This is a genomic window from Kribbella deserti (assembly GCF_042434725.1).
In the GTDB taxonomy this organism is placed as follows: domain Bacteria; phylum Actinomycetota; class Actinomycetes; order Propionibacteriales; family Kribbellaceae; genus Kribbella; species Kribbella deserti.
In genome coordinates this window covers 1-227589 of the sequence record NZ_JBHLTC010000014.1, presented here as the reverse complement: position 1 = coordinate 227589, position 227589 = coordinate 1, and the positions used below count along the sequence as shown (strand labels likewise).

The 227589-nt window shown below is 68.0% G+C and carries 220 protein-coding genes, 1 tRNA gene and 1 riboswitch (1 of these 222 only partly in view); of the genes, 129 read left to right on the top strand and 92 right to left on the bottom strand.

What is annotated here, in order from left to right:
• On the bottom strand, positions 1-606 hold the 5' portion of the coding sequence (locus tag ACFFGN_RS12590; RefSeq protein WP_380046759.1) for an AraC family transcriptional regulator. It extends 339 nt beyond the left edge of the window; the window shows 606 of its 945 coding nt (coding positions 1-606); it begins with the start codon at positions 604-606; its stop codon lies beyond the left edge, outside the window.
• Between the two features lie 132 nt (positions 607-738).
• Here ACFFGN_RS12590 and ACFFGN_RS12585 point away from each other — a divergent pair, with 132 nt between their 5' ends.
• Positions 739-1656 carry an NAD-dependent epimerase/dehydratase family protein gene (locus ACFFGN_RS12585; RefSeq protein ID WP_380046757.1) on the top strand — a complete coding sequence of 306 codons (918 nt, stop codon included), beginning with the start codon at positions 739-741 and terminating at the stop codon, positions 1654-1656.
• Positions 1657-2552: 896 nt separating this feature from the next.
• Here the strand turns inward: ACFFGN_RS12585 and ACFFGN_RS12580 are convergent.
• Positions 2553-3188, bottom strand: a complete 636-nt coding sequence (locus ACFFGN_RS12580; RefSeq protein WP_380046755.1) for a MerR family transcriptional regulator — start codon at positions 3186-3188, stop codon at positions 2553-2555.
• A gap of 76 nt (positions 3189-3264) precedes the next feature.
• On the opposite strand from ACFFGN_RS12580, the gene ACFFGN_RS12575 reads away from it, so the two are divergent.
• Both ACFFGN_RS12575 and ACFFGN_RS12570 read left to right on the top strand, forming a co-directional pair.
• On the top strand, positions 3265-3777 hold the full coding sequence (locus ACFFGN_RS12575) for a DoxX family protein (protein ID WP_380046753.1): 513 nt from the start codon (positions 3265-3267) through the stop codon (positions 3775-3777).
• A gap of 7 nt (positions 3778-3784) precedes the next feature.
• Positions 3785-4192, top strand: coding sequence for a hypothetical protein (locus ACFFGN_RS12570; protein WP_380046751.1), 408 nt, complete (start codon positions 3785-3787; stop codon positions 4190-4192).
• 188 nt (positions 4193-4380) lie between these two features.
• Here ACFFGN_RS12570 and ACFFGN_RS12565 read toward each other — a convergent pair whose 3' ends face one another.
• Complete coding sequence (locus ACFFGN_RS12565) at positions 4381-7779, bottom strand: M28 family peptidase (RefSeq protein WP_380046749.1); 3399 nt, start codon at positions 7777-7779, stop codon at positions 4381-4383.
• 279 nt (positions 7780-8058) lie between these two features.
• Between ACFFGN_RS12565 and ACFFGN_RS12560 the strand changes: the two genes are divergently transcribed.
• The gene (locus ACFFGN_RS12560) at positions 8059-10329 is read left to right on the top strand and encodes a hypothetical protein (RefSeq protein ID WP_380046747.1); all 2271 of its coding nucleotides are present in this window, start codon (positions 8059-8061) and stop codon (positions 10327-10329) included.
• Positions 10330-10332: 3 nt separating this feature from the next.
• On the opposite strand, the gene ACFFGN_RS12555 is transcribed toward ACFFGN_RS12560, so the two are convergent.
• Positions 10333-11283, bottom strand: coding sequence for an AraC family transcriptional regulator (locus ACFFGN_RS12555; protein ID WP_380046745.1), 951 nt, complete (start codon positions 11281-11283; stop codon positions 10333-10335).
• An 80-nt stretch (positions 11284-11363) separates the two neighbouring features.
• Here ACFFGN_RS12555 and ACFFGN_RS12550 point away from each other — a divergent pair, with 80 nt between their 5' ends.
• Complete coding sequence (locus tag ACFFGN_RS12550) at positions 11364-12209, top strand: NmrA family NAD(P)-binding protein (protein ID WP_380046743.1); 846 nt, start codon at positions 11364-11366, stop codon at positions 12207-12209.
• Positions 12206-12685 carry an anthrone oxygenase family protein gene (locus tag ACFFGN_RS12545; RefSeq protein WP_380046741.1) on the top strand — a complete coding sequence of 160 codons (480 nt, stop codon included), beginning with the start codon at positions 12206-12208 and terminating at the stop codon, positions 12683-12685. The genes ACFFGN_RS12550 and ACFFGN_RS12545 overlap by 4 nt, the downstream gene beginning before the upstream one ends.
• Positions 12686-12858: 173 nt before the next feature.
• Here the strand turns inward: ACFFGN_RS12545 and ACFFGN_RS12540 are convergent, their stop codons facing one another.
• The gene (locus ACFFGN_RS12540) at positions 12859-13746 is read right to left on the bottom strand and encodes a carbon-nitrogen hydrolase family protein (RefSeq protein ID WP_380046739.1); all 888 of its coding nucleotides are present in this window, start codon (positions 13744-13746) and stop codon (positions 12859-12861) included.
• Positions 13747-14211: 465 nt separating this feature from the next.
• On the opposite strand from ACFFGN_RS12540, the gene ACFFGN_RS12535 reads away from it, so the two are divergent.
• A complete protein-coding gene (locus ACFFGN_RS12535; RefSeq protein ID WP_380046737.1) occupies positions 14212-15051 on the top strand; it encodes an alpha/beta fold hydrolase in 840 nt (279 codons plus the stop codon).
• Between the two features lie 239 nt (positions 15052-15290).
• Positions 15291-15764 carry a rhodanese-like domain-containing protein gene (locus ACFFGN_RS12530; RefSeq protein WP_380046735.1) on the top strand — a complete coding sequence of 158 codons (474 nt, stop codon included), beginning with the start codon at positions 15291-15293 and terminating at the stop codon, positions 15762-15764.
• Positions 15765-15836: 72 nt separating this feature from the next.
• On the opposite strand, the gene ACFFGN_RS12525 is transcribed toward ACFFGN_RS12530, so the two are convergent.
• Together ACFFGN_RS12525 and ACFFGN_RS12520 are read right to left on the bottom strand one after the other, a co-directional pair.
• Entirely contained in the window at positions 15837-16679 is an 843-nt protein-coding gene (locus ACFFGN_RS12525) for an ABC transporter permease (RefSeq protein ID WP_380046733.1), read from the bottom strand.
• Complete coding sequence (locus ACFFGN_RS12520) at positions 16676-17650, bottom strand: ATP-binding cassette domain-containing protein (protein WP_380046731.1); 975 nt, start codon at positions 17648-17650, stop codon at positions 16676-16678. Before ACFFGN_RS12520 ends, ACFFGN_RS12525 begins: the two co-directional genes overlap by 4 nt.
• Before the next feature lie 87 nt (positions 17651-17737).
• Between ACFFGN_RS12520 and ACFFGN_RS12515 the strand changes: the two genes are divergently transcribed.
• Positions 17738-18706, top strand: coding sequence for a helix-turn-helix transcriptional regulator (locus ACFFGN_RS12515; protein WP_380046729.1), 969 nt, complete (start codon positions 17738-17740; stop codon positions 18704-18706).
• Between the two features lie 51 nt (positions 18707-18757).
• Here the strand turns inward: ACFFGN_RS12515 and ACFFGN_RS12510 are convergent, their stop codons facing one another.
• The 3 genes from ACFFGN_RS12510 to ACFFGN_RS12500 form a co-directional block, all read right to left on the bottom strand.
• A complete protein-coding gene (locus ACFFGN_RS12510) occupies positions 18758-19771 on the bottom strand; it encodes a phosphatidylinositol-specific phospholipase C domain-containing protein (protein WP_380046727.1) in 1014 nt (337 codons plus the stop codon).
• A 151-nt stretch (positions 19772-19922) separates the two neighbouring features.
• The gene (locus ACFFGN_RS12505; protein WP_380046725.1) at positions 19923-20780 is read right to left on the bottom strand and encodes a Vgb family protein; all 858 of its coding nucleotides are present in this window, start codon (positions 20778-20780) and stop codon (positions 19923-19925) included.
• 48 nt (positions 20781-20828) lie between these two features.
• Positions 20829-21065: a hypothetical protein gene (locus ACFFGN_RS12500; RefSeq protein WP_380046723.1), complete on the bottom strand. Its 237-nt coding sequence runs from the start codon at positions 21063-21065 to the stop codon at positions 20829-20831.
• 90 nt (positions 21066-21155) lie between these two features.
• Between ACFFGN_RS12500 and ACFFGN_RS12495 the strand changes: the two genes are divergently transcribed.
• On the top strand, positions 21156-21740 hold the full coding sequence (locus ACFFGN_RS12495) for a TetR/AcrR family transcriptional regulator (RefSeq protein WP_380046721.1): 585 nt from the start codon (positions 21156-21158) through the stop codon (positions 21738-21740).
• 104 nt (positions 21741-21844) lie between these two features.
• Here the strand turns inward: ACFFGN_RS12495 and ACFFGN_RS12490 are convergent, their stop codons facing one another.
• On the bottom strand, positions 21845-23641 hold the full coding sequence (locus ACFFGN_RS12490; RefSeq protein WP_380046719.1) for a protein-arginine deiminase family protein: 1797 nt from the start codon (positions 23639-23641) through the stop codon (positions 21845-21847).
• A 133-nt stretch (positions 23642-23774) separates the two neighbouring features.
• Between ACFFGN_RS12490 and ACFFGN_RS12485 the strand changes: the two genes are divergently transcribed.
• Positions 23775-24725, top strand: coding sequence for a threonine ammonia-lyase (locus ACFFGN_RS12485; RefSeq protein ID WP_380046717.1), 951 nt, complete (start codon positions 23775-23777; stop codon positions 24723-24725).
• Positions 24726-24870: 145 nt separating this feature from the next.
• Positions 24871-25680, top strand: a complete 810-nt coding sequence (locus tag ACFFGN_RS12480; RefSeq protein ID WP_380046715.1) for a DUF3152 domain-containing protein — start codon at positions 24871-24873, stop codon at positions 25678-25680.
• A gap of 9 nt (positions 25681-25689) precedes the next feature.
• Here ACFFGN_RS12480 and ACFFGN_RS12475 read toward each other — a convergent pair whose 3' ends face one another.
• Entirely contained in the window at positions 25690-26220 is a 531-nt protein-coding gene (locus ACFFGN_RS12475) for a winged helix DNA-binding protein (RefSeq protein WP_380046713.1), read from the bottom strand.
• Positions 26221-26595: 375 nt separating this feature from the next.
• Between ACFFGN_RS12475 and ACFFGN_RS12470 the strand changes: the two genes are divergently transcribed.
• The 11 genes from ACFFGN_RS12470 (at position 26596) to ACFFGN_RS12420 (ending at position 37783) form a co-directional block, all read left to right on the top strand.
• Positions 26596-26826, top strand: a complete 231-nt coding sequence (locus tag ACFFGN_RS12470; protein ID WP_380046711.1) for a hypothetical protein — start codon at positions 26596-26598, stop codon at positions 26824-26826.
• A 306-nt stretch (positions 26827-27132) separates the two neighbouring features.
• Positions 27133-28161 carry a methyltransferase domain-containing protein gene (locus ACFFGN_RS12465; RefSeq protein WP_380046709.1) on the top strand — a complete coding sequence of 343 codons (1029 nt, stop codon included), beginning with the start codon at positions 27133-27135 and terminating at the stop codon, positions 28159-28161.
• Positions 28162-28301: 140 nt separating this feature from the next.
• Positions 28302-30107: a PHP domain-containing protein gene (locus ACFFGN_RS12460; RefSeq protein ID WP_380046707.1), complete on the top strand. Its 1806-nt coding sequence runs from the start codon at positions 28302-28304 to the stop codon at positions 30105-30107.
• Positions 30104-30709 (top strand): hypothetical protein, encoded by a 606-nt coding sequence (locus ACFFGN_RS12455; RefSeq protein WP_380046705.1) that lies wholly within the window; start codon positions 30104-30106, stop codon positions 30707-30709. Before ACFFGN_RS12460 ends, ACFFGN_RS12455 begins: the two co-directional genes overlap by 4 nt.
• A 193-nt stretch (positions 30710-30902) precedes the next feature.
• Positions 30903-32066, top strand: a complete 1164-nt coding sequence (locus ACFFGN_RS12450; protein ID WP_380046703.1) for a Cmx/CmrA family chloramphenicol efflux MFS transporter — start codon at positions 30903-30905, stop codon at positions 32064-32066.
• A 7-nt stretch (positions 32067-32073) separates the two neighbouring features.
• Complete coding sequence (locus ACFFGN_RS12445) at positions 32074-33099, top strand: M4 family metallopeptidase (RefSeq protein WP_380046701.1); 1026 nt, start codon at positions 32074-32076, stop codon at positions 33097-33099.
• Positions 33100-33200: 101 nt separating this feature from the next.
• Positions 33201-33992, top strand: coding sequence for an IclR family transcriptional regulator (locus ACFFGN_RS12440; RefSeq protein ID WP_380046699.1), 792 nt, complete (start codon positions 33201-33203; stop codon positions 33990-33992).
• Between the two features lie 81 nt (positions 33993-34073).
• Positions 34074-34946 carry an amidohydrolase family protein gene (locus ACFFGN_RS12435; protein ID WP_380046697.1) on the top strand — a complete coding sequence of 291 codons (873 nt, stop codon included), beginning with the start codon at positions 34074-34076 and terminating at the stop codon, positions 34944-34946.
• A complete protein-coding gene (locus tag ACFFGN_RS12430; protein ID WP_380046695.1) occupies positions 34943-35896 on the top strand; it encodes a dihydrodipicolinate synthase family protein in 954 nt (317 codons plus the stop codon). The genes ACFFGN_RS12435 and ACFFGN_RS12430 overlap by 4 nt, the downstream gene beginning before the upstream one ends.
• A 191-nt stretch (positions 35897-36087) precedes the next feature.
• A complete protein-coding gene (locus tag ACFFGN_RS12425; protein WP_380046693.1) occupies positions 36088-36612 on the top strand; it encodes an NADPH-dependent FMN reductase in 525 nt (174 codons plus the stop codon).
• 154 nt (positions 36613-36766) lie between these two features.
• Positions 36767-37783, top strand: coding sequence for an LLM class flavin-dependent oxidoreductase (locus tag ACFFGN_RS12420; RefSeq protein WP_380046691.1), 1017 nt, complete (start codon positions 36767-36769; stop codon positions 37781-37783).
• 113 nt (positions 37784-37896) lie between these two features.
• Here ACFFGN_RS12420 and ACFFGN_RS12415 read toward each other — a convergent pair whose 3' ends face one another.
• Positions 37897-38394, bottom strand: a complete 498-nt coding sequence (locus ACFFGN_RS12415) for an Lrp/AsnC family transcriptional regulator (RefSeq protein ID WP_380046689.1) — start codon at positions 38392-38394, stop codon at positions 37897-37899.
• A 127-nt stretch (positions 38395-38521) separates the two neighbouring features.
• Here ACFFGN_RS12415 and ACFFGN_RS12410 point away from each other — a divergent pair, with 127 nt between their 5' ends.
• Positions 38522-39676: a trans-sulfuration enzyme family protein gene (locus ACFFGN_RS12410; protein ID WP_380046687.1), complete on the top strand. Its 1155-nt coding sequence runs from the start codon at positions 38522-38524 to the stop codon at positions 39674-39676.
• A gap of 42 nt (positions 39677-39718) precedes the next feature.
• Here the strand turns inward: ACFFGN_RS12410 and ACFFGN_RS12405 are convergent, their stop codons facing one another.
• Positions 39719-40297 (bottom strand): ClpP family protease, encoded by a 579-nt coding sequence (locus ACFFGN_RS12405; protein ID WP_380046685.1) that lies wholly within the window; start codon positions 40295-40297, stop codon positions 39719-39721.
• Here ACFFGN_RS12405 and ACFFGN_RS12400 point away from each other — a divergent pair.
• Positions 40280-40753, top strand: a complete 474-nt coding sequence (locus tag ACFFGN_RS12400) for a helix-turn-helix domain-containing protein (protein ID WP_380046683.1) — start codon at positions 40280-40282, stop codon at positions 40751-40753. The genes ACFFGN_RS12405 and ACFFGN_RS12400 overlap by 18 nt on opposite strands.
• A 117-nt stretch (positions 40754-40870) precedes the next feature.
• Here ACFFGN_RS12400 and ACFFGN_RS12395 read toward each other — a convergent pair whose 3' ends face one another.
• The 4 genes from ACFFGN_RS12395 to ACFFGN_RS12380 form a co-directional block, all read right to left on the bottom strand.
• Entirely contained in the window at positions 40871-41644 is a 774-nt protein-coding gene (locus ACFFGN_RS12395) for an alpha/beta fold hydrolase (protein ID WP_380046681.1), read from the bottom strand.
• Complete coding sequence (locus tag ACFFGN_RS12390) at positions 41644-42168, bottom strand: PadR family transcriptional regulator (RefSeq protein ID WP_380046679.1); 525 nt, start codon at positions 42166-42168, stop codon at positions 41644-41646. The genes ACFFGN_RS12395 and ACFFGN_RS12390 overlap by 1 nt, the downstream gene beginning before the upstream one ends.
• 21 nt (positions 42169-42189) lie before the next feature.
• Positions 42190-43035 (bottom strand): hypothetical protein, encoded by an 846-nt coding sequence (locus tag ACFFGN_RS12385; protein WP_380046677.1) that lies wholly within the window; start codon positions 43033-43035, stop codon positions 42190-42192.
• A 226-nt stretch (positions 43036-43261) separates the two neighbouring features.
• Entirely contained in the window at positions 43262-43876 is a 615-nt protein-coding gene (locus tag ACFFGN_RS12380; protein ID WP_380046675.1) for an alpha/beta hydrolase, read from the bottom strand.
• Between the two features lie 157 nt (positions 43877-44033).
• Between ACFFGN_RS12380 and ACFFGN_RS12375 the strand changes: the two genes are divergently transcribed.
• Positions 44034-44588 carry a DUF4865 family protein gene (locus ACFFGN_RS12375; RefSeq protein ID WP_380046673.1) on the top strand — a complete coding sequence of 185 codons (555 nt, stop codon included), beginning with the start codon at positions 44034-44036 and terminating at the stop codon, positions 44586-44588.
• A gap of 123 nt (positions 44589-44711) precedes the next feature.
• Positions 44712-45872, top strand: a complete 1161-nt coding sequence (locus ACFFGN_RS12370; RefSeq protein WP_380046671.1) for an MFS transporter — start codon at positions 44712-44714, stop codon at positions 45870-45872.
• On the opposite strand, the gene ACFFGN_RS12365 is transcribed toward ACFFGN_RS12370, so the two are convergent.
• Positions 45853-46653: an ATP-grasp domain-containing protein gene (locus tag ACFFGN_RS12365; RefSeq protein WP_380046669.1), complete on the bottom strand. Its 801-nt coding sequence runs from the start codon at positions 46651-46653 to the stop codon at positions 45853-45855. The genes ACFFGN_RS12370 and ACFFGN_RS12365 overlap by 20 nt on opposite strands.
• A gap of 50 nt (positions 46654-46703) precedes the next feature.
• Here ACFFGN_RS12365 and ACFFGN_RS12360 point away from each other — a divergent pair, with 50 nt between their 5' ends.
• Positions 46704-47738, top strand: coding sequence for a DMT family transporter (locus tag ACFFGN_RS12360; RefSeq protein ID WP_380046667.1), 1035 nt, complete (start codon positions 46704-46706; stop codon positions 47736-47738).
• Between the two features lie 329 nt (positions 47739-48067).
• On the opposite strand, the gene ACFFGN_RS12355 is transcribed toward ACFFGN_RS12360, so the two are convergent.
• Complete coding sequence (locus tag ACFFGN_RS12355; protein WP_380046665.1) at positions 48068-48664, bottom strand: LysE/ArgO family amino acid transporter; 597 nt, start codon at positions 48662-48664, stop codon at positions 48068-48070.
• Between the two features lie 72 nt (positions 48665-48736).
• On the opposite strand from ACFFGN_RS12355, the gene ACFFGN_RS12350 reads away from it, so the two are divergent.
• From ACFFGN_RS12350 to ACFFGN_RS12340, 3 genes are read left to right on the top strand one after another with little or no spacing between them, the layout of a single operon-like run.
• The gene (locus ACFFGN_RS12350; protein WP_380046663.1) at positions 48737-49606 is read left to right on the top strand and encodes a LysR family transcriptional regulator ArgP; all 870 of its coding nucleotides are present in this window, start codon (positions 48737-48739) and stop codon (positions 49604-49606) included.
• A 52-nt stretch (positions 49607-49658) separates the two neighbouring features.
• Positions 49659-50273: a TetR/AcrR family transcriptional regulator gene (locus ACFFGN_RS12345; RefSeq protein ID WP_380046661.1), complete on the top strand. Its 615-nt coding sequence runs from the start codon at positions 49659-49661 to the stop codon at positions 50271-50273.
• Entirely contained in the window at positions 50270-50464 is a 195-nt protein-coding gene (locus ACFFGN_RS12340; protein WP_380046659.1) for a hypothetical protein, read from the top strand. The genes ACFFGN_RS12345 and ACFFGN_RS12340 overlap by 4 nt, the downstream gene beginning before the upstream one ends.
• On the opposite strand, the gene ACFFGN_RS12335 is transcribed toward ACFFGN_RS12340, so the two are convergent.
• Both ACFFGN_RS12335 and ACFFGN_RS12330 read right to left on the bottom strand, forming a co-directional pair.
• Entirely contained in the window at positions 50461-51363 is a 903-nt protein-coding gene (locus ACFFGN_RS12335; RefSeq protein ID WP_380046657.1) for an SCO6745 family protein, read from the bottom strand. The genes ACFFGN_RS12340 and ACFFGN_RS12335 overlap by 4 nt on opposite strands.
• Before the next feature lie 81 nt (positions 51364-51444).
• Positions 51445-51933, bottom strand: a complete 489-nt coding sequence (locus ACFFGN_RS12330) for a GNAT family N-acetyltransferase (RefSeq protein ID WP_380046655.1) — start codon at positions 51931-51933, stop codon at positions 51445-51447.
• Between the two features lie 115 nt (positions 51934-52048).
• Between ACFFGN_RS12330 and ACFFGN_RS12325 the strand changes: the two genes are divergently transcribed.
• On the top strand, positions 52049-53257 hold the full coding sequence (locus ACFFGN_RS12325; protein ID WP_380046653.1) for a calcium:cation antiporter: 1209 nt from the start codon (positions 52049-52051) through the stop codon (positions 53255-53257).
• Between the two features lie 163 nt (positions 53258-53420).
• On the opposite strand, the gene ACFFGN_RS12320 is transcribed toward ACFFGN_RS12325, so the two are convergent.
• Both ACFFGN_RS12320 and ACFFGN_RS12315 read right to left on the bottom strand, forming a co-directional pair.
• Positions 53421-54860, bottom strand: coding sequence for an ankyrin repeat domain-containing protein (locus ACFFGN_RS12320; RefSeq protein ID WP_380046651.1), 1440 nt, complete (start codon positions 54858-54860; stop codon positions 53421-53423).
• Between the two features lie 168 nt (positions 54861-55028).
• Positions 55029-55421, bottom strand: coding sequence for a hypothetical protein (locus ACFFGN_RS12315; protein ID WP_380046649.1), 393 nt, complete (start codon positions 55419-55421; stop codon positions 55029-55031).
• A 141-nt stretch (positions 55422-55562) separates the two neighbouring features.
• On the opposite strand from ACFFGN_RS12315, the gene ACFFGN_RS12310 reads away from it, so the two are divergent.
• Positions 55563-55706 carry a hypothetical protein gene (locus tag ACFFGN_RS12310; protein WP_380046647.1) on the top strand — a complete coding sequence of 48 codons (144 nt, stop codon included), beginning with the start codon at positions 55563-55565 and terminating at the stop codon, positions 55704-55706.
• 52 nt (positions 55707-55758) lie between these two features.
• Here the strand turns inward: ACFFGN_RS12310 and ACFFGN_RS12305 are convergent, their stop codons facing one another.
• Positions 55759-56286, bottom strand: coding sequence for a DinB family protein (locus ACFFGN_RS12305; protein WP_380046645.1), 528 nt, complete (start codon positions 56284-56286; stop codon positions 55759-55761).
• A 146-nt stretch (positions 56287-56432) separates the two neighbouring features.
• Between ACFFGN_RS12305 and ACFFGN_RS12300 the strand changes: the two genes are divergently transcribed.
• A complete protein-coding gene (locus tag ACFFGN_RS12300) occupies positions 56433-58187 on the top strand; it encodes a DEAD/DEAH box helicase (protein ID WP_380046643.1) in 1755 nt (584 codons plus the stop codon).
• A gap of 57 nt (positions 58188-58244) precedes the next feature.
• Here the strand turns inward: ACFFGN_RS12300 and ACFFGN_RS12295 are convergent, their stop codons facing one another.
• Positions 58245-59048, bottom strand: a complete 804-nt coding sequence (locus ACFFGN_RS12295) for a thioesterase family protein (RefSeq protein WP_380046641.1) — start codon at positions 59046-59048, stop codon at positions 58245-58247.
• Positions 59049-59132: 84 nt separating this feature from the next.
• On the opposite strand from ACFFGN_RS12295, the gene ACFFGN_RS12290 reads away from it, so the two are divergent.
• The 8 genes from ACFFGN_RS12290 (at position 59133) to ACFFGN_RS12255 (ending at position 66052) form a co-directional block, all read left to right on the top strand.
• Positions 59133-59501 carry a DUF1304 domain-containing protein gene (locus tag ACFFGN_RS12290; RefSeq protein WP_380046639.1) on the top strand — a complete coding sequence of 123 codons (369 nt, stop codon included), beginning with the start codon at positions 59133-59135 and terminating at the stop codon, positions 59499-59501.
• Between the two features lie 775 nt (positions 59502-60276).
• Entirely contained in the window at positions 60277-61659 is a 1383-nt protein-coding gene (locus tag ACFFGN_RS12285; protein ID WP_380046637.1) for an MFS transporter, read from the top strand.
• Positions 61660-61797: 138 nt separating this feature from the next.
• A complete protein-coding gene (locus ACFFGN_RS12280; protein ID WP_380046635.1) occupies positions 61798-62436 on the top strand; it encodes a hypothetical protein in 639 nt (212 codons plus the stop codon).
• A gap of 90 nt (positions 62437-62526) precedes the next feature.
• Positions 62527-62592: riboswitch (cobalamin riboswitch) on the top strand.
• 54 nt (positions 62593-62646) lie between these two features.
• Positions 62647-62850 carry a CbtB domain-containing protein gene (locus ACFFGN_RS12275; RefSeq protein ID WP_380046633.1) on the top strand — a complete coding sequence of 68 codons (204 nt, stop codon included), beginning with the start codon at positions 62647-62649 and terminating at the stop codon, positions 62848-62850.
• Positions 62851-62860: 10 nt separating this feature from the next.
• Positions 62861-63628, top strand: a complete 768-nt coding sequence (locus ACFFGN_RS12270; protein WP_380046631.1) for a CbtA family protein — start codon at positions 62861-62863, stop codon at positions 63626-63628.
• Positions 63629-63675: 47 nt separating this feature from the next.
• Positions 63676-64194 carry a histidine phosphatase family protein gene (locus ACFFGN_RS12265; protein ID WP_380046629.1) on the top strand — a complete coding sequence of 173 codons (519 nt, stop codon included), beginning with the start codon at positions 63676-63678 and terminating at the stop codon, positions 64192-64194.
• A gap of 215 nt (positions 64195-64409) precedes the next feature.
• Positions 64410-65678 (top strand): alpha/beta hydrolase, encoded by a 1269-nt coding sequence (locus ACFFGN_RS12260; protein ID WP_380046626.1) that lies wholly within the window; start codon positions 64410-64412, stop codon positions 65676-65678.
• Positions 65675-66052: a hypothetical protein gene (locus ACFFGN_RS12255; protein ID WP_380046624.1), complete on the top strand. Its 378-nt coding sequence runs from the start codon at positions 65675-65677 to the stop codon at positions 66050-66052. Before ACFFGN_RS12260 ends, ACFFGN_RS12255 begins: the two co-directional genes overlap by 4 nt.
• A 43-nt stretch (positions 66053-66095) precedes the next feature.
• Here the strand turns inward: ACFFGN_RS12255 and ACFFGN_RS12250 are convergent, their stop codons facing one another.
• The gene (locus ACFFGN_RS12250; protein WP_380046622.1) at positions 66096-66476 is read right to left on the bottom strand and encodes a VOC family protein; all 381 of its coding nucleotides are present in this window, start codon (positions 66474-66476) and stop codon (positions 66096-66098) included.
• Positions 66477-66756: 280 nt separating this feature from the next.
• On the opposite strand from ACFFGN_RS12250, the gene ACFFGN_RS12245 reads away from it, so the two are divergent.
• Positions 66757-67317: a hypothetical protein gene (locus ACFFGN_RS12245; RefSeq protein ID WP_380046620.1), complete on the top strand. Its 561-nt coding sequence runs from the start codon at positions 66757-66759 to the stop codon at positions 67315-67317.
• Here ACFFGN_RS12245 and ACFFGN_RS12240 read toward each other — a convergent pair.
• Entirely contained in the window at positions 67296-68147 is an 852-nt protein-coding gene (locus ACFFGN_RS12240) for a fumarylacetoacetate hydrolase family protein (protein ID WP_380046618.1), read from the bottom strand. The two genes, ACFFGN_RS12245 and ACFFGN_RS12240, sit on opposite strands and share 22 nt — an antisense overlap.
• A gap of 35 nt (positions 68148-68182) precedes the next feature.
• Positions 68183-68878, bottom strand: a complete 696-nt coding sequence (locus ACFFGN_RS12235) for a GntR family transcriptional regulator (protein ID WP_380046616.1) — start codon at positions 68876-68878, stop codon at positions 68183-68185.
• A 221-nt stretch (positions 68879-69099) separates the two neighbouring features.
• Here ACFFGN_RS12235 and ACFFGN_RS12230 point away from each other — a divergent pair, with 221 nt between their 5' ends.
• From ACFFGN_RS12230 to ACFFGN_RS12205, 6 genes are read left to right on the top strand one after another with little or no spacing between them, the layout of a single operon-like run.
• Complete coding sequence (locus ACFFGN_RS12230; protein WP_380046614.1) at positions 69100-70218, top strand: sugar ABC transporter substrate-binding protein; 1119 nt, start codon at positions 69100-69102, stop codon at positions 70216-70218.
• A complete protein-coding gene (locus ACFFGN_RS12225; protein ID WP_380046612.1) occupies positions 70215-71303 on the top strand; it encodes a mandelate racemase/muconate lactonizing enzyme family protein in 1089 nt (362 codons plus the stop codon). Before ACFFGN_RS12230 ends, ACFFGN_RS12225 begins: the two co-directional genes overlap by 4 nt.
• Positions 71300-72406, top strand: coding sequence for an ABC transporter permease (locus ACFFGN_RS12220; protein WP_380046610.1), 1107 nt, complete (start codon positions 71300-71302; stop codon positions 72404-72406). The genes ACFFGN_RS12225 and ACFFGN_RS12220 overlap by 4 nt, the downstream gene beginning before the upstream one ends.
• Positions 72403-73413: an ABC transporter permease gene (locus ACFFGN_RS12215; protein WP_380046608.1), complete on the top strand. Its 1011-nt coding sequence runs from the start codon at positions 72403-72405 to the stop codon at positions 73411-73413. Before ACFFGN_RS12220 ends, ACFFGN_RS12215 begins: the two co-directional genes overlap by 4 nt.
• On the top strand, positions 73410-74933 hold the full coding sequence (locus ACFFGN_RS12210; RefSeq protein WP_380046606.1) for a sugar ABC transporter ATP-binding protein: 1524 nt from the start codon (positions 73410-73412) through the stop codon (positions 74931-74933). The genes ACFFGN_RS12215 and ACFFGN_RS12210 overlap by 4 nt, the downstream gene beginning before the upstream one ends.
• A gap of 56 nt (positions 74934-74989) precedes the next feature.
• On the top strand, positions 74990-75838 hold the full coding sequence (locus tag ACFFGN_RS12205) for an amidohydrolase family protein (RefSeq protein ID WP_380046604.1): 849 nt from the start codon (positions 74990-74992) through the stop codon (positions 75836-75838).
• 148 nt (positions 75839-75986) lie between these two features.
• Here ACFFGN_RS12205 and ACFFGN_RS12200 read toward each other — a convergent pair whose 3' ends face one another.
• The 4 genes from ACFFGN_RS12200 to ACFFGN_RS12185 form a co-directional block, all read right to left on the bottom strand.
• Positions 75987-76643: a hypothetical protein gene (locus ACFFGN_RS12200; protein ID WP_380046602.1), complete on the bottom strand. Its 657-nt coding sequence runs from the start codon at positions 76641-76643 to the stop codon at positions 75987-75989.
• Positions 76644-76955: 312 nt separating this feature from the next.
• The gene (locus tag ACFFGN_RS12195; protein WP_380046600.1) at positions 76956-77636 is read right to left on the bottom strand and encodes a hypothetical protein; all 681 of its coding nucleotides are present in this window, start codon (positions 77634-77636) and stop codon (positions 76956-76958) included.
• 145 nt (positions 77637-77781) lie between these two features.
• Positions 77782-78816 (bottom strand): DNA polymerase IV, encoded by a 1035-nt coding sequence (locus ACFFGN_RS12190; RefSeq protein WP_380046598.1) that lies wholly within the window; start codon positions 78814-78816, stop codon positions 77782-77784.
• Positions 78817-79266: 450 nt separating this feature from the next.
• Positions 79267-79746: a GNAT family N-acetyltransferase gene (locus tag ACFFGN_RS12185; protein ID WP_380046596.1), complete on the bottom strand. Its 480-nt coding sequence runs from the start codon at positions 79744-79746 to the stop codon at positions 79267-79269.
• A 283-nt stretch (positions 79747-80029) separates the two neighbouring features.
• On the opposite strand from ACFFGN_RS12185, the gene ACFFGN_RS12180 reads away from it, so the two are divergent.
• The 3 genes from ACFFGN_RS12180 to ACFFGN_RS12170 all read left to right on the top strand — a co-directional run bounded on the left by ACFFGN_RS12180 (position 80030) and on the right by ACFFGN_RS12170 (position 83286).
• A complete protein-coding gene (locus tag ACFFGN_RS12180) occupies positions 80030-82432 on the top strand; it encodes an immune inhibitor A domain-containing protein (RefSeq protein ID WP_380046594.1) in 2403 nt (800 codons plus the stop codon).
• A gap of 101 nt (positions 82433-82533) precedes the next feature.
• Complete coding sequence (locus ACFFGN_RS12175; RefSeq protein ID WP_380046591.1) at positions 82534-82845, top strand: WhiB family transcriptional regulator; 312 nt, start codon at positions 82534-82536, stop codon at positions 82843-82845.
• A gap of 27 nt (positions 82846-82872) precedes the next feature.
• On the top strand, positions 82873-83286 hold the full coding sequence (locus ACFFGN_RS12170; RefSeq protein WP_380046589.1) for a PaaI family thioesterase: 414 nt from the start codon (positions 82873-82875) through the stop codon (positions 83284-83286).
• 41 nt (positions 83287-83327) lie between these two features.
• Here the strand turns inward: ACFFGN_RS12170 and ACFFGN_RS12165 are convergent, their stop codons facing one another.
• The 3 genes from ACFFGN_RS12165 to ACFFGN_RS12155 all read right to left on the bottom strand — a co-directional run bounded on the left by ACFFGN_RS12165 (position 83328) and on the right by ACFFGN_RS12155 (position 85455).
• On the bottom strand, positions 83328-83696 hold the full coding sequence (locus ACFFGN_RS12165; protein WP_380046587.1) for a TFIIB-type zinc ribbon-containing protein: 369 nt from the start codon (positions 83694-83696) through the stop codon (positions 83328-83330).
• 93 nt (positions 83697-83789) lie between these two features.
• The gene (locus ACFFGN_RS12160) at positions 83790-84437 is read right to left on the bottom strand and encodes a class F sortase (protein WP_380046585.1); all 648 of its coding nucleotides are present in this window, start codon (positions 84435-84437) and stop codon (positions 83790-83792) included.
• A gap of 55 nt (positions 84438-84492) precedes the next feature.
• A complete protein-coding gene (locus tag ACFFGN_RS12155) occupies positions 84493-85455 on the bottom strand; it encodes a hypothetical protein (protein WP_380046583.1) in 963 nt (320 codons plus the stop codon).
• A gap of 338 nt (positions 85456-85793) precedes the next feature.
• Between ACFFGN_RS12155 and ACFFGN_RS12150 the strand changes: the two genes are divergently transcribed.
• A complete protein-coding gene (locus ACFFGN_RS12150) occupies positions 85794-87509 on the top strand; it encodes an AAA family ATPase (RefSeq protein WP_380046581.1) in 1716 nt (571 codons plus the stop codon).
• 102 nt (positions 87510-87611) lie between these two features.
• Here the strand turns inward: ACFFGN_RS12150 and ACFFGN_RS12145 are convergent, their stop codons facing one another.
• From ACFFGN_RS12145 to ACFFGN_RS12120, 6 genes are all read right to left on the bottom strand, one after another.
• Entirely contained in the window at positions 87612-89516 is a 1905-nt protein-coding gene (locus tag ACFFGN_RS12145; protein WP_380046579.1) for a penicillin-binding transpeptidase domain-containing protein, read from the bottom strand.
• A gap of 216 nt (positions 89517-89732) precedes the next feature.
• Complete coding sequence (locus ACFFGN_RS12140) at positions 89733-91028, bottom strand: hypothetical protein (protein WP_380046577.1); 1296 nt, start codon at positions 91026-91028, stop codon at positions 89733-89735.
• A gap of 34 nt (positions 91029-91062) precedes the next feature.
• Positions 91063-92352, bottom strand: a complete 1290-nt coding sequence (locus ACFFGN_RS12135; RefSeq protein ID WP_380046575.1) for a TrbL/VirB6 family protein — start codon at positions 92350-92352, stop codon at positions 91063-91065.
• A gap of 126 nt (positions 92353-92478) precedes the next feature.
• A complete protein-coding gene (locus ACFFGN_RS12130) occupies positions 92479-93582 on the bottom strand; it encodes a hypothetical protein (protein ID WP_380046573.1) in 1104 nt (367 codons plus the stop codon).
• Positions 93583-93672: 90 nt separating this feature from the next.
• The gene (locus tag ACFFGN_RS12125; RefSeq protein WP_380046571.1) at positions 93673-94767 is read right to left on the bottom strand and encodes a hypothetical protein; all 1095 of its coding nucleotides are present in this window, start codon (positions 94765-94767) and stop codon (positions 93673-93675) included.
• 122 nt (positions 94768-94889) lie between these two features.
• On the bottom strand, positions 94890-96008 hold the full coding sequence (locus tag ACFFGN_RS12120) for a hypothetical protein (protein WP_380046569.1): 1119 nt from the start codon (positions 96006-96008) through the stop codon (positions 94890-94892).
• Positions 96009-96208: 200 nt separating this feature from the next.
• On the opposite strand from ACFFGN_RS12120, the gene ACFFGN_RS12115 reads away from it, so the two are divergent.
• The gene (locus tag ACFFGN_RS12115; protein WP_380046567.1) at positions 96209-96541 is read left to right on the top strand and encodes an L-rhamnose mutarotase; all 333 of its coding nucleotides are present in this window, start codon (positions 96209-96211) and stop codon (positions 96539-96541) included.
• Between the two features lie 6 nt (positions 96542-96547).
• On the opposite strand, the gene ACFFGN_RS12110 is transcribed toward ACFFGN_RS12115, so the two are convergent.
• From ACFFGN_RS12110 to ACFFGN_RS12085, 6 genes are all read right to left on the bottom strand, one after another.
• Positions 96548-97300 (bottom strand): pirin family protein, encoded by a 753-nt coding sequence (locus ACFFGN_RS12110; protein ID WP_380046565.1) that lies wholly within the window; start codon positions 97298-97300, stop codon positions 96548-96550.
• Positions 97301-97309: 9 nt separating this feature from the next.
• Positions 97310-97918: a LysE family transporter gene (locus ACFFGN_RS12105; protein WP_380046563.1), complete on the bottom strand. Its 609-nt coding sequence runs from the start codon at positions 97916-97918 to the stop codon at positions 97310-97312.
• Between the two features lie 224 nt (positions 97919-98142).
• Positions 98143-99681: a trypsin-like peptidase domain-containing protein gene (locus tag ACFFGN_RS12100; protein WP_380046561.1), complete on the bottom strand. Its 1539-nt coding sequence runs from the start codon at positions 99679-99681 to the stop codon at positions 98143-98145.
• A 75-nt stretch (positions 99682-99756) separates the two neighbouring features.
• On the bottom strand, positions 99757-100800 hold the full coding sequence (locus ACFFGN_RS12095) for a DUF8094 domain-containing protein (RefSeq protein ID WP_380046559.1): 1044 nt from the start codon (positions 100798-100800) through the stop codon (positions 99757-99759).
• A 43-nt stretch (positions 100801-100843) separates the two neighbouring features.
• Complete coding sequence (locus ACFFGN_RS12090) at positions 100844-102376, bottom strand: sensor histidine kinase (RefSeq protein WP_380046557.1); 1533 nt, start codon at positions 102374-102376, stop codon at positions 100844-100846.
• Positions 102377-102408: 32 nt separating this feature from the next.
• Positions 102409-103101: a response regulator transcription factor gene (locus ACFFGN_RS12085; protein ID WP_380046555.1), complete on the bottom strand. Its 693-nt coding sequence runs from the start codon at positions 103099-103101 to the stop codon at positions 102409-102411.
• A 324-nt stretch (positions 103102-103425) separates the two neighbouring features.
• On the opposite strand from ACFFGN_RS12085, the gene ACFFGN_RS12080 reads away from it, so the two are divergent.
• A complete protein-coding gene (locus ACFFGN_RS12080) occupies positions 103426-104652 on the top strand; it encodes a pyrophosphate--fructose-6-phosphate 1-phosphotransferase (protein WP_380046553.1) in 1227 nt (408 codons plus the stop codon).
• Between the two features lie 482 nt (positions 104653-105134).
• Here ACFFGN_RS12080 and ACFFGN_RS12075 read toward each other — a convergent pair whose 3' ends face one another.
• From ACFFGN_RS12075 to ACFFGN_RS12065, 3 genes are all read right to left on the bottom strand, one after another.
• Positions 105135-105569, bottom strand: coding sequence for a low molecular weight protein-tyrosine-phosphatase (locus ACFFGN_RS12075; RefSeq protein ID WP_380046551.1), 435 nt, complete (start codon positions 105567-105569; stop codon positions 105135-105137).
• Between the two features lie 7 nt (positions 105570-105576).
• Entirely contained in the window at positions 105577-105960 is a 384-nt protein-coding gene (locus tag ACFFGN_RS12070; RefSeq protein ID WP_380046549.1) for a phage holin family protein, read from the bottom strand.
• A gap of 76 nt (positions 105961-106036) precedes the next feature.
• The gene (locus ACFFGN_RS12065; RefSeq protein ID WP_380046547.1) at positions 106037-106705 is read right to left on the bottom strand and encodes a GntR family transcriptional regulator; all 669 of its coding nucleotides are present in this window, start codon (positions 106703-106705) and stop codon (positions 106037-106039) included.
• A gap of 195 nt (positions 106706-106900) precedes the next feature.
• Between ACFFGN_RS12065 and ACFFGN_RS12060 the strand changes: the two genes are divergently transcribed.
• The 6 genes from ACFFGN_RS12060 (at position 106901) to ACFFGN_RS12035 (ending at position 113858) form a co-directional block, all read left to right on the top strand.
• Complete coding sequence (locus ACFFGN_RS12060) at positions 106901-108487, top strand: phage tail tip lysozyme (protein WP_380046545.1); 1587 nt, start codon at positions 106901-106903, stop codon at positions 108485-108487.
• 12 nt (positions 108488-108499) lie between these two features.
• Positions 108500-109114 (top strand): S-layer protein, encoded by a 615-nt coding sequence (locus tag ACFFGN_RS12055; protein WP_380046543.1) that lies wholly within the window; start codon positions 108500-108502, stop codon positions 109112-109114.
• 131 nt (positions 109115-109245) lie between these two features.
• Positions 109246-110118: a dimethylarginine dimethylaminohydrolase family protein gene (locus ACFFGN_RS12050; protein ID WP_380046541.1), complete on the top strand. Its 873-nt coding sequence runs from the start codon at positions 109246-109248 to the stop codon at positions 110116-110118.
• A gap of 77 nt (positions 110119-110195) precedes the next feature.
• Positions 110196-111278 carry a histidinol-phosphate transaminase gene (hisC, locus tag ACFFGN_RS12045; protein ID WP_380046539.1) on the top strand — a complete coding sequence of 361 codons (1083 nt, stop codon included), beginning with the start codon at positions 110196-110198 and terminating at the stop codon, positions 111276-111278.
• A complete protein-coding gene (locus ACFFGN_RS12040) occupies positions 111275-111988 on the top strand; it encodes an SDR family NAD(P)-dependent oxidoreductase (protein WP_380046537.1) in 714 nt (237 codons plus the stop codon). The genes hisC and ACFFGN_RS12040 overlap by 4 nt, the downstream gene beginning before the upstream one ends.
• 334 nt (positions 111989-112322) lie before the next feature.
• Positions 112323-113858 carry a hypothetical protein gene (locus ACFFGN_RS12035; RefSeq protein ID WP_380046535.1) on the top strand — a complete coding sequence of 512 codons (1536 nt, stop codon included), beginning with the start codon at positions 112323-112325 and terminating at the stop codon, positions 113856-113858.
• Between the two features lie 102 nt (positions 113859-113960).
• Here the strand turns inward: ACFFGN_RS12035 and ACFFGN_RS12030 are convergent, their stop codons facing one another.
• Positions 113961-114908: an EamA family transporter gene (locus ACFFGN_RS12030; RefSeq protein ID WP_380046533.1), complete on the bottom strand. Its 948-nt coding sequence runs from the start codon at positions 114906-114908 to the stop codon at positions 113961-113963.
• A gap of 517 nt (positions 114909-115425) precedes the next feature.
• Here ACFFGN_RS12030 and pdhA point away from each other — a divergent pair.
• The 4 genes from pdhA (at position 115426) to ACFFGN_RS12010 (ending at position 121624) form a co-directional block, all read left to right on the top strand.
• Positions 115426-116592, top strand: a complete 1167-nt coding sequence (gene pdhA / locus ACFFGN_RS12025; protein WP_380046531.1) for a pyruvate dehydrogenase (acetyl-transferring) E1 component subunit alpha — start codon at positions 115426-115428, stop codon at positions 116590-116592.
• Positions 116592-117569, top strand: a complete 978-nt coding sequence (locus tag ACFFGN_RS12020) for an alpha-ketoacid dehydrogenase subunit beta (RefSeq protein ID WP_380046529.1) — start codon at positions 116592-116594, stop codon at positions 117567-117569. The genes pdhA and ACFFGN_RS12020 overlap by 1 nt, the downstream gene beginning before the upstream one ends.
• On the top strand, positions 117569-119026 hold the full coding sequence (locus tag ACFFGN_RS12015) for a dihydrolipoamide acetyltransferase family protein (RefSeq protein ID WP_380046527.1): 1458 nt from the start codon (positions 117569-117571) through the stop codon (positions 119024-119026). The genes ACFFGN_RS12020 and ACFFGN_RS12015 overlap by 1 nt, the downstream gene beginning before the upstream one ends.
• A 171-nt stretch (positions 119027-119197) precedes the next feature.
• Entirely contained in the window at positions 119198-121624 is a 2427-nt protein-coding gene (locus tag ACFFGN_RS12010) for an NPCBM/NEW2 domain-containing protein (RefSeq protein WP_380046525.1), read from the top strand.
• A gap of 91 nt (positions 121625-121715) precedes the next feature.
• On the opposite strand, the gene ACFFGN_RS12005 is transcribed toward ACFFGN_RS12010, so the two are convergent.
• Positions 121716-123128, bottom strand: a complete 1413-nt coding sequence (locus ACFFGN_RS12005; protein ID WP_380046523.1) for a S8 family serine peptidase — start codon at positions 123126-123128, stop codon at positions 121716-121718.
• 219 nt (positions 123129-123347) lie between these two features.
• Between ACFFGN_RS12005 and ACFFGN_RS12000 the strand changes: the two genes are divergently transcribed.
• Complete coding sequence (locus ACFFGN_RS12000; RefSeq protein WP_380046521.1) at positions 123348-124085, top strand: GntR family transcriptional regulator; 738 nt, start codon at positions 123348-123350, stop codon at positions 124083-124085.
• A gap of 47 nt (positions 124086-124132) precedes the next feature.
• Complete coding sequence (locus ACFFGN_RS11995) at positions 124133-125395, top strand: MFS transporter (protein WP_380046519.1); 1263 nt, start codon at positions 124133-124135, stop codon at positions 125393-125395.
• 226 nt (positions 125396-125621) lie between these two features.
• Here ACFFGN_RS11995 and ACFFGN_RS11990 read toward each other — a convergent pair whose 3' ends face one another.
• Positions 125622-127229: an AMP-binding protein gene (locus ACFFGN_RS11990; RefSeq protein WP_380046517.1), complete on the bottom strand. Its 1608-nt coding sequence runs from the start codon at positions 127227-127229 to the stop codon at positions 125622-125624.
• 124 nt (positions 127230-127353) lie between these two features.
• On the opposite strand from ACFFGN_RS11990, the gene ACFFGN_RS11985 reads away from it, so the two are divergent.
• On the top strand, positions 127354-127980 hold the full coding sequence (locus ACFFGN_RS11985) for a TetR/AcrR family transcriptional regulator (RefSeq protein WP_380046515.1): 627 nt from the start codon (positions 127354-127356) through the stop codon (positions 127978-127980).
• Between the two features lie 45 nt (positions 127981-128025).
• Positions 128026-129375, top strand: a complete 1350-nt coding sequence (locus tag ACFFGN_RS11980; RefSeq protein WP_380046513.1) for a serine hydrolase domain-containing protein — start codon at positions 128026-128028, stop codon at positions 129373-129375.
• On the opposite strand, the gene ACFFGN_RS11975 is transcribed toward ACFFGN_RS11980, so the two are convergent.
• From ACFFGN_RS11975 to ACFFGN_RS11960, 4 genes are all read right to left on the bottom strand, one after another.
• Positions 129368-129904 (bottom strand): DinB family protein, encoded by a 537-nt coding sequence (locus ACFFGN_RS11975; protein WP_380046511.1) that lies wholly within the window; start codon positions 129902-129904, stop codon positions 129368-129370. The two genes, ACFFGN_RS11980 and ACFFGN_RS11975, sit on opposite strands and share 8 nt — an antisense overlap.
• A 486-nt stretch (positions 129905-130390) precedes the next feature.
• The gene (locus ACFFGN_RS11970; RefSeq protein ID WP_380046508.1) at positions 130391-131926 is read right to left on the bottom strand and encodes an acyl-CoA synthetase; all 1536 of its coding nucleotides are present in this window, start codon (positions 131924-131926) and stop codon (positions 130391-130393) included.
• A 42-nt stretch (positions 131927-131968) separates the two neighbouring features.
• Positions 131969-133084, bottom strand: coding sequence for a DUF5938 domain-containing protein (locus ACFFGN_RS11965; protein ID WP_380046506.1), 1116 nt, complete (start codon positions 133082-133084; stop codon positions 131969-131971).
• 2 nt (positions 133085-133086) lie between these two features.
• Complete coding sequence (locus tag ACFFGN_RS11960) at positions 133087-133890, bottom strand: SDR family NAD(P)-dependent oxidoreductase (protein WP_380046504.1); 804 nt, start codon at positions 133888-133890, stop codon at positions 133087-133089.
• Between the two features lie 139 nt (positions 133891-134029).
• Between ACFFGN_RS11960 and ACFFGN_RS11955 the strand changes: the two genes are divergently transcribed.
• Positions 134030-134647, top strand: coding sequence for a TetR/AcrR family transcriptional regulator (locus ACFFGN_RS11955; protein ID WP_380046502.1), 618 nt, complete (start codon positions 134030-134032; stop codon positions 134645-134647).
• A gap of 436 nt (positions 134648-135083) precedes the next feature.
• Here ACFFGN_RS11955 and paaK read toward each other — a convergent pair whose 3' ends face one another.
• Genes paaK through paaI form a run of 3 tightly spaced genes read right to left on the bottom strand, consistent with a single transcriptional unit; the run spans position 135084 to position 138045 of the window.
• A complete protein-coding gene (gene paaK / locus ACFFGN_RS11950) occupies positions 135084-136385 on the bottom strand; it encodes a phenylacetate--CoA ligase PaaK (RefSeq protein ID WP_380046500.1) in 1302 nt (433 codons plus the stop codon).
• Entirely contained in the window at positions 136382-137581 is a 1200-nt protein-coding gene (gene pcaF, locus ACFFGN_RS11945; RefSeq protein ID WP_446685184.1) for a 3-oxoadipyl-CoA thiolase, read from the bottom strand. The genes paaK and pcaF overlap by 4 nt, the downstream gene beginning before the upstream one ends.
• Positions 137578-138045, bottom strand: a complete 468-nt coding sequence (paaI, locus tag ACFFGN_RS11940) for a hydroxyphenylacetyl-CoA thioesterase PaaI (protein WP_380046498.1) — start codon at positions 138043-138045, stop codon at positions 137578-137580. The genes pcaF and paaI overlap by 4 nt, the downstream gene beginning before the upstream one ends.
• A 224-nt stretch (positions 138046-138269) precedes the next feature.
• On the opposite strand from paaI, the gene paaN reads away from it, so the two are divergent.
• The 9 genes from paaN (at position 138270) to ACFFGN_RS11895 (ending at position 149679) form a co-directional block, all read left to right on the top strand.
• A complete protein-coding gene (gene paaN / locus ACFFGN_RS11935; RefSeq protein ID WP_380046496.1) occupies positions 138270-139967 on the top strand; it encodes a phenylacetic acid degradation protein PaaN in 1698 nt (565 codons plus the stop codon).
• Between the two features lie 309 nt (positions 139968-140276).
• The gene (locus tag ACFFGN_RS11930) at positions 140277-141647 is read left to right on the top strand and encodes a serine hydrolase domain-containing protein (RefSeq protein ID WP_380046494.1); all 1371 of its coding nucleotides are present in this window, start codon (positions 140277-140279) and stop codon (positions 141645-141647) included.
• A gap of 10 nt (positions 141648-141657) precedes the next feature.
• Positions 141658-142176, top strand: coding sequence for a flavin reductase family protein (locus ACFFGN_RS11925; RefSeq protein WP_380046492.1), 519 nt, complete (start codon positions 141658-141660; stop codon positions 142174-142176).
• A gap of 31 nt (positions 142177-142207) precedes the next feature.
• Positions 142208-143239: a zinc-dependent alcohol dehydrogenase family protein gene (locus ACFFGN_RS11920; protein ID WP_380046490.1), complete on the top strand. Its 1032-nt coding sequence runs from the start codon at positions 142208-142210 to the stop codon at positions 143237-143239.
• 20 nt (positions 143240-143259) lie between these two features.
• Positions 143260-143937 (top strand): hypothetical protein, encoded by a 678-nt coding sequence (locus tag ACFFGN_RS11915; protein WP_380046488.1) that lies wholly within the window; start codon positions 143260-143262, stop codon positions 143935-143937.
• Between the two features lie 853 nt (positions 143938-144790).
• On the top strand, positions 144791-146068 hold the full coding sequence (locus ACFFGN_RS11910) for an ABC transporter substrate-binding protein (RefSeq protein WP_380046486.1): 1278 nt from the start codon (positions 144791-144793) through the stop codon (positions 146066-146068).
• The gene (locus tag ACFFGN_RS11905; protein ID WP_380046484.1) at positions 146068-146967 is read left to right on the top strand and encodes a carbohydrate ABC transporter permease; all 900 of its coding nucleotides are present in this window, start codon (positions 146068-146070) and stop codon (positions 146965-146967) included. The genes ACFFGN_RS11910 and ACFFGN_RS11905 overlap by 1 nt, the downstream gene beginning before the upstream one ends.
• Positions 146964-147863, top strand: a complete 900-nt coding sequence (locus tag ACFFGN_RS11900; RefSeq protein ID WP_380046482.1) for a carbohydrate ABC transporter permease — start codon at positions 146964-146966, stop codon at positions 147861-147863. Before ACFFGN_RS11905 ends, ACFFGN_RS11900 begins: the two co-directional genes overlap by 4 nt.
• Before the next feature lie 208 nt (positions 147864-148071).
• Positions 148072-149679: a hypothetical protein gene (locus tag ACFFGN_RS11895; protein ID WP_380046480.1), complete on the top strand. Its 1608-nt coding sequence runs from the start codon at positions 148072-148074 to the stop codon at positions 149677-149679.
• An 18-nt stretch (positions 149680-149697) separates the two neighbouring features.
• On the opposite strand, the gene ACFFGN_RS11890 is transcribed toward ACFFGN_RS11895, so the two are convergent.
• Complete coding sequence (locus ACFFGN_RS11890; protein ID WP_380046478.1) at positions 149698-151167, bottom strand: AAA family ATPase; 1470 nt, start codon at positions 151165-151167, stop codon at positions 149698-149700.
• 93 nt (positions 151168-151260) lie between these two features.
• Between ACFFGN_RS11890 and ACFFGN_RS11885 the strand changes: the two genes are divergently transcribed.
• Positions 151261-153183, top strand: coding sequence for an NHL domain-containing thioredoxin family protein (locus tag ACFFGN_RS11885; protein ID WP_380046476.1), 1923 nt, complete (start codon positions 151261-151263; stop codon positions 153181-153183).
• On the opposite strand, the gene ACFFGN_RS11880 is transcribed toward ACFFGN_RS11885, so the two are convergent.
• From ACFFGN_RS11880 to ACFFGN_RS11855, 6 genes are all read right to left on the bottom strand, one after another.
• On the bottom strand, positions 153173-153418 hold the full coding sequence (locus tag ACFFGN_RS11880; protein ID WP_380046474.1) for a DUF6458 family protein: 246 nt from the start codon (positions 153416-153418) through the stop codon (positions 153173-153175). The genes ACFFGN_RS11885 and ACFFGN_RS11880 overlap by 11 nt on opposite strands.
• A 98-nt stretch (positions 153419-153516) precedes the next feature.
• Positions 153517-154287 (bottom strand): DUF4097 family beta strand repeat-containing protein, encoded by a 771-nt coding sequence (locus tag ACFFGN_RS11875; RefSeq protein ID WP_380046472.1) that lies wholly within the window; start codon positions 154285-154287, stop codon positions 153517-153519.
• A gap of 122 nt (positions 154288-154409) precedes the next feature.
• Positions 154410-155645 (bottom strand): hypothetical protein, encoded by a 1236-nt coding sequence (locus ACFFGN_RS11870; RefSeq protein WP_380046470.1) that lies wholly within the window; start codon positions 155643-155645, stop codon positions 154410-154412.
• The gene (locus ACFFGN_RS11865) at positions 155642-156292 is read right to left on the bottom strand and encodes a hypothetical protein (protein ID WP_380046468.1); all 651 of its coding nucleotides are present in this window, start codon (positions 156290-156292) and stop codon (positions 155642-155644) included. The genes ACFFGN_RS11870 and ACFFGN_RS11865 overlap by 4 nt, the downstream gene beginning before the upstream one ends.
• A complete protein-coding gene (locus ACFFGN_RS11860) occupies positions 156289-157515 on the bottom strand; it encodes a hypothetical protein (RefSeq protein WP_380046466.1) in 1227 nt (408 codons plus the stop codon). The genes ACFFGN_RS11865 and ACFFGN_RS11860 overlap by 4 nt, the downstream gene beginning before the upstream one ends.
• A gap of 337 nt (positions 157516-157852) precedes the next feature.
• Positions 157853-159712 (bottom strand): acyl-CoA dehydrogenase, encoded by a 1860-nt coding sequence (locus tag ACFFGN_RS11855; RefSeq protein ID WP_380046464.1) that lies wholly within the window; start codon positions 159710-159712, stop codon positions 157853-157855.
• A gap of 112 nt (positions 159713-159824) precedes the next feature.
• Between ACFFGN_RS11855 and ACFFGN_RS11850 the strand changes: the two genes are divergently transcribed.
• Positions 159825-160370, top strand: coding sequence for a histidine phosphatase family protein (locus ACFFGN_RS11850; protein WP_380046462.1), 546 nt, complete (start codon positions 159825-159827; stop codon positions 160368-160370).
• An 11-nt stretch (positions 160371-160381) separates the two neighbouring features.
• On the opposite strand, the gene ACFFGN_RS11845 is transcribed toward ACFFGN_RS11850, so the two are convergent.
• The 3 genes from ACFFGN_RS11845 to ACFFGN_RS11835 form a co-directional block, all read right to left on the bottom strand.
• Complete coding sequence (locus ACFFGN_RS11845; RefSeq protein WP_380046460.1) at positions 160382-161758, bottom strand: hypothetical protein; 1377 nt, start codon at positions 161756-161758, stop codon at positions 160382-160384.
• Positions 161755-162255, bottom strand: coding sequence for a SigE family RNA polymerase sigma factor (locus ACFFGN_RS11840; RefSeq protein WP_380046457.1), 501 nt, complete (start codon positions 162253-162255; stop codon positions 161755-161757). Before ACFFGN_RS11840 ends, ACFFGN_RS11845 begins: the two co-directional genes overlap by 4 nt.
• 113 nt (positions 162256-162368) lie before the next feature.
• Positions 162369-163283, bottom strand: a complete 915-nt coding sequence (locus tag ACFFGN_RS11835; protein WP_380046455.1) for an endo-beta-N-acetylglucosaminidase H — start codon at positions 163281-163283, stop codon at positions 162369-162371.
• Between the two features lie 259 nt (positions 163284-163542).
• Between ACFFGN_RS11835 and ACFFGN_RS11830 the strand changes: the two genes are divergently transcribed.
• Both ACFFGN_RS11830 and ACFFGN_RS11825 read left to right on the top strand, forming a co-directional pair.
• Positions 163543-164829, top strand: coding sequence for an MFS transporter (locus ACFFGN_RS11830; RefSeq protein WP_380046453.1), 1287 nt, complete (start codon positions 163543-163545; stop codon positions 164827-164829).
• Positions 164830-164832: 3 nt separating this feature from the next.
• Positions 164833-166020 (top strand): anhydro-N-acetylmuramic acid kinase, encoded by a 1188-nt coding sequence (locus ACFFGN_RS11825; protein ID WP_380046451.1) that lies wholly within the window; start codon positions 164833-164835, stop codon positions 166018-166020.
• On the opposite strand, the gene ACFFGN_RS11820 is transcribed toward ACFFGN_RS11825, so the two are convergent.
• The gene (locus tag ACFFGN_RS11820; protein WP_380046449.1) at positions 166017-166826 is read right to left on the bottom strand and encodes a DUF427 domain-containing protein; all 810 of its coding nucleotides are present in this window, start codon (positions 166824-166826) and stop codon (positions 166017-166019) included. The genes ACFFGN_RS11825 and ACFFGN_RS11820 overlap by 4 nt on opposite strands.
• A 149-nt stretch (positions 166827-166975) precedes the next feature.
• Here ACFFGN_RS11820 and ACFFGN_RS11815 point away from each other — a divergent pair, with 149 nt between their 5' ends.
• The 3 genes from ACFFGN_RS11815 to ACFFGN_RS11805 are packed head-to-tail and all read left to right on the top strand — an operon-like array spanning position 166976 to position 171019.
• Positions 166976-168007, top strand: a complete 1032-nt coding sequence (locus ACFFGN_RS11815; protein ID WP_380046447.1) for a DNA polymerase III subunit beta family protein — start codon at positions 166976-166978, stop codon at positions 168005-168007.
• Positions 168004-169290 carry an MFS transporter gene (locus ACFFGN_RS11810; RefSeq protein ID WP_380046445.1) on the top strand — a complete coding sequence of 429 codons (1287 nt, stop codon included), beginning with the start codon at positions 168004-168006 and terminating at the stop codon, positions 169288-169290. The genes ACFFGN_RS11815 and ACFFGN_RS11810 overlap by 4 nt, the downstream gene beginning before the upstream one ends.
• A 16-nt stretch (positions 169291-169306) precedes the next feature.
• Positions 169307-171019, top strand: a complete 1713-nt coding sequence (locus ACFFGN_RS11805; RefSeq protein ID WP_380046443.1) for a DUF8094 domain-containing protein — start codon at positions 169307-169309, stop codon at positions 171017-171019.
• 229 nt (positions 171020-171248) lie between these two features.
• Here the strand turns inward: ACFFGN_RS11805 and ACFFGN_RS11800 are convergent, their stop codons facing one another.
• Positions 171249-171851, bottom strand: a complete 603-nt coding sequence (locus ACFFGN_RS11800) for a GNAT family N-acetyltransferase (RefSeq protein ID WP_380046441.1) — start codon at positions 171849-171851, stop codon at positions 171249-171251.
• Positions 171848-172642: a GntR family transcriptional regulator gene (locus ACFFGN_RS11795; protein ID WP_380046439.1), complete on the bottom strand. Its 795-nt coding sequence runs from the start codon at positions 172640-172642 to the stop codon at positions 171848-171850. The genes ACFFGN_RS11800 and ACFFGN_RS11795 overlap by 4 nt, the downstream gene beginning before the upstream one ends.
• Positions 172643-172849: 207 nt before the next feature.
• Here ACFFGN_RS11795 and ACFFGN_RS11790 point away from each other — a divergent pair, with 207 nt between their 5' ends.
• The 13 genes from ACFFGN_RS11790 (at position 172850) to ACFFGN_RS11730 (ending at position 182182) form a co-directional block, all read left to right on the top strand.
• Positions 172850-173095, top strand: coding sequence for a DUF6284 family protein (locus tag ACFFGN_RS11790; RefSeq protein WP_380046437.1), 246 nt, complete (start codon positions 172850-172852; stop codon positions 173093-173095).
• Positions 173095-173616 carry a Pycsar system effector family protein gene (locus ACFFGN_RS11785; protein ID WP_380046435.1) on the top strand — a complete coding sequence of 174 codons (522 nt, stop codon included), beginning with the start codon at positions 173095-173097 and terminating at the stop codon, positions 173614-173616. Before ACFFGN_RS11790 ends, ACFFGN_RS11785 begins: the two co-directional genes overlap by 1 nt.
• 14 nt (positions 173617-173630) lie before the next feature.
• Positions 173631-173852 (top strand): hypothetical protein, encoded by a 222-nt coding sequence (locus ACFFGN_RS11780; RefSeq protein ID WP_380046433.1) that lies wholly within the window; start codon positions 173631-173633, stop codon positions 173850-173852.
• Positions 173849-174742, top strand: coding sequence for an ABC transporter permease (locus tag ACFFGN_RS11775; RefSeq protein WP_380046431.1), 894 nt, complete (start codon positions 173849-173851; stop codon positions 174740-174742). The genes ACFFGN_RS11780 and ACFFGN_RS11775 overlap by 4 nt, the downstream gene beginning before the upstream one ends.
• Before the next feature lies 1 nt (position 174743).
• Positions 174744-175034, top strand: coding sequence for a DUF4031 domain-containing protein (locus tag ACFFGN_RS11770; RefSeq protein ID WP_380046429.1), 291 nt, complete (start codon positions 174744-174746; stop codon positions 175032-175034).
• 3 nt (positions 175035-175037) lie between these two features.
• The gene (locus tag ACFFGN_RS11765) at positions 175038-175286 is read left to right on the top strand and encodes a hypothetical protein (RefSeq protein WP_380046427.1); all 249 of its coding nucleotides are present in this window, start codon (positions 175038-175040) and stop codon (positions 175284-175286) included.
• A 1-nt stretch (position 175287) separates the two neighbouring features.
• A complete protein-coding gene (locus ACFFGN_RS11760; RefSeq protein ID WP_380046425.1) occupies positions 175288-177501 on the top strand; it encodes a cell division protein FtsK in 2214 nt (737 codons plus the stop codon).
• Between the two features lie 174 nt (positions 177502-177675).
• Complete coding sequence (locus tag ACFFGN_RS11755; RefSeq protein ID WP_380046423.1) at positions 177676-178047, top strand: hypothetical protein; 372 nt, start codon at positions 177676-177678, stop codon at positions 178045-178047.
• Complete coding sequence (locus tag ACFFGN_RS11750) at positions 178044-178469, top strand: RRQRL motif-containing zinc-binding protein (protein WP_380046421.1); 426 nt, start codon at positions 178044-178046, stop codon at positions 178467-178469. The genes ACFFGN_RS11755 and ACFFGN_RS11750 overlap by 4 nt, the downstream gene beginning before the upstream one ends.
• A 17-nt stretch (positions 178470-178486) precedes the next feature.
• Positions 178487-179371: a bifunctional DNA primase/polymerase gene (locus ACFFGN_RS11745; protein ID WP_380046419.1), complete on the top strand. Its 885-nt coding sequence runs from the start codon at positions 178487-178489 to the stop codon at positions 179369-179371.
• Positions 179368-180690, top strand: a complete 1323-nt coding sequence (locus tag ACFFGN_RS11740; RefSeq protein ID WP_380046417.1) for a DUF3631 domain-containing protein — start codon at positions 179368-179370, stop codon at positions 180688-180690. The genes ACFFGN_RS11745 and ACFFGN_RS11740 overlap by 4 nt, the downstream gene beginning before the upstream one ends.
• Positions 180691-180749: 59 nt before the next feature.
• Positions 180750-180980: an excisionase family DNA-binding protein gene (locus ACFFGN_RS11735; protein ID WP_380046415.1), complete on the top strand. Its 231-nt coding sequence runs from the start codon at positions 180750-180752 to the stop codon at positions 180978-180980.
• Complete coding sequence (locus tag ACFFGN_RS11730; protein WP_380046413.1) at positions 180980-182182, top strand: tyrosine-type recombinase/integrase; 1203 nt, start codon at positions 180980-180982, stop codon at positions 182180-182182. Before ACFFGN_RS11735 ends, ACFFGN_RS11730 begins: the two co-directional genes overlap by 1 nt.
• Positions 182183-182301: 119 nt before the next feature.
• Here the strand turns inward: ACFFGN_RS11730 and ACFFGN_RS11725 are convergent.
• Positions 182302-182372 (bottom strand) — tRNA-Gly (locus tag ACFFGN_RS11725).
• Between the two features lie 225 nt (positions 182373-182597).
• Between ACFFGN_RS11725 and ACFFGN_RS11720 the strand changes: the two genes are divergently transcribed.
• Together ACFFGN_RS11720 and dcd are read left to right on the top strand one after the other, a co-directional pair.
• The gene (locus ACFFGN_RS11720) at positions 182598-183038 is read left to right on the top strand and encodes a MarR family winged helix-turn-helix transcriptional regulator (RefSeq protein WP_380046411.1); all 441 of its coding nucleotides are present in this window, start codon (positions 182598-182600) and stop codon (positions 183036-183038) included.
• Positions 183039-183093: 55 nt separating this feature from the next.
• Positions 183094-183669 (top strand): dCTP deaminase, encoded by a 576-nt coding sequence (gene dcd / locus ACFFGN_RS11715; protein WP_380046409.1) that lies wholly within the window; start codon positions 183094-183096, stop codon positions 183667-183669.
• 54 nt (positions 183670-183723) lie between these two features.
• On the opposite strand, the gene ACFFGN_RS11710 is transcribed toward dcd, so the two are convergent.
• From ACFFGN_RS11710 to ACFFGN_RS11700, 3 genes are read right to left on the bottom strand one after another with little or no spacing between them, the layout of a single operon-like run.
• On the bottom strand, positions 183724-183909 hold the full coding sequence (locus ACFFGN_RS11710) for a hypothetical protein (protein WP_380046407.1): 186 nt from the start codon (positions 183907-183909) through the stop codon (positions 183724-183726).
• Positions 183910-183951: 42 nt separating this feature from the next.
• Entirely contained in the window at positions 183952-184791 is an 840-nt protein-coding gene (locus ACFFGN_RS11705; RefSeq protein WP_380046405.1) for a DUF4097 family beta strand repeat-containing protein, read from the bottom strand.
• Complete coding sequence (locus ACFFGN_RS11700) at positions 184788-185522, bottom strand: hypothetical protein (RefSeq protein WP_380046403.1); 735 nt, start codon at positions 185520-185522, stop codon at positions 184788-184790. The genes ACFFGN_RS11705 and ACFFGN_RS11700 overlap by 4 nt, the downstream gene beginning before the upstream one ends.
• Before the next feature lie 99 nt (positions 185523-185621).
• Between ACFFGN_RS11700 and ACFFGN_RS11695 the strand changes: the two genes are divergently transcribed.
• Positions 185622-186404, top strand: a complete 783-nt coding sequence (locus ACFFGN_RS11695; protein WP_380046401.1) for an SDR family NAD(P)-dependent oxidoreductase — start codon at positions 185622-185624, stop codon at positions 186402-186404.
• A 140-nt stretch (positions 186405-186544) separates the two neighbouring features.
• Here the strand turns inward: ACFFGN_RS11695 and ACFFGN_RS11690 are convergent, their stop codons facing one another.
• A complete protein-coding gene (locus ACFFGN_RS11690; RefSeq protein WP_380046399.1) occupies positions 186545-188698 on the bottom strand; it encodes a (Fe-S)-binding protein in 2154 nt (717 codons plus the stop codon).
• A 154-nt stretch (positions 188699-188852) separates the two neighbouring features.
• Here ACFFGN_RS11690 and ACFFGN_RS11685 point away from each other — a divergent pair, with 154 nt between their 5' ends.
• From ACFFGN_RS11685 to ACFFGN_RS11675, 3 genes are all read left to right on the top strand, one after another.
• Entirely contained in the window at positions 188853-189722 is an 870-nt protein-coding gene (locus ACFFGN_RS11685; RefSeq protein WP_380046397.1) for a hypothetical protein, read from the top strand.
• Between the two features lie 163 nt (positions 189723-189885).
• Complete coding sequence (locus ACFFGN_RS11680; RefSeq protein WP_380046395.1) at positions 189886-190041, top strand: hypothetical protein; 156 nt, start codon at positions 189886-189888, stop codon at positions 190039-190041.
• A gap of 31 nt (positions 190042-190072) precedes the next feature.
• Positions 190073-190810 carry a hypothetical protein gene (locus ACFFGN_RS11675; RefSeq protein WP_380046393.1) on the top strand — a complete coding sequence of 246 codons (738 nt, stop codon included), beginning with the start codon at positions 190073-190075 and terminating at the stop codon, positions 190808-190810.
• A gap of 194 nt (positions 190811-191004) precedes the next feature.
• On the opposite strand, the gene ACFFGN_RS11670 is transcribed toward ACFFGN_RS11675, so the two are convergent.
• From ACFFGN_RS11670 to adh, 3 genes are all read right to left on the bottom strand, one after another.
• Positions 191005-191970 (bottom strand): hypothetical protein, encoded by a 966-nt coding sequence (locus ACFFGN_RS11670; protein ID WP_380046391.1) that lies wholly within the window; start codon positions 191968-191970, stop codon positions 191005-191007.
• A gap of 217 nt (positions 191971-192187) precedes the next feature.
• Positions 192188-192328, bottom strand: a complete 141-nt coding sequence (locus ACFFGN_RS11665; protein WP_380046389.1) for a DUF779 domain-containing protein — start codon at positions 192326-192328, stop codon at positions 192188-192190.
• Between the two features lie 50 nt (positions 192329-192378).
• Positions 192379-193902 (bottom strand): aldehyde dehydrogenase, encoded by a 1524-nt coding sequence (gene adh / locus ACFFGN_RS11660; RefSeq protein ID WP_380046387.1) that lies wholly within the window; start codon positions 193900-193902, stop codon positions 192379-192381.
• Positions 193903-194017: 115 nt separating this feature from the next.
• Between adh and ACFFGN_RS11655 the strand changes: the two genes are divergently transcribed.
• Positions 194018-195463, top strand: a complete 1446-nt coding sequence (locus ACFFGN_RS11655; protein ID WP_380046384.1) for a GAF domain-containing protein — start codon at positions 194018-194020, stop codon at positions 195461-195463.
• Positions 195464-195565: 102 nt separating this feature from the next.
• Here ACFFGN_RS11655 and ACFFGN_RS11650 read toward each other — a convergent pair whose 3' ends face one another.
• Together ACFFGN_RS11650 and ACFFGN_RS11645 are read right to left on the bottom strand one after the other, a co-directional pair.
• Positions 195566-195973: a hypothetical protein gene (locus ACFFGN_RS11650; protein ID WP_380046382.1), complete on the bottom strand. Its 408-nt coding sequence runs from the start codon at positions 195971-195973 to the stop codon at positions 195566-195568.
• Positions 195974-196073: 100 nt separating this feature from the next.
• The gene (locus tag ACFFGN_RS11645) at positions 196074-197084 is read right to left on the bottom strand and encodes a LacI family DNA-binding transcriptional regulator (RefSeq protein WP_380046380.1); all 1011 of its coding nucleotides are present in this window, start codon (positions 197082-197084) and stop codon (positions 196074-196076) included.
• 143 nt (positions 197085-197227) lie between these two features.
• On the opposite strand from ACFFGN_RS11645, the gene ACFFGN_RS11640 reads away from it, so the two are divergent.
• The 3 genes from ACFFGN_RS11640 (at position 197228) to ACFFGN_RS11630 (ending at position 199653) form a co-directional block, all read left to right on the top strand.
• Entirely contained in the window at positions 197228-198142 is a 915-nt protein-coding gene (locus tag ACFFGN_RS11640; RefSeq protein ID WP_380046378.1) for an amidohydrolase family protein, read from the top strand.
• Positions 198139-198702, top strand: coding sequence for a cysteine dioxygenase (locus ACFFGN_RS11635; protein WP_380046376.1), 564 nt, complete (start codon positions 198139-198141; stop codon positions 198700-198702). The genes ACFFGN_RS11640 and ACFFGN_RS11635 overlap by 4 nt, the downstream gene beginning before the upstream one ends.
• A 117-nt stretch (positions 198703-198819) precedes the next feature.
• The gene (locus ACFFGN_RS11630) at positions 198820-199653 is read left to right on the top strand and encodes a PhzF family protein (protein ID WP_380046374.1); all 834 of its coding nucleotides are present in this window, start codon (positions 198820-198822) and stop codon (positions 199651-199653) included.
• 3 nt (positions 199654-199656) lie between these two features.
• On the opposite strand, the gene ACFFGN_RS11625 is transcribed toward ACFFGN_RS11630, so the two are convergent.
• Complete coding sequence (locus tag ACFFGN_RS11625) at positions 199657-200280, bottom strand: hypothetical protein (protein ID WP_380046371.1); 624 nt, start codon at positions 200278-200280, stop codon at positions 199657-199659.
• A gap of 561 nt (positions 200281-200841) precedes the next feature.
• Here ACFFGN_RS11625 and kdpF point away from each other — a divergent pair.
• The 7 genes from kdpF (at position 200842) to ACFFGN_RS11590 (ending at position 209780) form a co-directional block, all read left to right on the top strand.
• Positions 200842-200931 (top strand): K(+)-transporting ATPase subunit F, encoded by a 90-nt coding sequence (kdpF, locus tag ACFFGN_RS11620; protein ID WP_380046369.1) that lies wholly within the window; start codon positions 200842-200844, stop codon positions 200929-200931.
• Positions 200931-202571 carry a potassium-transporting ATPase subunit KdpA gene (kdpA, locus tag ACFFGN_RS11615; protein WP_380046366.1) on the top strand — a complete coding sequence of 547 codons (1641 nt, stop codon included), beginning with the start codon at positions 200931-200933 and terminating at the stop codon, positions 202569-202571. Before kdpF ends, kdpA begins: the two co-directional genes overlap by 1 nt.
• Positions 202568-204562 (top strand): potassium-transporting ATPase subunit KdpB, encoded by a 1995-nt coding sequence (kdpB, locus tag ACFFGN_RS11610; protein ID WP_446685183.1) that lies wholly within the window; start codon positions 202568-202570, stop codon positions 204560-204562. Before kdpA ends, kdpB begins: the two co-directional genes overlap by 4 nt.
• A gap of 13 nt (positions 204563-204575) precedes the next feature.
• The gene (gene kdpC, locus ACFFGN_RS11605) at positions 204576-205145 is read left to right on the top strand and encodes a potassium-transporting ATPase subunit KdpC (protein WP_380046364.1); all 570 of its coding nucleotides are present in this window, start codon (positions 204576-204578) and stop codon (positions 205143-205145) included.
• Positions 205146-205157: 12 nt separating this feature from the next.
• Positions 205158-207722 carry a sensor histidine kinase gene (locus tag ACFFGN_RS11600; protein ID WP_380046362.1) on the top strand — a complete coding sequence of 855 codons (2565 nt, stop codon included), beginning with the start codon at positions 205158-205160 and terminating at the stop codon, positions 207720-207722.
• Positions 207719-208393: a response regulator gene (locus ACFFGN_RS11595; protein ID WP_380046360.1), complete on the top strand. Its 675-nt coding sequence runs from the start codon at positions 207719-207721 to the stop codon at positions 208391-208393. Before ACFFGN_RS11600 ends, ACFFGN_RS11595 begins: the two co-directional genes overlap by 4 nt.
• A 133-nt stretch (positions 208394-208526) precedes the next feature.
• Positions 208527-209780 carry an SGNH/GDSL hydrolase family protein gene (locus tag ACFFGN_RS11590; protein WP_380046358.1) on the top strand — a complete coding sequence of 418 codons (1254 nt, stop codon included), beginning with the start codon at positions 208527-208529 and terminating at the stop codon, positions 209778-209780.
• 27 nt (positions 209781-209807) lie between these two features.
• On the opposite strand, the gene ACFFGN_RS11585 is transcribed toward ACFFGN_RS11590, so the two are convergent.
• From ACFFGN_RS11585 to ACFFGN_RS11570, 4 genes are all read right to left on the bottom strand, one after another.
• Positions 209808-209960 carry a helix-turn-helix domain-containing protein gene (locus tag ACFFGN_RS11585; RefSeq protein WP_380046356.1) on the bottom strand — a complete coding sequence of 51 codons (153 nt, stop codon included), beginning with the start codon at positions 209958-209960 and terminating at the stop codon, positions 209808-209810.
• Positions 209961-209972: 12 nt separating this feature from the next.
• A complete protein-coding gene (locus ACFFGN_RS11580; protein ID WP_380046354.1) occupies positions 209973-211406 on the bottom strand; it encodes an aromatic amino acid lyase in 1434 nt (477 codons plus the stop codon).
• A gap of 87 nt (positions 211407-211493) precedes the next feature.
• On the bottom strand, positions 211494-211736 hold the full coding sequence (locus ACFFGN_RS11575) for a type B 50S ribosomal protein L31 (RefSeq protein ID WP_380046352.1): 243 nt from the start codon (positions 211734-211736) through the stop codon (positions 211494-211496).
• The gene (locus tag ACFFGN_RS11570; RefSeq protein ID WP_380046350.1) at positions 211733-212851 is read right to left on the bottom strand and encodes a CobW family GTP-binding protein; all 1119 of its coding nucleotides are present in this window, start codon (positions 212849-212851) and stop codon (positions 211733-211735) included. The genes ACFFGN_RS11575 and ACFFGN_RS11570 overlap by 4 nt, the downstream gene beginning before the upstream one ends.
• A 73-nt stretch (positions 212852-212924) precedes the next feature.
• Between ACFFGN_RS11570 and rpmB the strand changes: the two genes are divergently transcribed.
• From rpmB to rpsN, 3 genes are read left to right on the top strand one after another with little or no spacing between them, the layout of a single operon-like run.
• Positions 212925-213161: a 50S ribosomal protein L28 gene (gene rpmB / locus ACFFGN_RS11565; RefSeq protein WP_328990090.1), complete on the top strand. Its 237-nt coding sequence runs from the start codon at positions 212925-212927 to the stop codon at positions 213159-213161.
• Positions 213161-213328, top strand: coding sequence for a 50S ribosomal protein L33 (rpmG, locus tag ACFFGN_RS11560; RefSeq protein ID WP_328990091.1), 168 nt, complete (start codon positions 213161-213163; stop codon positions 213326-213328). Before rpmB ends, rpmG begins: the two co-directional genes overlap by 1 nt.
• Positions 213328-213633 carry a 30S ribosomal protein S14 gene (rpsN, locus tag ACFFGN_RS11555; protein WP_380046347.1) on the top strand — a complete coding sequence of 102 codons (306 nt, stop codon included), beginning with the start codon at positions 213328-213330 and terminating at the stop codon, positions 213631-213633. The genes rpmG and rpsN overlap by 1 nt, the downstream gene beginning before the upstream one ends.
• Positions 213634-213642: 9 nt before the next feature.
• On the opposite strand, the gene ACFFGN_RS11550 is transcribed toward rpsN, so the two are convergent.
• The gene (locus tag ACFFGN_RS11550) at positions 213643-214401 is read right to left on the bottom strand and encodes an IclR family transcriptional regulator (protein WP_380046345.1); all 759 of its coding nucleotides are present in this window, start codon (positions 214399-214401) and stop codon (positions 213643-213645) included.
• A 132-nt stretch (positions 214402-214533) separates the two neighbouring features.
• Positions 214534-215436 (bottom strand): NAD(P)-dependent oxidoreductase, encoded by a 903-nt coding sequence (locus ACFFGN_RS11545; protein WP_380046343.1) that lies wholly within the window; start codon positions 215434-215436, stop codon positions 214534-214536.
• Between the two features lie 52 nt (positions 215437-215488).
• Between ACFFGN_RS11545 and ACFFGN_RS11540 the strand changes: the two genes are divergently transcribed.
• Positions 215489-215848 carry a MerR family transcriptional regulator gene (locus tag ACFFGN_RS11540; protein ID WP_380046341.1) on the top strand — a complete coding sequence of 120 codons (360 nt, stop codon included), beginning with the start codon at positions 215489-215491 and terminating at the stop codon, positions 215846-215848.
• A 9-nt stretch (positions 215849-215857) separates the two neighbouring features.
• Here ACFFGN_RS11540 and ACFFGN_RS11535 read toward each other — a convergent pair whose 3' ends face one another.
• On the bottom strand, positions 215858-216745 hold the full coding sequence (locus ACFFGN_RS11535; RefSeq protein WP_380046339.1) for a GNAT family N-acetyltransferase: 888 nt from the start codon (positions 216743-216745) through the stop codon (positions 215858-215860).
• Between the two features lie 117 nt (positions 216746-216862).
• Between ACFFGN_RS11535 and hutH the strand changes: the two genes are divergently transcribed.
• The 9 genes from hutH (at position 216863) to hutI (ending at position 227373) form a co-directional block, all read left to right on the top strand.
• Complete coding sequence (gene hutH, locus ACFFGN_RS11530) at positions 216863-218401, top strand: histidine ammonia-lyase (RefSeq protein ID WP_380046337.1); 1539 nt, start codon at positions 216863-216865, stop codon at positions 218399-218401.
• A 14-nt stretch (positions 218402-218415) separates the two neighbouring features.
• Positions 218416-220077, top strand: coding sequence for a urocanate hydratase (gene hutU, locus ACFFGN_RS11525; protein WP_380046335.1), 1662 nt, complete (start codon positions 218416-218418; stop codon positions 220075-220077).
• 92 nt (positions 220078-220169) lie between these two features.
• The gene (locus ACFFGN_RS11520; RefSeq protein ID WP_380046333.1) at positions 220170-221168 is read left to right on the top strand and encodes an ABC transporter ATP-binding protein; all 999 of its coding nucleotides are present in this window, start codon (positions 220170-220172) and stop codon (positions 221166-221168) included.
• On the top strand, positions 221165-221818 hold the full coding sequence (locus tag ACFFGN_RS11515) for an ABC transporter permease (protein ID WP_380046331.1): 654 nt from the start codon (positions 221165-221167) through the stop codon (positions 221816-221818). Before ACFFGN_RS11520 ends, ACFFGN_RS11515 begins: the two co-directional genes overlap by 4 nt.
• A gap of 1 nt (position 221819) precedes the next feature.
• Positions 221820-222527: an ABC transporter permease gene (locus ACFFGN_RS11510; protein ID WP_380046329.1), complete on the top strand. Its 708-nt coding sequence runs from the start codon at positions 221820-221822 to the stop codon at positions 222525-222527.
• A gap of 19 nt (positions 222528-222546) precedes the next feature.
• Positions 222547-223476, top strand: a complete 930-nt coding sequence (locus tag ACFFGN_RS11505) for an ABC transporter substrate-binding protein (protein WP_380046327.1) — start codon at positions 222547-222549, stop codon at positions 223474-223476.
• Positions 223469-224677 carry an allantoate amidohydrolase gene (locus ACFFGN_RS11500; protein ID WP_380046325.1) on the top strand — a complete coding sequence of 403 codons (1209 nt, stop codon included), beginning with the start codon at positions 223469-223471 and terminating at the stop codon, positions 224675-224677. Before ACFFGN_RS11505 ends, ACFFGN_RS11500 begins: the two co-directional genes overlap by 8 nt.
• Entirely contained in the window at positions 224674-225990 is a 1317-nt protein-coding gene (locus ACFFGN_RS11495) for a formimidoylglutamate deiminase (protein WP_380046323.1), read from the top strand. Before ACFFGN_RS11500 ends, ACFFGN_RS11495 begins: the two co-directional genes overlap by 4 nt.
• A 207-nt stretch (positions 225991-226197) precedes the next feature.
• On the top strand, positions 226198-227373 hold the full coding sequence (gene hutI / locus ACFFGN_RS11490) for an imidazolonepropionase (protein WP_380046321.1): 1176 nt from the start codon (positions 226198-226200) through the stop codon (positions 227371-227373).
• Positions 227374-227589 lie beyond the last annotated feature (216 nt).

Sequence of the window (227589 nt, the reverse complement as noted above, 5' to 3'; positions counted from 1 at the left end):
GTCCGTCCGGCCGTTCGAAGTGTTCTTGGCCGTCGCGGTCGAGGAGTCGAAGTGGGTGCGGAGGGTGAAGAGCAGGAGCATGTCGACGAGGGACGTGAGGATGGCGCTGGTGCCGGCGCGGGGTTCGGCCAGTTCGGCGCCGAGGATCTCGACGGCGCCACCTAGCGACGTACGACGGCCGACGCGGGCGGGGATGTGGATGACCTCGGGCAGATCGTCGAGCAGGGGATGGCCGCGGCTGCGATCGAAGTAGTACGCGGCGCACAACATCGTGGTGGTCGCGCCCGGGCCCTCGATCCGTACCTGTTCCAGCTCGGGCCCTTCCGGTTCGCCGTCCGGCACTGGTTCGAAGTCGACCAGCGGGCTGTCCGGGTGGTCGGCCAGGGCGTAACCGTTTGCCCGCGGCACGAGCACCACGTCACCGACGTTCAGCGCCTGCGGCGGGCCGTGCGCCGGGATCAACCAGGCCGATCCCTGCAGCACGACGTGGCACCCCGCCGCCGAACTCGCCGGGAAGCGAACGCCCCACGGCGCCTCGGTCAACGTGCGCGCCGCATGCGGACGGCCGGTCCGCAAGGCGGCGAGTACGTCGCTCAGCACATCCACGACCTAACCCTAGCCAACGCCAACAAGAAGACGCGTGGACATAAATCAGCGACGTGCGGCCATGGGGAGTCTCCGAACTCGCTCCTACCGTCGACTCCAGGAGTCAACGGAACAATCTGGAGGAGAAGGAAGATGTCGTACCTCGTAGTGGGCGCGGGTCCGATCGGTAGCGCCGTGGCGGAACAACTCGCCGAGCAAGGCGAACGCGTCCGGGTGGTCTCGCGACGGGGGATCGGCCCGGACCACGCGCTGATCGAGCGAGTCGCGGCCGACGCCACCGACGCCGAGCGGGTGGCCGCAGTGGCCGAAGGCGCGTCCACGTTGATCAACTGCGCGATGCCGTCGTACGACCGCTGGCCAACCGATTGGCCACCGTTGGCCGCGGGCATGCTCGCGGCGGCGGAACGCTCGGGCGCGGATTACGTGATGCTCGGCAACACCTACGGCTATGGGCCGGTCGAGGGGCCGATAGCCGAGGATCTGCCGATGGCGCCGACAACCGTCAAGGGCCGGGTCCGCGCGCAGATGTGGAACGACGCTCTCGAGGCGCATCAGGCGGGCCGGGTTCGGGTGGCCGAGGTGCGAGCGGTCGAGTTCCTGGGGACGGGCGTGATTTCGCCGTTCATGTTGATGGCCTTGCCGCAGGTGCTGGCGGGCCAGCCGATCTCGTACCCGGCGGATCTCGACGCGGCCCGGAGCTGGAACTACGCCGGCGATGTCGCACGGACCTTGGTCGCGGCCAGCCGGTACGACGGCGAGTGGGGCCGCGCCTGGCACGTGCCGTCGACCTCCACCGAGTCCACCCGGCAGTTGACGGCACGAGCGGCCGCGGCGGCAGGAGTGCCGATGCCGGAGCTGACCGAGATGCCGATCGAGGAGCTGGTCCGGCTGGGGGAGACCGACTCGATCGTGGCGGAGTTTCCCGAGATGCAGTACATGACGCGACGGCCGCACGTACTCGACTCCCGGCGCACCGAGGAAGCGCTCGACCTCAAACCCACCGACCTCGCCAAAGTCCTGACCGAGATCACCACCCACCAAACCCCATGACAGTGATGAGCTGAGGTCAGCCGGGGATATCCCCCGTGCCGGATCCCTTGCTGCCCGTCTATCGCCCCGTTTTGCTCCGGCCTGTTGCCGTAGGTCGCTGGTTCGGCCCGGTTCGCGTCTTCGCGCTAGCTGGAGTCGTCGAACAGGCCCTGGTACGGCGCGTGCCCGGGCCGGCTACCGGGTTGTGGGCCGACTACCGGCTTTTGGTAGGCCCGCTACCGACTTTTTGCGCGACTACCCGGTTCCAACCAGGTAGTCACGCAAATACTCGGTAGCCGACCTCGGGGCCACCACGTCCACCTTGACCCACCGTCAACCCCGACCCGCGAAGGCCCCGCCACGGACCCGCTACGGGCCCTTCGCGGAGCGTGCGGAACCACCCGAGCCGACCGGCCATACCCCACCCGTCCCCCTGATAGCCCGCTGTCCTTGGGTCGGGTCGGCCCGGGTCAAGGGCGCGCACGCGTCGCCGCAGGCGATTTCCAACCCTTGACGCGGGCCGACCCGGCCCGACAATCCGCGACTCCTCAGGGGGACGGGTGACCACCAACCACCCTCACTCCACAACCGAACGCGCACTCGCGACCACTCGCGACCACTCGCGACGACTCACGCGCACTCGCGACGACTCACGCGCACTCGCGACGACTCACGCGCACTCGCGACGACTCACGCGCACTCGCGACGACTCACGCGCACTCGCGACGACTCACGCGCACTCGCGACCACTCGCGACCACTCGCGACCACTCGCGACGACTCGGGGGTGAAGACGCATGCCCCGTCGCACCGGCTCTGCCGATCGTGCCCGACCACAATCCCGGTCGGCCTCCATAGGAGCATCCGCGCTCAAGCCCGTCGAGCCGACCCATGCACCGCTGAGCCGACCTGCGCCGGCTAGGAGCGTTGGGCGGAGGTGGACTCCTGGGCCAGGAGACGGAGGGAGGAGATCAGCGTTTCGCCGAGAATGGTGCCGATCACGACGCTTTCCGCGATCTGGTCGGCGCCTTCGCGGGACTGGACCGCCTCGATCTCCAGTTCGGTGAAGCGCTCGACCGCCTCGGCATACGAGTCGAGGAACGCGACCAGGTGGTCCTGCCCGAGCGAGTGGAACGCCGCCACCGTGTCCACCAGTGTCGCCAGCGCGGGCGCGCCGGCGTGCACGGTCCACCCGCGCCGGGCCAGCAAGTCGTTGACCTCGGCAACGGCCCGCTCGCGCGAGTCGCCGGCGGTGGCCCCGGTGGCGGTGAGTTCCCGGCGTGGCGTAACCGCGCGATGGGCCACGCCGATCTGGTCGTGCAGCGGCATCGTGGGCGAATCGATTGCCTCGAGCACCTTCCGTACTTCCGCCACAGGCACCTTCGCCAGTTCCACCAGCGCGCGAATCAGCCGAAGCCGGCGGAGGTGGCGTTCGCCGTACGACGCCTGGTTCGGGGCGGACAACTCGCCGGGCGGCAGCAGGCCCTCGCGTAGGTAGTACTTGATGGTCGGGACCGCCACTCCGGACTGCCGGCTCAACTCCGCGATACGCACCTTGATTTCCTCTCGGTCGTAATGGATAGTATCAGTATCCATTAACGGATACCTGCGCTATCCATAAGGAGAAGACATGACCGTGCCGGTTCTTGCCCTGGCCACCCTGGTGTTCCGGGTGCTGGGCCTGCTGGGCGTACGGCGCTTTGCCACCTGGCGGGTCAGCGCTGCCCATGGCCTGGCCGTGATGCTGGTGATGACCGCGAGCGCGCACTTCGTGCCAGCGAGCGTGACGGTGATGCCGACGCACGAGGACCTCGTGGCGATCGTGCCGCCGTTCGTGCCGTTCGCGGCGGCGATGGTGTACCTGACCGGCGTGCTCGAACTGGCCGGCGCGGTCGGTCTCGTGCTCGGCAGGACCCGTCGGCCGGCGGCGTACTGCCTGATCGCGTTGTTCGTTTTGTTGCTCCCGGCAAACATCTACGCGGCCGTGGCCGATGTTCCGTTCAACGGCGAGGCCGCGACGCCGTTGTGGCAGCGCATTCCCGAGCAGCTCCTCTTCATCGCCGTCGCGTGCTGGGCCGCCTCCAGCCGTCCAGCGAAGTCGGCCGAAGCCGCCTCGTGCCAGCACACTCTCGTGAAGGTTTGAGCAACTGATGGAACTGACCGAAGCCTCCCGGATGATCGCCGGGGCCATTCTGATCACCGTCGTGACGATCGAGTTCGGCGGCTGGTTTCTGACCAAGATCGCCAGCGGTGACGTGCCGATGACCGACTTCCAGAAGTCGTTCGCGCGGGCCGGGCACGGTCATGCCGGCGTGCTGGTGATCCTCTCGCTGGTCGGTCTGCTGTACGTCGACCAGACGAGCCTGACCGGACCGCTGTTGTGGCTCGGCCGGCTCGGTATCCCCGTGGCCGCCGTACTGATGTCGGGCGGGTTCTTCGCCGCCTCGGCCGGGCGGAACCGCACCAAGCCGAACAAGTTCATCGCGATGCTCTTCGCCGGCGCAGCCAGTCTCGCCGCGGGAGTGCTCACGCTGGGGATCGGCCTGCTGACGACCTGACTTTTCTTTGCGACGAGTGGACGCGTTTTGCCGCTGCGAGGCCGCCTGCATCTGACAGGCAGCGGACGAGCGGCAAAACGCGTCCACCCGTCGCAAAGAAAAGGTGCGGCGCAAAAAGAAAAAGCGGCGGGCCCACCGGAGCGCCTGTTCCGGTGGGCCCGCCTATCGGGGGGAATGCGGCTAATGGATCACCAGGATCGAACGACCCAGGCGAACGTGGTGCTGCCCGTGGCGCCGGCGGAGTCCTTCGCCGTCACGGTCACCTGGTAGGTGCCGATCCGGGTCGGGGTGCCGCTGATGACGCCCGAGCTGCTGATCGTCAGACCGGTCGGCAGGCCGGTCGCGGTGAAGGTGAGCGGTAGGCCCGCGCTCGACGAGGCCCGGATCTGCAGTGGGAAGGCCTGCCAGTTGACGAAGCCCCATTGGTTGCCGGGGTTGGTCACCGTCACGGTGCCGGTGGGCGGCGCGCCGTTGACCTTGAGGCTGTACGTCGTGGTGTGGCTGGTGGTTCCCGTGCCCTTGATGGTGAGGGTGTAGTCGCCCGCGACGGCGCTGGTACCAACCGCCACGGTCATCGTCGAACTGCCGCCCGAGGTCACCGACGTCGGACTGAACGACACGGTCACGCCGCTCGGTGCGCCGGTGGCGCTGAGCGAGACCGACTGGGCCTCGCCGGAGGTGGTCGCGGTCTTCACCGTGGCGGTGACCGACGAGCCCTTGTCCGCGCTGCCCGAGGCCGGGTCGACCGCGACCGAGAAGTCGTTGGTCGGGTTCGGGTTGCTGCCGACCGCGGTCTTCCACAACGTGTAGGCGATACCGTCCGCGCTGCGGTTGAGGTGCGTTGCGCTGATGTTGGAGGTGGTGTCACAGGACTGGTGGTAGCAGGGGTCGTACGCCGATCCGGCCGTACCGCCCCACTTGGTCGCCTGCGCGGAGGTCTTCCGCGCGCTGGCGCCGGCCGCGTAACCACTCGTCGGGATACCGACGTTCTTGAACGAGGCGTCGTCGGAACGGCCCGCGCCTTCGGTGTTCTCCTCCGGCGAGAGGTTCAGGGTGTCCCAGTAGGCCTTGAGCGGCGCGGCGGTGGTGGAGGTGATGTTGTTGATGAAGTAGCCACCGTTGGTCGAGCCGACCATGTCGAAGTTGTAGTAGCCCTTGATCGCCGAACGTTGCGCCGAGCTCAGCTGGTTGACGTAGAACTCAGAACCGTTCAGGCCCTGCTCTTCGTCGGTCCACCAGCCGAAGCGCACGTGCTTGGTCAGGGTCGGGTTCGCCGCCGCCAGGGCGAGGGCGTTCTCCAGCAGTGCGGCGGAGCCCGACGCGTTGTCGTTGATACCCGGACCGGCGCTGACGCTGTCCAGGTGGGCGCCGAACATGACCACCTGGTCGGCCGGGCCGCCCGGCCAGTCGGCGATCAGGTTGTCCGACGCGTAGGTGCAGCCGGTGGTGCAGCGCTGCAGTGTGACGGTGAAGCCGGCGGCCTCGAGCTTCTGCTTGAGGTACGAGACCGACGCGGTGTACCCGGCCGAGCCGGCCCGGCGGTGACCACCGTTGTTCGCGGCGATGGTGCTGAACTGGCTCAGGTGGGCCCGCACCTTCTCCACGTCGATGTCCGGGGCGTCCGTCGGCGGCGTGGTGGTGTCGCCGATGGTGAGGTTGTAGCTGACCTCGTGGGTCTTGCTGCCGGTGCCGGTCACCTTGATGGCGTACGGACCACCGGCCGCCGTACCGGCCGCGACCGAGACGGTCATCGTCGACGAGTTGCCTGAGGTGACGGTGGCCGGGTCGAAGGTGACGGTCACGCCGGCCGGTGCGCCGGAGGCGGTCAGCTGCACGCTCTGCGCGGTGCCCACGGTGGTGGTGCTGACCTGGGCGGTACCGGAGGCGCCCGCCTTGATCGTGCCGGACGTCGGCGACAGCGACATCGAGAAGTCGTTGTCCCCGGACGGGGTGCAGGTGGTCTCACCGGGCTGGGCGCCGAGGTTGACGGCGTTCCAGGCGGCCTTGACCTTGTTGTACTGCGCGCAGGTGGCGTCCAGGTTCTTCGCCGCGCTCAGGGTGGCGATTCGCCACTTCGGGTAGCTCATGCCGGAGGTCTTGAGCAGCATCGCGTTGTAGAAGATGCGGCCGGCCTCCTTGATGCCGATACCGGTCAACGTGCCGCCGTTGTTGCAGGTGGTACTGGTCGGCTGGCCGTTGGTCGGGTTGGTGCCTTCGGCAAGCAGGTAGAACCAGTGGTTCATCGGACCGGCGGCCGCGTGTACCGACGAGGGCAGGCTGGTCGAGTAGCAGTTCGGGTGGCCCGAAACCTTCGACGGGTTGTACATGTACCGGATCGGCCCGTTGCCCTGGAGATTGACCTCCTCGCCGATCTCGTAGTCCGGGGCGTCGTTCGGGTTGTTCAGGTAGTGCTCGGTGAGGGCACCCCAGATGTCCGCGACGGACTCCTGCGACGGGTGTCCGGAGATGCCGCCCGGGGTCTTGGCGTCGAGACCGTGGCCGTACTCGTGCGCGACCACGTCCGTGCCGGTGATCCACTGGTTGTTGTTGTTGTAACCGAAGACCACGCCGTCGGAGTTGCTGGAGTGACCCCAGTAGGCGTTGACGTCGTTCAGCCCGACCTCGGCGTCGGCCCAGTTGCCGTTGCCGTCGAGGCCGTTGCGGCCGTACCAGTTCTTGAGCAGATCCCACTCGCCGGCGGCGACGTACATGACGTCGACGCAGCCGGCCACCTTGTCGGTCTTGCTGGTGCTGCCCCAGACGTCGTCGGAGTCGGTGAAGGTGGTGTTGGTGCTGTAGTCCTGGCAGCGCAAGGCCGGCCGGTTCGGGTCGGACATCAAGTAGCTGCTGCCCGACTGGGTCGTGCCGAAGCTCAGGTTGCCGCCGTTCCAGACGCCGGTGCCCGTACCGGAGGCCGTCAGCTCGGCCGAGTGCACGACCTTGCCGGTGATCCCGTCGACGTACACGAGTTCGCGCGCGAGGCCGTCGCCGTGGTCGTGGTTGCTGTGCTTGGCCTTACCGGTGACGGGCACCTCCCACGCCAGTACCGGTCGCGGCTGCCCCGTGGCCAGTACGACGAGCTTGGGCGTGGCGGTACCGGCAACGGTGGTGAAGGCCTTCTTCGCCGCGGTGGTCGCCTGGGTCGCGTTGAGCCGCGGGGACGTGCCGACCGTGATCGCGGCCTTCGAGGCGGACACCGTGGTGAGGACGTTGCCGTTGGCATCGGTCGCGACGACGGCGTCACCGCCCACCACCTGCAGGCCCCGGTACGTCTTGTGGTACGAGACGTAGAACAAGTCCTTCTCACCCGCTTTACCGCCCTCGAAAACGCCGCGGCGGTCGAACTGCTCGTGCGGGCCCTTGCGCAGGGCGTCGAGCCCGCTGGCGGCGGCCCGGTCGGCCGCGGCGAGCGCTCGGCTGGTCGGGTCCGGCGGCGCGGCCGGGGCGGCGGTCGATCCGGTCGCGAACGTACCGCTCACCACGCTGCCGGCGACCAGGGCGGCGGCGAGACCGGTGGCGGCCGTCAGGCGAACGGCCCGGCGTTTGCGATGACCACTCTTCCGCTGTGCTGCTCTCAGAACTCTCACAATGCTGCTCCTCATTGGGGCGGGAGACCGGGGCGTTTGGACGGCGGCCTCGGCCCGGCCGGCCTTTTGGGCGGAACTGCGGTGATTCAGATCACCTCCGGCGCGGGGTGACGGAAATGTAGGCCCGCCGGTGCCGATCTGACTCCGCCGTAATGCGCCAATGTCGTGAAGTGGACGCAGCACAAGGGATTACCGCCGCGTCCGCGCGGGGGCGCAACTTTCCGGCGATTCGGCGCATCGTGAGCAGTGATGTCCCACCACGCCAAGGAGCGACCCGTCATGTCATGGCGAATCAGCGCGGCCAGTCTCGCCGCGTTCTCCCTGTTGTCATTCGGCGCCGCCGCGCCGGGCGCCCAAGCCGTCACGCAAGCCGGCACCCCGACCGCCCAGGACCTCGCGCCGGCCGCTGATCCGGCCGGCACCGTGCCGCTGGGCACCACGACCGTGCCGAGCCGGCTGAAGGTGATCGCCGGTACCGACGCAGGCATTCTCTACTCCACCGATTCGGCGATCGGCGGTGACGCGAAGTACTGGCTGAAGGCGACCGACGGCGTGCCGGTGCCATTGGCGTTCACCGAGCTGTCCGAGTACGCCAAGATGGCGGGCCGGACGGTCTTCGTGGATAACGTCTTGACGGCAGCCACCATCAGCTACGCCAATTGGAACGGGCCCAAGCGGACCTGCCCTTACCCGGCGAACCGGTACGACTTGCGCTACGTGCCCGGCGGTGTGCTGTTCATCGCAAACAACACCGTGAAAAAGCTCGTGATGGCTGATACCGGCTGCACCACCGTGAGCGTGTTCACCCCGGCCGCCGGGACTACTGCGCACCAGATCGCCGGCGGCGACGAGCAGGGCTTCGTGCTGGACACGCTCACCGCGGGCAAGTACACGCTCTCGTACTACCGGTACGACGACCTGGCCCATCCGGTCACCTTGCGCCGTCCGGCCGGCTTCATCCCTCGGTATACCCAGGGCTCGACGCCGAACGTCCAGGCTGGTGCTCTGCTGGCCTCGAACGGCCTTGACGAGGTGCGGATCCCCCTGGACGGTGGCCCCGTCACCACGCTTCCCGACGGTCAATGGTCCGCAATGACCAAAACCGTGGTCGCCAGCACCTACCCCGGGCTGGGCCTGCGTACTGTGCCGGTCGCCGGTGGTGCGGTGCAGACCAAGGCCGGTGTCGCCGACGGCGTAGCGTCCGACGGAACCTACATCTACAGCCTGAACGGACCTGGTGAGGCTCCAGGCATCTACCGCCGGACCAGCGCGACCAGCGCGGCCACCCTCGTCGTACCGCTGCCGACCCAGAAGTACCCGACGGCCCAGTGGGGGATCGACGTTCAGGCCGGGCGGATCTCCTACACCAACGGACGGCGTACGCCGGAAGCCTCGTACGACCCGTGGGACGTGAAGACGCGGACCACGTCGATTGCCGGTGGCAAGCTGGCCGTAGGCGCCGAACAGAACGTGCAGACCGGCGTTGGCTTCGCGGCGCTGTCGGGTTCGGCGGGCTGGTTGGCGTTCGGCGGCAACCGCGTACGCGATCACGCGGGCAAGGTCGGCCAGCTCGGCATCGGCAGTCCCGAGTACGGCGAGCTGGAACCGCCGTACCTCTTCTCCGGGAACAGGTCCTTGATCAGCGACCGGATCTACCTCTCGCCGTCATCGTCGGCCGCGCGGCGCATCGTCGACCTGCGGACGCGCAAGGACATAGCCGCTCCCAGCGGTGGACCGACCGACCTGTTCGGCAACTACGTGGCCTACAGCAAGGCGGACGGCACTGTCCGGGTCAGGGATCTGGTCCGCAATGTCGAGGGTCTGCACCGGCCGGCCGGATCGATGATCGGCGCGGTCGCCTTGCACGGCAAGTGGATCGCGTGGGTGACGAGATGCCCGAGCGAGACGCCTTGCGCGCAGACCCTGACGATTCGCGACACCGCGGCGAAGACCCAGCTGAACTACGCCACCCGCGGCACCAAGATGCTCAAGCTGTCCGGCGGGTACCTCGCCTTCGACGCGGTGCCGGCCTCGGCCCGCGAACTGCGGACCATCAAGCTCGGCACCACCGCCCAGACCGTGATCGGCAGCCTGCCCGCCGATCCCACCGAGGGCTACTCGTGGATGGTCGACGGTGAGCTGGCGAACCACTTCGACCTGGACGACGAGACGCTCGCGTGGACCGACAAGGACCACCTCGGCAAGGCCGTGCAGCTTGGCGCCTTCATCGACGCGCCGGTTTATCTCGGCAATGTGATCGCGCCGGCGTCGATGAGCACGAGTTGGCCGATGAAGTTGCCGGTGTCGAAGGCGTTGCCGACGTGCCAGGTGACGATCTACTACGGGTCCACAAAGGTCCGGATTCTCAACTGTGCCAACACCGACGGTATGGCGAAGGTGACCTGGGACGGTAAGTCCGGCTCGGGCGGGAAGCTTGTCAAGGGCAAGTACACCTATCGCGTGACGGGCCAGGACGCCGACAAGTACAACCTGCGCAACTACAACGGAACCCTCACGGTCGTTGGTGGTTCCATCACCAAGACCGCCTGACCACTAGGCAGAGCTGGCGAGCGCCTCGCCCTTGCGATGTGCCGACGGGCTGATCCCACGGATCCGCTTGAAGGCCACGCTGAGGGCGAAGGCGTTCGCATAACCGACCTTGCGCGCGATGGATTCCACCGTGTCATCGGTATCGCGCAACAGGTCGGCCGCCAAGGTGATGCGCCAACCGGTGAGATAGGCCATCGGCGCCGCACCGACCAGCGCGCTGAACCGGCGGGCCAGGTTCGCCCGGGAGGCGCCGCAACGATCGGCCAGTTCCGCGACGGTCCAGCCGCGGGCCGGGTCCTCGTGAATCAGGCGCAAGGCCTGCCCGACCACGGGATCACCCTGCGCCTGGTACCAGCCCGGGGCCTTCGACTCCGGCCGGGCGAACCACGCGCGCAGGGTGATGATCAAGGCCAGGTCCAGCCAGCGATCGAGCACCACCTGCTGGCCCGGATCGTCCCGGCTGATCTCGGCCGTGAGCAGATCCATCACCGGCCCGGCGACCTGATCGGCCGGTACCACCAGCACCGGAGGCAGCGCCGCCAGCAGGCGACGGCTGACGTCGCTCTTCATCTGGTAGACGCCGCTGACCAGTAGATCCTGCCCATCCGGCCGACGCCCGTGCGTTCGCGGGCCAAGGCTCGGGCCATCGTGTTCGGTTGCCCCAGGCAACGGTTCGCAGACGCCGTTCGGCTTGATCAGCAGCCGCGGCGCCGTACCGGGATCGTCGGCCACCACGTACCGAACGGGGCCGCGGATCACCGCGATATCGCGCTCGCGCAGCCGGATCGGCTCGGCGCCCTCGAACAGCAGCCAGGCGTCACCGCGGATCATCGTCGCGAGCGCCAGCGTGGCCTCGTCCGCGATCAGCAGCGACCAGGGCGGATCGAGCACCGTCTGGTTGAAGACCCCACCCCGCGCCCGAGTCCCGGCCAGCAGATCATCGAGAACGTCCATGGCCCAACAGTAGACGCTCAGACATGGGTGTGCGCCGTACAACCATGGATGGACGCGCGGAATGACGGTGGAATTGAGCCATGACAAACACAACGGTGGTTCTTGGTGGTACTGGTAAGACCGGTCGTCGCGTCGCTCGTCTGCTCGCTGAGCGGGACCTGCCGGTGCGGGTGGCCTCGCGGTCGAGTGAGCATCGCTTCGACTGGTATGACGAATCGACCTGGGCGCCCGTGCTCGAAGGCGCCGACCGGATGTACGTCGCGCCGCCGATGGACCCGGACGGGGCCGCCCGGGCTGAGCTGGCGGTGAAGGCCGCGGCGGCGAGCGGCGTACGGCACGCGGTGTTGCTGTCCGGCCGCGGTACCGGCAGCCCGGGTCGCGAGTTCGACGTCTACCAGGCGGGTGCCTCGCTGGAGGCGGTACTGCGGGACAGCGGAATGTCCTGGTCGATCGTCCGGCCCGCGTGGTTCATGCAGAACTTCAGCGAGGACTTCCTGCTTGACGGGGTACTCGCAGGCGAACTGCGCGCCCCGGTCGGTGACGGCGCCGAGGCGTTCATCGACGCGGACGACATCGCCGAGGTGGTGGTTGAGACGCTCGTCCAGACCGACAAGCACGCGGGTCAGGCGTATGCGCTGTCCGGCCCGCGCACGCTGACCCTGGCGCAGGCGGCCGCCGAGATCTCCGCCGCGAGTGGACGGCCGGTGCGGTTCGAACACGTCGAGTCCGAGCAGTACCAGGCCGAGCTCGTGCAGTACGGGCTACCCGCCGAGGCGGCCAAGGGCCTCGCGGACCTATTTACAGTGGTGCGTCGCGGCCTGTCCGACTATGTTTCCGACGGCGTGCAGCAGGTGCTCGGCCGGGCGCCGCGCGATTTCAGCGACTACGTCCGCGCGACCGCGGCGACAGGAGTGTGGACTTCATGATCGGCAAGATCTCCCAGCTGGCCACGATCATCTCGATCGCCGGCGTGGCCCTGAACGCGGGCCTGTTCTTCGCCTTCGACACCGCGGTGATGAAGGCGCTACGGGAGCAGCCCGCACCGCAGGGCATCACCACGATGAACTCGATCAACGTGCAGATCCTGAACCCGGTTTTCCTGCTGGTCTTCACCGGCTCGGCGCTGACCTGCGTGGCCGTGCTGGTGACCGCGCCCTTCGACGACCTGGGCGGTACGGCGTTGCGAGTGGCGGGCGCGGTCGTGTTCCTGGCCGGCACGATTCTGGTGACGGCGGCGGTGAACGTGCCGATGAACAACGCGCTGGCCGCGGTCGACGCCGCCAGCGCCGAAGGTGCGGCGTACTGGCAGACCTATCTGAGCCGGTGGGTCGGCTGGAACCACGTCCGCACGGTCAGCTCCCTGGCCGGAGTCGTCCTGCTGGCCCTGGGACTCCGCCGCTAGTCCTAGCCCTTTCAACCTCAACACCGCCGCTAGCCAGTTCGCCCAGCAGCGCCGCTCGTCCTTCGTCTCAGCGCCGAGCAAGCACCTCCAAGTGCCGTCGCAGCCCAACCGGGCCGCGACGGCACTGGTCTGTCAGACCTCAGCGCAGATCAGACTTCAGAGCCGGTCCGACTTCAGAAGGCGCTGCGATCGTTGCTGCGGGCATCGTGATCGACCGGTACTCGTTCGGGGAACTCGGCGCTGGCCCGGCGGCGCCACTCGCGCGCGAGCTGGCTGATCTTGCCCCGGTCGAGTTCGGTGACGGCGATGGCCGGCTCGACCGCGTCCGGGCAGCGCGCGACCCAGTCACCTTGCGGCGAGATGACGCCGGATGGTGTGGTTTTGCCGTGCTGGGCCGGAACGGCGTAGCTGACCCAGTAGCTGTTGGTGGCGGCGTGGCCCTGCGCCTCCGCGCCGCTGACCTTGTCGTAGGGATTGCCGCCCGCGAACGAAACGAGCACGCAGTCGACGCCGAGCCGTTCGTACTCGCGGAAGAGTTCCGGGAAGTGCACGTCCATGCCAAGCGCGCACCCGAACCGCAGGCCGTCCACCTCGAAGGTGACCGGCTCCGAGCCCGGCGTGTACATCCACGTCACCTTGGTATGCGACAAGGTCCGCTCGTCGTACCGCGTGTGCACCCGGCCCTGATCCGAGATCACGTACAGGCTGTTGTGCGGCCGGCGCGGCGCGGTGAGCTGGTGCACCGAGCCGAGCACCGTCCAGAGCCGAAGTTGCTTCGCGAGCGCCGCGATCGCGTTCAGTTCCGCCTCGACCACGTCCCACTCGAAGCGGCTCCAGTCCGCGGGCCCGACCTCATCCGGGCCGTTGACCGACATCACGAACTTGCTGGGGAAACACGTCGCGCCTTCGGGGAAATGCACCAACCGGGCGCCGGCCACGGCGGCCTCGCGCATCAGCCGGCGGATCTCGTCGCCGCGCTCGCGTAGATCGCTACGGTCACGCGGGTCTTCGTGCACAGTGCTCTGGGCCACGGCGAACCGCAGTCGCTGGAATTCCGGCATCTCGTCTCCTGGAAATTTCGGACGGAAGTGCCGGAGGGCAGTCGTGTAGGACTCACCGGTTTTGGCAGCGCGCGCACGGACCCGGCGCTTGAGATTCCTGTGGGCTGTCATCTGGCCTTCCACGCCACGGACGGCAGTTCCCCGGCAACCACGTCCGAGACGATCGGACCACGGACAGCGACCTGAGAACGGAATTCCCTTTGCCTCTCGAGAGATCGCGCCGGGGGCGATCAGCAGAGGTGATGCGTAGGTCTCGCGGCGCCAATCCTGCCGCCGTTCTCACCTCGCCGTCAACCGCCGCGTGCCTCGCCGTGAACCGTCACGTGCCTCGCCGTGAATCGCCGCGTGCCTCGCCGTGAATCGCCGCGTGCCTCGCCGTGAACCGTCGCGTGGCGGACGTCGAGGTTCGCCGGCCGGTTCCGATGTAGGAAGGTCGGAGCGTTCCGGAGTGCGAGGGAGTACGTCGTGAAGAAGCTGGTCAAGGTCGGTTCGGTCGAGCTGTGTGTCGAGACGTTCGGTGCCGCTGCGGCGCCGCCGGTATTACTGATCCACGGTGCCGCGGCGTCGATGGACTTCTGGGAGGACGCGTTCTGCGAACGCCTCGCGGCGGGCCCGCGGTTCGTGATCCGGTACGACCATCGCGATACCGGTCAATCCACCCAATACCCGGCCGGCGAGCCGTCGTACACGGGCACGGATCTGTCCGAAGACGCCCTCGGCATTTTGGACGCTCTCGGCATCGCGAAGGCCCATATCGTGGGGGTCTCGATGGGAGGCGGTTTCGCCCAGCGCCTGGTTGTCGAACACCCTGAGCGGGTAGCCTCGGTCACCTTCATCTCCACCAGCCCGGGCGATCCCGAACTGCCGCCGATGTCCGACAAGCTTCAAGCGGCCTTCTCGGCTGAGGCCGAGCCCACCGACTGGTCGAACTCCGAGACCGCGCTGGACTCACTGATCGAGCTCGACCGCCTCTTCGCCGGCACTTACCCGTACGACGAACCGGGCCGGCGGGCGATCTACGCGCAGATGATGGCCCGTACGCCGGATATGGCCGCGGCGATGACGAACCACTGGATGATCGACGGTGGCGAGTCGATCCGGCACCGCCTCGCCGAGATCGCGGTACCGGCCCTGGTCCTGCACGGCACGGACGACCCGCTGCTCCCGCTCGGCCACGGCGAAGCCCTGGCCCAGGCGATCCCCACCGCCCGCCTGGTCCCGCTGCCCGGCGCGGGCCACGATCTCCCCGAGCAAGTCTGGGACCTAGCGATCACCGAAATCCTCCAGCTCACCACCGCCTCATAACCACGGCGAACCGAAAGCCGGGTGTCCACCTTGAAGGTGGCCCTTGGCCTGCCGCCTGTGTGTGCAGGTCCGTTGTGCCGGGAGAGCGGACTCCGACGGATGAATACCTGGAGAAGGGTGGGGCGGCGGGATTTTGTTGGCGAAGGGCGTTTCTGCCACTAGGCGTGGGGGATGCCAGTTGGCAGGGTTGGGGCGTTCGCTTCAGGTCGAGGTACACGATCCGCCGAGGGAGTCGCCAGGTGTCGCAGGTTACGCAGGTCTCGCAGGTACTGAAGGTTCGGCCCGCTCCGCGCGACGAGGCGATCGCGCACTTCGCGGGCAAGCTGGCGTTCGAGACCGATCCGTCCGACGTGGCGGCCGACATCGGCGCCGAGGTCTCCGGCTGGGTGCTGGTGGACAGCCGCAGCCAGGAGAGCTGGGACCGCGGCCACGTGCCCGGCGCGATCCACCTGCCGACCGCCGAGATCGAGACCCGGGCCGCGTCCGTCGTACCGGCCGGCTCCAGCGTGGTGACGTACTGCTGGGGTCCCGCCTGCAACGGTGGTACCAAGGCCGCGCTGGCCTTCGCGAAGCTCGGGTATCCGGTCAAGGAGATGATCGGCGGCTTCGAGTACTGGGCGCGTGAAGGCCTGCCGATCGAGACCGCCGAGGGAGTACGGCGGCTGCCCGTGGACGAACTGGTCGCACCGAAGGGCATCGCCTGCGCCTGCTGACCCCGGAGTTCGAGTGCAAGGGTGTCGCCCGGCTCGCGGAACCGCTGTTCCGCAAGCCGGGCGACGAGGCTTTCAGTCGCTCGAGCGGACCATCGTGCGGATGCCGACGGCCAGACCCGCGGCGGCGGTGACGATCGCGGCGATCGCGCCGTACAGCACCGTGCTGGAGGTGAGGTCGCCGGCGAACAGCACGCGCTCGGCGTCGACCAGGTAGGCCAGCGGGTTCAGCTTCGAGGCGAACTGCATCCAGCCGGGACCGGACTCGAGCGGCAGCAGCATGCCCGACAGGATCATCAGCGGGAACAAGAAGGTCTGCTGCACCACCCAGAACATCCAGTCCTGCTTGCGTACGGCGATCGCCAGCGCGTAGCTGAACGAGCCGAGCCCGACGCCGAACACCGCCAGCAGGGCGATTCCGATCAGCGCCCCGGTGAGATGCAGCTCGAACCCGAACGGCATCATCACCGCGATCACCACAACGGTCTGCGCCGCCAGCGGCACCATCTCCTTCAGCGCCCGCCCGATCAGCAACGACGACCTGGTCAGCGGCGTGACCAGCATCCGCTCGTGCGCGCCGGTCTGGAACTCGAACAACAGGTTCGCCCCAGTGGTCGACGTACCGAACAGCGTGGTCATCACCAGCAGACCCGGTACGAACCACTGCCAGATCGAGCCCTCGGCCGGTGCGTTCATGCCGAGTGATCCGGCCAGCAGCGGCCCGAACAGCGCCAGGAAGAACAGCGGCTGGATCAGCCCGAACAACACCGAGAACGGGTCGTGCAGTACCGGCTGCAACTCCCGCCGCATCACGATGCCGATATCGCGGATCGGATTGCGCCGGGCCTCGCCGGTGCGCAGCGGTACGTCGGTACCGGTCGAGCTGGTCGGAGCGGAGGTGTCGATCAGGGTGCTCATGCGGCGGCCTTTCCGGTGGTGCCGGTCTCGCGCAGGCTGCGACCGGTGAGGTTGAGGAACACGTCATCGAGGGTGGGGCGGTGGACCTGCGCGGTCGCGACGGCGATACCGGCGTCCTTGGCGGTGCCGAGCAGGACCGGCAGCGTCGCCGGGCCATCGGTCACCCGCAGCGTCAACTGGTTGCCATCGGCTACAACCTCGCGGGCCCCGGGCAAGGACTCCGCGAACCGCCGCAGCTGCGCGAGGTCGCCGGGAGCAACCGTCAGGGCGAGTTGATCCCCGGCCAGGTTCGTCTTCAGGTTCTCGGCAGTGTCGTCGGCGATCACCTCGCCGTGATCCACCACGACCACCCGCTCGGCCATCGAGTCGGCCTCGTCCAGGTAGTGCGTGGTCAGCATGATGGTCATGCCGTACTGCTCGCGCATCCGCAGGATGTGGTCCCACAGGTTCGCCCGGTTCTGCGGGTCGAGCCCGGTGGACGGCTCGTCGAGGAACAGCAGCCGCGGTCCGTGCACGAGACCCATCGCCACGTCGAGGCGGCGGCGCTGACCACCGGAGAGGTCTGACACCTTGCGCTTGGTCAGCTCGGACAGGTCCAGGGCCTCGACCAGTTCGGCGGCCCGGGCCTTCGCGGCACGGCGGTCCAGCCCGTAGATGACGCCCTGCCCGGTCAGTTCGTCGAGCACTCGCTGGGAATGGCCCGCGCCGTTGCCCTGGCCGACGTACCCGATCCGGCGGCGGACCTGCGCGGAGTCCGACGCCACGTCGTATCCGGCGACGGTCGCGCTGCCCGAGGTCGGCGCGATCAAGGTGGTGAGCATCCGCATCGTGGTGGTCTTGCCGGCGCCGTTCGGGCCGAGCACGGCGACAAGTTCGCCGGGCTCGACCTGCAGGCTGATACCGCGGACGGCATGCACGGTCTGGGTGCGGCTCACCACAAAATCCTTGGTGAGCGATCGGGTGCTGATCACGGGTTTCTCCTTGCTCGGGGGTGACAGCAGCTACATTTCCAGCAGAAGCGGACAGGTTCTGGCCGCTACCTCTGGCAATCTGAAGTCATGTCCGAAACCTCGGCACGACTGCTTTCGCTGCTGTCCCTCCTGCAGGCCAGGCGGGACTGGCCGGGCGCGCTGCTGGCCGAACGGCTCGAGTGCAGCCCGCGAACGGTTCGTCGCGACGTCGATCGCCTGCGTGATCTGGGCTATCCCGTCCGCGCGACCAAAGGCCCTGACGGCGGCTACCGCCTCGACGCGGGGTCCGAACTACCGCCGCTGCTGTTCGACGACGATCAGGCCATCGCAGTGGCCGTCGCCCTGCAGACCGCGACCACGACCGTGACCGGGATCGAGGAGGGCGCGCTGCGGGCCTTGGCCACGGTTCGCCAGGTGATGCCCGCGCGACTGCGCCAGCGGGTTGACGCGTTGCAGGTCACCACGGTCGACAAGTACGCCGAGAGCCGGTCGAAGGTGGACAGCGAATCCCTGATCGCGGTTGGTACGGCGGTTCGCGCCCGGGAGGTGCTGCGCTTCGACTACGTGACGCGTGATCAGGACGACCCCGGCGAGTGGAAGCCGCCGCGCAAGGTCGAGCCGCATCACGTGGTGACCTGGGGCGGCCGGTGGTACCTGGTCGCGTTCGACCTGGACCGGAACGACTGGCGAACGTTCCGGGTGGACCGGATGACACCGAAAACGCCGACCGGACCGCGGTTCACCCCACGCGAACTGCCCGCGCCGGACGTCGCGACGTACATCGCCGAGCGGTTCCAGCGGTCTGTGTGGCCGTGCCGGGGCGAGGTGATCCTGACGGCGAAGGCAGCCGATATCGCGCGCTGGGCCGGCCGGGACGCGCTGGTCGAGGAACTCGGGCCGGACCGGTGCCGGCTGATCCTCGGCGGCTGGTCGTGGACCGGCCTGGCGGCGATGTTCGGCATGTTCGAGGCGGACATGGACATCGTCGGGCCGCCCGAGCTGAAGGCGGCCGCCAGCCAACTCGCCGGCCGCTATCAAGCCGCGACCGGCGAGTGACTCACCCAAATCAGCCCCAGCAGCTTCAGGGTCGTGACCGGCGAGTGCGGCTCAGCTGCGGGGCGTTGTGTACGACACGATCGCCGGGGCGGTCCAGTCGCTCGACGCGATGGTGGCTCCGCGCCCGGCGAGCAGGTTGACCCGGTCCTTGGCCTGCTGCTCGGTCGGGTTGCGCCCGTCGATCGCGGGGGAGACGGAGTGCGCGTCGACCATCACCAGCAGGTAGTTGTTGCTGGTGTAGAAGCTGGTATCGCCGCCGAGCCACGAACCGGCGTTGCCGTCGAACGTGACGTACCACTGCGCTCGCGAGCCACCTCGATCGCCTTTACGTGGATCCGTGGCCGAAGCCCCATTGATGGTGGTGAACATCGTCGCCGAGCCAAGCCGGCCCGCGCTGTTCAACGACGTCAGGTGGTCGGCGTACTCGAGGTCGGTGTCGTAGCTGTCGAACGGGTTCTGCGCTTCGAACGCGCCCGTTTCGAGCAGGAACAGGAACTTCCCGTTCAGGCTGGAACGGGCCGGCCAGCCGCCGGCGCGAACCGCTGCGTCAAGGGTGGCCGCGGATCCCTTCACGTCGGCGGGTTTGAGGATGTTGCCGGCGCCGAGGACCGAGCTGACCAGCGCATCCAGCTGCGCGGGCCCGTAACCGGCGCGGCCGTCGAAACCGTTCTTGGCCTCCAGCTTGATGATCAGCGGACGGTGATCCGGATTCTGATCGTGCCAAAGCCTGAGATTGCGCAAGCAGGCCTGGAGGTTCTGGTTCCGCGATCCGCTGCGCAGGGCGGCGAACGCGGTCGCGGACGAGCAGTTGTTGCGATTCCCCGGATCGTGGCTGACCTGGTAGGCCCGGGAGCCGAGGAAGTTCTGCCAGACGTCGATCTCCAGCATCGATGCCCCCGACTCGAGGGCGTCGATCAGCCAGGGAAACGTGCCTTGTTCATAGGCGTTGTGCACCCCGACACCGGTGATACCGGCAATCGAGCCGTCCACCGCCTGGGCGGGGGTGGCGGGGAGAACGGTCGCGGCCAACAGCAGGCTCGCGAAACCAACGGTCCATCGCTTCACAGCGACTCCTCACGGTCGGGCGGGATCGCGGACAGGAGAGCTGGACCGGGCCGGCGCGCACCCGGTCTGGATCACATCGTGAACTAACCCGTGCGCGCATGACCGCGACCTGGCGTGTCTCGCGACCGCCCGGCGAACAAGAGGTGAACCGTCAGCCGACGCGGGCGAGAACTCCAGTTTCGAGGGCCACCCAGAGTGAGGACCCGGCCAACGTGAGCCCGTGCGGTTCGGTGCCCGGGCCGAACACGGCCTCGTCCACCACCACACCGTTGGTGTCCAGCCGTACGGCGGTACCGCTGGCCCACAACGTCGCCCAGCACCCACCACCCGGTACGGCGACCACCGCGTGCGGGCGGCAGGCCGGATCCGGCAGGGCGTACTCCTCTATCGATCCGTCCGGGTGGACCCGCCCGATCCGCCCCGCGCCGATCTCGGCGAACCACACGCCGTCGGCCCCGACCGCGATTCCGACCGGCGCCGCGCCTTCCGTCGGCAGCGGTAGTACCTCGATCGCGCCGTCCGGCGTGGTCCGGCCGATCGCGTTGCCCTGGTTCAGCGTGAACCACAGGTGCTCCGGGCCGGCCGCGATCATCGAGACGAAACCACCCGGCACCGGTACGTCGTACTCCGTCACCTTGCCGTCGGCCGCGATCCGCCCGATCCGGTCCGCCATCAGCAAGGTGAACCAGATCGCGCCGTCCGGACCGGCGCACAACCCGTAGGCCGCGGAACTCACCTCGAACGAGGTCACCTCGCCCTCGGGCCCGATCCGCCCGATCTGGTTGTCGGACCGGCTGAACCAGATCCCGCCCTCCGGGCCTGGTGCGATCACCATCGGCCGGCTCTCCGGCGCCTTCAGGTCGAACCGGGTGACCTCACCCGACGCAGGGTCCAGCCGCGCGACCTGACCCGCGTGCACCAGCGTCGTCCACACGGCGCCGCCGTCATCAACCGCCACTCCGTACGGCCCGTCGCCCGGACCAGCCACGACGTACTCGTTAACCCGCAACGTTCCTCCACTTCTCGGCTTTCGGCCAAGAAGTACCTCATCAAGCGGTCACTGGCTGACGCTCCTGCGGGTCGAGAGGATTGCCGCGCCGCTCAGCGCGACCATCAGGCCGACCACGCCGATGGCGAATCCCGCCCACGCGGGCACGGTGGTCCAGCGTTCGGCCACGGCCAGCAAGCCCCAGTTCCGTTGCCAGCCGGCCTCGGCGATGCCTGATCCGAATCCCTGCACGGCCAGCACCAGGCCGAGCACGCCGAGCTCACTACCGGTTGTCTTCGCGTTCATGTGCGCTCCTTCGCTACGAGTAAATCAATGCAAGCGTATTGGAATACTTCGCAGCAAAGCAATACACTGACACCGGAAAAGAGGTGGTGCATGCCGAAGGGCCGGGGCGTCGGGGCAAAACACGACGAACGACGCGTGCAGATCGCGGACGCCCTGTTGCGGATCGCGGCCCAGCGCGGCCTGGCGGGGGTCAACCTGCGCGACGTCGCCCAGGAGGCCGGGGTCTCGGTCGGGCGGGTCCAGCACTACTTCGGCAACAAGGACGAGCTGTTGCACGCCGCCTTCGAAGAGGTTCAGGGCCGGGGCAGCGCGCGGATCCAGCGACTGCTCGGACCGGATCCGGCGCCGCGCGAGGTCTTGCGTGCGATCGCTGTCGACCTGATTCCCGCGGACGAGCAGGCGCGGGACCACCTGCGGGTGGCGTTGGCCTTCACCGCGCAGGCCGCCGTACAGCCCGAGTACGCCGAGCGACTGCGCGACGGTTATCGCGAACTGCACGAGCTGCTCGCGTTGTTGCTGCGGAACCTCGGCCGGCCTGAGCACGCGGCCGGCCCGGAGGCGGTGGCCTTCCTGGCGCTGGCGGAAGGGCTCGGACTGTATGTCCTGCTTGACCGCCAGACCGCCGAGGAGGCCGTCGCCATCATCGACGCCGAGCTGGATCGCCTGCTCGGCTGAGCTTTCGGCTGGGAGCATCCCCTGTTTGCGCCCAGCCACCGATTGAGACGCACCCCCGGCCGGGAAAGTTGGCCCGAGCTTTCCCGGCCGGCCCGGGGCTTCGCCTAGCGGGCTGCGGTCCACCAGCGGTTCGTACTGCGGGTGTCGCGCCAGGCGTTGGTCGCGCAGTGCACCTCCCCGCCACCGAGATGGGCCCAGAAGAAGGCTTCGACCCAGTGCACGCGAATGCCCTGGCGGCCGAGGGCCTTCTCCGTGGCACGCCGGAAGATGTCGATCCCCTTCACCTTCGGCCCATGCGGTACGGGCGCCGCGAACTCGCGCGCGGAGATCGACAGGCCGTTCACCAGTCCGGGAGTGTAGGCCCGCAGCAGGCCGGTGTCCTGATGCCGTTCGAACAGCACGGGCAACGGGACCAGCTCGTCCCGGCGCAGCCCCGTGGCGGCCAGCAAGATGGCCAGTTGCTCGTCGATCCGGGCGGCGGCTTCCTCGTTCACGGCTCGGTCCCGCGCCAGGACTTCGTTGATGGCCGGCTTGTCCTTCACCCGGGTCTCGGTGAAGAGGCGCTGACCGCCCGCGCCTTCGCGCTGGGCCTTGGTCAGCATTCGCACGGCGAGACGCGGATCGGCCACGGCGAGGGTCCAGCCGCGCGCGTTGTTCGCCCGGACCACGTGGGTCGTTTCGTCCGCGTGGCCGACCACCAGCCAGGAGGTATCGATCACCACGGGCGGCTGCAGCCCTTGGCCAGTGAGCATCCGGACGAACCTCGCGTCGGGTTTACGCGCGCCCGCGCCGTAGACGAGCCGGCCGTGCGGATAGCCGTCGTACGGCGGTAGCGACTCGATGTTGCCGCCCATGTTCAGCAGATCGTCCATACCGGGCCGGCTCTGCGGGGTGTACTCCTGCACCACGCCGACATCCGGTCCACGGAGGTCCCGGAACAATAGGCGTCCGAGTGGTCGCAGCGTGGGCACTAGCTGGCCGTTGACCGGGAAGTCCCACAGGTTTGCCGACCGGATCATGATCCGCATGGTCTGGATGCCACCTGGCGCCGGCATGCTCGCGGTGGCCGGCTCGAACGAGTCCTGCCACCACATGTCCTTCCACCACATCGGGTGCCCCGGGACGAAGGTGGTCGGCACCGCCCGGTTCAGGCTCTTCGCGAACGGCTCCCATTCACCCGGCACGTCCTCGCCGTACGGCGGTGTGCCGGGCCATCCCGGACCGTCGGAAGGTTTGCCCGCGAAGACCTTTGTCGCATCCTGCAGGTCGTTCTGCAGCATGAGCGGTGCAACCTTGAGCACGACCTCGTCCACGCTGCTCCCGCCGGGCAGAGCCGGGTCGGTCACGGTCAGGCGGACCGTGATCCGGCCGTCCCACTTGGCCGGGTCACGAATGATGTCGCGCCCTTCCAGGCCGAGCCGTAGGCCGCCGCGCAACTGGCCGGCAGTGAGCTCGCCGCCCGGGTGGACCCGGGCCTTGTCCGCCGGAGTGATCGTCAGCCGTCCGGTGGCGGCTGGGCCGATCCCGCGCAGCGGCCGGATTTCGACCGGCGCCAGATCCGCCACATCGCGCGGACCGTTGACTCGTTCGTCGGCCGCGTCATGGCAGGCCACCAGCCGCTCATCGACGGCGGTTCCCGGCGCGGTCAGATCGCCCGGCTGGAGCTTGCAGCGCCGCTCGTCGTCGTCGAGATTGGGCAGGAAGATCGCGCCCCGGCCTTGGCTCCAGCCGTTCTCACCGGGTTCATCCCGCGCGGTGAGCCGGCCGTCCCGATCCACATCGACCCGTAGATCGGCGCTCGTGGTGCTGTCCTGCCCACCCGGTGCGATCACCCCGGCTTGGGCCGGTACTGCCAGCGTCAGGCTCAAGCCCAACGCGATCGGTGCTGTCCAGCGTCTCATCGCGACCCCTTTTTAGTACGACTGTATTGCCTCCATTCACCGATGTTGCTCGCGGCGCCGCCAGGTGGAGATCGAAGATCAGCCCGGAGGTGGACCGGCTCCACCTGAAGCCGGCCGAACTACGCTGCGAGGGGTGACTGGTGATGTGATCGCGCTCGAGTCCGTGTACGCCGCCGCCGAACGAGTCGCGGGCCGGCTGCACCGGACGCCCATGGTCGAAGCGGAGACGCTGAACGAGCGGTTCGGCGGGCGGTTCACGCTGAAGGCCGAGCTGTTCCAGAAGACCGGCAGTTACAAGGTCCGGGGCATCCTCAACAAGGTCCTCACCCTCACCGCGGACGAGCGCGCCCGCGGCGTGATCACCCTCTCGGCGGGTAACGCCGCCGGCTCGCTGGCCTGGGCCGCCCGTGCCGCCGGGATTCCCGCGACGGTGGTGATGCCCGCGGGTGCGGTACCGGCGAAGGTTGAGGCCGCCCGGGCGTACGGCGCGGAGGTGGTGCTGGCCGAAGGTGATCTGCTCGCGGCCTACGAAGGCCTTCGCGACGAGCGCGACCTCACCGCCGTACACCCGTTCGACGATCCGGAGGTGATCGCCGGCGCGGGCACGGTCGGGCTCGAACTGGTCGCCGACCGGCCAGACCTCGACACGGTGCTGGTCCCGATAGGTGGCGGTGGCCTGATCTCGGGCGTATCCCTGGTGATCAAGAGGTTGTTGCCGTCGGCAAGGGTTATCGGGATCGAGCCCATTGGTGCCGACGTCGTTTCGCGCAGCCTGGCCAGCGGAATCCCGGAGAAGTTGCCGACGGCCCGTAGCGTCGCGGACGGACTGGCCGCGCCGATGTGCGGGGTGCACACACTCGCGCACATTCAGCAGTACGTCGACGAGGTGGTCCGGGTCAGCGAGGAAAGCCTGGTCGAGGCCACCCGGCTGGTGATGTCGCGAACCAAGCTCGCCCTCGAACCAGCCGCGGCCGCACCGTTCGCCGCGCTGCTGGAGGGTGCGATCACCCTGCGCCCGGGGGCCCTCACCGCCTGCGTCATCAGCGGCGGCAACCTCGACGTCACCACCGTGCTCACTTCCTGACCGCGAGTGCTCGCGTGCAGACGCGACCACAGGCGGGAGCCGGCGCTCAGGATCCGACGCCCGAGAAGGGTTTCGGGGTGATCAGGCAAGAAGGAGGTGTGAGGGCGCGGCGGCCGGCAGGGCCTGCTGCCAGTGAGGAGCGGGCATGCGTAAGGCGAGGATCATCGGTCTCGGGGTTGCCGCGGCGGTTGTTGCCGCGGCCGTGTACCAACTACCAGGCGCGCTGTCCCAGCGAGACGATTCCCGGATAGCTATCGCCTCCGCCCCCTCAACACCACCGGGCGTCGAGGCGGGAACACCGAAGCCCGCCGAGACCCGGTCGAAAAGCGGCTCTACCGTTCGACGGCCGGCCCAGCCGCGCATCACCTATCCCGACCGCGGCAGCGCCTCGTACGACGTACTGCCGGGAGATTCGAGAACGATCGGCACCGACGGGCCGTTGCTTCGGTACCGCGTGGTGGTCGAACGTGGCATCCAGGGTGTCGACCGGGCCGCGCTGGCCCGCTTCATCCGTGCCACGTACGCCGATCCGCGCGGCTGGACCGGCGGAGGCAAGCGCCGCCTACGCCAGGTCGGCCCGAACGAGTCCTTCGACTACGTCCTGATGCTGGTCACCCCGGCGACCCGGGACAACATCTGCGGCGGAGGATACGACCGGTACACGAGCTGCCGGATCAAGGACCGCGTCGTGCTCAACGTGGCCCGCTGGGTGCACGGCGTACCGAACTACGGCGCCTCGCTGGAGACCTACCGGCAGTACATGATCAACCACGAGTCCGGGCATCGCTTCGGCAACGGACATGAGCTGTGCCCCGCGGCCGGTGCGCCCGCGCCGGTGATGGAGCAGCAGACCCTCGGGTTGCACGGTTGTACGCCGAACCCGTGGCCGTACCTGAACGGCGAGCGTTATCGCGGCCGCCCGGGGCAGTACAACGACTCCATCCCAGGGGCCTGACGCAGGTCCTCAGAGCTGCCGATCCGTTCCCGAGGTGACCACGGCCGTCTCCAGACCGTCCGCCACGGTGTGCAGCAACCGGGCCAGCGTGGCGGCGTCCTCGGGACCGAGAATGCCGGTCACCACGTCGAGCACCCGCACGGTCAGGCCATCCAGCTGGGCGAGGCGGGCCAGCCCTGCGTCGGTGACGGTGACGGTGAGGTCGGGCTGCAACCGGACCAGGCCCATCGCGGCCAGATCGCTGAGGGCCAGTTCAGCCTCCGCGGCGGAGGTGCCGAGCTGCTGGGCGACGGCCTCGGCCGTGTTCCGGCCGGCGGCGACGGCGCTGAGCAGGAGAGCGGCCGGCATCTTCATGCCGACGGCGTCCTGCAGGTCGAGAATCAGCGGATGTGCGTGGCCCCGGACCCGTTCGACGGCGTCGAGTAGCCGCAGAGCGGAGCTGACATCACCCATCAGGTGTTCGGTCTGGACGGAGGCGATGCCTGCCGGTGCCGGCACCAATTGGGCCGGAAGCGCCAGGCCGGTCTCTTCAACGGTCACGCGTCCAGCGTACGGATGGGCCCAACCGTCCAATTCCGGAACCCGCCCGTCTCGCCTGTCGGACGCCTCGGCAGATGTCGGCGGCCGTTGTTTTGGTGGTCCGGGTCACACCGTGATATCGGAATCGGCCCGAACTTCCGCGTGAAATCTCAACCGCCGATAAAGAAGGGAACAGGTGTTCGAAAGCGGCCGAAACGGCGTCGATCAGGAAATCTTGATTTCTTGACGAAGAGTCGCCAGCAGGGCGTGACCTAGGCGGAGATTCGCCCGTTGGATCTGCGTGGTCGGGAAATACTTCGGTCCCTGTGAAGTATTCCTCGGTCACCGCGCTCGCCCCGCGAATTCCTGACCCGACGAACTGCCCCAGGAGGACCAGTGACAACCGCCACCGCCATCCAGACGACCGAACGCCGTCGCGTACGAGTCTGGTTCGGTGAGCATGTCATCGCCGACTACAGCGCTGAACCGGCGCTGGCCGAGCGATACGCCCACGCCATGAGCCGTCGTTTTGCTGGACTCCGGGTCACCAATGACCCGCTGCCCACGGTCGACCGTCTCCCCGATCCCCTTCCCGGCGAGCGCATGTGGGACGTCGCACCCCGCTGACTACATTGGTGGCGGCAAGCGCGACCTGCTTGTCCCAGCACCGGGACACTTGGCCGCTCTGGCCCGCGCTTGCCGCCGCTTCTTTCCCGGCATAAACAATTTCGTGGCATTCCTTTCCGGCCAATCCGGCGCCTGCTGCGGCCCGGAGGAATTGTTTCGGAAATAGCCTCGCTCGACCCGCATGCGCGCAGGCCGAGCCGCTGAATGCCGCCGCGAACAAACCCCGCCGCGGACGATCCGCCGAGCTTCCACGGGTTTCGTGAAGCTTTGCCCGGAGGCGCCCCCGGCGGCCGTTAGAGTCGCGGGATGGCCGCGGAACAGCAACGGTTGGCGTCGATCCAGTCCAGTGTCGACACCTTCAGCCAGTCGGTCTTGTCCGGCCTCGGCCTGACCGCCGAAGCCCGCTGCCTGGAGGTCGGCCCCGGCGCCGGCTCCATCGCCGGCTGGCTGGCCACCCGCCATGCCGACGTGGTTGCCGTGGACAAGGACCTCACCACCTTCGCCGCCCCACGCCCCACCACCCTGCGCCTCCTGCAAGCCGACCTGACCACCCTCACCTGGCCCCCCACGCGCCACCCGCCACCAAACGCCAGTCCCCCGGCGCGCCACCGTTCATCGGACGCTAGTGACCAGGCGTGTCGCGGTTCATCGGACGCTAGTGACCAGGCGTGTCGCGGTTCATCGGACCCTTCTGACCAACCGGCGTCGAATGACCAACCGGCGTCGACGGACCAGCTGACGTCGACTGACCAGCTGACGTCGACTGACCACGCGGCGTCAGTAGACCAGCCTGCGTCGACTGCCCAGCCGACTTCCGCAGACCAGGCGGGACTGGTAGATCAACCGGCCTCGGGTGAGTGGCCGGAGGCGTTCGACCTGATTCATGCGCGGTTCGTGCTGTGCCATCTGCCGGAGCGGGACGACCTGATCTCCCGGCTCGCGGGTTGGCTCGTGCCGGGTGGCTGGCTGGTGATCACCGACCCGTACCAATTGCCCGCGGCAACTTCGCCGTACCCGCTGTTGCAGCGGCTGCTGGCGGCGTACGAGACGAGGTACGGCAAGCACGGCACCGACCTGACCTGGTCGCGTGGCCTGCCGGCCCGGCTGGCGGCCGCAGGGCTGACCAACCTCGGCCACGCGGGCCAGCTCGGCTGCCTCGGCAACGGGCCGCGCGATCGGTGGCGGCCGTTGATCGAGCCGGTGCTGCCTGAGCTGCTGGACCTCGGGCTGATCACGCCGGACGACGTCGAGCAATGGCGAACCGCGCTCGCGGATCCGGCGTTCGTGGACATCCCGCAGTTCACCCTCGCCGCGTGGGGCCGACGACCGAGGTAGCTGCGACATCGTCGCAGAACAAGGGATTTTGCCCGGCAGCACCGCAAAACACGCTTCATCGGAACACCCCCGGATGCTCACTTACCGGACACCTCGAAACGCGATGATCCCGCCGGATCCGCCATCCGAGAGGAAACCCGATGGGGCACTCGCACGACCACCCGCACGACCACGCCGGCCACGGCCACTCGCACGACCACGCCGGGCATGGTCACGCCGGGCATGGGCACGGTCATGGCCACGGGCACGGCCATGATCATCACCACCCGAACACGGAGCTGGACGCGACGACGGTGGCGGCGCTCGATCCCAGCGTGCCGGACAGCGACCTGTCCCCGACCGAGGTGTCCCGCCGCGGCCTGCTGCGATCGGCGGGCATCCTGGGCGGTACGGCCGCGCTCGCCATCACCGGTGCGCAGGCCGCCGCCGCGCAACTTCCGTCGTACGGCCCGGGTGAGGCCTTCCGCCGTCCCGGCCGCCCGAACGTCTGGCTCGCGGGCGACCACCACATTCACACCATGTTCAGCTCCGACGGCATGTACCGGGTGATCGACCAGGCCCGGCACGCGGCGGCGTACGGACTGGACTGGCTGGTCATCACCGACCACGGCGGCGCCACCCACGCCCGGATCGGCGTGGACCTGGTCAACCCGCAGATCCGCGCCGCCCGCGCCGAGCTGAAGAACACGCTGATCTTCCAGGGTCTGGAGTGGAACATCCCGGCCGCGGAACACGGCACGATCTTTGTCGCGCCGGGCTCGCGCGAGGTGGAGATCCTCAAGCAGTTCGAGAACAACTACGACGGCGGTGTGAAGAACGCCGGCGCCAGCACCCCGGCCAACGAGGCCCTTGCCGTGCAGGGCATCCAGTGGCTCGGCCAGCAGGTGGATCGGCAGCGGGTCAAGGACGCGCTGTTCCTGGCGAACCACCCGGCGCGCAACGGCATCGACAGCCCGCACGAGATCCGCGGCTGGCGCGACGCCGATCCACGCATCGCCGTCGGTTTCGAGGGTGCGCCCGGTCACCAGGCCGCCGGTCTGCCCAAGGGGGTCGGGCCGGGTTCCGCGCGCGGCTTCTACGGCAACGCGCCGGGCTCGAACTCGTTCCCGGGCTACCCGCCGGAGAGCTACCGTACCTGGGGTGGGTTCGACTGGATGACCGCGACGGTCGGCGGTCTGTGGGACAGCCTGCTCGCCGAGGGCAAGCCCTGGTGGATCAGCGCGAACTCCGACTCGCACGTCAACTGGTCCGACACCTCGCGCCGCCCGGACGGCTCCAACCAGGCGCAGTTCGAGCGCGACGGCCGGTACGGCGATCCCGTCTACGGCAACCAGGTCAACCTCACCGCGGGCGACTACTGGCCCGGCTTCTACAGCCGCACGCACGTCGGCGCCGAGAAGCGCGACTACCTCTCGCTGATGCAGGGCCTACGGGCCGGCCGGATGTGGGTAGACCACGGCGCGCTGGTTCGTGGGGTCGAGCTGGAGGTTCGCGAGGTCGGCAAGCGGTACGGCGAACCCCTCGGTGGTGCGTTGACGCCGAAGTGCGGGCGGCCGATCGAGCTGGTCGTACGGATCACCCCGCAGAACGTGCCGAACTGGTCGCAGTTCATTCCGAAGCTGAACCGGGTCGACCTGATCCGCGGTGCGGTGGACCTGGCCGGGGTGACCGACCGGGATACGTTCAAGGCGCCGGACACGAAGGTCGTTCGGCAATGGGACACCTCGGGCAGGACCGAGACGTTCGAGATCGTGTATCCGCTGGGACGTGCCGACGAGCCGTTCTACCTGCGCGTGCGTGGTACCGACGGCAACCGCAGCCAGCCCGGTTACCTCGGCGCGGCGATCGACCCGGCGGGCCCGCAGCTCGACGTCGTCGGTGATGCCGATCCGTGGGTCGATCTGTGGTTCTACACCAACCCCATCTGGGTTCTGCCCCGCCGGTGATCATCGCCGTCGACTCCGGCACCGCCGGAACGGTTGAGGCCGAGCACCTCTGTCACGAGTTGCTCGGCCTGCTGACCGGGGCCGAAATCGCTTGTACGCATTGGATTCCGGCCGGTCGGCCGGATCCCCTGTCCGACGAGGATCAAGCCGGCCTCGGCGCGCACGTGGCGGTCTCGATTACGTTGCCCAGCGCAACAACCGCGATGGTACGGCGATTGCGCCATCGGGCCGACGAGGAAGACCTCGGCCTGGTCATCTCCGAGCCCTCGATCGAGCTGGGTCCGTCTCACCTCGTCCGTGGCGCGCGTCTCGCCTCGGCCGAGGGGGCAGGACGTACGGCGGGCCGGTTGTTCCGTTTCCCTGGACAGAGCGCGGCCGTCGGTCGGCTCACCGCACGGGAGTTGCGCGAGCGGGCCGGGATCGACCTGGTGGAGGGCATCGGCGGTACCCCCGTGCACGACGACTCGGTGATCGACACGAGGGACTTCGTTCGCCCGGTGTGGCGATCCGGCCGTTCGGTGCTGCTGGTCCAGCCCGCGGCAGGCGGCGTACTCGTTCCGTTCGAGCTGGAACACCAGCAGAAGTGCTGCAGCAACCACTAGAAAATCGACGTGCCCGAGCAGCACGAGTTGGCTATCGTGGCGGTCATGTCGAGCCCAGAGGCGTCCACGGTGGGGCTTTCGGTCACCCCGTCAGCCCCTGACCACTGAAGTCTGTTCCCGCCGTACGGCGGATGGCCGGTGCTGGCCGCGGTGACGAGACGATCCCTCTCGCTCTCCTCACCCCGGAGTCTCGATGCCTGTTCAGCTCTATCTGCTTGCCCTCGCGATCTTTGCCATGGGCACCTCGGAATTCATGCTCGCCGGCCTGCTGCCGGATCTCGCCGCGGATCTTGACGTATCGCTCGGAACCGCCGGTCTGCTCACCTCCGCCTTTGCGATCGGCATGGTGGTCGGCGCGCCCCTGATGGCGGCGCTCGCCCGCAACTGGCCTGGCCGCTCCAGCCTGCTCGGCTTCCTCGCGCTGTTCCTGGCGGCGCATGTCGTCGGCGCCATCGCGGACGGTTTCGTCGTGCTGCTCGTGACTCGGGTGGTGGCGGCGCTAGCCAACGCCGGATTCCTCGCAGTCGCTCTCACAACCGCTGCCGGGCTGGTGCCGCCGGACCGGAAAGGCCGCGCGCTCGCCGTACTCCTATCCGGTACGACGATCGCCACGATCGCGGGCGTACCCGGTGGCGCGCTGCTCGGGTCGTACCTCGGATGGCGCGCCACCTTCTGGGCGGTCGCCATTCTCTGCGTGCCCGCGGTGCTCGGCCTGCTTCGCGCAATCCCTGTCCAGCGAATGGATCGGCCGGTTCTGCGCGGTGAGCTGGCCCAGTTGCGGCGCCCGCGGCTGATCCGCGTCATGCTGCTCGGCGCATTGGTGAACGCGGCAACCTTCGGGACCTTCACTTACCTCGCCCCGATCGTCACGGCCGTGGCTGGGCTGGGAACCGGCTGGATCTCGGTTGCGTTGGTGTTGTTCGGCCTTGGCTCCTTCGCCGGTGTAACCGCCGCCGGGCAGTTGTCGGACCACCGCTCCGGTCTCGTCGTTGCCGTTGGAGGCCCACTCTTGTTGCTGGGCTGGGTTTCGCTGGCTCTGCTGGCTGACCACCCGATCGTGCTTCTCGGGTTGGCGTTTGTGCAGGGCGCGCTCTCCTTCGCGGTCGGCAGCACGCTGATCGCGCGCGTCCTGTATGAAGCCGCCGAAGCGCCGACGATGGCGGGCTCCTACGCGACCGCGGCGCTCAACGTTGGCGCCGCGGCTGGTCCGTTCATCGCGGGCCTCACGCTGACCACCCGATTCGCCGAGCTCGGCCCGGTCTGGGTGAGCAGCCTGCTCGTCGTACTGGCACTGGCTCTCGCCTCGGCAGGCGGACTCGCCGTTACTGAGCGTGATCCGGCGCGCGCGGGAGGATGATCGGAATATGACGGCACATTTCATCATTCCGCCGTACTTGCTGAGGCATCTCGAGCAGACGGTCGACGATCCGGGATTGCGCGCCGTGTTCGCCCAGTCCCTGCAGCAGGACGAGTTCTTCCGCACTCGTCCCGCCCTGCCTCAGCCGGAGCTGGGCCAAGGGCCGACGGCCGGGTTGAACCGCCAGGTCCACGACGCGGAGGGCGGCCGCACACTGCCGGGCCGACTGGTCCGCTCCGAAGGCGAACCAGCGCTGGCCGATACCGCGGTGAATGAGGCGTACGACGGCGCCGGCGCGACCTGGAAGCTGTTCAGCGAGTGCTTCGGGCGGGACTCGATCGACGGCGCGGGCCTGCCGTTACGCTCGATCGTGCACTACGACCGTTCCTACGCGAACGCCTTCTGGGACGGCGCGCAGATGGTCTTCGGTGATGGTGACGGCGTGATCTTCCAGGGGTTCACCCGGTCGATCGACGTCACCGCGCACGAGCTGGCCCACGGCGTCACCCAGCACACCGCGGACCTTGTCTACCAAGGCCAGTCCGGCGCGCTGAACGAGAGCATGTCCGACGTGTTCGGCTCGCTGACCAAGCAGCACCACCTCGGTCAGACCGCGGCCGAGGCGGACTGGATCATCGGGGCCGAGCTGTTCGCGCCCGGCGTCGCCGGTATCGGCCTGCGTTCGATGAAAGCGCCCGGTACGGCGTACGACGATCCGCGGCTGGGAAAGGACCCGCAGCCCGGGCATATGGACGACTATGTCGAGACGGAAGACGACCACGGTGGCGTGCACATCAACTCGGGCATTCCGAACCGGGCGTTCTATCTGGTCGCGACCGAGCTCGACGGCAACGCCTTCGGGGACGCGGGCAAGATCTGGTACCACGCGCTGACCTCGGGAAGCGTCTCGCCGAATGCCACCTTCACCGAGTTCGCGCAGGTCACGATCGACTCCGCGGCCGAACTGCACGGGCCGGAATCCACGCCGGCGAAGGCGGTCCGGAACGCCTGGCGGCAGGTTGGCGTGACCTGAGCGGCACGTTTCGGTAGTTCGAAGACTCCGGCGGGATGGGGGAGATAGGGTGAGAGGGCTCGCCGGCTCCGGCGGGCCGCTAGACGGATGCGGGGATGTGCATGGCTGAGCGAGGTGACGTGGAGCGGGCGCCTTCGCCGGCGGTCGCACGCACGCTGACCGTGCTGGAGACGCTGGTCGCCGCCGACGAGGACCTGACGCTGACGGCCCTTGCGCAGAAGACGAACATCCCACTCGCGACCTGCGCCTCCATCGTCTACACGCTCGAGCAACGCGACTACGCCGCCCGGCGGATCGTTGGGCGCAGCCACTTCTGGCGTCCCACTCTCCGGTTGTACGGCCTGGCCACCCAGCTCGTTCGCAAGGTCGACCTGTCCTCGGTGGCGCAGCGCGAGATGCGCGAACTCGCGGACCTGCTCGGTATGCCCGTGCACATCGGCGTACTCACCGGTGCCTCCGTGGTTTACGTGGCCAAGGCCGCGATGCCCGGCTTCATCCAGTTCGACACCTATCCGGGCAAGGTCGCGCCGTTCAACCTCACGGCGCTCGGCAAGGCCATCTCGGCGTACCTGCCGGAAGAGGAACTGAAGCCCCTGCTCGGCCAGATGGCCAAGGGGGAGGGGCCGCGCGCGCATCTCGTCACCAAGGCCGACTTCGTGGCGGAACTGGCCGAGGTTCGCGAGCGTGGTTACGCCCTCGAGGACGAGGAGGAGCAGGCCGACATCGCGTGCGTGGCCGCGCCGTTCTTCGACTCGTCGGGCCATGTCGGCGGGGCCGTTGGCGTGACCGGATTCGCGAAGGACCTGACGGCCCGCCGCCGGCGCGAGGCGCAGCAGGGTCTGATCGAACTCGCCAAGACGATCTCCCGCCGGCTCGGCGCTCCGCCGGACTGACCCCTTGCGGGTGACCCTCGCGGCTTCTTACTATTCGTATTGCCGAAATTAATTTCGAGATACCGAAGAAGGAAGCGCCGGATGATCGTCGACGTACACGCGCACACGCCTACGCATGCCGGGCCGGTGCCGGACGACGAGCGACGGGTGTATCCGAACTGGCGTACCGATCGGCCGGTGGTGACCACCAACTCCTGGGTGGAGTACGACGAGGCGATGTCGGCCGCGGACGTCTCGATCGTCTTCAACATCGCGGTGCCCGATCCAGTCGCGGCGGTCGGTCTGCCGTATCCGCCTCAGCGGTGCAACGACTCGACCGCCGAGTTCGTCGCGGCCGCGCCCGATCGCCGGATCGGCTTCCTGTCGGTCAACCCGCTCGATCCGAACGCCATCGTGGAAACCGAGCGCTGCCGCGACCTTGGCCTCAAGGGCGTGAAGCTCGGCCCGAACTACCAGAACTTCGACCCGCTAGGGGAGTCCGCCCTCGCGTATTACGCCTACTGCGAGCAGCACGGCCTGCCGATCCTGTTCCACCAAGGGGCCTCTCCGATCCGTGAGGCGCCCCTGCGCTACACCTATCCGCTAGTCACGGATGAGATCGCCTTGCGCTTCCCGGAACTTCGGATCGTCATGGCGCACATGGGCCATCCGTGGGCGCGCGAAACCGTCGTGACGATCCGAAAGCACCCGCACGTGTATGCGGACGTCTCGTCGATCTACCTGCGGCCGTGGGTTCTGTACGAATCACTGATCACTGCAGTCGAGTGGGGCGCCACCGGCAAGCTGCTGCTCGGTTCGGACTTCCCGATCGCCAACACCGCCGAGGCCATCGCAGGCCTGTGGACGGTGAACGACATGCTCGAAGGCACCAAGCTGCCTCGAGTACCGGATGAGGTGATCGAGGGCATCGTGTACGCGGACGCGCTCGGCGCCTTGGGGTTGGAGCTGCCATGACACTCGAGATCATCGACACCGCAGTACTCGTGCGAGGTATCTCGCCCGTGCTGGAGGTCCCGTTCCGTCCGGATGGCGCGGTCGATTACGACGGCTTCGACCGGGTGGTTCGCTATGTGCTGGGCGCGGGGGTGACCAGCGTGATGTTCCCGGGCTTCGCGTCCGAATTCCACAAGCTGGCCGAGGACGAACGCGCGGCCCTGACCGAGATCCTGCTCGGCCACACCCGGTCCAGGCCGGACGTAGCCGCGGTCATCGCCGTTCAGGACCACGCCACCCGGCTTGCGGTACATCGTGCTGAGGCCGCCGTGGCCGCCGGGGCAGACCTCATCAACCTGCTGCCGCCGCACTTCCTCTCGCCGTCGCGACGGGCTCTGGTCCAGCACATCGAGGCCGTACTCGCCGCGGTCGACCCAGTCCCGGTGGTCCTCCAGTACGCGCCTACCGAGACCGGGACCAGCTTGGACGCCGAGGTGCTCGGCACGATCCAAGCCCGCCACCCGAACCTCCGCCTGGTCAAAGTCGAGTCGAGCCCGCCCGGCCCACTCATCGCCGAACTAGCCGCGCGTACGCCGCCACTCCCGGCCGTCGAGGGCTACGCCGGCGTGCAACTACCCGACGCCGTACGACGTGGGGCAGTCGGTTCCCAGCCTGGTTGTTCGATGACCGAGCTGTACGTCGAGATTTGGCGCTTGCTGAGTTCGGACGAGCCCGGCGACTGGGACCAGGGATACGACCTGCACCGGCGCCTGTTGCCGTACATCTCGTACTGGATGCTCGACACCGAAAGGATCATCGCGGCCGAGAAGCTGATCTCCGCCCGCCGCGGCCTTTTCGCCAGCGCCTACTGCCGCGAACCGGCGCACCTGCTCGACACCGAGGAGATCGCGATGATCGACCGCTTCCTCACCGAGTTCGCCGATTACCTGCCGCCGATTGGTCTGTCCTGACCCCGCGAGTGCGGTAGGCACGTCGCATGTTCGCCATCGAAGCGCTCGCCGTCCTGGTCGTGGTTGTGGTGCTGCTTGTGATCGTGGGCGTCGTGCTGCTCGCCCGCCGGCGATGATCTGCGCCACATCACCCGCCTGAGCCCGGCCCGCACCTTGACCTCAATCCAACTTGAGGTCCTAGGTTGCCTGACGTGACCGTGCTCCGACTTGCCGTGCTCTGCCGCAGCCTCGAACCCATCCGGTTCGGAGGTACGGCGACCGCGTGGTTCGCCCGGCAGGTCGAACGCCGGGAGGACTTCAAGGCGGACGTGATCGACCTGCAGACCACGCCGTTGCCCGAACTGCCCGGCCGGATCGACCAGGCGGACGCGATCGTGGTGGTCGCACCGGAGTACAACCACGCGTATCCGGGTGACCTGAAGACCGCGATCGACGCTGTTCGGGAACCCTGGGCCGCGAAACCGGTCGCGTTTCTCACCTATGGCGGGCGGTCCCGTGGCCTGCGCGCCGCCGAACAGCTCCGGCTGGTCTTCGCCGAACTGCACGCGGTCGCGATTCGCGAGGGCCTCGGCTTCCACGACGTACCGGGCACGTTTGCTGATGGCGAACCGATCGAGCCCGGTACGAACCAGGCGGCCGGCGCGCTGCTCGACCGGCTCGCCTGGTGGGCGCGGGCGCTACGCGAGGCGCGCGCGGTCACGCCGTACGAGCTCTGACTCGTGGCCACGCGGAATCGTGGTCACACGCGCCGGACGAGTTTGGTCAGAAGCGTCCGATGAACCGCGACACGCCGCGTCACAAGCGTCCGATGAACGGGATGCAGGCGCGCCGGGGGGGAATATGCGGGGGTGGTGGGGGGTTGGGAGGGGGGTGAACGCTGACGTTTTGCCCTTGTCCGTGCTCGACCTTTCGCCGGTGCCGTCGGGGACCGCGCCGTCCGCGGCGTTGCGGGAGACACTCGAGCTGGCCCGGACGGTCGAGGCCGCCGGGTATTCGCGGATCTGGCTGGCGGAGCACCACAACATCCCGAGCGTGGTGAGTTCCACTCCCGAGGTGATGATCGCGGCCGTGGCGGCGGTGACGAACCGCATTCGCGTCGGTTCGGGCGGGATCATGTTGCCGAACCACTCGCCGCTCAAGGTAGCCGAGACCTTCCGGGTATTGGCCGGCCTGCATCCCGGACGGATCGATCTCGGCATCGGACGGGCCCCTGGTACCGATCAGCGCACGGCCCTCGCGCTACGCCGAAGCCGCGAGGCCTTGGGCGCGGACGACTTTCCCGAGCAGTACGCCGAGATGCGCGCGTATGCGGAGGGATTCCCCGCGGGCCATCCGTTCGCCCCGATCACGGCACAACCGTCCGACGTACCGCTGCCGCCGGTGTGGATCCTCGGCTCCAGCGCGTACGGCGGCCAGGCGGCGGCCGCTCTCGGCACGGGGTTCGCTTATGCCGGGCACTTCGGTGAGCTGGATCCGGCCGCGGTGATCGCGTCCTACCGCGAGTTGTTCCAGCCTTCGCCCGCGCAGGCCGAACCGCACGCCATCGTCGCGTTCGCGGCCATCGTCGCCGAAACCGAGGAACGGGCGGCTCAGTTGGCCCTCGCGAACGAGCTCTCGATCCTGCGCCTTCGTTCCGGCCGGCCCGGGCCGATGCCCACGCCGGAAGAGGCGGCGGCCTATCCGTGGACCGAGGACGAACGCGCCGCGGTCAAGCAGTGGACCGCGCTGGCCTCGATCGGTACGCCGGACCAGGTGGCCGCCGAACTGGCCGAACGCACCCGCCGCGCCGGCGCCGACGAGCTGATGGTCATCACCTCGATCCACGACCCGGCCGAACGCCGCCACTCCTACAACCTGCTCGCCAACGCCTGGGGCCTCCCTGCGTAAGTGGTTTTGGCATTCATTCGCCGCAAACCGCCCTCTCCCCGCGGCTGACCTGTACTGGTCTGCTGAGCTGAGAGGGCGGTTTGCGACGAATGAATGCGCAGCCGGAGCGGGCGCTAGAGCGAATGCGTGCCGGGTACGTGTTCGAAGATCAGGCTGGTCTCGGCGTGAACCACCGCAGGATCTGCGGTCAGGTGGTCGAGTACAAAATCGCGCAGCGCGTCCGGGGACTCTGCCGCAACATGCAGCAGGTAGTCGTTCGCCCCGCTGAGATGGAACAGCGCGAGCACTCCGGGTAAACCTGGTGCCTTCGCGCGGAAGCGATCGATCTCGTCGCGGCTGTGGGCGCCGATCCGGACCGCCACCATCGCCTGCAAGGGACGCCCCAGCGCGCCCAGATCCACCGCCGCGTGGAAGCCGCGAATGATGCCGCGCTGCCGCAGCGAGCGAACGCGCGCCAGACACGTCGACGGCGCGATCCCGACCGCCTCGGCGAGGGCGTTGTTCGCCATCCGGCCGTCGGCTGCCAGCAGCCGGACCAGGTGGCGATCCACCTCATCGAGTGCGGGCACGGGCCGCGGCGGCGGTCCAGGTGTCCGACGATCCTTCGGCATCTGCTCACTCTAGGGCTGATCCACAGAATCCACAGGCTGTGGATGAACCTGTGGACGAACTTTATTCGGAACTCTTGCACTACTTCCGCACATAGTTCGATCCTCAGTTTGACCTGAGGAGGCCCCGATGACCCAGCTCGACACCCGTTCCGTGCACGCCGGCCGCGAGGATCTGGCCGCGCTGGGCGTGCACGTACCGCCGATCGACCTGTCCACCACGTATCCGCTGCCCGGCGTCGACGCGGGCGGAGCGGCGTACGACGAGTTATCCACAGGCGGGCAGCCGACCGGCAGCCTCGTGTACCAGCGCCTGTGGAACCCGAACGTCGCCCGGCTCGAAGACGCCCTGGCGGACCTGGAACACGCGGAAGCGGCCGTCGCGTTCGGCTCGGGCATGGCCGCGTTGACCGCGTGCCTGCTCGCCACCGCGGCGGCGGGTTATCCACATGTCATCGCGCTCCGGCCGCTCTACGGCGGCTCGGACCACCTGCTCGGCAGCGGCCTGCTCGGTACGACGGTCACGTGGGTCACCGCCGCGGACCAGATCGCCGGCGCGGTTCAGCCGGACACGGGCCTGGTCATCGTCGAGACCCCGGCCAACCCGACGGTTGACCTGGTTGATCTCGCCGAAGTCGCCGCGCAGGCCGGGCGTGTCCCCGTGCTTGTGGATAACACCTTCGCGACGCCCGTACTGCAGCAGCCGATCCGGCACGGCGCGAGCCTCGTCCTGCACTCCGCCACCAAGTTCATCGGCGGCCACGGCGACGTGATGGGCGGGCTTGTCGCGACCACCGGCGACTGGACCGCCCGGCTCCGGCAGATCCGCGCGATCACCGGCGGCCTGTTGCACCCGCTGGCGGCGTACGAGCTGCATCGCGGATTGCAGACCCTGCCGGTTCGGGTCCGCGCTCAGCAGGTAGGCGCCGGCAAGATCGCGCAATGGCTGACGGATCATCCGGCGGTGGAGGCCGTGCACTACCCGGGCCTGCCCGAGTGCGACCCACGCGGCCTGATCGGGCGGCAGCAGGCCGGGCCGGGCGCTGTGCTCGCGTTCACGGTCGCGGGCGGGTACGACGCGGCGGTTCGGGTGGCTGGGCGTTGCCGGTTGATCACCCACGCGGTTTCACTCGGAGGCGTCGACACGTTGCTCCAGCACCCGGCGGCGCTCACCCACCGCCTGGTGCCCGGCGCGGCCAAACCCGATGCGGGCGTGCTGCGTCTCTCGATCGGTCTCGAAGACCCGGCCGACCTGATCGAAGACCTCGACCAAGCCCTGTCCTGATCAGCGCTTCCCGGCCTACCTCGCCCGAACGCGCATCGGGGGTCAGGCGAGGGCGGCCGGGACCGTGGTCAGCACGTGGTCGACGATGCCGTAGTCCTTGGCCTGCTCGGCGGTGAACCAGCGGTCCCGGTCGAAGTCGGCCACGATCCGTTCGAGTGGCTGGCCGGTCCGTTCGCTGAGCAGCTGGGCCAGTTGCTCGCGGACCTGGACCATTTGCTCGGCCTGAATCCGGATGTCCGCCGCCGTACCGCCCATACCGCCTGACGGCTGGTGCATGAGAATCCGCGCGTGCGGCAGCGCGTACCGCTTGCCCGGCGTGCCACAGGCGAGCAACACCTGGCCCATCGAACCGGCCAGACCCATCGCGACCGTGACGACGTCGTTGCTGATGAAGCTCATCGTGTCGTAGATCGCCAGCCCGGCGGAGACCGATCCGCCGGGGGAGTTGATGTAGAGCCGGATGTCCCTCTTCGGATCCTCGGCGTTCAGCAGCAACAACTGCGCGCAGATCGCGTTGGCGTTCTCGTCGCGGACCTCCTCGCCCAGGACGACGATGCGCTGCCAGAGCAGCCGCTGGTAGATGTGCTGGTCGAGCCCGGTCGAATGCGTGTTCTCACTCATATTTCCAGCGTCGCCGCGAACGGCCTCCCGGCGGCCGAAATCTGCCCGTGGCAGATCTGCCTACCGCAGATCCTCTGCAGTGGCAGACTGGAGCACATCGTCCGGACCGAGGAGGGGCCAGTGCTGCTACGCCAGGTGATCGGGAACGTATTCCGGCGGATCCGGCTCGAGCGGGGCATCACCCTGCGCGAACTGGCCGAATTGGCCCAGGTGTCCGTGCCGTACCTCTCCGAGATCGAACGAGGCCGCAAGGAGCCGTCCTCGGAGATCCTGGCCGCGATCTGTCGCGCGCTGGGGCTCGATCTCACCGACCTGCTCGACGAGGTCCAATTCGATCTGGCCGCCTTCCGCGAGCCGCAGCGCCTTGAGACCACCTCGATCCAGGTCGCCACCGGCCCGTACGCCGCCACCTCCTACCGCTCCTCTACCCCCCAAGCCTTCGCTCTCGTCGCCTGACTTTTTCGCCTGACGCCTTCGGCCCAGCGCGGCGGTGTTCCGTGCGCGCCGGGTTGGCTGTTCCGGCGTGGCCGGGCAGGGTCGTGTGGTCGAGGCTGCGGCTGGTCGCATGTGTGGTTAGGCCGGATTGATCAGCTCCGGAGCCGGTTGCTGGCTGGTGAGCCAGTGCAGCAGCACCCGCCGGAACAGCTCCGGGTCCTCCGCGCTCCAGGCGTGATGCATGCCTGGAGCCACCCGTGCGGTCGCGTTCACCGCCCGGGAGGTCACCTCCGTCATGGCCTGGCGTATCACCTTCGGTTCCCGCTCACCCGCCAGCATCAGGATCGGCGTCCGCGTCCGCCGCAGGCCGTCGAGTTCCGCGGCGGCCACGCCGTCGTACACCTGGTCCAGCATCCGCCGAGCTGATACCCGGTCGATCCCCAGACCGGTCTCGACGAACGCCTCGACCGAGTCCGCCGGCATCCGGAAGGCCCGCGCCATCACTCGCCAGTACGACCGCGAGCCCCACCATCGCACTTGCACGATCCCCGCAGCCCTCGCCATCGAACCCAGCCCTCGGAGCGGCGCACCTGTGAGCATCGCGCTTTTGGCCAGTTCGGGATGACGTGCCACCAGGACAGTGCCGACCACGGCGCCGAGCGAAAGACCGACCACGTGCACGCGTCCGCCGTGAGCCCGTTCGCGAATGATCGCGGCCACCGCGTCCGCCACCTCGGCGAGGTTCGTCCAGGGCTCCGCGTTCGAGGCGGCAAAACCGGGCAGGTCCGGGATCAGGCTGTGGTGGTCGGGTAGCGAGGCGGCCAGGTCGTGCCACATCCACCCGGCGACGTTGCCGCCGTGCAGGAACAGAAGTGTCTCGTCGGCATCCGAATGCTGCTCCCGTACGAACATCACAAGGCCGCCACGAGTTCGCGATCCAGTTCGGCCAGCCAGCTGAGCTCGACCTCCAGATGCATGATGCCGTTGCGCAACGTCATCGCCCGCAGCCGATCGGCGTACGTCGTCTTGGGTGCCTCGACTGCCTGAAGCTCGTCGAGTCGTTCTTGCGCGAGCGTTCGGCGTTCCGCGACAAGCGTTCGCACCAGCTCGCGGTCGTCGGCCCGCCCGGCGAAGAAGATTCGCGCCAGAAACGCCTCGCGCGGCAGTTCGACCGGCACCGGCGAGCGCAGCCATGAATCCAGTTCGGCGGCGCCCGCCTTGGTCAGCCGGTACTCATGCCGATCCGGCCGGGACTGCTGGGCGATGACCTTCTCAGTCACGAGCCCGTCGCCGTGCAGCATGCCCAGGGTTCGGTAGATCTGCGACCGGTCGGCCGCCCAGAAGTGCCGCGCCGAGTTGTCGAAGGTCTTCTTCAGGTCGTACCCCGTCATCGGGCGCAGATCGAGCAGCCCGAGAATGGCGTGCTTAAGAGACATGTCTCATAGTCTACATCACACCTATGGCAACAAGCCGGTGAGCCGTTCGATCGAGATGCACGAGGTAAGGCAGCGTTCCTTCGCGTTGCCGAGCAGCTGCCCGGTCCAGCGGGTGAAGCCACCGTCGCCGAGCTCGGCATCCCCGCAGGCGACTCCAAGCGCCGTGCCGTCGTAGTACGCGGCGCTCTTGGTCCGTTCGACGTCCTCCGCCAGCTCGGGAATCGCCGGCTGTACGGTGTCGAGGATCCGCTCCCGCACGACGCCGCGTGCGGCCGCCGCCTTCCGTTCCTCCGTGGGAAAGGTCGTGAAGGTGAGACGAACCCGCTGATCCGGTACGAGTCGTCCGAGTACGTCGCGCCAGAAGCCGAGGTGGTCCAGCAACATCTCCGCTTCGGCCCGGCCCGATCCGAGATCCCGCCGGCTCGAGACCAACGCGAACAACTCGAAATGCGCGAACAGGCCCGGGCCATCGAGCGCCTGCGTACGCACCACTCGTTGACAGGTGGCCAGGTCGACCCGCTCCGCCCCGGCCTTCCGTCGTACGGCGGCCTCCAGGGCCAGGTTGTTCGTGGGATCGCTCGCCACCTCCGTACCGCGGATGGTGCTGAGCACGTTGTTCTGAGGCACGGTCGAGACGGCCGAGGTGACTCCGAGCGGCGCCACCGGCGAAAGCTCGACCCCTTCGAACCGCTCGGGCAGGGCCTCCCAGAGCGCGGCCCTGGTCCGGGCCAGCCGCCGCGGGTCCTGCTGGGCCGGCTGCACGAACCGGTCCTCGGCCCGCCGTTGCATCAACCGGGCAGGCGTCACCTTTGCCGCCCGGCTACGGCTCACGTCCAGCAGCACCGCTTGCAGGTCGGCCGGGCTCAAACCCTCACAAAGTCCTTCACGACTTCCCTCCGGTAGTGCAGCCCAGACCCTTCGTATCACCTCATCCATGTTCCAACCCTGCCGGACCTCCCCACCTCCCCGCAGCCCATTTGATGCGAGCTCTCTGGCTGCAGCCCATACGATGCGGGCTCCGCGCAGCTCACGTTGATCCGAGCCAACGCAGGCCCCGGCTAGGTGCACCGAAGCCTGCGTCTTGGCTAGAACGTCAGCGCAGCAGGTCGTTGACGTCGGAGAGCCGCTCACCGAGTAGGCGACGCAGCCCGTGGTCGACCGACTTGGCCGTCTTCGGTGCCAGCAAGCGGTGAACAAGCGAGCTGTTCGACTCCAGGTACTTGTCGACGGGCCCACGCACCGGGAACACCTTGGTCTCGCCGAGCAACGGCAGCGAAGGGCAGATGCTGTTGGGCGTGGTGGAGCCGTGAATCAGGTAGGTGTTCACGACACCGTCGACGCAAGGGTTGCCGACCGAGGCGTACTGCCCGTGGAAAGGCGAGTCGTCGACCCGAAGAACGTTGATGCCTTTCGCCTTGTCGGCCGCCGCCATGGCCTGCTCGTACGACGTTTGCGGGTCGAACTCGCTCTGAACCAGCAGAACGTTCTTCCGCACCGACGCGGGCAGGTTCGGCAGCTCCTGCAGCGGCTCATCCGTCCACGGACCGCACACCTCGCTGAGGCCGTACTGCCAGCCGAAGTACGGGTACTTCGGGCCCTGGCGGTCGCTCAACGCCTTGTACCACTGGACGGACTTGGTCGGCTGGTCGTTGCAGGCGACGGCGAATCGTGTCAGCGGGGCCGGGGCGTAGTCCGGTTCCTCGGCCACACCAGCAGGATGGCGAGCAGACCGATCAGCAGCCCGTCGATCGTCAGATGAACAAAACGACGGCCCAGCACCCTCGTCGCTTCGGTCCGTTCCGCGGCCACGACCACATTCTCGCATTCCAGCTCAGCTGGTATCGCTTGGTCCGTACGGTGGAGCCATGGAGGCTATGCAGTACGAGATCACGTTGCCCGCGGACTACGACATGGACATCATCCGGCGCCGGGTGGCGACGAACGGTCATCGAATGGACGACTTCGACGGACTCGGCGTGAAGGCGTACCTGGCTCGCGATGTCGCGAAGGGATCAGTGATCAACCAGTACGCGCCGTTCTACCTCTGGGCCGACCCGGCGGGCATGGCCCGCTTCCTCTGGGGCGGCGGTGGATTCGCCGGGATCTGCCGGGATTTCGGTCGTCCGCCGGTACGGCGCTGGGCCGGCGTGAGCTGTCTGGCCGGGCCTTCGCGGGCGGAGCCGGTGGTTGCCGCGACGCGACAACTGGAGCAGTTGCCCGCCGAGGTGGATCCGGACGGCCTGCTGGAGCTCGCGGAGCCCGGGCCCGGGATGCACACGACGGCGCTGGCGGTCGATCCGGCGACCTGGCAGGTGGTTCGATTCACCTTGTGGACGGTCGAACCACTCCTCGACGCGGGCACGCGGTACGACGTACTGCACGTGTCGGCGCCCGGGATCGAGAGGTTGTCCACAGGCTGACGGAAAGTCCTGGTTTCTGGCTTGGCGGCGACCTAGAGTCGGGGCATGAGATTCACGAGTCCACACCTTTGACGCCTTAGCCTGCCCCTGATCGCCTATCGGGCGATCGACGACTTCATCCCGTTGTATCCGCTGTACCAGTTGCTGTTCGCGGATCACGGGCTGTCCGCCACGCAGATCTCGACCCTGTTCATCATCTGGTCGACGACCGCGTTTGTGCTCGAAGTGCCTTCGGGTGCCTGGGCGGACATCTTCTCCCGGCGCCGCCTGCTTGTGCTCGGCGCCTTGCTCACCGGTGCGGGATACGCCGCCTGGGTGCTCTTCCCGTCGTACGGCGGATTCGCGGCCGGATTCGTGCTCTGGGGTGCGGGTTCTGCCTTGGCCTCGGGCACCTTCGAGGCCTTCGCGTACGACGAACTCGCGGCGCGCGGTGCCACCGAGCGTTACGCGGGTCTGATCGGCAGAGCCACCTCCGCGTCGTTCGTGCTGAACCTGGCGGCAACAGCCTTGGCGGCACCCTTGTTCGCCTCAGGTGGTTACCTCCTGGTCGGCTGGATCAGCGTGCTCGTCTGCGTGATCCAGGCCTTCGTCGCGCTCTGTCTGCCCGAGGCGGAACCGGTCGCCTCGGCTGACGAGACCGAGGAAGTCACCGCGAACCAGGCCAACGGCGTGGTCGGCCGATATCTGGCCATGCTGCGCAGTGGCCTGGCCGAGGTCGCGACGGTCCGGCTGGTTCGCCACGCGGTGATCCTGGTCGCGATCATGAGCGGATTCCTGGCCTTCGACGAGTACTTCCCGTTGCTGGCCAGGGATATGGGCGCCTCGACGACCATCGTGCCGATCCTGATCGCGATCACCGTCGCGGCCCAGGCCATCGGTAGTGCCTTGGCCGGACCGGCGAACCGGCTGCGCTCCGGTCCGATCGCCCTCGGGCTCGCGATGGCCGCGGGTCTGATCGCGATCGGTTCGCTCAGCGGTTCGACGGCCGGGTTCGTACCGATCGCGCTCGGATACGGCGGAATGCAGCTGGTCATCGTGGTGGCCGATGCCCGTCTGCAGGACGCGATCACCGGGCCGGCCCGGGCCACCGTCACGTCGGTATCGGGTCTGTTCTCCGAGGTGTTCGCCGTCGGGATCTACGCCGGTTTCGCCTTGGGCGGCCTTTGGTTCGGCATGCCGGTGCTGGTGGCCGCGCTGACCGTGCCGGTGGTGATCACGGCGTTCCTGCTGCCGCGGTGGTTGCCCGCCCGGAGTGAGGAGGTGGTCAGCCCAGATAGTTCCTGAGTGATTCGGCGAACCGCTGGACGAAGGCATCCTGCGTGCCTTCGTCCAGCACGTCCAGCGACAGGTACGGGTTGAGGTCTTCCACCTCCACCAGCAACAACCGGTCGTCGCGCGTTCGGCAGGCGTCGACGCGCTGAATGCCGTGATCGATGTCGTTCCACTCGATGAAGAGCCGGGCGAAGTCCAGGTCCGCCGCGGTCGGCTCGTACCGCTCGAGCTGCCAGCGGCGGTCCGGATCGGGGGCGTAGAGCGCGTACCGGAAGTCGTGGTCGATGAAGTAGAACGACACCTCGTACTGGAAGTCGATCAACGGCTGCACCAGCATGCCGTCCAAGTCGATCGTCGCCAGCGTCTCGCGATCGACCTTGCGCAGGCCGATCGACTCCGAACCCTGCTGCGGTTTCACCACGTAGCCAGTGGCTGTGGGCAACGAGTCGAGGTCGATATAGGTCGGAATGACCGGATAGTCCGCGGCGGTCAGATCGAGCAGGTACTGCTTGCCGATCATGTCCGCCTTGCCGGTCAGCTGGGGATAGACCCGCGCCTGCTGGGCGATCGCGGCGGCCCGGAATTCGCCGTACTCGCGCTGGTAGTCGATCACCGGCCCGCTGTTGCGGATCACCACGCCGTCGAAGGCGCCCATCAGCCGGACGGCGTCGACCGGATGACAGACGGCCAGATCGAAGTCGCGCCGCAGGCGGGCGGTGAGCCAGATGTCCTCGTCGCAGTACCGGCGGCCGTTGGCCTGGTAGGCGAGCTGGCTCAGATAGAGGATCTTCACGCCTCGATTATTCGGTGTCCACCGAAGTGTTCTGGCCATACGGTCGGGTCATGACGCTGACGCAGAAGCCGGCCACGACCCGGACCGGATTGCTCGCGGCCGGTGCCGCACTCATCACCGTGGTGCTCTGGGCCTCGGCCTTCGTGGCGATCCGGCACGTTGGACACGACTTCTCGGCGGGCGCCCTGTCGCTCGGGCGGCTGATCGTCGGCAGCGCCATCCTCGGCGCCTTCGTCTTCGCCCGCCGCCCGAAGCGCCTACCCGCGCCCGTCCCCCTCGAAGCCGGTACGACGTCCGAGCCCGATACGACGCTCACTGGTGCCTCGGGGCTTCGGGGCGACTCGGCGGCCGGGACGGGCTTGGCAGCCGGGGTCGGCTCGGCTGTGGCGCAGAGGTGGCCGGAGCGGCGGGACTGGCCGTTGTTGCTGGTGTGTGGCTTGCTGTGGTTCGGCGTCTACAACGTCGCCTTGAACGCGGCCGAGCAGCGTCTCGACGCCGGGACCGCCGCCATGCTCGTCAACATCGGCCCGCTGCTCATCGCCCTTCTCGCCGGGGTGCTGCTCAAGGAGGGATTCCCGCGCCGCCTGGTGATCGGCAGCGCTGTTGCCTTCGCAGGCGTACTGCTCATCGGTACGTCGTCCTCAACCGGCAAGGCCGAGACCTGGGGCGTAATCCTCTGCGTGCTCGCCGCCATCACCTACGCCATCGGCGTCGTCGCACAGAAGCCTCTGCTCGGGCGGTTGCCAGCGCTGCAGGTCACCTGGCTCGCCTGCACGATCGGCGCCGTCGCCTGTCTACCGTTTGCCCCGGCGCTGGTCCGCGAACTCTCGACGGCTAGTGCGTCCAGCATCTGGTGGGTCGTATTCCTCGGCGCCTTTCCGACGGCGCTCGCCTTCACCACCTGGGCGTACGCGCTGGCCCGCAGCAGCGCCGGCCGAATGGGTGCCACGACCTACCTGGTACCGCCGATCGCGATCGCCTTCGCCTGGCTGCTACTCGACGAAGTCCCCGCACCCCTCGCCTTCGCCGGTGGCGCCCTCTGCCTCGCGGGAGTAGCAATCTCCCGCCAACGCAAACCCGCCTAACTCAGGCCTTCAGATGCGGTGGTTCGGGCAGGTCAGGTGACCCGGTCCTGGGACCGGCCGGGGCCTAACCACCTCAGACGACGTACTCGGCGGCAAGATGTCGAGCGCGGTGTGCGGGGGGCCGCCGCTAAAGGTACGCCGAGCGCCTGTGCCAACGCGAGGACCTCCCGCCGACTAGTAACCGCCACCGCGGGCTCTTGCTCGTATGCGTAGGTCTGCTCCGGCCAACGGGCTTGCGAAGGGTGAACCAGTACATCCGCGCCAATCACCGGCACCGTCACATCCACCCGCCAAAACCTGCCCACGCCCGGGTCCCCTGGACGCAGCCGTCAGCTGGTCAGGAGGGTTACGGCGAGGGTGGTCATGATCAGGGCGATGGCGGTGTCTAGGAGTTGCCAGGCGCGGGGCTTGGCGAAGAGGGGACCGAGGCGGCGGGCGAGGAAGCCGAGGGAGAAGAACCAGGCGAAGCTGGCGGCTACGGAGCCGAGGCCGTAGTACCAGCGGCCGGTTTCGCCTTGCTGGTTGGCGAGGGCGCCGAGCAGTACGACGGTGTCGAGGTAGACGTGCGGGTTGAGGTACGTGAAGGCGAGACAGGTGAGCAGGGCCCGGGTCAACGTGGTCGGGGCCTGGTCGGCGGGCGCTAGCGCGCTGGGGCGGATGGCGCGGCGGGCGGCGAAGAGGGCGTAGCCGAACAGGAAGGCGGCTCCGGCGTACCGGGTGATCGTGAGGGCGGTCGGGTGGCCGGAGATCAGCGCGCCGAGTCCGGCGATTCCGCCCGCGATCAGCAGCGCGTCGGACAGTGCGCAGACCAGCACGATCGGCACCACGTGTTCCCGGCGCAGGCCTTGGCGGAGCACGAAGGCGTTCTGGGCACCGATGGCGACGATCAGCGAAAGGGTCATGGCAAAGCCGGTCAGGGCGGACATGTCTTGACCGTAGGTGTCACCGTCTGGCGAAACCAGCTAAAGATTCTCACTGTGCATTAGCCTGGCTAAGCCATGCAGATCGACTCCGGACAGCTCGCGACGTTTGCCGCCATCATCGAGGAAGGCAGTTTCGAGGCTGCCGCACGCCGGTTGAACGTCACTCCCGGCGCGATCAGCCAGCGCATGAAGGGCCTGGAGAGCCGGATCGGCCAGGTCCTGGTCCGGCGTACGAAACCTTGTACGGCGACCGACGCGGGCCAGGCGCTGATCCGGTTGGCCCGACAGGTTTCGCTGCTGGAGACCGAGGCGCTCGCGGCGGTCCGCGGTACGGCGGTGGGCGAGCGCGTTCCGATCGCGGTCAACGCCGACTCGCTCGCGGGCTGGTTCATGCCCGCGCTTTCGGCGATGCCCGCGGAGTTGACGGTGTACTTCGATCTGCGCGCGGAGGACCAGGACCACTCGGCCGAGTTGCTGCGGGACGGAACCGTGCTGGCTGCCGTGACCGCTGACCCGCAGGCCGTACAAGGTTGCCGGGTGCAACGACTCGGCAAGATGCGGTACCACGCGGTCGCCGCGCCGGCGTACGTCGAACGCTGGCTGGCCGGGCGCCCACCCGCGGAGGCACTCGCGGAGGCGCCGATGATCGTGTTCAACCGGAAGGACCAGTTGCAGCATCGGTTCCTGCGTACGGTCAGCCGGCGCCGGCTGGAACCGCCCGCGCACTACGTCCCGTCGACAGGGCCGTATATCGAGGCGATTCGCGCTGGCCTTGGCTGGGGAATGGCCGAGGACTACTACCTGACCGACGGCCGGCTGGTGAAACTCGAAGGCGGCCGGCCGGTCGACGTACCGCTGTATTGGCAGCACTGGAAGCTCGAGTCCCGGGTGCTCGACGCGCTCACCGCCGCGGTGCACGAGGCGGCCGCCAAGGGGTTGCGCTGAGCATTGCACATCCGTGCCAGACAGTCGTGCGATGCGGCGTTATGCTCCCGCCATGGGAAATCGCGAAGCACTGATCGACGGGGCTAAGCGCTGCCTGCGGGAGAAGGGTTTCACCCGGCCGACCGCGCGGGATATCGCGACGGCAGCCGGGGTGAGCCTTGCCGCGATCGGCTACCACTTCGGCTCGAAGGAGGCGCTGATGAAGGAGGCGCTGCGCGAGGCGATGGCGGAGTGGGGCGAGCAACTGGGCGACACGATGGTGGGTGGGCCGGCGCCGGAGGCGGAACCACGCGCGCGGTTCGAGCAGGGCTGGAACCAGGCGATCGAGGCGATGCCGGCCAGTCGGCCGTTGTGGTTGACCCAGTTCGAGATCCTCAGCCAGGCCGACCACCTGCCCGACGTACTGGCCTCGCTTGGTGGTCTTCAGGCTGATGCCCGGGCCGGGCTGGCCGAGATGTTCGGACCACTTGAGGCGGATGCCGACGAGGAGACCGTGCAGCTGGTCGGCGCGTTCTACCAGGTGATGATGCTGGGCGTGGCCGGAATGTGGCTGGCGGACCCGGCACAAACGCCGAGCGGCGCCGACTTGGCCCGCGCGCTGCGAGCCATCGCCGACCGCATCGGCGAGGATGATCCTGCACAAGCAACCACTGAAGGAGATTCATGAAGAAGGTCGTGCTCAGCGCGCTCGGGTTGCTGATGGTCGTCGCAGGTGTCGTCTGGACTCTGCAGGGACTCGGTTATGTCGGTGGCAGTTCGATGACGGGCCAGTCCTTCTGGGCCATCGTCGGACCGATCCTGGCTGGACTCGGGGTGGCGCTGCTCTACGTCACCTTCAAGCCGGCAGCCCGCCGCTAGCTCGGACGATTCGCCGGGTCTGACGAGTCGGTCAGCTCCGACGGATCCCATCGCATGGCCATGGGGTTGTCGTCGGGGACCAGGCCCGAGGCCATGATTTGACGGCTGATCGGCCGGACCAGCCGTTCCAGTTCGCCGGTCAGCTCCGGACCGAGCGCCCGCCAGGTCTGATCCGCGAGCCGGTCGGTGGTCGCCTCGACCTCCTGCCGTACGACGATCCCGGCCGGCGTCAGTTCGCCCGCGGTGTCGAGTAATCCCCGCTCGCGAAGGCCTTCCGCGGCCTCGGCCCACTCGTCGTCGCTCCACCGGCGGTTGAGCTGGAAGACCTCCTTCGACGGGCCGCCCGCAGCAGAGATGGTGAGACAGGCCTGCGCGGGGGTGAGCCCGGCCGTGACCAGAGCCGCGACATGACCGTCGCCGCGCGATTCCCGCAGGACCGTGGTCGCGTGCCAGAGGGCGAGGTGTGGTTCGTCCGGCCAGTCCAGGGCCGCGTTGGCCGCCGCGAGGGCCCGTCCGTCGACCGGAGCCAGCTCGGCCGCTTGCCGCGCAAGTTCCGCTGCGCGGGTCAACGCGTCCACCTCTGGGAGCTGACGTCGTACGGCGGTGTCGATGGCTTCCAGGCGAGTCTCGACCAGCTGCGCGGGCGTCGCGAACTCCCAGGCGGCGGGGATCGCGCGAGCCACCATCGACGGGTGGAAGCTGTAGAAGATCGAGGCGACCAGTTCGGGACCTACTGGGCCGAGAGGAGCCGCGCGGCACGCGAAGTAGCTCATCCAGCCGCCCTTGAGCCCGAGCGCGTCAGTGGCCTGACGGGTCTGCGGGGCGAAGTAGGTGATCGCGTGAAACGGCTCCAGGACTCGCCACATCCGGCGGGCGGTGGTCTCCACAGGCTGGCTCATGCTCCGATCCAAGCAGAAACCCGGCCGGCGTCACACGGCTCGCGTCACACGTCACATGGCCCTGGGGCACGCGGTTCGTGGTCAGACGAAGCGGTTCATGACGTGCAGGCCGACGTACCCGTGGGCTGGCGAGTGGAACGCCTCGGGCACCGTGCCGACCACCTCGAAGCCGAGGGACTTCCACAGCCCGACGGCGCGGGTGTTGGTCTCCACCACGGCGTTGAAGGTGATCGACCGGAAACCCTGCGCGCGGGACCAGTCGATCACGTACTGCCCGAGGGCCCGGCCGGTGCCGTGACCATGCCGGGCCGGATCGACCATGAAGCTCGCGCTGGCGACGTGAGCGCCGTTGCCCTCGCGGTTCCCGTATATGTTGGCGGTACCGAGTACGCCGCCGTCCGGATCGACCGCCACCACCACATGCGCCGGTGCCGGGAGCAACCAACGGCCGCGCGCGGTCTCTTCGGACATCTCCGGGTCGTACGCGTAGGTCTCGCCCGCCTTGATGATCTGCTGGAAGAACGGCCAGATGGCGGACCAGTCCGCCCGAGTGGCTTCGCGAATCTCCATGCCGGTCAGCATCTCTGGTCAGGCGTGGTCCCGCCACCGGTTTCCGCTGTCGCTGCTGGTGAGAACGGCACCAAGAGCACGGAAATGGCGTGGACCTTGACTATCGTGGATGGCGATGACTTCCTCCGTTGTCCAAGGGTTGCCGCGCTGGAGTCTGGCCGTGCCCCCGTTCGCCCTACTGATTCTCGCGGTCTCGTGGGGCCGCGACCTCGGCGCGGTCCTGCTGATCCTGGTCTGCGCGGGTCTGGGCGCCGCGGTCATCGCGGCGGTACATCACGCCGAGGTGGTGGCGCACAAGGTCGGCGAACCGTTCGGCACGTTGATCCTGGCCCTCGCGGTTACCGTGATCGAGGTCGCGCTGATCGTCACACTGATGGCCTCGGGTGGGGACAAGGCGGCTTCGCTGGCCAGGGACACGGTTTTCGCCGCGGTCATGATCACCTGCAACGGGATCGTGGGTCTGGCCCTGCTGGTCGGCGCGCTGCGGCATCACATCCAGGACTTCCGGATCCGGGCGTCTAGTAGCGCGTTGGCGGTCATGACGGCTCTGGTGACGCTCAGCCTGGTTCTACCGACTTTCACCACTAGTACGCCGGGCCCCACGTTCAGCTCGGCACAGCTCGCCTTCGCGGGTGTCTCGTCGCTGGTGATGTACGGCGTGTTCGTGTTCGTACAGACCGTTCGGCACCGGGACTACTTCCTCCCGGTCCTCGCGGACACTCCTGAGGTTCAACGCCATCGAGAGACGCCGGACCGCCGCCAAGCGTCTACCGCCCCGGAGCAGGGGGAGGGCCTGGAGGTGGTTGAGCGCGTTGTAGGTGACGACGAGTCGCTGGAGGACGACGAGTTGCATGCGCCCGCGCCAAGCCGCCAAACCGCGCTGATCAGTCTCGGCCTGCTCTTCCTCTGCCTGATCGCGGTAGTAGGTCTGGCCAAGACGGTCTCGCCCACGCTGGAATCAGCCGTCGCAGCGGCCGGCGCGCCAGTAGCCGTCGTCGGCGTCGCCATCGCGCTACTGGTGCTACTGCCCGAAACGGTGGCCGCGGTACGTGCAGCGCTGCGGAACCGCCTGCAGACGAGTCTCAACCTCGCGCTAGGTTCGGCGCTGGCGAGTATCGGGCTGACCATTCCGGCGCTCGCCATCGCGTCGATCTGGCTGGACGGCCCGCTCGTACTGGGGCTGGGTGGCAAGGAGATGGTGCTGTTCGCCCTCACCGTGGTGGTTAGCATGCTGACCCTGTCGACCGGCCGCGCCACGGTGCTTCAAGGCGCCGTACACCTGATGCTCTTCTCCTCCTTCCTCTTCCTCGCCGTCAGCCCCTGACCGCTGCTTGTCACCTCACCGCCGCGATGCGGTCACAAGCGTCCGATGAACGCCGACACGCCTGGTCACAAGCGTCCGATGACACGCCGGGGCATGGGCACAAGCGTCCGATGAATCCCGACACGCCTGGTCACAAGCGTCCGATGACACGCCGGGGCATGGCTTAGGGGTGGGGGAGGGTGGCTAGGTAGGTGGCGGTGGTGGGGTGGTTGTTGTGGGTGGCCCAGGTGGATGGGGTGGTGTTGTAGGTGGGGTCGCGGAGGGTGGGGTCCGCGCCTAGGGCGATGAGGGCCTTGACGGTGGGGAGGTCGCCGGCGAAGGCGGCTTCGTGCAGGGCGGTGGATCGGCCCATCACGTTGAGGTCGAAGCCCAGTTCCGCGAGAATCGGTAAGGCCTCCACCAAGCCCAGCTGCGCCGCCCGGATCGGCAGATACGGTTCGCGCGCGATCGCCCGCGCCGCCAGCCCCTTGTCCGCGGTCAACCGCACTACCGCGTCCCGATCCGCCCGCATTGTTGCCCGAAGCAACTGATGGACGTCGTCGAGCGGTACGGCGCCCGCCTCCCGCAACAGCTGGGCGATCTCAGAATGGCCGTGGATCTCCGCGAGTTCGTAGGCGCTGTGCCCGCGGAAGCCCGGGTGAGCCGTTCCGCGACCGTCGACGGCGACACCGGCATCAAGAACCAGGTGGACCCGTTCGAGCAGCCCGGCGGATGCGGCGTACACCAGTTCGTCTTCGAGTAGCTGGGCCGGTGTCGGATGGGCCGAGGTCAACCGCGCGTGCCAGGGACCGCCGTCGCCTTGGCCGAGGCCGAACTCGAGCAGGAGGCGGAGGTGGTCCGCGTTCGGCGGATTGCCACCCGGACCGCAGTTGTACATGGTCTGGCTGTCGTTCGCGTCGGCGCCCGCCTCGAGTAGGAGGCGCGCGAGTTCCAGGCGGTTGGCGTGCGGCGGAGGATCGCCTTCGCCGTACCCGAAGGCGCCGGTGAGTGCGGTGAAAGGCGAGGGCAACCCCTGCCACAGAAAGCCCGCGTTCGGGTCCGCTCCGTACGTCAGGAGCACCCGGGCCGCTGCCAGCGCGTCACCCCGCTCGATGCGCGAATAGGTCAGGTAGAGCAACGGCTCCCACTGGTACGGACCACCTTGCTGGTTGGCCAGCGACGGGTCGTTCGCCAGCACGGCGCGCAACGCCGCCGCCTCGCCGCTCGCCGCCATCGTGTAGATGTTGCTCCGGGCAACCTTCTCGATCAGCCCAGCGGCAAGGTCCCGGCGATGGGGATCGTCGCCCGCGTAGTACACGGTCGCCAGCCGGAGGAACTCGTCCTCGGGGGCGGCGGACGGATCACCGATGGGTTGGCGGTGAGGTGATCGCGTGTACCGCTCGACGGTTCCCAGGTGCCGGACGAGCCGGGACCAGCTGGCAAATCCGTACCGGCGGGCGGTGATCAGCTGAGCATCCGCGAGTCGCGGAACCGCCGGGCGATAGAACTCCGCGGCTAGCGCGAGCGCGTCTGGATCGTTGGCGCGCAACGCGCGGAGCAGGGATTTGGCCTGCTTCTTCAGGTGGTCCAGGCGCGGACTGTCGGGCAGGTTCAAGGTCGGCATCAGCGACCTCCTCTCTGAGGCCTGCCGTCCGCGTCATCAGGCGAGAAAGGAGGTTGGCCGAACGGCAACACCCTTGTTTCGCCAGGTGGGCTGAGCCCTTCCCGCGGACCGGTGGCACCCTGAGCGCCTACCGGCATCGTAACCGGCGGGCGCTCCGGTGTCAGGCGATCACTTGCGCTGAAGCAGCAGGGCCACCACGGCAACGCCCGCGGCGGCGCAGATCAGGACCAGCAGGGCGCCGATCACCCAGAGGCCGTCCGCGTTGTCGCCGGTGGCCGCGTCGATCGCGAACACGAGGGCCAGCGTGGCGGGAATGACCTCGATCGCCAGCAGCGCCTTGCCGGCCCGGCCCATGATCGCGGCCAGGATGCCGATCACGACCGCCAGCGAGATCGCCTGCCACGCCTCGTACGGGCCGGTCTCGCGTCCGGTCGCCGGATCGAGGGTCTTCTCCGCGTGCCAGCCGAGCAAGGCCAGATACGCGACCACCGTCGCCACCGCCGCGCCTACCGCCCACACCACGGGCGAACCGCCCTTGACCGCCATCCTCTGCTCGCTCATCCCCCCATCCTGCCGCGCCTCGCCGCGCACCCAACCGCACCCTGCCCGCGTGTCCCCTCGCAGCCGGACGCACCGCACGTCCCGCACCCGGCCCGACCTGCCGCGTGTCCTGCACCTCGGCCCGACGCAACGCGAGTCCTCTTGAAGCCGGACGTACGGCGGACCCCGCTCGACGTACCGTGCAATGACCTGGACCTGGTGACGTACGACGATGACCCGCGGGACGACCTGGACGTGCTGGCCCGGCCGAGCGCGGTGGTGATCGCCGGACAGCGCGTGCGCTGACCAGCCAGAAAAGACGCCGACAAGAGGCCCGGCCAAAGGCCCGAAAATAACGCTATTCGCCGGTTCGGCCGTCGATGCGTTCGCGCAGCAGATCGGCGTGGCCGTTGTGGCGGGCGTACTCCTCGATCATGTGGACGTAGATCCAGCGCAGCGAGATCGGGCCCGGACGGTTGGGATTCGGGTGGGTGAAAACGTCGTCGAGGTCCAGATCGCGTGCGGCCTCGTCGGCGGCGGCGATCTCGGCCCTGAGGATGGCGAGGTCCTCCTCAGCCCGGTTCGGGTCCACCAGATCGAAGTCGCCGTCGGGGTGTTCGTCGGTCCACGCGCGCGGTTCGACCGCCTGGCGGCCGGCGATCTTGCGGAACCACCAGCGCTCGACCTCGGCCATGTGCCGGACCAGTCCGAGCAGGGTCATCGTGGACGGTTGCGCACTCCGTGTAACCAGCTGATCACCTGACAGACCCGCGCATTTCCACTGCAAGGTGCCCCGGTGGAAGTCGAGCCAGCGGCTCAGCATCTCGCGTTCGCCAGCGATCAAAGGCGCCCTGAGCCGGTCGTCCGGGAACTCGGTATTCGTCACGGCCGGACGTTACCAAGCCGATGCCGTACACTATGAGTGACGGTCCGCCCAGTTCTGCCTCGGGCCGCTTCGCTGTCGACCACCACGCGCCGCGGTCACACCTGACTGCGCCGGGCAGGACGACCCCTCGACTTTCTGGAGTACCTATGGCGGCCCGCCGCCCCAGTGAAACCCGCACGCCCACTGCCCAATCCACCGCTCCTCGCGGCACCGACCGGCCTCGCCGTCGCCGCCGCAGCGGTAGCACCCCGAACACCGGCGCCCCGCGCGCCACCGGCACCGAGACGCGTGCCACCGGCACCGTGACGACGGAATCCGTCGCCGCGGTGACGACGTACGACCAGGTCAGCGACGTGCCGGCGGATGTGAGCTTCGCCGAGCTCGGGCTGTCCGACCGGTTGATCCAGGCCCTCGCGGCCAACGGCATCGACCAGCCCTTCCCGATCCAGGCGGCCACGCTGCCCGACTCGCTGTCCGGGCGCGACGTGCTCGGCCGCGGCCGGACCGGCTCGGGCAAGACCTACGCCTTCCTGTTGCCGCTGCTCGCGCGTCTCGCCGAGAGCGGCACCAAGCGCCAGCCGAACCGGCCGCGCGCCCTGATCCTCGCGCCGACCCGGGAACTGGCCACCCAGATCCAGGCCTCGGTCGCGCCGCTCGCGGACGCGCTGCGAATGAAGACGATGACGATCTTCGGTGGCGTCGGGCACGGCCCGCAGATCACCGGTCTGCGCAACGGCGTCGACATCGTGATCGCCTGCCCCGGCCGCCTCGAGGACCACGTCAAGGAGGGCCACGCCCGCCTCGACGCGGTTGAGGTGACCGTGCTGGACGAGGCCGATCACATGGCCGATCTCGGCTTCCTGCCCGCGGTTCGCCGCCTGCTGGAGAAGACCCCGCCGAACGGTCAGCGCCTGCTCTTCTCGGCGACGCTCGACGCCGGTGTCGACGTACTGGTCAAGCGGTTCATGACCAACCCGATCACGCACAGCGTCGATTCGGCGCAGTCGCCGGTCGCGAAGATGTCGCACCACGTGCTGCACGTGCAGGCCGACACCCGGCTGCCGGTGCTGGTCGACCTGACCGCCGCACCCGGCCGCACACTGGTCTTCACCCGCACCAAGTACGGCGCGAAGTCGCTGACCAAGAAGCTCATCTCCTCGGGCGTGCCCGCGGTCGAGCTGCACGGCAACCTGTCGCAAGGCGCGCGGACGCGGAACCTGGAGGCCTTCTCCGACGGTTCGGCGACCACGCTGGTGGCGACGGACATCGCGGCCCGCGGTATTCACGTGGACGACGTCACCCTCGTCATTCACGCCGATCCGCCGATCGAGCACAAGGCCTACCTGCACCGCTCGGGCCGGACCGCCCGCGCCGGTGCCGAGGGCACGGTGGTCACGCTGATGACCGACGACCAGGTTCGCGACGTGCGGGACCTGACCCGCAAGGCCGGTATCGCCGCCAAGGTCACCCGCCTGCGTGTGGGCGACCCGCTGCTGGCCGAACTGGCCCCCGGCGAGCGCACCTTCGTCACGCCGGTGGCGCCCGTCGCCACCGACAAGGTGGTACGACGTACCGCGGGTGCCGGCGCCGGTGGCGGTCGTGGCGGCGGTCGCCGTCGTGGCGCTGGTGGCGCGGGCAAGCCCAAGGCCGAGGCCGGTACGGCGCGTGCCGCGTCGGGCTCGACCGGCTCGGGCCGTTCCAGCCGTTCCGGTTCGGGCCGGGCGGGAGCCACTGCCGGCGGTTCCGGCGCGGGTCGCTCGGGTGGTGGCGCTCGTAGCGGTGCGAGCCGGGGTAAGGCGAGCGCGGCGCCCAAGTCGTACTCGACCACCACCCCGGGCGCGTCCAGCCGTCCGTCCGGTGCCGCGGCCTTCTCGTCCGCGAGCCGCACCGGTCGCCGCTGACCTTCCTAGCTGTACACGTTCGAAGAACCCGGGATGCGCATCCCGGGTTCTTCGGCGTTACGGGGCAGCCGGTGGCTCGGTGAGCAGGCCGAGCTGGCGGGACTGGGCGACGAGATCGCCCTTGCTGTCCCAGATCTCGAAGTCCTCTTCGTGCAAGCCGTCGATCACGTAGCGGGTGGACACCCGGCAGGCGAGCCAGCCCGGCGCGGGCCGGGCCCGCAGGTGCACGGTCAGCTCGATCGTGGACGAGTTCAGTACGCCAAAATCCAGTACCGCCGGGGCCGCGCTGTCCACCAGCGCCGCCAGGCCTACGCCATCCGGCTCGTGGCCGTCGATGAACCGCACCCAGAACTCGCTCGTCGGCGCGTGCCCGGGCTTACCACGGAACCACCCTGGCACCTCGGCGTACCGGAACTCGAAGCGGTCCACGACGGTGACACCCGGTACGCCGCCTGGCGGAATCGGGTTCACGCAGTCCTCGGGCGCGGGTAGTTCCGGCGCCTGGCCGAGGATCGCCGTACGGCCGGCGGTCTGCCCGAAGTCCAGGTACGACGCCGTGAGCCGGATGACCTCCTTGCCGTCCTGGCTCAGGCGCGCCTCGCCCGTCGCCACCCGGCGGCCCGCGCGAACCACCGAGGTCTGGATCGTGGCGGGCCCGATCAGGCCCGGCCGGAGGAAGAACGCCGACACCACCAGCGGATCCGGCTGCGGCAGTTCCGCGCTGAGGGCGCGCAGGGCGATGGCCAGCAGATGACCGCCGTTCGGCCGGCCGGAGACGGCGTTCCAGCGGTCGGTCACGGTGGCGGTGTAAACGCCGTCGCCGGTGGATTCGACCGCGGTATCGGTCTCGAACTCGCTCATTCAGCCCCCAAGATCGGTGATCGCAACATACCCATGGTGTCGGTATGCCCGCCGATTACCGTCCGGGTGGTTGACAATCAGCACGTGAACACTGCCGCACAGATCTTTGTCGCCCTTGCCGGCGCCTTCCACCTCGTCATCTTCGCGATGGAGAGCCTGCTGTTCCGTAAGCCCGAGGTCTGGAAGCGATTCCGGATCGCCTCGGCGGCCGATGCCGAGATCGTTCGCAACTGGGCGTTCAACCAGGGCTTCTACAACCTCTTCCTCGGCCTGGGCGCGATCGGCGGCCTGTTCCTGTTCGGCGACAAGGGCGAGGCCATCGCGCTGTTCGCCTGCGCCTGCATGGTCGGTGCCGGGGTCGTACTGATCGCCACCGACCGCCGGATGCTGCAGTCCGCCGCGATGCAGGCGGGACCGCCGCTGCTCGGCCTCATCCTCGCCGCCGCACTCTGACTGACGAGCTGAGGTCAGCGACGACCTCCACACCTGCCGCCCGATCCCGATCCCGCGGGCTGCCCCGTCTGCCGCCCCCGTCTGCCGCCCCCGTCTTCCGCCCCCGTCTTTCGCCCGTCTGTCCGCCGTAGGTCGCTGGTTCGGCCCTGGTACGGCGCGCGCCCGGGCCGACTACCGGGTTGTAGGCCGCGTACCGGGTTGTGGTGCGCCCACTACCGAGTTCGTGTGCGGCTACCCGGCTGCAACCGGGTAGCCGCACACAAACTCGGCAGCGGACCTCGGGATCACTACCTCGGCCCCACGTCCACCTCGGCCCCACGTCCACCTCGGCCCGCCCCGGGTTCCACCTCGGCCAGCGACCGCGACACCCGACGCCTGTCGCGGGCCCGGCGCGGAGCGTACGGAACCACTCGCGTCGACCGGACGTACCCATCCGTCCCCCTGATAGCCCGCTGTCCTTGGCCGACCCGGCCTGACAATCCGCGACTCCTCAGGGGACGGGTGACCACGCGAAACCCTGCCTCCGCGAGCAGACGCACACGCGCACACACGCGCATTGGCGACCACTCGCGGATGCGCACTGGCGACCACTCGCGAGCGAAGACGCACGCCCGCGTCGCACCGGCCCTGCCGAACACGCCCGACCACAATCCCGCCGATCGCCGATCGCCGATCGCCGGTCGCCGGTCGCCGGTCGCCGGTCTGCCTCCATCGGCGCATTCCGAGAGGTCGCGCGCTTGACTTCAAGCCGTGTTGAAGTACCAGGGTTCAGCACATGCAGACGATGACGACCCCGCCCGCCGAACGAATCGGCGTACTGTCCCCGCGCTATCGGTCCCTGACCATCGGCATGGTCGCGCTGATCACGCTGGTGGCGTTCGAGAACCTGGCCGTCACCACCGCGATGCCGACCGTGGCGGTGGCCCTCGGCGGCCTGTCCTGGTACGCGCTGGCCTTCGGTGGTCCGCTCGCGGCGGCCGTCATCGCGATGGTGATGTCCGGTACCTGGAGTGACGCCAAGGGCCCGGCCCGGCCGTTGTGGCACGGCACGGCCTGGTTCCTCACCGGCCTGGTGATCGCCGGTCTCGCGCCGACGATGGAGGTGCTGGTCGTCGGCCGGATCATCCAGGGCTTCGGCTCCGGCCTGATCACCGTCGCGTTGTACGTCGTGGTCGGGCAGCTGTACCCGGCGGCACTCCGGCCGCGGATCTTCGCCGCCTTCGCCTCCGGCTGGGTGGTGCCGTCGCTGGTCGGACCCGCGATCGCCGGGTTGATCGTGCAGCACGCCAGCTGGCGGATCGTCTTCCTCGCGGTGCCGGTGCTGGCCATTCCCGCGGCGCTGGTGATGCGGCCGGGCCTCGGGCGGATGGCGCCGCCGGTGAGTGGATCCACCGACTCGATCTGGAATCGCCGTACCGCCTGGGCGGTCGCCGTCGCGATCGGTGTCGGCCTGTTGCACTACGGCGGCCAGCAGACCGGCACGCTGCAGGTGGTACTACTCGCGATCGGCCTGGGCGCGGTGATCGTCTTCGCCCCGCGGCTGCTCCCCGCCGGCACGTTCACGATCCGCCGTGGCCTTCCGTCGGTGGTCGCGTTGCGCGGCATGGTCGCGGCGGCCGGTTTCGGCGCCGAGGTCTTCCTGCCGCTGATGCTGACCCGCGAGCGTGGGTTGTCCCCGGCCTTCGCCGGACTGGTCCTGACGATCAGCGCGCTCGCCTGGTTCACCGCCTCGTGGTACCGCGGCCGGCCGAATCAGCCGCTGTCCCACTCGGCCTTCATGCAGATCGGCATGAGCCTCATCGTGCTCGGCATCACCACCGCCGTACTGACGCTCCACCCATCCGTGCCGGTCCTGGTCGGCGTACTCGGCTGGGGCCTCGCCGGACTCGGCATGGGCACGGTCTTCCCGACGCTGTCGGTGCTGATCCTGGAGTACTCCGCCCGCGAGGAGCAGGGCGCGAACAGCTCGGCCCTCCAGCTCAGCGACTCCCTCGCCACCGCGACGGTGCTCGCGATCGGCGGCTCCCTTTTCGCCGCCATCGAACCGCACTCGGCCAACACCGCCTACCTGACCGCCTTCGCCCTCCCCGCCCTAATCGCCCTCCTAGGCACCTGGACCGCCCGCCGCGCCGGCATCCCGTTCATCGGACGCTTGTGACCAGGCGTGTCGTCGTTCATCGGACGCTTGTGACCAAGGTGGCGCGACCTTTTCGGTGACCCTCGAACAGGTTGGCCGGCGACGATGCGCGTGCCACCTTGAAGGCCTTGACCATTAGACCTTGTGGGGGCTTCACCTATGCGTGAGTACAGCAGAAGAAGTGCGCTCGGGCTGCTCGGCGCGGCCATCACCGTGCCCGTGCTGGCCGGTGAGGCGGTTGCCGTCGGCAACTCGACGCCGGTGATGGTTTCGCTGCCGGCCGATACCTGGACCCAGGTGAACTCCGCGAACCCGAACTGGTCCTACTGGAACACCGACCGGCACGAGGGCGCGAAGGTCGGCTACGCGTGGGACGGCACTGCGCGGTACCGGTCGTTCTTCCAGGCATCCATCGCCGCGCTCCGAGGGGCGACGGTGCATGACGCGCGGTTCGAGGTTTGGCTCGACCACAGCCCGACGGGCCAGCCGACGCCGGTGGACTTGTTCTACACCGCTCCGATCTCTCCGGCCATTCCACTGACGTGGAACAACTCGGGCGGGCACTGGCGGCACCACCTCGCCACGGTCTCCGGCAACGCCTGGTCGGGCGCAGGTCAGCCGGACCAGCTGCTGAGCTTCTCCGGGGCGTTGACCAGTGCGGTCCAGCACGCCGTCTTCAGTGACGAGGGAGTCGTCTCGCTCGGGCTGAAGGCTCCGGACGAGGCCAATCGGTACCAGTGGAAGAGGTTCCGGTCAGCCGATGCCCGCCTGGTGGTGACCTACACCCCCGCGGCCTGAACTCGCCCGGCCACGAAGGGTGACGCATGACGCGTTGACCCGGGCAGGGGTGGAGCCCTACGGTTCGAGAGCCATCTGCGATGTTTCGAGGGAAACCGGTGAAAACCCGGTACGGCCGCGCCACTGTGATCGAGCCACGCTCGTCAGTCAGGACGCTCGGGCATTCGCAGCCTTTTCGATGGGGACGCGCACTTCCCCTGGAGGTTTTCGATGACCGTACCCACTCCTGCCCGTACCGTGGCCGCGCCGGCGATCTCGCCGCGGCTGCTCGCGACCGCCCTGCTCACCGCCGGCGTGCTGTTGCTGCTCGCGTATCTGGTCACGTTCGACCAGGGTGGCGTCTCCCGGTCCGGCATGTTCCTGCACGAGCTGATGCACGACGGCCGCCACCTACTCGGCGTGCCCTGCCACTAGAGCCGGCGACATGCGCACCTTCTGCTCCTTGCTGGTGCGTGGACTGATCGCGGGACTTTTCGCCGGCCTGCTGGCCGGAACCTTCGCGTACGTGATGGGCGAACCGCACATCGACGCCGCGATCGCCATCGAAGAGGCCGGCACGTCCGCGCACACCCACGCCGGTGAAACCCCAGGCGACGAACCGCTGATCAGCCGCAACGGTCAGCGGGCCGGCCTGTTCCTCGCGACCAGCCTGTACGGCGTCGCGCTCGGCGGCATCTTCGCGGTGGCCTTCGCGCTGTTGCGCCGCCGCCTCCGCACGCCGAGCGACTCGTACGCCGCACTGGGGCTGGCCGCCGCCGGTTTTGTTGGCATCGTGCTGGTTCCGTTCCTGAAGTACCCAGCGAATCCGCCGGCCGTGGGTGATCCCGAAACGATCACCACGCGCACGGTCAGCTACCTGCTCACCCTGGTGATCGGCCTGCTCGCGGTCTGGGCCTCGGTCGCGGCGCCACGATGGGCCGATGACCGGTTCAAGCGGCCCGCGGCGTGGATCCGTCCGGCCTTCGGCGCGGCGGCGTTCGTCACCACCGTCGCCATCGCGTACCTCATCCTCCCGGCCGTCAACGAGGTGCCGGGCACCTTCCCGGCGACCTTGCTCTGGCAGTTCCGGCTGGCCGCACTCGGTACGCAGACCGTGCTGTGGCTGTTGCTCGGATTCGCCTTCGCCGCCCTCGTCGATCGCGCGGCCAAGCCGGCCGTCGAGGTCGTCCCGGCCGCAGGTGGTGCCGCCTGATTCAGCTCACGCTCGTCGCCCACGCACTGACTCCCGGCCTGCGAGGCATGGTGCTGGGCGGCGACGGCGAGCCCGATCCGTCCGCGCTACGGCCGATCGCGCAGCTTGTTGCCGAAGGCAAGGGGTTCGAGCCGGCCGTCGAGGCCTGGGTATCACCGGAGGTGGCCGCACAGCGAACAGCCGAGGAATTCGGCCTGCGCGCACGGCTCTCCCCACGCTTGCGCGACCGGGAGTACGGCGACTGGGCCGGCCGCCGCTTCGAGGATCTGCTCACGAGCGAAACCGGCATCCAGGACTGGATCACCTCGCCGGAGGCCGCGCCGCCGGGCGGGGAATCGGCCGACGACCTCATTCTCCGGGCCGGCAGCTGGCTTGACGATCTCGCGGCCGGGCCCGATGGACCGGCGCGCCGTACGGTCGTCGCGGTGGTGCATCCGACGGTGGTCGCGGCGCTGGTCCTGCACGCGATCGACGGCCCGCCGTCCGGCTTCCGCCGCCTCGACATCCGCCCCCTCGCCCAAGTCCGCCTCACCGCCCGCCGCGCCCACTGGTCCGTCCGCCTCTAGCAAAGGTTGTGGATAACTGGCGCGAGCGGGAGGGCGGATGGGCGGATGGGGCGCTCGCGGTGAAGCGGGCGTTTCAATGGGAGTGGTGGGCAGCGCGGAGGGCGGATTCGGACCGATGAACGCCAAAAGGACTGTGGGCAAGGGCTTCCCGTGGGGGCGGGGTGGTGTCAGACTGGCGCACGCTGCGATGACCCGCCGGGCCACTGGGAGTGTTGATGACGGAGTCGGAACGACTCGAGCGACTGCATTTCCGGGCCCGTAACGTTGCTCCCGAGGTGGCCGTGTGGGAGGCCCGGGCCTACTTCGCGGCGCTCGACCCGGCCGAGGCGAAGGCGCTCGCCCAGCGGTATCCCGGGCAGGTCGGCAGCCTGGACGGCGTACCGGCTGAACTTCGGTACTACGCGAACCGCCTCACCCTGGACGCCGAGCGGAAACGCCTGAGCGCTCTGCTGGATCCGGGCAAGGACGAGCGGAAGCGCCTCGCGACTCTCGAGGAGATGCTGACGCCAACGCGCGAACTGGGCGTCGACGAGTCGGGCCGCCGGGTGGTGGTCGAGCGGTATCGCCAGTTCCTCTCGGTCGACCCCACCGGCGACGGCCGCGCGGTCGAGGTGCTCGGTGATCTCGACCAGGCGCGCCGGGTCGCCGTACTGGTGCCAGGTATGGGCAACGACCTGGAGTCCGTGCGTTCCCAAGTGGACCGTGCCCACGCGATCAAGGTGGAAAGCGGACCAGGTACGGCGGCGGTGTTGTGGATGGACTACGACTCACCGGGTGGTGTGGTGGAGGCCGCCAGCAAGCAGGACGCCTGGGACGCGATCTCCGGCCTGCGGCGGTTCCAGGCCGGGCTGGACACCGAGTTGTTGCCCGAGGCAAGCACTACCGTGATCGGCCACAGCTACGGTACGACGGTGGTGGGGCAGGCCATGTTGCGTGGCGCGCGGTTCGACCGGGTGGTGCTGACCGGCAGCCCGGGCATCGACCGCGGAGTGTCGAGTGCGGCCGAGTTGGTGCCGCCAGGGATCCAGGTCTTCGCCGCGCGAGCGCCGGGGGACTACGTCTCGTACACCCAGTGGCACGGTCCCGATCCGGCCTCCTTCCCGGACGTGATCCGCCTGGAGACGGGAGCGGGTGTGCGCTGGCACGACCAGTACTACCGCCCGAACAGCGAGGCGTTGCGTAATGTCGGGCGAGTGGTCCGTGGAGATGTGGCAGCCGTGACAACAGTCGGTACGACGCCGGCGCAGGAAACCCGCGTGCTGCCGGGCGTTTCCTGGGCGGGCGCGGTGCGAGGTGCCGCCGAACCGGTGTCAGCCGTGTACGACGGAGTGGCCGCCATGCGTGGAGTGAAAGCCCCCGCCGCGATGGACGCCTCCGGCGCCGGCGGTGATGGCGCCGGCGGTGATGGCGCCGCATCACGGGTGATTCGTCCTGATGGCTCGCGCTGGGGCCGCGATACCCGACCGGAAGGGCCGACCCGATGACGTTGACCGAGGCCCGTGACCAGTTGCGGTCCGACCTGCTCGCCGTGGCGGCGGCCGTGCTGCCGGGTGAGGAAGGCCTGGTCGTACATGATCCCGGGCCGGTCGATCCGGGCGCGCTGTTCGATGGCCGCGGCCCGGCCACGATCTGCACGATCACGGTCGAAACCGGCGATCCGGCCCGTACGGACGCGGCCGCGGAGTACGTCGAAACGGCCGCGAACGCCCTTCGCTCGGCGGGCTGGCAGGTCGACGTACCGCCGGTGGAGAGCGGGCATCACCGGGTCGCGGCGCATCGCGAGGGCTTCGACGTCGCCGTACACGCCTTCGACTCCGACTGGCGCGTCACCCTCACCGGCCAAACCCCCGAGCTCTGAGCCAACCGGGCTGCGAGTGGTCCCGCGCCCGTACCTGCCGCCACTAACTGGTGGCGAGGCGTTCGGCGTCGCTGCGCAGTACGCAGAACTCGTTGCCTTCCGGATCCTGCATCACCGCCCAGCCGGTGCCGTCGGGATTGCGCAGGTCGTCCTTGAGGGTGGCGCCGATGGTGAGCAGCCAGGCGACCTCCTCGTCCCGAGGGCCGTCGGGTACCAGGTCCAGGTGCAGGCGGTTCTTGCCCGCTTTCTCATCGGTGTTGCCCTCGAACAGCAGGATCCAGCCGGCGTCGGTGATGACGCTCGCGGCCGGGTCGCCCGGTTCGTCGTCGTCCGCGAGCCGCCCCTTCAGTACCTGCGCCCAGAACTGCGCGAGCCGATACGGATCCAACGTGTCGAACGTGACCGTACGCAATCGGGAAGTCATGGCACCAGCCTGTCCGGGGTGGTTGTTCGTCCGCAACCAGATTTGCCCGGCCGGCCGGGCGCATTTCCGAAATGGGAGAAGGTTCATTCAATTACCACGGCAGGAAAAGTTGTTGACTTGGCGACAACCATTTCACCGTTGATCTGACGCATTGCGGGGATTACGTTGGCGGTGTTTCCCCGATGTGATCCGCGGCATTCATTGCCAGTCAATGCCGGCCCGGGGAATGCCAGCGCTGCCGTTGTCGGCAGATCCGCCTGATCCCCTTTTCGTCCCGTCGGTGCGCCGCATCGTTCGGGTCCGGCACCATTTGTTCCGGATCGCGGAGCTGTCCACAACGGGCAGTCTCGCGCTCAGTACGTCGGTCGCGGTGACGAACGGGAGCGTGGTCGGTGACGGCGGCGAGCCTGGTCTCGACAACATCGCGCGGCTCAGTGGTGGCGGCATCTACAACGGCCTGCGTGGCACCCTCAGTGCCACCGGGGTCTCGGGAAGTCCGATGCCGATCGAGCGCAACAACGCCCCGCTGAACGGCGGTGGCATCGCCACGGTCAACTCGACGGCCACCACGCTGACGCAGGTCACCATCACGTCCAACGTCGCGGTACTGACCGCGGCGGGGTCTACCGGCAGGGCGGCACGTCGACCACGACGAACTCCCCGATCACGGCGAATATCACCAACAATTGTGTCGGCAGCAACCCCGCCGTACCCAATTGCACCGGCTGACCGCCAGTTCAGCCATTCGCCGGTCCGAATTCGCCCCTCCGGAACGACGCGGAGGGCGAATTCGGACCGGCGAATGCTTAAGGCTGTAGGTCAGGCCTTGGCGAGGGTTTGACGCTGGCGGCCCAGGCCCTCGATCTCGCATTCGACGGTGTCACCGGGGGCCAGGTACGGGAAGCGGCCGGACAGCGCGACACCTTCCGGCGTACCGGTGTTGATGATGTCGCCCGGGTCGAGCGTCATGTACTGGGAGATATCGCGGACCAGTTCCGCGACCGAGAAGATCATGTCCGCGGTGGACGAGTCCTGCCGCACCTCGCCGTTGACGAACGACCGCAGGACCAGCGCCTGCGGGTCCACCTCGTCGGCCGGTACGAGCGCCGGCCCGAGTGGGTTGAAGGTCTCGCAGCACTTGCCCTTGGACCACTGGCCACCCGAAACCTCCAGCTGGAAGGCCCGTTCCGAGACGTCGTTCGAGACGGCATACCCCGCCACGCAGGCCAAGGCGTCTTCGAGGGTCTCGACGTACCGGGTGGTCTTGCCGATGACTACGGCGAGTTCCACCTCCCAGTCGGTCTTCTCGCTGCCGCGCGGCACCAGTACGTCGTCGAACGGGCCGACGACGGTGTTGGGGTGCTTGAAGAACAGAACCGGGTGTGCGGGCGGTTCGGCGCCGGACTCGGCCGCGTGGGCCGCGTAGTTCAGGCCGACGCACACGACCGCTCCGGGCTTCGCGATGGGCGCGCCGACCCGCAGGCTTTCAAAGTCCGGAACAGGCTCGAGCGAGCCGTCCGTCAGCGCCGTACGAACGCGGGCGATGCCGTCGGCGGCCAGGAAAGCGCCGTCGATGTCGCTGGTGATCGGGGACAGGTCATAAACGGTGCCGTCGGTGGCGCGCACATACGGACGCTCCTCACCAACCGGGCCGAGACGCAGCAGTTCCACAGCACTCCTCACAAAGCGGTTCCAAACGGGAAAGGTCAGTTCTGGTCGAACACCGGCAGCAACCGGGCGCGGGAGGCCTCGATATGAGCCCGCATCGTCGCCGCGGCCTCGGCCGGATCGCCACGCCGGACAGCCGCGACGATGGTCTTGTGCTCGCGCAGGGCCTTCGTCGCGATCCCGCCGCCGTAGTACAACCGGAACAGATGCAGGTGGCAGTGCGTGCGGGCGAAGGACTGCCGGGCGGTGTCGTTGCCGGACAGTTCCAGCACGAGGTCGTGGAAGCGCTGATCGTGCGCGGCCATCGCCTTGTAGCTGTCATACGCCGGACGGCTCGGCACATCGGTGTAGCTGAGCATTTCGTCCTTGAGGCGGTTCAGGTCCTCGGCCCCGGCGCGCTCGGCGGCACGGCCGGCGGCCCACGGTTCGACGTGCAGCCGGAACTCGAAGAGGTCCTCGAACTCCTCCCGGGTCAGCCGGCTGGACACCCGGTAACCCCGCAAGGGTTCCTTGATCACCAGGCCGTCGGACTCCAGCCGGGCCAGGGACTCCCGGATTGGGGTCTGCGAGATGCCGAGCTCACGGGTCAGCGCGTCGATGTTCAGCCTGGTCCCGGGCTCGACGACGCTGTCCATGATCAGGCCCTTGACCGTCTCGTAGACATCGTCGCTGAGGACTTGTCTTTGCGGCAGGCGGCTCAACTGCCCCGCCAGTCCCGCGTGTGCGTCCGACACAGTGACTCCCTCCGGAACCGCCCATTCTGCCTGTTGTCCTGTGCCGGATGTTCTTCGGCGCTTGCGGCGCCCAGGCACGATGCACGCACCTGACCACCGCAATCACTCGAACAACATCCGGCACAGGACAACCCGTTACCGAAACCACCCTTGACGGCGCCAGTGTGAGCGGGCAACATCGGCCTGGCAATATCCTATAGGATCTGTAAGGAGCTTGTCTCATGCCTCAGCGCCCGTTCTCCGCAGGCCGTGCCCTCAACCGTCCCGGAGCACGGGGGATGGCCGCCGCGCTCGCCGTGCTGGCCCTCGTCGGAACGGGCTGCACCACTCGCGAGACTCCCGCGGCCGACGCGCCCAAGGACGACGCCTCCACCGGTACGTCGTCGGGCCCGGTGACACTGAAAGACGGCTCGCAGGTCAAGGTCGCTTTTGTTCCCGGCGGCGCCCACCCGTACTTCCAGCCGTGGAAGACGACCGCCGAGACCGCCAAGACCGACTTCAAGCTCGGCGGCGTCATCTTCAACGAGACCGGCGAGTGGGACCAGGGCAAGCAGAACAACGTGCTGAACTCGCTCGCGGCCCAGGGCTACAACGCGTTCGGCATCTTCGGGGTGTCCCCGACCGACATCAACTCCACTTTCGAGGACCTCAAGGACAAGGGCTTCGCGGTCGGTTCGCTGGCCTCCTGCCCGGCGGGCGATACCAACGCGGCGGACTTCTGCCTGTCCACCGACGTCGAGCTGGCGGCGTACAAGGCGGCCAAGGCGGCGATCGAGGCGATCGGCGGCGCGGGCACGATCGTGCACCTGACCGGCAATAACGTCGACTCGAACACGCAGCGCCGGATCGCCGGGGTGAAGAAGGCCATCGGCGAGACCGGCGGCAAGGTCACCGAACTGCCCGTCATCACCGATATCGACAAGGACCTGCAGACCGCGCAGAAGGCCGTCGCCGACCTGCTCGCCTCGAAGGGCAAGGAGATCAAGGGCATCGTCACCACCGCCTACAACCCGGCCGTGGCCGCGGCCGATGGCGTGAAGTCGAGCGGCCTGCCGATCAAGGTGGTCGCGATCGACGACGACGCGGCCATTCTCAACGGCCTCAAGTCCGGTGGTGTCGCGGCGACCGTCGCGCAGAACCCGGTCGGCCAGGCGTACGTCGGCGGCTGGTTGCTGGCCCTGCTCGGATCCAAGCAGTGCCAGATGAAGGAGCCGGGCGCGATCGTGGACTCGGGCTCGTTCGTGGTCACCAAGGCCAACGTGGACACCTACGACAACGAGCGCAAGGCCAAGACGAAGGAGCTCGAGAAGGAGTTCGCGGCGAAACTGACCTGCCAGTGACCCGAGTCGAGCGCGCCGAGGCCTGGCTGGTCGACGTCGCCGTCGAGACCGTACGCACGGACGCCGTCCAGGCCTTCGCGAAACAGGAAACGGTTTTTGTCGAGCTCCAGACCAGCGACGGGCTGACCGGCCTCGGCTACTCGTACACGATCGGCACGGGCGGTACGGCGGTGCTCGCGATGTTGCGCGATCACCTGGTACCGCGGCTGATCGGGCAGGACGCCCGCAATATCGAGGGTCTTTGGTGCGACCTGTTCGCGTCCACCCGGGCGACCACCGTCGGCGCGATCACCTCGCTGGCGCTGGCCTCGGTCGATACCGCGCTGTGGGATCTGCGTTGCCGCCGTGCGGGCGAACCGCTCTGGCGGTTGGCCGGGGGGTTCCGGCGCGAGGTCCCGTTGTACGACACCGAGGGCGGCTGGTTGCACCTCACCACCGACGAGCTGGTCGCGGGCGCACTGGCCTCGCAGAAGGCGGGTTGGCCCGGGGTGAAGCTCAAGGTCGGCAAGGCTCGCGTACACGAAGACCTCGAGCGGCTGACCGCCGTACGGGATGCGGTCGGGCCATCGCTGGACCTCATGGTCGACGCGAATCAGTCGATGACGTATCCCGAGGCGCGTCGACGGGCCCGGGCGTTCGAACCGCTCGATCTCGGGTGGTTCGAGGAGCCTTTGCCGGCCGACGATCTGACCGGGCACGCGCGGTTGGCCGCGTCGACGGCCATCCCGATCGCGGTGGGGGAGTCGCTGTACTCGATCTCCCAGTTCCGCGAGTACCTGCAGGCCGGTGCCGCCGGAATCGTGCAGGTGGACGTCGCCCGCGTCGGAGGGATCACCCCGTGGCTGAAGGTGGCGCATCTGGCGGAGACGTTCAACCTGGCGGTGTGCCCGCACTTCCTGATGGAGCTGCACGTGAGCCTCACCGCCGCCGTACCGAACGGCAAGTACGTCGAGCACATCCCGCAGTTGCGGGCCATCACCCGAAGTGAGATGGCGATCGAGAACGGCCACGCGGTCGCGCCGGACACCCCGGGCCTCGGGATCGACTGGGATGCCGACGCGATCGACAACAGGAGGGTCGCGTGAGCGCACCGGTATCCGAGGTCGCGACCGCGGCCCTGCGAGAACCCGACGACGAACAGGTCCAGCAGTCCCGCACGCCCTGGTGGGCCAATCAGCGAATCGGCCTGCTGATCCTGGTCGTGGCGCTGTCGGCGTTGTTCGGCATCCTGCGGCCCGCGTTCTTCAACCAGGACCTGGTGGTCTTCCCGCTGCTGCGGGATATCGCGATGTTCACCGTGGTCGGCCTGGCCCAGATGTGCGTGCTGTCGATCGGCCACATGAACCTCGCGGTCGGGCGAATGGCCGCGTTCTCGATGATGCTCACCGGCATCTCGTACGACCTGTGGGGATTCGGCCTGTACGCCGGACTTCTGGTCGGACTCGTCGCGGGCGCGGCGATCGGGGCGCTGGCCGGCTGGGTGATCGCGCGCACCGGGGTGAACGCCTTCGTCGTCACCCTCGCGCTGGACTTCCTGCTGCTCGGGTTGATCCCGCTGGTCTACACGGCCCTGACCGAGAACGCCGCCTTCACCACCAAGCCCGCGGGGATGCGGGAACTACGCAACTACTCGCTCGCGGACGTTTGCGTCGGGCCGATCTGCGGCTCGCCGGCGGTTCCGCAACTGGCCTTGTTCGCGGTGATCGCGATGCTCGTTGTCGGCTGGATCTACAGCCGGACCAGGCTGGGCCGCGAACTCCTGATGACCGGTACGAGCGTCAAGGCCGCCGAGCTCTCGGGTATTCCGACCGCCCGCTGGGTGATCACCGCGCACGCGATGTCGGGAGCGCTCGCCGCACTGGCGGGGTTCATGCTCGCGGTGAGCACGGGGTCGATCAAGGCCTCGATCGGTGACGAGTTCATGCTGCCCTCGTTCCTCGGCCCGATCCTGGGCGGCACCTTGCTCGCTGGTGGTTTCGTATCGGTCGTCGGCACCTTGTTCGGTACGGCGCTGACGTCGGTGATCCGCCGCGGTCTCGACCTGCTCGGGGTGGGACTGGAGAGCCTCAACATTTACCTCGGCCTGATCCTGCTGGTGGCGTTGTCCACCGACCGGGTCCGCACGGTGCTGTCCGAGCGCAGACCGAGAACCGCCCGATCAAAAAAGAAGCCGGAGGAAGATCGATGAGCAAGGTGTCGATCAGGCGCTTCGCGCGCAGCACCGAGGGCGGATTGACCGGGATCTGCGTGGTCTTCTTCGTTGGTCTGGTCATCGCGTCCGGCGGCGACCTGCTGGAACCGAACTCTCTGCGGGTGCTGTTGCAGTTCCTTGCCGTACCCGTGCTGATCGGGTTGGCCCAGATGGTCGTACTGGCGGTTGGCCAGCTCAACCTGGCCGTCGGCGCGATCGGCGGATTCGCCGCGGTGGCGATGGGCGTGCTGATGGTGGACCACGGTGTGCCGGTGCCGTTGGCCCTGCTGATCGGGTTCGGTCTCGCCACCCTCGCGGGGCTGGCGAACGGCCTGCTCGTCGTACTGACCCGGATCAACGGGTTCATCGTCACGCTGGCCACGATGACCGTGCTGATCGGCGTGCAATACCGCCTGGTCGGGACTCGCACGGTGGACGACTACCCGCAGGCGCTGAAGTCCTTCGGCGCGTACGCGGTGTTCGGCGTACTGCCCGTCATCTTCGGAGTCGCGCTGCTCGTGGCCGTCGTACTCGCGATCGTGCTGCGGCGGACCGTACCGGGGCGGCAGTTGCTCGCCTCGGGCGGAAACCCCATCGCCGCAAGGCTTTCCGGTATCTCCAACGACCGGTCGGTGATCCTCGCGCACACCATCTCCGGCGCGATCCTGGGTGTCGCGGCCGTACTCACGGTGGCGTCCTCGCCCGGCGTGAACAAGAGCATCGGCGGGGACTGGCTGCTGCCGAGCTTCGCCGCGCCGATCATCGGTGGTGCCCTGCTGACCGGTGGTTCCGCGGTCATCCTGGGTACGGTGCTCGCCGCCTTCATCGTGCGGTTCGTCGATACCGCCCGGGCCGAGTTCTCGCTGGAGCCGAGCTGGGTCAACTTCGTGGTCGGCGCGGTCGTACTCGGCTCGGTGGTACTCGGGCAGGTCCGGACCCGCCGCCAGGCGCGCACCCAGGTGGTCAAAACACCCGATGTCGCAGTGACAGGTGGAGTCGCATGAGTCTGTTCGAGGCCGCAAGGGTCGAGAAGGTCTTTCCCGGCGTACGCGCGCTGGACCGGGCCACCCTGACGCTGGAACCCGGGTCGGTCCACGCGCTGCTCGGCGAGAACGGCGCGGGCAAGTCCACGCTGATCAAGATCGTCACCGGGCTGTACCAGCCTGACGGCGGCAGGCTGTTGCTCGACGGCCAGGAGGTGCACTTCGGTTCGCCGCACGAGTCGGCCGCGGCCGGGATCGGCGTGGTGCACCAGGAGCGCAACCTCATCCCCGGCTTCTCCGTCGGCGAGAACATCCTGCTGCAGAACCTGCCGACCAGCCGTGGTCTGGTCGACCGCGGCCGGATTCGTGCCGAGGCGAGCCGCTGGCTGGCCGAACTCGATCTGGACCTCGATCCCGACCAGCCGGTCACCGAACTCTCCGTGGCGCAGGCGCAGCTGGTCGAGATCGCGAAAGCCTTGTCCGTGCAGAGCCGGGTCCTGCTGCTCGACGAGCCGACCGCCTCGATCACGCCGAACGAAGCCGAACGCCTGTTCCGGGTGGTGGCGAAGCTGAAGGACGCCGGTTGTGCCGTGCTGTTCGTCAGCCACAAGCTCGAAGAGGTCTTCGCGATCTGCGACACGGTGACGGTTCTCCGCGATGGCGCCTCGGTGCTCGAGTCCGGCCGCCTCGCCGATCTCACCCGCGACCAGGTGGTCGACCTGATGGTGGGTCGCGTGCACGAGGCCCTCGCCCTGCCACCGCGAACCGTCGACCAGACCGCCGCGCCCCTGCTCGAACTGGAACAGGTCGGTACGGCGACAGGCCATCGCGGCGTAGACCTCACCGTCCGCCCCGGCGAGATCGTCGGCCTGTACGGGCTGGTCGGTGCCGGTCGCAGCGAACTCGCGAAGGCCTTGCTCGGCCTCGACCGGATCACCGCGGGGGAGGTTCGCGTCCGCGGTAAGGCCGTCCGGATCAAGAACGTGCGCGACGCACTGCGGACGCACAAGATCGGCTACGTGACGGAGAACCGGAAGGAGGAAGGCGTCTTCCTCGAACAGTCGGTCAGCCGCAATATCGCGGTGACGATCTGGGACCGGCTCAGCAAGGCCTTCGGTTATGTGCCGGCCAAGTCCGAGGCGGCGATGGTCGCGCAGTACGTCGAGAAGCTCGGCATCCGGGTGGCGTCCCCGTTGCAACTGGCGGGCACCCTGTCCGGCGGCAACCAGCAGAAGGTATCGCTGGCGAAATGGCTCGCGGCGCAGACGGAGATCCTGATCATCGACGAGCCGACGGTGGGTATCGACGTCCGGACCAAGGACGCGTTCCATACGTTGATCTGGGATCTCGCGGCCAACGGCCTGGCCATTCTGCTGATCACGTCGGACTTGCCGGAGATGATCACGCTGGCCGACCGGGTGGTGGTGATGCGGGACCACCAGGTCCGTGGCGAGGTGGCGAACGACCACGACTACGACACGATGAGCCAGCAGGTGATCCGGCTCATCCACGCCGAAAAGCCCGAGGAGAACGCCGCATGACCGGACGCGTTGATGGCGAAGGTGGCACGACGGGACGCGTTGAGAGGGAGGGTGGCGTGACTGGACGCGTTGACGCGCATCATCACGTCTGGGATCTCCAGGTGCGCGCGCAGTCCTGGATGACCGGGCCGTCGATGGACCCGATCCGCCGGAGCTTCAGCGCGGAGGACCTCGCGCCGTTGGCCGCCGATGCCGGTATCACCGCGACCGTGCTGGTTCAGACGGTCGGCCTGGCCGCGGAAACACCCGAGTTCCTGGAAGTTGCCGCCAGCAACGACCTGGTGGCGGGAGTGGTCGGCTGGCTCGATCTCACCGCTTCGTCGGTCCGTGACGCGCTCGCGGGTTTGCTCGAACGCCCGGACGGCCATTGGCTGAAGGGCATCCGGCATCAGGTGCACGATGAGCCGGACGACCTCTGGCTCGAACGGGCGGATGTCCGTCGCGGTCTGGCGGCGGTGGCCGAGGCGGGGTTGACGTACGACCTGTTGACGAAGCCGCCGCAACTGCCCGCCGCGATCCACACGGTGCAGGCCATGCCGGAGTTGTCGTTTGTGCTCGACCACATCTCGAAACCCCCGATCGGCACGGGTGAACTCGAGCCCTGGGCGAGAGGCCTGCGGGAGCTGGCGTCGTACCCGAACGTGACGTGCAAGCTGTCCGGCCTGGTCACCGAGGCCGACTGGGCCGGCTGGACGGTGGACGACCTTCGCCCGTACGCCGAGATCGTGCTGGACGCGTTCGGCCCGGACCGGGTGATGTTCGGCTCGGACTGGCCCGTCTGCCTACTGGCCGCGTCGTACGCCGAAGTGGTGGCGGCCGCCGAAGACCTCACGTCGTACCTGACCCCCACCGAACGCGACGCCGTCTTCGGCCAAACCGCCCGCCACACCTACTCCCTGCCCTAACCCCACCACCCGGCGAGTAGCCACGTCCCCCGCAACCACCCGCCGCGTCTGAACGTGCTCCGGCCGGAACGTGAGTCGGCTGGGCGGGTGTGGTGCGTTGAGGGCTCGCGGTCCCCCCGGAGCCGCGAGCCCTCGTGTTTGATGGTGGTCAGCCGACCACGTAGAAGGCGCCGGTGGCGCGGTCGACCAGCTTGTGCAGACCGACTCGATCCTGGACGCGGCCGGCGGCGGCGATCTCGTCCGAGGCAATGTTCGACCCGACGCCGCTGCCGTTGAAGAAACGGTCGATCACCAGGCGGGTGTTGCCCTTGGCGTCGGTGTAGGTGTAGGTCATCGTGCGGGTGTTGTAGGCCTGGCCGTGCAGCACCATCGTCTTGGTGACACCGGTGACGATCGAGAGCACGCGGAAGTTGTTCTTGCCCTTGAGCGCCTTGATCTTGGCGTTGACCGCGGCGGCGGTGGTCTGCGGCGGCTGATGGTGACCGCGGAAGCCGTGGACCCGCAGGTTCCACACACCGTTCGGGCTGCGGAACTGGGCTTCGTCCCAGCTCAGCAGAGCCTTCGTCCAGCCCTTCGGCACCTCCGTACCGGTCCGAGCCACGCCGCTCTTGCTCCACCCCTGACGCACGAAGCTCAGCTTGCCGGCGTCCAGCGCGGGCACACTCGCGGTGGTGACGGCGCTCGCGGTGGTGCCCGCGCCCGACGTGGTGGCGCCGTTTGCGGTCGTCGCGGCGGCGATCGCGCCGCCACTGAGTCCGGCCAAGGCGACGGTGACTCCGATGGCCTTCGCAATGCTGAGCTTCATGGTTATCCCCCTGCTATTGCTGACCTGGCGGGCGTTTCGGGCATCAGGTCGATGCACTGATGAGACTCCGCGACCAGGCAATTGGTTTGTCACAGAAGGGTCACGACTTCAATAAGTTGCCCTAAGCAACCATTCGGCGCCGTCCGCCTCATGTCGGCCGGTACCAGTCGCGATCTTCGCCCAAGTGGCCGAGACACCGGCTCCCTGCCGTAGCCCTCGCTCCGCACCGCTTCCGCCGCGAGTGGGCGCGCTATGCCGCGACCACTCGCGGGCGGCCGAGCTTGGGGTCCAGAGGCCCAAGCCGAGCTGGGGTCAGCCGGCGCGGCCCAGGGTTTGGGTGGCGACGGCGAGGACGGAGGTGAGGCCGGCCTTGTCCATCGGGCGGCCGGCGGCGGTGAGCTCGACCTCGGCGAGGCGCTTGGGGCCACTCCAGTCGGCGACCCAGCGGGTCATCACGAGACGCTTGGCGCCCTTCGCGTCGACGTACGTGTAGGTCAGCGTCGTGTAGTAGTGCACAGGGCGCTCCACAGACGTGGTCTGCTTGACCTGACCAGTGGTGAGGGACACGATCTTCAGGCCTTTTGTGCCCTTCAGGGCTGCGATCTTCCGCTTCGCGGCGGTCTGCTGGGATGCGGGCTTGTCCAGCCAGCTGTTGACCCGCAACGAGTAGTGGCCCTTGCCGCCGGTGTAGCGGTGGTGGTCGGTCGAGAGCTTGGTGTCCTTCCAGCCCTTCGGCACGTAGAGGCCCGTGGTCCACTCGTTGTTCGGCTGATAGGAGCCGAAGACCGTGCTGACGAAGGCGATCTTGCCGGCGGGTAGCGCGGGCACCGCGGCGGCGCTGGCGCTGGTCGAGACCGGCGCCCTGGTCTCGGCGGGATCGGCCGACGCGGTAGCCACGCCTGCGAAGGCCAGAACTGCGAAAGCGGCCGTTGCGCCGACCGTGCGAATGATGCCGTTCTTCATACCGGACAACTCCTTTTGACTGAAGCTCATGGTGAACAAGCTCGCGGGATCCCCTGTGTCCCGCGAGCGGGCGAACTGTGCGCAGCTCGTCGATTCACCAGTAAGACCCGGTGTGGCCGCCCTATGGTTGTCCGGGTGATGCCGGATTTTTCCGGCGAGTTGCCAGGCGCAACTATCAGGCTGGATCGGTGAGTTCGACCCGGACGCCGAGCAGCCGTACCGGCCGGTCCAGATCGAACTTGGCCAGCACCTCGAGCGCGGTCGCGGCGACTACGGCGGGATCGGTCGTGACCTGGGGCAGCTTGCGGATCTTCGTTGGCGTGTAGAACGACTTGTAGCGGATCTTCACCGCCACCCGCAGTACCTCGCGGCCGTCGGCAACCACCTCTTCGGTCACCTCCCGGGCCAGCCGGTCCACCCAGTGCTCGATCTCGGCTCGCTCGGTCAGATCCGCCGGGAAGGTCGTCTCCTTGCTCCGGCCCTTCGCCACCCGCGGTACGTCGCTCACTTCGCCACCGCCCTCGCCCCGCCCGAGAGCGCCGTACCAACCGCCCATCGTCGGGCCGAACCGCTCCTGCAAGACCGCGACATCGGTCGCCGCCAATTGGCCTACGGTCTGCACGCCGAGGTCGGCCAGGTTCTTCGTCATCCGTGGACCGATACCCCACAGCTCCCGCACGGGCCGATGCGCCATCACCTCGGCCCAGTTCACCACCGTCAGCCGATAGACGCCGGCCGGTTTGGCGAAACCCGTCGCGATCTTCGCCCGTACCTTGCTGTCACCGACACCGATCGAGCAGGACAAACCGGTGCGGGTCTGGACCGCCGCGCGGAGTTCGTTGGCCAGGCCTTCGGGATCGCCGGTCTCCGCACCGACAAAGGCCTCGTCCCAGCCGAGCACCTCCACCACCACGGGGAACGACCGCAGCACGCCCATCACCTCGGCCGACGCCGCGTCGTACGCCGCGGGGTCCGTGGGCAGGAAGACGGCCTCGGGACACTTACGAGCCGCCATCCGCAACGGCATGCCCGAGCCGACTCCGAACGCGCGAGCCTCGTACGACGCGGTGGCGACCACCTGCCGCGCCTGAGTGGGATCACCCGAGCCGCCGACCACAACCGGTTTCCCGCGCAGCTCAGGGCGACGCCGAACCTCGACCGCCGCCACGAACTGGTCCAGGTCGACGTGCAGGATCCACCGTCCCGTCATACCCCAGAGGTACCACGCCCACCCGCGCCCAGCGCTCTATTACCCGCGATTCCGCACCCCGCGTCCGACCGTCAGGCGAACCCGCCCAGGCGTGCACCGCATTTCGCGTCCGACCGTCGGAAAGAGATTCACCCCTCGCGCCGCATTCCACGTCCGACCGTGCCCAAAACCTACGGACGGTCGGACGCGAAATGCGGCGCGAGGGGATTCGCCCCGGTGGTTGATCGCATTCTGCGTCCGACCGTGCGAAACCCGGCCGACGGTCGGACGTGGAATGCGGTGCACGCCGGGGCGGGTTCGTCTGACGGTCGGACGTGGAATGCGGTGTGAGAGCGGAATCACCAGGCCGGTGATCGCATTCTGCGTCCGACCGTGCGAGATCTGTGACGGTGGGACGTGGAATGCGGGGCGGGGAGGGGAGAGTGGAACGCAGCGCGATCGGGTGATTGCTTAGAGCAACTTTCGCATTTGCTGGGTGGTGACCTCGTAGCCGAGGGAGTCGTACAGGTTGATGGCGGTGCGGTTGCGGGCGAAGACGTTGAGTTCGACGCGGTCCAGGCCGAGGGCGCGGCACTCTTGTTCGCCGGCCAGCATGATGCCCCGGCCATAGCCCTTGCCGCGCTGATCGGCGTCCACCAGCAACATGTAGATGAAGGCCGATTTGCTCGCTTTCACGTGGATCCACAGCGATCCCACCGGATCCTCGCCGTGCAAGGCGATCCAGAGCAGGTGTTCCGCGGTGGCCAGGCCTTCCGGCAACAGCCTGTCGTACTGATTGCTGGCCATCTCCGTGGCGGTGGCCGGGTCCAGGTGGTTCGCGTCAGCGAGGCTGGCGGCGTATCCGGTCATGGAGAGCTCGCGCCAGGGGCCGAATTCGGCCTCGGTCATCGGGCGGAGAGTGACGGCGGGCGGCGGCGTCGCGGTGCTCACCTCGCAGACCTTAACCAGGTCCGGGGGCCGTGTCAGGTCGTTTCCCTGAGATACCGGAAAAATCCCGATTCGGTCACGGTGGCGCTGGAAGAAGGTGAGTTCAAGGGATAACCCGCACCGAATCCCTTCCCAGTCCGGGAGTGCTCGCCTAGGGTCGCAAAAGATTACGCCTCCGTACCGGGATATCGCGGCTACCGTCCGTGCCGCCCGCCGACGGAGGCGCTGCAATAAGCCGGCCCGGTGCTGACAGCATCGGACGGCTGATCCCAGGAGGAGGGACATCGTGCGCGTGAACCACGCACGTACGACAGCAATCGGGGTGCTCAGCTTCGCCGTAGTGGTGGGTCTCGGGCAGCTTCCGCAGTCTGTCGCTACACCGCAGGCGCCGATCACCGGCGGTCAGGAAGCACCGAACGCGATCAAGGCCGTATCCGACGAGATGCCGAACGCACTCGAGGACAAGCGCCGTGAGCTGCGTCAGGAGGCACTGACCGAGGTGCTCAGCGGCCGGGCCAAGGTCGAGAAGCGGGGGCCGAGCAAGGTCGTCAAGATCGGCTCGGAGATCGACGTGCCGGCAGCCCGCAGCAAGACCGGCAAGATCACCGCCGCGAAGGCGGGTAAGGACCAGTATGTCGAGCTCGCGCGGGAGAAGACCGACAAGATCTTTGTCATCCTGACCGAGTTCGGTAACGAGCGGCACCCGAACTTCCCCGACATCAGCGTCGACCCGAACACGCCGGGCCCGACCGTTTTCGACGGGCCGCTGCACAACGCGATCCCGGAGCCGGATCGCTCGGTCGACAACTCGACCGTATGGCAGGCCGACTACTCGGCCGACTACTTCCGCAAGCTGTACTTCGGTACGGGCAAGGGAGTCGAGTCGGTCAAGACGTACTACGAGGCGCAGTCCTCGGGTCGCTACAGCGTCGACGGTCTGGTCTCGGACTGGGTGAAGGTGCCCTACAACGAGGCCCGCTACGGCCGCTCGAACGGCTACCCCTGCGCCGGCAGCAACTGCACGAACGTGTGGGAGCTCGTCAAGGACGGCCTGAACTCCTGGGTCGCGCAGCAGAAGGCCGCCGGCAAGACCGACGCGCAGATCAAGGCGACGCTGGCGTCGTACGACGTCTGGGACCGGTTCGACTTCGACCACGACGGCAACTTCAACGAGCCCGACGGTTACATCGACCACTTCCAGATCGTGCACTCCGGTGGTGACCAGGCCGATGGCGACCCGTACCAGGGTGAGGACGCCATCTGGTCGCACCGCTGGGCCGCGTTCCAGAACAACACCACTGGTCCCGCGAACAACAAGAACGGTGGCGCCCAGATCGGCAACACCGGCCTGTGGGTCCGTGACTACACCATTCAGCCCGAGAACGGTGGCCTCAGCGTCTTCGCGCACGAGTACGGCCACGACCTCGGTCTGCCCGACCACTACGACACCTCGGGTCTGCCCAACCAGAACCCGGTGAACTGGTGGAGCGTCATGGCGCAGTCGCGCGCCGGGGCCAAGGGTGACGTGGGCATCGGCCAGCGTCCGCAGGACCTCGGTACCTGGGACAAGCTGCAGCTCGGCTGGCTCGACTACGAGACCGTGGTCGCGGGCCAGGACCGCAAGATCGAGCTTGGCCCGCACGAGTACAACTCGGCCAAGGCCCAGGCCGCGGTCGTCGTACTGCCGAAGAAGAAGGTCACCACCGAGCTCGCCAAGCCGCCGGTCGGCACCAAGACCTGGTGGAGCACCAAGGGCGACGACCTGGACAACAGCCTGACCCGCAAGGTCACGCTGCCCGCGGGCAGCGCCTCGCTGGACTTCCAGGCGTGGTGGAAGATCGAGGACTGCGGTCCCGACCCGTGTGACTACGCGTTCGTCGAGGTCAACGACGGCACCGGCTTCAAGGCCATTCCCGGCAACATCACCAAGGCTGCCGAGGCCAACGGTATCGACGGTGACAGCGAAGGCTGGAAGCCGGCCAAGTTCGACCTGTCGGCCTTCGCCGGCAAGACGATCGACATCCGCTTCCGCTACCTGACCGATGGCGCGGCGCAGGAGCTCGGCTTCTTCGTCGACGACATCAAGCTCACCGCTGGTGGTACGACCGTGTTCGAGGACGGCGCCGAGTCCGGCGCGAACGGCTGGACCGTCAAGGGCTTCACCGCCGCCGGCGACAAGCTCGTCAACGAGTACGACAACTTCTACCTGGCGTCGAACTACACGTACAACTCGTACAACAAGTACCTGCAGTACGGGCCGTACAACTTCGTCGGTGGCGACAAGCCGGACTGGGTCGAGCACTTCCCGTACCAGGACGGTCTGCTCGTTTCGTACTGGGACACCTCCCAGCACAACAACGAGACCGCCGTGCACCCGGGTGAGGGTCAGTGGCTGCCGATCGACGCGAACCCGGAGCTCAAGGTCAACCTCGCCGGTCAGTACTGGCGTGGCCGGATCCAGGGCTACGACGCGACGTTCGGTCTGCAGAAGTCCGACTCGTTCAACCTGACGGTGGAGGGTCGCCCGAACTACATCCGCGGCCAGGCCGCCGTGCCGGTGTTCGACGACACCAAGCAGTTCTGGAACCCGGAGATGCCGTCGTACGGCGTCAAGGTTCCGGGTGTCGGGGTCAAGATCAAGGTCCTCTCGCAGAGCGGCACCTCGATGAAGATCCGCGTCTTCAAGTAACCCGCTGAAGCGTCAGGGGCCTCCGGCAGAACGTTGCCGGGGGCCCCTCCGTTTTCCCCGCTCTCAGGTGTGGAACGTTCAACTGGGGGTACTTATGCAGCATGAGTACGCGCAAGCCCCCGGCCGGGTCCGTCACGAAAGCACCGCCCGGGCTCCCGTATCCGTTGCTGGAGAACTGGTCGTGGCAGGACGACGCGGCCTGTCAGGACGTCAACCCCGAGTTGTTCTTTCCGGCCGAGGCCGAGCGCGGTCTGCGCAAACACGCCCGTGAGGTGCTCGCCAAATCCCTGTGCGGGACCTGCCCGGTCTCCCGCCAGTGCCGCGACCACGCGATCGTTGTCGGCGAGACGTACGGCGTTTGGGGCGGTACCACCGAGGACGAGCGGGACCACCTCGCCACGGCCACCGGTTAACCCGGTCACCGGCTAGTGTCGCCGGGCATGGAGTTGACTCTCGACGACGCCCGCGAGGTTCTGGCGGCACAGCCGTTCAGCGTGTTGCTGGGGGCAAAGGTGACCGCCTTCGGCAATTCCGCCGCTACCCTGGAAATCGACGTACGGCCTGAGCTGTTGCAGCAGAACGGTTATCTGCACGGCGGTGTGCTGGCCTACGCGGCCGATAACGCGATCACCTTCGCCGCGGGTACGACGCTGGGGCCGTCGGTGCTCACAACCGGGGTCACCATCAACTACCTGGCGCCCGGCGCGGGCATCACCCTGCGCGCCGAGGCCGAGGTCGCGCATACCGGTTCGCGGCAGGCTACCTGTGTTTGCCGGCTCAGCATGCTGGCGGGCGACGGCTCGGTGACGCTGAGCGCGCTGGCCCAGGGCACGGTTCGTACCGTCAAGCCCTGAGACCTTGCGGCCGGGGCGGCTCGCCACCCCGGCCGGGCCGATCAGTCGAAGAGCTCCTCGAAGAACGACTTCTTCTTCTTGCCGCGGTACGGCTGCTGCCCGCGGTAGCGATCGTCCTCGTAGCGCCGCTTGTCTTCGTACCGCTTGTCTTCGTACCGGCGGTCGTCGTAGCGCTTGTCCTCGTACCGGCGGTCGTCGTACCGCGGCTGGGCGGGCGGCGCGGCGTGCGGCTGCGGGGGGAGCGGAGCGGCCGGACCGGCGTTGTAGCTCTCCTCGGCGTCTACCAGCTTCTCGAGTTCACCCCGATCGAGAAAAATGCCGCGGCACTCGGTGCACTGGTCGACGGTCACTCCACTGCGCTCGTACACGCGCATGGAGCCTCGGCACTTGGGACAGATCAAGGGTTCCATGCGGCCACTGTAGAGCCGCAAAAGGCCGGAATCGCGCGACTTCAGGGAACTCTCAGGGAGCTCCCCTGGTCTCTGGTCCGAGTGGGTCCGGCCTCAGCGGGCGGGTTTGGCGATCACGACCGAATTGCTCAGATAGCCGGTGCCGTCCCAGTCCTCGCAGGTGACGAGTACCAGTCGGCCCGGGCCGCTCTGGCTGAAGACCCGCGCGGCCTGCCGGGCCAAGGTCTTTTTGCGGTAGACGGTCACCGACGCGACCCGATAGCGGAGGGTGCGGTTCCTGGTGGTGGTCACGGTGACAGTGTCGCCGACGGCCAACTCCCCGAGGTGATCGAACGCGCCGCCACCGTCGTGCACGGTATGGCCCGTGATGACGGCTGCGCCCTTGGCGGCACCGGGCCGGGCGCCGTCGGACCACCAGCCGAGCATGCGGGGATTCGAGGGCGGGATGAGTGCTCTATTGCTGGCGCGGATCCTGAGCACACGGGCGGTGACGCCCAGACTGGGCACCGAGACCCGGGCCGGATCGCCTGGTCGCAGCGGACCGGCGCTTTTGACCTCGGGAGGTTTGCTGCCATTCGAAGGCCGGGCCGACCCGGTTTCCGTGGGCCGTGCCGCTGAGCTGTTCGAGCCCGATGACGGGCCGGTCGACGTTTGCGACCGGCCGTCATCGGCTGAGGTGTTGCCCCTGATCTGCTGGTATCCGCCGATCAGCAGCAACGCCGCGCCGGCCGCCAGGAACACGCTTGTCCATCCGAACAGACGAGCGCGTCCCGGACGGCGACGCTTTGCGGACATGTCAGGCCGAGTGCTGACCGCGACGCTGCCGTGCCTTCAGCACAGCGGCGAACACGAGAACGCCACCGAGGCACAGCAGCGCGATGCCGCCGGTGCTCGGGCCATTGCTGCTGGCGGACGTGTTCTGCTGGCCGCCCGACAGGCCGGCGTCGATCTCGGTCGGGACCGGAACCGGAGTGCTCGGAGAGCCGGTCGGGGTGCCGCTCGGCGAGGTGGTCGGCGTCGCGGACGGAGTGGTCGGCGGCACGGACGGGGTCACCGACGGCGTGCCTGACGGCGTCACGGTCGGGGTGCCGGTCGGCGTCGGGGTCGGCGTCACGGACGGCGTGACCGTGGGAGGCGGCGTGGTCGTGATGGTCGGCGTCGGCGTGATCGTCACGGTCGGCGTCGGGGTGACCGTGATGGTCGGCGTGGGGGTGACCGTCGTGGTGATGGTCGGCGTCGGCGTGGTCACCACCTTGGCAACGCAGAAGGTCACGTGGCTCAGGCCGTAGAACTTCTTGTTGTTGGGATTCACCGGCGTGTGCAGCCCGGCGCCCGCCGCGGTACCGAGGGGGCGGTAGTCGTAGAAGTTCGCGTTCGGCCCGCCCTTGATGATGGCACCGAGTACGACGCCGCCGGTGGCGGTGAAGTCGACCAGTTGGCCGCCGGTCTGGTCGCCCGGGTGCTCAGGGGTGTCGACGAGCAGCTCGCGCTCGGTCCACTTCACCGTGACGCCGTCCGCGGTCTTGGAACCCGCGTTCGGCGGATCGAACTTGATCTCCGTCGATCCGGGCACCAGCTGAGCACAGGTGGGGTTACCCGGCTTCACGATGCCGTCGGCAGAGGCGGCGGGCGCCATCGCGAGGGTGAGACCACCCAGGCCGAGCGCCAAGGCGCCGGCACCGCTCAGCAGCGCGATCGCTCGGGAGCTCTTGGCCTTGACGGGCGCGCCCACCTGCTCGCTGCTCGTTACTTCGTTCACGTCTTGTCCTTGAGTGTCATGCCAGCCAGAAGAGGCCTGCAAAGGGGATCGTCACTGGTCTGCCGAACGGGGAAGAGGCGGTTCAACCCAGTTCAGTACCTGAATCCAGTGGAGTACGCCGTCATCCCGACCCAAGCACGGACCGCCCGACAGAAACGACAACCTCGGCATTATGTTGCGGATGGACCGCCACGCACAAGCGGCGCGGACCCGACTCGCCGTGGGAGCGATTCACCGTCGCTGGGCGTAACTTCCAGGACGTCCACAGTCAACCATCGGGATGAGAAGATGCCGGGTGTCCGGTTAGCGAAGTGGCTCGACAAAGCTGGGAGAGTTTGATGTCGGAGCAGTCCGCCGGCCTGCTGGCCCGGCGTCGCGCGCGCGGGTTCTGGGTGAAGGGCGCGAAGCAGCTCGGCTTCGCGAAGGCCGACGAGAAGGCCGCCACCCCGGACAAACCGGCCGCGCTGGAGAGTTTCACCCGAGCGGTCGAGCTCGACGGCGGGATGACCGACGCCTGGCTGGGATTTCACGCCGCGGGCGGTGATGCCGACACGGCGCTGGATCGGATGGTCGCGGGTATCGCCCGGTTCGGTGCGGAACGCGATGCGGACAAGCGCCGGCTCAGTTCGACATTCCAGGGCGGCTGGTGGTTCAAGCTCACGCTGGAGACGACCGACGACGTCTGGCACGCGGAGTCGCTGCGCCGGCTCGGCGAGGGTGATGGCGAGGCAGCCGAGCGCGCCGCCAACGAGGTCATCGAGGACGCCCGGCGGTTCTTCCTGCTCTCCGCCGTCGCCCAGCTCCGCAAGCGGTACGACGAGGCCGTGCGGCATCTGCGCCAGGTGCCGTCCGACGGCCATCTCGGTGCCGAAGCCCTTCTGCGCCACGGCATGGTGCTTGCCCAGCTGGAGGAGTGGGGCGAGGCCGAGACGCTCTTGCGCCAGGCCGCGGGCAACCCGCTGAACGAGCTCGTTCAGCGGGACGCGGAGTACTACCTCGGCTTCGTCTATCGCGGAACCGGCCGGGAGGACGCGGCGCTTCGCCAGTTCCAGTGGGTCTACGGGCGCAACCCGGACCATCGCCAGGTCGCGCAAGCGGTGATGGACCCGGAGGTCGTTCTCGAGACCCAGCCGCGCGACCGGCGAAAGACGCCCGCACCCGTCGTACGACGTGGCGCACCCACCGCGCCGGCCTTGCACCGTCAGCCGGATTGGGGCTCGGTCCAGGGCATTCTGAACGACCTCGACCGCAACGTCGGTATGGAGGACGTCAAGCGCCAGGTGGCGGCGGTAGCGGCCCAGGTCCGTGCCGGACTACTGCGGGCTGAGCGGGGCTTGCCCACTCCCAAGCTCGGCGGCCACCTCATCTTCGCCGGGCCGCCTGGAACCGGTAAAACCACTGTCGCGCGCGTGGTGGCCCGGCTGTACTGCGCTCTCGGCCTGCTCGCCTCGGACACGGTGATCGAGACGGACCGGTCGGGCCTGGTCGCGGAGTACATCGGTCAGACCGCCGTGAAGACGAACGCGGTGGTGGACTCCGCGCTGGACGGCGTGCTGTTCATCGACGAGGCCTACGCGCTGCGCAACCAGAACCTGCGCAGCGACTTCGGCACCGAGGCGATCGACACCCTGCTGAAGCGGATGGAGGACGACCGGGACCGGCTGGTCGTCATCGTCGCGGGATACACCAAGAAGATGGCCGAGTTCCTGGAGGCCAACCCGGGTCTGCGGAGCCGCTTCTCGACCCGGATCGACTTCCCGCGCTACACGGCCGATCAACTGCGCGAGATCGCCTTCCGGTTGGTGGATCGCCGCGGCGACCACATCACCGAGGACGCCGCCGCCGCGCTGACCGCTGTACTGGATCAGGTCTGCGCGGATGGCCGGATCGACGAACTGGGCAACGCCCGGTTCATCCGGACCATCCTGGAGGCCGCGGCCAAGCACCGGGACCTGCGGCTGTTCCACTCGCCTGGTACGCCGACGGACCTCGAGCTGATGACGCTCGACGCCTCGGACTTCCGCAGCGCGATCGACGAGGTCCTCAGCTTCTGAGCCCGTCCCCTCAGCTTCACGAGTGGACGCGGTTTTTCTGTCCGCGAGTGGTCGCGTCTGCACGCGACCACTCGCGGACAGAAGCCGCTGGGGGCGTCGCTTTCAGCTGAACTGGCTGAGGAACGACTTGAGCACCGGGCCGGCCGCCTTCGCGCCGGACTCCCCGCCCTCGACGATCACCGCGAAGGCGACGTCACCGCGGTAGCCGACCATCCAGCCATTGGTGGTCACCTTGCCGTTGACAACAACCTCGGCCGTACCGGTCTTGGCCGACACGGCGCCGTTGCCTGCCAGCACCTTCGCCGTACCGTTCGTGACCGTGGACCGCATCATCGCGCGCAGCGCCGCGGCGGTGGCCGGCGGCAACGGGCTGGCGGCGGGACCGGCCGGGTCCTTGCCCGGAACCAGCACCGGCTTCAGCGCCGTACCGTTCTTCACGGCGGCGGCGACCATCGCCATCTGCAGCGGGCTGGCCGTCACGGTGCCCTGGCCGATCATCGACGCGGCCTTCTCGACGTCGTCCTTCGGCGCCGGCACGGTTCCGCCGTACGACGAGATCGACAGCTTGGTGTCCTGGCCGAAGCCGAACATCGCGGCGGCCTTGATCATGCCGTCGCGGGGCAGCTTGCCCTGGTTCGAGATCAGCGCGGTGTTGCAGGACTGCTCGAACGCGCGCTGCAGCGAACCCGAGCCGTACGGCGCGAGCGCGTCGTAGTTCTTGAAGGTCTTGCCGAACACGGTGATCGTGTTACTGCAGGTCACCGGCGTCTGCGCGGTCATCCCGGTGCCGAGCAACGCGGCCGCGGTGACGATCTTGAAGGTCGAACCCGGCGCATACCGGCCGAGGAACGCGCGGTTGTAAGCGGTCGGCGTCGGACCGTTGGCGGCGGCGAGGATCTGGCCGGTCGAGGCCTGTACGGCGACCAGCGACGCGGGCAGCTTGCTGGTGCCGAGGGCCTTCTCGGCGGCCCGCTGCAGGGCTGTGTCGATGGTGGTCTTCACCGGCGTACCGGGCTTGGCCGGTTGCTTGAAGACGTCTTTGACCGTGCGCTTGGTGTCCTTGGCGCGCAGCGTGACCACACCACCGGGCGTGCCCGCGAGCTGCTGCTGGAACGCATACTGCAGGCCGCTGGCGCCCACGTCGTCGTTGGACGAGGCGGTCGGGCCGGCGTTCTTCAGGGTGTCCGCGTCGGCCTGCTTCATCACGCCGATCAGGTTCCGGGCGAAGGTCGGGCTCTCCGCGAGCGACTTGGTGCCGCCCATCGTGAGAATGCCGGGCAGCTTGCCCATCTTCGGCTCGATCTTGTACCAGTCGTCGGCCCGGATGGTGATCGCGTCGACGAACTGGCCGGCCGGCGCGCCGACGGCCCGCTTCTTCAGCCGGACCGGATCGACGTCCAGGTACGTCTTGAAGGCGGCATACGTCGCGGCGGTGGCCTTGGTACCCGAGGCGACGCCGACGGTGACCACCTGGCGCTGCGAGGTCAGCGGTTTGCCCGCGCGGTCGAGAATCGAAGCCCGCGGCGGCAGCGTGCGGGAGCGCTTGAGGTAGTTCGCCTCGCCGAGCTCGGGGTAGATCGAGTCACCGGTGGCCTTCACCTTCCAGGCGTCACCGACCTTGACGGTGGCGACCTTGGCGGTCCACTTCATCGTGCCGATACCGCGCAGTACGGCCTCGACGGCGACGTCCTGCGAGCAGTTGGTGTCATCGGCGCAAGTGGCCTCGCCCTGCGGCGTCACCTTCACGTTGGCCACCGCGAGGGCCGTATCGACGTCGTCCAGCTGCGGGCCGAACGTGGTCGGGTTGTCGGTCAGCGCCGCGGCCGCGTCCGGCTTGCCCTCCGGCGCCCAGGCCTGCATCCAGGCGGCGGCATACGACTTCACCACCGCGGCCGAGGCGGCCTTCTCGTCGTTCGGGTCCGGCTTGCCTGCGGCATCAGGTTTGCTGTCGGTACACGCAGTGGCCAGCAGTGCGGCGCTCAGGCAGACGATCGCAGTTCGCTTCACGGTCTCAACTCTCGCATGGTGAGGGGTGTTCACCCGGAACAGTCTTCGGCGTGTGCCAGCCTGCCAGCACCGCACAACTACTCAACCTTCCTGCACCCTCAGTGATCGGTTCGGATCCCCCCGAGTACTGACGCTCAACCACCCCCGATTGTTCACCCGTCAGGAAAAGAAGAAGGGCCCGCCCTCCCGGACGAGCCCTTCTTGGTCACCGCACGATCAGTTGTTGCAACGCACCCAGGTAGTGACGCCTACCAGCGGGTGACCACTTGATCCCAGGTCCGCGACCGCCAGGCGGGTCCGTGCGAGTCCGTTCAGCTGGATCTCGTAGAAGAGGTAGTCCTCGTCCGGCGCGAGAACCTTTCCGGCCAGAATGCCCCCGTTGGGGTCGCGGACCGTGAACTGCTCGGTGGTCGGCTCGAATTCGTGCGTGTAGTTGCGTGCCTCGACCTGCGTCGCGACGCAGCCGCTGGTGTTGACGTCGATCCATGCCGACCCACCAGTCTCGTTGGCGCCGAAGTACGCACCGCTGCGGTACGGCCAGTCGGATGCCGGGTACACACCGTAGCCCGGGTCGCCAGTGCCACCGAAGCCGAGCACCGGCTTCCAGAAGGCTCCTCGCCAGGTGTAATGCGCGAACGTGACGGATCGCGACGAGCCCGCCGCGATCGGGTACTTCAGCGGGACGTGGAACCGGTACGGTGCGACCGAACCGCGAACGCGCGCCGAGATCGTGAAGTTGGCAGTGCCCTTGCTGGCGGCCGTTCCGATCGTCTTCCACGCCTTGCCGGCGGCGTCGTAACGCTGCAGGTAGATCGGCGCACCGGTCGGCACCACCGGGTAGGCACGGCCGTTGGCGGTAAGCACGCCGGCCAGGTCGCCCGTACCGTCGCCCTGGTTCGTCGTCTTGATGGAGTCGAAGGCCACGCCGCGGAGCACGGCGGGATAGACCTTGCCGCTGAGGGCGGTGGTGTACGTGGTCGAGCCCGCGTAGTAGACGCGGTAGTCGTACGCGCCGGTCAGGGTCACGCCGAACGCGAAGGTGCCGGTCGACGTGGTCTTGGCCGACGTCAGGTTGAGCCACGAGCTGCCGTTGTGCGGCGTGCGCTGCAGAACGACCGTGGCGCCGCCGATCTTCGTCGGGGTGCCGTACCGCCAGAGCGTGCCGCTGAACCGCACGTTGGTGTTGTACGTGCCCGACGTCGGACCGGTCAGATTGACCGCCGCCTTGACCGAACCCGCCGTGGTGCCCGGGCCGTTGGTGATGATCGGGCCGGCCGTGGTGACCGGACCGACGACCTTGAGCGTGCCGCCGGTCCTGGCGCTGTTGTCCGCGATCGGCGTAGCGGTGTTGACGGGCCCGACCGGCTTGATCGGGCCGAGCGGTTTCTCCGGCCCCCCGGCCAGTCCGCCTGCGTTGGCGGCCGGGACCATGCCCGCACCCGCCACGCAAAGCCCAATGGCAGCTGCCGTCCCGGCAATACGCCGCACGGCTCCCCCCTGATGCATCCTCATGCTTCTTCCCATTCCTAGTTGTGTTCGAGCAAACTCAGTTGGAGCACAGAACGCTTGAGCGCCACTCTCCGAGAGGCTCACCGGTGTGGCCGGCGTCCTGGATCTCGAGGCGGATCCGCTGGATACCGCCGATCGGGCGCAGCTGGCCGCCCGAGATGTCACCACCGGGCTTCAGCACAACCGATCTGAACAGTTCACCGTCCTGGCGGATGACGAAGCGCATGTCCGTGGGCTGCCCCGGCCGCTGCTGGTTGCTGTAGTTGTGCATGCCGATCTCCACTGTCAGACAGCCAGTGGTGCGGATTTCCGCCCAGAACAGACCTCCACGTTCCGACCGGGCGAGGGCTATACCGCCGAGGGGGTCTTGGTCCGCCCAGACATGAAATGACCCGCCCTCTGTGCCCCCGACCGCCACTGCGCCCCGGGAGAACAGGCCGCGCCAGACGTAGTGGGCGAACTGCTTCGAGTTGGACGAGCCGGTGAAGTAGTAATTGCGGCTCGGGACGGATAGCCGCCAGGTGCTCACGTTGCCGCGGATGTCGGTCTTGATCGCGATCGTGTTGCCGCTGACCTTCCCGGATGTGAAGTCCTTCCACTTTTTGCTGACCGGGTCGTACTTCTGCAGCCAGACCGTGGTGCCCGTGGGCGGTGCGGGGTACACGCGGCCCTTGGCGTTCAGGGTGCCGTTGTTGGAGTTCGACTGGGCGTTGTCCGTGGTGGACAGACCGTCCAGGATCACCTTCCACGAGACGAAAACGAACTTCGCGGCGGAAACGGCCGAGGTGTACGTCGTCGAACCCGCGTAATACGCCCGGTAGTCGTACCCGCCGGACAGGGTGACACCCATCGCGAAGGTCCCGGTCGCCGTGGTCCGTGCCGAAGTCAGGTTGATCCAGGTCGCCTTGCCGTGAGGCGCTCGCTGCAGCACGATCGTCGCGCCGGCGAGCTTGGTCTGCGTGCCGTAGCGCCAGGCCGTGCCGCTGAAGCGCGCGTTGGAGCCGTACGCGCCGACCGGGGGAGTGGTCAGACTGACCGCCGCCCGCACCGACCCCGCGGCGGTCCCCGCCGACGCCCTGCCCGCCGAACCACCCGCATCGCGCGCGCCCGCCGTATCGCGCGCCGCGCCGGGACCCGTCGAACCACCCGCGCGCGCCGTACCGAGACCAGCTGAATCGCCCGCGCCCGACGTGCCGAGGTCACTTGAACCGCCCGCGTTCGCCGTACCGGCTGTTTTGGTGGCATTGGCCGGGAGCGGGCCGAGCAGAGGGAAGAGCAGGGCGGTGGCGGTCAGGCCGGAGGCCAGGGTGGCCAGGTGTTTCTTCATGAGGTTCCTCGGTCGTAGCGGTGCCGATCTGAGCCAAGAGGTCGAAGGGCCTGCCTGTAAACCTCTTCGCGTTGCAGGTTCCTGCAATCTCGGCACCACTACGCCCGAGTCATGCCTGGAATTGCGTCAGTTGTTACAGAGCGCGGCGATGCCCCACGTGGAGATGGGGTTGCCCTGGGTCTTGGCGGCCGACTGCACGCGCAGCCGGTTGATGCCACGGACCGAGAAGGTCTTCTGCGACTCCTGCCCAGGGGCGATGTCGTAGTCGTAGAGCTTGGTGGCGCCGTTCGCGATGGTGGCGAGCACGTTCGTCGCGGTGCCGGTCTGGTCCGTCACGTTGATGGTCGACACGTCGAGCTGCAGGCAGCCGTAGGTGTTGATGTCCACCCAGGAGCTTCCGCCCGCCGCGGCCCAGAGGTTGATCAGGTAGCGCGTGGCGGACTCGCTCGGCTTCCAGATGTAGCGCCCGGGCGTCTCCGTACCACCCACGGCCAGCAGGGGCTTCGTGAAGATGCCGCGCCAGACGTAGTGCGCGTGGACCTTGGTGTTCGACGAGCCGCCGTAGTACGGCGAAGCGACCGGAGCCTGGAGGCGGTACGTGCCGACGTTCGGCGGAACGTTGCCGGAGATCGAGACGCCCGCACCGCCGGTGGTCCGGGTGGACATGAAGTTCTTCCAGGTCTTGCTCGCGGCGTCGTAGCGCTGCAGCCAGACCTGCGTACCAGTAGGTGGCGCGGGCAGCACCCGGCCGGTGGCCCGCAGCGTTCCGACGTTCACGCCTTCGTCCGGGGCGCTGTTGGTGGTCTGCACGGAATCGAGCAGGACCCGGCGCAGGATCTTCGGGTTGATCACGTTCGACACGGCGGTGGTGTAAGTGACCGAGCCGCCGTACACCGTGCGGTAGTCGTAGACGGTGCCGAGCGTGACCGTGAACCCGTAGGTACCGGTCGAGGACGTCCGGACCGACGTGACCTGGGTCCAGGCGGACTTGCCGTGCGGGGTGCGTTGCAGGGTGACGACCGCGTTGGCGATCCGGGTGGAGGTGCCATACCGCCACAGCACGCCGCTGAGGCTGACGCTGGAGCCGTAGGTGCCGTGCGCGGGACCGGTCAGGCTGGCCGCGGCGCGAACCGTTCCGGCTGCCTCGGCCGGAACGGCGGCGACGACGGGTGCCACCAGTGCGGCGACGGCCGTGAGGCCCGCCACCAGAGTGCGGATGGGTTGTCTCATCACGATCTTCTTTCAGCTTCGGGCGGAGCAAGCTCAGTGCACAGGGACCTCAATGTGCCAGATGTGCCGATGTCTCGCTGGCGGGACGTCTCAGTTGGTGCAGAGCACGCCGAGTTCGAAATCGGCGACCGGGGCACCGGTCCGGCCGGTGTCGCCGACCTGCAGACGGGCCTTGGTGGCGTTCTGCGGGGTCAGGTCGATCGCGAACCGCCCACCGGGTTGCACCACTCCCGAGACGGTGTCGGTCGGCGAACTGCCGGCTGTCACCGTCAGCGTGGTGGGGTCCAGCCGGTTGGTGATGTTCGTGGCATCACCGGACAGACGCACGCAACCCGCGACGTTGACATCGATCCAGCTGACTCCGCCGATCTCGTCCGCGCCGACGCGGGCGCCCGAACGGGACGGCGATTCGCTGGGGGTGAACACGTAGTACCGGGGAGTCCCCGCACCACCAGCGGCCAGGACAGGTTTCGCGAAGACGCCACGCCAGACGTAGTGGGCGAAGGTCCTGCCGGCCGAACCGCCCGCGCCGTACGGATAGCTGACCGGGGCGTACACGCGGTACTGCCCGACGGACCCGCCGGCCTGCGCGTCGATGGTGAACGCCTTGGTGGTGGCAGCGCTCGAGCCGATCGTGGTCCAGGCCTTGGTGCCGGCGTTGTACCGCTGGAGGTAGACGCGCGATCCGGCGGTCTGGACCGGGTAGCGCTCGGCGGACACCCGCAACGTGCCCTGGTGGTAGTGCGTGGTGCGGATCCCGGTGAGTAGCAGCTTCTGCATGACGACCGGGTGCTTGACCGCCGACAGGGCCGGGCCGTACGTCGCGTTGCCGGTGAAACGGGCGCGGTAGTCGAACGCCAGCCCCTGGGTGACGGTGAACGCGAAGGCGCCGGTCGCGGAGGTGTTCACGCTGGCCAGGTTGCCCCACACGTTCTTGCCCTTGACCGAGCGCTGAAGGGTCACCTTCGACCCGGCGATCCGGGTCTGGGTGCCGTAGCGCCAGAGCACGCCGGACAACGTGATCTTGGTGCCGTAGACCCCGGCCGATGGGGCGGTGAGGGAGACCGCTGAACGCACGGTTCCGACCATGGGAGTTGGTGGTGCGGCTTGCGCGGCGGTGATCGGCAGCGCGAGCGCGGCTGCGGTCAGCAGCGCCGGCAGAACCCGGCGATTGAACGGTCTCATAGCGGTCATCCCCCTGAACCCTTGAAAACAAGGCAAAACGACGTGGGGTGCCCACCGGATCAACCGATCCGGCGAACACCCCACTGAGTGTGCATGACGCTTCCGACAGTTTTCGGCGACAGTCAGTTGGCGCAGAGAACGCGGCCGGTCATCCAGGCGAACAGCATGTCCTGGTTGCCGATATCGGTGAACTGGAGCCGCACCTTCGTCGCGCCACCGAAGCTGCCGTTCACGAAGGCCAGGCCCGAGGTTTCGGGATCCGGGCCGGCGGCGACGTTGAGGGCCCGCAGCGCGGTCGTGCCGTTCAGCATGCGGAAGGTGAACGGTTCTTCCGCGTCGTTGCCCACGACGTTTTCGTACCGGGTGCAGCCGGCCGTGTTCAGGTCGACCCACACGTTGCCCAGCTCCAGCGCGTCGGCGAAACCGACCAGGTAGGGGCCCTCACGGAAGATCTCCCAGGAGTAGTCCTCGCTACCGCCCTTGGCCAGCACGGGCTTCTTGAACACATCGCGCCAGACGTAGTGCGACAGCGTCCGCGCGGCGGAAACCCCAGCGCCGTACGGCATGGTCACGGGGACGGAGAGCCGGTACTGACCGGTGGAGCCGCCGACCTTGGCGTCAACGCTGATCGTGTTGCCCGAGGTGGTCTTGGCGGCGATGTTGCTCCAGGCCTTCGTGGCCGGGTTGTAGCGCTGCAGGTAGACCTGCTTGCCGGTGGTCGCGGGGTAGACCCGGCCGGTGGCGCGCAGGATGCCGGTGTTGTAGTTCACCGTGGCGACCGAGTCGAGCAGAACCCTCTGCATGACGACCGGGTACTTCACGGCGGAAACGGCCGTCGTGTACGTCGCGTTGCCCGCGTAGTAGGCCCGGTAGTCGTAGGCGACGGTCTGCGTCACCGTGAACTTGTAGGTGCCGGTGGCCGTCGTGTTGATGCTGGCCACGTTGCCCCACACGTTCTTGCCCCGGAGCGAGCGCTGCAGCGTCACCTTGGAGCCGGCGATCTTGGTCGACGTGCCGTAGCGCCACAGCACGCCCGAAAGCGCGATCTGCGCGCCGTACGGCGCGGCCGTCGGAGCCGTCAGGCTGACCGCCGACCGGGTGCTGCCGGCCGCCATCACCGGGTCAGCGGTGCCGACGGCGTTCGCGGTCGGCGCGAAGGCCAGAACCGGTGCGATCAGGGCAGCCGAGGCCGCCAGTGCGATGGTGATGCGGCGCGCGGGCGCGCCAGAGTTCCACGTCATGAATTTATCGCCCCTCCGCCGGGCTGATGCCGGCGCACGTCCCCGCAGGGACCCCTCCCGCGCGGTACTGAAATGACAGAGTCCGGAAGAAATAGATTCCGGCGCGCCTACGATGCGTGCCGCAGAGGGTCACCCGCAACTTGAATCGAGCATTTGCTTCATAACGATCCGGCCACTGCGGGCGCGGTAGGTTGATCCCCGTGACCAGACTCGCATTGCACAGCCGCCTGATCCCGGGCACCGAAGAGGCGTACGAGATCGAGCACGCAACGGTGTGGCCCGAGCTGATCGAGGTGATGACCGCCGCCGGAATCACCGACTGGAGCATCTGGCGCAGCGGCCGGGACCTGTTCCACCTGGTCGAGTGCGACGACTTCGAGGCCGCGGTGGCCAAGTTGTCGAACGATCCGGTCGATCAGCGCTGGCAGCAGCACATGGCCCAGTTCGTCGAGGGCTTCGCGAAGAACCCGGACGGTCTCGCCGGCCAGTCCCTGCGCCACGTCTGGACGATGAGCGAGCAAACCGCCGGTTAGGCCGCCTCAGCGCAGGGCGGCGTGCATCTCCCAGACCAGGATCTCGGCGCCGTCCGGCCCGGCGGTGACCCGCTGCGCCTCGGCGGCCTCGATCCGGGCGGCGTCCCCGGTCGCGAGTGGACCCGTGCCCTCCAGGTCGATCGCCCCGAGCGCGACGAACAGGTGCACGTACGGCGCGGTCGGCAGCGCGGCAGTCCGTCCCGCGGCGAGGCGCGCGACGTACAGGCCCGCGTTCTTCTGGTTGATCCGGATCGCGGCGTCGGCGGCGTGTTCCGGCAGGCCCGAGGCGACCGGGACCAGCTCGCCGGTGCGGAGCCGGTCGTCGACCTCGAGCTGCTCGTAACCGGGGTCGATCCCGGCCTCGTCCGGCATCACCCACATCTGCACGAAGTGCACCGGCTCGGTGTGCTCGGCCCCGCCGGTGAGCCGCCAGGAGTCGTTCCGCTCCGAGTGCAGAATGCCGCGGCCGGCGCTCATCCGCTGCGCGAGGCCCGGGTAGATCACGCCGTTGTGGCCCTCGGAATCCTGGTGCACGAGCCCACCGCTGAGCACCCAGGTGACGATCTCCATATCCCGGTGCGGATGCGTGTCGAACCCGGTGCCGGGGGCAACGATGTCGTCGTTGCTCACCAGCAACAGGCCGAAACCGGTGTTCGAGGGATCGAAGTGCTGTCCGAACGAGAACGAGTGGCTCGACTCCAGCCACCCGGCCGACGTACGAAACCGATCGCCCGCCCGATGCACCTCGACGCTGCTCATGAACCAAGCCTAGAACAGCAAGTTCAGCGCGAATCCGGTTATGAGACAGCTGGACACCAGGGTCGTCGCGAGTCGCCCGCGCTCGCCGGTGAGGATCCGCCCGAGCAGGGCGCCGCCACACGCCAGCAACAACTGCCAACTGGCTGAGGCCGTAAAGGCCGCCAGAACGAACACTGCCAGCTCCACTGGGCCCAAGCTGGCTTGGCTGCCAAGGATGAGTGCGGCGAAGTAGATCACCGTCGTCGGGTTCAACATGGTCATGCCGAGCAAGCTGAGGTACGGATGCCGTGGCGCATCCGAACGCTGCACCGCCATCCGCCTGTCCCGGTAGTGCCGAACCGCCTTGAGGCCTCCCCAAAAGGCCAAACCGAGCAGAACCAGTACGGAGACCAGCCGCAACGGCAACAGGATCGGCAGCAGTAACGGCGCCAAGGCGGCTCCACCGACAGCCGCGATCAACGCGTAGAGCCCGTCGGCGGTGGCCACCCCCAGAGCGGCGAAAGCCCCGGTCTTCCAGGAGGTTCGGGCCGTGAGTGCCACCAGATACGTCGCGACGGCCCCAACCGGAATGGCGATGCCAAACCCGGCCAGCAACCCCGCGACCAGCGCCGCGGTCACAACCGCGACTGGCTAGACCTCCGACGTCGGCCGAAGCGCTGCTGCTCGCACGCCGGCAGAACGCCAACGGCCAACAGCAACAGGCAATCCCGAGCAGTCATGCGTTGATGATGAGACAGGCCGCACCCAGTGCGCAAAGCATTTTGGACATGGGAATGGGCCCGCTCGGTGGGCGGGCCCATTCCCTACTAGGGAGGAGTTACATCCAGTGAGTGCGCTGCGCTCTAGCCCGTCGGCTTGCCGCCGTCTGAGCCCAGTTTCGCCTTCACGGTCTGGCCGGTGGCCGAACCGCGGTTGAAGGTGATCGTGACTTCCTCGTCCGGGCGGTGCGAGCGAACCGCGGCGACCAGCGCGTCCCCTGACGCGACCGCCCTGCCGTTGACGGCGGTCACCACATCGCCCGCCTTCAGTCCGGCCTGGTCCGCTGCACCGCCCGGCGTCACCTCGCCGATCTTGGCCCCCTGCTGGAGCCCGTCGGTCGACTCCGCGTCGCCCACCGTCACGCCGAGCCTCGCATGAGTGGCCTTGCCCTTGGCCACCAGCTCGTCGATGATCGGTTTGGCCTGGTCGATCGGAATCGCGAAGCCCAGGCCGATGTTCCCGCCGGCGGATTGTCCCGATCCGCCCGCGGTCTTGATCGCGGAGTTGATACCGACCACCTGGCCGGCGAGGTCGATCAGTGCGCCGCCGGAGTTACCGGGATTGATGGCGGCATCGGTTTGTACGGCGGGAAAGACGGTCGTGCTGTCCCGCCCGTCCCCGGAGGACACCGGCCGGCCGAGCGCCGACACGATGCCACTGGTCACGGTCGCCTCGAGCCCGAACGGCGAACCGATCGCGACCACCTGCTGGCCGACCTGAAGTTTGCCGCTGACGCCGAGCGTGGCCGGGGTCAGATCCTTGGCGTCGGCCCGGATCACGGCCAGATCGGTCAGCGGGTCGGTACCGACGATGGTGGCGGCGATCGTACGACCGTCGTTCAGCATCACCGCGATCTTGCCGCCTTCGGCCGCGCCGGCGACCACGTGGTTGTTGGTGACGATCAGCCCGTCCTTGCTGATCACGATGCCCGAGCCGGACGAAGCGCCCTGCGCGGTCATCACGCCGATCTTCACCACCGACGGCAGCACCTGCGCCGCCGCCTTCTGGATGGATCCGTCCGGCGCGGCGATCGGCGCGGCCTGGCCGCCGGTCAGTGGTGAGGTCACTGACGGGCTGGAGCCGGCCGGCTCGTTCGTTGCCGAATAAACGGCCGCCCCTGCCACTCCGCCGGCCGTCCCGACCAGCAGTGCGGTGGTGGCGACCAGGGCCAGGCCCCGGCGCTTCGCCTTGTTCTGTGGCGGCGGAGCGACCGGGGACTGCCCTGACTCGCCCACGGGGCCGGGTTGCCCGACCTGACCCTGTGGTGACCAGTACGGCTGGCCCGGGGACGTCCCCTGATACGCCCCGGTGTTGCCGTACTGCCGCGCGCCCTGCGTGTACGCACCCTGCCCGTATCCGCCCTGCTGTGCGTACTGCTGCTGAGCGTGCGGCCCAGACCCGAACTGCCCCGATCCGTACTGCCCGCCGAAGGAGGGCTGGCCGGAACCGGTGGTCGGCAGTGGCTGGGTGGCGCCGTCCGACGGAGTCGAACCGAAGGACGGCATGGACCCCGGCTGCGGTTGACCGGAGGGGGTCTGTCCGGCCGGGGTTGCTGATGAAGCGGAGCCGGCGGCCTGAACGTCGTCCCCCGGCTGGTTCTGCTGCGGCTGCTTCTCGGTCATGGGTCAACCATGCTGGCCGGACCTGAGAACGGCCTGAAGATCCCTGCAAAGCCTCCAAAGACTTCTATGAGGAACTCATGAACCCCGCGCCGCGACAGTCTGCGCCTCGATGCCCACCACTCTGCTCACACCCTGGCCCTTCGGCGGCAACACGAGCACGACCTGCAGCAGTTCGGTAGCCGTGAGGAAATTGCGGTACCCGTGCCCCTTCGGCGCGAGGGCGAACGCTGCGCCTCCGGTCCAGCGAGAGCGCCGGTTGGCAGGCACCGTCATGACATAGACAACCTTCACGGTGACGAAGACCAGGTCGACCCCGCTGGCGGTATGCAACGCCACCGGTTTCCCGACCGGCACGGCGACGGTATCTCTGGCCAAGTCGCCGCTCTTCGCAGCGGGTGCGATCCTGCCCCGGTAGTACTCGGTGTACTGCCGTGCGCTGCCGCTGAACGCGAGCCGCTTCCCCACTGAGGCAGTCGTACCGCTGCTCAGATAGCGGCATAAGATAGCGACAGCCTTGGTCGGAGTGGCGGTGAGCCGGTCGAAGTCGGCCTGGGCCGCGGGCCGCAGGCTGCTGCTGTTCTCGAGCGAACGGCCGTCCGGACCGCCGAGGGACTGCCCGATCGACTCCCAGCCGAGGTTCAGCGAATAGGTCCACCGCCAGGGCGAACCCGCGGTTCTCCGCTCGGCCAGACCGACGATATTGCCGCCGGGGCTGCTCGAGGGCGCCTCCGTGATGAACCGCATCGGGTACGTCGCGGCAGGCGTGGTGCCCACGAACGGCACATCCAGAGCGAGAGGGCGAGGCTTTCTCTTCAGCACCCGGTTCACCTTGTGCGCGGCGAGCCGCTGGGTCAGCAGCGAACCGGCCGCCACCGTCCGGACCAGCGAGTCGTCGTACGTCGTCTCCGCGCGGTTCCGGACCGCGACGAATCGCTGCAATTCTTGCTGGGCGGCGGGCACACTGATCGCTGCCCTTGGCGCCGCGGGTGTTGTCGGTGCTGTCAGGGCCGGTTTCACCGACGGCGTGGGCGTCGGCAGCGCGGACGGTGTGGCGCTGCAGGCTGTTCCGCTGCCGAGAGCCAGTACGGACAGCCCGGCCACGAGTGCTCGGATGGGCATCGGGGCATTCTCCCGTCGGGTCACGGGATCGTCCAGACGAGGCTCAGCGGGAGGTGCGGGGTTTGAAGGGGCGTGACGGTGGTGGGGTGGGGGCCGGCTGGCGGGTTTGGGCGGCGGCGTGCGGGAGCCAGAGGGTGAACTGGGCGCCCATCGGAGGAGCGTTGCGGGCGTAGATCATGCCGCCGTGCTGCTCGGCCGCGTGCTTCACGATCGCCAGGCCGAGGCCGGAGCCCGGACGGCTACGCGCCTCGCTGGAACGGTAGAACCGCTCGAACACGTGCGGCAGATCCGCCTCCGCGATGCCCGGGCCGGAGTCCGTCACCGTGAGTACGCCGTCCAGCAGGCGTACGACGACGCGGCCGTCGGGCGGGCTGTACTTCGCGGCGTTGTCGAGCAGATTCGTGACCGCGCGGCCCAGCAACCGCTCGTCGCCCCAGACCGGGAACGGCATCAGCTGTACGTCCCACTCGGCCCCGGGCGCGCGGCGCCGTACTCTGCTCACCGCGTCCTGGACCACGTTCGACAGTTCGATCAGCTCGTAGCCGCGGTTCTGCGGGGTATCGCGGGCCAGCTCGGTCAGATCGCCGATAAGTGCGGTCAACTCGTCCATCTGCGCTCGCACGTCGTCCAGGAGCTGGCGCCGGTCTTCCGGGGAGAGCCCGCCACGCTGGTCTGCCTGGGCTAGCAGGTCCAGGTTGGTCCGGATGCTCGTGAGTGGCGTCCGGAGCTCGTGGCCCGCATCACCGACCAGACGGCGTTGACGATCCTGGGACTGGGCCAAGGCGGCAAGCATGGCGTTGAACGCTTGAGCCAGCCGGGAGATCTCGTCCGTACCAGTGACGGGGATAGGCCGCAGTTCCGCCGTACGGGCGACGTACTCGGCGGCACCGGTCAGACGGGCCAACGGGCGCAGGCCGGACTGGGCGATCGCGTTGCCGGCCAGGGCGGCTCCGATCACGCCGATGATGCCGACGGCCCACAGGACGACGCCGAGGTTGTGCAGCGTCCGGTCGATCGAGCTGAGTGACTGCGCCACGACCAGCGCGCCGGGCTGGCTGAGGGAGGGATCGCATTCCTCCTGTCCGAGTCCCGGCGGGCAGATCGGTCCGGCAGCGACCGCGGCCACCCGGAAGTGCCGGTCGTTAGGACTACCGACCGAGCGAACATTCGGCTTGCTCTGGTTCTTCGCGACCGCGACCTCTGGTTCGGCGATTGGCGGTTGGTAAGTTCGCGACATGACGTAGGCCTGGCTGTCGGCCAGCACCAGGCCGATCAGCTGATCGCTCAGGCCCACCATGTCGGGCAGGATCTTCTGCAAGTTGTCGGGTTCGGTCAGCTCGCCGGACCGCACGGCGATCTCGGCGCGGCTGACGAGGCTGTCGTCGAGGTTGCGGTACATCTGCTGCCGCACGGTCAAGTACGCCGAGATGCTGACGATGGCGACGGCCAGACCGACCGTGACGGCCGCCAGCAGGGTCACCCGCGCGTGCAGGCTCAACCGCTGCTGCTTGTGCTGCCACCACTCCTGCGCGCGCTGCGACCGTCCCGGCGCTTTCGGCACCGGCGCTTTCGGCACCGAAGGGTTCGGTATTGAGGGAGGCTGACCGCTCACGGTGGGGTATCCCGAAGGACGTAGCCGATGCCGCGCACGGTGTGGATCAGCCGCGGCAGGCCGTCCACCTCGGTCTTGCGGCGCAGGTAGCCGATGTAGACCTCGAGCGAGTTGGCCGTGGTGGGAAAGTCGTATCCCCAGACGGCGTCGAGAATGACGGCTCGTTCGAGGACCCGGCGCGGATTGCGGATCAGCAGCTCGAGCAGGGAGAACTCGGTCCGGGTCAGCGTGATCGGGGTGTCACCGCGACGGACCTCGTGCGCGTCGACGTCCATCACCAGGTCGCCGTACTGCAGGATCTCGCCGCGGGTGGCGCCGTCGCCGGCGGTCGTGGTCCGGCGCAGCAGAGCGCGGAGCCGGGCCAGCAGTTCCTCCAGCGCGAAGGGTTTCGTCAGGTAGTCGTCGCCGCCGGCGTCAAGACCGTCCACCCGGTCGGCGACCGCGTCACGGGCGGTGAGCACCAGGATCGGCACGTTGTTGCCCGCGGCCCGCAATGCCTTGGTGGTCTCCAGTCCGTCCAGGCGCGGCATCATCACGTCCATCACGACCACGTCCGGATCGACGTTGCCGATCACCGCGAGCGCCTCGGCGCCGTCGGAGGCGGTCACCACGTCGAAGTCGTTGAACTCCAGCGAACGGCGTAGCGAGTCCCGCACCGCGCGGTCGTCGTCCACCACCAGTACCCGCATCGTCGCTCCCGTGATCGCCCGCGCCCACTGTCAGGCGTCCGCGTAACGAGATTAGGCCGTCGGGTTGAGAAACGGCTGAGAACCCGCCATGAGTCCGTCGGTCAGGCCCCAGCCGGCCCCAGCCGGCCCCAGTCGAGGCCCAGTCGAGCCCCAGTCGAGCCCCAGTCGAGCCCAGCCGAGCCCCAGCCGGGCCCTGGCCTGGCTCTTCGGTCGAGGGCGCGCACCAACGTTGGAGAGGTCCGCAGGCCGCAGCCGACCACTGCCGGGAGTGGTCTGTATCACTACCCTGAGGGTGACCACGTCCCGTTAGGAATTGGATCCGCCATGGCCGCCGACTCCACCGTCCGCCGCGTTGCCCTGCTCACCGCCGGCGGGCTCGCGCCCTGCCTGTCCTCCGCCGTGGGCGGACTGATCCAGCGCTACACCGAGGTAGCGCCCGACGTCGAGATCATCGCCTACCTGAACGGGTACCACGGACTGCTCAGCGGCCGGTACCTCGAGATCACGCCCGAGGTCCGGGAAAAGGCCGCCGTGCTGCACAAGTTCGGTGGCAGCCCGATCGGCAACAGCCGGGTGAAGCTGACCAACACCGCGGACCTGGTCAAGCGTGGCCTGATCGCCGACGGCCAGAACGCGCTGCAGGTGGCCGCCGAGCGCCTCGTCGCCGACGGAGTCGACGTACTGCACACCATCGGCGGTGACGACACCAACACCACCGCCGCCGACCTCGCGGCGTACCTGCAGGAGCACGACTACGACCTGACCGTGGTCGGCCTGCCGAAGACCATCGACAACGACGTGATCCCGATCCGGCAGAGCCTGGGTGCGTGGACCGCGGCGGAGCAGGGCGCGATCTTCGCCCGCAACATCATCGCCGAGCAGAGCTCGAACCCGCGCATGCTGGTGGTGCACGAGGTGATGGGCCGCAACTGTGGCTGGCTCACCGCCGCCACCGCCGAGGCGCACCGCGAGTGGGTCAAGGCGCAGGAGTGGAACCCCGGGATCGGCCTGAGCGCCGACCGCTGGGACGTGCACGCGGTTTACGTGCCTGAGGCAACGATCGACCTGGACGCCGAGGCCGAACGTCTCAAGGCGGTGATGGACCAGACGGACTGCGTCAACATCTTCCTGTCCGAGGGCGCCGGCGTACCGTCGATCATCGCCGAGATGGAGGCCCGCGGCGAGGAGGTCGGCCGGGACCCGTTCGGCCACGTGAAGCTGGATACGATCAACCCGGGCCAGTGGTTCGCCAAGCAGTTCGCGGAGCGGATCGGCGCCGAGAAGACGATGGTGCAGAAGAGCGGTTACTTCAGCCGTTCGGCGCCGGCCAACGAGCGCGACCTCGAGCTGATCAAACAGTGCACCGACTACGCGGTGGACGCGGCCATGCGCCGGGAAAGCGGCGTGGTCGGCCACGACGAGGAGCGTGGCGACGAACTGCGCGCGATCGAATTCCCGCGCATCGCCGGTGGCAAGGAGTTCGACCCCACCGTGCAGTGGTTCACCACCCTGCTCGCCGAGATCAACCAGCCCCAGGGCACCAAGGCCTGAGCCAATTCCATGACGGCAGTGCGGGCTCCGGCGATCAGTTCCAATAGGTCGTCGGAGCCGGCGCGACGCAGACGTTGACAGGTCCAGCTGGTCGGCCGTAGCGGCCCTGGTGATGCCACTGAACGACCTGGCGGTTCCTGCTGACGGACAACGATCCTGGCCGTCAGCTGGTTGTAGGGCGACTACCGGCTTTTGGTGTGCCCACTACCGAGTTTCTGCGCGGCTACCCGGTTGCAGCCAGGTAGTCGCGCAAAAACCTGGTAGTGGACTCCGGGATTGTCTTCGACTGCGCGTCGTGCCGCTTGTTCCGAGGGCCGACGGTCGGAATCGGGGGTGGACCCGTCAGATCTCGCACGTCGACCCCCGACTTCACAGGCCGACCCGGCGAATAGGCGAGCGCCGAACAGTGGCTCAGGTCGACACAGCGGGTCACGCCCGTTCTCAGGGCGAAGCCAGGACGCACCTAGTTCCAGCGCCTGGGATCAGGTGCGGAGGTGGGTGATCCAGGTTTCGGCGGCTTTTTCGATTAGGTCGAGTACCTCGTCGAAGCCGGCGTCCTCGCCGTAGTAGGGATCCGGTACGTCGGTGGCGTCGTACAGCTGGATCGGTACGGTGCCCGGGTGGCGCTGGAGGGACTCCAGGTGGCCCGAGTCCATCGCGAGGATGAGATCGCGCTCGGTGCGCCAGGAACCGCGGAACTGGCGGGCGCGGTGGGCGCTGCCGTCGTACCCGCGCCGGGCCAGGGCGGCCGCGGCGCGGGGGTCCATCGGATCGCCCGCGTGCCAGCCGTCCGTACCGGAGCTGGTCACCACCACGTCGTCGATCCCCGCCTCGGCGAGTTTGGCGCGCAGCACCACCTCGCCGATCGGGGAGCGGCAGATGTTGCCGGTGCAGACGATCTCGACGTACCGGGTCATGGCCGGATCAGACCTCGGCCTTGTCCGGCAGGACCAGGTTCAGCAGCATGCTGACCAGGGTGATCACCAGGGCGCCGAGCAGCGCGGCGACAAAACCGTCGACGTGGAACTGCACGTCGAGCTTGCCGGTGATCCAGGACGTCAGCAGCAGCATCAGCGCGTTGATCACGAAGATCAGCAGGCCCAGCGTGAGGATGATGAACGGCAGGGACAGCAGCTTGGCGACGGGTTTCACGACCGCGTTCACCACGCCGAAGATCGCGGCCACGATGACGAGGGTGAGCACCCGGCGGGAGGTGGTCGAACCCTCCAGCGTGATGCCGCCGACGACCCAGCTCGCGACCGCGAGCGCGATCATGTTCGCGATCAGCTTGATCAGCAGGTTCTTCATGCCCCGATCCTTCCACGCCGTACGGCGAACCTGGTGGAGGTCTGGTGTCTCGTGGCCGAACTTCGAATACGGGCCACTACGGCTCGGGCAGGGCGATGGCCTCCAGCAACGACTCCTCGGCGCCGGCCAGGTGCTGCCGCAACTCCTCCACCGCCTCGTCCAGGGCACCGCGCTGGACCAGCCGGACGAGTTTGCGGTGCGAGGCGATCTGCTGTTTCGCGTCCTGCCGGAGCGCGTCGACCCGGGCCAGGGCCAGCCGGGCCTCGCCGGTGATGGCGTCGGCGGTCGCGATCAGCCGGGCGCTGCCGGTGAGCGCGACGAAGCTGCGGTGAATGGCCAGATGGGCCTCGGTCATCGCCTCCGGGTCGTCGGCCCGGCCGGCGATCACGGCGAATTCCTTCATCGCGGCGCCGACCCGCGCCCGGGCGGTGTCGTCGGCGTCGTGCCAGGCCCTGATCCCGGCGGACTCCAGGACGAACCGGGCCCGGCAGATGTCCGCGACGGCCGACGGGTGCAGCATCGCCACGCTGACGCCCTTGTTCGGCTCGCGCACCGCCAGGCCCTCGGTGACCAGCATCGTCATCGCCTCGCGCACGGTACTGCGGGCCACCCCGAGCGCGGCGGCCAGCGGTTGCTCGCGCAGCGCCGTACCCGGTGGCAGCTCGCCGTTGAACATCGCATGGCGGAGGGCGTCGACGACCCGGTCCACCGTGCTCGAGCGATCCACCCGCAGGCTTTCGTACATATCCCGATTGTCCCTTGTGCGGGCGCCGGTGTCCCGCAATGGCCGCTCGAGGCCCTGCCGGAGGTGCTGCCTGTGGATGATCGGCCCGGCCTGTGGATGACGGAGATGCCGATGACCCAGGAATCCGGCACTCTGTTCCCATGCGTCTGTGGCCGCCCCCTCCGCCCGCCGAGGCACTCCTGACTTGGATCCGTCATGGGTGAGAACAAGTTATTCGTGATCCTGGCCGGTGTGGCCACGATGGTGCTGCTGCCGTTGATCATCGTGATCGCCCTGATCCTGGGGGCCATCGGCGGCCTGGACGACGACGGCGAGGCCTGTGTCTCGGGACCGCCCGCGAACAGCACCTTCGGCTTCCCGACCGCCGCGGACAAGCGCGGCGTCAAGGCCGGCTACAACCAGCAGAAGCATCCGGCGATCGACTACGACGTGCCCGAGGGCACCGAGGTGATGTCGATCGCCGACGGCGAGGTCACCAAGGCCGGCACGGACGAGATCCGGATCAAGCACACCGGCGGGTTCGAGAGCCGCTACAAGTGGCTGAAGGAGTCCAAGGTCTCCGACGGTGACAAGGTCACCCGCGGCAAGGTGATCGCGCTCTCCGGCTCGCACGACGAGGACGATCCCGGCGCGGACGGCCAGCACCTGCACTTCGAGATCTGGCTGAGCGACGACTCCGAGGTCGACGCCGCCGCGATCGACCCGGCCGACCTGATGAGCGAGGGCGGCGACTCCGGCGGCGGTTGCAGCTGTGGCGGCTCCGGCTCGGACACGCTGGTCGGCACGGACAACGTGCAGAAGTCCTTCAACTACTTCGTCGGCAAGGGCTACACCCCGGAGCAGTCGGCCGGAATCGTCGGCAACATGATGTGGGAGTCGGGCGTCGAGCCGATGCGGCTCCAGAACACTCCTCCCGGCGCCAAGACGCCCGCGAGCCAGGCCGCTGGTTCCAGCCTCGGCTGGGGCATCGTGCAGTGGACTCCCGCCGGTAAGTACATCAACGCCGCGCGGCGCGATGGTGCCGACGACGCGAAGATCGAGTCACTCGAGCACCAGCTCTGGTTCCTGAACGAGCAGCTCGAGGGGCGTACGTCGTCTCCCGAAGGTGCTGCCGGCCGGGCCATGAAGGCGGCTCAGTCACTGGAGGACGCGACCCGCGCCTTCGGCGGTAAGTACGAGCGCTTCGGTGGCCACGAGAACCCCAACGAGCCCTCCTGGGCGAAACGCATCGCCTACGCCCAGGACGTGCTGGGCGCCAACGGCGGAGCCGGAGGTTGCGGAGGTGCGGGCAACGGCGACATCGTCGCGACGGCGCTGACGCTGGCCTGGAAGAAGAACGTGCCGAACTCGGTCGCGAAGAGCGCCGCCACCCAGGCGTACCAGGACGCGATGCCCAAGTACAACGGCAGCACCGGCACCGACGAGTGGAGTGACTGCGGCGTTTTCGTCGCCACCGTGGTCGTGATGAGCGGGGTCGATCCGGACTACCCGCCCCGGGGTACCGGCGTCCAGCTGGACTATCTGCAGGGCCGGGGCAGCTCGAAGTGGGAGACGATCCGCTTCACCGACACGAGTCAGCTCAAGCCGGGCGACATCCTGATCATGAACCGCGGCGGCGGCATCGGGCACACCTACATCTACACCGGCAAGATCGACTGGGAGGATGGCGGCAACTACAACGGCGTTTCCGCCTCCCTGCACGACCGGATCCCGGAGCCGACGGTGGCTCAGGTCGAGCCCGACTACTGGATCGCCCGGTCCAAGACGAGCCCCAAAGCTTAGGAGCTGTGGCAGATGCTGGAGGATTACCGGCGCGGCTGGATGATCGCCGGAGTGGTCGGCGTGGTCCTGGTGGTGCTGCTCGCGGGCTACCTGGTCTTCCGGCCGGGCCCGAAGTCGAAGGTGACCTTCCACTCGATCCCGGGTGATCTGGTCCTGCGCGTCGACGGCAAGGTGAAGCCGGCCAACGGCACCACCGAGATCCGTGAGGGCGTGCACGAGCTGACCGCCGAACGGAACGGCTTCGGCACCATCACCCGCCAGATCGAGGTCCGCAACGGCGAGCCGCAGGAGTTCGACATCTACCTGGACGCCACCGGGCCCGAGGGGCGCCGCTGGTTCCAGGACAATCCGGAAGCGGCCATTGAGGCCGAGGGGCAGGGCAGCCGCGACTTCGAGCGGAACTCCGCGCGCAAGGCCGAGAAGTACCCGTTCATGACGCAGCTGCCGCGACTCACCCGCGAGTACCGGATGGACTACGGCCTGTCGAAGGCCACTCCGAACGATCCGATGGCGGTCGCGTTCTACATCAAGCTGTACTTCCCCGAAGGCAAGAAGCTGGCGCTGGACTGGCTTCGCTCCCAGGGCGCCGACCCGGACTCGATGGAGATCATCTACCGGGCGGGCTGACCCAGCCGGAACCCCCGTTCGAGCGCAGTTGCGATCCCCGGTTGACGCCGGGGTGGGCTGAGCCGCACACTTCCTGATTGTCGGACAATCAGGGAATCCGTCAATCGGGTTCAGAGTCTTGTGGGGTGCTTATGGGTCAGCCGCTGGCTTGGGGTCGCCGTTATCTGATGGTGCGGCCGGACCACTTCCGGATCGACTATGTGATCAACCCGTACATGTCGACCCAGGACCAGCCGGACCCGGACCGCACGATGGCGCAGTGGGAGTCGCTGCGGCAGGCGATCGTCGAGGCGGGCGGTGCGGTCGAGGTGCTCGCGCAGCGCCCGGACTCGCCCGACATGGTCTACGCGATGAACCTGGGCCTGGCCATCGCGCCGGGCAAGGTGATGCTGTCGCACATGCGGTTCGAGCCGCGCCGGGCCGAGTCGATCGACGCCGCCGCGTGGTTCGCCGCCAACGGGTTCGACGTCGCCCGGACCGGGATGGACGGCGTGGGACCGACGTTCGAGTCGGGTGACGCCTTCGTCTTCGGTGACAGCCTGGTGGTCGGTTACGGACCCCGCACGGATGTCGAGGCGCTCAAGCACCTCGCCACCGAGTGGGGTGTCCGGGTCCGCGGGCTGCACATCGCGCACGAGGGCATGTACCACCTGGACCTGCCGTTCTGCCCGGTCGACAGCACGCACGCGATGATCTACCCGCCGGCCTTCGACGAGCCCAGCCGGGCCGCGCTGGCCGGGATCGTGCCGGATCCGATCGTGCTCACCGACGAAGAGGCCTTCGCCTTCAGTGGCAACTCGATCGTCGTGAACGACACGATCCTGATGCCGGCCTGTTCGCCGCGACTGCGCGACATCCTCACCGGGCTCGGCCTGCGCGTGGTGGTGCTGGACCTGAGCGAGTTCCACAAGGGTGGCGGCTCGATCCGGTGCCTGACCAACCCGCTCGACTTCGAGCTGTCCGCGGCCGCCGTGCCCGGTGGCGAGGTCCTGCTGTCGGTATGACGCTGTTGTCTCATTCGAGACCGCATGTGTCACAACACACTGTTCTACCCGGGCGGCGGAGGGGTTAGCCTGCGGCTATGACGACGCCCAGCGACGAGGTTCGGTTCAGGTCTGCCCTGGACGACGTACAGGCTTACAAGCCCGGCAAGCCGCCCGTGCGGACGGATGGCCGTCCGACGTACAAGCTGTCGAGCAACGAGAACCCGTACCCGCCGCTGCCCGGGGTGCTGGAGGCCGCGACCGCCGCGGCCGCCAGCATGAACCGGTACCCGGACAACGGCTCGGTGGCGTTGCTGGAGGCCTTGTCGGCCCGGTTCGGCGTACCGACCGAGCACATCGCTGTCGGCACTGGATCCGTCGCTGTGCTGTTCCACCTGTTGCAGGCTGCTTGCGAGGCTGGTGACGAGGTTGTGTACGCCTGGCGCTCGTTCGAGGCTTACCCGATCGCTACCAAGTTGAGTGGCGCGACGCCGGTAGAGGTGCCGTTGACGGCTGACGCGCGCCACGACTTCAAGGCGATGGCTGCCGCCATTACGGACCGCACGCGCGTCGTACTGGTCTGTACGCCGAACAACCCGACCGGTCCCGCCGTACGGACTAACGAGCTGCTGGAGTTCCTGGACGCGGTGCCGCGCAACGTGCTCGTCGTAGTCGATGAGGCCTACCGGGAGTTCATGCGCGGGGAGGACCTCGTGGATGGCGTAGAGGTCTACCGGGATCGCCCGAACGTCGCCGTACTGCGTACCTTCTCGAAGGCGTACGGACTGGCCGGGTTCCGCGTCGGGTTCGCCATCGGGCACGAGCCGACCGTGGCGGCCATCCGCAAGTGCGCGCTGCCGTTCGGCGTGAGCCACGTCGCGCAGGCTGCGGCGGTCGCTTCGCTGGAAGCCGAGAAGGACCTGCTGGAACGAGTCGAGACCCTCGTCGCGGAACGGACCCGTGTAGTCGACGCGCTGCGCGGTCAGGGCTGGGACGTCCCTGAGGCGCAGGGGAACTTCGTATGGCTCTCGCTCGGTGACGACACCTTGGCCTTCGCGACGGCGGTGGATGCCGAGGGCGTCTCGGTCCGGCCGTTCCCCGGTGACGGTGTCCGCGTCACGATCGGTGAGCCCGAGGCGAACGACGCCTTCCTGGCGGTCACGGCCAGCTGGCGCCGGTGAGCCTGGTCTGGATCTCGGGCGCCTCGGCCGGGATCGGCGCCGCCCTCGCCGCCTCGGTCCCGTTCGCGGACGCCCGCGTCATCGACATCTCCCGCCGCGGCGGTACGACGGCCGGGCACGTCGCCGCCGACCTGGCGGATCCCGCGAGCTGGCCGATGGTGGAGCAGCACTTCAGCACCGAGCTCGAGCAGTACGACGGACCGCGCGCCGTCTTCGTACACAACGCGGGCACCATCGAGCCGATCGGCCCGGCGGCAGAGGTGGATCCCGGCGACTACACCCGGGCGGTGCTGCTGAACTCCGCCGCGCCGCAGATCCTCGGCCGGGCCTTCCTGCGCGCCTCGGCCCATTTGTCCTGCCCGCGCCGGCTGATCCTCGTCACCTCCGGCGCGGCCCGTACGCCGTACCCGGGCTGGTCGTCGTACGCCGCGGGCAAGGCCTCGGTCGATCACTGGGTCCGCACGGTCGGAGCGGAGCAGGGGGTGGCGGGTTGCCAGGTCCTCGCGGTCGCTCCCGGGGTGGTCGACACCGGCATGCAGGCGGTGATCCGGGCGGCGGACTTCCCGGCGGTCGAGCGGTTCCGTGAGCTGGCCGAGACGGGTGGTTTGAGCACGCCGGCCGATGCGGCGGCAGGGATCTGGTCGTTGCTGGATCGGGAGCTGCCGAACGGCTCCGTGGTGGATCTTCGCACGCTCGGCCGAGCTCGCTGAAATCCGGCGAACGCTGTGTACCGTTGGCGGTAGAACTGAGACGTGGTTGAGATTTCGGCCGGTCAACGTAGCCGGTCCGGCGGATCGCCTGTCGGCGACACGCCGCGCGAACCGGCCGTAGGTTCAAGGTGATGACTTCCCTTACATGGAAGGGATTTCGCGCTTCTGGTAACCGAGTGACATTTGTTGCCCCCAGCCCGTAACGATCCCCGGATGCCTTCGTTGGTAGTTGGCGTCAGCAGAAGTCGGCTGATGAATTTGCTCATTCCAAGGGCGCGACGGCTGCTGGGTCACAAAACCGGCGCCGGTCGTGCTGGAATCCGGAGGTTTTTTAATGGAGCAAGGGGCGAAGCAGCGCCGTGCAGGCGCGCTTCCCAAGTCCGGTCGTGCGGCCGTGGCGTTCGTAGCGATGGCGTCATCCGCCGCGCTCGGATTCGCCACGCTGTCGACCGCATCGGCGGTGGAGAGTGGTTCGGCGGGCTCGGTGGTCGCCGAATCGCAGACCTCCACGTTCGTCGACGCGAACTTCAACGCGGGCAAGGCCGGCTGGCAGGGCTACCAGGAGTACTCGGTGGGCTGCTTCGCGCGGGGCGTCACCTGCTCGAAGATCGACAACGTCTACAAGGCCAACGGCGGCAAGAACGGCGCCGGCGACGGGTACCTGCAGTTCAAGGGCAACTCCCCGGCCGTGTTCCCGTGGTTCTACGGCCAGGCGTCGTACTCGGTCTGGCGTTCGCCGGAGTTCACCTTCACCGCGGCCAACGCCAAGGCGATGGTGCTGGACTTCGACTGGCGCGCCACGATGGCTTCGTACGCCATCGGCTGGAACGGTATCCAGGTCGAGCTGCTCGACTCGGACAACCGCGTCGTCAAGACCGCCATGCCGGCTCGCCTGTCGGTGCCGACCAACAACTGGTCGCACTACCAGGTCGCGCTGGACGGTCAGTCGGACCTGAAGGACGGCGAGCAGTACCGTCTCTCCTTCGTGGCGATCAACTACACGGGTCCGTCGGCTGCCACGCTGGGCAAGCACGACATCGACAACGTGAAGCTCGTTGGCACCAACGACCCGTCGGTCGACCCGGTGATCCAGTGCCGCAAGGACTACACCAGCCACGAAGAGGCCATTGACGCGGCGCTCGAGGACGGTGCGGGCAGCTTCTGCTCCGTCACCGAGCCCCTGGGCGACTCGCTGAAGCCGGCTTCGAAGATCGTCGACGCCCTGTCCAAGCAGGAGGGCATCGCCAAGCTGCTGGAGACCGGTAACGGCGCCTTCATCGTGCTCGACAAGTTCACCGGCCACGTGGCCGGCTGGGCCGTCGGCCGTAACAACATTCCGAGCACCGACCCCCGTCGTCTGTACATGTGGCTCGACGGCGGCAACGTCGGCGGCGCCGCGGACTTCGCGGTCGTTTTCGTCGTCAGCAACGCGGAGCACGTCGTCAAGGAGACCTTCGGTCACCCGGACGGCCTGGTCGGCGCGGTGAACGGCGTGCTCGAGGGTCAGCTGGAAGCCGCTGGCCAGGTCCTGAGCGACCCGGTCGGCGAGGCGCTGGACATCGACGCCAACTGGACCATCGCCAACGTCATGTGGCACATCAACACCCTGCTGGGTGGCAAGGGCACCGTCGGCGACGGCCTGCCCACCGGTGGCCTGCCGATCGACATGCCGAAGCTGGATGGCGTGAAGAAGGCCAACGCCGGCAAGAAGGGCGACCTGCCGGGTCTGCCCGGTCTGCCGAAGCTGCCGACCGAGGGCAAGCTGCCCACGGAGGGCAAGCTGCCGGTCGACGGCAAGCTGCCGCTGCCGAACAAGGAACTGCCGAAGCTGCCGAACGGCGAGCTCCCCAAGCTCCCCGCCGGTCGTTGAGACCAGTAGTTCCTAGCTAGACCCGCTGCCGCGCGCATCGGCAGCGAGAGGAGGACCCGGGCACCCCATGGGAGCCCGGGTCCTTCGCTTTGCCCGGAAACGCTAGGGCTTGGTGCGGCTGAGGCGTTCGGCGCTGACGACCAGGCCGACGCCGACGACCACGATGGCGCCGCCGAGCAGGATCTTGCTGGTGACGGGTTCGTCCAGGATCAGCCAGCCGAGGAACACCGCGACCGCCGGATTCACGTACGCGTAGGTGCCGATCAGCGAGATCGGCGCGTTGGCCAGCAGGTAGGCGTAGGCGCTGTACGCGAGCAGCGAGCCGAAGACCACCAGGTACGCCAGCGCGAGCCAGCCCGACACCTCGATCGACGCCGGGTGCAGCCGGCCACCTTCGCCGGTGACGAGCCCGATCAGCACCATCGCCGTACCGCCGATGGCCATTTCGTACACGCTCGCGACCAGCGGATCCTTCGGCAATCCGAGCCGGGGTGAGAACCGCGAACCGATGGCCCAGCTGATCGAACCGATGATCACCAGCGCGATCGAGAACGGCCGGGCGCTGGTATCGCCGCCGGACAGGCCGAGCATCGCCGCGCCGGTGAAACCGACGCCCACGCCGATCCAGGTGAACAACCGCGGCCGTTCGCCACCGGCCACGCGCAGCAGGATCAACCACAGCGGTACGGACGCGACCAGCAGCGCGGCCAGACCGGACGGCACGCTCTGCTCCGCGACCGCCACCAAGCCGTTGCCGAAGGCAAGCAGTAGCAGACCGACGACACCCGCGCCGAGCAGTTCGCGCCGGGTCACCCGGAGGCGCTGCCGGCCGGACCGGATGGCCAGGATCATCGCCAGCAGGGCGCCGGCGATCAGGAAGCGGCTGGCCATGCCGAGCATGGGTGGAATGTCGGCCTCCACCACGACCCGAATGGCCAGGTAGGTCGAACCCCAGACGAAGTAGATCACCAGCAGCGCGGACCAGATCATCGCGGGCGAGGCGCCCGGACGCGCACCCGCTCCGGCTGGGGCGGTACTGATGGCGGTCATCGTGGACCTCGCTATTCGTGAGCGACGAATGGGTCAGGGGTAAAACGACCCAATGATGCTGACACTATGACCGCGAGGGGTGCCGCGGCAAGGTGGTTTCGGCCTGGATTCGACCGGCGGTGGTGACGCCTCGAAGGCGTCAGGTGACGTACGGTGAGAGCTCGGTGAGCTAGCCGGAATTGGTACGGATCTGTGACAGATGCCGCTCCCCGTCGCAATCAGGTGTCACATCCGCGAATCCAGCGGAAAGTTGCCGTGTCAGGTGACCAGTGGCCGGACTGGTGTCTCACCATGGGACCGGAACTCCGTACTGCCGTACGAACCAGCGTCCAGACAGTTCGCAGAAGCATGGTCTGCTCTGTACGGTGTCCGGCAAGATGGGCAGTGGATACCACTGCGGAGGTGCATAACTGGATCCACGCGGTCCTGACGACTAGGCCTCACCCGGCTGAATCGAGTCGGGGCCCGTGCAACGTTGCGGACGCGGCGATCCCGCGCCGAACCCCGAGGAGTGCATGTGAGTGAGTCGGTGCCGGGAATCTCCCCGGAAGTGTTCGCGCCCGCTGAGGCGCCCGTCAGCCCCAAGCAAGCCAGCGAAGAGGTCGAGTTCGTTCAGTTGCTGACGCCAGAAGGTGAGCGCGTCGAGCATCCGGACTACTCCTTCGATCTCGACGACGACGCGATCAAGGGCTTCTACCGCGATATGACCCTGGTCCGCCGGATCGACACCGAGGCGACCGCACTGCAGCGCCAGGGTGAGCTCGGCATCTGGGCCTCGTTGCTCGGCCAGGAGGCCGCGCAGATCGGCTCGGCCCGCGCGCTGAACTCCAAGGACATGGTCTTCCCGACCTACCGCGAGCACGGTGTCGCCTGGTGCCAGGGCGTCGACCCGCTCAACCTGCTCGGGCTCTTCCGCGGCGTGGACCAGGGCGCCTGGGACCCGCGGGACAACAACTTCCACCTCTACACCATCGTCATCGGCGCGCAGACCCTGCACGCGACGGGTTACGCGATGGGTCAGCAGCGCGACCACGTGATCGGTGACGCCGAGAACGGTGAGGCGACGATCGCGTACTTCGGTGACGGCGCCAGCAGTCAGGGCGACGTGAACGAGGCGTTCATCTACGCCTCGGTCTTCAACGCGCCGGTGGTCTTCTTCTGCCAGAACAACCAGTGGGCCATCTCGGAGCCGATCGACCGGCAGACCCGCATCCCGCTGTACCAGCGCGCGGCCGGCTTCGGCTTCCCGGGCGTTCGCGTCGACGGCAACGACGTACTTGCGACCTACGCGGTCACCCAGGCGGCGCTGCGCCGGGCCCGTGAAGGCAGCGGCCCGACGTTTGTTGAGGCCTACACCTACCGGATGGGCGCGCACACGACGTCGGACGACCCGACGAAGTACCGGCTGAGCGAGGACCTCGAGTACTGGAAGCTGAAGGACCCGATCGAGCGCGTGAAGGCGTACCTGATCCGCTCGGGCGCGACCGACAACAACTTCTTCGACTCGGTCGAGACCGAGGCCGACGAGATCGCGGCCAAGCTGCGCGAGGGCTGTCTGTCGATGCCCGACCCGGTGCTGACCGACTTCTTCCAGCATGTGTACGTCGACCAGACCCCGCAGCTCGACGAGCAGAAGGCGCAGTTCGCCGCCTACGCCGCCTCTTTCGAAGGTGAGGGCCACTGATGACGAAGATCACCCTCGGCAAGGGCATCAACCTCGGCCTGCGCCACGCGATGGAGAACGACCCCAAGGTCGTCATCATGGGCGAGGACATCGGCAAGCTCGGCGGCGTCTTCCGGGTCACCGAAGGCCTGCAGAAGGACTTCGGCGAGGACCGGGTGATCGACACCCCGCTGGCCGAGTCCGGCATCATCGGTACCGCGGTCGGCCTGGCGCTGCGCGGCTATCGCCCGGTGTGTGAGATCCAGTTCGACGGCTTCGTCTTCCCGGCGTACGACCAGATCATCAACCAGGTCGCGAAGATGCACTACCGCTCGATGGGCAAGCTGAAGATGCCGATCGTGATCCGGATTCCCTTCGGTGGCGGTATCGGCGCGGTCGAGCACCACTCGGAGTCCCCGGAGACCCTGTTCGCGCATGTGGCCGGCCTGAAGGTTGTCGCCTGTGGCGATCCGGTCGACGCCTACTGGATGATCCAGCAGGCCATCGCCTCGGACGACCCGGTGGTGTTCTTCGAGCCGAAGCGGCGCTACCACGAGAAGGCCGAGCTGGACGAGACCGTTCCGCCGGCGTACCCGCTGCACAAGGCGAAGGTGGTCCGCGAGGGCACCGACGCCACGCTGTTCTGCTACGGCCCGATGGTGAAGACCTGCGTGCAGGCGGCCGAGGCCGCGGTCGAGGACGGCCGCAACCTCGAGGTCATCGATCTGCGCACGATCTCGCCGCTGGACCTGCCGACGATCTTCGAGTCGGTCAAGAAGACTCGGCGCGCGGTGGTTGTGCACGAGGCGCCGCTGTCCCTCGGCCCGGGCTCCGAGCTCGCCGCCCGCGTCACCGAGGAGTGCTTCTACCACCTGGAGGCGCCGGTTCTGCGCGTCGCCGGTTACGACACCCCCTACCCGCCGTCGCGGATGGAGGAGGAATACCTCCCCGATCTGGACCGGGTGCTGGACGGCGTCGACAAGGTGATGGGGTACTGATGGGCATCCAGCAGTTCAAACTGCCCGACGTCGGTGAAGGCCTGGTCGAGGCCGAGATCGTCGCCTGGAAGGTCAGGCCGGGCGACACGGTCAAGCTGAACGACACCATCGTCGAGATCGAGACCGCCAAGTCGCTGGTGGAACTGCCCGTGCCGTTCGCCGGCGTGGTGGCCGAGCTGCTCGTGCCCGAGGGCGAGACCGTGCCGGTCGGTACGCCGATCATCTCGGTGCGCACCGAAGGTGGCGAGGACGCCCCGGTGGCTCCTGCCGCGGATGACGCGGAAGAGGAGATCGAGGCGGGCAAGATCGGTGGTGCCGCGCCAGGTGGCCGGACCGCGATCCTGGTCGGCTACGGTCCCAAGACCACTGAGGCCAAGCGCCGTCCGCGTAAGGGCGCCGAGGCTCCTGCCGCTGCTCCTGCGTCTGCCGTCGCCCCTGTGGCTCCGGCGGCTCAGGTCGCGGCACCGGCTCCGGAGATCGCTCCGGTCGAGGTGCCCGCCGCTCCCGCCGCTTCGGTCGCTCCCGCCGCTTCGGTCGCTTCGGTCGCTTCAGTCGCTTCGGATGCGAAGGTGCTGGCGAAGCCGCCGGTGCGCAAGCTCGCGAAGGACCTCGGCATCGACCTGGCCACCGTCACTGCGACCGGCCCGGGCGGCATCATCACCCGCGCCGACGTCGAGTCGCACGGTACGACGGCCGCTCCCGCGGCTTCAGCACCGGTGCAGGCGGCGGCCCCGGCCGCCGTGGCCCCGGCGCCGGGCCAGACCGAGACGCGCATCCCGATCAAGGGCGTGCAGAAGGTGATGGCCCAGGCGATGGTCGCCAGCGCCTTCACCGCACCGCACGTGACCGAGTGGATCACCGTCGACGTCACCGCCACGATGGAACTGGTCGAGCGGCTGAAGACCGATCGCGCCTTCCGGGACCTGAAGGTCAGCCCGCTGCTGATCCTCGCGAAGGCCGTCACCCTGGCCGTGCGCCGTACGCCGATCATCAACGCGGCGTGGGACGAGGCGGCCCAGGAGATCGTGCTCAAGCACTCGGTCAACCTCGGCATCGCCGCCGCCACCCCGCGCGGGCTGATCGTGCCGAACATCAAGGGCGCCGACGCGATGTCGCTGCCCGAGCTGTGCGCCGCGCTGAACAACCTGGTCGCCGTCGCCCGCGAGGGCAAGACCCAGCCGGCCGATCAAGCCGGTGGCTCGTTCACGATCAGCAATGTCGGCGTCTTCGGCGTCGACGCGGGCACGCCGATCATCAACCCGGGTGAGGCCGCGATCATGGCCTTCGGTGCGGTGCGCAAGCAGCCGTGGGTGGTGGACGACGAGATCGTGCCGCGCTGGATCACCACCCTGGCGCTGTCGTTCGACCACCGCCTGATCGACGGCGAGAAGGGCTCGATCTTCCTCAGCGACGTGGCCTCGATCCTCGAAGACCCGTCGCGGGCGCTGCTGTTCTGATTCGACCCGTTTGACCGGCCGACGTCCGGCGGACCCTTGCGTTTCGATGCAGGGTTCGCCGGACGTCGTCGTTGTCGGGCCGTGGGTGTTTTGGCTGAGATCGAAGGCGTTGACGAAGGTGCGGCAGCTACCTACGTTCCGTAGCAGCACCGCCCACTGATGGAGACCGCCATGCGTCGTCTGCTCCTCACTTCCCTCGCTGCCGTCACTGCGATCGCTGCGTGCCTGCCAGGCCTCAGCCCGGTCCCGGCCGTTGCTGTTCCCGAAGCCGATCCGCCCCTGGGCAACCTGGCCCCAACGCCTCCGATGGGCTGGAACTCCTGGAACCGCTTCGAGTGCAACATCAACGAGCAACTCATCCGGGAGACTGCGGACGCCCTGGTGTCGTCAGGGATGGCCGCTGCGGGCTACAAGTACGTCAACATCGACGACTGCTGGATGGCCTCGCAACGAGATGGCGCCGGGCGGCTCGCTGCGGACCCGGCACGCTTCCCCAGCGGCATCAAGGTGCTGGCGGACTACGTACACGCCAAGGGCCTCAAGCTCGGCATCTACTCGTCAGCCGGCTCGCACACGTGCCAGGGCCGTCCTGCCAGCCTCTACCACGAGGAGGTTGATGCGCGGACTTGGGCGGAGTGGGGCGTTGACCTGCTCAAGTACGACAACTGCGGCCAGCAGGACGGCATCCCGGCCAAGGAGCGGTACAAGCGGATGGGCGACGCGCTAGCCAAGGCAGGCCGGCCCATTCTCTACAGCATCTGCGAGTGGGGGCAGAACCAGCCGTGGCTCTGGGGCGCCGAAGTTGGCGGCCACCTGTGGCGAACCACTGGGGACATCACCGACACCTGGGCCAGCGTGATGGACCTCCTGGACCAGCAGGTCGGTCTAGAGGCCTACTCCGGCCCGAACAAGTGGAACGACCCGGACATGCTGGAGGTAGGTAACCCCGGCCTGACACGTGGCGAGAGCCGTGCCCACATGAGCCTCTGGTCCCTGCTCAATGCGCCACTGATCGCCGGGAACGATCTACGCTCGATGGACTCGTGGACCCGGTCGGCCCTGACCGATCCCGACGTACTGGCCGTCAACCAGGACTGGTCCGGGCGACAAGGCGCGAAGCTCCGGGACGACGGTCTGACCGAGGTGTGGTCGAAGAAGATGTCCGACGGCTCTGTCGCAGTGGTCCTGCTCAACCGCTCACCAGAGACCGCGGTCATCAGTACAACGGCTGCGGCGCTTGGCCTTTCCGGGACGAGCTACACGGTCAAGGACCTCTGGAGTAATACGACCCGCTCGTCGGCCGGTACGGTCCGGGCCCACGTCCCGTCGCATGACGCCGCGATGTTCCGGATCACGCCGGGCGCGGCTGCCGGCGTACCACCGCTTGTGACGGTTGAGCCGGTCTCACCCACGCCGTACGTCGATGGCGCGCGCCCGGTCGACGTACAGGTGCGGGTGCACAACGACGGGACCGAGGCCGTCTCGGATGCGCGGGTGACGCTGACGACGCCGGAGGGCTGGGAGGCTACTCCGGGCGGTAGCGCCGCGATTCCCTCGATCGCGGCAGGCCAGACCGGTACGGCGACCTGGAAGCTCTCGGCGGATCGGCCGGACCCAGCGACGGTTGTACTCAATGCGTCGGCCAGTTGGACCTGGGGACAGCAGGTACACGGTGCAACGGGCTCGGGCCGATTCACCGTCGTCAAGACACCACCCGCGGGTAAGTCGTTCTTGTCCGACCAAACCTGGTTGTACGCCGACAACGGGTGGGGCCCGATCGAGCGGGACCAGAGCGTGGGCGAACAAGCAGCGGGCGACGGCCGGCCATTGACGATCGGCGGGGCGGTTCACGCCAAGGGTCTCGGGATGCATTCACCGGGCTCAGTCGGGTTCTACCTCGGTTCGCAGTGCAGCCGGTTCACGGTCGCCGCGGGGATCGACGACGAGGTGGGCAACAACGGACAGGCCCGGTTCGAGGTCTGGGGTGACGGCCGTCGGCTCGCGCAGGCGGAGGCGACTGGCGCGGGTGGCGCCGTACCGCTGGATGTTGCGGTGACGGGCGTGACCACGCTGGAGCTGCGGGTCGACCCGATGGGGGAGAACCTTTACGACCACTCGGACTGGGGCAATCCCGAGGTGACCTGCGTCGGTACCCCGCCACCCGCGGGTGAGTCCGTGCTGTCCGACCGGCCCTGGCTGTACGCCGAGAACGCCTGGGGTCCGCTCGAACGGAACCAGAGCGTTGGCGGTCAGGGCCGGAACGACGGCCGGCCGATGACCGTCGCGGGCAAGGTCTATCCGAACGGGCTGGGCGGCCACGCGAACGGCAAGGTCGGCTATCACCTCGGCGGCAAGTGCAGCCGGTTGAACCTGGCGGTAGGGATCGACGACGAGGTGGGGGATCTCGGCCAGGTCCGGTTCGAGGTCTGGGGTGACGGCCGCCGGCTGGCGCAGGCCGAGGCCACCGGCGCGGGCGGCGCCGTACCGCTGGACGTCGCGGTGACGGGCGTGACCACGCTGGAGTTGCGGCTCGACACGGCCGGTTCGCCCGACTACGACCACGCGGACTGGCTCAACCCCCAGCTCACCTGCGCATAATTCCCCCAGCTGATCTGCGCATGAAGAAGCGCGTCCGGCGGATTCCGCCGGACGCGCTTCTTGCGTTCAGATCAGCGCTCTTGCTGTGCGGTCAGCGCTGAACGGCGTCGAGGGCGTCGACGAGGCCCTCACCGAAGAACGCGTTCTTCGCGGTGCTGCCGGTGCAGCGCGCGTCGACCGGAGCGATCGGGCACGCGACATCGTCGGCCTGCTTGTGCAGGGCGCGGGTCAGCTCGCGCGGACCCCACCACGGGTGCACCGACTTCATCAGCGCGGCGACACCCGCCACGTGCGGTGAGGCCATCGACGTACCGCTGGAGGTGCCGTAGCCACCGGGAACGGTGGAAAGAATGCCGCGCCCCGGAGCGGCGATGTCGATGACGTTGAGCCCGAGGTTGGAGAAGCTGCTGCGAGCACCGCTCTTGTCGGTGCTGGCGACGGTGATCACGCCGGGCAGCTCGGTCGGCATGTCCAGGCAGCCCGCGTTGATCGGACGGGTGACCGGAGTGGAGTCGTTCGGGCTGCTGCTGTCGGTGGTCTTGTTCGCCAGGTCGTAGTTCGAGTTACCGGCGGCGGCAACGGACAGCACGCCCTTGTTGGTGGCGAAGTTGACGGCCTTGCGAACGGCCTGCTGGACCGCGCCCTGGTCGCCGTTGTCGTTGCACCAGAATTCCCACGGGTCGATGAAGTAGCTGTGGTTCGTTACGTCCATCCCGCGCTCGGCGGCCCAGATGAAGCCACAGATCGCGTACTCCGGGTAGATGTAGCCGTCGGGGTTCACCACCTTCACCGAGGCGATCCGGACACCCGGGGCGACACCGACGATGCCGACGCCGTTGCGGGCGGCAGCGATCGTGCCGGCCACGTGGGTACCGTGCGAACCGCTCGGACGCCAGGAACCCGGCGTGGTGTCCGGACGGCCGTTGTTCACGCAGCTGACCGAGTTGGCCGCGTCGAAGTTCGGCTTCAGGTCCGGGTGCTCGTCGTCGACGCCGGAGTCGTTCACGCCGACCAGCACCTTGCGCGAGCCGTCGGTGATCGCGTGCGCCTTGTCGGCCTTGATGGCCTGCATGTCCCACTGCTCGCCCTCGCGGGGGTCCGGCACCGGTGCGGCGGTCTCCTGACCGGCGGCGGAACCGACGGCCTTCGCCCGGGCGGCGGGGCCTTCCGAGACGGCGGCGGTGCGGGTGGCGCCGGCCGACTGCACGAAGCGGCCGAACAGGCCGGTCCGGACGTCACCACGGAAGTCCGGGTTGGTCGACTGGGCGATCACAACGCCGATCTGCGGCCAGGACTGCACCACCGAACCACCGGCGGCCTCGATCGCGCGCTCGGCGAGCTTGCTGTGGCCGGGATTGGCCTTGGTGTTGACCACGTAGTTCATCAGCGGGCCACTTTCGTCCACCGGCACCGCCTGAGCGGTACTGGTGCCGAGCGAGACGATCGCCAGCGTGGTGATGGCCAGACCGGCGGTGAGCCGGGTACGACGCGAGGTCCGAGTCAACGGATTCTCCTTGGACGGGACAATGGAACTCCCCGACTGTAAAGCGCGGGTCAAGAGTTGTGACCGGGCCAGCGGCAAGCCTGGGGAAAACCTGCGGACCGCCCTCACCGGCTGTGCCGAAGGTGACCCTGCGCGACGATTTCGAGATGTATGTAAGATAGATACAACAGGCATTTATCTTGTACGCATCACCGGCGCGGTGTTGCCGGAAGGAGTTGGGTGAGTAGCGGGCGGGGATCGTCGAGTGAGACGACAGGGGAGTTCACACTCGGTGAGGAAACAACGGAGATCGCCCGGATCGTGGCGGACTCGGCGCCCGGGGTGGAGCGAATCCCCGCAGCGGAACGGGTCTACGCCTTTGTGAAGGCGGCAATCCTGGACCGGGTCTACCCTGGCGGTGAGCTGCTGACCGAAGGTCAACTGTCCGAGGCCGTTGGTGTTTCCCGTACGCCGGTGCGCGAGGCTTTGCTGCGTCTGGAGTCCTCCGGGCTCGTCAAGCTCTACCCGAAGAAGGGTGCGCTGGTCCTGCCCGTGCTGCCGCAGGAGATCAACGACGTCCTAGAGGCGCGCGAGTTGATCGAGACCCACGCGGCCGCCAAGGTCTGGCCCCGGCGCAAGGAACTGGTCGCGGCGCTCGAACCACTCCTGCGCGAGATGCGCGTGCACCGGCGGGCGAACGACGCCAAGAAGTTCCTAGAGGCGGATCGGGCCTTTCACGAGGCCATTGTCGGGGCCGCCGGCAACGAGATCCTCGCGAAGCTCTACGACAGCTTGCGCGATCGCCAGGTCCGGATGGGCGTCAAGAGCATTATGGTCGCTCCGGCGCGGATGGACAGCTCGATCGCAGATCACCAGCAGATGATCGACGCCCTCGGCGGTAACAGCGGCAAGCGGTTCCGCGAGTTGGTTGTCGCGCACATCCACAACGCCGCGACCCACCTCCGGGGTCTGCAGTGACCGAACTCCTCCATCCCCTTGGCGGCAGGCGCGCCTGGGCGGTGTGGGTGACGGCTGTCGTCACTTACCTCGTCACCGTGCTGCACCGAGGCTCGATGAGCGTCGCCGGTCTGCAAGCGGCTGAGCGGTTCGACATCTCCGCGTCCGCTCTTGCCAGCTTCACCGTCGTACAGCTCACGGTGTACGCCGCGATGCAGGTACCCGTCGGGATCCTCCTGGACCGGTACGGCTCGAAGCGCCTGCTCGTCGCGGCCTCGGCCTTGCTCTTCGTGGCTCAAACCGCCTTCAGTCAGGTCGAGTCGTACCCGGCAGCTCTAGCGGCTCGGGCCCTTCTGGGCGTCGGTGACGCCTTGGTCTTCATCAGCGTGTTGCGCGTGCTCATGCTGTGGTTCCCCGCGCTGAAGCAGCCCGTGATGTCCCAGGCCACCGGAATGCTCGGAGGGCTCGGGGCGATCGGAGCCACCGTGCCAATGGCCGCGGCTTTCCGTCACTTCGGCTGGACGCAGACCTTCGGCGGAGCCGCCCTGCTCAGCCTCGTCACCGGTGCCGCCGTACTGTTCCTGCTCAAGGACTCGCCGTACGACGAACCACTGCACCGTACGAAGCAGTCCCTGCAAGAGGTACGGAACAACGTCAAGCGGGCGTGGAAGACGCCGGGCACTCGGCTCGGCCTGTGGACGCACTTCACCACTAGCTTCTCGGCGGGTACGTTCGGCCTGCTCTGGGGATTCCCGTTCCTGGTGAAGGGCGAAGGCCTTTCCCCGACTACGGCGGCCACCTTGCTCGTACTGCCCGTGCTAGCCGGTATTTGCTACGGGCCGGTCGTCGGCCGGTACGCCGCTCGCTACCCGTTCTACCGTTCGTGGATCGTGTTGGCGGTCATCGGCGCCGCTGCCGCGATGTGGACGGTTGTACTCGTTTGGCCGGGCCGAGCACCTTTGCCTGTGTTGATCCTGCTCATCGTCGTACAGGCCGCGTGTGGGCCCGGCTCGATGCTCGGCCTGGACTACGCGCGTACGTTCAACCCGGCGACGCGCTTCGGCGCCGCGAACGGCATCGTCAACACCGGCGGCTTTATCGCCACGTTGATCTGCATCGGGGCCATCGGCGTAGTGCTCGACTTGTCGGCCGGTGGAGCCGCGCAGACCGTCGGCGACTACAAGTGGGCCTTCTGCGTCCAGTACGTGCTCTGGGCCGTAGGCGTCATCCAGATCCTCCGCTACCGCCGCCGCGCCCGCGCCACCCTCGCCCGCTACAACCCCGAGGTCTACGAAGCCCTCCGCGCCAACCGCGTCCTCCCCCTCACCTGACCGCCCCGCCGCCGCGTTGCATCCCGTTCATCGGACCCTTGTGACGCGGCGTGTCGGCATTCATCGGACTCTTGTGACCACGCGAGCCCTTGGCCATAAGAGTCCGATGACACGCCGGAGGTTGGTCACAAGCGTCCGATGAACCGCGACACGCCGCGTCACAAGCGTCCGATGAACCGCGACACGCCGCGTCACAAGCGTCCGATGAACGGTATGCAGCGGCGGGTCAGGTGGGGGTGAGGGGGAGGGCACGGCGGTCTACTTTGCCGGTGGCGGTGCGGGGGAGTTCGGGTAGGAAGACGATGTCGCGGGGGACTTTGAAGCGGGCGAGGTTCTGCCTGATGTGGGACTTGATCGTGTCGGCGTCGAGCGGGCTGCCCGGGTCCTTGACGACGAAGAGCCGGAGCCGCTGACCGAACTCCTCATCCGGTACGCCGAACGCGGCCGCCTCGGTCACGCCGGGCATGGCGTCGACGAGGTTCTCCACCTCGATCGGAAAGACGTTCTCCCCGCCGGACACGATCATGTCGTCGTCACGCCCGTCCACGAACAACCGGCCACCTGTGTCGAAGTGCCCGAGGTCGCCCGTACTGAGCAGGCCGTCGATCATCTCCTTGGTTCCACCGCCGGTATAGCCGCTGAAGGCCAGTCCGTTGCCGACGAAGATCCGCCCGGTGACGCCGGCACGAGTGACCGCCCGCCCGGCATCGTCGTACAGCCGGACCTGGCAGCCGTGCGGTGGGCGCCCGGCGCATCCCGGCGCGGCCAGCCAGTCCGCGGGCATCGCCACGGCCGCGACGGCCACTTCGGTCGAGCCGTAGAGGTTGTGCAGTACCGGGCCGAAGGTCTCCATCACCCGATTGCCCAGGTCCGTCGGCAGCAGGGCGCCCGCGCTCATCAGTACGCGTAGACGGCTCGTGTCGTAGGCGCCGAGTACGTCGGGCCCGAGCGCGAGAATTCGCTGCAGCATCGTCGGTACGACGATCAGGGCGGTCGCCCCATGATCGGCCATACCCTGCAGCGTGGCCAGCGGGTCGAACCGCCTGCGCAGGATCATCGTGGAACCCAGCGCCAGCGTCATGATGAACTGGGTCAAACCCGTGCCGTGGAAGATCGGCGCGGCGATGTACACGACGTCACCCCGGCGCAGCGGGACCCGCTCGAGGAATTGGGCCGCGATCAAGGGTGAACGTACCTGCCGCGCGGCGCCTTTTGGAGTGCCCGTCGTGCCGCCGGTGAGCAAGACCATGCCGGCTTGTTCCGCCGGCGGCCCGAACGAGTCTCCGTCGGCGGACGCGATCAACTGATCCAGGCTCGCCTCGGCGTCACTGTCGGAGTTGCCCCAGGCAACAAAACGCCGTACGCCAGCGTGAATTGCCGAGAGCAACGAGCCGAACTCCGCGTCGTAGACCAGGACCGAAACGCCTTCCCTGGTAGCGACATCGGCCAGCTGGACCCGGCTGAATCCGGTGTTGAGTAGGACCAGGCGCGCGCCGAGCTTGCCGCAGGCGATCATCGCGTCGACCGCGCCACGATGATCGCGACACAGTACGCCGACCACCGCGCCCGGCCGGATCCCGATCGCGGACCACGATCGCGCCAGCGCGTTGGCCCGGCGGTCGAGTTCGCCGTACGTCAGTCGGCCGAGGTCGTCGATCAGCGCCAGGTCCGCCGGATCGCGCCGGGCGGCGATGTGCGCGGCGCCCGCGATCGGCCCGAGCCGGCGCATCGCGAGCGAGGTCTGGGCGGTCAGCAACGGGTGGCGGAGATCGAGCAGTCCCGCGCGGCGCAGCACGGAGACGGCGTGGACTTTGTCGACAACAGCCGGGGCCATAGGCCACCTCCGTGGCGGGAGAGAAGCGAAAAGCTGTCTTTTCACTTAACTACTGGCGCGTACTGTAGGAGCACGGTCGCTACCATGACAAGACTTCGCGCCAGACCAATCGCCGAGAGGTGTCATGACTGAACCCGCTACCCGCCGCTATTCCGGGCGCTCGGTCGACGAGTGGAAGGCGGCTCGCCGGGAGCGGTTGATGGAAGCCGCGTTCGAGTTGTTCGGCACCGAGGGCTATACGTCCACCTCGGTGGAACGGCTGTGCGCGCACGCGAAAGTGTCGACCCGGCACTTCTACCACGAGTTCCCGAACAAGGAAGCCGTGCTGCTCGCGGCCCACAAGCACATCATGGAGACCGGCGTTCAGGGCACCACCGCGGCCCTGGCGGAGCACATGAACGACAAGGTGCCGGTGCGGGTGCGAAGCGCGGTCGACGCTTACCTGCGGATGGTGATGTCGGACCTGCGCCGGGCCCAGCTCTCGTTCGTCGAGGTGGTCGGTATCAGCCCCGCGCTGGAGCATCAGCGGCTGGCGTACCGCGAAATGCTGGTCGCGACCGTCGTGCACATCGGCGAGACCGGCGTCGCGCGCGGCGAGATCAGCCCGAAGGACTTCCGGTTCCTCGGGTTGTCGTTCATCGGCGCGGTCAACACCGTGGTCTACGACTGGATGGTGTGCGATCCGCGCCCGCCCGCCGACGAGGTCCGCGAGGCGCTGATCAATCTCGGCCTGAGCCTGATGCTCGACTGACGTGAGCCGCGGACCCGGTGAACCGCAGGCCATTACCATCGCGGAGTGACCGATATCGCCGCTCAGACTCAGTCCTCGTTGGTGAAGATCATCGCCGCACGGCAGGTGAAGGGCCGCGTGCCCGGCATCGTCGGCGGCGTCGCGCGGGAGGGGGTGCTCGCGTGGTCGGCCGGTGTCGGCTCGGCTGACGTCGGCTCGCCCGGGGTGGCGCCGACGGCCGACTCGCAGTTCCTGATCGCCTCGCAGAGCAAGACCCTGACGGCCGTGCTGATCATGGCGCTGCGCGACGAGGGCAAGCTCAGCCTGGACGACCTGCTGGAAAAGCACATCCCGGAGAGCAAGCACCACGGCATCACCATCCGGCAGATGCTCAGCCACGTCACCGGTATGCAGCGCGAGCCCGTCGACGAGGTCTGGTCGGTGTTCGAGTTCCCCGATCGCGCCCAGCTCATCACCGGCTGGAACGACGCCGAGCGCGTGGGCCGCCCGCACGATCGCTGGCACTACTCGAACCTGGTCTACTCCCTGCTCGGCGAGCTCGTGGCCCGCCTGGACGGACGCGACTGGATGGACTCGATCCGGGCCCGCATTCTCGAACCGCTCGAGATGCGCCGTACGTCGCTCGGCTTCGACGGTGGTCCCGCCGCCACCGGGTACTACGTACCGCCGTACAGCGACGTGCCCGTGCTGGAGCCGGTGTTCGACCTGGGCGCGATGGCGGCCTGCGGCGGTCTGGCCAGTACGGCGGAGGACCTCGCGAAATGGACGTCGTTCGTGGCGAACCCGGTGGACGAGGTGCTCGCGCCGGACACCCTCGAGGAGATGTGCCAGCCGCAGATCATGGCGGACGTGGACCAGTGGACGCTCGGGTTCGGCCTCGGCTTCATGCTGCTGCGTCAGGGTGAGCGGGTGCTGGTCGGTCATACCGGCGGAATGCCCGGCCACATCACCGGCAGCTTCGTGCACCGCCCGTCGGGTACGGCCGGGATCGCCCTGATGAACTCGACCTCCGCGCCGGACCCCGCCGGTCTGGCGGCCGCGCTCGCGCTGGAGGTGCTCGACAACGATCCGCTGCCCGACGCGCCGTGGATGCCCGGCACGTCCGTACCGGCTGAGTTCACCGGGCTGCTCGGGACCTGGTTCTCGGAGGGACAGCCCTACGTGTTCTTCGTGGTGGACGGCCGGCTGCACGCGCGCGGCGCCGCGGCCCCCGCGCACAAGCCACCGTCGGTGTTCACGCCGGTGGGCGAGGACCTCTACCGGACGGAAGCGGGTCGAGAGCGAGGCGAACTACTGCGTATCGCTCGCGACCCGTCCGGCGCGGTCAAGACGTTGCACTGGGCAACCTACTTGTTCACGCGTGAGCCCTACGCCTTCGGCGAATGGCTTAAGTAGCAGGCGATTCCGCCGCCACCTCGTAGCTGGTGATGCCGTCCAGCAGTTCCCGGATGGCGTCCAGGTGACCGAGGTGGCGCGCGGTCTCCTCGATCAGGTGCAACAGGATGTACCGCACGGAGGCGGCTTCGCCCTTGCCCGGGTTCTTCTCCAGGTCGTCGAGCGAATGGCTCGCCGCGATCGCGTTCGACCGGGCCCACTCCTCGTCGTACTCGTCGAGCAACTGGTCCAACGGTACGTCGTCCACGAACATCTCCGCATCGACGTGACCACCTTCCTTCCACGGCGTCTGGTCCGTTTCGGGAATTCCCAGCAGGTTGAGGTGGAACCACGCGTACTCCACCCAGCGAAGATGCGCGACGACTCCCGCCATCGTCATCAACGGCGACGCCGGCAATACCGGCCGATGCGCGTCGGCCTCGCTCAACCCCTGGCACTTCATCCGGACCAACCGGCGCTGGTGATCCAGCATGCCGACGATCTGGCTTCTCTCGTCGCCCGTACGCGGCGCACGTGTACTCGATGGCACTGCCAACTCCCACTGTTCGTCATCAGCCGCGGGCCTCACCACCGCCGGCCTCGAATCAGCCGAGAGAACGACGGCAAGACAGCGCGACACCAAAACCCTTCACCACGCCACCCCCTCTCCGTCTCCCACCCACCCTAACCTTCGAGTCATCCACAGTCGCCTGCTTTTGCCGTGTACGGATCCCTTTCCGCCCACGAATGGACGCCTCTGCCCGCGAGTGGTCGCGTCAGAACCGCTGCCCCATGCCGCTACCTGGTTTCAGCGCGGCTACCGGCTTTCGTCAGGGCCGCTGCCGGATTTTGTGTCGGCTGCCCGGCTGCAACCATGTAGCGGCGCCAGAACTCGGCAGCCAACCCTCACCGCACGAATTCGCGAAGCGCGCGCGGACGCGACCACTCGTGGAGGGGTGTGCAGACGCGACCAGGGTTGGCGCGGGAGGCGCTGGCGGCGTCCGGGCTGAGGTGCCGAAGCGGGCGAGTTCCGGAATCAGGCGGTGGTGGTTAGCTGGGACTTGATCGGGGGTTTGAGGACTTTGCCTACTTTGGAGCGGGGGAGGTCGGGCCAGATTTCGATTTGCTTGGGGGTTTTGACGCTGCCCAGCAGGGCTTTCACGTGGGATTGGGCCTCGGCCGGGGTGAGGGTGGCGTGGGGGTGGAGTTGCAGTACGGCGGTGACGCGTTCGCCCCATTTGTCGTCGGGCAGGCCGATGACGGCGCAGTCCTGAATGGCGGGATGGGTGAGCAGGGCCTGTTCGACCTCGGCGGAGTAGACGTTGAAACCGCCGGTGATGATCATGTCCTTGGCCCGGTCGACGATGGACAGGTAGTTGTCCGCGTCGAGGTAACCGATGTCGCCGGTGTGGTGCCAGCCGTGGCGGCTCGCGTCGGCGGTGGCGACCGGGTCGCGGTAGTAGCCGGCCATCACCAGTGAGCCGCGTACGACGATCTCGCCGCGTTCGCCGGTGGGCAGCAGGTTGCCGGCGTCGTCCATGATCGCGACCTGGACGAGTGGGCTCGGACGGCCCGCGGTGGTGAAACGTTCGACCGCCTGGCTGCCGTCCGGTCGGAAGTGGTCGGCCGGGGCCATCGTGGCGATCATCATCGGCGCCTCGCTTTGGCCGAACAGCTGTGCCATCACCGGGCCGATCCGGGTCAGCGCCTCGCTCAGCCGGGCCGACGACATGGGCGCGGCGCCGTACCAGAAGCACCGGAGGGAGGTCAGGTCCGTGTCGTCGAGCGCGGGATGTGCGAGCAGCATGTAGATCAGCGTCGGCGGGAGGAACGTGTGGGTAACCCGCTGTGCCGCGATCAAGTCCAGGAACGACGTCAGGTCGGGCGCGGGCATGATCACGATCTCCCCGCCGAGCGTGAGCACCGGGAAGCACAACACCCCGGCGGCGTGGGTCAATGGCGCCAGCGCGAGGTAGACCGGGCGTTCGCCGAAGGGATAGCTCATCAACGTAATGGCGGACATCGTTTCGAGGTTGCGCCCGGTCAGTGGCACGCCCTTCGGCCGGCCCGTCGTACCGCCCGTCGCGACCAGCAGGGCGAGGTCGTCGAGCGGCTCGCACTCGAACGGCTCGGCCGGTACGTCGCCCAGCCAGCGGGTCAGACCGGTCGCGACGGCGGGTTCCGCGTCGAGGCAGATCAGCGTGGTGAGGCCGGGGAGCCCGGGCAGAATCCGTTCCACCAAAGGGAGAAACGCCTGCTGGAAGATCAGCGTCGAGCAGTCGAAGGTGTGCAGGAGTTCGCGATTCTCCAGTGCCTCGTTCCGCGGATTGACCGGGCACCAGACCGCGCCGGCCCGGGAGATACCGAAAACACACGCGAAGGCGATCGGGTTGTTGGCCGAGAGGATCGCGACCTTGTCACCAGGGCGTACGCCTGAGCGGTGCAACGCGCGGGCCACCTGCCAGGACAACTCCTGCACCTCGCCGTACGTCAGTGAAGTGCCGGACATCGTCAGGCAGGGCGCGGACGCCCCGAGCGAGGTGCCCTTGTCGAGGTAGTCGAAGAGCCGCACGGCCACTCCTCCAAAAGGGTGCGGGGTGGCCCGCGCACCAGCTCAGTGATGAACCGTGAGGACCGGTTCGAGGACCAGGCCGAAGCTGCGCAGCGCGCCGAGCAGCCGGCGGTGTCCGAAGGCCTGACAAGCCGACGCAAGCCCAGCACGCCGTGGAGGCTCCTGCAGCAGGGAGTTCGCTGCGAACGCCTGCAGTAGGCCTGTCTGCTTGTAGTTGCTGTTCCCGTAGATGACGCAATGCGCCCGCCCAAGTGGCCCAGAGGCGTGTACCGAGTCGAGCGAGGTGTTGAGGCGTGGGTTCTCCCTAGGCGGCATGCCCGCTTGGACCGACGCGGCGACCTCGGCGAGCGCGCCATCCTGTTGTTCGGGCGGCAGCGTCTTGATCTGCGATTCGACCATCTGAACCGCGTCGACGACTCCCTGCATCACGGCCCGATCGAACACCCCGCCCGCGACCTTGACCGTCGCAACTCGCGGATCCTGCTGGAACCACACCGGGTGGCTCGTACCGCCCCAGGGCAGTGCGAGCGCTGTAGCGTGCTGACCCGGTACGGCGACCTCGAACGTGGTCAGAGGATCCCACTTCTGCAGCTGGTTCTCTTCCAGGTAGTGCCAGTCTGCCTTGAGGATCGTGAAGATGGTCTGGGTCGAGGCGTAGGTCGGGAAACCCTTCCACAGCACAAGAATGTCGAGCGTGTCGAGCCCAGGCGTCTCCAGGCAGATGTTCGCCGCGATCTCGCCGGTGGTGTACATCTGGGCCACGCCGGGCGACAGCAGCAAGCCTTCCGCGGCGAACGCGTCGCCCCAGCGGGCCCGCGCGTCGAGCAGCCAGTCCTGTTCGCCGGTGGTGTCCAGGTAGTGGCAGCCCGCGGCGAGACTGGCCTCGACCACCTCCGGGCCGTACTTCACGAACGGGCCGACCATGTTGCTCACGACCTTCGCCCCGCTGAACAACTCGGTCAGCGCACTGACCTCGTGCTCCACCTCGACGATCTCGTGATCGACCGTGTCGATACCGGGCACCTTGCTGAGCACGTCCTTGATCCGCGCGCCATCCCGGCCGGCCGCGATGAAGGGAATGTTGAACTCGCGCAGGTACTCGCAGACCAACCGGCCGGTGTATCCCGAAGCGCCGTAAACGACGACTGGCTTGCGCATGGTCACATCCCCATTCCGCCGTCGACCGGCAGACCGGCACCGGTGATGAATCGGGCCGCGTCCGAGGCCAGGAAGACCACCGCGTCGGCCATGTCCGAGACCTCGCCGAGCCGTCCCAGCGGAGTCAGCCCGATCACGTCGCCAACGGCCGCCTCCGCTGATGGCCAGAGCCCGAGCGTGACCATATCGTCGGCGAGCTTCATGCCCATCTCGGTCGGCACCAGGCCGGGATAGATGCAGTTGACCCGTACGCCGTACCCGAGCTTTCCGGACTCCAGCGCCGCCACCCGGGTAAGCCGATCGACCGCGGCCTTCGTCGCGGAGTAACCGGCGATACCGGGGAACGGGATCGTGGCGGCGACCGAGGAGATGTTGATGACGGCGCCACCCGCGCCGGCCGGACCGCCCGGGCGCATCGCGCGGAACGCGTGCTTCACCCCGAGCGCGGCGCCGAGCACGTTGACCTGCAACATGCTGGTCACGTCCTGCGGATCGAGGTCGATCACCAGTCCCGACAGCTCGATTCCGGCGTTGTTCACCAGGATGTCAAGCCCATCGAGCTCGCTCACCGTGGTCGCGATCGCGTTCTGCCAACTGTCGTCATCGGTCACGTCGAGCGGTACGAATCCGGCCACCGCGCCCGCGTCGCGCAAGGTGTCCGCGGTCTTCTGGCCGGTGTCGGTCTGGATGTCGGCGATCATCACGCTCGCGCCGGCTTTGGCGAGCGCCTCGGCCATACCGGCTCCAAGTCCCTGCGCGCCACCGGTCACAAGTGCCTTGCGGCCTGTCAGGTCGAACTGAGTCATCTCGGGGTCCTCCTAGGAACGCGGGAACAACCTCAGCGTCACCGAACTCTGGACACTCGTCAAGAGTTTCTTGGACAAGTGTCAAGTTTTTCCCTGGTTCGGGCTAAACTGCTTAGGCAGCCCTTAGAAAGGCCTGACCGTGACCGAGGTGGAAGACCGGATCTCACGCCGGCAGGTGGACAAGTTCGCGGAGCGCCGCGCGCAACTGGCCACCTCCGCTCTGCATACCCTCTCCGAGCTCGGTTATGCCCGCACGAGCCTGCGGGAGATCGCGCAGAATTCCGAGTTCTCGCACGGCGTGCTGCACTACTACTTCCGCGACAAGGTCGAGCTGATCACGTACTGCGTCAAGCAGTACAAGGCCGAGTGCGTGACCCGGTACGACCACATCGTCGCGACGGCGACCACCGCCGACGCCCTGTGCAAGGATTTCGGCATCGCCCTGGCCGGCACGTTGCGCGACGACGGCGCCATGCACCGCCTTTGGTACGACCTGCGTAACCAGAGCCTGTTCGACGAGTCGTTCCGCGCGGACGTGCACGAGATCGACAAGACGCTCGAAGAGATGATCTGGCGAATCGTCAGCACTTACGGCGAACTGAGCGAAGCCCCGATCACCGTTCCCCCCGCCACGGCGTACGGCATCTTCGACGGCCTCTTCCAGCAAGGCCTGCTCCGCTACCTCTCCGGCCGCCAGGAAGCCCTCGAAGAACTCTCCACCGCCGTCCAGCAAACCCTGCCCAAACTCCTGCTCTAGCGCGCCACCCGCATTCATTCGTCGGAATCCACCCCTCGACTCGAGCGGACCGATGCACGCAGGCGGTCGGGGTCGAGTGCGTACGCGTCCACTCGTGGACGGGTGGGGCGCATCGGCGCGCAGGCCGACATCGGCCGTACGGCGTCCCGGCCGCGTCCGGCAGTTCGCATCCTGCGTCCGAGTGTTCGCATTTCACGTCCGACCGTGCGCCTTGAGCGGGGCCTTCGGGCAGTCCGCGCGCGGAGCAGCCTCGCTGGGGACGCCTGTCACGCCGAGCCGCCGTACTGGGGACACCTTGTGGGAGCCGAGCACCCCTAACCGCTTCCGGGCAGGGGTAATAACCCCAGCTAGGACGCCGTTCCCATGCCGGGACACTGTTTCCCCTGCTAGGACAGCGGACCCGGGCGAAGTGGGCGTTGCCAACCCGTCGGGGTGATCAGCGGGTGTCGTGGATGCGTTTGGCTTTGCCCAGGGAGCGTTCCAGGGCGTGCGGCGGGACTACCTCGATCGTGGCGGTGACGCCGATACGGTCCTTGATGCGACGAGCTAAGGCGGTCGCGAGGGGTTCCGGGTCCACCATGCCGGGAGCGGCTTCGACCTTGACGGTGAGTTCGTCCATCCGGGCGGGGCGGCTCAGCACGCACAGGTAGTGCGGCGTAAGGCCTTCGATCGTGAGGATCTGCTCCTCGATCTGGGTAGGGAACACGTTCACCCCGCGGACGATCATCATGTCGTCGGTGCGGCCGGTGATCTTCTCCATCCGGCGCATGCCGGGCCGCGCGGTTCCAGGCAGCAGCCGGGTCAGGTCGCGCGTGCGGTAACGCAGTACGGGGAAGGCCTGCTTTGTCAGCGTGGTGAAGACCAGTTCGCCGATCTCGCCGTCCGGTAGTACCTCTCCGGTGACCGGGTCGATGATCTCCGGATAGAAGTGGTCCTCCCAGATGTGCAGGCCGTCCTTGGTCTCGACGCATTCCTGCGCTACGCCCGGGCCCATCACCTCGGACAGGCCGTAGATGTCGACGGCGTGCATCCCGGTCCGGGTCTCGACCTCGGCGCGCATCTGCTCGGTCCACGGTTCGGCGCCGAAAATGCCCACCCGCAACGAGGTCGAGGTGGGATCGATGCCCCGGGCAACCATCTCGTCGAGAATGGCGAGGAAGTACGACGGCGTCACCATGATCACCGCGGCGCCGAAGTCCCGGATCAGGTCGACCTGCCGCTCGGTCATGCCGCCGGACACCGGGACCACCGTGCAGCCGAGGCGTTCCGCGCCGTAGTGCGCGCCGAGTCCACCGGTGAACAGCCCGTAGCCATAAGCGACGTGGCAGACATCTCCGGCCCGTCCGCCCGCGGCGCGGATCGAACGGGCCATCAATCCGGCCCACGTGTCGACGTCCGCGGCGGTGTAACCGACCACCGTCGGCCGCCCGGTCGTGCCCGACGAGGCGTGGATCCGGACCACCTCGGAGCGCGGTACGGCGAACATGCCGAACGGGTAGTTCTCCCGCAGGTCCGCTTTGGTGGTGAACGGCAACCGCGCCAGGTCCGCGAACGACTTCAGGTCATCCGGCGCGAAGCCCACGCCGTCGAGCGCGGCCCGGTAGTGCGGCACGTTCTCGTACGTCGCCCGCAGCGTCGCGCGTAATCCCGCCAGCTGCCGCTCGCGAAGTTCGTCGATCGAAAGGCGCTCGCCGGGATCCAGCAGTTCGGCCGGACAGGCCTCGCCGAGCAAGGTCATGGCCGTTCCAGCAGGGTCGCGATGCCCTGGCCCACCCCGATGCACATGGTGGCGAGCGCGTAGCGGCCCTGGCGGTGCCGGAGCTCCAGCGCGGCGGTCAAAGCGAGCCGGGCGCCGCTCATACCGAGTGGATGACCGAGGGCGATTCCGCCGCCGTTGGGGTTGACGTGTTCGGCGTCGTCGGGCAGCCCGAGCCGGCGCAACACCGCGAGCGCCTGCGACGCGAAGGCCTCGTTCAACTCGACCACGTCCACGTCCGCGAGGCCAACGCCGTACCGCTCCAGCAGTTTCGTGGTGGCCGGGGCAGGGCCGATGCCCATGATGCGAGGCGGTACGCCGGCCGCGGCCGTGCCGACAACCCGGGCAAGCGGGGTCAGGCCGTACCGTTCGACGGCCTCGCCGCTCATCACCAGCAGCGCGGCGGCGCCATCGTTCACGCCCGAGGCGTTCCCGGCGGTCACGGTGCCGTCGGTTTTGAACGGCGTCTTCAACCGGCCGAGGGCCTCGATCGAGGTTTCGCGCGGGTGTTCGTCCACCGACACCACGACGGGTTGACGGCCCGGCACGGTGACGGGTGTGAGCTCTTCGGTGAGACGGCCGTTCGCGATGGCCTTGGCGGCTCGTTGCTGGCTGCGCAGGGCGAACTCGTCCTGATCGGCGCGGGAGATGCCGAAGTCGGCGGCGACGTTCTCGGCGGTCTCCGGCATCGAGTCGATGCCGTACTGCTCCTTGAGTACCGGGTTCACGAACCGCCAGCCGATGGTGGTGTCGTAGATCTCCGCGTTCCGGCCGAACGCGGTGGTTGCCTTGGGCATCACAAAAGGTGCCCTCGACATCGATTCGACGCCGCCGGCGATCACGATGTCGTTGTCTCCGGCAACGATCGATCGGGCGGCGGCGGCAACGGCGTCCAAACCCGAACCACACAAGCGATTCAGCGTCGAACCAGGCACGCTCTCGGGTAGGCCAGCGAGCAGAACGGCCATCCGGGCGACGTTGCGGTTGTCCTCGCCGGCCTGGTTCGCGCAGCCCAGCACGACGTCGTCGATCGCCGCCGGATCCACCGGCGTACGCGCCATCAGCGCGCGGATCGCGTGCGCCGCGAGATCGTCCGGGCGGACCGCGGCGAGCGCGCCGCCGTACCGGCCGATCGGGGTGCGAATGCCGTCGACGAGATAGGCCTGCCGGATGGTCATGCGTGCTCCTCCACAATGGTGCCGCCGATCTGACGGCTCCGGCCGCGGAATTCCGCGATCAACTGCTCGCCACACCGAACGGTGACGTCGTAGATGCCGTTCCGTCCGTACGACGCCCGCTCGGCCGCCTCGGCCACCAGCAGGTCGCCGCGGCGCGCGGGCGCCACGAACACGATGTCGCAACCCTGCGCCACGGTCGAGACGTTGCGCGAGTTACAGGCAAAGGCGAAGGCAGAGTCCGCGAGGGTGAAGACCAGCCCGCCGTGGGCGATGCCGTGCCCGTTCACCATGTCGTCGCGGACCTTCATCTCCAGCTTCGCGTAGCCCGGGCCGACGTCGGCCAGCCGCATGCCCAGCCCGGCGCTGGCGGCATCCGCCGCCCACATCGCCGCAGCCACCCGCTCAGCCAACTCAAGGCCCGGCTCAGCCACCTCGGCGGCCGGCCCGGCGATGGGTTCAGACATGTCGGCGGCAGGCCTTGTGGCAGGCCTTGTGGCAGGCCTTGTGGCAGGCCTTGTGGCAGGCCTTGTGGCAGGCCTTGTGGCAGGCACAGTGACCGGCTCAGCGGCCAGTTCGTCGTCCACGAGACCACCTTCTTGTGACACTACGTTCACGAATCGGCAATTGACTGTAACATCGAGGCTGTCCCTACGCTGATCAGACGACCCCGACCGACTCTGGAGCGCTCATGACCTCGGCACCCGCAGCCCCCGCCGCTTCCGACTGGCTGGCTGCCCATCGCGAACGGCTCGACGGAGCCCTGGCGGCGATCCACAGCCGGGGTTACTACTCCGCCTTCCCCGAGTCGCCCAGCCCGCGCGTGTACGGCGAGACCGCCGCCGCGGACGGCCAGGCGGCGTTCGAGGCCCACCGCGGTACGACGTACGACCTCAGCACGCCGGGAGCCGGCAACACGGTCAGCAGCGAGCGGTCGCCGTTCGGCATCCCGCTTGACGTGCAGTACCCGCATGTCACCGAGGACGGTCTGGACGAGCTGCTCGCAGCGGCTGGCGCGGGCCTGACCGGCTGGCGCCAGGCTGGGGTCGACGGACGGGTCGGCGTCGGCCTGGAGATCCTGGACCGGCTGCACAAGCGCGTGTTCGAGCTGGCGTACGCCGTTCAGCACACCAGTGGTCAGGCCTTCGTGATGGCGTTCCAGGCCGGCGGGGCGCACGCGCTGGACCGGGCGCTGGAGGCGATCGCCTACGCGCACGAGGAGATGAGCCGCTACCCGGCGACGGCCGAGTGGACCAAGCCCGCCAAGGGCGACCCGATCCGGCTGGAGAAGAACTTCACCGTGGTCGGCCGCGGCGTCGCACTGGTGATCGGCTGCAACACCTTCCCGACCTGGAACTCCTGGCCCGGCCTGTTCGCGTCGCTGGTCACCGGTAACGCGGTCGTGGTGAAGCCGCACCCGCTCGCGGTCCTGCCGCTCGCGATCACCGTGTCGGTCTGCCGCGAGGTTCTGGCCGAGGCTGGTTACGACCCGAACCTCGTCACCCTCGCCTGCGAGCACCCCGGTGACGGTCTGGCCAAGCCGCTCGCCACCCGGCCCGAGATCAAGCTGATCGACTTCACCGGCGGCAACGAGTTCGGCGAATGGCTCGAGCAGAACGCCAAGCAGGCCACGGTGTTCACCGAGAAGGCCGGCGTGAACGCGGTGGTGATCGACTCGACCGATTCGTTCAAGGCGCTGACCGGCAACCTGGCCTTCACCCTGTCGCTGTACTCGGGCCAGATGTGCACCACCACGCAGAACCTGTTCATTCCGGCCGACGGCATCGAGACCGACGAGGGCCACAAGAGCTTCGACGAGGTCGCCGCCGGTCTCGCGAAGGCGATCGACCGCCTGCTCGGCGACGACGCCCGCGCGGTCGAACTGCTCGGCGGCATCGTCAACGAAGGCGTGATCAACCGCCTCGAGCTGGCCCCGGAGTACGGCGATGTGGTGCTGGCCTCGCGGGCGATCGAGCACCCGGCGTTCCCCGACGCGGTTGTCCGGACGCCGCTGCTGGTCGCACTGGACGGCAAGGACGAGGACACCTTCAGTCGCGAGTGCTTCGGCCCGGTCTCGTTCCTGATCCGCACCAGCGGCACGGCGGAATCGATCGAGCTGTTCGGCAAAACGGTCGCCGAGGGTGGCGCGATGACGGCAGGCGTCTACTCGACCGACGAGGCCGTGCTGGCCGACATGCGCGAGGCCGCGCTGGACGTGGGTGTCGCGCTGTCGGAGAACCTCACCGGCCAGGTCTTCGTGAACCAGTCGGCGGCCTTCAGCGACTTCCACGGCACCGGGGCGAACCCGGCCGCCAACGCGACCTACACCGACGGCGCGTATGTCGCCGGCCGGTTCCGGGTGATCCAGTCTCGTCGTCACGTTGGGTGAAGCGCCTGACGCGTAGCGATGACTTTGCGTAGAGAAATCGCGGCAATAGTCACTCTTTGTCTTCAAACCTTGCCAAGTGGCGGCGAACTCTGAATACTCTCCGTTAGTTGAGGGTGTAGTTAACGGGGGCCCTCGGCGTACGGGGGGAGATCCCGGGGGCGGGTGATCTCGGTGCGCGCGACGTCGTTGCGACCGTCGCGCGCGCCGGCGCACCCGGCGCCGATGGACGCATCCAGGCCGGCCGGGCGCGCGCCACCCGGCCGCGGCGCGGGAGCGCGCCGCCGCAGTGGATGTGGCAGGTTTGGGTCCATGCCGCTCGCTGAGGTGCTGACCTACTTCGATTCCCTGCTGGCCTTCTCCCGGAACTACCTGCGGGTCCCCGGGATCCAGGCCGCCGTCCATGCCGAAGGCCGGATCGCCTTCGCCGGGTCCTACGGCCTGGCCGATGTCGAGAACGACGTCGCGCTGACCGACCGGCACCTGTTCCGGATCGCCTCGCATTCCAAGACGTTCACCGCCACCGCGATCTTCCAGCTGCTCGAACGCGGCCGCCTTCGCCTGGATGATCAGGCCGCGCAGTACGTCGCGGAACTGACGGACCACCCGGCCGGCGGTATCACCGTTCGCGAGTTGCTCGGCCACGTCGGCGGCCTCACCCGGGACAGCGGCTCGGCCGACTTCTGGCAATTGCGCGACGCCTTCCCGGATCGCGTGCGCCTGCTGGAGATCCTGGCCGGCCCGGACGCCGACGTACTCGCGCCGAACCAACGGTTCAAGTACTCGAACATCGGTTTCGGCCTGCTCGGGCTGATCATCGAGGCCGCCACCGGTACGCCGTACAACGCCTATGTGCGCAAGGAGATCGTCGACCGGCTCGGCCTGTCCGACCTCGGCCCGGAGCTGGATCCCGACCGGCTCGGCGAATACGCCACCGGCTACAGCGCCTACGCCTACGCGGATCGGCGCGTACCGATCGATCACGTGGACACCCGCGAGCTCGCGTCCGCGACGGGCTTCTACGGTACGGCGACCGACCTCGCGTCGTACTTCGCGGCGCACCTCCCGGACGACGACCGGTTGCTGACCGAGGCCTCGAAGCGCGCGATGCGGCGGCCGCAGTGGCCGGTCAAACCGGATCAGACCGATTCGCGGTACGCCCTCGGTCTGGCCGTGCTGAAGGTCGGCGAGCGCGATCTGTACGGGCACGGCGGCGGCTATCCCGGTCACATCACCCGGTCGTTGTTCGATCCCGAGGCCGGTATCGCCGTTTCGGTGCTGACGAACGCGATCGACGGCCCGGCGCTGCAGCTCGCCCAGGCCTTCTACAAGCTGCTCGACCTCGCTCTCGACGAAAGCCCGTCGAACGACGACCCTGCGGCGGATCTGTCGCGGTTCACCGGACGGTTCGCGAACCTGTGGGGCGTCGTCGACGTGGCGCTGCTGGGCGGACGGCTTTACGCGCTACATCCGACCGAGACCGACCCGACGGCCGAGGCGCAGCCGCTCGAACTCGCGGGCGACTCGTCCCTGCGGGTGGACGGCGGCAACGGTTACGGCGCTCCCGGGGAGTGCTACGAGTACACCTTCGGCCCGAACGGCGTGACCAAGATGCGTGGGGCGAGCGGTCTCACGTACGAGCCGCTGGACACCTTCCGGCTGCCGGAGCGCGTGACCACGTAGCGTTCGGGCCATGACGATCCATGGCGAGCACCCGTTCCTGCCGCCGGAGTCCGACCGCAGCCCGGTACGCCGGTTCCGCGGCCGGTTGCCCTCGCCGGTCGGCCTGTGGACCACCTCGTACGACGGCCGGCGCGCGGGTCTGACGGTGTCGTCGATGGTGGTCGCCGACGGTGAACCCGGGCACATCCTCGGCCTGATCGACCCGGACTCCGAGCTCTGGGAGGCCCTGCGCGAGGCCGGGACCGCCGTGGTGTCGTTGCTGGGTGAGCCACATCGTCAACTGGCCGACGCCTTCGGATACGTGGCGCCCGCGCCCGGCGGGCCGTTCCGGATGGCCGAGTGGACCGAAACCGAGTGGGGTCCCGCGCTCGCGAGCGCGACGACCTGGGCCGGATGCCGGCTGGTGGATCCGGCACCACCGGAGCTGGGGTGGTCGCTTGCGGTGAGCCTGGAGATCCAGCACGTCGAACTGGCCGACGACACGCAGCCCGCGCTGGTCCACCGCCGGGGTCGCTACGGCACCGCCTGACCCCGCAGGGCATCCGGTTAGAGTCGGCAACATGCTCGCCACCACGATCCACGCGCCGTTCGACGTACGCCTGAGCGAGGTACCGGATCCGACCATCGACCAGCCGACGGATGCCATCGTGCGCATCGTGGCCGGCTGTATCTGCGGTTCGGATCTGTGGTCGTACCGCGGCGAGAACAACATCACCGCGGGGCAGCGGATCGGTCACGAGCACGTCGGCGTGGTCGAGGCGGTCGGTTCGGCGGTGCGCACGGTCAAGCCGGGTGACTTCGTGGTAACGCCGTTCATGATCAGCGACGGCAGCTGTCCGAACTGCCAGGCCGGAATGCACTCGGTCTGCAAGAACGGTGGTTTCGTCTCGAACCTGCCCGCCGATGGTGGCCAGGGCCAGTTCGCCCGCGTCCCCCAGGCCGACGGCACGCTGGTGGCCACGCCGGAAATGCCCGACCGGTCGCTGATCCCGTCCTTGCTCACGCTGTCCGACGTGATGGGTACGGGCTGGCACGCCGCCGTCTCGGCCCGCGTCCGGCCCGGGCACACCGTGGTCGTGGTGGGCGACGGCGCGGTCGGCCTCAGCGGCGTACTCGCGGCCGCGCGAATGGGCGCCGAGAAGGTTGTCGCGCTGTCCCGGCACGAACCCCGGCAACGCATCGCCCGGGAGTTCGGGGCCACGCATGTGATCGCGGAGCGCGGTGACGCCGCCGAGGCCGCCGTACTCGAGTTGACCGACGGCGTTGGCGCGGACGCCGTACTGGAGTGTGTCGGCACGGGCCAGTCGATGGCCACGGCCTTCGCGGTGGCACGACCCGGCGCGATGGTCGGCTTTGTCGGCGTGCCGCACGGAGTGGACGTGCCGATCCGGACCATGTTCAGCAAGAACGTCGGCCTGGCCGGGGGAGTCGCGCCCGTGCGGGCCTACCTGCCGGAGCTGATGGCCGACGTGCTATCCGGCGCGATCAACCCGGGATTGGTGTTCGACCAGGAGCTGCCGCTCGCCGACGTCGCCGAGGGCTACCAGTCGATGCACGAACGGCGCGCGATCAAAACTCTGCTCTGGCCGTGAAAATCGGTTACGTTGCGTAGGTGCGAACCAGCTCTCTGCTCAGTGCCCTGACCGTTTTCGCTGCCGTTGGGGTGGCTCCAGTGGCTCCAGCGACCGCATCGACGGCCGGGTCTTGTTCGCTCCGGGTGCCGGCGCGGATCGCGATCAACTCGCCGTACCAGGCGGTGAAGGTGAGCCTCGGGCCGAACTGCGCCGCCGCGGGCGTGGTGGACGCGTACTGGACGGCGTACCACCCGGTCGCGGGCGGTGCCGCGTTCGCCGCCTTCGAGACCAAGGCCCGTACCGGCGTGGTGGACGTCTACGACTTCGATCCGCTCGGGCGATGGAGCTGGCGGCCGAGCGGTGCCTTCGGCGACGGTTCGGAGCCGATCGCGCAGAACTCCCTTACCAGCATGGTGAAAGTCGCCTCCTGGTCAGGTTTGAAGGCCTCACGCGCGGGCGCCAAAGTCACCCTCACCGTCTCCGCCGCAAGGTACGCCGCGTCCCTCGACCGCCTCGTCGGCTGGGCCGCCGCCACGGGCCAACTCCAGTACAAGGTGCCGGGCACAACAACCTGGAAACCCCTCAAGTCCGTACGCACCACCAACACCGGCCACTACACCTACACCTACACAATGCCCACCCCCCGCGACTACCGCGCCGTCTTCCCCACCACCTCGCTGATCTGGAACACCACCACCCCCACCACCCGCAAATAACCCCACCCCCCGCCCACCCCCGGCTGCCCCCCGCCGCCCGACACGCCGGGCGGCGTGTGGATACCGTTCATCGGACTCTTGTGCCGCGGCGTGTCGGCGTTCATCGGACCCTTCTGACCGCGCAGGCCGAGCTGTTTCCGGCCGGGCCGTATTCCGACCGTCGGCGGTCGGAGTAGGGGTGGCCCTTGGTACGTCGCCCCCGATTCCGACGGCCGACGCTCGGAATCAGACGGGCACGCAGATGTCGGCGCTTCAACCCGGTCGGACGGCGCGATCGGAGTGGACGGAAGGGCCCGACGAGCCGCAACGTGCCGCGTAACAAGGGCTCTGACGAGCCGCGTAACAAGGGGACGGACGAGCCGCGACGCGCTGTGTCGTAACGGTCGACGAGCAGCGGCGTCTCCCGTCACAAGAATCCGATGGACGGCGACGTGCCGCGTCGCAACGGTCCGACGAGCCGCGCACGCCTCGTCACAAGGGTCCGATGAACGGCGACACGCCGCGTCACAAGAGTCTGATGAACGGCGACACGCCGGGTCAGAAGGGTCCGATGAACGGTATGTAGGTGGGCGTTCTGCGTGTTGCTTGGAGGGCTGGTGGGGGAGGCGTTTTTCTACGATGGGAAGGGAATTGGGGGAGGTCGTTGCCCGGTGGTGGTTTTGTGCGGACCACTGTGCATACTGGCCTTCAGTGCCGTCGTGGGCGCGCTCTCATCTCAGCTGGGCCACGGGGTCACGTCTGCGCAACGCGCCTGCGCGGATCGTTGACACCCGGCTCGCCTTCCGCCCAGAGTGGGGCCGTCAAGGGGGCAACGTTGTCAGCCAGCTCTTTGAGCTGAACGGAGAGTGAACAAATGCGTGGTGGGATGAGCAAGGCCTTCGCGGTAATCGGTGCCGCTGGCCTTCTCGCTGTCAGTGCGTGCGGCAACAGCGACGACGGCGGTAGCGGCGGCGATTCGGCCAGCAAGGATGTCACCGTCTTCACCTGGTGGGCAGACGGCGGCGAGAAGGCTGGTCTGGACGGACTGGTCTCGGTCTTCAACAGCAAGTGCTCCGACTACAAGTTCGACAACGCGGCCGTTGCCGGTGGTGCCGGGGCGAACGCCAAGCAGGTGTTGGCGAACGACCTGGCGGCGGGCCGTCCGCCGTCGACCTTCCAGGCGCACGCCGGTTCCGAGCTGAAGGACTACATCACCAACGGGCAGGTGGAGGACGTCAGCGGCCTCTACAAGGACTTCGGCCTGGACACGGCGTTCCCGAAGAGCCTGCTGGACAACCTCACCGTTGACGGCAAGATCTACTCCGTACCCGCCAACGTGCACCGCGCGAACGTGGTGTGGGCGAACCCGGCCGTGCTGAAGAAGGCCGGTATCGACGCGACCAAGGCTCCGGCCACGATCGACGCGTGGATCGCCGACCTGGACAAGCTGAAGGCCGCCGGCGTCAAGGCTCCGCTCGCCACCTCGAAGGGCTTCGCCCAGGAGATGGTGCTCGAGGTCGTACTGCTGGCCGAGCTCGGTCCGGACAAGTTCACCGGCCTGTGGAACGGTGAGACCGACTTCAACGGTGCCGACGTCACCGCCGCGCTGCAGAAGTACGCGAAGCTGCTGACCTACACGAACACCGACCGCGAGGCCGTCGACTGGCCGGACGCGCTGGGCTACGTGAACAAGGGCCAGGCCGGTTACACCGTGATGGGCGACTGGGTCGCCGCGCAGCAGCTTTCCGACGGCGTCGCCGAATCGGCGTACACCTACTGGCCGGCTCCGGGTACCGCGGGCGTCTTCCAGTACCTGGCCGACTCGTTCACCCTGCCGGTGAACGCGAAGACCCCGGAAGGTGCCAAGTGCTGGCTCGAGGTCGTCGGTAGCGCCGAGGGCCAGAAGGCCTTCAACACCAAGAAGGGCTCGATCCCGGCACGTTCCGACGCCGCCGCGACCGACTACCCGACGTACCAGCAGGCCGCGATGGCCGACTGGAAGAAGGACAAGATCGTGCCGTCCTGCGCACACGGCGCGGCCTGCACGCTCGGCCAGAACGACAGCATCCTCTCGGCCATCGGTCAGTTCAGCGGCAAGCCGGACGTTCCGACGCTGCAGAAGGCGCTCGCCGCCGCGGCTAAGACCTCTTAATGCACGGAAGGATCCGGACCTGGGGGCCTGGCGCGCTCGTACTGCTGCCAACGGTCCTGCTGCTCGGGTACTTCGTTTACGGGCTTATCGGCTGGTCGGTCAACACCTCGTTGACCGACCGGCACACCGCCCGGCGAGGTCCCGCCGAGTACGTCGGGTTCGAGAACTACGTGAACCTGTTCGGCGAGGACCGGTTCCTGAACTCGCTGAAGAACCTCGGCGTGCTCACGGTGGTGTTCATCGTGGGCACGCTGGTGTTCGGCCTGCTCTGGGCGTTGTTGCTGGAGAAGGGCGTTGTCGGCGAAGGCATCTTCCGCTCGGTCTTCCTGTTCCCGATGGCGATCTCGATGATCGCGTCGGGTGTTGTCTGGGGCTGGCTGCTGAACCCGTCACAGGGTGAGGAGGCCCGCGGCCTGAACCGGTTGTTCGGCATGGTCGGCATGGACTTCCTGCAGAACGCCTGGTGGACCGGGGGTAGTCGCTGGACCACGATGGCGGCGATCGCGCTGCCGGCCATCTGGCAGTTGTCGGGCTACATCATGGCGTTGTTCCTGGCGGGCTTCCGGGGCATTCCCGGCGAGCTGCGCGAGGCGGCGCGGGTGGACGGCGCGAGCGAGTTCAAGCTCTACCGGCACGTGCTGTTCCCGCAGCTGTCGCCGATCGCCTTGTCGGCGTTGATCATTCTCGGCCACATGTCGCTGAAGCTGTTCGACCTGATCTACGCGATCACCGGGCCGAACCAGTTCCGCACCGAGGTGCCGTCGGTCTACATGTGGAACACCTTGTTGCGCAGCGATATGGCGAAGGCGGCGGCGATCGCGATCGTGCTGCTGGTCGTCGTCGCGGTGCTGGTCGTGCCGTACGTCGCGTACACCGTCAAGCAGGAGAGTGAAGAGTGAGCGCCACCGCTGCGGCCGAGCAGCCGGCCTCGAAGGCACTGCGGAACAAGCCGTCCCGGAATTCCATCACGGACGGCTCGACCGCGACCAGCCGTACGGTCCGGTACCTGCTGTTGCTGCTCTTCCTGTTGTTCGTCCTGATGCCGGTGTACGTCGTTGTCATCACCAGCTTCAAGACCTCGGCCGACACCAGCGCGGCGGATCAGTGGAACCTGCCGCAGACCTGGACGCTCGAGCCATGGCGTAAGGCCTGGGACGTACTCCAGCCGTATCTGGTCCGATCGCTCACGCTGGCGGTGCCGGGCGCGATCATCGCCTCGATGATCGGATCGGCCAACGGGTTCGTCCTGGCCCGCTGGCGGTTCCCCGGTGCGAACCTGGTGTTCGCGTTCATTCTCTTCGGCATGTTCATCCCCTACCAGGCGGTGATGCTGCCGCTGCGGACGACGTTCCAGGAGCTCGACGTCACCCGGGGGGTGCCGACGCTGCTGATCGCACACGTCATCTACGGCATTCCGATCTGTACGTTGATCTTCCGCAACTACTACGCGACCGTCGTGCCGAACGAGATCATCGAGTCGGCCCGGGTCGACGGCGCCGGGTTGATCCAGACCTACGCCCGGATCATCCTGCCGGTGTCGATCTCCGGTTTCGTGGTGACGCTGATCTGGCAGTTCACCTCGATCTGGAACGACTTCCTGTTCGCGTTGTTCCTCACCCAGCAGAGCAACGGGCCGGTCACCCTCGGTCTCGCGGCGCTGTCGGGCGGCCAGAAGGTCGACTACGCGGCGAGCATGGCGGGCGCGCTGATCACGTCGTTCCCGACCTTGTTCGTCTACATCGTGCTCGGCCGCTGGTTCATCGGCGGCCTGATGGCAGGCGCGCTCAAGGGCTGACCTCAGCCAGTACGACGGCCGGCCTCAGCCAGTACGACGAACGGCCTCAGCCAGTACGACGAACGGGACCTCGCCCGCGGGCGGGGTCCCGTTCCGTTTGCCGCCGACCCGGCACGAAACCGGCCGCGGGTCCCTCTGCGCCCGGCGTGTCGCCAGGACTCGCGCACTCATCTGCGGTGACGGGTTCGTTCCCGGTAGCCTCGCTGACGTGGCCAAGTCACGAGGCGGAGACAAGCGCCGCACCCACCTGCGGCTGGTGGGATCGTCGGATGGCCCTGCTCCGTCCCGCCCGTCCGATGGCCCCGACCCGGAACCACGCGACGCCGTACTCGACACTTTGCAGGAGACGCTGACCCTCGATCTGGCCGCGGCTCCGGCCGAACTGTTGCCGGTGATCGCCGAGGCGTCGGTGGCCCGGTTGTCCACGATGGTCGCGGACAAGCTCTGGCCGGAGGACGCGCCCGAGGAGATCGGCGAGGTCGAACGCCTGTTCTGGATGGACGTGGCCCGCGTGCTGGCGGATCGCCGCGACGCCGAATCGTTTGTGTTGCTGACCGGACTCGCCCGTACGGTCGGCCAGGCCGGGCGTCTGCCGTTGCAGCGGGCTCTGATGACGCGAAGCCGCGTCACCGCCGACGTACCGGCGTGGGTCGAACGCATCGCCACTTTCCGGTTGACCAGCACGGTGTTGTCCGAAGACATCAGCGGCGACGGCCTCAGCGTCGTACTGGACTATGACGACGAGTACCACCCGCACACGGTGATCGTGTTCGTCGACAACAACCTCGGCGCGCTGGTGAAGGACGTTTTTGTCGGACCGCCCTTGCAGCAGGTCGTCGAGGCCTATCAGCGTGGTGGCCGGGTGAAGGTGCGGACCGTGCGGCCGGCCGTCGCCGCGGGCATCATCCTGCAGGCGCTCGGCGAGACCAACGAGTACGACGATCCGCCGGTGACCGACGACTTCGAGTTCTTCTCCGGGCTCCTGGTGAATCGCCTGACCCAGTTGCCCGAACGGCCGATCCGCCCACCCGTACAGGCCCGGTGGTCCGGCCGGCAGCGGGATCGCCTGGTGTCGGACTTCCTGGCCTGGGCCGGCGCGGACGAACTACCCGACGACGCGGCCGGTATCGCCCGGCTGTGGTTGGACCACGCCCTCGACTACACCGCGGGCGGCCCGTTGCGGGTGAGCGCCGTACTGGTCGAACTCTTCATCACGCAGTGGATTCCGAACAAGGTCATTGCCGATAGCAACTACTCGCGCGCGGTCCCGCCGGTGCTGAAGGCGTGGTTGCGATTCGCCGCCGAGCGGTCGGAGGTGGACCAGGAAACGCTGGCGGAGGCCCTCGATGCGGTCGACACCTGGTCGCCGGCGCTGTGGTTCCGCCCGCCGGGCGAACCGGTGGAGATCCCGACGCCTTCGGTGGAAGACCTCGAGGCGATGACGTTGATCCTGCCCGGCGCTGGTTCGCCACCGGATCCCGATCTGGACGGCCTAGGTCAGGCGGACGCCGCCACCCTGGTTCTGCTCGCGCCGCACGCGTGGACCCTGGCCGGCGAAACCCTCGGTCCGGCGTACGCCCTGGAGGCCTTCACCCTCGCCGAGCGCCTGGTCCGCGAAGCCCCGCAACTACTCACCAAGGCCCGCCTCAGCACCTGGCCCCGAGCCATCGTCTGGTCCGTAGCCACCCGCCACGGCCTCCTCAGCTCTGGCTCTTGCCTAACTCCCGTAGGCCTCGCCGGCGACCTCAACTCCTCGCCCCCCACCCTCCGCAAAACCGCCAAACTCCTCCAAGAAACCCTAGACCCCGGTACCTGACCCCGCGATCAGCGCGGGTCAGCCCAGAAGAAGCGCGACGATGGGCGCGGGAATCGCCCAGGACTTCTCGCCGGTATCAGTGATGTTCTTTGTGGCCAGTACGCCGTCGCCGAACTTGCCCTCGATCACGCGGGCTTCTCCGCGCCACCCCTGGGAGACCCACTTGGACTCCAGCGGAGTGGTGTATTGAGTGGAACCGGCCGTGGGCACCGGAACCGGGCCGAAGTCGACCTCGTTGCCCTTACCGGTTCGGACGTAGCCGATCGTGTCCGCACTGGTCCAGCGGCCAGGCTGTGCTTCCTCGATGGCGGTCGCGAGCATGACTGCGAGAGTGGTTTCGGTGAGTGACGTCATGCTGGGCTCTGGCAGTCCAGCGCGCAGGTGATGTCCCAGCCATCCCAGCAGCGGATCGGACAGGTAGAACTTGGACTGCGACCCGGCCACGCGTACGCCGTTCTCGGAGACCTGGTGACACCAGAGGCCCGCAAAGCTGCGAACCAGTCGATTCAGTCGTACGTCGAAGGTCTGCGAGCTCGGGAATCCCAGCTCCTCAGCGGTACTGCGACGGTTTAGCGGTGAGGTCGAGCGCAGCTGCAACTCGGCCGGCATCCGCGGGATCGAATCCAGCGAGGCATCCGGATCGACGTCGCGATGTAACCAGGCGACCAGATCTTCGAGAAAGGCCGGACTGACCATTCCGGATCGGTGATACTCGGCTACCGCCCTTGGGAAGCCTCCTGACGTCAGGTACGACTGCCACGCCAGGTCCAGGTCATCGACAGCGAATTGAACCTCCTCGGCCATCCTCTTTGCCTCGGCGCTCCGTAGCAGCCACGCTGCCACCGGTCCCGGACGTGGCAGCCCCTTCCGGGTCGCAGCCAGGAAGTCACGGAAGGACATCGGCAGCAACAGACGAGTTCGCTGAGTCGCTCCCGAGCCGGCGCGCCCCGCCAGCAGGTCGCGTTCGACTTCGCCGGTGTCGCTCCAGGAGGAACCGGTACACACGACGGTGTCGTCCCCGACCAGAGTGTTGTCCCGTAGGTACTTCAGGATCGCGGTCCAGCCGTCGATGCCGGTCACCTCGTCGAGCAGCCAGATCCGGCGCCGCGCTGACGAGACGTCCACGGAACGGGTCAGTTCGCGGCCGAGGACCAGAGCACGGCGGAGGTCCTTCGCCGTCATGCCGTCGGCCGGCAGATAGATCAACTGCCTGTTGTCCACGTCGGCGCGTGCGGTGATTCTCGCCGCGGTGTCTTTGAGCGCGACGGACTTGCCGACTCGACGCGGGCCGCGAAGTAGCACCAGCTTGTCGTCGACAGGTCCTTCGGCGACGTCGTCGAGAACGCCGGCCCGGTAGCCGAGGTCATAGCGGGCGCGGTCGCGCAGGACGCGATCGGCTCCGGTCCAGGCATCGTTGGCTGTGCCAGTGGTCCGCCACCACGGGTTGACTTCCCGGAGCCGGGCCTGGATCTCATCGTCTCGCACCATCGGGGCTTAACAAAAGGGGGGTGGTTTTGATGAAACGTTCACGCACAAGGGGGGGAGTGCTGCCGTGTCCGGTAACTGGCGGAGAATGGCGTCATGCGATTGCGTGCGCCTGAGCTCAAGGGGCGGTCCTGGTTGAACACCGGCGGAGCGGAATTGTCGCTGGGGGATTTCCGGGGACGGTTCCTGTTGCTGGACTTCTGGACCTTCTGCTGCGTGAACTGCCTGCATGTGCTGGACGAGTTGCGTCCGCTGGAGGAGAAGTACGGCGATGCGCTCGTGGTGGTGGGGGTGCATTCGCCGAAGTTCGCGCATGAGGCGGATCTCGACGCGATCAAGGCGGCCGTCGAGCGGTATGAGGTGGGTCATCCCGTGCTGGACGACCCGGAGCTGGTGACCTGGCAGAACTACACCGCCCGGGCCTGGCCGACGCTCGTGCTGGTCGATCCGAACGGGTACATCGTCGCGCAGTACTCGGGCGAGGGCCACGCGCACGCGTTGGACGCCCTGCTCGCCGAGGCCATTCCGGAGCACGAGGCCGCTGGCACGTTGACGCGCGGCAAGTCGCCGTACGTCGCGCCGAAGCCTGAGCCGACGGACCTGCGCTTCCCGGCCAAGGCCGTCGTACTGCCGAACGGCAACCTGCTCGTCGCGGACGCCGGTCACCACAGCCTGGTCGAACTCGCCATGCCCGAGCCGGCTGGTCACAAGAGTCCGATGAACGCCGACACGCCTGGTAACAAGAGTCCGATGAACGGCGACACGGCGGGGGGTGTGGTGCGGCGGGTGGGGACGGGGGAGCGGGGGCTGGTTGATGGAATGCGGGCGCGGTTCTCGGAGCCGAATGGGTTGGTGTTGTTGCCGGCGAAGGTCGCGGACCAGGTCGGATATGACGTGGTGGTCGCGGATACCGTCAATCACGCGTTGCGCGGGTTGACCCTTGCCGATGGCAACGTTCGGACCCTGGTGGGTACGGGCGCGCAGTGGATGGATGGCGACGGCACTGACGTACTGAGTTCGCCCTGGGATGTCGCGTGGTGGCAGGACCGGGTGTGGATCGCGATGGCGGGGGTCCACCAGTTGTGGACGTTCGATCCGCTGACGGGGGTTACCGAGGTCGCGGCTGGTACGACGAATGAGGGGCTGCGGGACGGGGATGCCGCGCAGGCGTGGTTCGCGCAGACCTCCGGGTTCGCGGCGACGCCGGAACGACTCTGGTTCGCCGACTCCGAAACCTCCGCCCTCCGCTGGATCGACGCTCACGACATCAACGCCGACAGCAACAACGACAACAACGCGCGGGACCGGAACGACGGCTTGCAGGACTTGCAGGTCCATACGGCGGTCGGGACCGGGCTGTTCGACTTCGGGTTGCGGGACGGGAAGGCGGAGGAGGCTCTGCTGCAGCATCCGCTCGGGGTGACCGCTTTGCCCGACGGTTCGGTGGCGATCGCGGATACCTACAACGGTGCCGTACGACGCTTCGACCCCGCGACGGGTTTGGTGGAGACGATGGCAACGGGTCTGGCCGAACCAAGCGGCGCGGTCGTGACCGGCTCGGAGCTGCTGGTGGTCGAGTCGGCCGCGCATCGACTCACGCCGGTACCACTGGGCGCCTCGGCGGAGATCAACGAGTTCAGCACCCGGACGCAACGGCCGCCGACGATGATCGCGGGCGGGGAGATCACGCTGGAGGTGGTGTTCGAGCCGCCGCCCGGGCAGAAGCTGGACGACCGCTATGGGCCGTCCACGCGGTTGATGATCACGTCCACGCCCACCCAGCTGATCCGCAGCGGCGAAGGTGATTCGACCGATCTGGTCCGGCGGCTGGAGATCGATCCGCGGGTGGGGGACGGCGTACTGCATGTAGCTGTGCAGGCGGCGTCGTGCGACAACTCCGACGAGGTCGAGTTCCCGGCGTGCCACCTGCACCGGCAGGACTGGGGTGTGCCGGTCCAGGTGTCCATGGACGGCCCGGACCGGCTTGAACTGGTGTTGTCCGGAGCTGCTACTCCTTGATGTCGCGGTGCTCCTCGACGACGCGGTACTCCTCCTCGACCGCCGGGTCGAGCGCGTCGGTCGCGACGCTGCGGCGGCGGTTCGTGATGTAGAAGGACAACGCGATACCGAGGCCGCCGGCGAACATCAGCACGAAGCCGACGACGGTGAGATCCACGGCGTCCCAGGAGTCCCGGACAGCAAACGCCAGGATGGCCCCGACGGTAAGCAGGAAGATGCCAACACCGATGCTCATGCCGAGCCTCCTCGAAAGTGGTCAGACACCTCTGACGCTACGCTGCGTCTCCCCTTCAGGTGACCCGTCGTGAGCGTGTCGAAACAACCTATCGGCTCTCAGCGGCTGCCGATACTGATGTTGCCGCTGGTGGTGCGGGCATCAACACGGTGCGTAGCGTCCGCCGTGGAGCCCAGGTCGTTGTCCACGTCACCGCTGGTGGCGTCGGTGTCGACCTGGTAGCTGCCCTTCGGCACGGTGATGTCGATATCACCGCTGACGCCGGTGGCAGTGACCGAATTGGCCTCGGCGAGTTCCAGTTCGATGTCCCCGGAGGTGGTTTTGGCCTTCACCGCGCCGCCGGAGAGCCGTTCGGCCTTGATGTCACCGGACTTCACGTCGATGTCGAGAGCGCCCTTGACGTTGTCGAGCTCGACCTTGCCGGAATTCGTGTCGAGGGTGACCGCCCCCGTCACGTCGGTGATCGTCACGTCGCCGGACTGGGTCTTGGCGTCGACTCCGCCCACGCCTTCGAGGACGATGTCGCCGGAGGCGGCCTGGCCGGTCACCTTGGTGCCGCGGGGCACGGTGACCACGTAGTCGGACTTGCAGTTCCAGCCGCAGTCGCCGGTCAGGCGCAGCGTCTCGCCGTCCACCTGGTAGCCGTCGCCGCGCTTGAACATCCAGAACGAGCGCTTCTCCTGGATCGTGGTGTCCGGGTCGTCGCTCACCTTGATGGTGACGTCGCCGTCGCGGGAGCCGAGTTCGACCACCGAGATCCGCTCGCTGACCTCGTGCCGCTGGTCGGCCTCCCGGTCTCCGAAGGACCAGACGGCCAGTGCGGCCCCGGTCAGTACCAGCAGCATGCCGAGCCTGCGGTTGTCAGCCATCTCGTGCCCTCTTCTCGATCCCACCCGTGACGTGTTGTCGCCTCGACAGTAGGACCGCGAGTGCCGTGCCCGGATCGGGCACAACCCTCAGATCTGCCCTGACCACTGATCAGGGTCCCGGGTCAGGACCGGTGTTCACCCCGGCCGACGGCGTCCGCGAGGTTGGTGCCGACCGAACCGAAGAACGTCCGCGCCCAAAGGTCGTCGCCATGCCAGTACGGCCCGTCGGAGCCGCGCAAAGAGGCTGGGGCGGCACCGCGCCGAAGGGCCTTTCGGCAGTCGCCGCACAACGGCAGTTCCAGGGTGTGGCCGTCGGACTCCACCGTCGTGAGGTCACCGGTCGACCGCGGGTGCAGCGGGTTGAACGCACACAACGGTGGTACGACGGCCGGCTTGCGGCCCGCCTCGACGGCCCGGGCGGCGTCGTACTCGCGCTGGGCCAGGTCGAGCAGAACCGTCGCGCCGACCACGTCGATCAGGTCGTCCGAACCGTCCAGGACGCGTCCGGCCGCTTGATGCGCGTCCAACGCCCGCTGCTGCAGTTCGCGTGCCTTCGCAGAGGTTGCCACCGGCAACGAAGCGAGGCGTTCGCCCAAGCTGGTAAGGCTTTCGCCCGCCTCCCGGGTGAGCTGCCGGCGCTTCTCCGCGGCAACCGCCACAGCCACGTGCGGGGGAATCGTGAACGCCGCCTTCTTGCTGCGCTTCCGCCCGCGTGACCCGCGCCGGACCAGGGCGAACAGCAGCACGGCCAGGGCCGCGACACCGCCCCAAACCCAGACAGCGCCCGAGCCTTCCTCCGAGTCGCCGGAGCTCGGGCGCTGCCACGGCAGGCCCTTGGTCGGCTTCGAAGTGGACGGCGGTAGCGCCGGCAGCGCCAGCAGCTCGTACATCCGGGTCAGTACCTCGGCCGGTCCCGCCTTGTAACCGGTGTCGTCCAGCGCCCGTTTCCGCGCGGCCGACACCTTGTCGTAGTCGGGAGCGGCCTGGTCCACCAGGTCGTGGTACGGAAAGCGCCCGCCGCCGTCGACCAGCACGTACAACCCGGGCTTGCGCATCGCGTCCTTGATCAGCGTGAGCGCGGTCTGCTCGTCGCCCCGGAAGAAGTCGTTCGCGGTCAGCGGCAGGATCACCGTGTAAACGGGATAGCCGAGCGCCTTGGCCCTGGCCTTGAGTTCGGCCCGGACCGGCGCCGGGAACGCCGCGTCGTACGCCGGATCGATGTAGACCGGGTCCTTCGCCAGCGCGCGGGCGATCTCCTGCGCGCGCTGCGCCGGGGTGGCCGGCGGCGTGGCTGCCAGGGCCGGGGTGGCCGTCAGCAGCACCACGAGTGCCGCCAGTACGCCGATCAGCTTCTTCATTTCCGTCGTCTCCTTGACACAACCACGCCGAGCAAAGGTGCGAACACGATCGAGCCGAGGATCACGCCGATCATCAATCCACCGAAGCCGTTGCCCAGTGCGGCACCGACCGTGAACTTCTCCGGCGGTCTCGGCGCGGAGTCCCGGTACGACGGCATGGCCTTGGTCCGGGCCGGCCTCGGCGTCCTCCCGGCGTCGGGCTCGATCTCCTTGAGGTAGCCCGCCAGTTGGGCGCCGGGCGTGTACTCCTTGGCGCCCCAGGCCCGCGACGGCGCGTTGGCGCTGACCAGGTGGGCCACGCCCCTCGCGCTGGAGTCCACCACGACGTAGATCCCTGGTTTGCCGTTCACCGTGGCCAGCCAACCCGCCAGCCGGAGCGTGTCTTCGCCCTCCGGGAAGAACTCGCCATTGGGGATCACCGCGGCGAAGACCGGCACTGGCATCGCCCGCATCTCAGCGATCAGTGCGGCTTTCTGGTCAGTGGGAATGGCCCCTTCGTTGATCGGATCGATGTACAACGGCGAGGTCTTCCACGCCTTCACGGCAGCCTGCACGCGAGGATCCGGCGGTACCTCGGCGGCAGCGGTCGCCATCGGTAACCAGCCGTACGCGAAGATCGCCGCGATCAGCAGGGCAAGCCGCCTCATCGGTTCATCACCCGCTCGGCCAGGTCGTCGCTCAGCGCGCCGAAACCGGTCGTGACAAACGGGTTGTCCGACTCCATCGACCAGTACGGCGCCTCGCCCGAGCCCAGGCCGAACAGCTTCGCGGGCTGAGGTACGCGCAGGGACAACGGTTCTTCCCCGGCCTCGACGGCAACCCCGCAGACCTTGCAAGCGGGAACCTCCACGTCCGACCAGACCACCATCGACGTACCGGCCAGGTGGGTCGGATTGAAGAAGCACGGCGGCCGTACGACGCCCTCGGTCAAGCCGCTCAGGGCCTGCCGGGCCAGCACCAACGCCGCCGCGGCGGGTTCGAGACCGGTCTCCTTGCGCAGCGCCCGGGCCGCCTCCAGCCGGGGTGCCGCGTCGTCGCGTCGATCGAGGATCTCCGCCGAGGCCTTGTCCCTGGAGATCTGCGCCTCCACCTTGCGGAGCGCGCGGGCGGCCCGGTTGATCATCGCGTCGGCCTGCTTCCCGAGGCCGGCCTCCGTGACCTCGGCGGCGTTCCGGGCGCCGCGACGAGCTGCGGGACTCGGCTGCGGCGCGGTGCCGCCCCAGCGCAGGAACACCAGCAGCCAGAAGAAGAAGGACAGCACCGCGCCCGCACCCATGCCGATGTACGCCGAGCGGTCCTTCATGTCCTGGGCGGACATACCGCGCCGGCCGGGACGGATGTCCAGGTCCTCGGTAGGAATGGGCGGCAGCGCCGTACCGTGCAAGGCCGCTTTGGCCTGCTGGATCCGGCGGACGATCAGCGGTGCCGGCTGGTCGTTCGTAATGTCGCGGGCGGCCTTGTCGTCCGAGCGGAGGTCCTGGAACCGCTCCTCGGCCTGGCTACCGCGTGGGGCGACCAGCTCGTGGTAGCCGGCCCAGTAGCCGCCGTCGACGTGCCAAACCAGGAAGAGCCCGTCACCGCCGACCCGGCCGCGCAGCAGCGTCGTCAGCTCCCGCCGGTACCGGGACGGCGAACTGGGCGATGGGAGCAGCGCTACGTAGACAGGGAGGTCCAGTGACTTCGCGGCCTTCCGAATCCGGGCCAGCTCCGCCGGAGGAATCTGCAACGAGCTGTAGACGTAGACCGGGTCCTTGCGCCAGGAGGCAGCGATAGCGTCCAGCACCTCAGGAGCGACCGCAGGCGCCGCAGCCGCAGGGGACACCGGGCCAAGCGTCAGCAACGTCAGCACGAGTACGAACAGTCGGCGCATCAGAGGCAATCTACTAAGTGCCCTGGGTTCGATGTTCCTTGGCGATTGAGGCGCCCAAGCACGCACCTCCCGGCACTGGCGAATCGTCCACGATGCTCCGCATCGAGGACGCGCAGCCAGCACCACGATGCAAGCACTTGACCACCTCAATCGCTCAAGGAACACCGAACACAGGGCATTAGGTGTCGCGGCAGGCACATCCAAGCAGACGCGCTGCCTCTCCTCCTAGTTCCGTAACCCAGCGCGGCCGTCCAGTTGGTGCCGTAAACACAGCTGTCCCTGACCTGGACAGGGGAGGCCAGGGCAGGGACAGCCGTGCTGAACGGTTTTCAGGGGACTAGAACGCCGACTCCGGCAGGTCCATCACGTCGAGATCGGTCATCTCGGCCTTGATCCGCTCGGCGCGGACCGTCGGCATGGTGGACCGGACGAACCACTGGGCGGCCGCGACCTTGCCGGCGTAGAAGTCCTGGTCGGCGGGCGACAGGTCCTCGCCGAGGCGGTTCAGGGCGACCTCGGCCTGGCGCAGCATCAGCCAAGAGCAGACCACGTCACCGAGCACGAACAGCAGCCGCGAGGTGTTCAGGCCGACCTTGTAGATGTTGCGGATGTCGCCGTTCTCCGCCTGCGGGTTGCTCGACATCAGCGCCTGGCCCATCACGCCGAGGATCTTCTGGGTGTCCTCCAGGCCCTTGGCGAGCAGGCCGCGCTCTTCCTTGAGACGGCCGTTTCCGGCCTCGGAGGCGACGAACTGCTGGATCTGGTCGGCCAGGTGGCCGAGGGCCTTGCCCTGGTCCTTGATGATCTTGCGGAAGAACAGGTCCTGGCCCTGAATCGCGGTCGTGCCCTCGTACAGGGTGTCGATCTTCGCGTCGCGCACGTACTGCTCGATCGGGTAGTCCTGCAGGAAGCCGGAACCGCCGAAGGTCTGCAGCGACTCGGTGCCGAGCAGCGTCCAGGACTTCTCCGAGCCGTAGCCCTTCACCAGCGGCAGCAGCAGGTCGTTGACCCGCTCGGCCTCGGCGTCCTCGGTGCCGGCGTACCGGGCCTGCTCCGCGCGGTCCTGGTAGGTCGCGGTGAACAGCACCAGCGCGCGCAGCGCCTCGGAGTACGACTTCTGGGTCATCAGCGAACGGCGCACGTCCGGGTGGTGGGTGATCGTCACGCGCGGCGCGGTCTTCGCCGAGTTGGTCAGGTCGGGACCCTGGACCCGCTCCTTCGCGTACTCCAGCGCGTTCAGGTAGCCGGTGGACAGGGTGGCGATGGCCTTCGTACCGACCATCATCCGGGCGTACTCGATGACCTGGAACATCTGGGCGATGCCGTCGTGCACCTCGCCGAGCAGGTAGCCCTTGGCCGGGGTGTTCTCGCCGAAGGTGATCTCACAGGTGGTGGACACCTTGATGCCCATCTTCTTCTCGACGTTCGTCACGTAGGCGCCGTTGCGCTCGCCGGTGAGTTCGCCGGTCTCGAGGTCGAAGTCGTACTTCGGCACGATGAACAGGCTCAGGCCCTTGGTGCCCGGGCCGCCCACGCCCTCGATGCCCTGCGGCCGGGCCAGGACCAGGTGCACGATGTTCTCGGACATGTCGTGCTCGCCCGAGGTGATGAAGCGCTTGACGCCCTCGATGTGCCAGGTGCCGTCGGGCTGCTGGATGGCCTTGCTGCGGCCGGCGCCGACGTCCGAACCGGCGTCCGGCTCGGTCAGCACCATGGTGGCGCCCCAGCCGCGGTCGATCATGTGCTTGGCGATGAGCTTGTCGCGGTCGGTGCCGTTACGCCACAGCACGTGCGCGAAGTTCGGCCCGGCGGCGTAGATGTGCACGGCCGGGTTGGCGCCGAGCACCATTTCGGCGGCGGCCCAGCGCAGCGAGGGGGGAGTCGGCTGGCCGCCCAGCTCCGGCGGCAGCTCGAGCTTGAACCACTCGGCGTCCATGTAGGCCTGGTAGCTCTTCTTGAACGACTCCGGCATCTTGACCTCGTGGGTCGCCGGGTCGTACACGGGCGGATTGCGGTCGGAATCCTCGAAGGACCCGGCCAGTTCGTTCTTCGCCAGCCGGTCGATCTCGGACAGCACCTCGCGGGCGGTGTCGACATCCATGTCGGCGTACGGACCCTGACCCAGAACGTCGCCGCGGCCCAGCACCTCGAGCAGGTTGAACTCGATGTCCCGCAGATTCGACTTGTAGTGGCTCACGTCGTGCTCCCCTGACCTTTGACTTGCCTACCGGCTTTACTCACGAGTAACTTAAGTATATACCCGTCAGTAGTAACCGCAAGTGCTTTGGCCGATCTGAGAGCCTGGACACGTGCCAGTCCGCATCGTGTACGAGACGCACGCGACCACCGTCGACAACGAATCCGGCTTCGCCACCGGGCACCGGCCGGGCCGGCTGTCCGCCGCGGGCCGCCGGCAGGCGGTCGAACTGGGGCAGCGCCGTCGCGACGACGGCATCGACGTGGTCTTCAGCTCCGACCTGCGGCGCGCGATCGAAACTGTCGAGCTCGCCTTCGATGGATCGGCCATTCCGCGGCGCCAGGACGTCCGCCTGCGCGAGTGCGATTACGGCGACCTGAACGGCGCTCTGGTGATGTTCCTCGAACCACGACGGCAGTACGTCGACCGGCCCTTCCCGAATGGCGAGAGCTATCGAGATGTGGTCGAGCGGACGAGGTTGTTCCTGGCGGATCTGCAGCCGGAGTACGGCGACGCCCGGGTCTTGCTCGTAGCCCACTCGGCGAATCGGTGGGCCCTGCAATGCCTGCTCGCGGGCGCCGTTCTCGAAGATCTCGTGGACGCGCCGTTCGCCTGGCAGCCCGGCTGGGAGTTCGACCTCCCAGCCGAGCCACTCTGACGCTTTGACCGCTAGCCGAGCGTGACGACCTGCTGCTGACCAGCGAGCTGAACCCTCACCTTCGCACCTGGTGTGGCCGGAACCAGCAAGGCGTTGGTCATCGGACTGCTCCAGGTGCCGTCCTTGTGCTGGAAGCTCAGCTCCGCGCCACGGCCGGCTACCAGCCAACCCTGGCCCTCGGGTAGCTGGACCCGGACCGGTAGCGGGTCGTTGCGCCAGGGAATACCGGCGCCGACCACCTTCGACCGACCACCTGGACTGGTGATGTGCGCGAAGACCCGGGTCGGGTCGCCGTCCAGCGCGAACTCGCCCACCACCACCCGGTCGCCGTTCGGCGTGGTCGCGTACGCGTGCCACATCGAGAACGCCGAAACGAAGGTGGCCGGGTCCGAGGCCTTCTGGACCGCGGCGGCGAACGCCTCCCGCTCCGCCTGGGTGAACTCCGTCAATCCGGGGGCCGCGGGCCAGCCGTGTTCGTCGGCGGCGTCCACCCAAAGCCGCTGCTCCACGCTGGCCGGGTTACCGGCAGGGCCGGCGGCCACAGCGATCCGTCCCGCCTCGTTCGCGGGGAGCCGGCTGACTCGGATGGACAGCGCGGTTGCCCCTGGAGCGAGCGGTACGACCGCTGCGCCGCCTTGGAAGGTCACCGACTGGTAGGTCCGGGTGCTGCCGCCGGTCGCCGGGTACTCCCGCTGCATGGAGACGCCGACCTTGGGCGTACCTGTGTCGAGCACGACCAGCGCCTTCTGATCGACCCCGCCCCGGCCGGAGCCGACGACGAAGGCCATCGGGGGAGCGCCGACGCCGGGGGCCGGGTAGGCGTCGTCGACCACAGTGGCCTTGCCGTCCGCGCCCATGCCGACGAAGCCGGCCAGCGTGAAGAGGCCCTCGCGGGACAGTTGGATGTTGTCATGGTGGCGCAGCTCCGCCCGCTGGATCACCATCGCGGCCCGGCCGGCCGGGGTGTTGCCGGCCCAGACCACGTGCGCCTCGCCCTTGAGGTGGTCGAAGATGCCGCGGTCCTTGTTCGCGGAGCGCCCGTGGCTCTTGTGCCAGGCCCGCAGCACCTCGTCGAGGTACTTCGCGTCGTTGGCCAGGTCGCCCTTGGTCGGCTTGTTCAGGAAGTACGCGTAGGGATCGTCGGTGGCGATCGTCGTCCGGGCGTTGGCGGCGGCATCCGCCTGGGAGTCGAACCTTTCCAGTCCGACGCCGGCGGTGAGCACGCCGCCGATCGCGAGCACGGCGACGGCCACGGTCGCGACCGCGGAGATCCGCTGGCGGCGCAACCGCTTGCTGCCGCCGGCCCGGACCCGGTCGATCAGGTCGTTGGGCGGCTCGACATCGGCGACGCTGGCGGTGAGGCGGCTGTGCAGTTCGGTTTCGGTCATCGCAGGCCCTCCACAAGCGCGGGTTCGGTGATGGTGCGAAGGCGGTCGAGCGCCCGGGAGGTCTGGCTCTTCACCGTGCCCACGGAACAGCCGAGGACCTCGGCGGTCTGGGCTTCGGTGAGGTCCTCGTAGAAGCGCAGCACGATCACCGCCCGCTGCCGTGGCGCGAGTTCCTGTAAGGCGGTGAGCAGGTGATCCCGGTCCGCGTACTGATCGGAGCCGTCGGTGGTCGGCTGATCGTGGTGAACGGCCAGTGCGACCTCGGGTTTGCGCGACCGGCTGCGCCACCGGTTCGCGATGTGGTTCAGCAGCGCGCGGCGGGCGTACGCCTCGGGCGCGCCCTTGATCCAGCGCCAGCGCACGTAGACCCGCTCGTAGACCTCCTGCAGCAGGTCCTCGGCTGCCGGGCGGTCACCCGTCAGTAGTACGGCTGTACGCAACAGCCGGGTCGACGTACCTCGTACGAAGTCGTCGAAGTCATCCCCTCGGGCGACCATCGGACCTCCTCTTCGTCGGTTCACCCGCAATGACACCGACGCTGCCCCGATGGTTGCCTCCGGCGAGGGACGGCCCGGCTGGGGACCGAATTCCCAGCCGGGCCGGCGTTACCTCAGCCGGTGTAGACCGCCCTGCGGCCGTACAGCTTCCTGGTGAAGGTGGAGATGTAGGCGCTGGAGTCCGTGGCGCCCAGGTTGTAGGTCAGGAACGCCCCGTAGCCCTCGCTCACGGTACGTGCCGCGAGGTTCGCGGTGGTGGTCGTACTGGTCGAGTTGATGTGTACGGCGGCGGGGGACAACCGGGACTTGGCGCTCGGGCCGCGCGGCACGGACCAGGTGCCGTAGTACGGGTTCCAGGCGTAGTCGAAGGTGTTGGCGATGCTCTGGCCGTTGTAGGTCAGGCGTTCCGCGGACGGGCCGATGTCGTACAAAGTGATCAGCTTGTTCGGCAGCAGTTCGCGCAGTGCCGTGACCAGGTAGAAGAACGAGCTCTCGTTCGGCTGGCCCGTGCCGTTCTCGCCGTACTTCGCCCACTCGTCGTCGAAGTCGATACCGTCCAGCCCGTAGCGGTTGACCGCGTCGGCCAGTTCCTGGGCGAACGCGGCGGCCGCCTGCTGGGACGGGAAGTTGGCGAAACCCGCACCCTGGTGGTTGCCCAGAACGGACAGCACCACCTTGATGCCCTTGCGCTGCAACGGCCGGACCTGGGTCGCCACGTTGTCCAGCACGTTCTGCACGTTCTCGTTGAAGTGCAGATAGGCCTTGGTGCCGTCGTAGTTGATGTTGGCGGCGAAGATCATCGCGATGTCGAAGACCTGCGCGCCGCTACCGGCGAGCACGTACTTGCCGGCGTTCAGCATGCTGTTGCTGTTGACCTCGATGTAGACGACCGACAATGGGCCGGACTTCGCGCACGCTCCGGGCGCCGCGCTGGCCGGTGTGGCCAGGGTGGCGCCGGTCGCGGCCGCGGCGGTGGTCGCGCCGATCATCGACAGCAGCGTTCTGCGGCGAATGAGCTCTTGTCCCATCTCAACTCCTCCATGGGCGGGCGGGATTAGCTATACCGATTAACTCCGGTCTCCCCGGCCTGGGCGCGCACGAACGCAGGCCAGGCAGATAAACCGGTATAGCTCCAAGAGCATCGGGGGCCGCTGATCGGCTGTCAAGACGTCGTGACGGGCCGTGCGCGATGTTTTCGTCGATCAACGCACTCGCGCGAAGTGGAACTGATAGACCAAGATGGCTCAGCAGATCGGAAAAAACTCACGGGAGTTTGGAGAGCCGCCGATGACCACCCAGACCTCCACGGCCGAGACGCAGCGGTCCCGCCGGGCCCTGGTCGCCGGATCCGTGGGCAACTTCGTCGAGTGGTACGAGTTCGGCGCGTACGGGTTCTTCGCCACCGTGATCGCGGCCAACTTCTTCAGCCCGGACGGCTCGGGCGACGCCGAGAGCCTGATCCGCACCTACGCCTCGTTCGCGCTGGCCTTCTTCTTCCGGCCGATCGGCGCGGCGCTTTTCGGCCGGATCGGTGACCGGATCGGCCGGCGGCCGACGTTGATCCTGGTGCTGCTGCTGATGACCGGTGCCACCACGCTGATCGGCCTGCTGCCCACGTACGCCGCGATCGGTGCCGCCGCCCCCTGGATTCTGACCGGCGTACGGGCCTTGCAGGGCTTGTCCGCGGGCGGTGAGTTCGGTGGGGCCGTGTCGATCATGACGGAGTTCGCTCCGAGGGGACGGCGCGGCCTCTACGGCTCGTGGCAGTCCTTCACCGTGGCGCTGGGCCTGCTCGCGGGCGCCGGCCTGGCCGCCGTACTCGGCTCGGTGCTCAGTGCGGAGGCGTTGAACGACTGGGGCTGGCGGGTGCCGTTCCTGCTGGCCCTGCCGCTCGGCCTGGTCGCGTTGTGGCTGCGCCTTCGGTTGCCGGAGACGCCGCACTTCGAACGTGCCACCACGCAGGTCGCGTCGCCGCCCGGGCGGGAGACGGTGAAGGCCATCGCGTTGGGCATCAGCCGGCTGATGGGCTGGTCGGCCGCCGGTTACACCTTCCTGGTGGTGCTGCCGTCGTACCTGCAGTCCAGCCTGAACGCGACGTTCCAGCAGGCGCTGATCGCGACCGTGCTGGCCAATCTCGGCTTCGCGCTGACGATCATTCCGGCGGGCTGGTTCAGCGACCGGGTCGGCCGGAAGCCGGTGATGGTGACCGGCTCGGTCCTGATCGTTGTGCTGGCCATTCCGTTGCTGAACCTGCTGCAGGACAAGGAGGTGGGCAACGGCGTCAAGGGCGTGGCGGTGCTGCTCGCGGGCGCGGTGGTCGGCCTGCTGGCCGGACCGGGCCCGGCGATGCTGTCGGAGATGTTCCCGACCACCGTGCGCTACACCGGTCTCGGACTGGCCTACTCGCTGTCGAACGCGGTCTTCTCCGGATCGGCCGGGCTGATCATCATCGAGCTGATCAAGCGCACGGGCAATCTCGACATCCCGGCGTACTACGTGCTGGTGACGTCGCTGGTCAGCGTGGTCGGTCTGCTGACGCTGCGCAACGAACATGCCGAAGAGCTGAGGGACTGAGCCATGCGAGTGATCGGCCTGATGTCCGGAACGTCGTACGACGCGATCGACGCCGCTGCGGCGGATCTGCGGATCGACAACGGCACGCTCGTCATGCAGCCGCTAGGCCTGCTGAGTTCGCCGTACTCGCCGGAACTGCGGGAGGCCTTGGCGGCGGCGCTACCGCCGGCCGCGACCACGATGGAGGACGTGTGCCGCCTCGACACGGCGATCGGCCAGGCCTTCGCGGCGGCCGCCCGGCAGGCGATCGAGCAGCTTGGCGGCGGTGAGGCCGATCTGATCGCGTCGCACGGTCAGACCGTCTACCACTGGGTGGAAGACGGTCAAGTACACGGCACGCTTCAGCTCGGACAGCCCGCGTGGATGGCCGAGGCGACGGGAGTCCCGGTGGTGTCCGGTTTCCGCACCCGGGATGTCGCCGCGGGCGGACAGGGCGCGCCGCTGGTCAGCCTGATCGACGTGCTCTGGCTACGCGGCCGAGGTGGTACACCGGTCGCCCTCAACCTCGGCGGTATCGCGAACGTGACGGTGGTGCCGCCCGAGGCGGAGCCGATCGCCTTCGACACCGGTCCGGCCAACGCGTTACTGGACGCGGCCGTGTGCGATCTGACCGCGGGCCAGTTCGCGTTCGACGCGGATGGCGCGATGGCCGCGCGGGGCCACGTGCACGAGGAGTTGCTGACGCGCTTGCTGGCCGAGCCGTACTACGCCCGGCGCGGCCCGAAGAGTACCGGCAAGGAGCTGTTCCACCTGCCGTACCTGGCCGCCGCGATGAACGGCCTGGACGTGATTCCGGCCGACGATCTGGTGGCGACGTTGACTGCCTTGACCGTACGGACCGTGGCCGACGCGGTTCGCTCGTACGGCGGCACCGAGGTCATCGCGTCTGGTGGCGGTACGCGCAATCCGGTGTTGATGCAGCTCCTCGCGGCGGAACTGGGCGAGGTCCCGTTGCGAACCACCGACGAACTCGGTCTGCCCTCGGCCGCCAAGGAGGCCTACGCCTTCGCCGTACTGGGCTATCTGACTCTGCACGGGCTCACCGCCACGGTTCCGAGTTGTACGGGCGCGAGGCACGCGAGCATCCTCGGGTCGATCACGCCAGGTCTAGGTCCTCTACCGTCCACCCCACTGGTAGCGCCGCCGAACCGCCTCGTAGTCGCTCAAGAGGCCCAAGCCCGTCGGAACTAGTTCGACGACCATGGGGTCAACGGACGCTCCAACCGAACTCCGTCGACCTCAAGGTCCACCTGCTCGGTGAAGAACGAGACAAGCCCGGCAAGCCGCTGCATCCCGTCGAGCGGCTCCGGGTAGGCCCAAGCGATGTTCGGGGCTGTAGTTCCTAGCGACCAGTACGCAGCGTGGCCTTTGTAGGCGCAGGTGGTTCGCAGGTCACTCGGCTGGAGCAGCTCCATCCGTACGTCCTCGGGCCGCAGGTAGTACCTGGGCGGCAGGAACGTCTCCACCAGCAGCAAAGGCCGAACCGAGTTGGCCAGCTCGACGCCATCAAGCTCGACCCGCACGTGCCGCGACGACGCGAGCAGGTCGATTCGCGAGCGGGGATCGCGCGGATGGCCGACGATCGGTTCGTCCTCCTCGAGCCATTCGTCGAAGGCGGCCCAGTCGAGCAGCACGTAACCGTCGAGGTCTGGGTCGTCCGGGACGAACCCTGCGGCCTGGCAAGGGCCGACGTCGAAGGTGGAACCCGGGCAGGTATGAACGGCGAAGGCCGAACTCGGGTCCAGCACGGGGGAGTCGATCATCCGCACGGGATGTTCCGCCGCCGCCGGCGCGGGTGCTTCGGTCAGATCGGCGGCGATGTCCGCCACGGGTACGGCGTACTGGCCGACCACTCGGCGGGGTTCCCAGACAATGCGGGCCTGTTCGGAATCGACCAGGGTTTCGCCGTTCTTGCGAGCGCGGACCCGCTTAGGCGTCGGGTGGAAGCGCAGTTCGCCCAAGGAGCGCCGGTACTCGTCAGTGATCAGCAAGGCCATCCCTCACCATCGAACGACCTGGCCCACCGGTCAATAGGATCGAGTCATGATCACCCGGCCGGGCTACGCGGTGCTGACGCGCGTGCGCGTACCGTGGCCGGCCGAGGTCTGCTTGACCTTCGAGTTGGTTGAGGGCCAAGGATCGCGGCGTGCCTGAACAACTGCTCACCATCAGCTCCTTCGCCCGCCTGGTCGGACTCACTCCCAGCGCGCTGCGGTTCTACGACGACTGTGGACTGCTTCCGCCTGCTGAGGTCGACGACGGCAACGGCTATCGCTACTACTCGCCCGCGCAGGAAGGCCGGGCCACGATGCTCCGGGACCTTCGCGAGATCGACCTGCCGCTGGCGCAGGTTCGCGTCGTACTGGACGCCGGGCCGGAGACCGCCGCCGAGATCATCCGTACGCACCTGCGCTCGATCGAGCTGCGGGCCGAGGCTGCCCGGCAGGCGGCTGCCCGGATCCTCGCCGGTTCCGTTCCCACGGCGACCGCCGTGTCCCTGGGCGGAGCCGAACTCGCGAGCGCGATTCGCCAGGTTTCGCCCGCAGCGGCCACGTCGTCCGAACTGCCCGCGCTGACCTGCGTCCTGCTGGAAGCCGGCCCGGACGAGGTGAAGCTGGTTGCCACTGATCGCTACCGCCTGTCGATCCGCCAGTTGCATCCGAAGGCGTTCACCGGCTCGGCTCGTTCCGTACTGGTTCCAGCCGCCGCCTTGGTCGAACTGCTGCGCACGCTTGCCGCGATGCCAGAGGTGCAGGTGGGTATTACGGCCGGCTCGATCACCTTTGGCGAGGTCGAGGTGGCCCCGATGGCCGCGGAGTATCCGGCGTACCAGGCGATTCTTGACGGTCTGGACGCGCCAGCGACTCGGTTGTTCGTCAACCGGCTCGGGCTGCTCGCGACGTTGGACACCGTCACGGGCGATCTCGTGCTCAGCGCCACGCCCGACGGGTTGAGCGTCGCGATGCCGGATCAGCCGGAGGTGTCGGTCGAGGCCATCTGCACCGGTAGGCCGGCCCGGATCGGTTTCAACGCGTCCCTGCTCGCGGCGGCCCTGAGTGCCAGTGTTGGACCCGACGTATTGCTGGAGATCGGCGCGGTCGATCGTCCGGTTGTGGTCCGGTCAGCGGATCAGGGCACCTTCACCACGCTGGTGATGCCGATCCGCCTGGACGCGTGAGCACCGATGTCCGGCAGCAGGCTCTTCCGCGGTCCTTCCACTACTGGCTGGCCGCCGCCTCGCTGTCGACGTTCGGTGATGTCGCGCTGTACTTCGCGCTCGGCTGGGCCGCCACGGGATTGGGACCAGGTCTCGCCGGTCTGGTCCTGACCTGTTTCGTCATTCCGCGCGCCGTGCTGTTGATCCTGGCGGGCGTGCTCGGCGATCGGTGGGGCCCGCGCCGGGTGATGATCGCCTGCGACGCACTGCTGTGCGGGCTCACCCTGGGGCTGGCCGGAGTGATCGCGATCGCCGGGATCAGCCCGGCCGCACTGCTGATCACCGCGCTGCTGGTCGGTGGTGTCGAGGCGTTCTACCTACCGGCGTCGGGCGCGTTCCCCCGGCTGTTCGCCACCGACGAACAGTTGCCGAGGGCAATGGCCTTGCGCGGTACGACCAGTCAGGTCATCACCCTCGCCGGTGGGCCGGTGGCCGGTCTGCTGGTGGCCGCGGTGGGACTGACCGGGGCGCTGCTGGCTGATTCGCTCACGTTCGCGATCTGCCTGGTCGTCGTACTGCTGATCCGGCCGCCGTTTTCGGCCGCGCCGCCAGCCGGTCCGGCCGTCTCCTTGCTGGCCTCGGCCCGGGACGGCCTGCGGACGGCGTGGTCAGATCCGATGTTGCGCGCCATCCTCGTCGCGGTGGGCCTGGTCGCCGCCTTTGTGCTGCCGGTGTTGTCGCTCTGCCTTCCGCTGCTGGCCCGTGCCCACGGCTGGGGTCCGGCCACGGCAGGCCTGCTCGCTGGTTCGTCGACGGCCGGGAGTCTGTTGGTGACCGTCGTGATCGCTCGGCGGGGGACCTTCCGGCGGGCCGGCCTGGTGACCGGTCTCGCGCCGCTGGTCATCGCGGTCGGGACGGCTGGTCTGGCCGTCGCGGGTAGGCCGCCGGCCGCGATGGCGACGGCGTTTGTCCTGGGTAGCGGGATCGGGCTCTTCACCGCGCACATGGGGCCGTTGTTCGTGACCGCCACGCCGCGGAGTCACCTGATCCGGCTCCAGTCGCTGCTCGGATTGGTCCAGACCCTGCCGCTGCTGGTCGCGAACAGCCTCATCGGCGCGTTGTCCGCCCGGACGAGTCCGCAGTGGGCGGTCGCGGGGTGCGCGGTCGCGACCACCTTGGCCGCGATCGCCGTACTCTCCTCCCGCCAACTCCGCGCCATCGGCACGAGATCTCAACAGATCGGCGAGACGGCGCTAGTGTCGGGCCCTGCTGGTGCCACTGGGTCCGGGGCTGGCATGTCGTAACACGGGGAGTTCTGTCATGCGTGTTGTCCGCATCGCGCTGGGGTTGCCGTTCGCCCTGGTGGGTTTGTTGCTCGCGATCGTCGCCGGAGTGGTCGGGTTCGTCCTGATCGGCCCGGACGACACCATCTGGTCTTCGGAGCAACGGCTCTCGACACCCGGTCCGGCCGCGATCAGCGCGCCGGAGCTGATCCACCGGCACGGGCCGCTGCTGCAGATCAGCGCGCGTCCGTCCGACGGGCAGCGCGAACTCTTCGTTGGTGTTGCCCGTGACTTGGACGTTGCCAGCTATCTGAAGGACGTCCGCCATCTGAAGATCGACCGTATTCAGTTGCCGATGCAGCTGGGTGGCAACGAGGTCAATCGCGAGGCCGGTGCGGTGACCCCGCCGGCCGGTCTCGACTGGTGGGTCGCGCGCGGCGGCAACGAGGTGAGTTGGCCGATCGCCGATGGCCCGTACGACGTGGTGGTGATGAACGCGGACGGCAAACCGGCTCTCGACGCGCAGGTCAAGTACGGCGTCGAACTACCCGGCGCCTTCGTCACCACCCTGCTGGTCGCCGCGGCCGGCCTGCTCCTGCTGGTGGTAGGCCTCGTCCTACTGTTCCGCCGCCCCACCGGTGATGACGCAACTGCCGGAACGCCCGAGACCCCGGCTGTACGACGCGATGCCACCGCCGTACGCCGCGACGCTTCGGCCGTACGCCGCGGGGCCGTTGGGGCGCGGGAGGTGGTACAACGCGAGGTGGTCGCGCGGGGCGTCGTACGACGAGGCGGCGGCGTCCGGCGTGGGGCGGGTGCTCTCGGGACGACCATATTGATGCTCTCGGCAACTAGTTGTGCCGCGGTCGCGGAGCGGGACACCGTCACCGCGCTCAGTCGGCCGGCCACCACGGCGGAGGCCGGCCGTGCCGAGGTGCGGCGCTACCTCGACGTCTTCGCCTCCGCCAACCGGACCCGCGACGAGGCCCTGATCACGACCGTCGAAGGCGGCCCGCTACTGGCGCAGACCCGGGCCTCGTTCCAGATCGGCAAGGCGCTGCGCAAACCGGTACTGCCGCCGTTCTCGTACACCCGGCCATTGATCGCCGCACCGGACCACACCGGATATCCGATGCGCTTCGTCGTCTCGTCCGGAGTGTCCACGGACCAGAAAATCCGCCAGCTCGGCGTGTGGCATCGCCAGAATGCGGGTAGTCCGTGGTTGTTGACGCATTCCGTGCGACCAGCGGCGGTAATGCCAATACCGGATCTGGCCGGACTGCGAGTTCCTTCTCCGGCAGATAACGCGGCCGCGCTGAATGCGGCCACCGACCTGGCGGCGTACCTCAGCAAGGGGGTGGACGGGCAGAACTTTCTCAACTCACCCGACCTGACCGAGTTGCTGCGCCGCCGTGCGGCCGAACAGGCGAAAGATCTGCGCGACGTCTACATCGCCGGTGTCACCGATACCTTCACGCTGTCCGGAGAACCGGTCGCATTTGTCACGACAAGTGCGGAGGTGCTGGTATTCGCCGCCTTCAGCGAGCGATATCTGCAGACGATTCGGCTGGGCGAGGCCGCGAAATGGGCCCGCGGCGATGTCACTGCGTTCAGTAATGGTAAAGAATTCACTCGCACGCTGAGCTACGACATGCTGTACCAGATCGCGTTCGTCGTACCGCCGAAGGGAAACGGGAAAGTGCGGATCCTGTCCGTGGATTCGCAGCTGACCGGCGCCGGCGGCAGCTGACTCCGGCCTGCGGAAACAAGAAACCCCAGGTCGGGATTGCGGTCCTGACCTGGGGTTTCTGCGTGGAGCGGGTGACGAGAATCGAACTCGCACTGTCAGCTTGGGAAATCAATCTAGCCGTGCTAGCCACCGTCATCAAGCCGGACGGCACTACCCCTGACTTACCGCTACGGGCCCCTGCATGCCCCGGCTTGTGGCACGCATGTTGCACGCCGCCGGAGCCGTCCGACTAGGCCTTCGGCATGTCGTAGTCCTCGACCTTTCCGCCCCCGTGTAGGTCCATCTGGAAGAGCGCGCCACTCATCCGGCCGGGGACGACTTCCGTTCGGACGTGCTTGAAGCCCTGTCGCATGTAATAGGCGTGGAGGGCGGTGTTGGTCCGCCACACGTCGAGACGTAGCCACCGAGAGCCACGCCGCATCTCTGCGGTCTTCACGGCAGACAGAAGGTTCGCGCCGTAATGCTTGCCGTGTTCCGCAACGAGGAATCGACTTAGGTAGCCCTGCGGTTCTGCTATCTCTTCAGGGGTCCAAAAATCTGCGTCCGGCTCAGTGACGGCGACAACTGCGACGACTTGATCATGCGGCGCAATCCCAACGAATTGCCCTGCATCAAATAGCCGGTCAATATCGGAGTGGGCAAATTCTGACTTGGAATTGGGTCCGGCCGTGTACTGATCCAGGCCCTTCGACGCCACCCACTCTTCGGCCTCATTTCGAAGGCGGTGAATCAGCTCCCGATGTTCTTCGCGCTCTAGGAAAACCAAAGGCGGGAACCAGCGTCGATCCTGATCGGCATACCGATCTGAAACCGAAAGGCCTGTCGTGGTCATACGTCTTTCCCACTTTCTCTTGCAGCGCGAATTAGGTCTAATCCGGTTCGGTTGCCAACTTCCCAGATGAGTCGGTTGCGGCGTCCAAGGCGGTGGAACTGGCTGACTCGGGTGATGCGTGTGCTGCTGGCGGCCGTTCGAGTCTGCACCAGGAGCGGCGCGCCGACAGGCACCGCCAGGTCTGCTGCGTCGGCGGGCCCTGCCGATTCGTCGGTTACTTCATCGACGCGAGCGATTTCCTCGAATCCCGCATCGGCGAGCGCTCGAATTGTTCCCTGGGGAAGGTCGTCGGTCGTATCGAGTCCGGCCTTCTGCGCCAAATCGAGAGCGTAGTAGCTCGTTTCGCGAGCCCACGGCTCACCGTCCAAGATCTGGTGACTGATGCGAATGACAGCCACCTGATCATGCGGAATTCCCAGGCGGTCAGCGATCCACACCGGCGGTTTAGCCATTCGCATCTCGAATCGCTTAGAAGGCTTCCTGCCAACCTTCTTTGCGTTCTCCGAGAAAGCGTCATACGACGATTTGCCCCGGTCTGACCTGAGCGAATCGGTCGCATAGTGATCCGTGCGGCCAATAGAGCGCACGATTATTCCGCGTCGGCCACCGACGTACCCGGAATACACCATGCCCTGTTTGCCTAGTTCGTCAATGGCCGACGTGATGGTAATCCGGCTGACGTTAAAGCGCGCTTGTAGGTCCTTGTGGGTGGGCAGCAACGTGCCAGGCGGCCACGTGCCAGCGGTGATCTCTTCCGCCAGCGTCTCCGCGATCTCTACGTATGCAGGCAACTGCGTGAGCCCTTCTCTCCATGTTGGACATGTCGAACATATCGACACGAGGTCGTGCATGTCCAAGCTTGACATGTTGGACATGCACAGGTGAACATGTTGGACATGTCCAAGCTTCCCGGCTCAAACAAGAGCGACGCCCCGGCGGTGGCACCCGCCGAGGCGTCTAGGGCGAACTCGATCCGTCTGCACAGAGGAGATCTACCCGTGAGCATCATCCCCCTTCAGCACCCGTACGACGTAGAGCCCACCGCCGCCGATTTGGCCGCGATCGAGCGTGAATGGCCGCTGATCGCGGCCGACCTCGAACGACTCGACGCCGAAATTTCCCTGATCAACGCTGGTCCGCTGGCTTCCACGCTGGACCGCCGCCGTATCCGTCGGGCGGAGAACCGCGTCCTGGCCGCCCGTCGCCAGCTCGCCGCCCAGACCGAGACTCCCGAGGTGGCGTGATGACCAACCGCCGAATCTTCCGTAAGGACAGCACCGACCGTCCGGCCGTTGACCAGGCCTGGAAGGTCCACGACACGGCCGCTGGCGCGATCGGCAAGGCCGACAGCAAGGCCCAGTTCGCCGCCGGACTGGAAACCGCCGCGATCGCGGCCGTCGTCACCGTGGCCGGTCAGCCGTTCATCGCCACCGCCGGAAAGGTTGCCCTCGGCATCTCCGCCGGTCTGCTGCTGGCCGCGCTGGTCCTGGCCGTCGCCGCCGTGCTGCCGATCCTGCACAACCGCAAGCGCGGCGCGGCTGTGCCCGGTGACTACCTGTACTTCGGTTCCCTGCGTCGCACCACCGCCGCCGAGCTGGCCGACCGCCTCACCCACGAAGACGCCATGACCGGGCTGTGCGCCCAGACGATCACGCTGTCGCGGCTGGCCTGGGCCAAGCACCGCCTGTTGCAGGCCTCCCTAATCGCGGCCATCGCCGGTATCGCCCTGGCGGCCGTCACCGTCCTGCTGGCCGGTGTCCGATGAGGCGGCCACGCGTAATGAGCCTGGCTGACGTACAGGCCGAGCGTCTTGGGGTTGACCCGGCCGCTGTACCGGCCGAACTCGAAGCCCGTTTGGTGGCGTTGCTGGCCACGGTGACCGGTGACGTTCCGCGCGCCGACTCGGCCGAAGCCGCAGTTGCCGCTGGCGGCTTGTGGGCGCTGTCCGGATTTCTGACCGACGCTCGCCGCGTCCTTGCAGGCAAGGAGATTGCAGCATGAGCATGCCGCTTCGCACCACCTACCCGACCCCGGTCGAAGACCTGGTTCCGGACGCCCGCAAGCTTGCCGACAAGCTCGGCCGGGTCCCGTCGCAGAACATGCTGAAGACCGAGCTTCGGATCGGCACGGACAAGGCCCGCGCGGTCCGGGCGGCCCTCATCGCCGCCGACACCGACACCAGTGCGGACCTGCCTGCCGAGCCTGCGCCGGAACCGGTCGAGCCGCGTCTACACGTGGTCCAGAACTGGACCCCGGACGCTGACACCGGCACTGACGCTGGCGGGGAGGAGATGCCCCCCGCGCCGGTCGAGGCCGATCAGCCGGAGACGGCGATCGAGGTAAAGCCGCAGGTCAGCCCGGACGTAGACCCGGTTCCGGCAGAAGGGCAAACCGCGGGAAGGGGCATCTCCTGGTGGCAACGCAGGTCGCCGCGTGCTGAGGCGGTGGGCGGTCGGCCGGTGTCGTCGTGGCCGGTGCTGCTGCTGGCGCTGCCCGCGTTCGTCGCGGTCTGGTCCGGCTGGGTCGGGCTCGGTGCCTTGACCGGGTTCGGGGTGGTTCACCCGCTGCCCGGGATCGCGGACGGGTTCTCGATCAACTCCGCCATCACCTTGCCGATCGGAGTCGAGACCTACGCCGCGTTCGCGCTGCGGGTCTGGCTGTCCGGCCAGGTGCCGGTATCGGCTCGCACGTTCGCGAAGTGGTCCGCCATCGGTGCTCTGATCCTCGGCGCGCTGGGGCAGGTCGCCTACCACCTCCTGGACGCGGCCGGGGTCACGTCGGCCCCGTGGTGGATCACGACCGTGGTCGCCTGCCTGCCGGTCGCCGTACTCGGCGCGGGTGCCGCGCTGGCCCACCTGATCCACGCCCGCCCTACCGCTGAGGAGAAGTGACGTGACTGTCTACGTCGATGACATGCGGCGTCAAATCCTGATCGAGGCCGTTCAGTGGTCGCACTTGTTCGCGACGACCTCCGAGGAGCTGCACGAGTTTGCCGCTCGGATCGGCCAAAAGCGCGAGTGGGTCGAGGCTGAAGGCACGATCCGCGAGCACTACCTACTGACCGAGCCTGAGCGCGCCGCTGCGCTCGCCGCCGGTGCCGTCCCGCTGTCCTATCCGCGCGGAGTGGCGCTGCTGTTGACCACCAAGCGCCGCGACGCCCGCAACCAAGACCGGGAGGTCTGAGCGATGACACAGCCCACCCCTCCCGAGCGGGTTGCCGAGTTCACGCCGAACGAGATCGCGCACTTGATGGTGGCGCTGGTCTGGCTCGGCCCAGACCCGAAGGTGTTCCAGACCTGGCCTCATGCCACGCAAGCCGCTGTGGCGAAGGCGATGAACAACACCTACGTCGAACTGATGCCCGACGGTCAGATGGGGCTACGTGTCGGCACCTTCCGAATCGTCACGAACGCCAACGAGAGCGGGGAGAACTGACATGACCGAGACCATCGAGCACGTTGCCGACCCGATCGACCTGGACGCCCGCCGCGCCCGCCGTGACGACGCGACCCCGGCTAGCGATTCGGCCGGCACTCCAATGCCGCTGTCGGCTGGCGAGGTCGAGCGGATGGATACCGCCTATGAAGTGGCGCTGGACGAGGACCAGGGCGACGACGCCGCCCCGGGTGCGGGCAAGGTGCTGGTGCCGGTGGATCGCCCGGGCCTGGCGGTGCCGGTGGCCGAGGGTGAGCGGCAGCCGATCATTCCGGTGCATCTGCTGCCGGGCAACCTGCGCGGCACGATCACGAAGGCGCTGGCCCGGTCGGGTCACGTCGCGGCATTCCACGCGGTCCGCTCGCCGTGGTACGGCCTCAAGCTGGCGTGGTTCGCCGGGCGTGGCTTCACGCGGCTGGTCCGCACACAGGTTCGCTGGTGGTGGGTACCGGGCGCGGAAACCCTTCACCAGAAGGCCGCTGATGAGAAGGCGTACAAGGAGTGGAGCCAGATCCACCGCCAGGTGAAGGCAACCCGCGCGTGGCGTGGCGGCGTTTTGGCGGCCCAGAACATCGGCCTAGCCATCAGTGCACCGCTCGCGCTGAACATGGCTCCTAGCGCCGCTGTAGCCGCTGCCGGGGCCGGTGCGGTCGCCGCGCTGGCGCACTACGGCCGCCCGGCCGGTCAGACCCTGGTCGGCACCGCCGTGGTCGCCCCTCGGTTCCGCAAGCTGAACTCCGACATCGTGTTGCGGGCCTACTACGCGGCCGGTCTGGGCAACCCGGACAAGACCGATAAGCAGGTCAACTTCGGGTCCACCATGTCGCGGGACACGTCCAACACCGGGACCGAGGTCGTGATCGACCTTCCGTGGGGTTTGGGCTGGTCAGACGCCCTAAAAGCCCGGGAGAAGATCGCCTCAGGCCTGGACGTGCACGAGCGTCAGGTGTTCCTGAGCCCGGACGACTCCTCCAGCCGTCGCCACAAGTTGTTCGTTGCCGACGTGGACCCGCTGGGCATCCCGGCCGGGCGCACCGACATGCTGGATGGCAAGCGCCGCTCGATCTGGAACCCGGTCCGGTTCGGCCTGGACGAGCGCGGCAACACCGTGTGGCTGTCGCTGCCGTGGTTCTCGCTGCTGGTCGGTGCCCAGCCCCGCAAGGGCAAGACGTTCTCGGCCCGCCTGGTCGCCTTGCACGCAGCACTGGACCCGCACGTGAAGCTGATCATTGCCGACGGCAAGAACTCCCCGGACTGGCTGGCGTTCCGCAAAATCGCGCACCGGATCATTTTCGGTGAGGTCCCGAACATCAACGACCCGGACCCGATCGGGCACCTGCTCGCCGCGCTGGACGAGATCATCACCCACATCAACACCGTCAACGAGATCCTGACCGGCCTGGACCCTGAGGTGTGCCCGGACGGCAAGCTGACCGAAGACCTGGCCCGCGACCCGCGTTACCCGGATCTGCGGGTGTGGATCTTGATCATCGAGGAGTTCCAGAAGTACTTCGAGACCGAGGACCAGGAGATCAACAAGCAGATCGCCCGCAAGCTGTCGCTGATCCAGGCCGTCGGCCCGAGCGCCGGTGTGTGGCTGATCTCTGCGTCGCAGAAGCCGTCCGGTGTCGGCGCCGGTGACGTGGCCCGGTTGTTCAACCGGTTCCGCGACAACCACACGCTGCGGTTTGCGCTGCGCTGCGGTAACCGTGACGTGTCCATGGCCGTGCTGGGCGGAGACGCCTACCAGGAAGGCTTCGACGCCTCCACGCTGCCGCTGGGCGACAAGTTCCGGGGCGTGGGCTACCTGTACGGCGCCGACGACAACCCGCCGACCGTGCGGACCTACCTGGCCGACGCCAAGGACGCCGACCACATCCTGACCGCCGCCCGCAAGACCCGCGAAGCCCTCAACCTGCTCACCGGCGAGGCGGCCGGAGAGCAGATCGAGCGGACCAGCCGCGACGTGCTAGCCGACATCCTCACCGTCATGGGCGCCGACACCGCCGCGCACTGGGAGGCGATCGCCGGACGGCTCGCGGCCCAGATGCCCGAGCAGTACGACGGCACGACGCCGGATGCGATCTCGGCTCAGGCCCGCGCGCTGAAGGTCCCCAGCCGGGACGTGAAACGCGACGGCGTGAACCGCAAGGGTGCCCGCGCAGACGACATCCGCGCCGCGATCGACCGCCGCAACAACATCAACGGAACGTAACCAAAGTGATCGGGGTGGCGGGACGGTTCAGGTAGCGCGCCCGCCGCTACCGGTAGCGGCAACGCTACCCGCCCCGCTACCTCACAACTCCACTCTGACCAGGCCGTATTCCCGCAGGTAGCGGGTCGCGGCCCCGGCTCCTCACGCCCAAAAACAGCTCTCTGGAGGCTTTCCGTGTCCAGCACCCTCGCTACCTCTACCCTCACAGCCGCTACCCACGGTAGCGGCCAGGGTAGCGCCCTCATCGGCCTGAGTGCCGACCTGGCCGCCACTGCCCACACCATCACTCAGACCGCGATCGTGGCACTCACCGTCACCGGCGTCATCGGCTTCTACCTGCTCACCTGCCTGGTCTGGCCGTTCGGCAAGTGCCGCCGATGCGACGGCACCGGCAAGCGCAAAGCACCGCTCGGCAAGGTGTTCCGGCCGTGCGGCCGTTGCGAAGGAACCGGGCGCCGTGTCCGGCTCGGACGCCACGTCGTCAACCACATCCGCGACGCCCGCAGCGCGGGCATCAACACCGTCAGCAAAGGCGAGAAGAAGTGACCGGGGTGCCGTTCGACCGGTCGCTGTTGCACCCGGCCCGCGCCCAATGGATCGACCTGTGGAACGGCCAACAGGCACTCGGGTGGGACTGGTCCGGCACGCCGGTGTTCCGGTTCCGCTGGGCACCGACAGGCCTGGCCACCCGCCGCCAGCTCCGCGCCATGCGCATGTGCCCCGGTGGACAGGAGCCGTACGCGGTCGTGGTGTGGCGCAAAGGCCACCGCTTCGCGTGGCTGTACCGCCTCGACCTGGCCAAGCCATCCCGCGTCGCCTCACCCGCCCAGCTCAACGCCCTCGATAAGGCCATGGAAGCGCGCCGGACCTGCGGCCAGTGCCACACCGTCACCGACTACTGCATCCCGACCTCAGACGGCCGCTGTGTCGAGTGCATGACCGCACCCGCCTACAGCCACGCCGCCTAACCGGAAGGAGACCGATCGTGACCGACGTACTCACCGCCGCACTAGCCGCCGCCGACCACGGGTGGCCGGTGTTCATGCTGGGCCGCTCCAAGCGGCCGGTAGCCAACTGCCACGACTGCAAGGAGGCCGCCCGCCGCGAGACCCCGCACGACCCGGCGACCTGCGGGCACCTGACCTGCCACGGCTTCTACGCCGCCACCACCGACCCAGACCGGATCGCCGCGATCATCGCCGCCGTCCCGAACGGCCAACTGGCGGTGCGTACCGGCGCGGTCTCCGGGCTGCTGGTAGTCGACATCGACCCGGACCACGGCGGCACGGCAAGCCTTGTGCACTTGGTCGCGCGGTCGGTCCTGCCGCGTACCCGGTGGGTGCGTACCGGCTCGTTCGGGCAGCACCTGTACTACCGCCACCCCGGCCAGCACATGCCGTCACGGCCGATGCCCAACCGGCCCGGAATCGACATCAAAGCCGACGGCGGGTACGTCGTGCTCCCGCCATCGATCCATCACCGCACCGGCCTGCCTTACCGGTGGGCCGACGCTGACCACGAGGTAGCAGAGATGCCCCCGCCCCTGGTCGCTGCGTGCCTGCCAATTCGGCCGGCCGAATCACCCACCGCGCCGCCTCAGGCCGCCGTCGTTGGGGGAGGGGGCATCTCTCACCCCGACAAGCTCCTAGACGCCCATTTGGACGCGGTACGGCAAGCACCCAAGGGCAAACGCCGCACCACGCTCTACGGAGCCGCCAGAGGCGTAGCGCGCATGGTCGCGGCCGGAGCGATCGACTCCGCCGCCGCCGTTGCTGCCCTCACCTACGTAGGACACCAAGCCGCCCAAACCGAACGCGACATCAGAGCCGCCATCGCTGGCGGTTTCCGCGACGAAGGGATTGCCGCATGACCACCCACAAGCACGACCAGGCCGACGCCGCCGAGCTGATCGACGGTGCCGAACTGCTGGACGAGGTCAGCCGCACCATCAGCCGATACGTGATCCTGCCCAGCACATCCGCGCTGGTCGCTGTGGTGCTCTGGATCGCCGCGACCCACGGCGTACCGGCGTGGAACTGCGCCCCGCGGCTTGTCATCCGCGCACCGGAACGGCGGTGTGGAAAGTCGCGATTGCTGGACACGGTCGAAGGGATGTCGCACCGGCCGCTGATGACTGTCAACGCCTCACCCTCTGCGGTGTACCGCTCCATCGGTGAGGCACCCGCAGACCCGCCAACGCTGCTGATCGATGAGGCCGACACCATCTTTGGCCCGAAGGCAGGCGACAACGAGGACCTGCGCGGACTACTCAACGCCGGTCACCAGCGCGGCCGCCCCGCACTTCGCTACGACGCTGGCTCCAAGTCGGTCGAGAAGATCGACACCTTCGCCATGGCCGCACTGGCAGGAATCGGCGCGATGCCCGACACCATCGAGGACCGCGCCGCCGTGATCCGAATGCGCCGCCGCGCAGCGGGCGAAACCGTAGCGCCGTACCGGGTTGTACGCGACGGCCCCGAGCTGGCCGCGCTGCGCGAGCGGTTGTTCAAGTGGGTCAGTGGCCACATCGAGGAGCTGCGGGCAGCAACCCCGGACATGCCGCTCGAAGACCGCGCGGCCGACACCTGGGAACCGATGATCGCCATTGCAGACCTTGCCGGTGGCAACTGGCCACGGGCGGCCCGCAAAGCCGCTGTAGTCCTAACCAGCGACCGCGATGCGGGCGATGAGACATCCGTCCCCACTCGACTGCTGGCCGACTGCCGCACGGCGTTCCAGGACGCCGACGCGCTCCCGACCAGCGTGCTGCTGGAACGGCTCAGGAACGACTCCGAAGCGCCGTGGGCAACGATGGGCGCGGCCGGTCTGACCGCGATGAAGATGGGCAACCTGCTGCGTGACTTCGAGATCCGCAGCGACACCATCCGGTTCCCGAGCGGGCAGGCCAAGGGCTACTACCGGGCCGATTTCGTCGACGCCTGGAACCGCTACTGCCCCGCCCCGAAACCAGCCTCCGGGGAAGCCGTACCAGCCGTACCAGCCTCATTGTCCGAGGTCAGCCCCGACGAGGCTTCCACCACTGGTACGGCTCAAGCCGTACCACCCGACCAAGCCTCCTTGGCCCTGACCAGGCAAAACGAGGCTGGTACGGCTGGTACGGCTTGGGTCCCCAGGTCCGTGAAGCCTCTTGCCGACAACGGCGACCGCACCATCTCTGGCGCCGCATGACGGCGCGTCCGGCAACGCGCCGCCTTCCCGATCCGCAGACGACCCGAGGAGTTGCACGCGTGAGCACGCGAACGATTGAGACCTTGTTGACGGTTGCCGACGCTGCCCGAGTGCTGGGCACGTGGGATAGCAGCGGCGAGCGGTTCCCTCGCCGCCTGATCGCTGAACGACGTATCCGGTTCGTGCGCGTTGGCCGCATGGTGCGCATTCCGGAATCCGCTCTGGCCGAATACATCGACGCCCAGACGGTGCAAGCCATCACCCGAGGCAATGTGCGGAGGGCTGCCTAATGGCACGGCAGGGAAGGCGGAAGTTCGGCGCGGTCAGGAAGCTACAGTCCGGCAACTGGCAGGCGACCTACATCGACCCCATCACCGGTGCACGGAGACCCGCGCCGTACACCTTCGAGACCGAGACGCAGGCAGATGACTGGCTGACCGCGACCAAGGCCGACGTGATTCGCGGCCGATGGACTGACCCCGATATCGGACGCGAGCCGTTCGGGCCGTACGCCGCGAAGTGGATTGAAGAGCGGCCGAACCTGCGAGTCCGGACAAAGGCGCTGTACGTCTGGCTCAACAAGCGGTACCTGGAGCCGGAATTCGGCACCGTCGATTTGGTCGACATCACGCCCGCGCTGATCCGGACTTGGCGCGCGGAACTGATGGCCGAGAAGCATCTCAAGAGCTGCAAGGACTCATGTACCGACAAAACGCATCGCGGCGTTTCCGCAACGATGGTGGCGAAGGCGTACCGGCTTATGAGAGCAATTCTGATGACCGCGACCGATGATGAGCTGATCCGGCGTAACCCATGCCGGATCGTCGGCGCGGGGATCGAACGCCCGAAGGAACGCCCAGTGCTCACCATCGACCAAGTGTTCAAGCTGGCCGACCAGATGCCGCGCCACCTACGGGTCTTCATCTTGGTTGCCACCTTCGCGAGTCTGCGATGGGGTGAGGTGACTGCGATTCAGCGCAGGGACATTGACCTGACAAAGAAGACGATCCGCATTCGGCAGCAATGGATCGAGGTGGTCGGTTCCGGAATGGAGCTACACCCGCCGAAGTCCGACGCCGGTGTGCGGACGGTCTCCATCCCGGCCTTGCTGGTCCCGTTCGTGCAGGAGCACCTAGACGAGTTCGTTGCCCCCGGCCGCGATGCCTTCGTGTTCCTCGGAGAGAAGGGGTCGGTCCTGCGTCGTAGCAATTTCAACAAGTTGGGATGGAGCAAGGCGGCTGAGTCGGTCGGGGCAAAGGGCTTGCACTTCCACGATCTCAGGCACACCGGCAACACCCTCGCGGCCCAGTCCGGAGCGAGCACGAAAGACCTGATGGCCCGGATGGGACAGGACAGCATGAACGCCGCGATCATCTATCAGCACGCCACCCGGCAGGCCGACGGCGCGATCGCAGCGGCGTTGAACGATGCGATCGAGGAGTACAGGAAGGCGCACGGACCCGACGGGGGAGAGGCGTCCGAGACCGGCTGATCGAGGGTCCTAGTCGCACGGATGTTGCACGCTCAGGCTTTTGAGTGCGAAGAGGGCACCGTCTCCGAAAGGAGATGGTGCCCTCTTTTACGTGTATATATACGTGAAGCCTGGGTAAGAGCGGGTGACGAGAATCGAACTCGCACTGTCAGCTTGGGAAGCTGATGTTCTGCCATTGAACTACACCCGCGCTGCCGGTCTGACTACGTCCGGCAATGCGCAGAATCATACCTGGTCCGCGTGGATGTGTGCAGGGGGGTCCAGGGTCAACACGCCTTGGACTGGGCAGACGCCCGATCTTCTGGCAGATTAGAACGCGTTGCCGGGGGCAACATTTGTCGCAACGTGAGGACGCGGTCCTGGCCAGGACCGGACAAGATGGTTGCGGGGCAACACGATTCGAAGGGGTGAAGAGGTGGCAACTGATCCGAACGCGGCACTCGAAAACCTGGAGCATGAGCTCGTCACGCTGGCACGTCGCCTGCGTGGACTGCAGCGCACGCTCTCGGAGGAGGCCCATCCCGACCTGGAGCCCGCGCAATACGCGCTGCTCAATCATGTCGAGGAGCTGGCGCCGGTCCGGATGGCCGATCTGGTCGCTGCACTCGAGGTGGACAAGGGGCCCGTCAGCCGAGCTTGTGCACGTCTCGAGGAGCAGGGCCTGCTGAAGCGCGCGGCGGACAAGTCGGACGCGCGGGCCACGCTGCTGACGCTGACCGCGACCGGCAAGCGCAAGCTGGCCGCCGCAAAGAAGAAGCGCAGCAAGGTGGTCGAGGACCTGCTGAAGGACTGGTCTCCGGCGCAGGTGAAGTCGTTCGCCACGCAGGTCTCGAAGTTCAACAAGGTGTTCAAGTAGCCGGCCTGATCGGCTGAACGCGGTCGAGCGGTGAGCGGTGCGGTAGGTTTCGCTCGTGCTGCTCTCCGATCGCGACATTCTGGCCCAGATCGACGAGAAGCGGGTCCAGCTGGAGCCGTTCGATGCTGACATGGTTCAGCCGTCGAGTATCGACGTACGCCTGGATCGCTTTTTCCGGGTGTTCGAGAACCACCGGTATCCGCATATCGATCCGGCCGAGGAACAGCCCGACCTGACCCGAACGGTCGAGCCCGAGGGTGACGAGCCGTTCATCCTGCACCCGGGTGAGTTCGTGCTCGGTTCGACGTACGAGCTGGTCACCCTGCCCGACGATGTTGCCGCGCGCCTGGAGGGCAAGTCCTCGCTGGGGCGCCTCGGCCTGCTCACCCACTCGACCGCCGGTTTCATCGATCCCGGCTTCTCCGGTCACGTCACGCTGGAGCTGTCGAACGTGGCGACCCTGCCGATCAAGCTCTGGCCGGGAATGAAGATCGGCCAGCTCTGCTTCTTCAAGCTGTCGTCACCGGCTGAGCACCCCTACGGTTCGGACAAGTACGGATCGCGCTACCAGGGCCAGCGCGGCCCGACGCCGTCCCGCTCCTTCATGAACTTCCACCGCACCGACATCTGAGACCACCGACGTGGCGGAGAACCGGCTTCTCCGCCACGCTCGTGCGCCGGCGGTTCACCTGCTGAGGGCCGGACGCCGCACCCGCGGCTGCGGCTCCAACCGGTCGGCCCAGCGGCGCAACAAGCTCGCCGCCTGATGCCGAGGGCCGGGCGACGACTCGTGCAGCGCCGCCCTGGCCTCGGCTTGCTGAATACGTTCCTCGATGCGCAACCGCGCGATCTCTTCGTTCTCGCTGATCATCGTGCCGCTCCTCGCGGTACTCCCCGTGCGGTTCGTGCTCGGTCAGGTCCGGACGACGGTGATGTCACCGGACACGGTGCGGGCCCGCAGTAGTAGCGACGGCTCGCCTTCGGCGGGCTGCTGACCCGGTTCCAGATCGCAGCGGATCGACCCGGTCACGGTCTTCAGATCCAGGTACGTCGGAGTGCCGGTTGGTACGCCGACCTGGACGTCGCCCCGGGCGGTCTCGGCCCGCACGCTCGGGCCTTCGGCGCGATCGACCCGGACGTCGCCCGAGCCGGAGGTCGCCACCGAATGACCGAGCACTCGCTCGATCGAGATGTCGCCCGAGCCGACCTTGATGGTGGTGGGACCGGCCGCGTCACCGATCCGGACATCGCCCGAACCGGTCGAGGCCGCGACGAGCCCGTCGGCGCGGGATACCTCGACCTCGCCCGAGCCCGTCTTCATCCGGGCCGCTCCGGCGGTGTGGTTGACCCGGATGTCGCCGGAGCCCGTACTCGCGGTGAGCGTGCCTTCGACGTCGTCCAGCCGGATGTCACCCGAACCCGTGTCGAGCCGTGACTCCGACAACGGCGTGGTGGCGACGATGTCCCCGGCGCCGGTTTTGATCCGGGCCCCGAGCGCGCGTGGTGTCTCGATCCGCACGCGGACCTCGACGGAGTGGCGCAACAGGTGCTTGGGGGTGTCCACCACGAGCTCGCCCGAGACCACCCGGAAGGTGATCTCCTCGACGCCGTCCTCGGGCGATCCGCGCAGCACCTCCAGGAAGGCGTGGGTCTCCTCGCCGTCGATCGGCGCGATCTCCACCACGCCGGCGCCGATCTCGATCCGGACCCGGTCGATCGAGGTGTCCCGCAGTTCGAAGGGATAGTCGCTCACTGGGCCCACCCCTGCATGCGCTGACCCGGGCCACCATGGCGGCCGCGGCCATGACCGTCACCACGACGCCGGCCGCGTTCACCGCGTTCACCGCGTTCGCGCTCGCCGAAGACGCCTTCAGGGCCGAAGGGACCGTTGGGGCCGAACGGGCCGTCCTGGCCGAAAGGGCCATCGGGGCCCAACGGCCCGTCGGGACCGAACACGTCGAATCCCCGCGGGGGACGCGGCGGCCGGGGTGGACGAGGACCGCGGCCGCGGCCACGGTCGCCGGTCAGGCCGGTCATCACCGTGCGCATCAGCCACGCGTTCGCCGAGATGCCCTCGGCGCCGGCGGCTTCGTCGACCTTGGTCTTCACCGACATCGGCAGCCGCAGCGTGATCCGCGCGGTCGGCTCGTCGGCGTCGAAGTCGAAGCTCTGCTCCGGACCGGACTCGGTCGCGCTGTCGTCATCGTCGTGGTCGTCGTCATCCGCGCCGGTGAGCTGGCTGGGCGCCGGCGTCACTACGAACTCCGGCCGGCCACCGGCCATCCGGAGCTCGACCGAACCGGGCGACAGCTCGCGGCTGATCTCCCCGGCGGCGTCGGACAGGGCTGAGATGAGGGCCAGGCGGCCGGCGTCATCCAGCGTGGCTCCGAGGCGCTGGGCCACGGAGCGAGTTTGGTCGTCGGCCAACGCGGTGGCGTTCTGCACGCTACGGCGAACCGACTCGAGATAGTGATCAAGTTCCATGACAGCAAGCATGACGTCATGATGACGTCATTGTCAACCATCTTGATGTCACGGTGCCGCCAGGTGATGTCAGTTGCTGCCCAACGGCAGAATGAGGGCATGAGTCGAGGCGTGCTGGTGACTGGAGCTTCCCGTGGTGTCGGTGCCGAAGTGGCGAGGGCCTTCGCGGCCGGTGGGGATCGGGTGGTGCTGCACTGCCGTGGTTCCGTCGACCGGGCCGAGGCGGTTCGGGCCGGCCTGCCCGGCGAGGGACATGCCGTGGTCGCCGGTGACCTCGGCGATCCGGCCGAAATCCCTGCTATTGCTGAGGAATCGGCCCGCGCGCTCGGCCGGATCGACGTCCTGGTGAACAACGCCGCCATGTACGTCGACCAGCCCGTCGCCGGGTCCCGGCGCCTGGGCCACCCGCTGGCCGAGACGCCGTACGACGAGTGGGTGACGGCCTGGCGCCGTACTCTCGCGGTCAACCTGGAAGGCCCGGCCCACCTCACCTGGTGCGTGGCCCGGCAGATGATCGACGTCGAGCCCGCCGACGGCGTGCGGCGTGGCGCGATCGTGAACGTCGGCTCGCGCGGGGCCTATCGCGGTGAGCCCGACGTGCCGGCGTACGGCGCGAGCAAGGCGGCGCTGCACGCGTTCGGGCAGTCTCTGGCGGTGTCGCTGGCGCCACATGACATCACCGTGACGTCAATCGCGCCGGGGTTCATCGCGACGGACCTGACCGAGGGCATGATCACCGAGGCCGTCCGTACTCAGAGCCCGTTCGGCCGGGTTGCGAAGGCCGAAGAGGTCGCAAAGGCCATCGTCTGGCTGGCATCCCCCGACGCCGGCTGGTCCAGCGGCGCCGTCCTCGACTTCAACGGCGCCTCCCACCTGCGCTGACCCCACCGGTGTCTTCCCGCGGGCGGACGCCTCTGCACCTTCCCGCGCGTGTACGCGACCACTTGCGGAAGGTTGAGGTACGAAAAGACCCGCGAGTGGTCGCGTGTAACGCGTCCACTCGCGGGCCGAAGTAGGTGGTGCTACTCGCCGCGTTTGACGGAGGCGAGCAGGAGCTGGGCGACGTCGGCGACCTCTACGGATTCGCGGGCCGAACCGTCGGCCTGCTTGGCGGTGAGGCCGTCGGACAGCATCACCCGGCAGAACGGGCAGCCCGTCGCGATCTTGTCCGCGCCGGTCTCGACCGCCTCGGTGGTCCGGTTGACGTTGATCCGGGTGCCGATCTTCTCTTCCATCCACATCCGGGCACCACCCGCGCCGCAGCAGAACGACTTCGTCTGATTGCGCGGCATCTCCGCGAACTCCGCGCCCGGAATGATCTCGAGCAGCTCGCGCGGGGCGTCGTACACCTGGTTGTGACGGCCGAGGTAGCAGGGGTCGTGGTACGTGATCTTCTGGCCGTTGAGCGAGCTGTCGGCCGGAGCCACCGGGGTCAGCTTCTTCTCCCGGACCAGGCGGTTCAGCAGCTGGGTGTGGTGGATGACGTCGAGCTCGACGCCGAGCTGCGAGTACTCGTTCTTCAAGGTGTTGAAGCAGTGCGCGCAGGTCGAGACGACCTTCTTCGCGCCGGTCTCCTTGAAGACCTCCGCGTTCTGCATGGCCAGCTGCTGGAAGACGAACTCGTTACCCGCGCGCCGGGCCGGGTCGCCCGTGCAGGTCTCGCCATCACCCAGTACGGCGAACGAGACGCCCGCGATGTTGAGCAGTTCCGCGACGGCCTGCGTGGTCTTCTTGGCCCGGTCCTCGTAGGCGCCGGCGCACCCGACCCAGAACAGGTACTCGACCTCGGCCAGCGTCTCGACGTCCGTGCCGACCTGCTTGACCTCGAAGGGCAGATCCTTGGCCCAGTCCATCCGGCCGGACGGGCTCATGTTCCACGGGTTGCCCTTGTTCTCCAGGCCCTTGAACAGGCCGTTCAGCTCGGAGGGGAAGGACGACTCGATCAGGACCTGGTAGCGTCGCATGTCCATGATGGCGTCGACGTGCTCGATGTCGACCGGGCACTGCTGCACGCAGGCGCCACACGACGTACAGGCCCAGAGCGCGTCCTCGTCGATCACCGCGACATCGGGCGATCCGACCAGCGGGCGCTCGACCTCGGTCTTGACCAGGTCCGACAGCGACTGCCGCTCCTCGTCGGACGAGGCCAGCAGGTACGGCGCCTTGGCGTACGCGTGCTCGCGCAGGTTCATCACGACCAGCTTCGGCGACAGCGGCTTGTCGGTGTTCCAGGCCGGGCACTGCGACTGGCAACGGCCGCACTCGGTGCAGGTGGTGAAGTCGAGCAGGCCCTTCCAGGTGAAGTCCTCGATCTTGCCGACGCCCAGCGCGGCGTCCTCGTCCAGCTCCTCGATGTTCTCGAAGTCGATCGGCTCACCCTTGACGCTGATCGGCTGCAGCGCGCCCAGCGCCGTACCGCCGTCGGCCTTGCGCTTGAACCAGATGTTCGGCCAGGCGGTGAAGCGGTGCCAGGCCACACCCATGGTGATGTTCAGCGAGATCGTGATCATCCAGGCGAACGAGATCAGGATCTTGATCATCGCGACCAGGTAGATCGCGTTCTCCAGGGTGGAGTCCGACCAGCCGCTGAAGGCCTCGCCGATGAAGAACGTCAGCGGGAAGTGGAAGGCGGTCGCCTCGCCGCGAGCGATCGCGTACTCCAGGCCGCGCAGTAGCAGGATGCAGATCAGTACGGCGGCGATGGTGAACTCGACGTAGTAGCCCTGCCACATCCGGGAACCGGAGAAACGGCTGTACCGGCCCTCGGAGCCGGACGGGCGGTGCCGCATCCGGATGATCGTCAGCGGGATGATCGCGAGCAGGCCGGTCCAGCTGAGGAACTCGCTGACCCACTCGAACAGGAACCAGTGGCCGATCAGCGGCAGCACCCAGTGCGCGTCGAAGAGCTGGCCGAACGCCGTCACCAGGCTGAGGAACAGCCCGATGAAGCCGAAGGCGACAAACCAGTGCAGTACGCCGATGTGGCTCCACTGCAACATCCGGGTGTGCAGCAGCGTCTCCTTCGCGAGGGTGACGCTACGCTGAACCGGCTGGTCCGTCCGCTTGGCCGGCTGCCCGAGCCGGATCACCGACACCATCTGCCCGATCGTCTTCGCGAACAGCGCGATTCCCACGAGGGCCACGGTGAGCGAGACGACAATGGCGAAGATCTGCATACCAGTGATCGTATTGGCTGGTTACCGGCGAGTCATGTCCGTGTCACCTGTGTCACGGCCCAGTTCGGTATGGAACCCATCACGAAGGTGTGCCTAACCGGCAGTTTCGGAATCTTCCTGGCAGTCGGTCAGAGCGGGAACTTAGGTTCCGGCCATGCGTAAAGTACTAGTGGGATTACTCGCCGTAGTGCAGCTGGCCGTCGTCGCGCCGGGAGCCGACGCCTGCCCGGACTGGGTGCAGGTCGGTACGGACATCAACTCCGGCATCAGCGGTATCTCGGTGCTGAGCAAGAGCAACGGCCGCATCGAAGCGTTGATCGTGCGGGACAACAAGAAGCCAGGCCAGAACCGCATCGCGCGAACCACCTGGATCCCGGGCCGTACGCCGGTCACCGAGCCGCTGACGTGGCAAGGGGAGTTGCCGATCGATCTCGAGTCGATCGACCCGGTGCCGGGCCACGCCGGCGAGTTCATCGTGGTGGCGAGCAAGGGCAAGGGCTTTCACATCTTGGTCGAGCCTGGTACCGCGACCGTGCTGAGGACGTTCCAGTTGCCGATCGGTCAGCCGGGAGACGACTACGAGTCGTTCGCCCTGGCCACGGTCGGCGGCCGATTGACGGCGCTGTGGGCGGATCGCGGCCAGGACGAGCGGCTGAGCAAGCTGTACGCGGCCTCGTTCGACTTCGCCACCCTGACCTTCGGCCCGGCGCAAACCGTAACCTTCCGCGCGCCCTCGCCCACCGAGTTCGTCCGGCACATCTCCGATCTCGACGTCACCGCCGATGGCTCGCTGGTGGTCTCCGCGGCGGCGGATCCGGGCGACGACGGGCCCTTCGTCTCGGCCGTGCACGTCATCGGCAAGGTCTCCGCGGGCCCCAGCCTGACACTTCGTCCGAAGGCCCGGACGATGGACGAGTACGACGACCGCAAGATCGAGGCGCTGGCCTGCCTCACGCCCTCCTGCACCTCGATGTTGCTGGGCACGGACGACGAGAACCTCGGCGGCTGGCTACTCCGCGACTGAGCCTCGCGCCCTGGACCTCGCGGCTCGGTTGGGAGCGTCATGGCGGCTGGGGCTGCCTGATCGGGCAGTTCCAGCCGTGGACGAACTCCGGCCGGCGGCGCACGATGACAGTGGGGGCGCCGGCCAATGGGGGGTACGGCGCACGGTCCGAGGGGATTTCGTGATGCCAGATCTCGAGGAGGAGATCGTCGAACGGCTGGACCTGCTGGACGACGATGACGACGGGTACGACCTGATCGGGTCCGACGGGGATGATCCACCGGCGGATCCGGGGGGATTCGACGAGGACGACCTGCAGCGGTACGACGGGGGCAACTGACATGCCCGCCCTGGAATGGCGCGGGGTCAGAATGAACCAGCGCTCGATCGACATGATCGAAGAGGCCGAGCACAATCTCGGTTTCACGCTCAAGGTGATGCAGGGCTCGTTCAACAACGGCGCGGTCAAGGCCTCGGCCGACGTACACGACGGTGGTGGCGCGGCGGACTTCCGCGCGCGCACGCTGGACGCCGTACGACGTCGCCGGGTGCTGGAGGAACTCCGCCGGGTCGGGTTCGCCGCCTGGCTGCGAACACCCGCGCAGGGGTTCGTCATTCACTTCCACGCCGTCGCGATCGGCGACGAGGAGTTGTCGCCGGGCGCGCGGCGCCAGGTCAAGCACTACAAGAACGGCCTGAACGGACTGGCCAGTGGTGGCCGCGACGACGGCCCGCCGGGGTTCCGGGGCATGACGTGGGAGAAGTACCAGGAGATCCGCGACGAGGCCCGCGCCGTACAGGGCGTGCCGAGCGCCTTCCCGGTCCGCGACGTGACCATCTCGATCACCTCGGTCCGGATGGCCGCCGAGGGCGAACCGATCAGCCACAGCCGGGCCCACGATGCCGAGCAGTTCATGGCCTTCGCCTTCAAGGGCATCAAGGTGATCCCGGTGACCACGTTCATGGCCTGGCGGAAAACCCGCGAGACCCGGTTCTTCGTGTTCGCGGTCAAGTGCGTCCAGGCCCACTTCAAACTCCGCCAGGACGGCGATCCCGGGCCCATCACCCTCGCCAACCTGACCCAGTTCGGCTACCGCATCACCGACTGAAGCCCCACCACGGCGAGTGGTCCCACCAGGACCATTCGCTGCGGGCCGGAGAACGCGTGTGGTCTGGCCGCTCCGGTGCCTCCCAGCGGCCTGCTGAATCGTCTTTGTGAGTCTGCTGGCCAATTTTCGCCGGGAAGATGTCCAGCAGACTCATGAAGACGCGCTACGCAGGGCGGCGAGGCGAGTCCACGTCATTACGGTTGGCCGGCTCGTTTGCCGACGAGCAGTACGGCGGTGGTGGCGAGGGCGGTGCCGCCGGCGAGGGCGCCGGCCGCGAGCAGGGTCGGTGTCGTTGGGTGGATCAGGGCCTCGCCCCGCAACGCCTGCCAGGTGGTCAGCCAGATCAGTCCGAGCCAGGCGGCGGCACCAACGAAGACCAGGGCGGCCCGTGTCCCCTCCGGGCGCAACCGCGGGCACCGCTTGGCCAGTACGACAAGCGCGAGGGCGATCAGCGGAATGACCTGCAGCGAGTGGATGCCCAGGAAGTGGCCGATCCTCAGATCACCCGAGTCGGTGTTCCAGCCCATGATCGGCATACCGCCCGCGCCGTCCTCCCGGCCCACGGAATGCGCGCCCATGTGCGGCATCTCCCCGGTCTCGGCCTCGACCCGCGACTGACCCGGCGTCGGGCGGAACATCAGGTTGCCGAGCAACATGCCGCCCAGGGTGGTGAGCAATGCCAGCCGAACACTCCAGCGCAACGCCCGATCGCCAGGCTTGTCGAACAGCAGCACGATCGCGAGCACCAGCACCGCCGCCCAGACCAGGTAGATCGTCGTAGCCAAGAGGTTGTGCATCAATTGGTCCGTCGGTGTCGACATGTTGAAGTGCAGCAACCGTCCCCGGACCACAACCTGGCCGATGATGATCGCGATCTCCACCGCCAGCCCGACCGCGACAATCGTGCCGACCCACCAGCCGAGCCGCCTCGCCTTCGTCTGCAACGACAACATCCACGCGAGCGTTCCGGTGTACAACGCGAACGAGATCATGAACTTCAGCGGCTTCATCCAGATCGGATGCCCGAGCAACTCCCGATCATCGATCAACGCACCGCCGATCCCGGCCAGAACAAGCACAACCATCACCACGGTGACGGCGATCAACGGCCGATGCGGACGACTGGCCCGCACCGCGGGCGGTGGCGACGTAGTGAGCATGTACCGATGCTCGGCTCATTCCCCCGCCCAAACAGGAGTGCCACAATCCCTTACCCAGTAGACATATCCCTACCCTGACCCAACCCCTAGGGAACCCGTAGGACCCTCTGCGTCGAGTGGTCGCGTCTGAACGCCGAGACGCTCGCCGGTAGATTTCCGGTACCACGCCAAGGCCTCGCGGCTTTGGTCCAACGGCCTCCTTCGGGAGGCCGTTTTGTTAGGCCAGGCCGTCGAGGTGGATGTCGGCGGCGCCGAGCTTGAACTCGCCGACGGGGAAACACATCGGGGCGCTGCCGTCGCAGCAGCCGCCGGACTGGTGGAACATCAAAGGGCCGTGCGACTCGGTGAGGCGACGCATGAGGTTCGCCGCCTCACCGGTGCACGCAACTCGGCCGGCTGACATGGTGGTCAGAAGAAGCCGAGTTTGTTCGGGGAGTAGCTGACCAGGAGGTTCTTGGTCTGCTGGTAGTGGTCGAGCATCATCTTGTGGTTCTCGCGCCCGATGCCGGAGTTCTTGTAACCACCGAAGGCGGCGTGGGCCGGATAGGCGTGGTAGCAGTTGGTCCAGACCCGGCCGGCCTGGATCTCGCGGCCGGCCCGGTAGGCGGTGTTCATGTCGCGGCTCCAGACGCCCGCGCCGAGGCCGTACAGGGTGTCGTTGGCGATTTTGATCGCGTCGGCGTAGTCGTCGAACCTGGTCACCGCGACCACGGGGCCGAAGATCTCCTCCTGGAAGATCCGCATCTTGTTGTCGCCCTCGAAGATGGTCGGCTGGACGTAGTAACCGCCGGCCAGGTCGCCCTCGAGCTCGGCCTTGCCGCCGCCGGTGATGAGCTTGGCGCCCTCGGCCTTGCCGATGTCGATGTACGACAGGATCTTCTCGTACTGGTCGTTGCTGGCCTGGGCGCCCATCATCGTCTCGGTGTCGAGCGGATTGCCCTGCTTGATCGCCCGGGTCCGTGCGGTCACGTCCGAGAGGAACTCCCGGTAGATCGACGACTGGATCAGCGCGCGCGACGGGCAGGTGCAGACCTCGCCCTGGTTCAGCGCGAACATCGTGAAGCCCTCGAGCGCCTTGTCGTAGAAGTCGTCCCGGGCGTTGGCGACATCGGCGAAGAAGATGTTCGGGCTCTTGCCGCCGAGTTCCAGCGTGACCGGAATGAGGTTCTCCGAGGCGTACTGCATGATCAGCCGGCCGGTGGTGGTCTCCCCTGTGAAGGCCACCTTGGCCACTCTGTTGCTCGAAGCAAGGGGCTTGCCGGCCTCGACGCCGAATCCGTTGACGACGTTCAGCACACCCGGCGGCAGCAGATCCGCGATCAGCTCGACCAGCAGGTGGATCGAGGCCGGGGTCTGCTCGGCGGGCTTCAGTACGACGGCGTTGCCCGCGGCAAGGGCCGGCGCGAGCTTCCAGACCGCCATCAGGATCGGGAAGTTCCACGGAATGATCTGCGCGACCACGCCGAGCGGCTCGTGGAAGTGGTACGCGACGGTGTCGTCGTCCACCTGCGAGATCGTGCCCTCCTGCGCGCGCAGCGCCCCCGCGAAGTAGCGGAAGTGGTCGATCGCCAGTGGCAGGTCGGCGGCGAGCGTCTCGCGCACGGCCTTGCCGTTGTCCCAGGTCTCGGCGATCGCGAGCTGCTCGAGGTTGGCCTCCATCCGGTCGGCGATCTTGTTCAGGATGTTGGCCCGGTCGGCGGACGACGTACGGCCCCAGGCGGGGGCGGCACCGTGGGCCGCGTCGAGCGCGAGTTCCACGTCGTCGGCGGTACCGCGGGCGATCTCCGTGAAGACCTGGCCGGTCACCGGCGTCGGGTTCTCGAAGTAGCCGCCCTTGGCCGGTGATACGTACTCGCCACCGATGAAGTGGTCGTAACGGGACTTGTACTCGGCGGGGCTGCCCGACTGCCCGGGAGCTGAGTAGATGGTCATCGGATCCTCCTGGGATCAGAACTGGCGATGATCCAGACGGTAGGTCGCCGTACGTTGCACCAACGTTGCACGCCGCGACCTTGAACCCGGACCCGCTTCCGGGGGAGGGTTGGGCGTGGACACCGAGCAGGCGCGCCGACTCAGCGCGTTGTACGACGAGGTGCTCGGCGGTGGCCGGGCCTCCGCCGAACCACGCCCGGTGGTTGCCGAGTCCTGGCAACGATCCCTTGCGGCCCGGGTCGATCCGGATCTGGACGCGCCGCCGGTGGTCTACGGGGCGGACCGGGTGGCCGAAGTACGCGAGGCCCATCCGCTGAACGCGGTGCTGCCGGTGCTGCGGCAGACCCTCACCAGCATCGCCGACGAGGCGTCGCACATCATGATCGTCACCGACGCGCAGGGCCTGGTGCTCTGGCGTGAAGGTGCCGCCGACGTACGGCGCCAGGCCGACCGGATCGCGTTGTCGGAAGGCGCCATCTGGTCCGAGAGCGCCATCGGTACCAACGGCATGGGTACGGCGCTGGCCACCGACCAGCCGGTGCAGATCCACTCGGCCGAACACCTGGTCCGGCGGATCCACGCCTGGACCTGTGCGGCCGCGCCCGTGCACGATCCAGACACCGGCAAGCTGATCGGCGCGGTCGACGTCAGTGGTCCGTTGCGCACGGTGCATCCCGCGATGATGGCGCTGGTCACGGCCGCCGCCCATTTGGCCGAGGGCCAGTTGCGGGTACTGATGGCCGCGGCCGACGAGCAACTGCGCGCCCGGAACATGCGGCACCTGATGGCCCTCGGCAACGAGCCGGGCGCCTTGCTCACACCGACCGGCCGGGTGCTCGCGGTTCAGCCGCTCGCGTGGTTGCCGCATCGCCTGGAAGTTCCCGAAGGCGCCGAGCGGATCCAGCTCGGCGATGGCCGGGAGGCCGTGGTCGAATCGCTGGCCGAGGGCTATCTGCTACGTATCCCTGGTGCGGTTCGGCGCCGTACGTCGCTCGACCTGAAGCTGCTCGGATCGGGCCAGCCGGTCGCGACGGTGAACGGCCGGCCGATCGCGTTGACCCTGCGCCGGGCGGAGGTGCTCGCGCTGTTGATGTTGCACCCGGCCGGCCTGACCGCGGAGCAGTTGATGCTTCAGCTGTACGGCGATGAGGGCAATCCGGCCACGGTCCGCGCCGAGATGCACCGGCTGCGGAACGTGCTCGGGTCCGGCGTACTCGACACCAAGCCCTACCGGATCATCGCGGACGTCACCGGTGACGTGAAGGTGGTTCGGAAGGCCCTGGCGGCTCGTGACCTTGGTACGGCCTTGGACCACTACAGCGGGCCGTTGCTGGTTCGGTCGGAAGCACCCGCTCTAAGGGCTGAACGCGATGAACTCGACGCCACGCTTCGCGCCGCCGTACTGGAGTCAGCGGACGCGGATCTGCTTTGGCAGTTCGCACAGACCTCGACCGGTGCGGAAGACCTGGAGGTCTACGAACGGCTAGAGCTGGCTCTGGCCGCGGACGATCCGCGCCGAGCCACTGCGAGAGTACGACGCCTCCGGCTGACCGAGGCCTGAAGCAACGGCTCAACCCGGCTCGACGCCGGAAAGGCCCGCAGGCCGCTCGACGCCGGGAAGTCCGTTCAGCAAACGGGAAGTCCGTTCAGCAGACGGGAAGGCTTAGAGGCCGAGGTCGCGGAGGAACTCGGGCTTGTAGGCCTGGATCGCGACGTAGCGCGGGTCCGGGACCTCGACGTCGTCGTTCGCGTCGGCCGGCGCGGGCGCGTGGGACGTGTCGTTCAGGTCGAGCCACTCCTGCGCGGTACGGCTCCAGCGGGTCAGCGTGAAGTCCGCGTTCAGGTCGTCGTCGGCGACCAGCTCGCGCGCGGTCCGCTCGGCCTCGCGGGCGTCGGTTTCGGTGGTCGCATACATCAGCATGCGCGAGCCATCGCGGGTCACGGTGACGCTGTTCCCCAGGCGCTTGCGGGCGTCGTCGTCGAGATCCAGCGCGCGCAGACGCTCCCAGAAGGTCAGCCCGTGCTCAGCGGTGTTGAGCTCGACCTCTACCCGGTACTCCTCATCGGCCATGCGCACACTCTAACCATGGCCGGTTCGACCGGATGCTGGACACCGGAATTTAAGTGCAGTGAATCAGTCTAGTTTGAACGGTATGGCCAGCCGCGATGCCTTATCCGCCGGGCGGCGCTCCGACCGAGGCGCGCTGCACCAGTGTCGGCTCCACCGTCGTACGGCGGACGCGGCGGTTGGTATCGACCGCGGAGGTGACGCGCTCGACCACATGGGTGACCAGGTCGTCGAGCGGCCAGTGGAACGTCGACAGCGGTGGATCGAGCAGCTGGGACATCGGCTGATCGTCATACCCCAACAGGGACAGGTCGGCGGGGATCGTGATGCCGAGGTCCTTGCTCGCCGCGTAGACGCCGAAGGCCATCGAGTCGGCCAGCGCGAGAATGCCCGTCGGGCGATCGGTGCTGATCAGCAGCGCGTGGGCCACCTCGGTCGCGCCGGCCAGATCGTGCGGGCAGGGCACGACCCGCAGGTCGAGGCCAAGGTCGCGCGCCACTCGATGGGCGATCTCCTCGGCGGGTCGCTCGGCTTCGACCCGGCGGCTCGGACTGAGCACCGCGACGCGGCTGTGCCCGGCGGCGGCCAGCGTGCGCAGCGCCGTACTGATGCCGCTTTCGTTGTCGAACAGGACCTCCGACTTCGCCTTGGCGGCGGGCAGGGCGTCACCGATCGCGATCACCGGCACCTCGCGGGCGATCTTGGCCCAGGTCTTGGCGGCCGGATCGATCGGAATCAGCACGATCGCGTCGGCCCGGTGGTCGACCAGGTGCTGGGCCAGTTCGAGCTGCCGCTCGGCGTCATCCGCGGAGTCGATGATCCAGGCGTTGCGATCCGGGGCGAGCAGTTCGCGCCCGAGGGCCGCGGCCAGGCGTTGCTGCCACAGGTCCTCCAGGGAGGCGCACAGCACGCCGACCGAACCACTGCGGCCGGAGGCCAGGGCACGGGCGATCGGATCGGCCGAGTAACCGAGCCGGTCGGCGGCGTCTTGCACGCGCTGCTGTGTCTCCGGGGTGCCATGCAGACCCCGGAGCGCGTAGGACACCGCCGTCATCGAGAGGCCGGTCTCGGCCGCGATGTCCTTGAGGGTTGGCCGACGAGCCGATCCGGACATGGTTCGCACCCTACGTGCTGCCGCCGACACTTTCCCGGACCGAAGTTGACAAGGCAGGGATTGAAGCGCTTCAATAGCGATCAGATTGAAGCGCTTCAAAACCTTCAGAACAAGGGGATCCGGACGTCAGAGAGGGCCAGTTCATGACCGGCGTGATCGACGTCCACCAGCACCTGTGGCCGGGCGCGTTCGTGGACCGGCTGCGGGCCCGGACCGAGCCGCCGTACCTGGACGGCTGGACCCTGCACACCGCCGGCGAACCGCCGTACCAGGTGGATCCGGCCGCGCACGCCGTCGACAAGCGGCAGGCGCGGGAGCTCGACGACGGCACGAAGCTGGTTGGTCTGTCGCTTTCAAGCCCGCTCGGCATTGAACGCCTGGGTGATACCGAGCTGCTCGGCGCCTGGCACCAAGGGGCCGCCGAGCTGCCGCAGCCGTTCCGGGCCTGGGCCGCGGTCGACCTGGTCGAACCGGATCTTGCCGGGCTGGAAACGTTGATCGGTCAGGGCTTTCTCGGCGTTCAGTTGCCGACGGATGCCGTGCTGACGCCGAGTGCCTGGGAGTCGCAGGGGCAGTTGCTGGCGTTGGCCGAGCGGCTTGACCGGCCGGTTCTGGTGCATCCGGGTTCAGCGGTGAAGGCCGACGGTGAGGTGCCGGGCTGGTGGGCGCCGGTTGTCGACTACCCGGCACAACTTCAGGCCGCTTGGTGGGCCTGGCATGCGTTCCAAGGGCGTACGTCGTTTCCCCGGCTGCGGATCTGCTTCGCGGCCGCGGCGGGACTCGCGCCAGTGCACCACGAACGGCTGACTGCTCGCGGTGGGCGGTTCGGCAAGATCGATCACAACCTTTTCGTCGACACCTCGGGTTACGGCCCGCAGGCGATCGACGCCGTCGCTCGGGTCCTCGGTATCGACCAGGTGGTGCATGGCACCGACCGGCCGTATGCGGATCAGACCGACCTGCGCCAAGGCGACGCCGCGACCGCGGTGATCCGCTACGACAACCCGCACCGGCTGCTCTTCGGCTCCGGCGCACGTCCCGAGAGGGGAGTTCAGTGACTGCTCAGCCCGTTACCGACGACATCGTCGTACCCGCGCGCCAGGCCAGCCGGCTCGTGGAGCTCAACAACTGTCTTTCGCTGGACAATCTGCCGGGTCGTGATCTGGATCCGGCCGAGCTGGCGGAACTGGCCGCGTCGATCGCCGCGCAGCCGCATCTGTGGGAGGAGCACGTCGCCTTCAGCGATGAGGAGCGCGTGTTCGCCTCGGTGCACCGCGACGCGAACGTGGACGTCTGGCTGATCTGCTGGACCCCCGTGAACGACACCGGCTGGCACGACCACGACGTCTCCTCCGGCGCGGTCGCGGTGGCCCGCGGCAAGCTGGTCGAGCACAACCTGGCGATCGGCGTCGAGTCGATCGAGACCGAGGTGAGCGCCGGCGACGTGTACGGGTTCGGCCCGGACCACATCCACCGGCTGACCGGTCTCGACAAGGGCAGCGTCACCGTGCACGCGTACAGCCCGCCGCTGTGGCGCATGGGCCAGTACTCCGTGCGCGACGGCGTGCTGCGCCGGGTCTCGGTCTCGTACGCCGACGAGCTCCGTCCGATCGACTGAGCGTTGGTCCGTGGCGCGGGCCAGTAGTCGGTGGCGCGGGCCAGTAGTCGGTGGTGCAGGCCAGTCGTCGTGAACTGGCTATCGCATGTGGTGGAGGCGTCGGCCTAGGTTCGGTTCATGCGGATCAGGGTGGTCGATGCCTTCACCAGTACGCCGTTCAGCGGCAACCCGGCCGGGGTGTGTGTGCTCGAAGTGGGTGATTGGCCCGACGACGCGTGGATGAGCGCGGTCGCGCGGGAGATGGCCCACGCCGAGACGGCCTTCACCAAGCCCGGTGGTCCGGACGACGACGGTATTTGGGGCCTGCGGTGGTTCACCCCTGCCATCGAGGAGAACCTGTGCGGGCACGCCACGCTCGCGACGACGCACGCCCTGTACAGCGACGGCGCGATCGGGCCGACGGTACGGTTCTCCAGCCGCAGCGGCATTCTCGCCGCCACGGTGAACGACGACGGTTCGATCACGCTGGACTTCCCGAAGGCCGAAGTCACGCCGATGGAGGTCCCCGCCGGCCTGGCCGAGGCTCTTGGCGTCGAGGTGGTCGGCGCGTACGGCACCGGCGTACTGCGCGATGTGCTGATCGAGGTCGCCGACGAAACCACCGTGCGTGGCGTCGTACCTGATCTTGGCCGGGTCGAGGCGATCCAGCATCGCGACACCATTCGCGGCGTGACCGTGACGGCGCTCGCGTCTTCCGGGGCCGACTACGACTTCGTCTCGCGGTTCTTCTCGCCGAACGACGGCATTCCCGAGGACCCGGTGACGGGTAGCGCGCACACCGCGCTGGCCCCGTTCTGGGCGGACCGCCTGGGCCGGGGCGAGTTGCGCGGCTGGCAGGCGTCTGCCCGCGGCGGCCTCGTGCACGTCGTACCTGAAGGGGATCGGGTCAAGCTGTCGGGGCGTGCCGTCACGATGCTCGACGGCACGCTCCACAGCGAGCCCGCGTACTAGAGATCAGGCCCAGGACTCGGCGTACGTGACCGTGCCGTTGGGGGTGGTCAGCTCGGTGACGATGTCCTCCGCCTCCGGCTCGAGCGCCTCGAACGGCTGCTCCGGTACGACGTACGCCCGGGCGCCGGCGATCAGCTCGATACCGGGCAGCGCGAACCAGGCCTCGCCGACCTCCCGGCTGATCGCGTAGATCGCCTGCTCGGCGCTCTCGACCGGATCACGCAGATCGGACTCCTGGTCCTCGGCCAGCACCCGCTCCTGCGCCGCGCGCCCCTCGGCCAGCAGCGCCTCCGCGTCGACCACCCGCAGGTCGAAACGTGACACCACGCTGATCACCTGCTCGGTCTGGACCTCCTCCTCTTCTTCCTCGAGGTCCTCGGTGTCCACCAGCGCCAGCGGAATGGTGCCGGTGTGGTCCAGCACCGCGTCGTTCCAGCTCTCGACCAGTTCCTCGAGTTCCGCGTTCTGCTCGAACAGCGCCTCGAAGTCGGAGTCGGCCGTCAACGCGAGCAAAGCGGCGGTATGCGCCTGCAGCCGCTCGGTCAGCAGCTGCGCCGCCTCAGCCAGCGCCTTCCGGGTGTCGTCGGAGAACTGCTCGACGGTGTGCTCGTGTTCCTGCTCGCTCATCTATCTCTTCCCAGCTCTCGATCGACCGATGCCAGCCGTAAGTATGCGCACCCCCCACCGACATTCCCAGCCACCCCCACCAACCGCCCACATACCGACCGCCCCGCCGTCCGCCGGGCGTGTCATCGGACCCTAGTTACGCGGCGTGTCGCCCTTCATCGGACGCTTCTGACCACGCCCACCCGCTCCCGTGACAGCGCACGGGCTGCCACGCCACGGCGTGCTCCGGGTCCAGCGAGATGTCCGGGCCAGCGCGTCCTGCGGCAGGACTGCCGGCCTTCGTCACAAGGGTCCGATGAAGGGCGACACGCCGCGTAACAAGGGTCCGATGACACGCCCAGGGTGGCCGAGGATTCGGGGATGTGAGGGAGGTGTGAGAAGGGGGTGGGGTGGGCGTGAGAGGGGTGTGAGAAGGCGGGGGAGGGGGCCGTGGCGGGTGTGGTGTGGGGGCATGAGGACTTTGTGGTGGGTGGGGCCGGCCATGAGTGACGCGGTCTATCTGGCGGTTTGTGCCGCGGTATTCGCCGGGCTTTGGCTCGTACTGCGCGGGGTGGAGCGGCTGTGAGCGGGGAGAACGTCGCCGGGCTCGTGGTGGCTGCCGCGCTGGTGTTGTACCTGGTGGCAGCGTTGATCTTCCCGGAGCGGTTCTGATGGGCGATACCACCGCGGGCCTGCTTCAGATCGGCGTGCTCGTCGCCACGCTCGCGGCGGTTTATCGCCCGCTGGGCGGTTATATGGCCCGGGTCTTTACGGCCGAGCACAACTCCCGCGCCGAGCGTACGACGTACAAGCTGCTTGGGGTTGACCCCGGCCAGGAGCAGACGTGGGCCGTTTACGCCCGTTCGGTGCTCGCGTTCTCGGCGGTCGGCCTGGTCTTCCTCTACCTCCTGCAACGCCTGCAAGACCACCTCCCGCTCTCCCTTGGCCTGAAGGCGGTTGAGCCTGGGCTGGCGTTCAACACCGCGGCTTCGTTTGTCGCGAATACCAACTGGCAGGCGTATTCGCCCGAGGCCACGATGGGCCACCTGGTGCAGTTCGCGGGTCTGGCCGTGCAGAACTTCGTTTCGGCCGCCGTCGGTATCGCCGTGGCCGTCGCGGTGATGCGAGGGTTCGCCCGGAGGAAGACGGATCGACTCGGGAACTTCTGGGTGGATCTGACCCGGGCGTTGTTCCGCATCCTCGTACCGATGGCCGTACTGGGCGGGTTGATTCTCGTCGCGATGGGCGTCGTACAGAACTTCTCCGGTGGTCACGAGGTCACCTCGGTGGTCGGGCAGACCCAGACCATTCCGGGTGGGCCGGTCGCGAGCCAGGAGGTGATCAAGGAGCTCGGTACGAACGGCGGCGGCTTCTACAACGCGAACTCGGCCCATCCGTTCGAGAACCCGAACCCGCTGTCGAACCTGTTCGAGATCTTCCTGCTGCTGGTGATTCCGGTCTGCCTGACGCGCACGTTCGGCCTGCTGGTGAAGGACAAACGCCAGGGCTACGCGATTCTCGCGGTGATGGCCGGGTTGTGGACCGTCTTCACGTTCGCCACCACGATCTTCGAAGCCCAAGCGGCCAATCCGGCCATGGAGGGTAAGGAGACCCGCTTCGGGATCTGGGCCTCGACGTTGTTCGCGTCGTCCACCACGGGTACGTCGACGGGCGCGGTCAACTCGGCCCACGACTCGTACTCGCCTCTCGGTGGCGGCACGGCCTTGTTCCACATGATGCTCGGCGAGGTCTCGCCCGGCGGCGTCGGATCCGGGCTGTACGGAATGCTCGTGCTGGCCGTACTCGCCGTCTTCGTGGCGGGCCTGATGGTCGGCCGGACCCCGGAGTACCTGGGGAAGAAGGTCACCGCGCGCGAGATGAAGCTGGTCTCGCTCTACATCCTGACCACGCCCACTTTGGTCCTGGCGGGTACGGCGATTGCCATGGGCCTCGCGAGTGCGCGGGCCTCGATCCTCAACACGGGTGGACCGCACGGCTTCACCGAGGTGCTCTACGCGTTCACCTCGGCCGGCAACAACAACGGCAGCGCGTTCGGCGGGCTCAGCGCGAACACGCCCTTCTACACCACGGTTCTGGGCGTTGTGATGCTGCTCGGCCGGTTCGTGCCGATGATCCTCGTGCTGGCGTTGGCCGGGTCGTTCGCGCGACAGCAACCAGTGCCGGTGACCGCCGGCACGTTGCCCACGCACAAGGCCCTGTTCGTGGTGATGCTCACCGGCATCGTCGTGATCGTGACCGGCCTGACCTACTTCCCCACACTCACGCTCGGACCCCTCGCGGAGGGACTGTGAAGATCTACCGTGCGTTCCCGGACGCCGTTCGCAAGCTTGATCCCCGGGTGATGGTGAAGAGCCCGGTGATGTTCGTGGTCGAGATCGGCGCGGTCGCCTCGACCGTGCTGGCCTGCGTCGACGGCAGCGCCTTCGTCTGGTCGATCGTGGCCTGGCTCTGGCTGACCGTGATCTTCGCGAACCTGGCCGAGGCCGTTGCCGAAGGCCGTGGCAAGGCTCAGGCGGCTACCTTGCGCCGGGCCAAGTCCGAGACCACCGCGCGGCTGCTCAGCCCGGATCGGCTGTCCGAGCAGGAGGTGCCGGCGGCGTCGTTGCAGCTCGGCGATCTCGTGGTCGTCGAGGCCGGGCAGATCATCCCGGGTGACGGCGACGTGATCGAAGGTGTCGCGAGCGTGGACGAGTCGGCCATCACCGGTGAATCGGCGCCGGTCATTCGCGAGTCCGGCGGCGACCGGTCGGCGGTGACGGGCGGAACGAAGGTGCTGTCGGACCGGATCGTCGTCCAGATCACCACCAGACCAGGTGAGAGCTTCATCGACCGGATGATCGCGCTGGTCGAGGGCGCCGCCCGGCAGAAGACGCCGAACGAGATCGCGCTGAACATCCTGCTGGCCAGCCTCACCATCGTCTTCCTGATGGCGACCGTGACGCTGCCGCCGTTCGCCGCCTATGCCGGTACGGAGCTCAGCCTGGTGGTTCTGGTCGCCCTGCTGGTCTGCCTGATTCCGACCACCATCGGCGCGTTGCTGTCGGCCATCGGTATCGCCGGGATGGACCGGCTGGTGCAGCGCAACGTGCTGGCGATGTCCGGCCGGGCGGTCGAGGCCGCGGGCGACGTGAACACCTTGCTGCTGGACAAGACCGGCACGATCACCCTGGGCAACCGCCAGGCGGACGAATTCCTGCCGCTGCACGGTGTGGCCGGGGCGGAGCTCGTGGACGCGGCCCAGCTGTCCAGTCTCGCGGACGAGACTCCCGAGGGCCGGTCGATCGTCGTACTGGCGAAACAGCGGTACGGCCTGCGCGAGCGGCATACCGGTGAGCTGCCGCACGCCACGTTCGTGGAGTTCACCGCGCAGACCCGGATGAGCGGGGTGGACCTCGACGGCCGCCAGATCCGCAAGGGTGCCGCTGGTGCCGTCACGGCCTGGATCCGGTCGAACGGCGGTGAGGTGGACGCCGAACTCGGCTCGCTCGTGGACGGTATCTCGGCCTCGGGCGGTACGCCGCTGGTGGTTGCCGAGGGCAAACGTGCGCTCGGCGTGATCCACCTCAAGGACGTGGTGAAACCCGGGATGCGCGAGCGGTTCGACCAGCTGCGCGCGATGGGTATTCGTACCGTGATGATCACCGGCGACAACCCGCTCACCGCGAAGGCCATCGCCGAAGAGGCCGGCGTGGACGACTTCCTCGCGGAAGCGACGCCGGAGGACAAGCTGGCGCTGATCAAGGCCGAGCAGGAGGGCGGCCGGCTGGTCGCGATGACCGGTGACGGGACGAACGACGCGCCCGCGCTGGCCCAGGCCGACGTCGGTGTCGCGATGAACAGCGGTACGTCGGCCGCGAAGGAGGCCGGCAACATGGTCGACCTGGATTCGAACCCGACCAAGCTGATCGAGATCGTGGAGATCGGCAAGCAGCTGCTGATCACGCGTGGATCGCTCACCACGTTCTCGATCGCGAACGACGTCGCCAAGTACTTCGCGATTCTGCCGGCCTTGTTCGCGGCGGCCTATCCCGGCCTGGACAAGCTGAACGTGATGCGGCTGGAGTCGGCCGAGTCCGCGATTCTCTCGGCGGTCATCTTCAACGCCCTGGTGATCGTGGCGCTGGTTCCGCTGGCGCTGCGCGGAGTGCGGTACCGGCCGTCCTCGGCCTCCGTGATGCTGCGGCGGAACCTGCTCGTGTACGGCCTCGGTGGACTCGTCACGCCGTTCGTCGGCATCAAACTCATCGACCTGCTGGTCTCGCACATCCCCGGCATCGGGTGAAGGAGCGTTATCCATGAACATGCTGCGGCAACTAGGCGCGGGCGTACGGGCCCTGGCGGTCTTCACCCTGCTACTCGGCTTGATCTACCCCCTGGCCATGACCGGCGCGGCCCAGGCCTTCTTCCCCGACAACGCGAACGGCAGTCTCGTGCGGGTTGACGGCAAAGACGTGGCCTCGGACTTGATCGGCCAGACCTACGCCGGCGCACAGTGGTTCCAGTCCCGGCCCTCGGCAGTGAAGTACGACGGCATGGGCAGCGGCGCATCGCAGTACGGGCCTAAGAACGCGGAGTTCCTCAAGGCGGTCGAGGAGCGTCGGAAGGCGGTCGCAGCGTTCGAGGGCGTCGAGCCGGAACAAGTTCCTGTGGACGCTGTAACCGCCAGCGCGAGTGGGCTGGACCCGCACATCAGTCCGGCGTACGCCGCTCTCCAGGTCTTCCGGGTTGCCCTGGAGCGGGGGATCGACGTGGAGAAGGTTCGCCAGCTCGTGGCGGCCAACACCGAGGGCAGGACACTCGGGTTCCTCGGCGCACCACGAGTCAACATAGTGACGTTGAACCGCGATCTAGCGGTGTTGAGCTGAGACGATGGCCAGATGAGCAGTAGCCGCGGGTACTTGCGGATCTACCTAGGGGCCGCGCCGGGCGTCGGGAAGACCTACAAAATGCTCGGCGAGGGTAAGCGGCGTCTAGAGCGCGGGACCGACGTAGTAGTCGGCCTCGTCGAGACGCACGGGCGCGAGCACACCGAGGCACTGCTGGCAGGTCTAGAGGTTGTGCCGCGCCGGATCGTGGATCACCGCGGCGCGCGTTTCACCGAACTGGACCTGGACGCCTTGCTGGCCAGGCGGCCCGAGGTGGCGCTGGTGGACGAGCTGGCCCATACGAACATCCCCGGCAGCCGGAACGCGAAGCGCTGGCAGGACATCGACGAGTTGCTTGCCGCCGGCATCGACGTGATCTCGACGGTCAACGTGCAGCACCTGGAGTCGCTGAACGACGTGGTCGAGAAGATCACCGGCGTGCCGCAGCGCGAAACCGTGCCCGACGTCGTCGTACGCGCCGCAGATCAGATCGAGCTGGTGGACATGACCCCAGAGGCTCTGCGGCGCCGGATGGCTCACGGCAACGTGTACGCGGCTGACAAGATCGACGCGGCCTTGAGCAACTACTTCCGCGTCGGCAACCTCTCGGCTCTGCGCGAGCTGGCGCTGCTCTGGCTGGCTGATCGCGTTGATGCGGGTCTGCAGCAGTACCGGGCGCAGCACGACATTGACTCGACCTGGGAGGCTCGAGAGCGAGTAGTGGTCGCAGTGACCGGTGGGCCCGAGGGGGAGACCCTCATCCGCCGTGCGGCCCGTATTGCCGCTCGTTCCTCCGGTGGCGACCTCCTGGCGGTCCACGTCACCAGGTCGGACGGACTGACCGGAGCCAACCCGACGGCCTTGGCGAACCAGCGACGGCTAGTGGAGAGCCTGGGCGGTAGCTACCACCAGGTCGTTGGGGACGACGTACCAGCCTCACTACTCGCGTTCGCCCGGGCGGAGAACGCCACCCAGCTAGTGCTCGGTGGTAGCCGCCGGTCCCGGCTCGCGGCGCTACTGACCGGCCCGGGCATCGGTGCGAGCACGATCCGCGATTCGGGCGATATCGACGTACACATCGTCACGCATGCCGAAATGGGCCGAGGCCGGTTACCGCGGCTCGGGGGCAGCTTGACCCGGCGTAGGCGGCTGGAAGGGTTTGCCCTGGCTGTAGTGCTTCCGCCGTCGCTAGCGGTCTTGCTCAGTATCGGCGGCGATACGTTGAACCTGACCAGCAACGTGCTGACGTTCTTGCTAGGTGTCGTTGTGGTTGCGTTGGTCGGAGGGCTCTGGCCAGCCTTGCTGACGGCCGTAGCCGGGACGTTCGTCCTCAACTTCTTCTTCACGCCACCCACGCGCACCTTCACTATTGCGGAGCCGAACAACGCCTTAGCCCTCGGCATCTTCATCCTGGTCGCGGCCCTCGTGAGTTCGGTAGTGGCCCGGGCGGCTCGTCGGACCCGGGAGGCGGCTCGTTCCGCCGCGGAGTCCGAAACCCTCGCAACCCTCGCGGGCAACGTGCTGCGCGGTGAGACGGCTCTGCCCGCTTTGCTGGAACGAGTGCGCGAGGCCTTCGGTATGACCTGCGCGGTGCTGATGGAACGCGTCCAGGACGATCGAACCGACACCTGGGTCCCGATCGCCAGCGCCGGTACGGCGACCTGCCGCCGCCCCGAGGAAGGCGACGCCGGGATCCCCGCGCGGGAGGACCTCGTCCTCGTGCTGCAGGGGCGTTCCCTCGCGGCGGACGAACGGCGGCTGGTCGGCGCGTTCGCGGCTCATGCCGCCGCGCTGGTCGATCGCGCCCGGTTGTCCGAGGCCGCCGCGGAGGCGAAACCCCTGGCCGAGGCGGACAAGCTGCGTACGGCGCTGCTGCGGGCGGTCGGGCATGACCTCCGGTCACCGCTGGCCTCGGCGAAGGCCTCCGTGACGAGTCTGCGATCGGCCGATGTCGAGTGGTCCGAGCATGAGCGCGACGAGTTGCTGGAGACGGCCGACGAGTCGCTGGACCGATTGACCCGGCTGGTCGAGAATCTGCTCGACATGAGCCGCCTGCAGGCCGGCGTACTGCCCGTGTTCAGCCGTCCGATGGCCCTCGACGAGGTACTACCCGGCGCCCTGGCGGAGGTCGGCGCGCACGTACTGCTCGACGTACCGAACGACCTTCCGCTGGTCCAGGCCGATCCGGCGCTGCTCGAACGGGTGGTCGCGAACTTGGTCGGCAACGCCGTACGGCACTCGCCCGCGGGCCGGCCGCCGCTGCTGACGGGCAGCGCGCTCGGCGAGGTGGTCGAGCTGCGAATCGTGGATCGCGGTAAGGGAATTCCACAGGAGGACCGGGACAAGGTGTTCGCGCCGTTCCAGCGGCTCGGCGATACCGACAACACCACCGGCGTCGGACTGGGCCTGGCCCTGGCGCGCGGTTTGACCGAGGCGATGGGCGGCACCTTGCGGCCCGAGGACACGCCGGGTGGCGGCCTCACTATGGTGGTATCGATGCTCGCGGCAACCAATCCCGCAAACCAGAAGCCGGTTCCGGGCAGCCGCGAGCGCGACGAACCGGAGGTACACGAGTGACCCGGGTCCTGGTGGTGGACGACGAACCGCAAATCGTTCGCGCCCTGAGCATCAACCTGAAGGCCCGGCGCTACGAGGTGCACGTGGCCGGATCGGGTACGGCGGCCCTCAAGGTGGCGGCGCAGCATCCGCCCGACCTGGTGATCCTCGACCTCGGCCTGCCGGACCTGGACGGGATCGAGGTGATCCGCGGCCTACGTGGCTGGACCGAGGCGCCGATCCTGGTGCTGTCGGGACGTGTCGACAGTACGGACAAGGTCGAGGCCCTCGACGCGGGCGCCGACGACTACGTCACCAAGCCGTTCGGCATTGACGAGTTGCTGGCGCGGATGCGGGCCCTGTTGCGGCGGAGCAACCAGACGGCGGAAGAACCGGTTGTGCAGGTTGGCGACGCAGTGGTCGATCTCGCGGCCAAGCGCGTCACGATCGCCGACACCGACGTGCGGCTCACTCCGACCGAGTGGCATCTCCTCGAGGTGCTGGTACGTCATCCGGGCAAGCTGATCTCCCAGCGCCAGTTGCTGACCGAGGTGTGGGGACCGGGGTACGAAACTGCCCACGGCAACCTGCGCTTCTATATGGGCCAACTCCGCCGCAAGCTCGAACCCGAACCAGCCCGCCCCCAGCACCTCATCACCGAACCCGGCATGGGCTACCGCTTCGAGCCCTGAATGCCAAGGTTCTACCGGTTGGCGCAGGGGATCGACCGTTCAGCGACGGGGTGTTGCCGCCTGCCGTCACGCTCGGTGTGATCTAGGTGCCCCTGCGTATTCGCCCGCTCGCTCGTGAGGTGGTTCCGCCGTTATGTACCTATCCCGCCCGCTGCGCCGGCAGCTTGTTGTCGGCCTCGCGGCTCTCGCGCTGACCGCTCCCACCGCCATCGCCTCGCCGGATCTCGACCTACCACCGGTGTTCCCGCCGCCCGCCACCTGGACCGGGAGCTGGGCCGTCGCCGTCACCCCGCCGGGTTCGACCGGCCTGTCCGCGACCGGCGTCACCGACACGACGCTTCGCCAGGTCGCCCACCTGTCCGTTGGTGGATCGTCCCTGCGGTTGCGCCTGTCGAACGTCTACGGCACAAAACCGCTGGTCATTTCCCATGTGACCGTCACGCCGCGCGCCGACGACTTCGCCGGTACGCCGACGGTGGACCCGGCGAAGCTGGTGCCGGTGACGTTCGAGGGACGCGCGTCCGCGACCATTCCGGTCGGTACCGAATGGGTTTCCGACCCGGTCAAGCTGGCCGTTCCAGACGACACCGACCTGGTCATCAGCACGTACCTCCCGGGCCCGACCGGTCCGTTGACCCAGCACCCCGCCGGGTACGCGACCGCCTTCCGGGCCGCAGGCGATCGCAGCACCGACGCCGGCTCGTCGTACGAACCGGTTGGGCAGTCGCGGTACATCATCGAGGGCGTTGACGTGATCACCCGCGCGAAGGGCTCCGTCGTGCTCTTCGGCGACTCGATCACCGACGGCGTCGTCTCACCCGTCGACCAGAACCTGCGCTATCCAGACCAACTGGCGGACCGCCTGCTGGCGCTGCCGAAGAACCGGGTGCACGGGGTGCTGAATGCCGGTATCAGCGGCAACCGTCTGCTCTCGAACGCCGGTACGGCCGGTGATTCCGCGCTCGCGCGGTTCGACCGGGACGTGGTCGCGCAGACCGGCGTACGTTCGGTCGTCCTGCTCGAAGGCATCAACGACATCGGCAACAGCCGCGGCGCGACCACTCCGGCCGAGCTGATCGCGGTCCACCGCCAGTTCATCCAGCGGGCCCGCCAGGCCGGACTACGCGTCTTCGGTGCCACCCTCACGCCGTACGAAGGTGCCGGGTACTACACCGCCGAGGGCGAGGCCGATCGCCAGGCGCTGAACCAGTGGATCCGGACGTCGGGGGAGTACGACGGCGTGGTCGACTTCGACCAGGCCGTACGCGATCCGGAGCACCCGACCCGGATCCGGCCGGCGTACGACATCGGCGACAAGCTCCACCCGAACGCCGAAGGCTTCAAGGCGATGGCGCTCGCCTTCGACCTGCACGCCCTCACCCGCTGACCCCTGCTCGACCGGGCCGTCGCCCGACTACTGGCAGCCACGGCAAGCGTTTCGCGCTGAGCCGGTCCAAGTCGCCCCGATCGCGTCAATACTGAGCTGGGACCGCTCGGCCAAGCCTTCTTGGGTGAGCCCGGCGGCGGTTCGGTAGCGGCGCAGCAACGTGCTGAACTCCGAGCTCACACCGGTTCTCCCTTACTCCGCGGGCCCCGAGGCCTCTGCCGGGTGTTCGATCTGGCGATCGCCCCACTGGGTCAGCAACCCTCGGGCGATCTGCAGATCATCTCGCAGTGACCGATCGGTCAACGCCTCGGGCAGGGCCGCGAGGGCGTCCGCGAGCCACGGTCCGACCGCGGCCGGGGCCAGCTCGTCGGGGCTCAGGCCGGCCAGGCGAATGGCCCGTACGGCGGTGACGAGCTCGCAGGAGAGGACGTCGCGCAGCGCGTCGAGTAGTTGCGCGGTGAGCGCGGCGGCCTGCGGGGCGAAACTGGCGTGGTGCTCGGCGCCGCGCGACAAGGTGGCCGTGCCGAGTGTGGCGGGCTGCGCCGACGACCGGGCCGAGGCGAGGGCGTCGTGCGCGACGTACTCGATCATCATCACGCCGGAACTGGCCTCCGCGCCGCTGGCCAGGAACCGGCTGAGCCCGGTGAACTCGGGATCGACCAGGTTCGCCAGCCGGGAGGTGGACAGCGTCGCGATGCTGTGCAGGCTGAGCCGGAGTGCGTCCAGGGCCAGCGCGATCGGCATCGCGTGCCAGTTTCCGTTGTGCAGCACGGTGTCCGTGGCAACGAGCGGGTTCTCCGCGGCGGCGTTGATGTCCACGGTCAAGGCGTTGCCCAGGGCATCGACATGGTCGACCGCTGGACCGAGCACCTGCGCGAAAGCCCTTAAACCGAAGGGGTCCTGGACCCGGGCCGGTGCCAGCGGCAACCCTTCGAGCAACGCCCTCATCCGCCGGGCCACCCGCACCTGGCCTGGTTGCGGCCGCGCGTCGTGCACGCGGGCGTCGTACACCTCGCCGTTGCCGTGCAGCGCGACATGCGACAACGCGCCGACCAGCGGTACGACGTTGATCAGGGTGGCGGCCTCGACATGGGCCAGGCAGCACTCGGCCAGCGTGATCGCGTTGCTGGAGAGCAGGGGAAGCGCGCTGGTGCCGTCGATGACGTCGCCGAGGGCCAGACCCAGTTCGGCCAACGGGCCCAGGTCGCCCGTGCCGATGGCGCCACCGCGATGCAGATCGGGCAGTTCGTCATCGTTGAGCAGGGCAATGATCGCGTCCGCCACCTCCGGCGTCAGACCCGAACCGCCCGCGGCGAGCTGGTTGACCCGGATCAGCAACCCGAGCCGTACGACGTCCTTGGGGTACGGCGTGGTGCCGGTGGTCGAGTGCGACGCGAGCAGTCGCGCGCCGTGCTCGGGATCGGTGGTGAGCACGTCACGGTTGGCGCCGACCCCGGTGGTCCGGCCGTAGACCGGGCGGACCTTCGCGATCTCGGCCACGGCCGTCGCGGCGGCGGCCATTCGTTGCCGGGCGGCGGAGCCGAGCACGACCGGGGTGCGGCGCTGGCCCAGCGCTACCGCGGTGAGTGGTGACAACCCCTGCCCGGTGATCTCGATCGGCTCCATGGCCACAGTGTCCGCCTCATCGGCCCGGATCCGATCGAAGGCCCCGGCGATCGTGCTCGCCGGGGCCTTCGATCGCTTCGCGCGGACTTACTTGCCGTAGCGCTTCTTGAACTTCTCGACGCGGCCCTGCGTGTCCATGACGCGCTGGTTGCCGGTGTAGAAGGGGTGACTGGCCGAGGAGATCTCCACGTCCACCACCGGGTACGTGTTGCCGTCGGTCCAGACGATGGTCTCGTCGCTGGTCCGGGTCGACCCGGTCAGGAAGCTGAAGTCACCCGACTTGTCGCGGAAGACGATCTGGCGGTAGTCCGGGTGGATGTCGTTCTTCATGCTGCGTTACTTCCTTCCAGATAAGGGGCGAACGGATCGGCCAGGTCGCTGATCCACTCGTCCCGACGTAGGAGACAACCGTCGAGCAGCTCCCTTAATTCCCCGGTGTCCAGACCGGCCCCGGTGATCGACAGGTACGACGCGCGGTCGCCGTGCTCGGGGTGCCATTCGAACAAGGCGCGGGCCTGATGGGACTCGCCGACCTCGGACCAGCGCTCCGCGGGCAGATCGGCCAGCCATGGACCGAGTACGCCGATCGCGATGCTGGCGCCGAAGCTGTCCCAGCCGAGCCGGTTCGACGGCTGGGACGCGAGCCAGACCGTGCCCTTGCCCCGGGCGGTTCCGGCCACGATGTCCTCCAGCGCGTCGAACAACCGCTGCGGGTGGAACGGCCGGTCCGCCTGCCACACCAGCGTCCGCACGTCGCCCTCGTCGTTCAGCGGCGCGCAGGTCGAACCGGGCTCGACCCAGGTCTCAGCGGTGTCCGGGTCGTGCAAACGCAGGCCGAGCAGGCTCGCGGCAGTGCGGGTGGTGTGGATCAGGGCGTGCGGGTTGATCGCGCGCGCCAGCGCGGTGGCCGCCGGGTCGTCCACGATCAGGGCGTTCGCGTACTCGACGTGCCGCGCGAGCACCTCGGCCACGGCCCGCCCGTCCTCCGCCGCGGTCGGAATGTCCCGGTCCTGCAGCAGATCCTCGCCGGACATATCCGCGACGAAGGTGGAGCCGTCCAGCACCGTGATGACGGCGTCGACGCGCAGTTCGTCGGCGGCCTCGGCGGCGATCTCCTCGGCCAGTGCCTGCGGATCACCCGCGGCGGGAATGGAGACCAGCACGGCGCCGTACTTGTCGGTGGCGGCGATGCTGACCAGCACCGGTACGAGGGAGGCCCGCATCGCGCAGGAGACACACGGGTGGCCCATCTCGATGACCTCGCGGTCGATCACGCCGGATGTCGTGCGCGCGATCCGGATCACCGTGCCGCCGGACATGGCCGTCACGTCGTACTCGATCAGCACGGTGCCGGCCGCGGCGCTGCGCAGCAGGTTGTGCGCCACCGTTGCCCGGGTCTCCTCGGCGAGGCCGGCCAGCAGGGTGACCGGAAGCAGGCTCTGCATGGTTCTCCCTCTTATTGAAAACGATAACCAGTACAAGATACACTCGCGGCCTTGTCCTCGTGAACGGAGTCCCATGTCTGCGCACTGTCAGGTGACCGGGGTGAAGCCGATGTTCGGCCACAACGTGTCGCATTCGCACCGCCGTACCAAGCGCCGCTTCAACCCGAACATCCAGAGCCGCCGGTTCTGGCTGCCGAGTGAGAACCGGTTCGTCCGGCTGACCGTGAGCGCCAAGGGCATCAAAACGATCGACCAGCACGGCATCGAGAAGATCGTGGCGCGCATTCGCGCCCGTGGAGAAAAAGTCTGATGGCCAAACGCAATGACATCCGGCCGGTGATCAAGCTGAAGAGCACGGCCGGCACGTCGTACACCTATGTGACCCGCAAGAACCGGCGCAACAACCCGGATCGGCTGGTGCTGCGCAAGTTCGACCCGATCGCGCGCAAGCACGTCGACTTCCGTGAGGAGCGGTAATGGCCAAGCTCAGCAAGATCGTGAAGAACGAGCAGCGCAAGCGGACCGTCGCGCTGTACGCCGAGCGCCGGGCGGAGCTGAAGCGGCTCATCCAGAGCCCGTCGACGCCGGACGCCGAGCGCGAGGCGGCCCGCGCGCGGTTGCAGAAGCTGCCGCGTGATGCCAGCCCGATCCGCGTGCGCAACCGCGACATGGTCGACGGGCGCCCGCGTGGTTATCTGCGCAAGACCGGCCTTTCCCGGGTTCGCTTCCGCGGTATGGCGCACCGGGGCGAACTGCCCGGGATCACCAAGTCCTCCTGGTAGTGATGGCCCTCAGCCGCGGAGCCGGCGGCTGAGGGTTTCGGCCGCGGCGGCGGTACGGCGGGCCAGCGCGGGGCGGTTCCCGGCCGGGACCGCCTCGCTGCGAAAGCTGACGCCGATCGAGGCGACCGGATGGCCCGCGTGATCGAGTACGGCGGCGGCGACCGAGGCCACGCCGTCGGTGATCTGCGAATCCTCCTCGGCGAACCCCTGCCGCCGCTCGTCGGCCAGAACCCGGCGCAACTGGGTCAACGTCTGCGGGCCCTTGCCGGTACGTCGTACGAAGCTCTCCGTGTCCGGGAACAACGCCCGCACCTGCGCGGACGGTAATGCCGCGAGCAAGGCCCGGCCGGATGCGGTCAGCGTCGCCGGGAGTCGTACGCCGACGTCGGTGACGAGCGTGACCGGCCGCGGCGGTTGTTCCTTGAGCAGGTAGACCAGCTCGCGGCCGTGCAGGACGCCGAGGTGCGCGGTGTGGCCGACATCCGTGACCAGCTGGGCCAGTACGGGCCGGGCGAGGCGTTCGAGCGGATCGTGCCGCAGGTAGGCGGACCCGATCTCGAACGCGGCGACGCCCAGCCCGTACCGCTTGTCCTCGGGCAGGTGCACCACGTAGCCCTCGGCGATCATTGCCTTCAGCAAGTGGTACGCCGATGACCGTGGCAGATCGACCGCGGAGGCGATGCGCTCCATCGGTACCGGACCGGGCTGGGTGGCCAGGAAGGTCAGTACCCGCAAAGTGCGGGTCGAGGCGGGAACGTTGCCGCTCACACCGGGAGCGTAGCGGGGCTATCTCAAATTCCGGACGATTGGCAGATCTTCTGCCTGTCGCGACTTCGTCACAAGAGTCCGATGAACCGCAACACGCCTGGTAACAAGCGTCCGATGAACGGCGGGACGGGGTCAGGCCGGCGTGCTGGGGTGGCGGAAGAGTTGTACGAGGGCGGGATAGCCGCTGTTGCCTAGGCCTGCGGCGATGGCGCGGTCGGTCCAGGACTTGAGGTGGTTGGGCAGGTCGGTGTTGACGCCGTGGGCTTCGCTCTCCCGGACGAGGTTCTCGATCGCGGTTCGCTGGACGTCGATGGTTGCGTCGAGCACCGGGTACTCGCCGTTGTCGATCTGCTCGGCGTACGCCCCGAGCCAGCCGGTGGTGACCTGGATTCCCATCGCCGCCACGGGAGCGAACGAGCTCACATTCACGCCGGCGGCGCCCAGCAACGCGGCGCCCTGCAGGAATCCGTTCAGGAGGCTGTACATGATGGCGAGGAAGGCGGCCTCGTGCAGCGCTGTCAGCCCGTGGTCCTCGCCGAGGTGCTGGTTGTCGGGGGCGAGGCTGCGCAGGACCGGTTCGTACTGGTCCAGAACCTCCCGGGGACCGCTGTAAACCACCTTCGCCTCGGCCGTGCCGACGCCTTCCGGCACGGCCAGGATCCCGCCATCGAGGTAGGACCCGCCGTGCTTTGCCACCCAGGCCGCGGTGTCACGGGCCTGTGCGGAAGTTCCCGAAGACAGGTTGACCACGGTCCGGCCGTCGAGCGCCTCCGGGGCGAGCAGTTCGCGCAGGGCGTCGTACTCGCTGAGGCAGACCACGGTCAACGGACTGGCCGCCACCGCATCGCGCGGCGAAGTGGCGAGTTTCGCGCCGTCGGCGACCAGTTGGTCCGCCTTGGCCGCGGTGCGGTTCCACACGGTTGTCGGGTGCCCGTCGCGCCGGAAGGCGCTGGCCAGGGCGTGGCCCATCAGTCCCAGGCCGATCACGGTCACCGGGGTGGTTGACGTTGCTGAGGTGGGGTTTTGGATCGTCATGGCACGATCGTCAACGTTCATACCGGTATGAAGGTCAAGAGGAGATGCGCGAATGCTGATCGGGGAGTTGAGCCGGCGGACCGGCGTGCAGACGCATCAGCTGCGGTACTACGAGTCCCAGGGACTGCTCGAACCGCATCGCGCCCACAACGGCTACCGCGAGTACCCCGAGGAGGCCGTCGTCACGGTGGCCCAGATCCGGAAGCTGCTCGGCGCGGGCCTGTCCACCGAGGAGATCGGATTCCTGTTGCCGTGCGCGACCGGCACGTTGCCCGATCTCAAGCCGTGTCCCGAACTGCTCGACGCGTTGCGGGCCCGGCTGGCCGGGCTCGACCAGCACATCGACGACCTGGTCCGCGCCCGCGAGGTGCTGCAGGACTACATCACTCTCACCGAGCAGAGCGTCGCCTAGCTCGAAGCCTCAGAGCGGGCGGGTGGCGGTCCAGCTGACGCCGCCGCGTTCGTAGCCGAGCCAGCGGTTGACCGCGAGCATGGGCCGATTGTCCGCGTCGTTCCCGGTGTACGCCGCGACGAAGCCGGCCTCCCGGGCCCGGTGCAACGCCGCCGACTTGACCACCTTCGCCAGGCCCTGGCCGCGGTACTTCGGCAAGGTCCCGGTCAGGTTGGACCAGATCACCTGGCGATCCGCGTCCGCGGTGGTGGTGACGAACGAGGCCACCTCACCGTCGGCCAGTACGGCGATGCTCAGGTCCTTCGCCAGGTCCGGGTGGTCCCAGTCGGTCGCCAGCCACTCCTCGAACGGCGGGGCCGCCGACAGACCGCTCGGATCGCCCTCCACCACCCCGGACGTGGCCTGCCAGACCGTGCGCGGTTCCAGCGCGTCGTACGTGACGAGGTCGAACCCGGGCGGCGGTGGTACCGCCTCGGGAAGCTGATCGAGCGGGGCCTTCGCGTGGGCGAGTTCCCGGCCCATCGTGAAACCGCGGTCGGTCGCGAATCGCTTGGACGGCTCATCGTCGTTCGTCACGGTGATGAGCGTGGTCGCGCCGATTCCGGCGGCGGCGCCGATGACGGTCTCGGCCATCGCGGCACCGATACCGCGCCGGCCGTGTTCCGGCGGGACCTGAACGGCGATGCGGCTCCGGCCCGCGTCGTCGGGGGCCCAAGCGTTGCCGTATCCGACGACGACGTCGTTCTCGACAGCGACGAACACCACCCGGCGGGAGGCCTTGGCCAGCTCGGCCGCGATCCCCGCGGGCGTCTTCACCAGGTACGGCGTGGTGCGTGCCCAAACCGCCGCGATCCCCGCCGCATCCGCAGTTCCAGCCTTCCGAATCCCAAACCCCATGCCCCGACGATAGCTCTGCCCGCCACTCTGCGAGGAAGGTCTCGGATTCGAGACAGAAAGTTGGTGGAGGTGCTGCCGGGTACGCCGGTGGCGTGGTGCAGTGGGAGGGTGAACAGCTTGCACGAAGTAGTGGTCGGGACCGGCGCGCTGACGCCGGCTGAGGTGGTCGCGGTCGCGCGGTACGGCGCGCGGGTGCGGATCGACGACGGCGCGCTGGAGGAGATCGCGAAGTCGCGGGCGGCGATCGAGGCCCTCGCGCACGCGGACACCCCGCACTACGGCGTCTCGACCGGGTTCGGCGCTCTCGCCACCCGGCACATCGCGCCGGAGCTGCGGGCCCAGTTGCAGCGCAGCCTGGTTCGATCGCACGCGGCCGGTTCGGGCCCTGAGGTCGAAACCGAGGTCGTCCGCGCTCTCGCCCTGCTGCGGCTGTCCACCCTCGCGACCGGCCGGACCGGCGTGAAGGTGGAAACGGCCCAGGCGTACGCCGACCTGCTGAACGCGGGCATCACCCCGGTCGTGCACGAGTACGGCAGCCTCGGTTGTTCCGGCGACCTGGCCCCGCTGTCGCACGTGGCCCTCGCGCTGATGGGTGAAGGCCCGGTCCGCAACTCCGCCGGCGACCTGGTTCCAGCGGCCGAGGCCCTCGCCGCGGCGGACCTGAAGCCGATCGTGCTCGCGGAGAAGGAAGGCCTCGCGCTGATCAACGGCACGGACGGCATGCTCGGCATGCTGGTTCTCGCCCTCGCGGACCTGGAACGCCTGCTGAAGACGGCCGATCTCGCCGCCGCGATGAGCGTGGAAGGCCAGCTCGGTACCGACCGGGTCTTCGCCGCGGACCTGCAGGCGTTGCGCCCGCATCCCGGCCAGGCCGCGTCCGCCGCGAACCTGCGCGCCGTACTCGCCGACAGCGGGATCGTGGCGAGCCACCGAGGGCCCGACTGCAACCGGGTCCAGGACGCGTATTCATTGCGGTGTTCCCCGCAGGTGCATGGCGCCGCGCGTGACACGTATACCCACGCCGCGGTGGTGGCGGGGCGGGAGTTGGCCGCCGCGATCGACAACCCGGTGGTGCTGCCGGACGGCCGGGTCGAGTCGAACGGCAACTTCCACGGTGCACCCGTCGGGTACGTGCTCGACTTCCTCGCGATCGTGGCCGCGGATCTGGCCGGCATCAGCGAACGCCGTACCGATCGCTTTCTCGATGTCGCCCGCAACCACGGGCTGAACGCGTTCCTGGCCGACGACCCGGGCGTCGACTCGGGCCACATGATCGCGCAGTACACCCAGGCCGCGGTGGTCTCCGAGCTCAAGCGGCTCGCGAACCCGGCCAGCGTCGACTCGATTCCGAGCAGCGCGATGCAGGAGGACCACGTTTCGATGGGCTGGTCCGCCGCCCGCAAACTGCGCCGCAGTGTCGACGGCCTGCAGCGGGTCATCGCGATCGAGATCCTGACCGCCGCCCGCGCGCTCGATCTGCGCGGTCCGCTTCAGCCCTCGCCCGCCACCGACGCCGTCCGGCGCGCGCTGCGGGTGCACGTCGAGGGACCCGGTACCGACCGGCACCTCGCGCCCGAAATCGAGTACGCCGTCCAGTTGGTTGCCGATGGCACCATTCTGGCCGCGGCGGAATCCGTTACCGGCCCACTGCAGTGAAAGGTTCACGCCCTATGTCTGGTCCTCGTCCCGTTCGCGCCGCTCGTGGCACCACCCTCACCGCGCAGGGCTGGCAGCAGGAGGCCGCGCTGCGCATGCTGCAGAACAACCTCGACCCGGAGGTGGCCGAGCACCCCGACGAGCTGGTCGTGTACGGCGGTTCGGGTAAGGCCGCGCGGGACTGGAACTCGTTCGACGCGATGGTCCGTACGCTGACCACGCTGAAGCAGGACGAGACCATGCTGGTGCAGTCCGGCCGGCCGGTCGGCGTGATGCGCACGCACGAGTGGGCCCCGCGAGTGCTGATCGCGAACTCGAACCTTGTCGGCGACTGGGCCAACTGGGAGGAGTTCCGGCGGCTGGAGGCGATGGGCCTCACCATGTACGGCCAGATGACCGCGGGCTCGTGGATCTACATCGGCACGCAGGGGATCTTGCAGGGCACGTACGAGACCTTCGCCGCGGTGGCCGCCAAGAGGTTCAACGGCACGCTTGCCGGAACTATCACCCTCACCGCGGGTCTAGGCGGGATGGGCGGCGCGCAGCCGTTGGCCGTCACCATGAACGACGGTGTGGCCATCTGTATCGACGTTGACGAGTCGCGGATCAAGCGCCGGATCGAGCACCGCTACCTCGACGTACAGGCGTCGTCGGTGGATGAGGCGCTTCGGCTCGCTGAAGAGGCCAAGGCCGCGCGTAAGCCGCTCTCGATCGGCGTACTGGGTAATGCCGCCGAGATCGTCCCGGACCTGCTCGAGCGGGGTGCGCCGATCGACATCGTTACGGATCAGACTTCCGCGCATGATCCGCTCATGTACCTCCCGGCGGGTATCGACTTCGCGGACTGGTCTACCGCTCGGGAGAAGGACCCGGCGGGTTTCACCGACAGGGCCCGCGAATCGATGGCTAGGCACGTTGAGGCCATGGTGGGCTTCATGGATCTTGGTGCCGAGGTATTCGACTACGGCAACTCCATCCGGGATGAGGCTCGTAAGGCCGGGTATAGCCGGGCGTTCGAGTTCCCGGGCTTCGTACCGGCGTACATCCGTCCGCTGTTCTGCGAGGGCAAGGGCCCGTTCCGGTGGGCCGCGCTGTCCGGCAACCCCGAGGACATCGCGAAGACCGACCGGGCGATCCTGGAGATGTTCCCGGAGAACGAGCACCTTCAGCGCTGGATCAAGATGGCCGGCGAGCGGGTGGCATTCCAGGGACTGCCCGCGCGGATCTGCTGGCTCGGGTACGGCGAACGGGACAAGGCGGGGCTGCGGTTCAACGACATGGTGGCCTCGGGCGAACTGGAGGCGCCGATCGTGATCGGGCGCGACCACCTCGACTGCGGCAGTGTCGCCTCGCCGTACCGGGAGACCGAGGCGATGCTGGACGGTTCCGACGCGATCGCGGACTGGCCGTTGCTGAACGCGATGGTGAACGTCGGCTCCGGCGCGTCGTGGGTCTCGATCCACCACGGCGGCGGCGTGGGCATGGGCCGCTCGATTCACGCCGGCCAGGTCTCGGTTGCCGACGGCACCGATCTGGCCCGGCACAAGCTCGAGCGCGTGCTCACCAACGACCCGGGCATGGGCGTGATCCGGCATGTCGACGCCGGGTACGAGCGTGCCGACGAGATCGCGACGCAGCGTGGTGTCCGGATCCCGATGAGCGATCTCGCTGAATGAGAACCGGCAAAACGCTGCGGTTCTGTCGGTGGCGTCGCCTAGGCTGCTGAACAGTTCCAGAGATCGTCTCCGGGAGCGCGAAGGGGCGCTGCATGATCGAGTTCGACCAGGTGACCAAGCGGTATCCGGGCGGCACCGTCGCCGTCGACGACTTGTCGCTGCGAATTCCGAGCAACGAGATCACGGTCTTCGTCGGTCCGTCCGGCTGTGGCAAGACCACGTCGTTGCGCATGATCAACCGGACGATCGAGCGCAGCAGCGGCGTGATCTCGATCGACGGCGAGGACATCAACGACCGCGACCCGGTCACGCTGCGGCGCGGTATCGGTTATGTGATCCAGCATGCCGGGTTGTTCCCGCACCGCACCGTGGCGGACAACATCGCGACCGTGCCGAAGCTGCTCGGCTGGGACAAGCGCAAGGCCCGCGCGACGGCGATGGAGCTGATCGAGCGGGTCGGCCTTGATCCCAAGCTCGCCGATCGCTATCCGGCGCAGCTGTCCGGCGGCCAGCAGCAGCGCGTCGGCGTGGCCCGCGCGCTCGCTGCGGACCCGCTGATCATGCTGATGGACGAGCCGTTCAGCGCGGTGGACCCGATCGTGCGGCATCAGCTGCAGGAGGAACTGCTCCGGCTGCAACGCGATATCGGCAAGACCATCGTTTTTGTCACTCACGACATCGATGAGGCGATCAAGCTCGGCGACAACGTGGCCGTGCTGCGCGTCGGCGGCAAGCTGGCCCAGTTCGCGCCACCGGCGGAGTTGCTGGCCAATCCGGCCGACGACTTCGTCGAGAGCTTCATCGGGCAGGACCGCGGCTACCGGGCGCTCACCTTCCTGCCCGCCGCCGACCTGCCGCTGGAGGCGGTGCCCGACGAGCTGGTCATCGACGCCGACGGCAAGCCGGCGGGCTGGCGGGTCGACGGCGAGGTCAAGCCGCTCGGCGCGTCCTTCCAGCGGTCGGACTCGTTGCGCGCGGCCCTGGATTCGGTGCTCACCTCACCGGTCGGCCACGGTGTCTGCGTGGACGAAGGCGGCAAACCCGTCGGCGTGATCGGTTATGCCGCCTTCAGTGGAGCGCTGCGGCGATGACCTGGGTCGGCGAGAACCTCGACATCATCTGGGCCCAGCTCCGCGAGCACATCTATCTCGCCGTGCTGCCAGTGCTGTTCGGCCTGCTGATCGCGGTCCCCCTCGGCTACCTCGCCACCCGCCACTCGTGGCTGGCGAATCCGCTGGTGGCCCTCGGTGGCGTGCTCTACTCGCTGCCGTCGATCGCGCTGTTCATCGTGCTGCCGGTGATTCTCGGCACCCAGATCCTTTCGCCGATCAACATCATCGCCGCGCTGACGATCTACGCCGTCTCACTGCTGATCCGCAATGTGATCGACGGGCTCAGATCGGTGCCACCCGAGGTTCGGCAGTCCGCGATCGCCGTCGGCTACGGCACGTTCCGCCGGGTGCTCACGATCGATCTGCCCATCGCCGTACCGGTGATCTTCGCCGGGCTGCGGGTGGTCACCGTCGCGAACATCTCGATGGTGAGCGTCGGCGCGCTGATCGGCATCGGCGGCCTCGGTGACCTGTTCACCGACGGCTTCCAGAAGAACTTCCTCACCCCGATCATCGTCGGCATCGTGCTGTCGCTGGCGCTCGCGTTGCTGGCCGATCTCCTCATCGTCGGCCTGCAACGGCTGCTGACGCCATGGGCCCGGGCCGGCGCCGCGGGAAAGGCGGCCTGACATGTTGCAGAGCATGCTGGAGTTCCTGACCGACTCGGCGAACTGGTCCGGTGCCGAGGGCATCGGCAACCGAATCCTGCAACACATCTGGTACACGTTTCTCGCGCTCGGCCTCGCCGCTCTGATCGCGCTGCCGGTCGGCCTGCTGATCGGGCATACCCGGCGCGGCGCCTTCCTCGCGATCAACCTGGGCAACGCGGCCCGCGCGCTGCCGACGCTGGGCCTGCTGACGTTGATCGTGCTGCTGATGGGCCGGATCGGATTCACCCCGGTGCTGGTGGCTCTGGTCGTGCTGGGCATTCCACCCATCCTCACCTCGACGTATGCCGGTGTCAGCGGGGTCGATCCCGCCACCGTGGACGCCGCCCGCGGAATGGGCATGACCGAGGGCGAGATCCTGCGCCAGGTCGAGATCCCGATCGCGCTGCCGCTGATCATCTCCGGCCTGCGCAGTGCCACCCTGCAGATCGTGTCGACCGCGACCATCGCGGCGATCGTGGCGCTCGGTGGGCTCGGCCGGTATGTGGTCGACGGTCTGTCCCTGCGGGACTTCCCGCAGATGCTGAGTGGCGCCGTACTGGTGGCCCTGCTGGCGATCGTGCTCGACCTCCTGTTCGCCCTCGCGGCCCGGTTCACCGTCTCCGACGGGCTGACCGGCCGGGTCAGTAAAAGCCTCACCCAGACGACCCCGGCTCAAGCCGGGAGCTAACGGACCCCTGGAGGATCCCGTGTTCCACCGTCATGTCATCCGTACCGCCATCGCCACACTGGCGGTAGCCTCTCTCGCCGCCTGCGGTGGCGGCAGCGACCCGCTGAGCGGCGGCGATGCCGGCAGCACCGAGGCCCCCAAGAAGGTCGACAGCATCACCATCGGCTCGGCCAAGTTCGGCGAGAGCGAACTGCTCGCCGAGATGTATGCCCAGGCGCTGCAGGCCAAGGGCCTCACCGTGAAGAAGCAGTTGAACATCGGCCAGCGCGAGGCCTACATGACCGCGATCAAGGACGGCTCCGTGCACGTCCTGCCGGAGTACACCGGCGCAGCCCTGGAGTTCTTCAAGAAGGGTGCCGAGACCGGCGACGAGAAGGCGACCTACGAGTCGCTCAAGGAAGCGCTGCCGGACGGCCTGGAGGTGCTGGAGATGTCGCCGGCCGCCGACGAGGACACCATCGCCGTCACCAAGGCGACCGCCGACAAGTACAACCTGAAGTCGATCGCCGACCTCAAGGACCACGCGAAGAACATGGTCGCGGGCGGTGGCGCCGAGTTCAAGATCCGTCGTTCCGGCCTGGCCGGCATGAAGGATGAGTACGGCGTCGAGTTCAAGGAGTTCAAGACGCTGGACTCGGGCGGCCCGCTCAGCCTGCAGGCCCTGAAGGCCGACCAGATCCAGGTCACCAACTTCTTCTCCACCCAGTCGGTGATCAAGGACAACAACCTGGTGCTGCTGGAGGACCCGAAGAACATCCTGCCGCCGAACAACGTCGTTCCGCTGGTCCGTACCGATCACAAGGACGAGACCGTCACCACCACGCTGAACGCGGTATCGGCCAAGCTCACCACTGACGAGCTCACCGACCTGGTCAAGCGGGTCGAGGTCGGCAAGGAGCGGGCCGAGGCCGTGGCCAAGGAGTGGCTGACGAAGAACAGCCTTGTCTGAGTCGTTCGAGCAGATGTGGCCGGCGCTGGCCGCCATCGGGAGGGACCCTGAGTCCGGGGGCTACTCCCGCGGCGGCTGGACGCCGGCCGAGCGGGAATCCACCGCCTGGTTCGTCGACCAGTGCGCCACCCGCGGCCTGGAGGTCGAGTCCGATGGGCTCGGCAACCTCGTCGCGTGGTGGGCGCCTGGTTCGGTGTCCGGCCCGGGCGTGGTGACCGGCAGCCATCTGGACTCGGTGCTGAACGGCGGCGCCTTCGATGGGCCGCTGGGTGTGGTCTCGGCGCTCGCCGCGGTGGATCGGCTGCGGGCCGACGGGTTCCAGCCGTCGGTGCCGATCGGCGTCGGCGCCTTCGTTGAGGAAGAGGGCTCCCGCTTCGGCATGCCGTGCCTCGGCTCGCGCGTCGCCGTCGGCGCCATCTCCGCCGCCAAGGCGCTGGACCTGCAGGACCGCTCGGGGGTTTCGCTGCGCGCGGCGCTGGAATCCTCCGGCACCGACCCGGCCGGGGTTGGACCGTCACCGTTGCTGGACCGGATGGCGACCTTCGTGGAACTGCACGTCGAGCAAGGACGGGCCTTGGTCGACGAAGGCGCCGCGGTCGGGGTGGCCTCGGCGATCTGGCCGCACGGGCGGTTCCGATTCACGTTCACCGGTGAGGCCAATCACGCCGGAACCACGCTGATGGAGGATCGGCACGACCCGATGCTCACGTATGCGATGACCGCGCTTGCCGCCAACAAACAGGCCCGGCTCGCCGGAGCCCGGGCCACCTTCGGCCGGCTCACGGTCGAACCCAACGGCACGAACGCTGTGCCGTCACGGGTCGTCGCCTGGCTCGACGCCCGCGCAGCCGACGACGCCACGCTGCAATCGTTGCTCCAGGCGATCACCCGGCAGGCGACGGAACGAGCCGAACGAGACGGTACGGCGGTTGAAGTGCTGCCCGAATCGGTCTCGCCGGTTGTCGACTTCCAGCCGGGTCTACGGGATCGGCTGGTCGAGGTGCTTGATGGTGTCCCGGTGCTGCCGACTGGCGCGGGGCATGACGCCGGCATCTTCTCGGCCGCGGGGATTCCGACGGCCATGTTGTTCGTGCGCAATCCGACCGGGGTTTCGCACTCACCCGCGGAGAACGCCGAACTCGACGACTGCCTGCAGGGGGTCGAGGCACTCGCCGCCGTACTGGAGGACCTGGCCCGGTGACGTCGTACTGGTGTGAACAGGCACTGCTGCCCGACGGAATCCGTGCGGGCGTGCTGGTCGAGATCGCGGATGGCCGCTTCGCCTCGGTCACGCCCGACTCGGCCTTCGGCGCCGGGATGGAACGCCTCGACGGTCTGGTGATCCCAGGGCTGGCGAACTGCCACAGCCACGCGTTCCACCGGGCGCTGCGCGGCCGGACCCAGACGGAACGAGGCACCTTCTGGACTTGGCGAGAGCAGATGTATGCCGTCGCCTCCCGCCTTACCCCCGAGTCGTACTACGAACTGGCGCGGGGCGTTTACGGCGAGATGGCGCTGGCGGGAATCACCTGCGTGGGGGAGTTCCACTACCTGCACCACGCGCCGGGCGGTGTGCCTTACGACGAGCCGAACGCGATGGGCGAGGCGTTGATCGAGGCGGCCCGCTCGGTCGGTCTACGGATCGCCCTGCTGGACACCTGTTACGTTGCCGGAGGCATCGATCAACCGCTGAACCCTGTGCAGCAACGCTTCAGCGACGGTACGGCGGACGCTTGGGCTGCTCGCGTGTCCGGGTTGAAGGGCGCGGACGACGTGATGATCGGAGCCGCCGCGCACTCGATCCGGGGCGTGCCGCAGGACCAGCTCAGCACGGTGGCGCATTTGTTGCCCGAGGCCCCTTTGCACATCCACTTGTCCGAGCAGGTCGCGGAGAACGAGGCCTGCGCGGCCGCGTATGGCAGGACTCCGACCCAACTACTGGACGAAACCGGTTTCCTGACCGGGCGTACGAGCGCGGTGCATGCGACCCACCTGACGAAAGTCGATATCGGACTACTGGGTGGATCCGGTTCGTATGCCTGCTTCTGCCCGACGACCGAGCGGGACCTGGCCGACGGGATCGGGCCATCGGTCGCTCTGCGGGAGGCCGGTTCGCCGTTGACGTTGGGTTCGGACAGCCATGCGGTGATCGACCTGTTCGAGGAGATGCGCGCGGTGGAACTGGACGAGCGGCTCGCCACGCAAGAGCGGGGCCACTGGTCCGCGCCGGAGTTGCTGGCCGCCGCGACGGTCGACGGCCACCGCTCGCTCGGATTCCCCGACGCGGGCCGGATTCAGCCCGGCGCCAGGGCGGACCTGGTCGCCGTACGGCTCGACAGTGTGCGAACCGCCGGGGGTGGTGCCACTCCGGAAACCGCCGTCTTCGCCGCCACTGCCGCGGACGTGACCACCGTCATCGCGTCGGGCCACCCCATCGTCACGGCCTCGCGGCACACCACCCTCGACGTACCCACCACCCTCACCACCACGATCACCGCTCTCACCAACCCATGACCGCCGCAGCCTTTCCGCGAGTGGTCGCCTCCGTCCCCACGGTCGCCGATGCAGGAGTGCGTCCGCGGCCGTCCCCCCACATTCATCCGCCGGTCCCAATCCCTCGGCAGCAGCCCGCGGACGTGGGCCGTGCGCGGGGAGAGCCGGATCGCGGCCGACGAATGAAACCTCCGCCCCCGAAGACCTCCCACGAGCGGACCTGAACCCATGACCTCCGTACTGCTGACCGGCATCGCCTCCCTCGTCACCAACGACCCATCGCATGGCGACGGCAAACCCGGCGACATCGGCGAGCTTCGCGACGCGGCCCTCGTCATCGAAGGCAAGCGTTTCGCCTGGGTGGGCCCGCGCCGCGACGCCCCGCCCGCCGACAGCGCGGTAGACCTGGGTGGCCGTGCGGTGATTCCCGGTTTCGTGGACTCGCACTCCCACCTGGTCTTCGCCGGAGACCGGGCCGAGGAGTTCGCCGCCCGGATGACCGGCGTGCCCTACTCCGCCGGCGGCATCCGAACCACCGTCGCCGCCACCCGGCAGGCCACCGACGAAGAGCTCACCGCGAATGTCGCGAGGCTCGTCGCGGAGATGCGTCGCCAGGGCACAACCACCGTCGAGATCAAGTCCGGTTATGGGCTGACCGTGGCGGACGAAGCTCGCGGGCTCGCGCTCGCGCGCGCGTTCACCGACGAGACGACGTACCTGGGCGCGCATGTGGTGCCACCCGAGTACGCCGACGACCCCGCGTCGTACGTCGAACTCGTAACCGGGCCGATGCTCGAAGCCGCGGCGCCACACGCGAAATGGGTGGACGTTTTCGTCGAGCGAGGTGCTTTCGACGCGGATCAGGCGCGGGCGATCCTGACGGCAGGGCGGGCGAAGGGCCTGGTGCCCCGGGTTCATGCGAACCAACTTGGCGACGGACCCGGCGTGCAGCTCGCGTGTGAGGTCGGCGCCGCGGCGGCGGATCACTGCACGCACCTGAGTGACGCCGACGTGGATGCGCTGGCATCGAGCGGGGTGGTGGCCGGGTTGTTGCCGGCGGTGGAGTTCTCGACGCGATCGCCTTATCCGGACGCGCGCCGGCTGCTCGACGCCGGTGTCACGGTGTCGTTGGCGAGCGACTGCAATCCCGGTTCCTGCTACTCGTCGTCGATGCCGTTGTGCATCGCGCTCGCGGTGCGGGAGATGCGAATGACGCCGGCGGAGGCGATCTGGTCGGCTACGGCAGGTGGTGCCGCGTCGCTGCGCAGGGAGGACATCGGCCGGATCGCCGTCGGCTTCCAGGCAGATCTGGCGGTGCTCGATGCGCCGTCGTACCTGCATCTGGCGTACCGCCCGGGGGTGCCGTTGGTGGCTCAGACCTGGGTCGGCGGGCGACCGGTTTGAGGCCGGGGGACCCCCGTTTTGCATCTTGGCGGTGAATACCAGTAGTGTTCTTCTTGTTGGAGCGAGTGCGGGACGCGAAAGCGGCCGGACGCTTCAAACTCCCTGAAGATCCTGGTTACCGGGTCACGCCTAGTGCGGGGTTCGGTCACTGAGTCACGTCAGGGTGGCTGGGTCGGAAAGCCCGATTTGACCGGGTCTGGAAGAAACAGTAATGTT

Coding starts and splice junctions, on each gene's coding strand:
- ACFFGN_RS12495 (WP_380046721.1), top strand. CDS start 21,156: ATGCCGAAGGGCCGGGGCGTCGGGGCAAAACACGACGAACGACGCGTG.
- rpmB (WP_328990090.1), top strand. CDS start 212,925: ATGTCTGCGCACTGTCAGGTGACCGGGGTGAAGCCGATGTTCGGCCAC.
- ACFFGN_RS12230 (WP_380046614.1), top strand. CDS start 69,100: ATGCCTCAGCGCCCGTTCTCCGCAGGCCGTGCCCTCAACCGTCCCGGA.
- kdpC (WP_380046364.1), top strand. CDS start 204,576: ATGAACATGCTGCGGCAACTAGGCGCGGGCGTACGGGCCCTGGCGGTC.
- ACFFGN_RS12020 (WP_380046529.1), top strand. CDS start 116,592: ATGACGAAGATCACCCTCGGCAAGGGCATCAACCTCGGCCTGCGCCAC.
- ACFFGN_RS12585 (WP_380046757.1), top strand. CDS start 739: ATGTCGTACCTCGTAGTGGGCGCGGGTCCGATCGGTAGCGCCGTGGCG.
- ACFFGN_RS11515 (WP_380046331.1), top strand. CDS start 221,165: ATGACCTGGGTCGGCGAGAACCTCGACATCATCTGGGCCCAGCTCCGC.
- ACFFGN_RS12330 (WP_380046655.1), bottom strand. CDS start 51,933: ATGGAGATTCGCGAAGCCACTCGGGCGGACTGGTCCGCCATCTGGCCG.
- ACFFGN_RS11545 (WP_380046343.1), bottom strand. CDS start 215,436: ATGACGATCCAAAACCCCACCTCAGCAACGTCAACCACCCCGGTGACC.
- rpmG (WP_328990091.1), top strand. CDS start 213,161: ATGGCCAAACGCAATGACATCCGGCCGGTGATCAAGCTGAAGAGCACG.
- ACFFGN_RS12410 (WP_380046687.1), top strand. CDS start 38,522: ATGACCCAGCTCGACACCCGTTCCGTGCACGCCGGCCGCGAGGATCTG.
- ACFFGN_RS12490 (WP_380046719.1), bottom strand. CDS start 23,641: ATGAGACGCTGGACAGCACCGATCGCGTTGGGCTTGAGCCTGACGCTG.
- ACFFGN_RS12555 (WP_380046745.1), bottom strand. CDS start 11,283: ATGGACGTTCTCGATGATCTGCTGGCCGGGACTCGGGCGCGGGGTGGG.
- ACFFGN_RS11540 (WP_380046341.1), top strand. CDS start 215,489: ATGCTGATCGGGGAGTTGAGCCGGCGGACCGGCGTGCAGACGCATCAG.
- ACFFGN_RS12265 (WP_380046629.1), top strand. CDS start 63,676: ATGGTGCTGGGCGGCGACGGCGAGCCCGATCCGTCCGCGCTACGGCCG.
- ACFFGN_RS11885 (WP_380046476.1), top strand. CDS start 151,261: ATGCGATTGCGTGCGCCTGAGCTCAAGGGGCGGTCCTGGTTGAACACC.
- ACFFGN_RS12135 (WP_380046575.1), bottom strand. CDS start 92,352: ATGAAGAAACACCTGGCCACCCTGGCCTCCGGCCTGACCGCCACCGCC.
- hisC (WP_380046539.1), top strand. CDS start 110,196: ATGACGACGCCCAGCGACGAGGTTCGGTTCAGGTCTGCCCTGGACGAC.
- ACFFGN_RS12175 (WP_380046591.1), top strand. CDS start 82,534: ATGAGTACGCGCAAGCCCCCGGCCGGGTCCGTCACGAAAGCACCGCCC.
- ACFFGN_RS11600 (WP_380046362.1), top strand. CDS start 205,158: ATGAGCAGTAGCCGCGGGTACTTGCGGATCTACCTAGGGGCCGCGCCG.
- ACFFGN_RS11860 (WP_380046466.1), bottom strand. CDS start 157,515: ATGCGCCGACTGTTCGTACTCGTGCTGACGTTGCTGACGCTTGGCCCG.
- ACFFGN_RS12540 (WP_380046739.1), bottom strand. CDS start 13,746: ATGCCGGAATTCCAGCGACTGCGGTTCGCCGTGGCCCAGAGCACTGTG.
- ACFFGN_RS12445 (WP_380046701.1), top strand. CDS start 32,074: ATGACGGCACATTTCATCATTCCGCCGTACTTGCTGAGGCATCTCGAG.
- paaI (WP_380046498.1), bottom strand. CDS start 138,045: ATGTCTGAACCCATCGCCGGGCCGGCCGCCGAGGTGGCTGAGCCGGGC.
- ACFFGN_RS12140 (WP_380046577.1), bottom strand. CDS start 91,028: ATGAGGATGCATCAGGGGGGAGCCGTGCGGCGTATTGCCGGGACGGCA.
- ACFFGN_RS12375 (WP_380046673.1), top strand. CDS start 44,034: ATGGAGGCTATGCAGTACGAGATCACGTTGCCCGCGGACTACGACATG.
- ACFFGN_RS12570 (WP_380046751.1), top strand. CDS start 3,785: ATGGAACTGACCGAAGCCTCCCGGATGATCGCCGGGGCCATTCTGATC.
- ACFFGN_RS11510 (WP_380046329.1), top strand. CDS start 221,820: ATGTTGCAGAGCATGCTGGAGTTCCTGACCGACTCGGCGAACTGGTCC.
- ACFFGN_RS12315 (WP_380046649.1), bottom strand. CDS start 55,421: ATGAGCGAGCAGAGGATGGCGGTCAAGGGCGGTTCGCCCGTGGTGTGG.
- ACFFGN_RS11875 (WP_380046472.1), bottom strand. CDS start 154,287: ATGGCTGACAACCGCAGGCTCGGCATGCTGCTGGTACTGACCGGGGCC.
- ACFFGN_RS12125 (WP_380046571.1), bottom strand. CDS start 94,767: ATGAGACCGTTCAATCGCCGGGTTCTGCCGGCGCTGCTGACCGCAGCC.
- ACFFGN_RS11590 (WP_380046358.1), top strand. CDS start 208,527: ATGTACCTATCCCGCCCGCTGCGCCGGCAGCTTGTTGTCGGCCTCGCG.
- ACFFGN_RS12035 (WP_380046535.1), top strand. CDS start 112,323: ATGGAGCAAGGGGCGAAGCAGCGCCGTGCAGGCGCGCTTCCCAAGTCC.
- paaK (WP_380046500.1), bottom strand. CDS start 136,385: ATGACCTTGCTCGGCGAGGCCTGTCCGGCCGAACTGCTGGATCCCGGC.
- ACFFGN_RS11780 (WP_380046433.1), top strand. CDS start 173,631: ATGAGCCTGGCTGACGTACAGGCCGAGCGTCTTGGGGTTGACCCGGCC.
- ACFFGN_RS12335 (WP_380046657.1), bottom strand. CDS start 51,363: ATGAGCCAGCCTGTGGAGACCACCGCCCGCCGGATGTGGCGAGTCCTG.
- ACFFGN_RS12255 (WP_380046624.1), top strand. CDS start 65,675: ATGACGTTGACCGAGGCCCGTGACCAGTTGCGGTCCGACCTGCTCGCC.
- ACFFGN_RS12055 (WP_380046543.1), top strand. CDS start 108,500: ATGCTGGAGGATTACCGGCGCGGCTGGATGATCGCCGGAGTGGTCGGC.
- ACFFGN_RS11580 (WP_380046354.1), bottom strand. CDS start 211,406: ATGGAGCCGATCGAGATCACCGGGCAGGGGTTGTCACCACTCACCGCG.
- ACFFGN_RS12120 (WP_380046569.1), bottom strand. CDS start 96,008: ATGACGTGGAACTCTGGCGCGCCCGCGCGCCGCATCACCATCGCACTG.
- ACFFGN_RS11665 (WP_380046389.1), bottom strand. CDS start 192,328: ATGCGTCGCCTCACCGAGTCGCACGGCCCTTTGATGTTCCACCAGTCC.
- ACFFGN_RS12360 (WP_380046667.1), top strand. CDS start 46,704: ATGACGCTGACGCAGAAGCCGGCCACGACCCGGACCGGATTGCTCGCG.
- ACFFGN_RS12440 (WP_380046699.1), top strand. CDS start 33,201: ATGGCTGAGCGAGGTGACGTGGAGCGGGCGCCTTCGCCGGCGGTCGCA.
- ACFFGN_RS12150 (WP_380046581.1), top strand. CDS start 85,794: ATGTCGGAGCAGTCCGCCGGCCTGCTGGCCCGGCGTCGCGCGCGCGGG.
- ACFFGN_RS11690 (WP_380046399.1), bottom strand. CDS start 188,698: ATGCAGATCTTCGCCATTGTCGTCTCGCTCACCGTGGCCCTCGTGGGA.
- ACFFGN_RS12060 (WP_380046545.1), top strand. CDS start 106,901: ATGGGTGAGAACAAGTTATTCGTGATCCTGGCCGGTGTGGCCACGATG.
- ACFFGN_RS12165 (WP_380046587.1), bottom strand. CDS start 83,696: ATGGAACCCTTGATCTGTCCCAAGTGCCGAGGCTCCATGCGCGTGTAC.
- ACFFGN_RS12030 (WP_380046533.1), bottom strand. CDS start 114,908: ATGACCGCCATCAGTACCGCCCCAGCCGGAGCGGGTGCGCGTCCGGGC.
- ACFFGN_RS12550 (WP_380046743.1), top strand. CDS start 11,364: ATGACAAACACAACGGTGGTTCTTGGTGGTACTGGTAAGACCGGTCGT.
- ACFFGN_RS12450 (WP_380046703.1), top strand. CDS start 30,903: ATGCCTGTTCAGCTCTATCTGCTTGCCCTCGCGATCTTTGCCATGGGC.
- ACFFGN_RS11880 (WP_380046474.1), bottom strand. CDS start 153,418: ATGAGCATCGGTGTTGGCATCTTCCTGCTTACCGTCGGGGCCATCCTG.
- ACFFGN_RS11990 (WP_380046517.1), bottom strand. CDS start 127,229: ATGGCCCCGGCTGTTGTCGACAAAGTCCACGCCGTCTCCGTGCTGCGC.
- ACFFGN_RS12480 (WP_380046715.1), top strand. CDS start 24,871: ATGCGTAAGGCGAGGATCATCGGTCTCGGGGTTGCCGCGGCGGTTGTT.
- ACFFGN_RS12395 (WP_380046681.1), bottom strand. CDS start 41,644: ATGTTCGTACGGGAGCAGCATTCGGATGCCGACGAGACACTTCTGTTC.
- ACFFGN_RS11740 (WP_380046417.1), top strand. CDS start 179,368: ATGACCACCCACAAGCACGACCAGGCCGACGCCGCCGAGCTGATCGAC.
- ACFFGN_RS11930 (WP_380046494.1), top strand. CDS start 140,277: ATGCCGCTCGCTGAGGTGCTGACCTACTTCGATTCCCTGCTGGCCTTC.
- ACFFGN_RS11730 (WP_380046413.1), top strand. CDS start 180,980: ATGGCACGGCAGGGAAGGCGGAAGTTCGGCGCGGTCAGGAAGCTACAG.
- ACFFGN_RS11760 (WP_380046425.1), top strand. CDS start 175,288: ATGACCGAGACCATCGAGCACGTTGCCGACCCGATCGACCTGGACGCC.
- ACFFGN_RS12345 (WP_380046661.1), top strand. CDS start 49,659: ATGGGAAATCGCGAAGCACTGATCGACGGGGCTAAGCGCTGCCTGCGG.
- ACFFGN_RS12250 (WP_380046622.1), bottom strand. CDS start 66,476: ATGACTTCCCGATTGCGTACGGTCACGTTCGACACGTTGGATCCGTAT.
- hutI (WP_380046321.1), top strand. CDS start 226,198: ATGACCTCCGTACTGCTGACCGGCATCGCCTCCCTCGTCACCAACGAC.
- ACFFGN_RS11765 (WP_380046427.1), top strand. CDS start 175,038: ATGACACAGCCCACCCCTCCCGAGCGGGTTGCCGAGTTCACGCCGAAC.
- ACFFGN_RS12325 (WP_380046653.1), top strand. CDS start 52,049: ATGACTTCCTCCGTTGTCCAAGGGTTGCCGCGCTGGAGTCTGGCCGTG.
- ACFFGN_RS12015 (WP_380046527.1), top strand. CDS start 117,569: ATGGGCATCCAGCAGTTCAAACTGCCCGACGTCGGTGAAGGCCTGGTC.
- ACFFGN_RS12065 (WP_380046547.1), bottom strand. CDS start 106,705: ATGTACGAAAGCCTGCGGGTGGATCGCTCGAGCACGGTGGACCGGGTC.
- ACFFGN_RS11680 (WP_380046395.1), top strand. CDS start 189,886: ATGCCAGATCTCGAGGAGGAGATCGTCGAACGGCTGGACCTGCTGGAC.
- ACFFGN_RS12500 (WP_380046723.1), bottom strand. CDS start 21,065: ATGAACGCGAAGACAACCGGTAGTGAGCTCGGCGTGCTCGGCCTGGTG.
- ACFFGN_RS12350 (WP_380046663.1), top strand. CDS start 48,737: ATGCAGATCGACTCCGGACAGCTCGCGACGTTTGCCGCCATCATCGAG.
- ACFFGN_RS12075 (WP_380046551.1), bottom strand. CDS start 105,569: ATGACCCGGTACGTCGAGATCGTCTGCACCGGCAACATCTGCCGCTCC.
- ACFFGN_RS12190 (WP_380046598.1), bottom strand. CDS start 78,816: ATGACGGGACGGTGGATCCTGCACGTCGACCTGGACCAGTTCGTGGCG.
- ACFFGN_RS11785 (WP_380046435.1), top strand. CDS start 173,095: ATGACCAACCGCCGAATCTTCCGTAAGGACAGCACCGACCGTCCGGCC.
- ACFFGN_RS11640 (WP_380046378.1), top strand. CDS start 197,228: ATGACCGGCGTGATCGACGTCCACCAGCACCTGTGGCCGGGCGCGTTC.
- ACFFGN_RS11625 (WP_380046371.1), bottom strand. CDS start 200,280: ATGAGCGAGCAGGAACACGAGCACACCGTCGAGCAGTTCTCCGACGAC.
- ACFFGN_RS11710 (WP_380046407.1), bottom strand. CDS start 183,909: ATGATCAGCGAGAACGAAGAGATCGCGCGGTTGCGCATCGAGGAACGT.
- ACFFGN_RS12515 (WP_380046729.1), top strand. CDS start 17,738: ATGTCCGAAACCTCGGCACGACTGCTTTCGCTGCTGTCCCTCCTGCAG.
- ACFFGN_RS12095 (WP_380046559.1), bottom strand. CDS start 100,800: ATGCCCATCCGAGCACTCGTGGCCGGGCTGTCCGTACTGGCTCTCGGC.
- ACFFGN_RS12545 (WP_380046741.1), top strand. CDS start 12,206: ATGATCGGCAAGATCTCCCAGCTGGCCACGATCATCTCGATCGCCGGC.
- ACFFGN_RS11965 (WP_380046506.1), bottom strand. CDS start 133,084: ATGCGCAAGCCAGTCGTCGTTTACGGCGCTTCGGGATACACCGGCCGG.
- ACFFGN_RS12200 (WP_380046602.1), bottom strand. CDS start 76,643: ATGAAGCTCAGCATTGCGAAGGCCATCGGAGTCACCGTCGCCTTGGCC.
- ACFFGN_RS12260 (WP_380046626.1), top strand. CDS start 64,410: ATGACGGAGTCGGAACGACTCGAGCGACTGCATTTCCGGGCCCGTAAC.
- ACFFGN_RS11805 (WP_380046443.1), top strand. CDS start 169,307: ATGCGTGTTGTCCGCATCGCGCTGGGGTTGCCGTTCGCCCTGGTGGGT.
- ACFFGN_RS12405 (WP_380046685.1), bottom strand. CDS start 40,297: ATGAGTGAGAACACGCATTCGACCGGGCTCGACCAGCACATCTACCAG.
- ACFFGN_RS12415 (WP_380046689.1), bottom strand. CDS start 38,394: ATGCCGAAGGATCGTCGGACACCTGGACCGCCGCCGCGGCCCGTGCCC.
- ACFFGN_RS12285 (WP_380046637.1), top strand. CDS start 60,277: ATGCAGACGATGACGACCCCGCCCGCCGAACGAATCGGCGTACTGTCC.
- ACFFGN_RS11985 (WP_380046515.1), top strand. CDS start 127,354: ATGACTGAACCCGCTACCCGCCGCTATTCCGGGCGCTCGGTCGACGAG.
- ACFFGN_RS11890 (WP_380046478.1), bottom strand. CDS start 151,167: ATGGTGCGAGACGATGAGATCCAGGCCCGGCTCCGGGAAGTCAACCCG.
- rpsN (WP_380046347.1), top strand. CDS start 213,328: ATGGCCAAGCTCAGCAAGATCGTGAAGAACGAGCAGCGCAAGCGGACC.
- ACFFGN_RS12100 (WP_380046561.1), bottom strand. CDS start 99,681: ATGACCGAGAAGCAGCCGCAGCAGAACCAGCCGGGGGACGACGTTCAG.
- ACFFGN_RS12560 (WP_380046747.1), top strand. CDS start 8,059: ATGTCATGGCGAATCAGCGCGGCCAGTCTCGCCGCGTTCTCCCTGTTG.
- ACFFGN_RS12280 (WP_380046635.1), top strand. CDS start 61,798: ATGCGTGAGTACAGCAGAAGAAGTGCGCTCGGGCTGCTCGGCGCGGCC.
- ACFFGN_RS11870 (WP_380046470.1), bottom strand. CDS start 155,645: ATGAAGAAGCTGATCGGCGTACTGGCGGCACTCGTGGTGCTGCTGACG.
- ACFFGN_RS11800 (WP_380046441.1), bottom strand. CDS start 171,851: ATGACCACGACAGGCCTTTCGGTTTCAGATCGGTATGCCGATCAGGAT.
- ACFFGN_RS11670 (WP_380046391.1), bottom strand. CDS start 191,970: ATGCTCACTACGTCGCCACCGCCCGCGGTGCGGGCCAGTCGTCCGCAT.
- paaN (WP_380046496.1), top strand. CDS start 138,270: ATGACCTCGGCACCCGCAGCCCCCGCCGCTTCCGACTGGCTGGCTGCC.
- ACFFGN_RS11910 (WP_380046486.1), top strand. CDS start 144,791: ATGCGTGGTGGGATGAGCAAGGCCTTCGCGGTAATCGGTGCCGCTGGC.
- ACFFGN_RS12460 (WP_380046707.1), top strand. CDS start 28,302: ATGGGGCACTCGCACGACCACCCGCACGACCACGCCGGCCACGGCCAC.
- ACFFGN_RS12320 (WP_380046651.1), bottom strand. CDS start 54,860: ATGCCGACCTTGAACCTGCCCGACAGTCCGCGCCTGGACCACCTGAAG.
- ACFFGN_RS11675 (WP_380046393.1), top strand. CDS start 190,073: ATGAACCAGCGCTCGATCGACATGATCGAAGAGGCCGAGCACAATCTC.
- hutU (WP_380046335.1), top strand. CDS start 218,416: ATGTCTGGTCCTCGTCCCGTTCGCGCCGCTCGTGGCACCACCCTCACC.
- ACFFGN_RS12430 (WP_380046695.1), top strand. CDS start 34,943: ATGACACTCGAGATCATCGACACCGCAGTACTCGTGCGAGGTATCTCG.
- ACFFGN_RS12575 (WP_380046753.1), top strand. CDS start 3,265: ATGACCGTGCCGGTTCTTGCCCTGGCCACCCTGGTGTTCCGGGTGCTG.
- kdpA (WP_380046366.1), top strand. CDS start 200,931: ATGGGCGATACCACCGCGGGCCTGCTTCAGATCGGCGTGCTCGTCGCC.
- ACFFGN_RS11775 (WP_380046431.1), top strand. CDS start 173,849: ATGAGCATGCCGCTTCGCACCACCTACCCGACCCCGGTCGAAGACCTG.
- ACFFGN_RS12050 (WP_380046541.1), top strand. CDS start 109,246: ATGGGTCAGCCGCTGGCTTGGGGTCGCCGTTATCTGATGGTGCGGCCG.
- ACFFGN_RS11960 (WP_380046504.1), bottom strand. CDS start 133,890: ATGACTCAGTTCGACCTGACAGGCCGCAAGGCACTTGTGACCGGTGGC.
- ACFFGN_RS12435 (WP_380046697.1), top strand. CDS start 34,074: ATGATCGTCGACGTACACGCGCACACGCCTACGCATGCCGGGCCGGTG.
- ACFFGN_RS12270 (WP_380046631.1), top strand. CDS start 62,861: ATGCGCACCTTCTGCTCCTTGCTGGTGCGTGGACTGATCGCGGGACTT.
- ACFFGN_RS12130 (WP_380046573.1), bottom strand. CDS start 93,582: ATGAGACAACCCATCCGCACTCTGGTGGCGGGCCTCACGGCCGTCGCC.
- ACFFGN_RS11645 (WP_380046380.1), bottom strand. CDS start 197,084: ATGTCCGGATCGGCTCGTCGGCCAACCCTCAAGGACATCGCGGCCGAG.
- ACFFGN_RS11695 (WP_380046401.1), top strand. CDS start 185,622: ATGAGTCGAGGCGTGCTGGTGACTGGAGCTTCCCGTGGTGTCGGTGCC.
- ACFFGN_RS11630 (WP_380046374.1), top strand. CDS start 198,820: ATGCGGATCAGGGTGGTCGATGCCTTCACCAGTACGCCGTTCAGCGGC.
- ACFFGN_RS12010 (WP_380046525.1), top strand. CDS start 119,198: ATGCGTCGTCTGCTCCTCACTTCCCTCGCTGCCGTCACTGCGATCGCT.
- ACFFGN_RS12465 (WP_380046709.1), top strand. CDS start 27,133: ATGGCCGCGGAACAGCAACGGTTGGCGTCGATCCAGTCCAGTGTCGAC.
- ACFFGN_RS11520 (WP_380046333.1), top strand. CDS start 220,170: ATGATCGAGTTCGACCAGGTGACCAAGCGGTATCCGGGCGGCACCGTC.
- ACFFGN_RS11830 (WP_380046453.1), top strand. CDS start 163,543: ATGACCACCCAGACCTCCACGGCCGAGACGCAGCGGTCCCGCCGGGCC.
- ACFFGN_RS12525 (WP_380046733.1), bottom strand. CDS start 16,679: ATGAGCACCCTGATCGACACCTCCGCTCCGACCAGCTCGACCGGTACC.
- ACFFGN_RS12080 (WP_380046553.1), top strand. CDS start 103,426: ATGGCCGCCGACTCCACCGTCCGCCGCGTTGCCCTGCTCACCGCCGGC.
- ACFFGN_RS11905 (WP_380046484.1), top strand. CDS start 146,068: ATGCACGGAAGGATCCGGACCTGGGGGCCTGGCGCGCTCGTACTGCTG.
- ACFFGN_RS11570 (WP_380046350.1), bottom strand. CDS start 212,851: ATGCAGAGCCTGCTTCCGGTCACCCTGCTGGCCGGCCTCGCCGAGGAG.
- pcaF (WP_446685184.1), bottom strand. CDS start 137,581: ATGACCATCCGGCAGGCCTATCTCGTCGACGGCATTCGCACCCCGATC.
- ACFFGN_RS12070 (WP_380046549.1), bottom strand. CDS start 105,960: ATGAAGAACCTGCTGATCAAGCTGATCGCGAACATGATCGCGCTCGCG.
- ACFFGN_RS11920 (WP_380046490.1), top strand. CDS start 142,208: ATGCTCGCCACCACGATCCACGCGCCGTTCGACGTACGCCTGAGCGAG.
- ACFFGN_RS11865 (WP_380046468.1), bottom strand. CDS start 156,292: ATGAGGCGGCTTGCCCTGCTGATCGCGGCGATCTTCGCGTACGGCTGG.
- ACFFGN_RS12300 (WP_380046643.1), top strand. CDS start 56,433: ATGGCGGCCCGCCGCCCCAGTGAAACCCGCACGCCCACTGCCCAATCC.
- ACFFGN_RS11825 (WP_380046451.1), top strand. CDS start 164,833: ATGCGAGTGATCGGCCTGATGTCCGGAACGTCGTACGACGCGATCGAC.
- ACFFGN_RS11700 (WP_380046403.1), bottom strand. CDS start 185,522: ATGGAACTTGATCACTATCTCGAGTCGGTTCGCCGTAGCGTGCAGAAC.
- ACFFGN_RS11840 (WP_380046457.1), bottom strand. CDS start 162,255: ATGGTCGCCCGAGGGGATGACTTCGACGACTTCGTACGAGGTACGTCG.
- ACFFGN_RS11925 (WP_380046492.1), top strand. CDS start 141,658: ATGACGATCCATGGCGAGCACCCGTTCCTGCCGCCGGAGTCCGACCGC.
- ACFFGN_RS12400 (WP_380046683.1), top strand. CDS start 40,280: ATGCGTGTTCTCACTCATATTTCCAGCGTCGCCGCGAACGGCCTCCCG.
- ACFFGN_RS12215 (WP_380046608.1), top strand. CDS start 72,403: ATGAGCAAGGTGTCGATCAGGCGCTTCGCGCGCAGCACCGAGGGCGGA.
- ACFFGN_RS11845 (WP_380046460.1), bottom strand. CDS start 161,758: ATGACCGAAACCGAACTGCACAGCCGCCTCACCGCCAGCGTCGCCGAT.
- ACFFGN_RS11575 (WP_380046352.1), bottom strand. CDS start 211,736: ATGAAGAACGACATCCACCCGGACTACCGCCAGATCGTCTTCCGCGAC.
- adh (WP_380046387.1), bottom strand. CDS start 193,902: ATGACCATCTACTCAGCTCCCGGGCAGTCGGGCAGCCCCGCCGAGTAC.
- ACFFGN_RS11650 (WP_380046382.1), bottom strand. CDS start 195,973: ATGGCCGATGAGGAGTACCGGGTAGAGGTCGAGCTCAACACCGCTGAG.
- ACFFGN_RS12275 (WP_380046633.1), top strand. CDS start 62,647: ATGACCGTACCCACTCCTGCCCGTACCGTGGCCGCGCCGGCGATCTCG.
- ACFFGN_RS12085 (WP_380046555.1), bottom strand. CDS start 103,101: ATGCGGGTACTGGTGGTGGACGACGACCGCGCGGTGCGGGACTCGCTA.
- ACFFGN_RS12295 (WP_380046641.1), bottom strand. CDS start 59,048: ATGAGCGAGTTCGAGACCGATACCGCGGTCGAATCCACCGGCGACGGC.
- ACFFGN_RS12355 (WP_380046665.1), bottom strand. CDS start 48,664: ATGTCCGCCCTGACCGGCTTTGCCATGACCCTTTCGCTGATCGTCGCC.
- ACFFGN_RS12390 (WP_380046679.1), bottom strand. CDS start 42,168: ATGTCTCTTAAGCACGCCATTCTCGGGCTGCTCGATCTGCGCCCGATG.
- ACFFGN_RS12340 (WP_380046659.1), top strand. CDS start 50,270: ATGAAGAAGGTCGTGCTCAGCGCGCTCGGGTTGCTGATGGTCGTCGCA.
- ACFFGN_RS11820 (WP_380046449.1), bottom strand. CDS start 166,826: ATGGCCTTGCTGATCACTGACGAGTACCGGCGCTCCTTGGGCGAACTG.
- ACFFGN_RS12110 (WP_380046565.1), bottom strand. CDS start 97,300: ATGAGCAGCGTCGAGGTGCATCGGGCGGGCGATCGGTTTCGTACGTCG.
- ACFFGN_RS12170 (WP_380046589.1), top strand. CDS start 82,873: ATGGAGTTGACTCTCGACGACGCCCGCGAGGTTCTGGCGGCACAGCCG.
- ACFFGN_RS12195 (WP_380046600.1), bottom strand. CDS start 77,636: ATGAGCTTCAGTCAAAAGGAGTTGTCCGGTATGAAGAACGGCATCATT.
- ACFFGN_RS11535 (WP_380046339.1), bottom strand. CDS start 216,745: ATGGGGTTTGGGATTCGGAAGGCTGGAACTGCGGATGCGGCGGGGATC.
- ACFFGN_RS12210 (WP_380046606.1), top strand. CDS start 73,410: ATGAGTCTGTTCGAGGCCGCAAGGGTCGAGAAGGTCTTTCCCGGCGTA.
- ACFFGN_RS11835 (WP_380046455.1), bottom strand. CDS start 163,283: ATGGGACAAGAGCTCATTCGCCGCAGAACGCTGCTGTCGATGATCGGC.
- ACFFGN_RS11685 (WP_380046397.1), top strand. CDS start 188,853: ATGCGTAAAGTACTAGTGGGATTACTCGCCGTAGTGCAGCTGGCCGTC.